This window comes from Streptomyces sp. NBC_00887 (genome assembly GCF_045207585.1).
Window position 1 is genome coordinate 4920223 of the sequence record NZ_CP108788.1, and the last position, 228709, is coordinate 5148931.

Consider the following 228709-nt stretch of genomic DNA (forward strand, 5'->3'; position numbering starts at 1 on the left):
CGGAACCACGGATTGTGCGGCGGCGCACGCTATCGCGATACATCGTGAGCCACAACAGGTTTTCACACCGCGCCCGTCACCGGGTCCGGTACTCCGGTACTCGGCCCGGCACTCAGCCCATCACGAGATAGCCGGCCTCCCGCAGTGCGGCGGCGACCTCCTCGCAGTGCTCCCGGCCCTTCGTCTCCAGGTGCAGTTCCACTTCCGCCTCGGTGAGCCCCAGCCTCGGATCGGTCCGTACGTGGCTGACGTCGAGCACGTTGGCGTCGGCCACGGACAACGTGCCGAGCAACGCGGCCAGCGCCCCCGGCCGGTCCGTCAGTCGCAGCCGGAGGCTGAGGTAGCGGCCCGCCGCCGCCATGCCGTGCGTCAGGATGCGCTGCATCAGCAGGGGGTCGACGTTGCCGCCCGAGAGTACGGCGACCACCGGCCCGCGGAACGCCTTCGGGTCGCTCAGCAGCGCCGCCACCGGGCTCGCCCCGGCGGGCTCGACGACCATCTTGGCCCGTTCCAGGCAGAGCAGCAGGGCACTGGAGAGCTCGTCCTCGGAGACCGTACGGACCTCGTCGACCAGCTCCTGGACGAGACCGAACGGAATGTCGCCGGGGCGGCCCACCTTGATGCCGTCGGCCATGGTCTGCACCGAGTCGAGCACCACCGGGTACCCGGCAGCCAGCGACGGCGGGTAGCTGGCCGCGCCCGCGGCCTGCACGCCCACGATCCTGACGTCGGGGCGCAGCGCCTTCACGGCGACGGCGATGCCCGCGGCGAGGCCGCCGCCGCCGATGCCGACGACGATCGTGCGGACCTCGGGGCACTGCTCGAGGATCTCCAGGCCCACGGTGCCCTGGCCCGCGATGACGTCCGGGTGGTCGAAGGGGTGGATGAAGACGGCCCCGGTCCGATCCGCGTACTCCTCGGCGGCGGCGAGCGTCTCGTCGACGACATGTCCGTGGAGCTGAACCTCCGCCCCGTACTCGCGTGTTGCCGCCACCTTCGGCAGGGGGGCGCCGAGCGGCATGAAGACCGTCGACCGTACGCCGAGCAGCGAGGAGGCCAGTGCGACACCCTGCGCATGGTTTCCGGCACTTGCGGCCACGACTCCGGCCGCCCGTTCCACCGGACTGAGGCCCGCGATCCGTACGTACGCGCCGCGCAGTTTGAACGAGCCGGTGCGCTGCAGGTTCTCGCACTTGAAGTGGACGGGCGCGCCGACCAGTGCCGTCAGATGGCGGCTGCCCTCCATCCCGGTGGTTCTGGCCACCCCGGACAGCATCTTCTGCGCCCCGCGGACGTCGTCGAGGATCAGCGGAGGAAAGGGGCCTGGCGTCCGGTAGGTCATGACAGCAAGTCTTGCAGCTCGGAGCGGTCGCGGCCCTCGCATCTCATGGTGGCCTGCGGTGGTGTCCATGGGTTTGTGCAGCGCTGGTACACGTTGCCCCGTGGCCGCGTACTCTGTCCCCCACCCATCCGACACCGCACGAAGAGAGCCCCCGGCCATGCCCCCTCAGGACATGACGACTGCTGCGTCTCCTTCCGGGGGCGCCGCCCCCGGACACCCGGGTACCGACCCCCTCCTCGATGCTCTCCAGCACCAGGTGGCCGTCTTCGCCCGCCGTGCCGAACAGACCCGCCTCGGCGGTGTCGGCCAGGTCCGCAATTCCATGGACCGCGCCGCCTATCTGCTGCTCAACAGGCTCGACCGGGAAGGCCCGATGGGCGTCAAGGCGCTGGCCGCGGGCATGGGGATCGACTCCTCGACCGTGACCCGGCAGGTCGCGCCGCTCGTCGACACCGGGCTGGTCAAGCGCACCTCGCACCCGGAGGACGGCCGGGCGGTCGTGCTGCAGCTGTCACCGCGGGGCCAGGCCCGCCTCGACGAGGTCCGGGCCTCGCGGCGCGAGCTGATGTCCCAGGTGACCGACGACTGGAGCGAGGAGGAACGCGACACCTTCTGCGCCCTCCTCACCCGGTTCAACGCCTCGCTGGCAGCGCGGCAGGCCGCGCACCACCCGGTACAGGACAACTGACCGGCGGCGCACCCGTTCTCACGCCTCCGGGCCGACGACACCCGCAGGACGGCCGGCGACGGCCACTGGGCATCCCTTTTTGCCCGGATCTATCCTGGGAGAGTCGCCAGGCACCAGCCGAGGAGGCTGTCATGACCCGGAAGATCGCCGACTGCCGTAAGTACCCGAGCGTGTCGAACTGCTCACTCGCCATCACCGGCGAGGAGGACGAAGTCGTACGGGCAGCCGCCGAACACGCCGTCTCGGTCCACGAGCACACGGACAGCCCCGAGCTGCGCGAGCAGATCCGGGCCTCGTTGGAGGACGAGAAGGTCGCTGTCTGACAGCGAAGCCGTCCGGCGGCCGTGATACGTCATGGCCGCCGGACGGACGCGTCTTTCGGGTTCTTCTGTTCGGGCCGGGCCGCGAGCCCGGCCCGGTCGGGACGGGAGGCCCTAGCCGAGCGCCTGCGTGAGGTCGGCCAGCAGGTCGTCGGCGTTCTCGATGCCGACGGACAGCCGCACCAGGTCGGCGGGCACCTCCAGCGGGGAGCCCGCGGCCGATGCGTGCGTCATACGGCCCGGGTGTTCCAGCAGCGACTCGACACCGCCGAGCGACTCACCGAGCGTGAACAGCTTGGCGCGGTTGCAGACCTCGACCGCCGCCTCCTCGCCGCCCGCGACGCGGAAGGACACCATCCCGCCGAACGCCTTCATCTGCTTGGCGGCGATCTCGTGCCCCGGGTGCTCCGGCAGCCCCGGGTACAGGACCTTGGTCACCTTGGGGTGGCGGGTCAGCAGGTCGGCGACCTTGGTGGCGTTCTCGTCGTGGCGGTCCATGCGGACCGCGAGGGTCTTGATGCCGCGCAGCACCAGCCAGGCGTCGAACGGTCCGGCCACGGCGCCCATCGCGTTCTGGTGGTACGCGAGTTCCTCGGCCAGCTCGGGGTCGCTGACGACGAGTGCGCCGCCGACGACGTCCGAGTGCCCGCCCATGTACTTGGTGGTCGAGTGGACGACGACGTCCGCGCCGAGCCCGAGCGGCTGCTGGAGGTAGGGGCTGGCGAAGGTGTTGTCGACGACCAGCCGCACGCCCGCCTGCCGGGCCACACCGGCGACGGCCCCGATGTCCGTGATGCCGAGCAGCGGGTTGGACGGTGTCTCCACCCAGATCGCCTTGGTACGGGCGGTGATCGCCGCCCGGACCGCCGACACGTCGGAGGTGTCGGCCACCGAGAACTCCACGCCCCAGCGCGAGGCCACCTTCGCGAACAGCCGGAACGTACCGCCGTAGGCGTCGTTCGGGATGATCACGTGGTCGCCGGGCGTGAGCAGGGTGCGCAGGAGGCAGTCCTCCGCGGCGAGGCCGGACGCGAAGGCGAGCCCGCGCCTGCCCCCCTCCAGGGCCGCCAGGTTCTCCTCGAGTGCGGTACGGGTGGGGTTGGCGCTGCGGCTGTACTCGTAGCCGCCGCGCAGCCCGCCGACGCCGTCCTGCTTGTACGTGGACACCTGGTAGATCGGCGGGACCACGGCGCCGGTGAGGGGATCCGCCGTGTTGCCGGCGTGGATCGCAAGGGTCTCGAAGCTGTGCTGGTCGCTCATGGGGACCGAGCGTAGTTCGTCAGGAGGGCACTTACCGGCCGCTGCGCCGTCAAGGGACAATGGAGCCATGGAGATTCTGTGGTTCCTGCTCGCCCTGTGCATGCTCGCCGTGATCGTCGGCCCGATCATGCTGCGCCGCCGTGGCGGTGTCCGGCAGGTCGCGCCCGGTTCCCCGGACGCGGCCGACCCGGAGAACTACGGATTCGTGCGCCAGGAGGAACTGGACATCCGGATGCCCGGCCCCGACCAGGACCTTCTCGACGTCCTGGCCGTCGTGCAGGGCACCCAGGAGTGGCGGGCCGCCTCCCAGCTCCTTGCGGGCACGCCGAAGGAGAGCGAGATCCGCTGGCAGCGGGTCCAGGCCTTCGCCGGTGCGGCTTCGCTGGAGCTGGCGCAGCGTCCCGGTGAGGGCGGGGCGTGGCTGCGGAAGTGGCGGGCCGAGGCCCCGAAGGACGCGGGCGGCGCGGCGGTGCACGCCGAATTCCTGGTGCAACAGGCGTGGCGTACCGCCGCGGTGGGCACCGAAGACTTCCGGATCATCCTGGAGGAGGCGCATACGGTCTGCGGCGAGGCGGCCCTGCTGGCACCGGGCGACCCCGTCCCGTACATCGTGGAACTGGCCGTCGCCCGTGGACTGGGCTACTCCCACGAGCAGTTCGACCAGCTGTGGGCGAAGGTCATCGACCGTGCCCCCGCCCACATGGGTGCGCACATCGCAGCCCTGCACTTCTGGTGCGAGAAGTGGCACGGCTCGGCCGAGCTCGTCGACCGCTTCGCCACCGCCGCCGCCGCCCGCGCCCCGCAGGGCTCGCTGCTGGCCGCGCTGCCGCTGTTCGCGCTGTACGAGAACCTGCCGGAGGTCAATCTCGTGCAGGGCTTCTACCGTGGTGCCGTCGTGACGAAGGCGGTCGGGGGCGCGATGTTCGCGGTGCACGCCGCGCGCGCCGACGATCCGGTGCTCGCCCATGTCCGGCACCTGCTGGTCTTCTTCCTCGTCCGCATGGAGCGCTGGTCGGAGGCGATGCACCAGCTCGTCCACATCGACGGCCACGTGGGCGCGCTGCCCTGGATCCAGGACTCCGATCCGGCCGCCGAGTACACGGTGTACCGGGCGCTGGCCGTCGCCGGGTACGAGGCGAACGGCGGCAGCCCCGCGACGCTGCCGCAGTAACCGCCGACGGGCGGGGGCGCCGGAATCCACGGCGCCCCCGTGGCGTTGTACGCACTGAACACCGACCCCGGAGGAGCCCCCGCATGTTCCTGAACCACCGCACCCCGCAGCTCCCCACTCCCGAGGAGGCCCTGCGCGGCCGTCCCGTCCCCGAATTCACGGTCCCGTCCCGCCACACGGTCCTCGGCAACCCGCTGACCGGCCCGTACCCGGAGGGTCTGGAGGTCGCGGACTTCGCGCTGGGCTGTTTCTGGGGTGCCGAGCGCAAGTTCTGGCAGACCGAGGGCGTGTGGACGACCCTCGTCGGCTACCAGGGCGGCTATACGGAGAACCCGGCGTACGAAGAGGTCTGCTCGGGCCTGACGGGCCACACGGAGGCGGTCCGTGTGGTCTTCGACCCGACGGTCGTTGGTTACGCGGAGCTGCTGAAGCTCTTCTGGGAGTCCCACAACCCGACCCAGGGCTTCCGCCAGGGCAACGACGTGGGCACGCAGTACCGCTCGGCGGTCTACACCCACACCGCGGAGCAGGCGGAGGGTGCGGCAGCGTCCCGCGAGGCGTACCAGCGGGTCCTCACCGGTGCGGGCTTCGGCGAGATCACCACGGAGATCCTGCCGGCCGAGGGCCGCACGCTGTGGCCGGCGGAGCCGTACCACCAGCAGTACCTGGACAAGAACCCGGACGGCTACTGCGGCATCGGCGGTACGGGCGCCACGCTGGAGTCCCCCTCCGAGACGAACTGGGGCCGCGCCTGCCCGACGGGCATCGCACCGGCGCCGACGGAAGGCTGAGCCCCGCCTGCCGCACGGAGTCCGCGGACGGGAGTCCGGGCCCTCCATGATCGCGTGATCGCTACTCTGTTCCCCCGCCCGGCTGAGGGCGGGGGAACACACAGGGGTGGGACCTGCGCAGAGGGATCGCCGCACTCGCGGCGGTGGCGGCCGTGGGCGCCGCGGTGGTGACGGCTCCGGCCGCACACGCCGAGGGCCGGGGCGACATCCGGGTCGTCAATACGGCCGTGAACGCGGGCGGCAGTGTGATCGTCGGCGTCAAGAACGTGAAGCGGTTCCCGATCGTCATGACGATCAAGGACAACTCGGGGGTGAAGGGCGTGACGGACGTGTCCGCCTTCAACACGGCCAACGCCCACGGGCCGGTGTCGTACCTGGGCACGTCGTGCAGGAGGAGCAGCACCACCACGTCCGTGTGCACCGCGACGATGGAGATCGACCCGTCGTGGATCGACTCGTACGGGAGCGGCAACGAGGGCTGGGACGCCAACGCGGTGGCCGGGACCTGGCAGGTCAACGCCACGGTGAAGGCCAACGACAAGGACTACTGGATCTCCGACCGCATCGCCACGTTCAAGGTGAAGCGCGCGGCGACGCTGACGACGGACGCCGCTCCCGAGCCGGTGAAGAAGGGCGGCACGCTCACCGTCACCGGCAAACTGGCGCGTGCCAACTGGACGGACCTCAAGTACCACGGCTACACCAAGCAGGTGGTGAAGCTGCAGTACAAGACGCCCGGCGGTGCGTACCACACGGTCAAGACGGCGACCACCGACAGCGCGGGACGCCTCCGGACGACCGTGAAGGCCTCCGCGTCGGGCAGTTGGCGCTGGGCGTTCCTCGGCACGACGACGACCATGAAGGTCGTATCCACCGGTGACGCGGTCACGGTGAAGTAGACGGCCGCCTCTGCCCGCGGCGAATCTGCCGCGGGCAGAGATCGGTGACGCAGGCGCCCCTCCGGGCCAAGAGTGGAGGGAGCGCGGCCGTTCCGGCCGCCCCACCACCGGGAGGTCCGATGTCGCCCCACTTCGCTGCCCGTCCACGCGCCGCCGACGAGGACACACCGCCGACGCGGTTCGACGACCACCTCGCGGCGCAGCTCCTCGCCCAGCGGATCGTCTTCCTGGGGACCCAGGTGGACGAGGTCTCCGCCAACCGGGTCTGCGCGCAGTTGCTGCTCCTGTCCGCCGAGGACCCGCGCACCGACATCAGCCTCTACATCAACAGTCCCGGCGGATCCGTGACGGCCGGGCTGGCCATCTACGACACGATGCAGCTCATCCCGAACGACGTCTCCACCCTCGCCATGGGGTTCGCGGCGTCGATGGGGCAGTTCCTGCTCACCGTCGGGACCGAGGGCAAGCGGTTCGCCCTGCCGAACGCGCGGATCATGATGCACCAGCCCTCGGCCGGCATCGGCGGCACGGCCTCCGACATCGCGATCCAGGCCGAGAACCTCGAATTCACGAAGCAGGCCGTCGAGCGGATCACGGCGGCGCACACCGGGCAGTCCGCGGAGACGATCTCCCAGGACGGCGACCGGGACCGGTGGTTCACGGCCGGGCAGGCGAAGGCGTACGGGATGGTCGATCACGTCGTCGAGTCGCTCGACGACGTACGCCCGGCCGGTTCGCGGCGACGGATGGGACTCTGACATGAGCCAGTACACGATTCCGAACGTCGTCGAGCGCACCCCGCAGGGGGAACGGTCCTACGACGTCTTCAGCAGGCTCCTGTCCGAGCGGATCATCTTCATCGGTACGGAGATCGACGACGGGGTCGCCAACGTCGTCATCGCCCAGCTGCTCCACCTGGAGTCGTCGAGCCCCGGGACCGAGATCGCGATCTACCTCAACTCGCCCGGCGGCTCGTTCACTTCGCTCATGGCGATCTACGACACGATGAGCTTCGTCTCGGCCCCCATCGCGACGTTCTGCGTCGGCCAGGCCGCCTCGACCGCGGCCGTGCTCCTGGCCGGCGGCGACTCGGGCCGCCGGTTCGTCCTGGAGCACTCCCGTGTGCTGCTGGGCCAGCCGGCCAGTGGCGGGCAGCAGGGGACGGTCTCCGACCTCCGGCTGCACGCCAAGGAGATGCTGCGGATCCGCTCACAGGTCGAGGAGGTCCTGGCCCGGCACACCCCCCACGACCTCGCGACCCTGCGGGCCGACACCGACAGGGACAGGATCTTCACCGCGCAGGAGGCGGTGGCCTACGGCCTCGCGGACGAGGTACTCAGCCGCCGGGTCCTGGCCTCCGCCTGACGCGGCATCAGGCGGCCAGTCGCACCTCGCCCATGGAGGTGCGGGCCGGGGACATCCTGGAGGCCGTGCTGCGGCGCGCGAGCTCTCCCTGGGCCAGGGTCAGCACATCGGCCAGTCCGAGTCCGAGCGAACGGGCCGCCGCCCCGAGGACCTCCGACGAGGCCTCCTTGCGGCCGCGCTCGATCTCGGAGAGGTACGGCATGGAGATCCGGGCGTCCTCGGCCACGTCCTTGAGCGTCCGGCCCTGGGCGAGCCGCTCGCGGCGCAGGACGTCCCCGACGACGTCCCGCCAGAGCGGCTCTCTGGCGGCGGGTGCGGAGTCCGGTGTCGCGGGGACGGGACGCAGAGGGATGACGCGGGCTCGGTCCTGCGCGTGGCTGCTCATCACCCCAGCCTAGGAGCGCTGCGCCCGGCGCGGGAGGTGGAAGCGTTCCGCGCCGGGCGAATCTGCTGTTGGCTAAGCCGGGTGTGGTGCGACGGATCCGGGTCCTACGGGTCCGGTCACTTGCCGATGGTGCTCTGCGGGCCGCCGTACTGCTGGAGCAGGGCGGGGACGTCCGCGGCCGGGTCCAGCGTGTAGCTGTAGTGGTCGCCCGGCTTGAAGGTCGTCCCGTTGGTCTGTTGCTTGCCGGTGCACGAGACGCAGATGCTGCCCGTCTGGGTCAGGGATGCCGCCGAGGTGTCGATGTTGTAGGGGTTGGCGACGTTCCGGTAGTAGCTGTTCTCGATGACGGTCTTCGAGGCGCCGCGCGAGAGGTTGCCGTAGGACGACACGTTCTGCAGGTAGTTGTTGTAGAGGTGGGCGTACGCGACGTTGTCGATGCTGGGGTTGCGCTGGTTGGTGTCGTGGATCCAGTTGTGGTGGATGGTCATCCGGGCGGTGACGTTCTCCGTCCAGCCGATGCCGAAGGCCTTGTTCTGTTCGCCCATGACGTTCCAGGAGACGGTGAGGTAGCTGGTGTCCTTGCGGCTGTCGATGAGGCCGTCGTTCATCCGCTCGATGCGGTTGTGGTCGATCCAGATGTGGTCCGCGGTGTCCATCTGGATGCCGTCGTAGTCGTAGTCCTTGTCATCGGGATCGTCCTCGGTCATCCGGGTGTCGCGGATGGTGAGGTTGCGGATGATGACGTTGTGGACGCCGGTGCCGAGGAAGAAGCCGCCGCCGACGATCTGCCCGGAGGTACCGACACCGATGAGGGTCTTGTCGGACTTCACGGGTATCTCGTGCCCGTACGGGGTGACCGTGATCGCGGACGCCACCTTGATGACGTAGGGCGTCGAAGCGGTGGCGTACTTCACCAGGTCGGCGAAGTTCGTGACCGTGACGGTGGGCCCGGCCGCCCCTCCGGTGGTGCCGCCTCCCGTGGCGGCGAAGCCGTCGGCCTTGTCGGACCAGGCGCGTCCCCCGGACACGGGCTGGAAGGCCCACTGCTTGTTGCTGTTGGCGGTGCAGGTCTCCTGGATGATCGCGGCACCACTGGCCGTGGAGGCGCCCTTGTCACTCATGCACAGACCGCTGTTGACGTTGATGATCTGGTACGTCCCCGTCCCGCTCGGGGTGAGCGTCCACTGCTGGTTCGTCTGCCCGGCGCACCCCCACTGCTGCAGCTGCACCCCGCTCACCTTCGAATAGTCGGGCACATCCACGCACTTACCGCTCTGCCTGTTCACCAGCCGGTACCGCCCCGAACCGTCCGCGGTCAGCGTGAACTGCTGCCACGCAGCCCCCTCCGTACAGCCCCACTGCTGCAACAACGCACCGTTCGCCGTCGACGCCGCCGGCACATCGACGCACTTACCACTCTTCGTGACGGCGAGCTGGTACACACCCCCTGCGGCCGGCAGCTCCGCCGCACCCGCCGGCGACACCAGACCACCGGCGAGAACTCCTCCGACGGCCAGCAGGAGCGCTGTCACCAGGGCTCCCAGCCCCAGCGTCCTCCGCCTGTTCCTGTGCTTGCGCATGCTTTCGTTCCTCTCGAATGGGATGCGTTCACGGATTCGCTCGGATGTGCCGGACGGTCAGCGCACCGGGTTCCAGCCGTCCGTGCCGGCCAGGTACTTCTGCGGTGTGTAGTTCGCTGCCTGGGCGTCCGTCAGCTGTGGGCGGTTGCCGTTGACGGTGGCTCCGGCTCCGGTGTTGCGGTACTCGGAGAACCTGGCGTTCTTCCACGAGTTGGTGGACATGTCCGTCCACGGCTGCGCGGTGGCGAGGGCCGAGGAGATGGAGGTCTCGCGATAGAGGACCTGCGCGTCGGCGCGCCAGGGGCGGCCCAGCTGGGTGGTGTTCGCCACGGCACCGGTCACGGTGGACCGGTAGAACAGGAATCCGTACGCCCTGTCCGCAGGGGTGCTCGCCGCGGTGATCGGGCCGCCGGTTGTGCGCTTCTCGTGGATGGTGGAGGTGTGGAACACGGCGATGCCACCGCCGTAGATGAAGTCCACCGTGCCTTCGACGTAGGAATCCACGATGTAGGCGCGGGCGCTGTTGTTCACCAGGAAGGTGTCCTGGTCACCGAGCAGCCTGACGTCGTCGAGGACGGCACGGTCGGCGTCGAGGTAGAGGGCGAGCGCCTGGTCGCCGGTGTCGGAGCTGTTCTCGTCGAAATCGTTCGCCATGGTCAGGTTGAGGGCCTGGAAGTCGTGGCCCTTGGCGACGACGGTGGCCGATCCCGCGGTGCCGTAGGTGCCGGCGTTGCGGTTGCCGATGACGACCACGTCGTCCGCCGAATCGCCGGTTCCCTTCAAAGTGATGAAGGGCTTGTCGACGGGGATGGTCACCTGCTCGCGGTAGGTGCCGGGCTTGATGGTGATGGTGACGCGGCTCGCGTTGCCGGCGCCGACGGCGTTCACCGCGGCCTGGACCGTCCGGTAGGTGCCGGTTCCGTCGGAGGCGACGGTGGTCGGTCCGGTGGAACCGCCGACCGGTTTGAAGGCCCACTGCTTGTTGCTGTTGGCGGTGCAGGTCTCCTGGATGATCGCGGCACCACTGGCCGTGGAGGCGCCCTTGTCACTCATGCACAGACCGCTGTTGACGTTGATGATCTGGTACGTCCCCGTCCCGCTCGGGGTGAGCGTCCACTGCTGGTTCGTCTGCCCGGCGCACCCCCACTGCTGCAGCTGCACCCCGCTCACCTTCGAATAGTCGGGCACATCCACGCACTTACCGCTCTGCCTGTTCACCAGCCGGTACCGCCCCGAACCGTCCGCGGTCAGCGTGAACTGCTGCCACGCAGCCCCCTCCGTACAGCCCCACTGCTGCAACAACGCACCGTTCGCCGTCGACGCCGCCGGCACATCGACGCACTTACCACTCTTCGTGACGGCGAGCTGGTACACACCCCCTGCGGCCGGCAGCTCCGCCGCATCCGCCGTCGACACCAGACCACCGGCCACGAGCAGGGCGGCCGGTAGTGCGAGTGCCAGGGCGCGCCGCCTCTTGTTCGGTTTCTCGGACATCGTTCGCTCCTCCAGATGGACGGTTGCTGCGGTGCTGTGGAGCCGCAGTGCCCAGGTAGATGCGCGAAACGGAGGGGGATGACAGAAAACCTGGAAGAAACTTCTCCGGGGCCCTGGAGGCGGAGGCGGCCTGGTGCCGTACGTGGTGGAAGCGGCAACTTCTTTACGGGTCGGTCACGTTGTGCCACGATGCGTGGCTCCGGGGCCCTGTCGGCCGCTTGTTCGGGGCCGTCCGGTGACCGGCCCCGAAGGGGACGAGGGAGTCGTGACGGGATGACGGACAGCGGGACCGGCGCTACGGTGCGCGACATTCCGGCGCTGGTGCACAGGGCCAGGGGCGGCGACACCGTCGCGATGGAGGAACTGCTCGGCGTCCACCTGCCGTTGGTATACGGAATTGTCGGGCGGGCCCTCAACGGCCACCCCGACGTCGACGACCTGGTGCAGGACGTGATGCTGCGGATCGTCCGCGCCCTGCCCTCGCTGCGCGAGCCCGAGCGGTTCCGCTCCTGGGCCGTGGCCATCGCGTACCGGGAGATCCAGCAGCACCAGCGGCGCACGGCCCGCGACCGGTTCCACCGGCACGAGGTGGAGGAGGTCGCCGACCCGCTCACCGACTTCGCCGAGCGCACCGTCGCCGAGCTGGAACTCACCGGCCAGCGCCGGGACCTGGCCCGTGCGGCCCGCTGGCTGGACGCGGACGACCGCCGACTGCTCGCCCTGTGGTGGGAGGAGGAGGCCGGCCGCCTCACCAGGGCCGAGGTCGCCCGTGCCATCGGCCTGGACGCCCGGCACACCGCGGTCCGGGTACGGCGCATGAAGGTCCAGCTGGAGGCCGCGCGCACGGTCGTCCGCGCGCTGGCCGTCACGCCCCGCTGCCCCGGGCTGGCGGACGCCGCGCAGGGCTGGGACGGCAGCACCGGTGCCCTCTGGCGCAAGAGGCTCAACCGCCATGTGCGGGGCTGCCCGCAGTGCGGGAAGGAGGGGTCGGGGCTGGTTGCACCGGAGAAGCTGTTGCCCGGACTGGGACTCGTACCGATACCTGGAGGACTCCTGGACGGGGTGCGGCTGAGCGTGGAGACCGCCTCCGTGATCGGGCAGACGGCGGTCGGCGGGGTCCGCGGGTACCTGCACCACCTCACGGCGAAGTCGGTCACGGCCTCCGCTGCGGTGCTGGCGGTCGTCACCGGGGCCCTGACCTACCCGGTGTGGCACTCCCCCGCGCCCTCTCCGCAGTCGGCGCCACCGGCCGCGAGCCGCCCCGCCCAGCCGACGGACCCGGCGCCTTCCCGTCCGGCCCCGGCGGGTTCCGCGGCCGCCTCGCCTGCCGCGGTCCCGACGACGACGGCTGCTGCTGCGCGGAAGGGGTCGGGGGCGATCGGAGTGACCGGTGCCGACATCTATCTCGCGCCCGGCGGCTCGGACTCGGGCGACGGCAGCAAGGCGCGGCCCTTCGCCACTCTCGGCAAGGCGGTGTCGGTGGTCCGGCCCGGACAGACGATCGCCATGCGCGGTGGCACGTACCGGCCGGAGGAGGGGGTGGACATCGGCACGGACGGCACCGTCGGCCGCCGCATCACACTCAGCAACATCCGGGGCGAACGGCCGGTGATCGACGCGTCCGGCGTACCCGCGGACACCTGGGCGATCACCCAGCAGGCGGATCACTGGACCGTGCAGGGGCTGGAGATCCGGGGCTCGGGAAGTCACGCGTACGTCTGCCGGGGCTGTCGGGACACCGTTTTCCGGGGGCTCTCCCTGCACGACAACGCCGAGTCCGGGCTCACCCTGCGCGATTCCGGCACCGAGGGCAACAGCGTGCTCGACAGCGACTTCCACTCCAACGGGCCGAAGCCGGGGGGCGGCGTCGGCCTGGCGGTCAAGTTCGGCTCCGGCGGCGGCAACGTGGTCCGGGGCTGCCGTGCCTTCGACAACGGGGCCGACGGCATCGACCTGGGCGGTTTCACCACCCCGGTGACCGTGGAGAGCACCTGGTCCTACCGCAACGGCAACGGTTTCACGCTCGGCGGGGGCAACACCGCCGCCTCGGTGGCGCACGTGCTCACCGACGACGCCGCCTGGGACAACGCCGGGCTCGGCTTCAACGACGAGGGCAATTCGGGTGCCATCCGCCTCACCCGCAACACCGCCTTCCGCAACGGAACCGGCTTCTACCTGGCCAGCTCGTCCGCCGTGCTGAGCGCGAACGCGGCTGTGGACAACACCGAGGGACCGGAGCCGGTACTGGCGGACTCCGCCCGTTCCGAGGGCAACACCTGGGACGGCGGGGGCGGGAGCCCGTCGATGTTCGGCACGACCGATCCGGCCACCGCCGAGTCGCCCCGTTCCGCCGACGCCGCGCTGCCCCGGACGTCCTTCCTGGCCCCGGCCGGGCGGCAGCCAGGGGCACGTATGGCCGAAGGCTCCTGAGATGGCGCGGGCACATGGCACCCTTGCACGCAAAAGACTTCGATCGAAAGGAAGTTCGGATCCGATGGCGGCGAGCGATGGCCGCAGCCACCTCACCACCCTGCAGGGCCGTCCGTGGTTCGCCGCGAACGAGGTGCTCGCCTTCGTCCTCGAACTTCTGGCGATCGGCTGTCTGTCCTGGTGGGGCTTCACGGCCGTGGACGGCTGGGCGGCCTCGCTGCTGCTGGGGCTCGGGACACCTGCGGCGGCCGTAGCCCTGTGGGGGCTCTTCGCGGCACCTCGCGCCCGGATCCGGCTGCCGCTCGCGGGCGTCCTCGCGGTGAAGACGCTGGTGCTCGGCGGTGGCGCGGCAGCCGTGTACGGGACGGGCCGTCCGGTGGCGGCCGCGGTCGTGCTGAACACGGGCTGCGCGGAGTACTTCCGGCGCGGCGCCGGTCAGGACGTGACGACGTAGCAGGTGTAGGCGCCGGTCACCGACGTCTCGGTACCTCGCGCGCCCACCGTGACCGTGGTGTCGGAGGAGCCGGTGTACGAGAAGCCGTCCTTGTGGACGGCGCCGCGCAGCCATGCGGCCGGGGCCTTGTCGTACGCGCGCCCGCACTGCTCGTCGGCGTATTCGTTCCCGCTCTTCTCCGCCCCGTCCCCGGGGAAGGTCCGGTCCACCTCGGTCTGCGCGAGCACCCGCATGTCGTGGCTCTCCGCGCAGTCGACCGGACGTACGACCCCGTTGCTGCCGAGTCCCGTGTCCGTGGCGGCACACTGTCCCGCCTTCAGGCCGCCCACGGGGGCCAGCGTCTTCAGTGCGTCCTCGACGCCCTCGCCCGGCTTCTTGTGCCGGACCGGCTTGCCGAACGCGCTGAGTTCGTAGGTCGCTCGCAGGGTCCTGATGCTTCCGGTGGGAGCGTTCTCCTCGTGCAGGCCGACGAGTACGGGCCCGAGGTCGGCGGTCACCTTGGTGAGCCTGCCTTCGGAGTCGAGCCGCACCGTCAGTTCCACCGGGTCGCCCCCGGCGGTCTGGAGTTCCGGGGGCAGTATCTCCGACGCGACCTCGGCGAGTGCGGTCACCCGGTAGAGGCGGCTGCCGTCCGTCTGCCGCTCTGGTTCCTGACGGGGGATCGTACGGGGGACGAGGTCGGCGAGGGTGCCGCTGTACGGTGCCACGTCGCCCGCGGCGTGCGCGGCCACCGCGCGGGTCGACTCGCCCAGTCCCGTGATCGCCTCAGGGGTGTAGCGCAGCCAGGCGGAGGCGCCGCGCCGGACGTAGACGTCGTCGCCGTCGGTGGCAAGGGTCTGTTCGACGGTCGTCCCCGGCTCCCCGACGAACTGGGCGGCGGTCCGGTGGAAACGCCGGTCCACTGTGAGGCTGACGGTGGCGAGCGAGGTCCCCTCGGTGTAGTCCAGGCTTCCCTCGGTGCGCTGTTCGGCGTCGCCGGTCGTCGTCCCGTACGTGAGGGTCGAGACGAAGGCGGCCGTGCCGGCCTTCCGCGTCGCTTCCGTCGCCGCGTGGAACTGCTCGGCCAGGGGCAGGCCGTAGACGGACTCCCCCGCCTCCGCGTCGTCGTCCGCGCCGCACGCGGCTGTGCCGACGAGCGCCGAAGTCAGCGCGAGCACGGCCCCCCAGCGTCTTGCAGTCTCCATGTTCCCCACCCCTTGCACCTGCTCCGAACAGGCATTCTTCTCGGAGCAGGTGCTCCTGCGCGAGCACAGGATGATCACGAAACCCCCCACACCGGGGAGGGCGGCCCGGGACACGCGCCGCACCCCGGGCCGTTGCCGCGTGGGGCCTTCGGATCAGATCAGGCCCTGCGCGAGCATCGCGTCGGCGACCAGTTCGAAGCCCGCGATGTTCGCGCCCACCACGTAGTTGCCGGGGCTGCCGTAGCGCTCGGCCGTCGTGTAGCAGGCGTCGTGGATGTGGCGCATGATCTCCGCGAGGCGCTCCTCCGTGTGGGCGAAGGTCCAGGAATCGCGGGAGGCGTTCTGCTGCATCTCCAGCGCGCTGGTGGCCACGCCGCCCGCGTTGGCCGCCTTGCCGGGGGCGAAGGCGACACCCGCGTCCTGGAGGACGCGTACGGCCTCGGGGGTGGTGGGCATGTTGGCGCCCTCCGCGACCGCCTTCACACCGTGGCGTACGAGGGCGAGCGCGTCGGCCTCGTCGAGTTCGTTCTGGGTGGCGCAGGGCAGTGCCACGTCCACGGGGACGTTCCAGACTCCCGTACCCGGCACGTAACGCGCGTGCTCGCCGCGGCGCTCCGCGTAGTCGGAGACCCTGCCGCGCCCTGCTTCCTTGACCTCCTTGAGGAGATCGAGGTCGATGCCCTTCTCGTCCACCACGAAGCCGCCCGAGTCGGAGCAGGTCACGACGGTCGCGCCGAACTGCTGTGCCTTCTCGATCGCGTAGATGGCCACGTTCCCCGAACCCGAGACGGCGATGCGCTGGCCATCGAGGGATTCGCCGCGGCTGCGGAGCATTTCGGCGGTGAACAGGACACAGCCGTAGCCGGTCGCCTCGGTGCGGGCCTGGGCGCCGCCCCAGCCCAGGCCCTTGCCGGTGAGCACGCCGGACTCGTAGCGGTTGGTGATCCGCTTGTACTGGCCGAAGAGGTAGCCGATCTCGCGGCCGCCGACGCCGATGTCACCGGCGGGTACGTCGGTGTACTCGCCGAGATGGCGGTGGAGTTCCGTCATGAAGGACTGACAGAACCGCATGACCTCGGCGTCGGAGCGGCCCTTGGGGTCGAAGTCCGCACCGCCCTTGCCGCCTCCGATCGGCATGCCGGTGAGGGCGTTCTTGAAGATCTGCTCGAAGCCGAGGAACTTCACGATGCCCAGGTTGACCGAGGGGTGGAAGCGCAGTCCGCCCTTGTACGGGCCGAGGGCGCTGGAGAACTCGACGCGGAAACCGCGGTTGACGTGGATGTCGCCGGAGTCGTCCGACCACGGCACCCGGAAGATGAGCTGGCGCTCGGGCTCGCAGATCCGCTCGATGATCCTGGCGTCGACCAGTTCCGGCCGCTGCGCCAGCACCGGACCCAGGGTTTCGAGGACCTCGCGTACCGCCTGGTGGAACTCCTTCTCACCCTGGTTGCGTCGCAGAACCTCCGCGTAGAGCGGTTCGATGACGCGGGTGGCGGCGGTGTGCGGGCTTACGGAGCCGGAGGTGGCGGGCATCTGATCAAGACCTTCCATGGGTGGGCTCGTGCGCGACGGCGCTCCCTGTCCCTGGAAGCGCCACCGGTCGGGGGAGGACCGTCGCACCGGGCGATTGTCCCAGCGTGGCCCCGGAGAAGCCCGGAGCCGCCTCCATACTGACCACGATCATCCGTATGACGACCCGTACGGTGGCGAAGCTCACAGCCTCGCGGGCGGGGGCGTGAGGGCCCCAGGGCGCCCCGCCCCGCCGTAGGGTGTGCGCGCGGGGATCACTGAACGTGTTCTCACGCATACGCGGGTTCCCGGCCGTCCGTCCGCGAAGATCCCGCGATCGCGCGGCAGTTCGAGCCCGGGCGAGGTGGTGCACGGGGACGCGGCGTCACTGGTGATGCGGATGCCGTCGGCGGGGTCGGTGCGGTACGGATCGCGTACTCGCCCTGGTTGCGGACGAACGGCGGGGCGTGTGTGGGGCGGGACGGCGCGCGGACACGGCTCACGGTGCCCCGGGCCGGCGTGTACCGGCTGGATTCCGGCTACCGGTTGCCCGGGGGCGGCTGCTGACCGTGCTCCCGCGGACGCCCGACGGACATCCGCGGCAAGTCGGGGGTGCAGGACAAGCTCCCGCCGGCTGACGATCGGTCATGATGCCGTCATGACATCACCACGGGGGGCCCGGAAGGCTACCGGTAGTCAACTTCCATATGGACGTGGGGTGTTGGGGCACTCACCCCGCTCGCACGACAGGGCGATGCCCCCTCCCCCGTACGGTCTGCTCCGACCGCCGCCCTCCCTTCCGTCGGGCGCCGACGGCATGCGGCGCTATCTCGCCATCGCCCTCGACTGCTACCTCTGCCTGCTGGCGGCCGGGTTACTGACCCGGCCGTACGTGCACGCCGCCGAGACGGGCCGGGCGGTGATCCTCACCGCATTGCCCGCCCTCGCGCTCTCCTTCGTCAACCAGGTGCTGCTGACGGCGGCCGTCCGGGCCAGCGCGGGCAAACTGATCATGGGGGTACGGGTGGTCGGGCTGCCCGACGCCCGCCGGCCGGGGCTGGGACAGCTGATCAGGCGCTGGCTGTACGGGCTGGTCCGGCTTCCGCTGCAGCCCTGGTACCGGCTGCGCAAGCGCCCCGCCCGGCCCGGCGCCCGACGGCCCGCGTGCGGGCAGCCCGGGATCCCACAGCCAGGGGTCCCGCAGCCCGAAGGCTCACGGCCAGGCAGCATGGCCGACGACGACGTGGCGGGGCTGCGCCAGGTGAGGCGCGGGGACCTGCGGACGTACCGCAGGTCCGTCGCCGCCCACGCATCGGCGTGACGCGGCGCTCCCCGCCCGTCGGCCGGGGAGCGCCGCGTACCCGCCGGCTTCAGGCCGCCGCGTTCTCCGTGACCGTCACCTTGCCCTTGCGGATGGTCGCCACCCGCGGCGCCTTGCGGGCGAGGGAACTGTCGTGGGTGACCATCACGAAGGTCAGCCCGTGCTCCTTCCACAGCCCGTCGAGCAGTTCCATGATCTCGTCGCGCATGGACTCGTCGAGGTTGCCCGTGGGTTCGTCGGCGAGCAGCACCTTGGGCCGCTTCACGAGCGCCCTGGCGATCGCGACGCGCTGCTGCTGGCCGCCGGACATCTCGCCCGGCAGGTGGGTGGGACGGTCGCCGAGGCCGACGGAGTCGAGGGCCTCCGCGGCCCGTTCACGGCGGGTCCTCGCGCCGAGGCCGAGCGGGACGAGCGCGGTCTCGACGTTCTCCTGGGCGGTGAGCGTCGGGATCAGGTTGAAGCTCTGGAAGACGAAGCCGATGGACTCCGCCCGCACCTGGGTGAGCCGGGACTCGGGCAGCTTCGCCAGGTCGACGCCGTCGAGTTCGATGGTGCCGGAGGTGGGTCTGTCCAGCCCGCCGAGCATCTGGAGGAGCGTGGACTTGCCTCCGCCGGTCGGGCCCTGGATGACGAGCCTGCCGCCGTCCTCGATGGTCAGGTCGACGTCCGCGAGTGCGTCGACGGGGTTCTTGCCGCGCATGTAGCGCTTGGTGACGCCCTTGAGCTGGTACACGTGTGGACTCCTGCTGCTGTACGTACGAGGGGAGGGGCGGGGCGGCGTCACGCGACGCGGCGCAGGGCGTCGGCCGGGCGCAGCCTGGAGGCCCGCCAGCCGCCGAAGGCACCCGCGATGAGGCCTCCCGCCACCGCCAGCGCGACGGCGGTCAGGATCGTGGTGAGGGAGACCGGGGCGGTCAGCGCGATGTCGAGGGTCTTGGCCGCGGTCTGGCGGCCGGGACCGCCGCCCATCGGGCCACCGCCGCCCATGCCGCCTCCGCCGCCCGAGGAGCCGAGCTGGGCGGTGAGGGTGGGGCTGATGGCGGTCACGGCGTACGCGCCGGCGAGCCCGACGGCGATGCCGAGGACACCGCCCATGAGGCCGTTGACGAGGGCCTCGCCGACGACCTGGCGGGTGACGCGTCCGCTCTTCCAGCCGAGCGCCTTGAGGGTGCCGAACTCCCGTACGCGGCGGCTGACCGCCGAGGAGGTGAGCAGTCCGGCGACGAGGAAGGCGGCGACCAGGACGGCGATGGAGAGCCACTTGCCGACGCTGGAGGCGAGGTCGGAGGCGGTGGAGAGGGAACCGGAGACCGTGTCGGCGAGGTCGGCGGACGTGGTGACCGTGGTGCCGGAGATGTTCTTCTGGATGGCGGCCTTGACGGTGTCGATCGCCTGCGAGTCGGCGGCCTTGACGTAGACCGTGGTGATCTTGTCCTTGGAGTCGGCGAGCGTCTGCGCCTGCTTCAGGGGGACGTAGACGTTGGCGGCCGCGTCGCCGCTGTCCGCCGTCGAGACTCCGACGATCGTGTACTTCGTGCCGGAGATCGTGACGGTCTCGTCGACCGCGAGCTCCTTCTCCCTGGCGTACGCGGCGTCGACGACCGCGACCTCGGCGTCGGTCTCGGTGGCCTTGAACGTACGACCCTTGGTGATCTTGGAGGAGGTCAGCGGGCCGAGGTCCTGCTGAGTGACGTCGGTGCCGTACACGGTGAAGGAGTTGACGTCGAAGGAGGCGCCGCCGCCCTGGACCTCACCCTGCGGCTGACCGCTGCCGCCGCCGCGGGGGCCTCCCTGGGTCGCCCCCTCGTCCTGCTTGAACTCACCGCGCTTGAACTGGCCGTCGACCTTCATGACGGTCAGGCTCAGCCCGCCGACGGCGTCCGCGACGCCGTTCTGCTTGCCGACCTTGTCGACGGTGGTGGAGGCCAGCGTCTGGAAACCCTGGACCATGACGCGGTCGGTGCTCTGGGTCGCGTCGTCGTCCTTGGCGTCGAACTCGAACCGGGGCCGTTCGGTGCCGGAACCCGGGGCGGCGGCGGCCTTGGTCACCGTCATGTCCGTACCCAGGCCGTACAGCGATTGGAGGACCTTGTCCTGGGCCTTGCTCATGCCCGAGGAGACCGAGCTGACGATGATGACCAGCGCAATGCCGAGGGCGAGCCCCGAGGCGACGACGAGCGCCGCCTTTCTGCGGCGGCGCAGCTCGCGCCGGAGGTAGGTGAAGAACATGGCGCGAAGCTACGGAGCGGGTGTGATGAGGAGTTGAGGCTGCGATGAGAGCTGGATGAGAACGCCTGCGGGCCGCACACGCCGAAGGCGGCGGCACCCCGGGGAATCCGGGGTGCCGCCGCCTTCGTACGGGGGGAGGAGCGCGGTGGGAAGATCAGGCGGCGGGTGCCGTCCACTCCGCCCAGCTCATGTTCCAGCCGTTGAGCCCGTTGTCGGGGGCGATGGTCTTGTCCGGGGAGTTCTTGACGACGACCACGTCACCGATCATGGAGTTGCTGTAGAACCAGGCGCCCGGCACGTCGGGGTCGCCCGCGCCCTTCGTGTCGGACAGGCCGATGCAGCCGTGGCTGGTGTTGACGCTGCCGAAGATCGACTTGGCGCCCCAGTAGTTGCCGTGGATGAAGGTGCCCGACGTGGACAGCCGCAGGGCGTGCGGCACGTCCTTGATGTCGTACTCACCCTTGCCGTCGTCGTCGGTGAAGCCGACCGTCGAACCGTCCATGCGGGTCTCCTTGAACTTCTCGGAGATCACCATCTGGCCGTTGTACGTCGGGTTCTCCGAGGAACCGGCGGAGATCGGGATGGTCTTGACCGTCTGGCCGTCCCGGGTGACGGTCATCGTGTGCGCCTTGGCGTCCACGGTGGAGACCTGGTTGCGGCCGACCTTGAAGGTGACCGTCTTCTGCTGCACACCGACGACGCCGTCGGCACCCTCGACGCCGTCGAGCGCCAGCTTCAGCGTGACGGTGGAGTTGCCCTGCCAGTAGTTCTCGGGGCGCAGGTCCAGGCGCTTCTCGTTGAACCAGTGGCCGACGACTTCCTGGCCGCTGCTCGACGTCACGGTGATGCCGTCCTGGACGGCCTTCTTGTTCGTGATCGCCTTGTTGAAGTTGATCGACACGGGCATGCCGACGCCGACGGTGGAGCCGTCCTCGGGGGTGAAGTTCCCGATGAAGCTGTTCTCGGGTGAAACGGTGGTGAAGGAACTGTTGGCGTGCGCCTCGCGGTCCTTGGAGTCGGTGGCCGTCGCGCTGATCTTGTACGTGGTCGAGCGTTCGAGCTGACCCGTCGGCTTCCAGCTGGAGCCGTCGGAGGCGAGCTTGCCCTCGACGGCCTCTCCGGCGGACGTGGTCATGGTGACTTCGGTGAGCTTGCCCTTGGCGACGGTGACCATGGCGGCACTGTTGATGCTCGCGTTGGTGGCACCGTTCTTCGGCGCGATCGTTATCTGCGCCTCGGAGGCGTCCTTGGCCGCCGCCTCGTCCACCTCGGCCTGCGACGTCTTCGAGCTCTCGGCGCTGCCGCCCTTGCCACCGCCGTCGTCGCTACAGGCCGAAAGCACCAGCACGCCGCCGAGCAGTGCGGACGCGGCCATGAGGCCCCTGCGCCGCTTGCTGTCCGTCATCACACGCTTCTCCATCGTTGCCGATTCCCCAAAATCCCCGACGGGGCCGCCGGACGGCGAACACCCGTCAATGCTCCAAGAACACCCTGACCGGGTCTTCCGTTCCTCATCAGCCGAAGATGTGGGGAACACCACTCATCGACGCACCGGCGGCAGCGGCGGTTCCCGCCGGCCGGACGGCGTGCCGAGCGGAGTCAGCGCTCCGTCCCGCCACCTTCTTCGTCGTCCGTCTCATTGTCCTCGATCCCGTAGTGGCCCTCGTCCTCGTCGTCCCCGCCGGCGGTCCAGTCGTCGGCGCCGGGGTCGTAGTCGATGGTCTCGCTGCTCCACGAGGCCTGGGCGAGCTCGACCCCGGGTACCTGGCTGACCAGATCGAACGGGTCGATAAGTGACGCGAGCGCCTCCGCATCGTCTTCCCTGACCGTCGCTTCCGCATGCATACGTTCTTCGGCGGAGTCCTCGGCGGCATCGCCGGACGCTGCGTGGTCGGCGGCGATGCTCTCGAGTGCGGTGCCGGTCAGGGCGTCCGCGTCGGTGATCTCCAGCACCATCTCCACGCGAAGCCGGACGAATGCGTTTGTCTCTGAAGTGCTCATACGCCGGAGCGTAAGGCTCCTGGGGCCCGCGACTTTCCTCCGACCCGCTGCTTTGCTTAGCATCGGCCCACGGGGCTAACTGATGGTTGTCGCAAGGGGATCGATTCTGTGTCCATCGCTCGTCGCACGCTGCTGACCACCACCGCGGCAGGCACCCTGCTCTGCGCTCTCTGGTTCGTCCCCTCCGCCAACGCGACGGACGGGGCAGGCCCTCGGACCAGTTCCGCCGGCTCCTCCGCCCCCGGCCAACAGGCGTCCGGTGCGGGAGAGATCACCACGCAGGAGACGCTCGCCGATACCGGGGCCGGGGTCGACACCACGCCGTATCTGATCGGCGGTACGGCCTTCCTGTGCGCCGGAGCGGGATTCGTCGCGTATTCGGTACGCCGGGGCACCGTGAGCCCGGGCTTCTGACGTACGCGGAAGGGCCGTTGCACCCGCGGGTGCAGCGGCCCTTCCGTGCGTACGGGTCGGGCGGGGTCAGGCGAGCGGTCCGGTCACCGTCTCCGCGACGGCGACGAGCTTCCCTTCCCGGACGAAGGCGTCGGCGGCCGCCAGGTCGGGCGAGAGGAAGCGGTCGGGGCCCGGCCCCTGGACACCGGCGGCCCGCAGCGCCTCGATGACGGCCAGCGAGGCGGGCGCGGGGGCCAGTCCCTGGGCGGCGCGCAGTTCGACGGCACGCGTGGCCGCGTACAGCTCGACGGCGACGATCCGCGCGAGGTTGGTGACGGCGGTACGGAGCTTGCGCGCGGCCGACCAGCCCATGGAGACGTGGTCCTCCTGCATCGCGGAGGACGGGATCGAGTCGACGGACGCCGGGACCGCGAGCCGCTTCATCTCGCTGACCAGGGCGGCCTGCGTGTACTGGGCGATCATCAGCCCGGAGTCGACACCGGCGTCGTCGGCGAGGAACGGCGGCAGACCGTGCGAGCGGTTCTTGTCCAGGAGCCGGTCGGTGCGCCGCTCGGTGATCGAGCCGAGGTCGGCGGCGACGATCGCCAGGAAGTCGAGTACGTACGCGACGGGCGCACCGTGGAAGTTGCCGTTGGACTCCACGCGGCCGTCCGGGAGCACGACGGGGTTGTCGACGGCGGAGGCCAGCTCACGGTCCGCGACGAGCCGCCCGTGCGTGAGGGTGTCGCGTCCCGCCCCGTTGACCTGGGGTGCGCAGCGTACGGAGTAGGCGTCCTGGACGCGGGGCGCGTCGTCCTGGTGGTGGCCGGTGAGGCCGGATCCGGCCAGCACCCGCAGCATGTTGTCGGCGGAGGCGCCCTGGCCCGGGTGGGGGCGGATGGCGTGGAGCTCGGGGGCGAGGACCTTCTCCGTGCCGAGGAGGCCTTCCAGGGAGAGCGCGGCGGTGATGTCCGCGGCGGTGTAGAGGTTCTTCAGGTCGGCGAGGGCCATGACGAGCATGCCGAGCATGCCGTCGGTGCCGTTGAGCAGGGCGAGGCCCTCCTTCTCGCGCAGTTCGACGGGCGTGATGCCGTGGGCGGCGAGGAGCTCGCCGGCGGGGCGCACGACGCCGTCGGGGCCCTCCGCGTCGCCCTCGCCCATGAGGGTCAGGGCGCAGTGCGAGAGCGGGGCCAGGTCGCCGGAGCAGCCGAGCGAGCCGTATTCGTGCACGACGGGGGTGATGCCCGCGTTGAGCACGTCCGCCATGGTCTGCGCGACCTGGGGGCGTACGCCGGTGTGCCCGGAGGCGAGCGTCTTCAGCCTCAGGAACATCAGCGCCCGCACGACCTCGCGCTCGACGTGGGGGCCCATGCCCGCCGCGTGAGAGCGCACGATGTTGCGCTGCAGTTGCGCCCGGAGGTCCGGGCTGATGTGCCGGCTGGCGAGGGCACCGAAGCCGGTGGAGACGCCGTAGACCGGCTCGGGCTTGGCGGCGAGCGCGTCGACGATCTCCCGGGCGGCGGCGAGGGCGTCGACGGCGTCCTGCGAGAGCTCGACACGGGCGCCCCCACGGGCCACGGCGATGACGTCCTCGGCGGTGGTACCGGACGTCCCCACCACGACTGTATGCATATCCATATTCAGAAGCCTACGGACTGAATCTCGACATGTCACTAGTGGTCGTGCGGTTGACCCCTTACCGATCCGGCAACCCGTCCCCGGGCGGCGGACTGCCGCGCAGCCTGCGGCGGTCGTGCGGCGACTTGGGCGGGGAGTCGGCGAGCCGGATCACCTCGCCGTCCCGCCCCGCCACCACCGGCCTCCGGGAATGCGCCGCCTTGGCCTGGTACTGGGCGGCGTCGGCGAGCCGGAAGAGCCGGCGCGCGGAGCGTACGGGGCCGATCTCGTCACCGGTCGAGGCGACTCCGCAGGCGACCCCGTTGCCGAGCTCCAGGGCTACGGCCCGCGCGCAGAGCTCCTCGGAGACCCGGACCACGTCGTCCGCCGTGGGACCCACGGTCAGCAGACAGAACTCGTCGCCGCCCAGCCGTGCCGCCAGGGCTCCGGGGAGCATCGCCCCGCAGAGCGAGAGCACGGAGCCGAAACGTTCCAGCAGGCGGTCGCCGACCGCGTGGCCATGGGTGTCGTTGACCGCCTTGAGGCCGTTCAGGTCACAGACGACCAGGCTCACCACGGCATCCTCCGTACGATGCCGCTCCACCGCCTCGTCGAGCCGGAGGTCGACGGCACGGCGGTTGGCGAGTCCGGTCAGCGGGTCGGTGAAGGCCAGCTTGCGCACCTCCTCCAGGCGCTCGGTCTGGGCGATGCCCGCCGCGACGACGGCGGCCAGCACGGTGGCGAAGTCCGCGTCGTCCCGGTCGAACACCCGCGCACCGGCCGGACGCGCCACGTACAGCTCGCCCCACGCCCTCCCGTGCAGCACGATCGGCGCCACCACGCAGCAGCCCCGCCCCCGCCGCCGCAGGGCCGCTACCCGCTGGTGGCAGTACGGGCGAGCGCCCCGGGCCGGGGCTCCGGTGGCCGGGCCGCCTTCGGCGGTCTCCACCCAGGCGTCCGGCTCACCGCCACCCGCCCAGCGCTCGTGCAGGAACTCGGTGATCTCCGGGAACTGGTGCACGGGGTAGGCCTCCTCGTCGGGGAACTCCTCCTCCCCCTCGGCCCGCTCCCCCGCGTTCACCAGCACCCGCAGCCTGCCCCGGTCGCGCTCCCAGACGGACAGGGCCGCGAAACTTCCGCCCAGCGCCTCGCACGCCCCCAGCGCCGCGGCCCGCCAGGACTCGCGCGAGGTGTAGGCCGCCGCCATCGTCTGCGCCAGCGAAACCACGGCGCGCAGCCGCACATCATCACCGCCCATCACCACAGCTTAGGGAGGTTTGCGGCGATTTGATCAGTTGACAGTGCGGATGATCTTCAGCGCGCCCGCCGGGCGCCGCCGTCACTCACCCGGCCAGTTCGGCTTCCGCTTCTCGTTGAACGCGGCGACGCCCTCGGCCCGGTCCCCGGAGAAGGCCACCGACCGCCAGGCCGCGTCCTCCACCTCGAGCCCCGCCCGCAGGTCCAGCCCCTGGCCGAGCCGCAGAGCCCGCTTCGCGGCGCGCAGCCCCACCGGGGAGTTGACGGCGATCCGGCCGCCGAGCGCCAGCGCCTCGTCCCGGTCCAGGCCAGCGTCGACCAGCTCGTCCACCAGCCCCAGCTCACGCGCCTCCACCGCCTCCACCCGCCGCGCGGAGAAGACCAGCTCGGCCGCGCGCGCGGCGCCGACCCTGCGGGGCAGCAGCTGCGTACCGCCGCCGCCGGGAATGACACCGACGGACACCTCGGGCAGTCCGACCACGGCGGTGCGGTCGGCCACGATCACATCGCAGGCCAGCGCGAGCTCAAAGCCGCCCCCGAGGGCGAAGCCGTGCACGGCGGCGACGGTCGGCATCGGCAGTTCGAGCACACCGGTGTACGCGGCCCTCGCGGTGGGCCGCTGCCGCACCAGCTCGGCATCCGTGAAGGAGTTCCGCTCCTTGAGGTCCGCGCCCACGCAGAAGGCCCGCTCATGGCTCGAGGTGAGCACGGTGACGCGCACCCCCTGGTCGGCGCCGAGCGCATCGCAGGCGGCCCCGATCGAACGAGCCATGTCGGTGGACACCGCGTTCATCGCCTTGGGCCGGTCGAGCACGAGCTCGGCCACATGCTCCTGACCTTCGTGCCGCCGCACGACGACGAACTCCCCGAACCGCTGCTCCGACGTGACGGTCATGACTGCACCCCTCCGGTTAACGATCGTTACCGGGGATCCTAGGCGGAAGGACCGCGACACCTCAGCCCACCCGGCCACTTCCCCGGCGGCCCCAGGCTTCCGACGCTCAAGGTCACCGCTTCCCCCGCTCGATGGCACCTTTGAAGCCCACCCCCGGCCACATCCGGCCCGCCCGGCGCTCGAGGGCACCTTCGGGGCCCACCCCGGGCCACTCCCAGCCTTCCCGGCGCTCGAGGGCACGTTCCGGAGCCCACCCCGGCCACATCCAGCCCGCCCGGCGTTTGAGGGCATCCTTCAAGCCCGTCCGGCGATTGAGGACCGGGGCCCCGGGGGCGGAGCCCACGGTTTCGGGAAGGGGCGGCTAGGGGACAGGCCCGCCGCAGGCGCCACCCGCACCCCCCACCGCGTCAGGACGACGGCTTGCCCCGCCGCGCCAGCAACCACGGCTCCACGACACCCAGCCCCCGCACAGGCCGCTGCCACATCGGCTGCAGCCCGAAGCGGTACGTCGGCAGCGGCGGCTCCTCCTCCACCGGCCGGCCCTCCTTCTCGGCCAGCCGCGCCCGCTCGGCCGCAGCCGCGACCACCTCGGCCGCCTGGGCCTCGGAGGCGGGGGCGTCACCGGTCCGCGTCAGCTCCTGGGCGAACGCGCCGTCGACCAGCACGGCGTCCTTCGGCGCTATCGAGGTCAGCCGGCTGGCCAGATTCACCGTCGTCCCGAACACATCACCCATCCGGGTGGTGACCGTGCCGAACGCGATGCCCACCCGCAGGGCGGGCATCGTGGTGTCCTGCGCCATCGCCTCGACCAGCCGGAGCGCTATCTCGCCCGCCGTGCCCGCGTCGTCCGCGGCGAAGAGGACCTCGTCGCCCAGCGTCTTGATCAGCCGTCCGCCATGGGCGGCGACCAGGTCGGCGGAGGTCGTCTCGAAGGCCTCGACGAGCTCGCCGAGCTCCTCCTCCTCCAGCCGCCGGGTCAGCCGTGTGAAGCCGACCAGGTCGGCGAAGCCCACGGCGAGCCGGCGGTCGACCATCTCCTCGTCGTCCGCGGCCTGCACGACCCGGCCGGTGGCTGCGGCCAACTGGCGCCGCCACACGTACACGAGGAATTCCTGCAGCTCGGGCAGGAGCAGTTCGACCAGCGGATACGTGACCTCGGTACGGGTCATACCGGGCTCGGGGGGCTCGGTCAGCCCCTCCAGGAAGGAGTCGATCTGCCACTCCGCGAGCCGCGCGGTCGTCTGCCCGGTCGACCGGGCCACCTGGATCGCCATCGGCTCGCTGAGCAGCCCGGCCTCCACGAGGCCCGCCAGGCGCCGCAGCGCCAGCACGTCCGCCTCGGTGAGTGCCTTGGCCTGCCCGATGTCGGCGAAGCCCATGGCCCGCCAGAACCGGGACGCCAGGTCCATGGAGACCCCGGCGGTCCTGGCCGCCTGGAACGGCGTGTAGCGCCGGTCGGCCCCCAGGATCAGCTGTTCCAGCCGGATCGCGAGAGGGTCGTCGGTCGGTTCGGCCGTGTGGTCGACTTCGTGATGCGGTGTCGCGTGGACCGAGGATCCCGGCGGGGGCTCCGTGCCCGCGCCTGAGTTCGTGTCGTCGACGGTCACCGGCCGCCTCCTGCCCGTTCCCTGCGCACTGCCCTGCCGATCTGTCGCTGGATCGCCTCAACGATACGACAGGTGTGCCCCAGCTCACGTCCCCGGTTGCCCGGTTCGGGTGCGTCATGAGAGACATCGTCCGCAATCGCCCGTGCCGTCCGCGCCATGCGTACGCCGGCGCCGGCCCGGTTCAGGTCAGCCCGCCCTCCGCTCCACGCAGATGGACGATGTCACCGGCCGAAACCGGCTCCTGGAGCCCGTCCCCGGTGGCCAGCACCAGCCGCCCGTCGCCATCGATCGCGACGGCCTCGCCGACGACGGACCGGTCGCCGGGCAGTTCGGCCCGCACTGTGCGGTCCAGGGTCGCGCAGCCCGCCGCGTACGCGGCCTGGAGGCCGCTCTCGGCGGCGTCGCCGTTCGCTTCGCGCCACCGGCCGTACCACTCCTCCAGTGAGCGCAGGACGGCCCGCAGCAGCGTCTCCCGGTCGGTCGACACCGCCCCGGCGAGCGCCAGCGAACCCGCCTGGGGGGCGGGAAGCTCGGCCGCGCGCAGGGAGACGTTGAGCCCGATGCCGATGACGACGCCGTCCCCGGCCCGCTCGGCGAGGATGCCGCCGGTCTTGCGCTCCGCGCCGGCCGGGGTCCCGGCCTCCCCGGGGCGGGTGACGGAGCCCGTGGGAATGGTCACCAGGAGGTCGTTGGGCCATTTCAGTGCCATGTCGACGCCGGCCGACTGCGCGAGACCCGTCGCGGTCGCCACACCGGCGAGCAGCGGCAGCCAGCCCCAGCGCTCGGGGGGCACGTCACCGGGGGTCAGGTAGACCGAGAAGAACAGCCCCGACCGGGGCGGCGCCGTCCAGCTCCGGTCCAGCCGCCCGCGGCCCGCGGTCTGCTCCTCGGCGACCAGCACGGTGCCCTCGGCCAGTCCGGAGGCGGCCCGTGCCGCGAGATCGGAGTTGGTGGAGCCGGTCGTCCCGACGATGTCGAGCGAGGTCCACAGGCCGCCCGGTCTCAGCAGTCCGCGGCGCAGCGCGGCGGCGTTCAGGGGCGGTCTGTCGAGGTCCGACCAGCGGTTGTGTGGCGCATCCGGAGGTGTCATGCAACCCACATTAGGTGTGGGCAACGACGCACTGCCGAACCGTATGCGCGCCGATACGCTACGGATCAGTAGCTAACACCAGCCGACGAGCCGGTAGCCGTCGAGCACTTTTCGGTCCAGCACCTTTACTGGATGTACCAGCCGTCCCCGTGACCAGGCAGGGAGCCGCCACCCGATGTCCGAGCCGCAGAGCGACATCCACACGACCGCGGGCAAGATCGCGGATCTGCAGCGCCGTATTGACGAGGCCACGCACGCAGGTTCCGCTCGCGCCGTCGAAAAGCAGCACGCCAAGGGCAAGTTGACCGCCCGTGAGCGCGTCGAGCTCCTGCTCGACGAAGGCTCCTTCGTGGAGCTCGACGAATTCGCCCGGCACCGGTCGACGAACTTCGGCATCGAGAAGAACCGCCCCTACGGCGACGGTGTCGTCACCGGCTACGGCACCGTCGACGGCCGCCCCGTCTGCGTGTACTCGCAGGACTTCACGATCTTCGGAGGCTCGCTCGGCGAGGTCTACGGCGAGAAGATCGTGAAGGTCATGGACTTCGCGATGAAGACCGGCTGCCCGGTCATCGGCATCAACGACGGCGGCGGCGCCCGCATCCAGGAGGGCGTGGCCGCCCTCGGCCTGTTCGCCGAGATCTTCCGCCGCAACGTGCACGCCTCGGGTGTCGTCCCGCAGATCTCCCTGATCGTCGGACCGTGCGCCGGCGGCGCGGTCTACTCCCCCGCGATCACCGACTTCACGGTCATGGTCGACCAGACCTCGCACATGTTCATCACCGGACCCGACGTCATCAAGACCGTCACCGGCGAGGACGTCGGCTTCGAGGAACTGGGCGGCGCCCGCACCCACAACACCACCTCCGGTGTCGCCCACCACATGGCGGGCGACGAGAAGGACGCCATCGAGTACGTCAAGTCCCTGCTGTCCTACCTCCCGTCGAACAACCTCTCGGAGGCTCCGGCCTTCCCCGAGGAGGCCGACCTGGGGACCACGGACGAGGACCGCGAGCTCGACACCCTCATCCCGGACTCGGCGAACCAGCCCTACGACATGCACACCGCCATCGAGCACGTGCTCGACGAGGGCGAGTTCCTGGAGACCCAGGCCCTGTTCGCGCCGAACATCGTCACGGGCTTCGGCCGCATCGAGGGCTACCCCGTCGGCATCGTCGCCAACCAGCCGATGCAGTTCGCCGGCTGTCTGGACATCAACGCCAGCGAGAAGGCCGCACGCTTCGTCCGTACCTGCGACGCGTTCAACGTGCCGGTCCTGACCTTCGTGGACGTCCCCGGCTTCCTGCCCGGCGTCGACCAGGAGTACGGCGGCATCATCCGCCGCGGCGCCAAGCTGATCTACGCCTACGCCGAGGCGACCGTCCCGCTGATCACGGTCATCACCCGCAAGGCCTTCGGTGGCGCCTACGACGTCATGGGCTCCAAGCACCTGGGCGCCGACCTCAACCTGGCCTGGCCGACCGCACAGATCGCGGTCATGGGCGCGCAGGGCGCGGTCAACATCCTGCACCGCCGCACCATCGCCGCCGCCGACGACCCGGAGACCACCCGCGCCGAACTGATGGCCGACTACGAGGACGCCCTCCTCAACCCCTACGTCGCCGCCGAACGCGGCTACGTCGACGCCGTCATCATGCCCTCCGACACCCGCGCCCACCTCGTCAAGGGCCTGCGCCAGCTCCGCACCAAGCGCGAGTCGCTGCCCCCGAAGAAGCACGGAAACATCCCCCTCTAGGCACCGGGAGCCACCATGATCAAGGTCGTACGGGGCAATCCCACCCCGGAGGAACTGGCTGCCGCGCTGGCGGTCGTCCGGGCGCGTGCCGCTGCGGGTGCCGTGCTGCCGTCCGGCGATCCCATGCCGCCCGAGCAGTGGGCCGACCCGGGCCGTGTCGCGCGCGGCGGGGCGCTGCGGCCGGGCCCGCGGTCCTGGGCCCGGACGTACTGGCCCGTCTGACGGGAGCGCTGAGTCGCACGGTCGCGGCGCCTGAGTACGCGTACTCAGGCGCCGCAGCCGTCCCCGGGCCACCATCGGAACCATGCTGTGGTCCGACCCCGAGAACAAGCCGCCGAAGGAACTGCGCGACGCCCAGGACATGATGCGGCGCGCGGGGCTGCTGCTCGCCCTGGCCATGGTCGTCGCGATGTTCGTACTGGGCACCCGCTGAGTCCGCGTCACGAGGAACCCGGTCCGGGCTTCGGGGACCGAGCCCGCGTCACAGGGGCCGAGTGCGGGTCACGAGGGCGCCGGGGCCTTCTACGATGGCCGCTATGACTGATCAGCGCCGCCTCGTGCTCGCCTCCGCCTCCCCCGCCCGTCTCGGCCTGCTGCGCCAGGCGGGCTTCGCCCCCGAGGTGATCGTCAGCGGCGTGGACGAGGACGCGCTCTCGGCCCCGACACCGGCCGAGCTGGCGCTCGTGCTGGCCGAGGCCAAGGCCGCCGCCGTCGCGGCCCGCCCCGAAGCCTCCGGCGCGCTGGTCATCGGCTGCGACTCCGTCCTCGAGCTGGACGGCGAGGCGCTCGGCAAGCCCGCCGACGTCGAGGAGGCCACCGCACGCTGGAAGTCCATGCGCGGCCGTTCCGGGGTCCTGCAGACCGGGCACAGCGTGATCGACACGGCGACCGGCCGTACGGCGTCGGCGACCGCGTCCACCGTCGTCAGGTTCGGCGAGCCGACCGACGCCGAGGTGGCCGCCTACGTCGCTTCGGGCGAGCCGCTCCATGTCGCGGGCGCGTTCACCCTGGACGGCCGCTCGGCACCGTTCGTCGACTCGATCGAGGGCGACCACGGCAACGTCATCGGGCTCTCACTGCCCCTGCTGCGCCGGCTGCTCGGCGAACTCGGCATCTCCGTGACCGAGTTGTGGGTCTGAGCGGCCCCTGTTTCACGCCGGCGCGGGCGCCCCTTCTCCGGCGCCGCTCCCGCTGATGCCGGTCTCTCCGGCGCCGCTCCCGCTGATGCCGGTCTCCTTCTCGTCGCTGACCGGCTCACGGCGTCCGTACGCCACCAGGGTCAGCACGATCAGCCCCAGGACGACCATCATGAAAGCGAACGCGGTCCAGCCGACCAGTCCCACCACCACGGCGCCCAGCACACCGTGCACGACCGCGCACCCGATGAGGGCGATCCTTGCGATCCGGCCCGGCGCGCGGTCACGGATCCCGGCCAGCAGCGGGATCAGACCGCACGCCACCAGCAGGAGCCCGGAGAAGCCGCCCATCACCCATGTGCCGGTGGACATCACGTCCGGGTCCATGCCCGCCAGGGACATCTTCTGATTGTCGACGACCGTCGCGAGGATGCCGTTGATGAGCACGATGCCCGCGGCTTCCCCGAACAGAACGATCGCGGTTATGACGGCCACTGATCTACGCACCACGGCGCCCACCCCCTGTTACCTGTAGTACCTGCGATACAGCGCGGACCCTACTAACGGGTAATCCTTCGGACAAGGGGTCGCGCTGTCCTCGCGGCTCCTCGTACGTTCGGCAAAGATTCCTTCGGCCGTTCGTAGGGTGTCCACAAAGAAACACCACGTGGGGCTGACCGTACGGACAGAGACTTGGACCACACCTCGTGGCTACTGTGCGGTGAAGGATCGCGGCGTACCGTGGTGCGACAAGGGATTTCGCGACTCGAGCAAGCTTCGAATCACACTCCGTGTGGGCAAGTTCACCTTTGGGGACGGGTCGTACGGCCGTGTCGGTAGTCCCTAAACTCAGCTTGTTCTCAAGGAGGGAGTCATCGTGCGCAAGGTGCTCATCGCCAACCGTGGCGAAATCGCTGTCCGCGTTGCTCGGGCTTGCCAGGATGCCGGAATCGCGAGCGTAGCCGTCTACGCCGATCCGGACCGGGATGCTCTGCATGTCCGCGCGGCCGACGAGGCGTTCGCTCTGGGCGGTGACACCCCGGCCGCCAGCTACCTGGACATGGGCAAGGTCCTCCAGGCGGCCAAGGACTCCGGGGCCGACGCGATCCACCCCGGCTACGGCTTCCTCTCGGAGAACGCCGAGTTCGCCCAGGCCGTCCTGGACGCCGGCCTGACCTGGATCGGCCCGCCCCCGCAGGCCATCCGCGACCTCGGTGACAAGGTCGCCGCCCGGCACATCGCCCAGCGCGCCGGCGCCCCGCTGGTGGCCGGCACCCCCGACCCGGTCTCCGGGTCGGCCGAGGTCGTCGCGTTCGCCGAGCAGAACGGCCTGCCCGTCGCGATCAAGGCCGCCTTCGGCGGTGGCGGGCGCGGCCTGAAGGTCGCCCGCACCCTCGAAGAGATCCCGGAGCTCTACGACTCCGCGGTCCGCGAGGCCGTCGCCGCCTTCGGCCGCGGCGAGTGCTTCGTCGAGCGCTACCTCGACAAGCCCCGCCACGTGGAGACCCAGTGCCTGGCCGACTCCCACGGCAACGTGGTCGTCGTCTCCACCCGTGACTGCTCGCTGCAGCGCCGCCACCAGAAGCTGGTGGAGGAGGCCCCCGCACCGTTCCTCTCCGAGGCGCAGAACGCGGAGCTGTACGCCGCCTCCAAGGCGATCCTGAAGGAAGCCGGCTACGTCGGCGCGGGCACCGTGGAGTTCCTCGTCGGTGTCGACGGCACCATCTCCTTCCTCGAGGTCAACACCCGCCTCCAGGTCGAACACCCGGTCACCGAAGAGGTCACCGGCCTCGACCTCGTCCGGGAGATGTTCCGCATCGCCGACGGCGAGGAGCTCGGTTACGGCGACCCCGCCGTGCGCGGCCACTCCTTCGAGTTCCGTATCAACGGCGAGGACCCGGGCCGCGGCTTCCTGCCCGCCCCCGGCACGGTCACCACCTTCAACCCGCCCTCGGGTCCGGGTGTCCGCCTCGACGCGGGCGTCGAGTCCGGCAGCGTCATCGGCCCCGCATGGGACTCCCTGCTCGCCAAGCTCATCGTCACCGGTGCGACGCGTGAGCAGGCCCTGCAGCGCGCCGCCCGCGCACTGCGCGAGTTCACCGTCGAGGGCATGGCCACCGCCATCCCCTTCCACCGTGCCGTCGTCGCCGACCCGGCGTTCACCGCCGACCCGTTCCGCGTCCACACCCGCTGGATCGAGACGGAGTTCGTCAACACCATCCCCGCCTTCGCCGTCCCCGCGGACACCGAAGCGGACGAGGAGTCGGGCCGCGAGACCGTCGTCGTCGAGGTCGGCGGCAAGCGCCTCGAGGTCTCCCTGCCCTCCTCGCTCGGCATGAGCCTGGCCCGCACCGGCCTCGCCGCCGGCGCCAAGCCCAAGCGCCGCGCCGCGAAGAAGGCCGGCTCCGCCGCCTCCGGCGACACCCTCGCCTCGCCCATGCAGGGCACCATCGTCAAGGTCGCCGTCGAAGAGGGCCAGGAAGTCAAGGAAGGCGACCTCATCGTCGTCCTCGAAGCGATGAAGATGGAACAGCCCCTCAACGCGCACCGCTCCGGCACCGTCAAGGGCCTGTCGGCCGAGGTCGGCAGCTCCATCTCGTCCGGCGCCCCCATCTGCGAAATCAAGGACTGAGCGCTCTTCTCTCCCCGAGGGCCCGGCCGCTGTCGGTGATTTACGCGACAGCGACCGGGCCCTCGGTGGCATCCTGGACGCAGGGCGGAGACCAGGAGGACAGCGCGATGGCGATGAGCACGGCACGGACACCGGACCGGCCGATGCGCGCCGACGCGCGCCGCAACTACGAGCGGTTGGTCGGCGAGGCCCGCACGTCCTTCGCCGAGCACGGTACGGATGCCTCGCTCGAGGACATCGCCCGGCAGGCGGAGGTCGGCATCGGCACGCTGTACCGGCACTTCCCGAACCGGCACGCGCTGATGAACGCGGTGTTCCAGGAGGCCCTTGCCTCACTGGTCGCGCGCTCCCACGAGCTGACGGAGGCGGAACAGCCGTGCAGCGCGCTGGTGGAGTGGCTGGGCGCGATCGTCACCCATGCCGGTGAGTACCGCGGCCTGGCACAGGCGCTCATGTCGGCTTCGGGGGATGCGACTTCCGCTCTGGCGCAGTGCAATGTGCCCCTGCGTCAGGCGGGGGCGCGCCTGCTGGCGCGGGCCCAGGCGAGCGGTTCGGTGCGGGCAAATGTCTCGATCGACGATCTGCTGCAGTTGACGAACGCGATCGCGTTGGCGGCCGAGCAGACTCGGTCGGATCCGGGCCTGGCCGACCGCCTTCTGATGCTGACGCTCCAGGGCCTGAAGAGTGGGGCATCCGCACCTGGCCCACGGGCCGACTGAGAGACTGTCCCCCGGCCCCGGTTTCGGGTGGAGAGGAGCCGCCGTGCGCGGCCTCGCTACCGGCGCCGCAGGTCCGCCACCCGGGCACGCTCCCCCGACCCCTGCTCGGCCAGCGCCGCCGCGCTCCGCAACTGCGGTGGCCCCAGCCCCGAGTGGCCCCCCGGCTGGGTGCGGCGCTGGCCCGGGAGCGGCATGTCCCGCCTGGGCCGGTGGCCCGGACCGCTCTCACCGCCGGAGGACTCCGCGTCGGGTCCCGCGACCGTGATCTCCACGCCCTGGTCCGCCAGAGCCTGCAGCTCGGTGGCGGCACGCTCGTCGTGGACCGGTGGTTCGTCGGTCACCAGCCGGGTGATCAGCTCCGTGGGCACCGTCTGGAACATGGTGTCGGAGCCGAGCTTGGTGTGGTCCGCGAGGACCACCACCTCCGCCGCCGCCTGCACCAGCGCCCGGTCGACGCTCGCGGAGAGCATGTTGGACGTGGACAGCCCGCGCTCGGCGGTCAGCCCGCTCCCGGAGAGGAACGCGCGGGACACCCGCAGCCCCTGGAGGGACTGTTCGGCACCGCTGCCCACGAGCGCGTAGTTGCTCCCGCGCAGCGTGCCGCCGGTCATCACCACTTCCACCCGGTTGGCATGGGCCAACGCCTGGGCGACGAGCAGCGAGTTGGTGACCACGGTCAGACCGGGAACACGCGCGAGCCGGCGGGCCAGCTCCTGCGTGGTCGTTCCGGCGCCGACCACGATGGCCTCGCCTTCACCGACGAGGCCGGCAGCCAGGTCGGCAATGGCCGTCTTCTCCGCGGTGGAGAGATGGGATTTCTGCGGAAAGCCGGACTCCCGCGTAAAACCGCCCGGCAAAACCGCACCGCCGTGTCGGCGGTCGAGGAGTCCTTCTGCCTCCAGTGCCCGCACGTCCCGCCGTACGGTCACTTCGGAGGTCTGGACGACGCGGGCGAGCTCACGGAGCGATACCGCCCCGTTGGCGCGCACCATTTCGAGGATCAACTGACGACGTTCTGCAGCGAACACGGAACTGACAGTAACCTGGCCGTGGGTTGCTTTTCAGCAGTTTGCGCCGAATAAGAGAAGTTGTACATGCGTAGGGCCCCCTAGTGGTATAGGAGGCCCTGTTGTTGTTCTTGAGCTGTCCGGGAGGTGCCCGGGAGATGCACAAACGCCCTGTCAGGACGCCGGGGAGGGCCGGGGACCGCCGGTTCGCCGGCAGTCCTTCGGCTCCTGACTACGCCTCGCCCGCCCGCTTACGGGTGTGCAACTGCCGGGCCACTTCCGCGATCGATCCGGACAGGGACGGGTACACGGTGAACGCGTTCGCGATCTGTTCCACTGTCAGATTGTTGTCGACCGCGATCGAGATCGGATGAATCAGCTCGCTGGCCCTGGGCGCGACGACACAGCCGCCGACCACGATGCCGGTGCCGGGCCGGCAGAAGATCTTGACGAAGCCGTCCCGGATGCCCTGCATCTTGGCGCGCGGGTTGCGCAGCAGGGGCAGCTTCACGACGCGGGCGTCGATCTTGCCGGAGTCGACATCGGCCTGGCTGTATCCGACCGTGGCGATCTCGGGGTCGGTGAAGACGTTGGAGGAGACCGTCTTCAGGTCCAGGGGAGCCACCGCGTCCCCGAGGAAGTGGTACATCGCGATCCGGCCCTGCATCGCGGCGACGGAGGCCAGCGCGAAGATGCCGGTGACGTCGCCGGCCGCGTACACGCCGGGGGCGCTCGTGCGGGAGACGCGGTCGGTCCGGATGTGTCCGGACTCCTTCAGCAGGACCCCGGACTCCTCCAGGCCCATCCCCGCGGTGTTGGGGATCGCGCCGACGGCCATCAGGCAGTGCGTACCGGAGATGACGCGACCGTCGGCCAGCGTGACCTCGACGCGGTCTCCGACGCGCTTCGCGGACTGGGCCCGGGAGCGGGCCATGACGTTCATGCCGCGGCGCCGGAACACGTCCTCCAGGACGGCCGCGGCGTCCGGGTCCTCGCCCGGGAGAACCCGGTCGCGGGACGAGACGAGGGTGACGCGGGAGCCGAGCGCCTGGTAGGCGCCGGCGAACTCGGCGCCGGTCACACCGGAACCGACCACGATGAGCTCCTCGGGGAGCTCGTCCAGGTCGTAGACCTGGGTCCAGTTCAGGATGCGCTCGCCGTCGGGCAGGGCGTCCGGGATCTCCCGGGGGTGGGCACCCGTCGCGATCAGGACGGCGTCGGCGGTGAGGCGCTCCTCGGTGCCGTCGGCCGCGGTCACCACGACCTGGCGGGAGCCGTCGGCCGCCTGGAGGCCTTCGAGGCGGCCGCGGCCGCGCATGACCCTGGCGCCGGCGCGGGTGACGGAGGCGGTGATGTCGTGGGACTGGGCGAGCGCGAGGCGCTTGACCCGTCGGTTGACCTTGCCGAGGTCGACACCGACCACGCGCGCCGCCTGCTCTATGTGCGGCGTGTCGTCGGCGACGATGATGCCGAGTTCCTCGTACGAGGAGTCGAAGGTGGTCATCACCTCGGCCGTCGCGATCAGGGTCTTCGAAGGTACGCAGTCGGTGAGTACCGACGCGCCGCCGAGGCCGTCGCAGTCGACGACGGTCACCTCGGCGCCGAGCTGGGCGCCCACCAGTGCCGCCTCGTAGCCGCCGGGGCCACCGCCGATGATCACGATCCGGGTCACGAAAAGTCCGCCTCGCGTGGTGTCTTCCCGCGGCCGTCTGCCGCCCCGGCCGGGGGTCCGGGGGATCGCCCCGGGGAATGCAGTACGTAATTCATTGTCCCGCACGCGCCAAGGTGCTTCGCCCCGGGGCCCTCCATACGGGAACGGGGCCGATCGGGCCACGGCCTCCGGGCCCGATGACGCCACCCCGGACGACGCCCCGGCCGGGGGCTTCCTCACAGGAATCGGCACGCGCCCCGCCACCTCCCGTACCCTCGACCCCATGTCGCTCTACGCCGCGTACGCCGGCAACCTCGACGCGCGGCTGATGACGCGCCGCGCTCCGCATTCCCCGCTGCGCGGCACCGGCTGGCTCAACGGCTGGCGGCTGACGTTCGGCGGGGAGCAGATGGGCTGGGAGGGCGCGCTCGCCACGGTCGTGGAGGCGCCCCGTTCCCAGGTCTTCGTAGCGCTGTACGACCTGGCGCCGATGGACGAGGACTCCATGGACCGCTGGGAGGGTGTCGGCCTCGACATCTACCGGCGGATGCGGGTGCGCGTGCACACCCTGGACGGCGAGGAGCCGGCCTGGATGTACGTGCTGAACGGCTACGAGGGCGGGCTGCCGTCCGCCCGCTACCTGGGCGAGGTGGCCGACGCCGCCGAGTCCGCGGGCGCGCCGCACGACTATGTGATGGGCCTGCGCAAGCACCCCTGCTGAGCCCTCGCGGAACCCGTGCCGGTCCCCTGTCGGGCGGCGCCCCGGAGGACACTCCCGCACCGCTTTCGTACGAAAGTACGAGTACGACAGGCCAGACTCTGAACCTGCGCATCTACGCGCGTAGGGATTCACCGGTTACCCTCATCCGCGTGAACGCATCTGTTATTCCGGACCACATCCAGGGCGACCCCCACGTCGCCGCAGCCGACGCCGCCGCCCGCCTGCGCGAGCTCACCGGTGCCGAGACCCATGACGTCGCCCTCGTGATGGGCTCCGGGTGGGCCCCCGCCGGCGATGCGCTCGGCGCGCCGGAGGCCGAGTTCCCCGTGACCGCGCTGCCCGGGTTCCCGGCGCCCGCGGTGGAGGGGCACGGCGGCACGATCCGCTCGTACCGGATCGGTGAGAAGCGCGCCCTGGTCTTCCTCGGCCGCACGCACTACTACGAGGGCCGCGGCGTCGCCGCCGTCGCCCACGGCGTCCGTACGGCCGTCGCCGCGGGCTGCAAGACCATCGTCCTGACGAACGGCTGCGGCGGTCTCCGCGAGGGCATGCGCCCCGGACAGCCCGTGCTCATCAGCGACCACATCAACCTCACGGCGGCGTCGCCGATCATCGGCGCCAACTTCGTCGACCTGACCGACCTGTACTCGCCGCGGCTGCGCGCGCTGTGCAAGGAGATCGACGAGACGCTCGAAGAGGGCGTGTACGTGCAGTTCCCCGGCCCGCACTACGAGACTCCGGCCGAGATCAACATGGTGCGCGTGATGGGCGGCGACCTCGTCGGCATGTCCACCGTGCTGGAGGCCATCGCCGCACGTGAGGCGGGCGCGGAGGTGCTGGGGATCTCCCTGGTCACGAATCTGGCCGCCGGCCTGAGCGGTGAGCCCCTCAACCACGAAGAGGTCCTCCAGGCCGGCCGGGACTCCGCCGCCCGGATGGGTTCGCTGCTGGCCCGGGTCCTCGACCGGATCTGAGCAGAATCAGTTTCGCCGGCGTCCGGGGCGCGGTGGCCGGGGGCAGAGCCCCCGCAGCGCAGCGGCCCGCCCCGGCCCACACAACAGCACCGCAGAAAGGCGGACACCGTGCAGCAGGACCTCATCACGCAGGCCAGGACCTGGCTCGCCGAGGACCCGGACCCCGAGACCCGCGCGGAGCTCGCCGGACTCATCGACGCCGGGGACCTGGCCGCGCTCGCCGACCGCTTCGCGGGCACCCTGCAGTTCGGCACGGCCGGCCTGCGCGGTGAGCTCGGCGCGGGCCCGATGCGGATGAACCGGTCCGTCGTCATCCGCGCCGCCGCCGGCCTCGCCGCGTATCTGACGGCGCAGGGGCAGGCCGGAGGACTCGTCGTCATCGGCTACGACGCCCGCTACAAATCGGCCGACTTCGCCCGCGACACCGCGGCCGTGATGACCGGAGCGGGCCTGCGCGCCGCCGTGCTCCCCCGCCCGCTGCCCACCCCCGTCCTCGCGTACGCCATAAGGCATCTGGGCGCCGTGGCGGGCGTGGAGGTCACCGCCAGCCACAATCCGCCGCGCGACAACGGCTACAAGGTCTACCTCGGCGACGGCTCGCAGATCGTGCCGCCGGCGGACGCGGAGATCGCCGCCGCGATCGCGGCGGTCGGCCCGCTGGAAGCCGTGTCGCGCCCCGGGGCCGGCTGGCAGACCCTCGGCGACGAGGTCCTGGACGCCTACCTCGCCCGTACGGACACCGTCCTCGGTGCCGGCTCCCCCCGCACCGCGCGCACCGTCTACACGGCCCTGCACGGCGTCGGTACCTCCGTCCTCACGGCCGCCTTCGCACGAGCCGGTTTCCCCGCGCCCGTGCTCGTCGCCGAGCAGGCGGAGCCCGACCCGGCGTTCCCCACCGTGGCCTTCCCCAATCCGGAAGAGCCCGGTGCCATGGATCTCGCCTTCGCGACCGCGCGCCGTACGGATCCGGACATCATCATCGCCAACGACCCGGACGCCGACCGCTGCGCCGTCGCCGTGCCGGACGCGTCCACGGACGGCGGCTGGCGGATGCTGCGCGGCGACGAGGTGGGCGCGCTGCTGGCGGCACACCTGGTGGACCGGGGCGCCACGGGCGTGTTCGCCGAGTCGATCGTGTCCTCCTCGCTGCTGGGCCGGATCGCGGAGAAGGCCGGCCTCGGGTACGAGGAGACGCTGACGGGCTTCAAGTGGATCGCCCGCGTCGACGGCTTGCGCTACGGGTACGAGGAGGCGCTGGGCTACTGCGTGGACCCGGACGGGGTCCGCGACAAGGACGGCATCACCGCCGCGCTGCTGATCGCCGAACTCGCCTCCGTCCTGAAGGAGAAGGGCCGGACCCTCCTCGACCTGCTCGACGACCTCGCGCTCGCACACGGCCTGCACGCCACGGACCAGCTGTCGGTCCGGGTCGAGGACCTGACGGTCATCGCGGACGCCATGCGCCGCCTGCGGGAGAACCCCCCGACCGCGCTGGCCGGTCTCCCCGTCACCTCGGCCGAGGACCTGTCCCGGGGTACGGAGCAGCTGCCGCCCACGGACGGTCTGCGCTACCACCTGACGGGCGCGCGGGTCATCGTCCGCCCGAGCGGCACCGAGCCGAAGCTCAAGTGCTACCTGGAGGTCGTGGTGCCGGTCGCCTCGGCCGACGAGCTCCCCGCTGCCCGGGAACGGGCCACGGAGCTGCTCACCGGCATCAAGCGCGACCTGGCTGCCGCCGCCGGCATCTGAGGGGCGACGGGCCCCGCCTGCCGGCCGTGGCGGGCCGGGCCCGGCCGGGGCAGGCGGACGGCGACCGCCGGCACCGGTGGGGCTGACCGCGCGGGCCGCCTCAGGCGATCGCGAGCAGCACCACGAGCAGCACCGCACCGACGACGGCCGGGGCGATCACCTCGTACGCCCAGCGCACCGACGCCGTGGTCACGGCCTCCTCCTTGCGCCTGCCCGCCCGCTCGGCCAGCTCCCGCAGATCCCGGACCGACTGGTCGGCGGCGGCGGCGCGGGCCTGCATGTCGCGCACGTCGGCGTGCACGGAGGTCCGGCCGTACGGGTCGTCGTGCGCCTCCCGGGTCGCCTTCCGCGCCGCACGCTTGCGCTCGCGCAGCGATACGGGCACCGCCCACAGCTGGTACTTCCTGCCGTCCTGGGTGAACAGCTCGCTGGAGTACGAGGCCCGGACGTCGGAGACGTCGGTCCAGGGCAGCACGATCGTCCGGAACGGGTTGCGGATGCGGATCCGTTCCTCGTCGGCGAACACCGCGGGCCGCAGGGTGAACGCCACGATCAGCGGAATCAGGGTCAGCAGCGCGGCCAGTGCCTGCCACGGCACCCATCCGTGGCCCCGGACCACCGCGTCGCCGCCGATCCAGCCGACCAGCAGGATCAGCAGCGCGCCGCTGACCAGCCCGGCGACCGACCGGAAGGTCCGGTCGGCGTAGGCGGGCTCGGCGGGAGGTGTGGGGCTCGTCATGGTCCCGATTCTGCCTGACGGGCGGGCGCGGCGGCGGGGCGCCCGCCCGCCAGCCCCGTACGGCCTGCGGGAGACGCGGAAACGGGGAGGGCCCTGTACAGGTCGCTACGCGCGTAGATATGCTCATGTGGTGACCATGCCCACCACTGCACCTGCATTCGCCGACGCGACGGCGTCCGACAGTGCGCTGCGCCGCTTCCTGCACGGGCTGCCCGGCGTCGACACCGTCGGCCTCGAAGCGCGCGCCGCCTCTCTCGGTACCCGATCGATCAAGACGACTGCCAAGGCGTACGCCATCGATCTCGCCATCTCGATGATCGACCTGACGACGCTGGAAGGCGCGGACACCCCGGGCAAGGTCCGGGCTCTCGCCGCCAAGGCCGTCAACCCCGACCCCACCGACCGCACGACTCCGCGCACCGCCGCGGTCTGCGTCTACCCCGACATGGCGGCGACCGCCGCCGCAGCACTGGCCGGCTCCGGAGTGAAGGTGGCGTCCGTCGCGACGGCCTTCCCCGCCGGGCGCGCCGCGCTGGACGTCAAGCTCGCGGACGTCCGCGACGCCGTGGCGGCAGGGGCCGACGAGATCGACATGGTGATCGACCGCGGAGCCTTCCTCTCCGGCCGTTACCTGAAGGTGTACGAGGAGATCATCGCCGTGAAGGCCGAGTGCGGCTCGGCCCGGCTGAAGGTGATCTTCGAGACCGGCGAGCTGTCCACGTACGACAACATCCGACGGGCCTCCTGGCTCGGGATGCTGGCGGGCGCGGACTTCATCAAGACGTCGACCGGCAAGGTCGGGACCAACGCCACGCCGGCGAACACGCTGCTGATGCTGGAGGCCGTGCGCGACTTCCGGGAGCAGACCGGTGTGCAGATCGGCGTGAAGCCCGCGGGCGGAATCCGCACGTCCAAGGACGCGATCAAGTTCCTGGTCCTGGTGAACGAGACCGCGGGCGAGGACTGGCTGGACAACCACTGGTTCCGCTTCGGCGCCTCCAGCCTGCTGAACGACCTGCTGATGCAGCGCCAGAAGCTCAGCACCGGCCGTTACTCCGGCCCCGATTACGTGACGGTGGACTGATCCCCATGGCAACTGCATTCGCATACGCACCGGCTCCGGAGTCCCGCTCCGTCGTCGACATCGCCCCCTCGTACGGCCTCTTCATCGACGGCGAGTTCACCGAGGCCGCCGACGGCAAGGTCTTCAAGACGGTCAGCCCGTCGTCCGAGGAGGTGCTCTCCGAGGTCGCCCGGGCCGGCGCCGAGGACGTGGACCGGGCCGTGAAGGCCGCCCGCAGGGCGTTCGAGAAGTGGTCGGCACTGCCCGGCTCCGAGCGCGCCAAGTACCTGTTCCGGATCGCCAGGATCATCCAGGAGCGCTCCCGCGAACTGGCCGTCCTGGAGACCCTGGACAACGGCAAGCCGATCAAGGAGACCCGCGACGCGGACCTCCCGCTGGTCGCCGCGCACTTCTTCTACTACGCGGGCTGGGCCGACAAGCTCGACCACGCCGGCTACGGGGCCGACCCGCGCCCGCTCGGTGTGGCCGGACAGATCATCCCGTGGAACTTCCCGCTCCTGATGCTCGCGTGGAAGATCGCCCCGGCGCTCGCCACCGGCAACACGGTCGTGCTGAAGCCCGCGGAGACGACCCCGCTCTCCGCGCTCTTCTTCGCCGACATCTGCCGCCAGGCGGGCCTCCCCAAGGGTGTCGTCAACATCCTGACGGGGTACGGGGACGCGGGCTCGGCCCTCGTCGAGCACCCCGACGTCAACAAGGTCGCCTTCACGGGTTCGACCGCGGTCGGCAAGGCCATCGCCCGCCAGATCGCCGGCACGGGCAAGAAGGCCACGCTGGAACTGGGCGGCAAGGGCGCCAACATCGTCTTCGACGACGCGCCCGTCGACCAGGCCGTCGAGGGCATCGTCAACGGGATCTTCTTCAACCAGGGCCAGGTCTGCTGCGCGGGCTCGCGGCTCCTCGTCCAGGAGTCCGTCCAGGACGAGGTGCTGCACTCCCTCAAGCGCCGTCTGTCCACGCTCCGCCTCGGCGACCCGCTGGACAAGAACACCGACATCGGCGCGATCAACTCCGAGGAGCAGCTCTCCCGGATCACCGCGCTCGTCGAGACGGGCGAGGCAGAGGGCGCCGAGCGCTGGTCCGCCCCGTGCGAACTGCCGTCCTCCGGCTACTGGTTCGCGCCGACCCTGTTCACCGGCGTCACGCAGGCGCACCGGGTGGCCCGCGACGAGATCTTCGGTCCGGTGCTTTCGGTGCTCTCCTTCCGTACGCCGGACGAGGCCGTCGCCAAGGCCAACAACAGCCAGTACGGCCTCTCGGCGGGCATCTGGACGGAGAAGGGCTCCCGCATCCTCGCGGTGGCGAACAAGCTCCGTGCGGGCGTCGTCTGGGCCAACACGTTCAACAAGTTCGACCCGACCTCGCCGTTCGGCGGATACAAGGAGTCGGGCTTCGGCCGCGAAGGCGGCCGCCACGGTCTGGAGGCCTACCTCGATGTCTGACGGACGACTGAGCGTCTTCAAGACCTACAAGCTGTACGTCGGGGGCAAGTTCCCCCGCTCCGAGAGCGGCCGGGTGTACGAGGTGACGGACTCCAAGGGCAGGTGGCTGGCGAACGCCCCGCAGTCCTCCCGCAAGGACGCGCGTGACGCCGTCGTGGCCGCGCGCAAGGCGTTCGGCGGCTGGTCGGGAGCGACCGCGTACAACCGCGGCCAGGTCCTCTACCGCGTCGCGGAGATGCTGGAGGGCCGCCGGGAGCAGTTCGTACGGGAGGTGGCGGACGCCGAGGGGCTGTCGAAGTCCAAGGCGGCGGCCGTCGTCGACGCGGCGATCGACCGCTGGGTCTGGTACGCGGGCTGGACCGACAAGATCGGCCAGATCGTGGGCGGGGCGAACCCGGTCGCGGGGCCGTACTTCAACCTGTCCACCCCGGAGCCGACCGGTGTCGTCACGGTCCTGGCCCCGCAGGAGTCGTCGTTCCTGGGCCTGATCTCGGTGATCGCCCCGGTGATCGCCACCGGTAACACGGCGGTCGTCATCGCCTCGGCCGACGCCCCGCTGCCCGCACTCTCGCTGGGCGAGGTGCTGGCCACCTCGGATCTGCCGGGCGGTGTGGTGAACATCCTGTCGGGGAAGACGGCGGAGCTCGCCGCTCCGCTGGCGTCCCACCAGGACGTCAACGCGATCGATCTCACGGGTGCCGTCGCGGGCAGCGAGCTCGCGAAGGATCTGGAGATCGCGGCGGCCGACAACGTGAAGCGGGTTCTTCGTCCACAGGCTGTGGACGGCACGGACTGGACCGCCGATCCGGGCACACGCCGCCTGACGGCCTTCTTGGAGACCAAGACGGTCTGGCACCCGACGGGCGCCCTGGGAGCCTCCGGCTCCTCGTACTGACGCTCAATAGCCCTCTGGGCGCACGCAGGGCCGCTCCCCGGGGCGGCCCTGCGTGCTGTGCGCGTGCGTACGTGCGCGCTGTGCGCACCCTGCGCGCGTCAGCCGGTCATCAGGCCGGTCGCCTGTCCCACCCCGGGCAGGTCACCGAGCGCCGCGCCACTGGTCAGCGGGTCGGTCACGAAGGCCGTGGTCACCGGCTTGAAGTCGGCGACCTGGGTGCCCGCGGCATTGTCCAGCGGGTCCACTCCCGTCCCGGCCAGCGGGTCGAGCTGCAGATCGGTGACGGGGACGACGGCACCGGCGAGCCCGTAGCCGAGCGCGCTGGTCAGCGCGGGCGCGGCGGCGTCGCTGACCGCCCCGAGGGTGCTGTCCGCGCCGGTGGCCGGAGCGGCGGGCAGCGGTGCCGCCTGGGCCGCCGCACCTCCCGCACCGAGCGCCGCGCCCAGCGCGGTAAGGGTCAGACCGGCGCGCAGCAGGGCGCGGCGCCGGGGCTTGGAAAGTGCATGACGTGCCATGTTTTCCCACCTGATCGAGGCTGGTTGAGTAATCATTCGTGCACGCAGAGTAGTTGAGGTGTGATGCTCGATACCAACAGGACCTCCCGGGGATCCCCTGCGCGGGTCAATGCCTCACACTTCTGTTCTGTGAGTTCCCAACCGATCCCCACTCGAGTCGTGCTGCTCGCCGGTCCCTCCGGCTCCGGCAAGTCCTCCCTCGCCGCCCGTACCGGTCTTCCGGTGCTGCGGCTGGACGACTTCTACAAGGAGGGCAACGACCCGACGCTGCCTCTGGTCACCGGCAGCACGGACATCGACTGGGACTCGGGGCGGTCCTGGGACGCGGACGGGGCGGTCGCCGCCATCGCCGAGCTGTGCCGCACCGGGCGTACGGACGTCCCGGTGTACGACATCGCCACGAGCTCCCGGGTCGACCGTGAGGCGCTCGACATAGAGCGCACACCCCTGTTCGTCGCCGAGGGCATCTTCGCCGCGGACATCGTGGAGCGCTGCCAGGAACTGGGGCTGCTCGCGGACGCGCTGTGCCTGCGCGGGCGCCCGTCGACGACGTTCCGGCGGCGGCTGCTGCGGGACCTGCGCGAGGGCCGGAAGTCAGTTCCGTTCCTGCTGCGGCGCGGTTGGCGCCTGATGCGGGCCGAGCGGCGCATCGTGGCCCGCCAGACCGCGCTGGGCGCGTACCCGTGCGGCAAGGACGAGGCCCTGGGCCGCCTGGCCGCGGCCGCCGCGGGCCGCTGCCGCCGGACGACGGCGGCTGCGGCCTCACCGGCCCCGCCCGCGTCCTGACCGGGGGAGCAGGGTCCGCTTCTAGCTTCTCCGGCGATCGGGGAGCGGTGTCCGGGGCGGAGCCCCGGCGGGAGCCGGCGCGGGCCGACCGCCGAACTGATGTGATTCGGACCGCACAACGCACAACGCAGCGGGGCCGGACAGGACCCCCCGGCCCGTCCGACCCCGCCACGTACTACCCCCGTACCGCTGCTTCCCCCGAAGCCGCGGCCCGTTCCCCCCGTACCGCTGCTTCCCCCGAAGCCGCGGCCCGTTCCCCCCGTACCGCTGCTTCCCCCGAAGCCGCGGCCCGTTCCCCCCGTACCGCTGCTTCCCCCGAAGCCGCGGCCCGTTCCCCCCGTACCGCGGCTTCCCCCGAAGCCGCGGCCCGTTCCTCCGTTCCCCCTGCGCCTCAGGCCACCAGCTCGCCGAAGGACTCCTCCTCGTCACGGCCGAAGCTGAGGACCTCGTCCTCGCGCAGCCGGCGGAGCGACCGCCAGATGCTCGACTTCACCGTGCCGACACTGATGTCGAGGATGGACGCGATCTCCGGGTCCGTGCGGCCCTCGTAGTAGCGGAGGACCAGCATCGTGCGCTGGAGTTCCGGCAGCCGTGCGAGGGCCTGCCAGAGCACCGCCCGCAGCTCCGTGCCGCGCATCGCGTCCGTGTCGCCCACCGTCTCCGGCAGCTCCTCGGTCGGGTACTCGTTGAGCTTGCGCCTGCGCCAGGCGCTGATGTGCAGATTGGTCATGGTGCGGCGGAGGTATCCGCCGACCGCCGCCTTGTCACTGATCCTGTCCCACGCCCGGTACGTCGAGAAGAGGGCGCTCTGCAGCAGATCCTCCGCCTCGAACCGGTCGCCGGTCAGGTGATAGGCGGTCGCGTACAGGGAGGCGCGGCGCTCCTGGACGTAGGCCGTGAACGCCGCTTCGGCGTCCTCGGTCCGCTCCAGCGGCTTCCGCTCCCCCGTGACCTCCCCGTACGCGGTTCCCCCGTTTCCCCCGTGGCCCCCGTTTCCCCCCGTGGGCGCGTCGACCATCGTCAGGTACGACGAGTACTGACGCCCGGCGCCGCGGAAGCACCCCCGCCCTCCCCCGGCGCCGGACTTCTCCGGGCTCCGGACGTCGTGGAGGCGCGTGACAACTGCGCTTGAGGTGGTGCTGTGCAGTGCGTTCATCTCGCGCCCCCCGTCGGTGGAGTCCGTTCGTTCCGTGTGCCAATGAGCTTGCCGGGGCAGTTTCATGGCGCTGTCCCCCGACTGTCACAGGCCTGTCACAGGGCATGTTGACCGCGTCCCAGGGCCTCGGGAGTGCATGGGGAGACAGATCCGGTAGGGGGGTTTGTCGAACTGCGGCACCACCATGGGCCAGAATGACCTCCGTGCCTTTCCTGTTGCTGATCGAGGACGACGACGCCATCCGCACGGCCCTCGAACTCTCGTTGTCACGCCAGGGCCACCGTGTGGCCACCGCGGCGACGGGAGAGGACGGCCTGGACCTGCTCAGGGAGCAGCGGCCTGACCTGGTGGTGCTGGACGTGATGCTGCCCGGGATCGACGGTTTCGAGGTCTGCCGGCGCATCCGGCGGACCGACCAGCTGCCGATCATTCTGCTGACCGCGCGCAGCGACGACATCGACGTCGTGGTGGGGCTGGAGTCCGGCGCGGACGACTACGTGGTGAAACCCGTACAGGGCCGGGTTCTCGACGCCCGTATCCGTGCGGTGCTGCGGCGTGGGGAACGGGAGTCCACCGACTCGGCGACCTTCGGGAGCGTCGTCATCGACCGCTCGGCGATGACCGTCACCAAGAACGGGGAGGACCTGCAGCTCACGCCGACCGAGCTGCGGCTCCTGCTGGAACTGAGCCGCAGGCCCGGCCAGGCCCTGTCCCGACAGCAGTTGCTGCGGCTGGTGTGGGAGCACGACTACCTCGGTGACTCGCGGCTCGTGGACGCCTGTGTGCAGCGGCTGCGCGCGAAGGTGGAGGACGTGCCGTCCTCGCCGACCCTGATCCGGACCGTGCGCGGCGTGGGCTACCGGCTGGACTCGCCTCAGTGAGTGATTCCGCGAAACGCTCCATACTCGCGGGTCTTCGCTGGACCAGCCTGCGGCTGCGGCTCGTTGTCGTGTTCGCGCTGGTGGCACTGACAGCCGCGGTGTCCGCGTCGGGCATCGCGTACTGGCTCAACCGTGAGGCCGTCCTGACGCGTACGCAGGACACGGCGCTCGGCGACTTCCGGCGGCAGATGCAGAACCGGGCGGCCTCGCTGCCGCTGCAGCCCACGGGCAGCGATCTGCAGGACGCCGCCGGGCAGATGGCGAACAGCGGCCCCGGCTACCACGTGCTGCTGGTCGATTCCCATGACGGCAAGCCGATCGTCGGGTCCTCCGACATCGACGCCTTCACCAAGCTCGACGTACCCGCGTCGCTCCAGCGCCAGGTGAACAAGAAGCAGCCGCTGACGTCGAGCAACACCCATGAGTACCACCTGTTCTGGCAGCGTACGAGCATCGGCGGCACGCCGTACCTGGTGGCCGGCACGAAGATCATCGGCGGTGGTCCCGCGGGCTACATGCTGAAGTCGCTGGACCAGGAGCGCCAGGACCTCAACTCGCTGGCCTGGTCCCTGGGCATCGCCACCGCGCTGGCCCTCGTCGGCTCGGCGCTCCTCGCGCAGGGCGCGGCAACGACCGTGCTGCGCCCCGTGCAACGGCTCGGGGACGCGGCCCGCAAGCTCGGCGAGGGGAAACTCGACACCCGTCTCGTGGTCTCCGGCACCGATGAACTCGCCGATCTCTCCCGCACGTTCAACAGGACGGCGAGCTCCCTGGAGAAGAAGGTCGCGGACATGACCGCGCGGGAGGAGGCGAGCCGCCGGTTCGTCGCCGACATGTCGCACGAGCTGCGGACCCCGCTGACCGCGATCACCGCGGTCGCCGAGGTGCTGGAGGACGAGGCCGACAGCCTCGATCCGATGATCGCGCCCGCCGTGCACCTGGTGGTGAGCGAGACCCGGCGGCTGAACGACCTGGTGGAGAACCTCATGGAGGTCACCCGCTTCGACGCGGGTACCGCCCGGCTCGTCCTGGACACGGTCGACGTGGCCGACATGGTCACCGCCTGCATCGACGCTCGCGCCTGGCTGGACGCGGTCGATCTCGACGCGGAGCGGGGCATGATGGTGCGGCTCGATCCCCGCCGGCTCGACGTGATCCTGGCGAACCTGATCGGCAACGCGCTCAAGCACGGCGGCTCGCCGGTACGCGTGGCCGTGCGGGCCGACGACGACGAGCTGGTCATCGAGGTACGGGACCACGGACCGGGCATCCCCGAGGACGTCCTGCCCCATGTGTTCGACCGCTTCTACAAGGCGAGTGCCTCGCGCCCGCGTTCCGAGGGCAGTGGTCTGGGTCTGTCGATCGCGATGGAGAACGCGCACATCCACGGCGGTGACATCACGGCCTCGAACTCGCCGGACGGCGACGGCGCGGTGTTCGTGCTCCGGCTGCCGCGCGACGCGGAGCGGCTGACCGGTGCCCCCGGGGACGACGACCCGGACCGGAACGAGAAGGGCAGCGCGAAGTGATACGCAGCGACCGCGCGTACGACGCGCCCCGCACGGGATCCTCCAGGCGGGGCCCCGGCCGGGCCGCCGCCGCGCTCACGGCCGCCGTGGCGTGTGCGGCACTGGCCACCGGGTGCGGCATCAGGAGCACCTTGGTGCCGGTCGACGCGGGGGCCGCGCCGTCCCGGATGCCGTGCCGCACCTCGGCTGCGGCGGCGACCGCGCAGCCGCTGGAGAGTATCCCGGTCCACGTCTACCTGGTCTGCGCCTCGCAGCTGGCGACGGTGGAGCGCACGGTGGAGGTCGACGAGTCCAGCTCCGACCGGGTCCGCATGGCCCAGTCGCTGCTCGGCGAGCTCCAGCGGGTGCCGACCGCCGAGGAGCAGCGCGCCGGCTTCTCCACGGAGGTGCCGACGGATCTGCGGGTCACCGCGGCGCGCAAGGGCGACCCGGAGGGCACGCTGCGCCTCAGCGAGCAGCCCGAGGACCTGCCCGCGCAGGCGCTCGCGCAGGTGGTGTGCTCGTACGCGGAGAGCGAGTCGCTCAGCTCCAGAGGGTCGGTGCTCCTCGGCGGGCCGGGGAACTACACCCCACGGGGTTATCTGTGCACGACGGAGACGAAGAGCCGTCCGGGGAACGTTCCGACGCTGGGTGCGGTCGAGCTGCCCTGAGGGCCGTGTCCGGGCCCGGTTCCGCTCCCCGTGCCGCTCGTCACAGATGCTGCCTGCAACCGGGCGGAACCGATCCTGCCGGTCGCGGCGTCTTGGTGCACGTGCGTCACAGTTCGGACGGCAGCGCCGTCATCCGCTTCCGCGCGGCGGGGGTCCTCCTCCTCCTCGCGCATCTGCTGTTCGTCGGCTGGCTGACGCTGCGCCCGCTGGACGTGCCCTGGGTGACGGCCGCGAATCTGCAGCCGTTCGCCGGGATCAGGGCGGACCTGGCGTTCGGCCCCGTCGAGGCGGCGCGCCGGATCGGTGAGGGGCTGCTGCTGCTGGCTCCGCTGGGCGTGCTGCTGCCGATGGCGGGGGGGCGGCTGCTGGTCTCCCCGTGGGCCTCGCTGGCCCGGACCGTCGCGGCCGGGGCGCTGATCTCCATGGCCATCGAACTGGGCCAGACCGGGGTTCCGGGGCAGGTCGTCGATGTCGATTCGATGCTGCTGAACACCGTGGGTGTCGCGCTCGCCCATCTGCTCGTCGTTCCGGTGTCCCGGGCGCGGCTGCGCCGCGGGAACCGGGCCGGCGCCGGGGACCTGGCCCGTCTCAGGGGCGAGGCCCGCTTCAGGAGCGAGGCTCCTCAGGGGTCGACCCCGACGATTTCCAGGGTCGGCATCGCCCCGTAGAACGACGTTTGCACCCCTTCGCGGAGCCACTATGGAGGTACCGGGAGCGCAACGGAGCCGCCCCCGCAACGGTTCGCGAAGGAGCCCACCATGGCCGCACCTGTCCGCCCCGGTGACGGACGCATGATCGGTGGAGTGTGCGCGGCGCTGGCACGGCGCTTCGGCACCTCCGCAAGGACCATGCGGATCATCTTCCTGGTCTCGTGCCTGCTTCCCGGCCCCCAGTTCCTGGTCTACCTGGCGCTGTGGCTGCTGCTGCCGTCGGAGAAGACCTCGTCCGCGACGGCCTGGTGACCGGCGGGACCACGGGGTACGGAACACGCAGAACACGATGGGGCGCACACCCGGACCGGGTGCGCGCCCCGTTCGTGTGTGCGGGGCGGTCAGCCGCCGAACGGCAGGGCGCCGGGCGGCAGGGCACCCGTCACTCCGCCCGCGGGCATGCCGCCGAGCAGGTTGGTGCCCGGCGCCGAGACCTCGCTGCCGCCGCGCTGCTGGTTGAGGAAGCCGCTTGCCGCCTCCTGCACGGCAGGCAGCGCGTCAGTCACTGAGTCGAGCGCGACACCGGCCGGAAGCGCGCCGGCGGCGGCGTCGACGGGCAGGGAGACCGCGGAGGCGCCACCAGCACCGGCGGCAGCGAAAGCGGCACCGAGAGCGGCGACACCGAGGGTCCTGACAGCAGACTGCTTCATGTGAACTTCATCCTTGGGGAAGGGGATGTGAGCGGCTCTGCAACGTAGTCATCGCTCCGCCCTTCCCGCAAACACGCCAAAACACGGAAAAAGGCCGGGATCCGAAGATCCCGGCCGTTTCCCTTGTGGCTCCCTCAGCCTGCCACCGACGAAGAACCGCTGGTCGCAGCCGTCTGACGGAAGAGCCACTCGGACTTCAGCTCCGCGTATCCGGGCTTGACGACGTCGTTGATCATCGCCAGACGTTCATCGAAAGGAATGAACGCTGATTTCATCGCATTGACTGTGAACCACTGCATGTCATCGAGCGTGTATCCGAATGTCTCGGTCAGCCGCTCGAATTCCTGGCTCATACTGGTCCCGCTCATCAGCCGGTTGTCCGTATTCACCGTGGCGCGGAAATGCAGCTTCCGCAGCAGCCCGATGGGGTGCTCCGCGTACGAGGGCGCGGCACCGGTCTGGAGGTTGGAGGTCGGGCAGAGCTCCAGCGGGATCCGCTTGTCCCGTACGTAGGAGGCGAGGCGGCCCAGCGTCACGCTGCCGTCCTCGGCGATCTCGATGTCGTCGATGATGCGGACGCCGTGGCCGAGCCGGTCGGCGCCGCACCACTGGAGGGCCTGCCAGATCGACGGCAGCCCGAAGGCCTCGCCCGCGTGGATGGTGAAGTGGTTGTTCTCGCGCTTGAGGTACTCGAACGCGTCGAGGTGCCGGGTGGGCGGGTAGCCCGCCTCGGCGCCCGCGATGTCGAAGCCGACGACACCCAGGTCGCGGTAGCGGTTGGCGAGTTCGGCGATCTCCAGGGCGCGGGCGGCGTGCCGCATGGCGGTCAGAAGGGCGCCGACGCGGATGCGGTGGCCGTTCGCACGGGCCCGGCGCTCGCCCTCCCGGAAGCCCTCGTTGACCGCCTCGACGACCTCTTCGAGGGTCAGGCCCGCGGTGAGGTGCTGCTCGGGCGCGTACCGCACCTCGGCGTAGACGACGCCGTCCTCGGCGAGGTCCTCGGCGCACTCGGCGGCCACCCGGACCAGGGCGTCGCGGGTCTGCATGACGGCGCAGGTGTGGGCGAACGTCTCCAGGTAGCGCTCCAGCGAACCGGAGTCCGCCGCCTCGCGGAACCAGAGGCCGAGTTTGTCGGGTTCCGTCTCGGGCAGCGCGTCATAGCCTTGCGCGAGCGCCAGTTCGACGATGGTGCCGGGGCGCAGGCCACCGTCGAGATGGTCGTGCAGGAGCACCTTGGGCGCGCGGCGGATCTGGTCGGGTCCGGGGACATTCAGGGTCTGGCTCGTCATTCGGGCACTCTAGCGCCTACGCGCGTAGAGCGCGTGTAGGGCGCCGGCTGCCGATGCGTAACAGTGACCGCGATGTCGGGTGGAATACACCTGCCCTTCTGACACTGTTCTGTCATGGCACAGCGCGCACTTCCCCTGCCTGCTGCGAGGCTGGGACGGGCCGTCCACACGGCCGGAGCACCAACTGAGGTCAGCGGCGTGGTCCTGCTGCTCCCGGACGGCGAGACGCACTCACAGCGCCGCCCCTCCACCTTTTCGTACGCGATACAGCTGCCGTTCGCCCGGATGCTGGCGCGGGCCGGCCAGGGCGACGGTCTCGCCGTGCACGTGGTGCACTACCGCCGCCGCGGCTGGAACACCGACGGCGACCCGGTACCGGACGCGGAATGGGCCGCCGACGAGGTCGTTCGCCGCTACGGCGACATCCCCGTCTGCCTGGTCGGGCACGGGATGGGAGGCCGGGCGGCGCTGCGTGCGGGCGGGCACCCCGCTGTCACCTCCGTGCTGGCGATGGCTCCCCGCCTGCCCGGCTCCGAGGCACCGGAGCCCGAGCCGGTGAAGCACCTGGCGGGGCGGCGGGTGCTGATCGTGCACGGCACGAACGACCTGCGGACGGATCCCGAGCTCTCCTACCGGCTGGCCGAGCGGACCAAGAAGACCAACCGGGACACCTGCCGTTTCGAGGTCCACTCGGACGGGCACGCCCTGCGGCAGCACCGGGCCGAAGTCGTGGCGCTGGCCGCGGACTTCATCCGCGGTTCGCTGTTCGCCGGGTCGTACGCGCGGCCGGTCGCCGACGCGTTCGCCGCGCCGCCTCCGCTGGGGCTGCGGATGCCGCTGGCGGCGGGGTTCGGGCAGTCGCTGCGCCACTGAGCGGCTGGGCGGCGGCAGTTGCCGCGATCAGTCCGGGAGCAGGTTCCCCCTGCGCGACAGCAGGAAGTGTTTGAAAGCGGCCACCGGTGGCGTGTCCGGGTGGCCGTCCAGCCATGCGACCCCGATCTCACGGGCCGCGCGCGGGGCCGTGACCGTCAGTTCGACCACGCCCGGCCTGGCGACCGCGGGCGGCGGGAGCAGGGCCACCCCGAGCCCTGCCGCGACCAGGCCGCGCAGCGTCTCGGCCTCCTCCCCCTCGAACGCGACGCGGGGCGTGAAGCCGGCTTCCGCGCAGAGGTCGTCGGTGATCCGCCGCAGGCCGTAACCGGGTTCGAGGGTGACGAACGTTTCGTCGGCGGCCTCGGCCAGCCGGATGCGGCGGCGGCCCGCCAGCCGGTGGTCGTCGGGTACGACCAGCCGGAGCCGCTGCTCGTCCAGGCGGCGGGTCACGAGATCCGGGGCGTCGGGGACCGGCGAGGTGAGGCAGAGGTCGAGGTCGCCCGCGCGCAGGCGCTCGATCATCGCCTCGCCGTAGTTCTGGACGAGCTGGAAGCGGACCCGGGGGTGGTCTGCCCGGAAGGCGCGGATCAGGGCGGGCACGGTCTCGGAGCCCATCGTGTGCAGGAAGCCGAAGGCGACCTTGCCCGCCGTCGGGTCGGCGTCCGCCCGTACCGAGTCGGCGGCCTTCTCCACCTCGGCCAAGGCGCGTTCGGCGGAGCCGAGGAAGGTGCGGCCCGCCGGAGTGAGCGAGACGGTGCGGCCACGTCGGGCGAACAGGGCGACGCCCAGGTCCTGTTCGAGTCTCACCATGGCCCGCGACAGTGTCGACTGCGGGACGCCGAGCTCGTGCGCGGCCCGGGTGACGTGCTCGTGGCGGGCCACCGCCTCGAAGTACGCAAGGCGTGGCGCGAGCACGGAGCGAATGTCTTCTTCGTAACTACTCGGTGACAGCCGAGGCCGTGAGCTGTGTTGATGCACCATGGGAACGATTATGACGAGTTCATGCATTGGACGCATGAAACGCCGGGCCCTACGTTCGGGGTATGCCTCCTGCCAGTACCGGGGCGCCCACCATCGTGCTGGGCGCCTCCGCTCCGTCATTGCCCGTCGCCGCCGTCCCCACCCCGGACCCGGACCGCCTCGAGCCGGGCCGACCCGGCTACCGCCGGATGAGCTTCGCGCTGTTCGCCGCCGGGGTCGCGACCTTCGCACTCCTCTACTCCACCCAGGCGCTGCTGCCCGCCGTCTCCGCCTCCTTCGGCGCCACGGCCGGCCAGGCGAGCTGGACGGTCTCGGCGGCGACCGGCGCGCTGGCGCTGTGCGTGCTGCCGCTGAGCGCCCTCTCGGAGCGCTTCGGGCGGCGCCAGATGATGACGGCGTCGCTGACGGTCGCGGTACTGGTCGGGTTGCTCGTCCCGTTCGCCCCGTCGCTCGGCTGGCTGATCGCGCTGCGCGTGATCCAGGGTGCGGCGCTGGCCGGACTGCCCGCCTCCGCGATGGCGTACCTGGCCGAGGAGGTGCGGCCCAAGGCACTGGTGGCCGCGATCGGCCTGTTCGTGGCGGGCAACAGCATCGGCGGCATGAGCGGCCGGATCCTCGCCGGATGGGTCGCCCAGCTGTGGGGCTGGCGCGCCGCGCTCGGCGCGATCGGGCTGCTCGCCCTCGCCTGCGCGGTCGTCTTCCACTTCATGATCCCGAAGGCCCGTAACTTCACCCCCGGTTCGCTGAACCCGAGGGCCCTGGCGAAGACGGTCGGCGTACACCTCTCCGACCCGCTCCTGCGCCGGCTGTACGCGATCGGCGCCCTGTTCATGACGGTGTTCGGCGCGGTCTACACCGTGATCGGCTACCGGCTCGTCGGGGCGCCGTTCAACCTCCCGCAGGGCATCGTCGGTTCGATCTTCCTGATCTACCTCGTCGGCACGCTCTCGTCCGCCGCGGCCGGCCGCCTGGTCGCCCGGCTGGGCCGCCGCGGGGCGCTCTACCTCGCCGTCTCCACCACGGCCGCGGGTCTGCTGCTCTCCCTGGCAGACGTGCTCGCCGCCGTCCTGCTCGGCCTGGTCCTGATCACGGCCGGCTTCTTCGCCGGGCACGCCGTCGCCTCGTCGTCGGTGAGCCGTACGGCGACGACGGGCCGCGCCCAGGCCTCGGCGCTGTACCAGTCCGCCTACTACCTGGGCTCCAGCGCGGGCGGCACGCTCGGCGCCGTCGCCTTCCACACCGGGGGCTGGGCGGGCACGGTCTTCCTGGGTCTCCTCGCGGTCCTCGGCGTGGTCTCGATCACGCTGTACGGGAGCCGGGCCGCACGGGCGGAGCGCCGCCCGGCCGTCCCGTCGGCAGCAATGCAGAACTGAGACCTCCGCACGCACAACCACCGCTCCCCCACGCGCGTCCAACAGGGACAGACACGGCGCGGACGCGCGAAGGGGAGCAGGCGTACATGACAATCTCGGGGAAGATACGCACCGGCGCGGGGACACGGCGCGGAGTCGCGCTGTCCGTCGCCGGTCTGGTGGCCGCACCGGCCATCGTCCTGGGCACCGGGACCTCCGCCCAGGCGGCCTCCTGCACGGCGGCCAAGGGGCCGTACCAGATAGAGGTCGAGAGGAACCTTCGGCTGCCCGCCGACGGCCGGCAGTCGACGGCCGACTGCATTGCGATCCGTTCGTACCAGGTGGCGAAGGGCATCACCCCGGCCATCGGATACGCCGGTCCGGTCACCTGGCGCACGATGAAGACGATCGCCGCCCAGAAGGCGGCCGGGAAGAACCCCAACGCCGCGAAGAAGTGTCCCACCGACAAGGGGCGCATCGCGTGCGTGGACCTGACCCGGCAGCTGACCTGGATCCAGGACGGCAGCAAGCTGAAGTTCGGCCCGGTGCCGGTGCGGACGGGCCGCAACGGCGCGGAGACGCGGACCGGCGCGCGGAAGATCTACTGGCGCAGCATCAACCACTGGTCGACGCTCTACGACGTCCGGATGCCGTACGCGCAGTTCTTCGACGGCGGTCAGGCGTTCCACTCGGTCACCAAGTCCATGTACAACAACCCCGGCTCGGCAGGCTGCGTCAACATGCGCCCGGCGGACGCGAAGTCATACTGGAACCTGCTGAAGAACGGCGACGACGTCTTCGTGTACGGACGCAAGCCCGGCACCTGAGCAGCGGTTTCCGCGCTTCCCGCCCGATTGTCAGTGGCCTGCGGTAGCTTCCACGGTGCTGAGTGAGCGGTGTCACAGCACGACTGGGTGAAGCGATGAGGGATCTGACAACCACGGCCGGGGCGAGTATCGACAGCCGTCTGGAGGGACACCGGACCGAGCTGACGGGCTACTGCTACCGGATGCTCGGTTCGGCCTTCGAGGCGGAGGACGCGGTCCAGGACACGCTCGTGCGTGCCTGGCGCAACGTCGACAAGTTCGAAGGCCGTTCCTCGCTGCGCTCGTGGCTGTACCGGATCGCGACGAACGTCTGCCTGGACATGCTGAACGCGGGCAACAAGCGGGCACGGCCGGTCGACCTGACCGGCCCGACGCCGCTGGCGCAGGCGGCGCTCAATCCGCTTCCGGGGAACACCTGGCTCGAGCCGATGCCGGACGGCCGCATCCTGCCTTCGGTGGCCGACCCGGCCGAGGCCGCCGTGGCCCGTGAGTCGGTGCGCCTCGCCTTCGTCGCCGCACTGCAGCACCTGCCGCCCAAGCAGCGCGCCGTGCTGATCCTGCGCGAGGTCCTCGCCTGGAAGGCGAGCGAGGTCGCCGAGCTCCTCGACACCTCGGTCGCCTCGGTCAACAGCGCCCTGCAGAGGGCACGGGCGACGCTGGCGGACACGGACAGCTCGGCCCGGGACACCGCGAACCCGCTGGACGACGAGCAGCGCAAGCTCCTCGACCGGTACGTGGCGGCCTTCGAGGGGTACGACATGGCGGCGCTGACCGCGCTGCTCCATGAGGACGCCGTGATGACCATGCCGCCGTTCGACCTCTGGCTGCAGGGGCACGAAGACATCACGGGCTTCATGCTCAGCATCGGCGCGAGCTGCGCAGGCTCCCGGCTGGTGGCGACCGAGGCCAACGGGTCCCCGGCCTTCGCGCACTACAAGCCGAATCCCGACGGGCCGGGCTTCGTGCCGTGGGCGCTGCAGGTCATCGACATCTCGGAGGGTTCCATCACCGGGATGCACTGCTTCCTGGACACGCCGCGCTGGTTCCCGCTGTTCGGTCTCCCCGACCACCTGGAGGCGGACGCCTCGTGAGGGTGCGCAGACCGCTGGTGATCGGCTGGGCACTCCTCACGGCGGGCGGCTGGGCGGTGACGATCTGGCTCGGCGAGCCCACGGCCACCGCCGGGCCGAGGCCCTCCCCCTCTCCGAGCTCTCCGGCCGACGCCGAGCCGGGACCGCAGCCCGAAGGCCCGTGCTCGGCGTCCCGGGCGGGGCCCGGCGCCACACCGTCGCCGGACCCCAGCACGTGGTCGACGAGCGTCGAGCAGGGGGACGGCCGGGTGGTGCAGCACCTGTGCGACTACGCCGTGGCCACCCGCTGACCGAGGGACGCCAGGGGCACCGGATCAGACCGGATCCCGCTCCGGGCCCCGCGCCTGGTCCGCACCACCCAGGCCCACCACATCGGCCAGCCCCACGAGGTCGAGCAGCGCCCGGAGTTCGCCCGGTACGTTGCGCAGCCGCAGCTCGACGCCACCGGCCCTGCGCGCGACGAGCCCCAGCCGGGCCAGCACCTCGACCAGGGCGAGGTCGGGGCGCAGGACACCGCCCACATCGCAGTCCACCGCCGCGGGCGGACCGGCGTCCTCGCGGCCGCGCAGCAGTGCCTCCAGCTCGGCGCAGAGTCCCGGCACATCGGCCCTGGTGATGCGGCCGGTGAGGACGAGAGCGTTCGGGTTCATGGCATCCACACCACAGAGACCGGCGTGGCGCCCGAAACTCATCGCTCCGGCGGGCGTGTGTCTCAGCTCACCGGGAACATTCCCGTGTTCAGGTCCAGCCCGAACGGCTTGGGCAGCGACAGCGTCTCGCCGTACTCGACCGCCTCCAGGACCCGGTAGGTGCCGTCGCTCGGCTCCCCGTACAGGGTGGCGGTCGGGCGGCCCGTGTGCCACGGGTCGAGGAGCAGGAACAGCTCGATGCCGGCCTTGGCGTATCCGTGCGCCTTGCCGATGCGGTCGTGGTTGGCGTTGGCCGGTGACGTGATCTCGACGACGAGCCGGACTTCTTCCGCCGGTACGCGATTGCCGGGCCCGGACGCGACCTCCCGCGGCAGGACGACGAGATCGGGGATGTACAGACCCGCCCGTCCCGGCACGGAGACACCGAGGGTCTGGTAGATCCCCCAGTCCTCCGGGATGACGGCGTACAGCCTGCGCTGCAGCAGCTCTGCGGTCGTGTTGTGGTCCTTGGACGGCGGTGGCGACACGGTGACGATCCCCTCGATGATCTCCACCTTGCAGCCCTCGGGCGCGTCCGTCTCCTCCCAGATACGGACGAGGTCGTCCCAGTCCTGGCCGTGACCCGGCCCGGGATCGACAGTGAGTGCGCTCATGGCGGTCTCCTCTTATCGGTGCGTCACCGAGTCCAGCATGCCGAACGGGACCGGTGGTGGTCCACCGGTCCCGTTCACCCGAAAGGGAAAGCCCCAGGTCAGGCGATACGTTCCCGCACGACCGGCGTGGCGGCGAACGGCGTGCCGGCCGGAGCGATGTCGTACGAGCCGGGCAGTGCCTTCAGCGCGTACTCGAACCTCTCCGGAGTCTCCGTGTGCAGCGTCAGCAGCGGCTGGCCCTCGGTCACCGTGTCACCGGGCTTGGCGTGCAGCTCGATGCCCGCACCCTCCTGCACCGGGTCCTCCTTGCGGGCACGGCCCGCGCCGAGGCGCCATGCGGCGACCCCGATGTCGTAGGCGTCCAGGCGGGTCAGTACGCCCGAGGACGGGGCCGTCACCACGTGCTGCTCGCGGGCGACGGGGAGCTCGGCGTCCGGGTCTCCGCCCTGGGCGGAGATCATGCGGCGCCACACGTCCATCGCGGAGCCGTCGGCGAGTGCCTTCTCCGGGTCGGCGTCCTTGAGCCCGGCCGCGTCGAGCATCTCGCGGGCCAGCGCGAGGGTCAGGTCGATGACGTCCTTGGGGCCGCCGCCTGCGAGGACCTCGACGGACTCGCGTACCTCCAGGGCGTTGCCCGCGGTCAGGCCGAGCGGGGTGGACATGTCGGTGAGCAGCGCGACCGTCCGTACGCCGCTGTCGGTGCCCAGCGCGACCATGGTGGAGGCCAGTTCGCGGGCGTCCTCGATCGTCTTCATGAAGGCGCCGGAACCGACCTTGACGTCCAGGACGAGCGCGCCCGTGCCCTCGGCGATCTTCTTGGACATGATCGAGCTGGCGATGAGCGGGATGGCCTCGACGGTGCCGGTGACATCGCGGAGCGCGTACAGCTTCTTGTCGGCGGGGGCGAGTTGGTCGCCCGCGGCGCAGATCACGGCGCCGGTGGTATCCAGGACGTGCAGCATCTCGGCGTTGGTGAGGTGTGCCCGCCAGCCGGGGATGGACTCCAGCTTGTCGAGGGTCCCGCCGGTGTGGCCGAGGCCCCGGCCGCTGAGCTGCGGCACCGCGGCGCCGCAGGCGGCGACCAGCGGGGCGAGCGGCAGCGTGATCTTGTCGCCGACGCCGCCGGTGGAGTGCTTGTCGGTGGTGGGGCGGGAGAGCGCGTCGAAGTTCATCCGCTCACCGGAGGCGATCATCGCGGCGGTCCAGCGGGCGATCTCGGTGCGGTTCATACCGTTCAGCAGGATCGCCATGGCCAACGCGGACATCTGCTCGTCGGCGACCTCGCCGCGGGTGTACGCGTCGATGACCCAGTCGATCTGCTCGGGGCTCAGCTCGCCGCGGTCCCGCTTCGTGCGGATGACGGAGATGGCGTCCATGTCCTTGGAGTCCTTCCGGCCGGTACGTACGCAAGAGTCCCGAATGACTCTACGCGCATAGAGATTCCTGTTCACAAAACACCGAGCCAGCCCGGCGATTGGGGGCGGGGCCGCCGGACGACCCCGGCGGCCCCGCCCACGCACTACCTCAGGTGCTGCGGCCCGAACGCCTGCGGCAGCATCTCGTCGAGCGTCCGGAGACCGTCCGGGGTCTCCAGGACGAGCTCCGGCCCCCCGAACTCGTACAGCAGCTGCCTGCACCGCCCGCACGGCACGAGCACCGCTCCCCTGCCGTCCACGCAGGTGAAGTGCGTCAGCCGGCCGCCGCCCGTGGCGGCCAGCTGGGAGACCAGGCCGCACTCGGCGCACAGGCCGATGCCGTACGACGCGTTCTCGACGTTGCAGCCGACGATCGTGCGGCCGTCGTCGACGAGGGCCGCGACACCGACCGGGAAGCCGGAGTACGGGGCGTACGCCCGGGACATCGCGTCCCGGGCGGCCGCACGCAGCGCCTCCCAGTCGACCGGCGCCGCGTCGACGTCCGACGCCGGTGTCACTTGCCCTCGCCCTTGCGGTACGGCACACCGTCCGCCTTCGGCGGCCGCAGCCGCTGCGCCGACAGCGCGAGCACGAGCAGGGTGGTGACGTACGGAGCGGCGTCCACGAACTGGCTCGGGACCTGGTCCGTCAGCGCGTACCAGGTGAACAGCAGCGCGGAACAGGCCGCCGCGATCACCGCGGACACGTACTTCTTCCGGTACAGCTGCCAGCACGCGGCGATCACCAGCAGGATCGCCAGGAGCAGCAGCATCGCGTGCACGTTCTCCGCGCCACCGCGCAGCTTGAGGCTGTCGGTGAAGCCGAAGAGTCCGGCACCCAGGGCCATTCCGCCCGGCATCCAGTTACCGAAGATCATCGCGGCGAGACCGATGTAACCGCGGCCGCCGGTCTGGCCCTCCTGGTAGATGCTCGTGGCGACGATGGCGAGGAAGGCACCACCGAGCCCGGCCAGTCCGCCGGAGATGACGACGGCGATGTACTTGTACTTGTAGACGTTCACGCCGAGGGTCTCGGCGGCCACCGGGCTCTCGCCGCAGGAGCGGAGCCGCAGGCCGAACGCGGTGCGCCACAGGATCCACCACGTGGCGGGGATCAGCAGCAGGGCGACGACGGTCAGCAGGGACAGCCCGGTGACGAGCCCGCCGATGATGCCGGCGAGGTCGGAGACGAAGAACCAGTGTTCCTGTTGCAGGTCCTGCATCCAGTCCGACAGCCCCGGAACGGTGATCTTGTCGATCTCCTCGAGCCGGGGGGACTGCTTGGAGGAGCCGCCCGGCTCCTGGGCGAAGGTGAAGTTCGAGAGGTAGCGGGTGACTCCGACGGCGAGGATGTTGATCGCCACACCGGAGACGATGTGGTTCACGCCGAAGGTGACGGTCATGACCGCGTGCAGCAGACCGCCGAGCGCGCCGCCGATGATGCCGAACAGCACGCCCACCCACGGGCCCCACTGGAATCCCGCCCAGGCACCGAACCAGGTGCCGAGGATCATCATGCCCTCGAGCCCGATGTTGACGACACCGGCCCGCTCGGCCCACAGACCGCCGAGACCGGCCAGGCCGATGGGAACGGCCAGTTCAAGGGCGCCCGCGACCTGGCCGACGGAGGTCACGTCCTCCGCGCCGCTGATCAGCCGGACCAGCGACACGAGGGCGAGGGCACCGGCGACGATCAGGAGGACGACGGGCAGGGAGAGCTTGCGGCGTCCGCCGCCCTTCTTCGGGGCGACGCGTGCGGCAGGTACTTGGGTGCTCACAGGGCCGCCTCCTTCTCGGTCGTGAGGGCGTTGCCGGCGGCGAGTTCCTCGCCGACCTTCTGCTGCTGACGGCGGGTCCCGTAACGCCGGACCAGTTCGTAGCTGATGACGACGGAGATCACGATCAGGCCCTGCATGATCGTGGCGATCTCCTTCTCGAACCCGAACTGGTCGAGCGACGAGGACGCCTTGTCCAGGAACGCGATCAGCAGGGCGCTGAGGGCGATGCCCACCGGGTGGTTACGGCCGAGCAGCGCGATGGTGATGCCGGTGAAGCCGATGCCGACCGGGAAGTCGAGGCTGTACGTGTGGGTGTCACCCAGCAGCGTCGCCATTCCGGCCAGACCGGCGACCGCGCCGGAGATCAGCATCGAGGTCAGGATCATCTTCTTGGCGTCCACGCCGGACGCCTGGGCGGCACTCTCGCTGGCGCCGGTGGCCCGCAGGTCGAAACCGAACCGGGTGCGGTTCAGGACGAACCAGTAGACGAGGCCGAAGCCGGCGGCGACGAAGGTGAAGCCGTAGATCTCTCCGGCCTCGGCGCCCAGGGAAAGCCCCGGGAACCAGCCCGACTCCGGGATCTCGCCCGTGGTCAGGTTGTTGGAACCGGCTGCCTGCTCACCGAAGTTCTTCGGCAGGATCAGCCAGGCGATCAGCGAGGTCGCGATGGAGTTGAGCATGATCGTGGAAACGACCTCGCTCACCCCGCGCGTGGTCTTGAGGATGCCCGCGATGCCCGCCCAGAACGCGCCCACCAGCATGGCGACGACGACGATCAGGGCGATGTGGAGCGGTCCGGGAAGACTGACGCTCGCGCCGACCAGGGCGGCCATCATGGCCCCGAGGCGGTACTGGCCGTCGACGCCGATGTTGAAGAGGTTCATCCGGAAGCCGACCGCGACCGCCAGAGCGGCGAGGTAGTACGTACCGGCCTGGTTGATGATCAGTACCTGTACGTCGGGGTACGACGCCTGCTCGAACAGCAGCCGGTACAGCTCGAACGGATCACGGTTTGAGATGAGCAGGACCACGGTGGCGAGCGCGAAGGCCACGACCAGGGCGAGTGCCGGCCCGGCGAAGCCCAGGATCAGCCGGTCCTTGTCGAATTTCTTCATCGGGCCTCGTCCTCCGGTGCTGCTTCGAGGTGACCGGCGGCGGCGCCGGTCATGGCCGAGCCCAGTTCCTCAGGGGTGATGGTGGCGGGGTCGGCGTCCGCGACGAGCTGGCCGCGGTACATGACGCGCAGGGTGTCGGAGAGCCCGATGAGCTCGTCCAGGTCCGCCGAGATGAGCAGTACGGCGAGCCCTTCGCGGCGGGCCGCGCGGATCTGGTCCCAGATCTGCGCCTGCGCGCCGACGTCCACGCCACGGGTGGGGTGGGCGGCGATGAGGAGCTTCGGTTCGTGGCTCATCTCGCGGCCGACGATCAGCTTCTGCTGGTTGCCGCCGGAGAGGGACCCGGCCGTGACCTCGATGCCGGGGGTGCGGACGTCGTACTCGCGCACGATCCGCTCGGTGTCCTGGCGGGCGGCCTTGGGATCCAGCAGGAACCCGCGGCTGTTGGGCTTCTCGCTGACGTGGCCGAGGATGCGGTTCTCCCAGAGCGGTGCGTCCAGCAGGACTCCGTGCCGGTGCCGGTCCTCGGGGATGTAGCCGATGCCCGCCTCGCGCCGCTTGCGCGTGGGCGCGCGGGAGATGTCGTCGTCGCCCAGGGTGATCACGCCGCTGTCGGCCGCCCGCATGCCGATCAGCGCGTCGATCAGCTCGGTCTGCCCGTTGCCCTCGACGCCCGCGATGCCGAGGACCTCACCCTTGTGGATGGTGAAGCCGACATCGGACAGGACGTCTCGGACGACTCCGTCCGGGTCCGTCACACTGAGGGAGAGCCCCTCGATGCGCAGCATCGGCACATCCGTCACCGTGGACTCACGGGTCTCGGGCGAGGGAAGCTCGCTGCCGACCATCAGCTCGGCGAGCTGCTTGGTGGTCGTGTGCGCGGGATCCGCGGTGCCCACCGTCGTACCCCGCCGGATCACCGTGATCTCGTCGGCGACCGAGAGGACCTCGCCGAGCTTGTGGGAGATGAAGATGACGGTGAGTCCCTCGGCCTTGAGCTCGCGGAGGTTCGCGAAGAGCGCGTCGACCTCCTGCGGCACGAGGACCGCGGTCGGCTCGTCGAGGATGAGGATGCGGGCGCCGCGGTAGAGGACCTTGAGGATCTCCACGCGCTGGCGGTCGGCGACCCCGAGGTCCTCGACGAGTGCGTCGGGCCGGACCCCCAGGCCGTACGCGTCGGAGATCTCCTTGATCTTCCTCCGTGCGGCGGAGCCGATGCCGTACAGCTGCTCGCCGCCGAGGACGACGTTCTCCAGGACGGTGAAGTTGTCGGCGAGCATGAAGTGCTGGTGCACCATGCCGATGCCGCGCGCGATGGCGTCGCCGGGGTTGCCGAACGAGACCTGCTCGCCGTCCACGGCGATGGTGCCCTCGTCCGGCTTCTGCATGCCGTAGAGGATCTTCATCAGCGTCGACTTGCCGGCGCCGTTCTCGCCGACGAGGGCGTGGACGGTGCCCTTGCGGACGGTGATGCCGATGTCGTGGTTGGCGACGACGCCGGGGAAACGCTTGGTGATGCCGTGCAGTTCTACGGCAGGGGGGCTGCTGGACGCGTTGATGACGCACTCTCCTTGGCCGGACAGGAGCGGGGGCGGAGGGGCAAAGGGGCGGGGTGAAGTTATCGCGCCTGAGGGCTGTCTACACGCGTAGCGCTGCCGAATCGTAAATCAGACGGGCGGATCTTCTTCGGGGGAGTTACTCCGGAGGCCCGGAGCGGCAGTGATGCGCGCGCTCCGGGCCCACAGGAAACCAGACGTACGACCGGGGTCGTTACGGAGTGGTCTTGACGGTGATCTTGCCGTCGATGATCTCCTGCTTCGCCTTGTCCACCGCGGCGATGACCTCGGTCATCTCGGTGAAGGCAGGGTTGGACATGGCCAGGCCGACGCCGTCCTTGTCCAGGCCGTAGCGGATCTCACCGGTCTGCGGCTTGCCGTCCTGGACCGACTTGATCAGGTTGAAGACGGCAAGTTCGACGTCCTTGGTGACCGAGGTCAGGATGGACTTCTTGTAGGCGGAGAGTCCTTCCTGGCTGTACTGGTCGGAGTCGACGCCGATGTTCCACTTGCCGGCCTTGGAGACGGCCTCGATCGCACCGGAACCGGCCAGACCGGCCGCCGAGTAGATCACGTCGGCGCCCTGGGCGAGCTGGCCCTGGGCAGCGGCCTTACCGAGGTCGGGCTTGGAGAAGCCACCGAAGTCCGGCGGCTGGGTCAGGTACTGCGGAAGTACCTTCACGGAGGAGTCGGTGTCCGCGACACCCTGGGCGAAGCCCGCCTCGAACTTCTTGATCAGCGGGGTCTCGACACCACCGATGAAGCCGACCTTCTTGGTCTTGGTGACCTTGGCGGCGGCGACACCCGCGAGGTAGGAGCCCTGCTCCTCGTTGAAGACGATGTTGGCGATGTTGGCGCCGGTCACGGACGCGTCGTCGATGATGCCGAAGGTGATCTTCGGGAACTTCGGCGCGACCTTCTTGATGGCGGGCGCGTAGGCGAAGCCGACACCGATGACCGGGTTGTTGCCGGCGCGGGCGAGCGAGGTGAGGCGCTGGACCTTGTCCGCGTCCGACTCGCCCTCGGAGGGCTCGGCCTCGGTGCCCTTGACACCAAGGTCCTTCTCGGCCTTGGCGAGACCCGCGTACGCGGCGTCGTTGAACGACTGGTCTCCGCGGCCACCGATGTCGTACGCGATGGCGGCCTTGTTGTCCGTGGACGACGACCCGGTGTCCGAGGAGGACGAGTCGTCGCCGCACGCGGTGACGCTGAGTGCGAGCGCCGCGGACATAATGCCCACGGTGGCAATCCTGGTGATCCGGCGCAAGGGAAGGCTCCTTCAAACCTGACCGAAGCGCCTCTTCCGGCGCTGGTTTCGCGGCGATCGTAACGCGCGTAGATGTCAGATAAGGACCTGTACGTAAGCCGTTATCGGATCGTCGCGAACAGAAGGTGTCCTGTCCGGTTACGAGCGGTTGCCGTCGAGCAGCGCCGAAGCGGTGAACAGCTCCACTCCAACCGTGATCGCCTCCTCGTCCACATCGAAGTTCCCCCGGTGCAGGTCCAGACCACGGGTGTCGCCGGGAGTACGCACTCCGAGCCTGGCCATGGCGCCAGAGACGTGCTCCAGGTACCAGGAGAAGTCCTCCCCGCCCAGGCTCTGTTCGGTGTCCTCGATCGAATACGATCCGCGGCGGGCGGTCATCGCGGCGTCCAGCAGACCGATGGATTCCGCGTCGTTCACGACGGGCGGCACACCGCGGATGTAGTTGATCACGGTCTTGGCCCGGTGCATTCCGGCCACCTCGTCGACCGCCGCGTGCACCAGATCCGGCGCCTCGCGCCAGGCCTCCAGGTCGAGGCAGCGAACCGTTCCGGACAGTTCGGCGTGTTGCGGGATGACATTGGGCGCGTGCCCGGTCTCCAGCCGCCCCCACGTGAGGGCGAGCCCCGAGCGCGCGTCGACCCGCCGTGCGAGCAGCGCGGGCACGTCGGTGGCGACCCTGGCCGCGGCGGTGACCAGGTCGGTGGTCAGATGCGGCCGGGCGGTGTGCCCGCCGGGCCCGTCGAGGGTGACCTCCAGCCGGTCGCAGGCGGAGGTGATCGCACCGATCCGGAGCCCGATCTTCCCCACGTCCACCTTCGGGTCGCAGTGCACGCCGATGATCCGCCGGACACCTTCCAGCGCCCCGTCCTCGATCGCGTCGGCCGCACCGCCGGGCAGGACCTCCTCGGCCGGCTGGAAGATCAGCCGCACGGGGTTCGGCAGCAGGTCCTGGCGGTCGAGCTCGGCGAGCACGAGACCGGCGCCGAGGACCGTGGTGGTGTGGACGTCGTGCCCGCAGGCATGCGCCCGGTCCGGCACGGTGGACCGGTAGGAGACGCCCGCCTTGGTGTCCGGAATCGGCAGCGCATCGATGTCGGCCCGCAACGCGAGCATGCTCCGCGTGTCGCCGTCCCGCCGCCCCACGTCACAGATGAGCCCGGTCCCGGTCGAGAGCACCCGGGGCTTCAGCCCCGCCCTTTCCAGCCGGGCCTTGATGGCGGCGGTGGTACGGAACTCCTGGTTGCCGAGCTCGGGGTGCATGTGAAGGTCACGCCGGAAGGCGATCAGCTCGGCACGCAGCTCATCGGACAGGACGCCGGGAAGCGCGCCGGGCAGGGCGGCTCCTCCGGGCAGCTCGGCTTCGTCGTGGGACGCGCGGGACTTCAACTGGTTCACCCAGTGAAGGGTAGGCCCCCGGGCCCCTCAACTGGCCACAGATCAATAAAAGTTCAGCCGCTTAGAGGAACAAAAGTTGTCGTTGCGGCGTGTGACGGGTATTGACGGTGGGTACACTCCACCGTTCTCCACTGCGGTGCGAGGGGCGCGAGCGCGGTCGCACGCGGGATCGAGGTGCCCGGCCCGCCCGATCATGCCTGTGCAGTACAACGGCATCCTCGCAGAGCCCGAGCCCGGCCTCTGTGAGAACCACAAGGGCACCCTGTTGTCGTCGCAGGCACCTTCCACCGGCCGCCGGCACTCAACGGCTCCGAGTACCGCAACCCGCAGGTCGGCGCGCCATCAGCAACCTCATCAACCGAATGCTGGAACCTCGCGGTAAGGGATAGGCACCGTCTCTCCCCTCCAGGGCGGCAAGACCCCGCCGCCGACGCCCCGGACGCCGACGCCTCACCGCATCCCCAGGAGACGGCCGCCTCGCCGTGCTCCGAAGGCGTCGAAGATGAGCTCAAGGGCTGGATCGAGGAGTTCACACGACAACGGGGCGGCGATGACGGTCCGGGCACGGGAGCGGTACCTCGGAGGAGGCGTCCTGTTTGCCGCCTTCCTCACCGTGGTCCACGGGTTCGGAACGGCGCAGGCGGACGGATCGATCGGGACAGTCCTGGTCGCAGCCGTGCCGGCCGTCGTCGGCCTGCGCCTGATCCGTGGAAGTCTCAGGCGCCGCCGACCGCGCACGGAGGCAGAGGGCCTCTCGAGCGGCCCCGCACCATTGGCCTGGACTATTGCGGAGGGTGAGGGGATTGCCGGATGATTCCCATCCGTGACGATCTTCATCGCCGTCGTGCTCGGCGCGCTCCTCTCTGTGCTCTACAAGCTCCTTGTCGCTCCCCGTCGCATCGCCCGTTGGGTCAACGAGAGCTTCGTGGCCGCCGACTACGGTCTCGTGCCCCGCGAGGATCTCGACGCGGGGCGCTCCGGCCCGCCCCCGGCGCCGTACCGGCGCAAGGAGATGCAGGCCGTGGCCGACGCCGCCTGGGAGGGTCACTGGCAGGTGGCCGAGGCGTACGTCGAGGTGGCCGGTCAGGACTGGGACGAGCGGTGGTCCCGGACCGAGCTTCTGCAGCAGGTGGCCTGCGAGGACGACACATGGCTGGACGAATGGCGCGCGGCCAGGCTTGGGAACTGTGATGCGGCGACCATCCACGCCGGGCTGATGGTGCACCGGGCCTGGGAGATCCGTGGCAGCGATTACGCCAACGCGGTCTCGCGCGAACGGATGGACGCCTTCCGCTCCATGCTGCCGGCCGCGATCGCGGAAGCGCAGCAGGCCGCCCTGCTCGACCCCGAGAACCCCGGCCCCTGGGTCGTCATGGTCACCGCCGCCCGCGGAGCCGAGTACGAGCGCGAACAGTTCCAGCCGCTCTGGGACGGCTTGGTCTCCCGCGCCCCGCACCACTACTCGGGCCACTGGCAGGGCCTCCAGTACTGGTGCGCCAAGTGGTTCGGCAGCGACAAGTTGATGACGAGGTTCGCCGAGCAGGCGGTACGAAACGCTCCGCCCGGCAGCCCGCTTGCCGGCGTGTACCTCCACGCGCTGGACGAGCTGGTCAAACGCTCGGGCTCTTCGGCACTGCCCACCACACGGGCGGCGAAGGATCTCCTCGAGAGGGTCGCGGCTTCGCTCGCCGGGGTCGCCCCCGACAACGAGCACCTGCCCGCCCTGCGTCATCGGCTGGCGCACTACATGGTGCGGTCGAAGATGTACGCCTCCGCGCTGGAGCAGTTCCGTCTGATCGGCCCGTGGTGCGGCGCCGAGCCCTGGAGCGAGGACGGTAATCCGGTGGAGGCCTTCGAGCTCGCCCGGGGCACCGCGGCCAAGCTGTCCGGGGCGGCCCCCCAGGGGTGAGGAACCCGGCAGGGTGCCGCCGAAGGCGAGGCGTACGCCTCGGCCCTCCGGACGGATTCCACCGGGCGGCGCATGCAGTCGGCGTACGCGCCGCCCAGGACGCGGTTCTCGCGCGCACCGTCGACCGGGCCTGCGGCGTGCGGCCGGGCCGTAGGCACTCGCGCCACCGGGGGCGTCCTCCCGGATCCCCCTCGGCGGGAGGACGCCCCGGCTTTCATGGTGGTCGTGCGGTTTCGCGATGCCGTCTGTCGGGGCGTCAGTACAGCTTCTTGACCGCCGTGGTCGTCGTGTTCTTGAAGCCGGCCACCGGAGCGTCGGCGAAGGTCCCCATCTGCCCCCAGCTCACGACGGTCACCGTACGGCCGTCCCGTCCCACGGACAGCAGATGGACGTCCGTGGCGCCGTAGGACGTCGTGGTGTGCAGACCGTGCACCCGCGCGCCCTCCTCGACCGGCAGCGAGCCGTAGTCCCGGCCCTCGGCCTCGGTCTCCGGGTCGTTCTGCTCGATCCGGTCGGCGCAGGAGCGGATCTCCTCGTTCAGCAGTGCGGCGAGCGCCTTGCCCTTGGCGTCGGAGCCCGCGACGACGGTGACCTGTGCGGCGCCGGTGTCCAGATCGGTGGAGAAGACCCGGTGCCGGTAGTCGTAGGCCGGTACGCCCTCGCCCAGGCAGTAGGCGAGCTCGACCGGGAAGCCGTCGGTGACCGGCCCCGCGACCCAGTCGGACGAGGGGTGCGGCGGCAGTTGGGACGCCTTGAGGAACGCGGGCGGGACGGCCTTCGCCGACACGACGGCATTCTTCGCTGCGACGGCCTTCCCCTGCGCGGCGCCCTCCTGCGCCTGGGTCGGTACCGCGCAGGCGGCGAGAGCGACGACGGAGAGCGCGGCGGCGAGCACGGCGGTGCGGGTGTGCATGGGCATGGGTGTCCCTCGTGTGGAGTGCGTGATGAAGTGCCTGGTGGCCTGCGTGGGAATGCGGCGGTGTGACGACCCGACGTCATCACGCCGGCCGTCGTACGACCGGGTCGCCGCGCCGCTCGCCGTGACGGTGGCGGTGCGTCCGGCGGGGACCTGGGCGGCACCACGAGCATCGGCGGTCCCGGTGGGCCGGCGCAAGACCCGCCGTCGGATCGGTCGGGGTGGAACCATCCCAGCCACCCTGACGTGCAGGTATATGGGTGCCTGGGACGGGCCCCCACCCCGGGACGCCTGTTCCCGGAACCGGATCGAGCCCTGACGGGTGCGGAGGTGACGGTGCAGACACAGGACTCCGTGGCACAGTTCGCGGCGCTGTTGAGGGAACTGAAGGAGCGCACGGACCGCAGTTACGGTTCGCTCGGCCGCCGTCTCCACATGAACACGTCCACGCTGCACCGCTACTGCACCGGTGAGGCGGTCCCTCTCGACTTCGCACCCGTGGAGCGTTTCGCGGCTCTGTGCGGGGCGTCGGGTGCGGAGCGTCTGGAGCTGCACCGCCGCTGGCTCCTGGCCGTGGCTGCCAGGCAACGCCCCCACCCGACCGGGCCCCTCGGTGAGGCGGAGGGTTCGGATGCCCCGGCCGGCCGCCAGCCCGGCGACACCGGCAGCGGCAGCGATGACGGCGGCGCCCCTACGAGCGGGGCTGCCGGTGGTCCGGCCGGCGCGGAGGGCCTGGTGAGCGGTCCGTCGCCCGCACCGCCCCGCCGCCCCCGGCCCTGGTACCGGCGCAAGCGCGCCGCGGCCGTCGTGTGTGCCGTGCTCGCCGCTGCGGGGAGCCTGGCCCTGCTGCCGGACGGCCGGGACACCGACGACGGTGCACGGGCCGCGTCGGTCGCCCCGGAGACCGCGGCCGCCTCCGCCGGCCCGAGGGCCTCGAACACCCGCTCCGTGTCGCCTTCCGATGGTCCGAAGGACGGCACCGCGAGCCCTCCGGGAACCCGGCGCGAGCCGTCGGACCCGGTCGGCTCCACGAGCGCCCCGGCAGGGTCCGAACCCGCGGGTCCTCCCCTCGCCTGGTCCGTCGATTCCCATGCATGGGCGTTCGGCTGCGGTCACGACTACGTCATCGCCGCACCGCCGGAGCGGGTGCCGCCCCCTCCGGTCCAGCAGGACGCCGGCACCTGGGCGGCGACCCAGCGGGCGGTGCACGGCGGGGAGACGATCGTGAAACTGTCCGTGCAGGGGACGTCCGACACCGCCGTGGTCCTGGAAGCGCTACGGGTACGCGTGACCGGCCGCGCCGAGCCCGCTCCGGGCGACGCGTACTCCATGGCCCAGGGCTGCGGCGGCTCCCTCACCCCGCGGTCCTTCGCCGTGGACCTGGACACGAACCGGCCCGTCGCCCGCGCGACCGCCGGCAACGACGCCGGCACGCCGATCCCGGCGGTGAGCATGCCCTACCGGGTGTCCGCGGAGGACCCCGAGGTGCTGCTGGTCACCGCCAGGACCGCTGCCTGCGACTGCAGTTGGTACCTGGAGCTGGACTGGTCGTCCCAGGGCCGCACGGGCACCGCCCGGATCGATGACCGCGGCCGCCCGTTCCGCACCAGCGCCGTCAAGGGCCTGACGTCCTACGCGTACGACACCTCTGCCCGTGCCTGGGCGCCCCGCGTGGACTGAAGTCCGTCAGTCCTTCCGCGCGTCCCAGGCATCGCCGATCCAGCCGTCGAAGGAGGGGATCAAGGCGGTGAGGGCGGCTCCGAGCCGCCAGTCCAGGTCCGGCGCGTGCAGGCGCACCGCGTTGCCGGACGACTTGAACTCCAGCGGGACCTGCCCTCCCGAGCGCCACTTGATACGGCGGGGGCCGCGGGGGAAGTCCCCGCCGCCGCCGCCGAAGACGAGGGCCACGAGCAGAAGCGGCAGCAGGGGTGCACAGAGCCACCACACGCCCCACCAGAAGAGCCGGCCCTTGTATCCCACCGCGTCGGGGGCACCGGCGCGGCTCACGGTCCAGCGGGTGCGCAGCCCCCGGCTGAACGCCTTGTCGCGCGTGAGCACACCGAGCGGTTCACCTTGCGGGCCGAGCACCTGGAACTGCGCCCGTCCCCCGCTCGTGGAGAGGGTGACCAGGGTGGCGACCCGTGCCTGGCGGGACTCGTCCGCCCACAGGACGAAGGAGCGGGCGCCGCTCTGCCGGGCCGCGAGGTAGGCGGGGATGCCGTCGGGAGGCAGCTCGCGTTCCACATGGGCGACCGGCCGTGAGGCTCCCGGGCCGTCCGTGAAGTCGACCCCGCAGTCGAACAGGCCGCCAGGTGCGGTCCTCAGCTTCCCCAGGATTCGCAGGGTGAGAGTACTGGGCACCCGACGGGCTCCTTCACGCGTGTCCGGGTCGAACGGTCGACGCACAACCTACGGGAGCCAGTTGAGCACCGCCCTCCGGCCCCCACGCGCACACCGTGTGCAAGCCGGTCCCTCAGCCCTCCGCCGTCACCGCCGTGACTCTCCAGGGCGAGAGCCGCTGGACGTCCCGGGCCGTCTCCGTGACGCCGCTCAGGAAGCCCTGGGCGCGCGGCGAGGCCGAGTCGCGGAGCCATTCCGGCGCTATGTCGCACACCGCGACCTTCACCCCGGTGCCGACCAGGGCCAGCGGGAGGGTGTGGACGACCGTCGACGGGAAGCTCAGGACCGTGTGGCCGATGGGTCCTCTGCGGGCGATGAGTTCCAGGGGGAGGTCCGGGCGGACGATCTCCAGGCCGGTGGCGGCTTCCAGGGCGTGGAGCTTGTCCGCGGACTCACGGCGGTGGGCGAAGTAGCGGGTCGCGCCGTGGGCGCGGGCCAGGGCGGTGACCGCCTCCTGGTACGGGACCGGGTCGATCACGCCCGTTTCGACCAGGGACGTGCCCACCAGGTCGGCGCCCTTGGTGATCAGGGGCGGGCCGAACCGGGCGCGGGTCCAGGCGAAGGTGTTGGAGGTGACCTCGACGCCCTGCGGCGCCTCCACCGGCATCGCGGTGAACACCTCGACCGTGCGGGTCGCCGAGGGCGTGAAGCTGCGGCGGGCCGCGGAGGTCACCGGGGCCAGGAGCAGTTCGCGCGGGCCCCGGCTGCCGCGGCGGTGCCAGCGCACCAGGCGCTCGCCGCGCGCGAGTTGGGCGACGAACTCCATGGTGGCCGTACCGTCGTCGACGACCGTGATCCGGCGGGTGCGGACCAGGGAGAGGAGCAGGTGCACGTACCGGGAGAACGGGTCCCCGATCACGATGCGGTCCGCCTTGCGGATCAGCCCCGTCAGGGCGCGCAGGGCCTTCAGAGGCGCGCCGGTCTCCCCGCGCGCCTCCTGCCAGCGGACCGTTGCGCCCTCGTCGCGGGCCAGCTCCGCCATCCTGCGCAGCTGGCCGCGCGACATCGGGTCGACCGGGGGGAGGACGACGACGGTGGTGTCGGCGGAGCCTCCCCGGGTGTGGGTCCACTCCAGGACGTTCAGGAGCTGGACCGGGCTCTCGACGAAGGCGAGGTTCACCGGTCTGCCCGTCAGACCGCGACCGGCTCGGCAGCCGGCGCGTTCTCGGTCTCGGCGATGACGCCCGTGACCCTGCGGAGCTTCTTCATCGGGCCGAGCTCCGACTCGTACACCTTCTTGACGCCGTCACCGAGGGAGGCCTCGATGGTGCGGATGTCGCGGACGAGGCGGGTGAGACCCTGCGGCTCTACGGAGGCGGCCTGGTCGGAGCCCCACATGGCGCGGTCGAGCGTGATGTGCCGCTCGACGAACGCGGCGCCGAGCGCAACGGCGGCGAGGGTCGTCTGCAGGCCCGTCTCGTGGCCGCTGTAGCCGATCGGGACGTTCGGGAACTCGCCCTGCAGGGTGTTGATGACGCGCAGGTTGAGCTCCTCGGCCTTGGCCGGGTACGTCGATGTGGCGTGGCAGAGCAGGATGTTGTCGCTGCCGAGGACCTCGACCGCGTGCCGGATCTGGCGAGGGGTCGACATGCCGGTGGAGAGGATGACCGTGCGGCCCGTGGCGCGCAGCGCGCGCAGGAGCTCGTCGTCGGTCAGGGAGGCGGAGGCGACCTTGTGCGCCGGGACGTCGAACTTCTCGAGGAAGGCGACGGCCTCGGTGTCCCACGGGGAGGCGAACCAGTCGATGCCGCGCTTGGCGCAGTGGTCGGAGATGGCCTGGTACTCGGCCTCGCCGAACTCGACGCGGTGGCGGTAGTCGATGTACGTCATCCGGCCCCAGGGGGTGTCGCGCTCTATGTCCCACTGGTCGCGCGGGGTGCAGATCTCCGGGGTGCGCTTCTGGAACTTGACGGCGTCGCAGCCGGCTTCGGCTGCCACGTCGATCAGGGCGAGGGCGTTGTCGAGGTCGCCGTTGTGGTTGATGCCGATCTCACCCGTGATGTAGACGGGGTTGCCGGGGCCGGCGGTGCGGGTGCCGAGCGTGCGCAGGCGGGAGGTGCTGCTCATGGTGGTGCTTCCTTACGTGGTGGGGGTGGTGCCGGCAGGGGTGGAGCCGGTGGTGAGGGTCGGGCCCAGGAGCCAGGCCGCGATCTCGCGGATGGCGCCGAAGCCACCGGGGGTTGTGGTCACGGCCCGCGCGGCGGCGCGTACCGAGTCGTGGGCACTGGCAACGGCGACGGGCCAGCCCGCCAGTCCGAAGCAGGGCAGGTCGTTGACGTCGTTGCCGACGTAGAGCACGCGGTCGGGGTCGAAGCCCTGCTCCTCGCACCACTGCTTGAGCGCCAGGTCCTTGCGGTCGATGCCGTGCAGGACGGGGACCTGGAGCTTGCGGCCGCGGGCGGCGACGACCGGGTTCTGTTCCGTGGACAGGATCAGGAGCGGGACGCCGGCCTTGCGCAGGGCGGCGATGCCGAGGCCGTCACCGCGGTGGACGGCGACGATCTCGTGTCCGTCGGAGTCGATGAGGACGCGGTCGTCGGTCTGCGTGCCGTCGAAGTCGAGGACGACCGCGTCGATGTCCTCGCGGGTCGGCAGCGGCGAGGGGTCCAGGAGCGGCGCGAGGGCGCGGGCACGGGCCAGGTCGTGCGGGTCGTCGATCTCCAGCACCCGCGCCGGGTCGGTCCGTACGAGCGCGGTGCGGCCGAAGAAGCGGTGGCGGTGGGTGCGGAAGCCCTCGACGTCCATGGCGTACGCGGCGCCGGTCTCCAGCAGGTCCTGCGGACGGTCCTGGCGGCGGGGGCGTACGGCCTTGTCGTGGTTGACGCCGTACGTGTCGTCCTCCACCGCGCTGCCGTCGCGCCAGACGAACCCGTGGAACGGGGCGACGGTGACGGCCGTGTCCGCACCTTCGCGGGCGACCGCGGCGGCGACGCCGTCGATGTCCTCGCGGGTGATGAAGGGGCTGGTGCACTGCACGAGCAGCACCACGTCGGCGGACCTGCCGGGCTGCATCGCCTCGTACGCGTCGAGGGCGTGCAGGACCGCTGCCTCGCTGGTCGCGGTGTCGCCGGCGAGGGCGACGGGGCGTCGCACGCAGTGCAGCCGGTCCGACTCGCCCCGCGCCCGGCCCGCGGCCCGCGCCGCGTCCGCGATGGCGGGGTCGTCGGTGGTGACGACGACGTCCGTGACCTCAGGGGAGGCGAGGCAGGCGTGGACCGCGCGGGCCACCAGGGGGACGCCGCCGACCTGGGCGAGGTTCTTGGCGGGCACGCCCTTGGATCCGCCGCGGGCGGGGATCACGGCGAGCACGGTCGGGGCCGGTGGCGGGGTCATGGCTGCTCCTGAAGCGGTGGACGTGGCGGCGGCGGTCACAGCTCGCCCATCCGGCGGATCACGGGGGCGACCCGCTGGACGCCGTGGCGGTAGGCGCCGCGCGCCGCGTTGCGGACGGTCGCGCGCACCGCCCCTCTGACCCGGCCGGTCTCCTTGGGCGCCGCGGCGCCCGGCAGCGGGCGGCCGTCGGTGGCCAGGTGGTGGCGGGCGAGGATGCCGGGGAGGTATCCGGGGGCGGTGGCCGGGGTGTAGTACGGGGCGAGGTCGGGAAGGGAGCCGTGTTCGAGCAGGACGGCCACCTTGGCCCGCGCGGTGTCGTAGGCCGTGTCGTACGAACCGTCGGCGGCGACCCCCTGGCCGGACACCCATGCCTCGTCGGGCTCGGGGCGGTGCCCGCCGTCCAGCCGGTCCCAGGAGGTGACCAGCCCGGAGCCGATGAAGTGGTGGTTTCCGAGGGTTTCCCGTACGCCGAGGTCGGAGAGGATCGCGGTCGGGATACGGCGGTGCAGGGACTCCAGCGCCGCCGTCGAGGAGACCGTGACCAGCAGGTCGGTGCGGTCCAGGACCTCGCCCATGTGCCCGTACGCCAGGCGGAAGTTGGGCGGCAGCCCGCCCGGGAGGCGCTCCGCGAGCCGCTGGTAGGGCAGTTCCTCGATGTGGGTCGTGTGCTCACCCGGTTTCGAGCGCAGCTTCAGCAGCACCTCGCGGCCCGGGTGCAGCCTCGCGTGCTCGACGAGCCTGCGCAGCAGGTACGTGCGGTCCGCGCGGGAGGCCGGTACGGAGGGCTGGGCGGCGAACACGACGGTGTCGCGGCCCTGTTCCGGGCGGTGCGGTGCCCCGCCGAGGAACGGCAGCGCGGCCTCCGTGACGGACGAGGCGTCGGCGCCCACTCCCTCGTACACCGCGCGGAAACGCTCCGCGTCGTGACGGGAGTTGGCGAGGACGATGTCCGCGCCGTGCCGCAGCAGGAGTCCGTCGGCGAGCTTCTCGTAGACGACTCCCACGTACCCGGTGACGATCACGGGCCTGCGGGGCAGGCCCAGGGCGGCCAGGCCGTGCAGCATCGCCTGGACGGCGCCGCCGACGAGGGCGAGCACGACGACGTCGTACGCCTCGTCCCGCACCGCGTGCAGGAATTCGACGGCCGTCACCTCGCGCACCCGGCCGGCATCCACACCCACCTCTCCGACTTCGGCCAGCTGCCGGGGAGTCGGGGTGGCACGGCCGCGCAGCAGCAGCCCGGTGACCTCGACGGGGCGTTCGCCCTCGCCGGTCCGGGAGGTCCCGCCGGCACCTGCGGTCAGGCGGCGCGCGGTGAGCGCGCCCCACTTCCACCGGGTGTCGGAGTCGGCGAGTACGGCAACCCTGAGCGCCGGGGAGGCTGCTGCTGCGGTGTCGGCCGGATCAGCCGAGTTACTGGTACGTGGAGGCACGCCCTAAAAGCTAGGAAGGCATTTCTATGAGCGGCCCAACGCGGGGGCAACAAATGGTTAACAGCCCGCCGACGGTTGGGGATATGACCTCGGCAGCACCTCACATAGCCGTGAATGTACGCCGATTCACTGATCCGACATGCGTCGTTCACCCTCAGTCCTCTTCGGGGACAAGGGAAATGCCGGGCCCGCCCTTAGCGTGATGCGGGTGGTCAAGCTCTCCGTCATCGTGCCGTTCTACAACGTGCGGACATACGCCCCCGATACGCTCCGAAGCCTGCGCGCCAATGCCCGCGAGGACTTCGAGTTCATCCTCGTCGACGATGGTTCGACCGACGGTACGGCGGAGCTCCTGCGCCGGGCCCAGGACGACATCGAGGGGGTGGTCGTCCACAGACACGAGCGGAACGCGGGTCTGGCCACGGCCCGCAACACCGGCCTGGACGCGGCCCGCGGGCAGTACATCGCGTTCCTGGACGGCGACGACTGGCTCGCACCGGGCCACTACGCCCGGCTGCTCGCGCAGACGGAGGCCCTGGGCTGCTCCTTCGTCCGTACGGACCACGTCCAGGTCACCGGCAGGTCCCGCACGGTGCACCGCGTCCCGCACGGCCGGCGCGGTGCGGTGAGCTCCCCCCGGGACGCGATCCTGCCGGCCTCCCGGAGCACCTCGGTGGACTACGCGTACGCCTGGGCCGGGCTCTACCACCGGAGCCTCCTGGACCGGGGGCTGCTGCATTTCGCCGACGGGCTGCGCACCGCCGAGGACCGGCCGTGGATATGGCGGCTGCACCGCGAAGCGGATTCCTTCGCGGTCCTGGGAACTCTGGGCCATTTCTACCGCCGGGGGGTGGCGTCATCACTCACACAGATCAGCGACGAGCGCCAGCTCGATTTCGTGCGCGCCTACAACCAGGTCGTGGGTGAGACGGCGGCCGACCGCGACGCGGACGCGCTGCTGCCGAAAGCGGTGCGTACGTACTGTGCCGTCATCGCCCACCACGTCGGCACCATCGGGAAATTCGAACCGTCCGTTGCCCGGAAACTGAGATCGCTCAGTGCGGCGGCGCTCGCGGACATGCCCCAGCCGATCCTCGACGACACCCTCGACGCCATGGACGTACGACGGGCGACCCTGCTGCGCAGACTGCGCCGCCGGCCGGTCGCCGCGAAGGGAACGGCCGCCGCGTGACCACGCAGATCTTCGTCGCCTCGACTCCGCACGGCACGGCCGCACTCGCCGCCGCCCTCGACGCGAACTGCTTCGACGACGCCGACCGCCGCATCCTGCTGCTCTGCGACACCTCGGCGATCCCGGAGGCGGCGCCCCCCGCCGACTCGATGCCCGGTTCCGGCCTGCTGCGCACCCGTTTCGACGAGGTGCTCTCCTGGAACGACACCATCTCCCCCCAGCACCCGGCCGAGTGGACCCCGCGCGCCGACGACGCGCCCCTGTGGGAACGCCATCTGCGCCGGGCCTGGCACCTCGGGAACGACGAGGTCGAGCTGGCCTTCGCGTCACCGCACGCCGCACCCGCCCAGGCGCTCGCCCAGATCCTCGGCGGCGGACCCGTCACGGTGTACGTGGACGATCTGGCCGGCTACGGCCCGACCGGCAGCAAGATCCCGCCGCTGATCGGCACCCGGGTCCGGCGTGTGCTCCATCCGGACCTGCTCCCCGGCCTGCGGCCGCTGCTGCTGGCCGAGTTCGGTGCGGAGCCCGTCCCCCTGCCCACCGCGGCCCTGCAGAAGGTGTTCGCCGAACTGGCCGTAGCCGCTCCGGAGTTCCCGTTCCCGGACGGCCCCGCGCTGCTCCTGGGCGAGCGCCTCGCCGAGTCCGGGCTCCTCTCCCCCGCCGAGACGAGGGAACTGCACCTGCGGATGGTGCGCGGCACCGTCGCCCTCGGCCACACCCGGCTCCTGCTCGTGCCCCACCCCCATGCGCCGGTCCCGTGGTCGGCCGCGCTCGCCCGGGAGGCCTCCCGCCTCGGCGCCGAACTGACGGTGCTCGACAGCGGGCCGCTCGGCGCCCACGTCCTCCCGGAGGTCCTCTACCAGCGGATACGCCCCGCGCTCGTCGTCGGCTGCGCCGCGACTGAACTGCTCACGGCGGCCACCCTGTACGAGCTGCCCGTGGCCAGGACCGGCACCGGAACGCTGCTGGAGCGCCTGACCCCGTACGAGAACGCGCACAGGGTGCCGGTCACGATCACCGACGCGCTGCTCCCCGAACTCACGGACGTCGCCGCAGTCACCTGCCAGAAGCCGCCCACGGAGGCGGCCGTGGCCCGGAAACTGGACGGTCTGCTGCACGCGGTCGGCTTCGCCATGCAGCCCAGGGTGCGCCCGGACCTCCGCCCGGCCGCCGAGCGCTACCTCTCCGAACACCTGGACGGGCGCACCTGGCGCTATTTCAAGCGCCGCCGGCTGGCCTCGCTCGCACTCCCTGGCGTGGTGCCCCCACGCCTCGCCCTCATCCGCCGCAACCCGACGCTTCGCCGCCTCACCCGCCGCGTACGCGGCAGGTGACCACCGGCTCTCAGCCGAGCAGTCGGGTCAGGCCGAGACGGGTCCACAGGAGGGCGGCTCCGAAGGAGAGCACCGTGGTGGCTGCCGTCACGCCGACCATGAGGGCCGCGGCCGCCACCCACGTGAGGTCCGCCGTGACCAGGGCCTCGGTGAGGACGCCCAGGACGAGGACGTGGATCATGTACGCGCCGAACGAGGCGTCGGACAGCCGGGTCAGCGCCGGACGCAGTCGGTCCGGGATGTGCAGGCGGTGCAGGGAGAGCAGCACTCCGGCACTGAACAGGGCGACCAGCACGCTCGCGTACGGGATCGCGTAGTGCACCACGTGCTGGTACGCGACGGTCGCGGCCAGCGCCGCGCCCGCCGGGAGGAGCCACCACAGGCGGCGCCTGCCGAACGTACCGGCGGGCACCGCGAGGAGCAGGGCGCCGAGCACCGCGTAGATCAGCTGGTACGGGCCGAAGCCCCAGCCGAACCGCGGCAGATCCAGGTCCGTGATCCGGGCGATGTCGCCGAACAGGGACGGGGCCGCGCCGAGGACGAGCAGGGCGGCACCGAGCCCCCAGGGGCGTTTGCCCGCCCTCACCAGGGCGGCGAAGGCCAGCAGCATGATGACGGGGACGTAGGCGTACAGGTACCAGAGGTGGTACGCCGGGCGGACCGAGGCGAAGAGCGAGTCGAGGGCCAGTTCGCCGATCGGGTCGTCGTCGGTGGAGCGCAGCCGGCCCCACGCCAGATACAGCACCGTCCACACGGCGAGCGGCATCACGATCCGCACGATGCGCTTCCACAGCCGGCGGCCGTCCCTGACCGGGGCTCCCACCAGCACCACCCAGCCGGCGATCGCGAAGAACAGGGGCACCGCGAAGCGGCCCGCCGAGTCCGCCACGAGGCCTGCCCAGTAGGTACCGGGGCCGTTGGAGGCCTCGCGGCCCGCCGTGTTCACGAACGCGGAACCCGTGTGGCACAGGATCACGCCGACCGAGCAGAGCAGCCGGATCAGATCGACGTCGTAGCGGTGCTCGCGGACCGGGCGGGGCCGCGGCGCGGTCTCCGGGGCGGCATCCGCGGACGGTGCGGCGGCCGGTGCGGTTGCGGTGGCCGGTGTTCCGGCCGGAGAAGCAGAGGATGGCATGGTCATCGAAGGCTATGAACGCACTCGCCCGGGGTGAACTCCGGCCAGGTGAACAGTCACTTCGTCCGGGTGTCGGGCAGGTGAAGGCCGTGTGCTCCCTCGGCGCTCCGAGGACCCGGGATGCGCGGGGCGGGCAGTGGCAGACCGAAGACCTCGCGCAGTCCGGTGAGGTTCGCCCGGGTCACCGACCAGAGGTGCTCCTGCCTGTCGTGCACGTCGGCCACGGCGGCCCGGTGATCCTCCAGCACCGCCGTCGCCCGCTCGGCGAGGCGGGCGCCCAGGGCTCGGTCGTGGACGGACACGCCCCACTCGGGGCGCTCGATGTCGGTGAGGAAGTAGGCGAGTTTGGGGTGCGAGACCAGACTGATGACGGGTGTGCCGCAGCCGAACGGGATCATGCCCGCGTGTCCGCGCATCCCGATCACCAGGCGGGTACGCCGGTAGAGGTCGCGGATCTGTTCGTTGGAGCGCAGGTACAGCGGCTCCACCGGCAGGGAGGTCCCGTGCTCGCGGCGCAGGTCGTGCACGAACTTCTCGTCCGCCGGCATGTGGGCCGCGTAGCGGACCTCGGCACGTTCCCCTGTCGCACGTATGGCGGCGTCCATCTCGGCCAGGAAGTGCCCGTAGTCGTGCCCGAAGCGCAGATTGGCCCGGTCGTAGGCGCAGTTGACCAGTACGGTGTCGTCGCGTCGCACCGGATCGGTCCAGTCGGGGTCGAGGTGGCGGGCGACGGTGGTGGGGCAGGGCTGGTAGCGCACCCGGTCGCGCAGGTCGTCCGGCAGGAGTTCCCTGACCCGGGCGACGGAACCCTGGTTGCGCAGTCCGAAGAAGGCCGACCGTTCGACCAGGACGCGCAGACTCGCCGCGAATCTGTCACGGCGGTAGCGCTGGCCGTCGAACACGTTGTAGCCGACCGCGAAGACGGCCAGCGGCGCGGTGATCCGGCCCAGGACGTCGTCCGCGATGTTCCACTGCCAGCCGCTGTTGCTGTTGGGCGCGGTGTCGGGGAGGAAGAGCCCGCCGCCGCCGACGATCACCCCGCGACGGGCGTTGAGCTCCTCCAGGACCGGCTCGTCCACCAGCCGGTGCACGGACTGCTGGTGCCAGCGGCGCGGCCCGGTGTCGGCGTCGAAGCACATGCGGACGGCTTCGGGCAGCACCTTGTCGCCCGCGTTCTCCTGGCCGTCGGCGAACAGCGCGACGTGCGCGAGCTGTTCGGCCGGGGCGGCCGGGGCTGCGGCCGGGGCGACAGGTGCGGGTGTGCGGGGCTTCCGGGTGCGCACGTACCAGGCGCGGCAGTTGGCGTCGGTGGGGTCGGAGTCCAGGCCGTCGCGGGCGTAGCCGTGCGCGTCCCGCGTCCGGCCGAGCAGCCAGGCGAGCCGGGCCAGCTGCCCGTACGCGCGGGCCGCGACGTCCGGTGACACGGTGGCCAGCAGGAGGTGCGCCTCGGCCTCTTCGTACCTGGACAGCGCCATCAGGCAGATGCCCAGCGTCTCGTGGCAGCGCGGCAGGTCGGGCCGGTCGTCCACGGCCGCCGTCAGCAGCGTGACCGCCTCCTCGTAGCGACCCTGCTGCCGGTGCACGTCGGCGACCTGGCGGACCAGCTCCACCGGGGTGCTCCCCCCGGCCGGGAACGGAAGCGCGTGGTGCAGCAGCAGTTCGGGGTGCTTGGGGCCGGACAGGGCGCAGTACGCGGCGCGGAACGCCTCGTCGTCCAGCTCGTAGCGGTCGCGGGCCTCGTACGCCGGCGCGTATCCGGCACGGTCGGTGTCCGTGAAGCGCAGTACGGCGGTGCCGTCGGGCACGGGCGTGTCGTCGTAGAGCCGGCCGACCAGGAAGTCGTAGCGGGAATCGACGGCCGTGAGCAGCCCGGGTGCCCGTCCCAGCGCACGGTCCACCCGCCCGTCGCCGCCGCGCTCCGGGTCGGCGAGACCGTCGAGTCCTTCGAGGAACGTGCCGTCGGTGTCCTGGCGCTGGATCACCAGCAGGCCGTCGTCCTGGACGGTCCGCCGGCCGTCGGGGCCTGGTTGCGGCACGGCGCCCACTCCCGTGCGCAACTGCAGCAGGGGCAGCAGCGGGCCGAGCACGACCGTGCCGGGGCCGAAGGCGACGACGGTGTCGTAGGCGTCCGCCCGGAAGACGTCGAGGCGGTCGGCGGCCTCGTACGGGACTATCCGGGGGTGCAGTCGGCGTGCGGCGTCGAAGGCGGTGTCGGGCAGGCCGGGGTGCAGGACGAGGAAGTCCTCGCAGACGGCCGGGTTGGTCAGTACGAGGCTGCGCAGCAGCAGGAGGAGGCCGGGCATCCGGTCCTCGTCGGTGCAGGCGGCGAAGGCTGTCCTCCGCCTTCCGGTGACGGCGCGTCTGTCGTCGGCGTCCGCGGCGGCGGAATCGGCGGGAGCGTTCATCGCAGCTGGGTCCTCAGGTCGGTCTCGTCCTCATGGGTCGCGTGGGCGGTGACCCACGCGTGCTCCCGCGGCAGCAGCTGTCCCGGCAGGCCGAACCCGATGAGGTCCAGGCGGTCGGCGTCCAGGAAGTCCAGGAGCCGCAGCACGGTGAAGGCCGTGGTGGTACGGGTTCCCCAGCCGTCCTCCCCGATCAGCGCCGGATCGCTCAGCGGCCGGCGCAACGAGGCGTCGCCGATGTGGTCCTGGGCATCGGGGACGAGCCGTGCGCGCAGCGCCCGGCGCCAGTCGGCGAGCCTGTCGCCGAAGACCAGGCGGGTGCCGGCCCTGCCGCCCCAGCCGGGTCCGGTCCAGGGCGTGTCGCCCCGCAGGGTGAGGGCGTGCAGGTCGGTGCGCACGAGGGCGGAGGATTCCCCGCCCGTGGGCAGGGCGTCGCAGCGCACCACCAGGTCGTGCCCGTCGATCAGCTTCCCGAGCGGACTGCCCGCGGTCCGCTCCTCCTCCAGCACAAGCGGCGTGCCGGCGACCACGCACACGGAGCGGCCTTCGACGAGACGGCGCAGGGCCGGGACCCCGATCGGCTCGGTGCCGTCGAGCAGCGGGTCGGCCATCCTGTCCCGGTCCAGCAGCCGGCGGTGGGCGGCGTACGCCCCGGCGAGCTCCCGGACGGCCGGGTCGCCCATGCCCCGGACGGCCGTCCGCTGCCGTACGACGTCGGCGAAGCCGGCCCCCGCCTCCGCGGCCGGCACGTCGCGCAGGGCCCGCAGCCGGGCGGCGTCCTCACCGTCGGGCAGGAGTCCGGCGGCGTCGTCCAGGCAGCGGCGGAGGTCCCGCAGGGTCGCGATGCGCCGTGCTATGTCCTGCGACGAGGAGGGTTCCTGCTGCAGCGTCAGGTGGCGCTCGTAGGCCTGTACGGCCTCCTCGTTCCGCCCGAGGGCGTCCAGCGCGCGTCCGCGCAGCCGCCATGCCCCCTTGGACCTGTCCCGCATCCCGGTCGCCTCGACCGCGATGCCGAGGGCGAACCGCGCCTGCGCGTCGCCGCCGGCCTCCAGGGCGTGCCGCCCGGTCCGCAGCAGTGCGTCGAAGAGGCCGTCCGCTCCGGAGGAACAGGCCGTGGTGAGCGTGCCGATGGAGGCGACCAGGCGGGTCTTCCTGACGTCGTCCATGGGGCCGGAGGCGCCGAGGGCCGCGAGGTGGTCGCCGCACAGGCGCAGCACGGCCGGTGCGGCAGGCACCTGTTGCCCGGAACCGCCCGTCGCGGTCCTGGTCCGTACGGCCTTGAGCAGCCCCGTGAAGGTCTGGCCCATGCTCGATTCCGCCGTTCTGTGATCGGTGGCCGGCCGGGGCAGTGCCCCGGGGCCGGGTCAGAGTCCGAGGCTGTTGCGCGTGCGCCGTACGGTGCGGCGAAGCCGGACCGCCGCTCCGCCGGGTCCGCCGCCGGGCAGGAGGAGCTTCTGCAGGCGGCGGCGCTTGAAGTAGTGCTGGGTCGTTGCGTCGAGCCCGCCGCGCAGCCAGGACTCGGCCTCGCCGCGCAGTGCGGGGTGGAGGCCCGACTGCATGCAGTAGCCGACCGTCCGGACCAGTGGGGCGAGGGTGTCCGGTGCGCTGGAGGACAACTCCGGGACGGGCTCGCTCCCCTGCTCGTCCAGATCGGGTACGAGGTGGTCGACGATGGTCAGCGGGATGCGGTTGCTGTTCTCGTACGGGGTGATGCGGTCCAGGACGAGACGGGTGCCGACCCGGGCGACGGGGATGCCGTAGTACGCGGCGGCGGTGAACATCGCCGTGGAGAAGCAGCCGACGACGAGCGTGGGTGCGCACCGTTCGTAGAGCGTCTCGGCGAGCAGCGGGCTGTCCAGGGTGCTCAGGCGCACCCCCGCGGCGGCTGCCGCGTCGTCCAGGGCCCGGGAGTAGCGGGCCGGTGCGGTGGGGTGCGGTTTGAAGAGGATGGAGGTGTGGCCCGCGCGGGCCGCCCCGCGCAGCATGCGGATGTGCAGGTCCTCCTCCTCCTCGGGCGTGAGGATGTTCAGGGCGGCGAGGTACTGCCCGAGGAGTACGGCGGTGGGTGCCTCGGCCTCGACCGCCGCGAGCGTGCGGTCGCCGTCGGCCGCACGGGCGATCTCGCCGAGGACCGTACGGAAGGCATCGTGCGGTACGAGTTCGGGCTCGACGCCGGACTCCGCCAGCAGCAGCGGCTTCAGGCCGGTCACCAGGTCCAGGTGGAGCACGCGCTGGATGCGGCAGGCGATCGACACCGGCACCTTGTTCCGGGTGGGCCCGTAGCTCATCAGGCCGTCCGCGTACACGTGCAGGGCGCTCTCGGCGAAGATCGCCGCCAGTGCGCGGGCCGGGTTGACCTGGATCGACTCGACGGCCAGGTCGACGGGGTTCTCCGGGGGGATCCCCCAGGCGAGCCGGAAGGCGCGCTGCCACAGCTCGGTCTCCTCCGGGCGGGGGCCCCAGCCGCTCGGGTGGTGGGGGCTGATCGCCTCGTTCCAGTCGACGACGGAGTCGAAGCGGGCGGCGATGTCTCCGTAGCCCCGCATCTCCTCCAGCCGGAGGGCGGTTTCGGGGATCTCCGCGTTGTTGGAGACGAGCAGGATGCGGTGGCTGTCCTGCCCGGGTCCGAACTGGCCGGCGTCCAGGGCAGCCGCGAGCGTGGCCGCCCCGTACAGGGTGGAGACCTGGAAGATCTGGGTGCGCGTGGGCATGGGTCAGGCGGCCTTCTGCTTGTCACGCAGGCGGTTGAGCAGGGTGCTGCGCTTGTTGTCCATCATCGTCAGGGTCCTGTCGAGCACCGGCTGCGGCATGCGGTGCAGTGCGGCGGTCGACTCGTGGCGCAGCCGCCGGGCGGTGGCAGGGTCGTACACGTCCGCCTTCTCGTTGTGGAACGCGATCATCGCGCAGTAGGTGCGGACCGCCTTGGGCAGAAGGAGTTCCGCGTCCCGGTCCTGGCCGATCTCCTCGACGAGCGTGTCGTAGGCGGGGAAGAAGTCGAGCTGCCGGGAGTCCTTGATCTGGGTGAGGGACGTGGTGACTCCGCGCCGGTAGAAGATGCCGTAGAGGCCCAGGGCTGCGTAGGTGCGGGCGTGCAGGTGGAGCCGCCAGATGAACAACCGGTCCTCGGCGGTGCGCAGTTCGGTGGCGAACCTCAGTGCGCCGTCCTCGAAGAGCCGCCGGTGGTAGATCCCCGCCCATACGAACGGGTAGTCGACCATCGTCTCGCGCTCGGGGGCCGCGATTCCCTCCCGCGGGTCGAGCACGGTGTCGCGGAGGCGGGCCGGCGCGCGGCGCACGACACGGCTGGTGCCGGTGGACTGCACGTGGTCGGTGCGGGCGAAGTCGCAGTCGAGTTCCTGCGCGGCGTGCAGCAGGCGGGCCAGATGGCCGGGCGCGTACCAGTCGTCGCCGTCGAGGAAGGTGACGAAGTCGCCGCGGGCCGCGTCGATGCCGCTGTTACGGGCTGCCGCGATGCCCAGGTTCGTGCCGTGCCGGATGACCTCGGCCCGCGGAAGTCTCTCCGCCCACCGGTCGATGACGGACGGCGTCTCGTCCGTCGAGCAGTCGTCGACCAGAAGGAACTCCACATCCGGGCCGGCGTTGCGGGCCAGGCTGCTCAGCGCCGCGTCGGCGAAGGCCGCGACATTGTGGAAGGGAACGACGACGGACAGTTTCGGCACGCGGGGACTCACCTTCGATCTTGGTCCACACACGCTAGTGAGTCACGTGGAGGAGCGGGTGTCCTCCGGCCCGACGAGTGGTGAACTCTGGGCATCCCCGCGATGACCTGACCCTGGGGCGCCGCGCCCGGCGGGTGCGCCCGGCCTCACCGCACCCCGTACCGCGCCTCGATGCCCGCGACGATGATCCACAGGCCGTCCTCGAAGCGCTCGTCGTAGCCGGCGAAGATCTCGGCGCCGGCTGCCGCGGCGAGCGGGAACTGCTCCATCCGCTGGGCCCGTTCGCCGATGTCGAAGCCCTCCCGGCGCTCGTCCGGCATCGGCCGGACGCCCTGTTCCTCGGTGACGAAGCCCATCGTGTACGAGTACGCGGTGATGCCGGCCCGTACCGCCTGCCGCAGCTCGAAGCCCGCGCCGACCATGGTCCGCAGATGGGTTTCGAGCCCTGCGGCGTGGTCGGTGCCGGTGAACCTGGCGCCGCTGTAGACCTTCGCGCCGTCCCGGTAGCGCAGCAGCGCGGCACGCAGTCCGCTGTTGTACGCGATGAGCTGCCGCTGCCAGCTGTCCGCGGCGGGGCCGGGCAGTTCCTCGTCGAGCATCCGGCGGTACATCACGGTCGCCATCTCGTCGAGCAGTGCCTGCTTGTCCTTGAAGTGCCAGTACAGAGCGGGCGCCTTGACGTCCAGCTCCCTGGCGATGGCGCGCAGGGTCAGCCCGTCGAGGCCCACCTCGTTCAGCAGGCGCAGTGCCGTGTCGGCGACGCGCGCCCTGTCGATCTTCGTCGTACCCACCTTGACAATTTAACAGCGTTAAGCGCAAACTCCGAACCATGGAACTTAACGGCGTTAAGGAAACTGAGGTACTGATCGTCGGAGCGGGTCCCAGCGGCCTGGCCCTCGCCTGCGATCTGGCACGCAGAGGCGTGCGCGCCCTCGTCGTCGAGCAGGCCGCCGCGCTCTTCCCGGGCTCGCGGGGCAAGGGCATCCAGCCGCGCACGAGGGAGGTGCTCGACGACCTCGGGGTGGGCGACGCGGTGCGCGCCTACGGCGGCGCCGCCCCCGTCGGCATGACGTGGCGCGACGGGGAGCGGCAGGGCGCGTACGACATGTTCCGCCGCGCGGCACCGACGGACGCGGAGCCGTACGGGGAACCGTGGATGATGCCGCAGTGGCGGACCCAGGAGATCCTGCTCGCCAGGCTGCGCGAGCTGAGCGGCGACGTCACCTTCTCCACCGCCCTGACCGACCTCTCCCAGGACCCCGGCGGGGTCACCGCCGAACTGTCCACGGGCCCGGTGCGCACCTCCTACCTCGTCGCCGCGGACGGCGGGCGCTCCACGGTCCGGCGCACGCTCGGCATCCCGATGGACGGCGAGAGCGTCGACCCCGCCCCCATGCTGGTCGCCGACGTCCGGGTCACGGAAAGGGCCCTCGACCGGCTGAACTGGCACATCTTCACCGGCGACGCGGGCTACACCACCCTGTGCCCGCTGCCCGGCACGGCCGACTTCCAGCTCGTCGCCCAGTTCAAGGACGGCGAGCCGGACACCTCGCCGGAAGCCGTACGGGAGCTACTCGCCGCCCGCACCCACCTCGGCCCCGAGGACGTCACCGAGGTGCGCTGGTGCTCGGACTTCCGGCCGCGCGCGGCACTGGCCGAGCGCTTCCGGGCGGGCCGCGTCTTCCTCACGGGCGACGCCGCCCATGTCCACTCCCCGGCCGGCGGGCAGGGTCTGAACACCAGCGTCCAGGACGCGTACAACCTCGGCTGGAAGCTCGGCCAGGTCCTGCGGCACGGCGCGCCGCCCGCGCTGCTCGACAGTTACGAGGAGGAGCGGCGCCCCGTGGCCGCCGACATGCTGGGCCTCTCGACCCGCATCCACCGAGGCGAGCAGGAACGCGGCGCCGCCACCCAGCAGCTGGGTCTCGGCTACCGCGAGGGCCCCCTGTCCCACGGCCGGGCGGGCCTGCTGGAAGCCGGCGACCGGGCACCGGACGGGCCGGCGGGCGCCGGGCAGCGGCTCTTCGACGTCTTCCGGGGGCCGCACTTCACCCTGCTCACCGTCGGCACCGACGCCGGTCTGCCCGCGTCCGGCGGTGCGTTGCTGCGCCACCACCGGGCGGCGGCCTGCGAGGCCTACGGCAATGGCCTGTTCCTCGTCCGCCCGGACGGCTACATCGGCTGGGCCGGCGACGACACCTCGGGGCTCGCGGAGTACGCCGGGGCCATGGGCCTTGACCTCAAGCTTGATTGAGGTCCTACGTTCGGGGACATGGACTACTCACACGATGACGCAGGACTCGCACGGCAGCCCATCGGCTACTGGAGCTGGGCCGCCCACGAAGCGACCGTGACCCACATCCGCGCCGCCCTCGCCGAGCACGGTCTCACCCAGCCGCCCTGGTGGGTGATCAACCAGCTCGTCGAGGCGGACGACAAGGGGCGGCCCCGCGCGGAGGTGGTCGCGATGCTCCGCGGCTACCTGTCCGTCGGGGACGGGCTGGAACCCGAGATCGACACCCTCATCGCCCGGGGCCTGGTCACCCAGGACGCCACCACCCGCCTGCGGCTGACCGCCGAGGGGCACGCGCTGCAGGAACGTGCCTACGAACGGGTCGGCCGGGCGAGGGCGGAGATCCACGCCGGCATCCCGGACGAGGAGTTCGTCGCCGCACTCAAGGTCCTCCAGCGCATGATCCACAACGTGGGAGGCAAGGCCTGGCACCACTGAACGCCCGGTCGGACGCGGCCCGCTCAGACGCTGCTGAAGGTGAGCTTCGCCGCGAAGCCCAGGAACAGCACACCCGCCGCCGAAGTGGCCCCCGCCGACAGCCGCTTGCGGCGGCGGAACGCGGTGGCCAGGCGGGTGCCGCCGAATATGAGCATCGAGAGGTACAGGAAGCTGCCGATCTGCAGCAGGACGCCCAGCAGCAGGAAGGACAGCGCCGGGTAGGCGTAGCCCGGGTCGACGAACTGCACGAAGAAGGAGATCAGGAACAGGATGGCCTTCGGGTTGAACAGGCTGACCACGAGCGCCCGCCGGTAGGGACGCTCGACGGCCGTGGCCGGCGCCGGGTCCTCCTCGGTCAGCTCGGCGACCCGCTGGTGCCGCTCACGCCACGTCGACACGGCGGCCCTCAGCATCCCGATGGCCAGCCAGGTCAGGTATCCCGCACCCGCGTACTTGACGACGGCGAAGAGCAGCGGCGTCGTCTGCAGCAGGGACGCGGCCCCCAGGGCGGACAGCGTCATCAGGACCGTGTCCCCGGTCCACACACCCGCTGCGGCCACGTACCCGGTCCGCACACCGCGCCGGGCGGCCACGGACAGCACGTACAGCGAGTTCGGCCCGGGCAGCAGAATGATCAGCACGAGGCCGGCGAGATAGGTCGGAAGATCGGTGACACCTAGCATGAACGGAGTGTCGCATGCGGGTACGACACTCCGTCCGGGTGGCCCGGATGCCGGACTGCCGCCGGTCGCCTACCTCACGAGGTCGGCGTACACGATGATGTTGTCCGGCCGGTGACCGTTCTCGAGATCCCCGCCGCAGGTGATCAGACGTAGTTCGGGGCGGGTCGTCTCCCCGTAGACCTTGTCGGTCGGGAAGCTGTCCTTGTCGACCTGTTCCAGTGCCCGGACCGCGAATACCGCGTCGGAACCGTCCGCGCGCGACACGGTGATGCGGTCGCCGGCCCCGATCCTGGAAACGTTCTTCAGCACCGCCGGTCCCTCGGCCGTGTCGAAGTGCCCGATGAGGACGGCGGGACCGAGCTCACCGGGCGTCACGCCCTTGGTGTACCAGCCGATCCGGTCCGCCTGTCCGACGGACGGGACCTCGACGGTGCCGTCCGCGGCCAGCCCGAGCTTCAGCACGGGACCTGTGTCGACGTCCGCGGACGGGACACGCACCCTGACGGGCTCGGAGGCGGTCATCGGCTCCGCGGGGACGGCCGCCGACGAGGGGGCGGGCGATGTCGGGGCGGTGGTGGGTAGGTGTGCGGGCGGGGTGGCCGCGCGGGCGCTGTCGTCGACGCCGCAGCCGGTCAGCGCACCGAGTACGAGGACCGCGAGCGCGGCGGCGGTGAGGCGGTGACCGGCGGTTCGGGTGGAGCGGCGGCCGTGGTGTGTGTGCATGAACTGCTCCCGGCGGGGCGAGCCCGGACGGGCCGTCGCTTCCTGCGGCGGCCCGTCCGGGCGACGTGGGCGGCTGAGGGGGCTGTCCGGCCCGGCGGCCGGTCCGGCCTCAGCGGCCGGCGGCGGCCCGGCGGCGGCGCAGGGCGACGAAGCCGATGCCCGCGGCGCTGAGCGCCGCGGCGGCGCCTCCCGCGGTCACCAGCATGTGGTCGTTGCCCTGCCCGTACTCGGCGCCGGCGGCAACGCCGCCCTTGGGGATCACCGTGGTCTGCGTGCCGTTCTCGGTGGTGCCGCTGTCCGGGGTGTTCCCGTAGAGGAAGCTGCAGCCCTTGGGAAGCTTCGGGAAGTCCGTGACGCCTGCCGGGTGGCCGCCGCCCTCGACGTTGGTGCGCAACTGCGGCGTGTGGCTGTCCGGGTTGAGGATCTCCCCGATGATTCCCGCGCTCGCGGGGAGCTTGGGGTGCTTGCGGTCCAGCGTCTCGAACACCTTCCCGTCGCCGAAGCTGCGGAAGACGACGGACGGACCGGACGGGCTGATCGTCAGAAGGGCCTCGAGGCCCGCTCCGATGTCCTTCTGGGCGGTGGCCACGCACTTGACGGGGGTCTCCGGGCCCTGGCCGTCGCTGCCGTGGTCGTTCACCGAGGTGATCCGCCCGTCGGAGAACAGGGTCACCGAGATGTCGCCGAAGAGCTTGGTCTCCTCCTTCTTGAATCCGTGGCCGGCCGCGAGGGTGCCGAGGAACTTGCTGCCGGAGCGGATCGTGGCCGAGTGGAAGACCTCGTCCTTCTCGCCGTGCCGGTAGACCTCGGCGCTCAGCCCGCCCTTGAGCGTGTCCTTGTGGACCAGGACGCCCGCCGGGGTTTCCGGCCCCTGGCCGTCGCTGCCGTGGTCGCTGACGGAGGTGACGGCACCCGTGCCGGTGAGGGTGACCTGGATGCCTTCGAAGACCCGGCTCTCCTTCGCGGCGTGTCCCGCACCCGCGGTGAGGGTGCCGAGCTGCCGGTCGCCCTTGAGGACGACCGCCGTGTAGTGGATGTCCGTGTCCCCGTGCCGGTAGACCTCGGCGGTCAGTCCGCCCTTGAGCTGGTCGGTGCGGACGAGGGTGCCCTCGGCGGTGGTCGAGGCGGCTGAATCGGCCTTCGGAGTGGTGTCGGCGAACGCCGTGGCTGCGGGGGCCAGGACCATGCCGGTGAGCGCTGCGGTTGCTACGGCGGTGCGAAGGGCGAGGCGACGGCGCGAGGTGGTGAGAGACATGGACGACTCCGTGAAGAAAAGGCGGCCTTGTGGGCCTGCGGGAGAAAAGGGAGAGTCGCATGCCGCTTCCTCGGTCGGGTGGGGCCGAGAGGTGTGGCGGGCTGCTGGTTCGAAGGTAACGATCTCCTTCGGCGGAGGTGTCCACTCCGTGTCACCACTGCGTGACAGCCGCCACATCCCTCCCATGACCGCCCGGCGAATTCTCGGCGAAGGACCCGGTGAACTCCGGTCGGAGGAGGGAGGTTCTCAGAACGCGTCCGTCGGGACGTACGTCCCCCAGACCTCGCGCAGCGCGTTGCAGACCTCGCCCACCGTCGCCCGCGCCCTCAGCGCGTCCTTCATCGGATAGAGGATGTTGGCCGTGCCCGCCTCGCTCCCCGCCGCCTCCTTCAGCTCGGCCAGCGCCGCGTCCACCGCCCCCTGGTCGCGTCCGGCCCGGAGTTTCGCCAGCCGGGCAGCCTGCTGGGCCTCGATGGCCGGGTCGACGCGGAGGGGTTCGTACGGCTCCTCCTCGTCGAGCCGGAAGCGGTTGACTCCGACGACGACACGTTCGCCGCTGTCGGTCTCCTGCGCGATCCGGTAGGCGCTGCGCTCGATCTCGCCCTTCTGGAAGCCACGTTCGATGGCGTTGACCGCGCCGCCCATGTCCTCGACCTTGAGCATCAGTTCCAGGGCTGCGGCCTCGACGTCGTCGGTCATCCTCTCCACGACGTACGAACCCGCGAAGGGGTCCACCGTCGCCGTCACGTCCGTCTCGTACGCCAGGACCTGCTGGGTGCGCAGGGCCAGGCGGGCCGACTTGTCGGTGGGCAGGGCGAGGGCCTCGTCGAAGGAGTTGGTGTGCAGCGACTGCGTGCCGCCCAGTACCGCGCCCAGGCCCTGTACGGCGACCCTGACCAGGTTGACCTCGGGCTGCTGGGCGGTGAGCTGCACGCCCGCGGTCTGGGTGTGGAAGCGCAGCATCAGCGACTTGGGGTTCTCCGCGCCGAACTCCTCCCTCATCACCCTCGCCCAGATCCGGCGCGCGGCACGGAACTTGGCGACCTCCTCCAGGATCGTCGTGCGGGCCACGAAGAAGAAGGAGAGACGCGGGGCGAAGTCGTCCACGTCCATGCCGGCCGCGACGGCGGTACGGACGTACTCGATGCCGTCGGCCAGGGTGAACGCGATCTCCTGCGCGGGCGAGGCGCCCGCCTCCGCCATGTGGTACCCGGAGATCGAGATGGTGTTCCACTTCGGGATCTCGGCCCGGCAGTACTTGAAGATGTCGGCGATCAGCCGCAGCGAGGGCTTCGGCGGGAAGATGTAGGTGCCGCGGGCGATGTACTCCTTGAGGACGTCGTTCTGGATGGTGCCGGTCAGCGCGTCCGCCGGGACGCCCTGTTCCTCACCGACCAGCTGGTAGAGCAGCAGGAGGAGGGCGGCGGGCGCGTTGATGGTCATCGAGGTGGAGACCTCGTCCAGCGGGATCCCGCCGAACAGGACGCGCATGTCGTCGATGGAGTCGATCGCCACACCGACCTTGCCGACCTCACCGGAGGAGATCGGGGCGTCCGAGTCGTGCCCCATCTGGGTGGGCAGGTCGAACGCGACCGACAGGCCCGTCGTGCCGTGGGCGATCAACTGCCGGTAGCGGGCGTTCGACTCGGTGGCCGTGCCGAATCCCGCGTACTGCCGCATCGTCCACGGGCGGCCGGTGTACATCGTCGGGTAGACACCGCGCGTGAAGGGGTACGCACCCGGCTCGCCCAGCCTCTCCGGGGCCTGCCAGCCGTCGAGCGCGTCCGGCCCGTACACCGGTTCGATGGGGAACCCCGACTCGGACTCACGCGTCATGTCCTGTGCCTCCGCTCAAGCCACTGTTCGGCCACCGGCGTCGCCACCGACGTACCGGCGGGGGTCCGGGCGCCCGGACCTTGCTCACAGCACGACCCCGGGGCCTGGACTCACCTTCCCCATCATGCGCAGGATTCGGCAACCGGGCAGGACGGGAATCCGTCCCATGAGATATCCGCGCCATGAGATACCGGGAATCAGTGGGCGAACCAGGGGGACAAGGATGAGACGCATAGGTACGAACAGCCGTGCAGGCAGAACGCGCACGGCGGCAACGGCATTCGTCGGCGTCCTCGCCCTCGCCACCCTGACGGCGGGCTGCAGGGCCGAGACGGTCGGCGCCGCCGAGCCCACGGCCGCGCCGAAGGCCCCCTCGACGGCCGCGAGCCCCACGGACGACGCCAAGCCGAGCAGCCCGGCGACTTCGCCCTCCCCCGAGGCGAAGCCGAGCACGAAGCCCGCACCGCGGCCGAAGACCCTGATGTCCGTCGGAGACCGGAGCAAGCAGGTACGGGAGCTCCAGGCCCGGCTGCGCCAGATCGGCCACTTCGACCGCAGCCCCACCGGGTACTACGGCACCGCGACCGTCGCGTCCGTGAAGTCCTTCCAGGGCAAGCGGGGGCTGTCGCGTACGGGGAGGACCGACACGGTCACCTGGCAGCGGCTGCTCGGGATGACGCGGAAGCCGACTGCCCAGGAGCTGGATCCGCCGACCGAGAGGCCGGCGGCCGAGCCGGACGCGCGCTGCATGACGGGCCGGGTCCTGTGCATCAGCAAGAACAGCCGCACCCTGTCGTGGATGATCGACGGCCGGGTCGTCTCGTCGATGGACGTGCGGTTCGGCTCGCAGTACACGCCCACCCGTGAGGGCACGTTCTCGGTGTACTGGAAGTCCCGTCACCACGTGTCGACCATCTACGACTCGCCCATGCCGTACGCGATGTTCTTCAGCGGGGGCCAGGCGGTGCACTACTCGTCGGACTTCGCGGCCCGTGGCTACAGCGGCGCCTCGCACGGCTGTGTGAACGTCCGGGACGAGGGGAAGATCGCCTCGCTCTTCGCCCAGGTGAGGAACGGCGACAAGGTCGTCATTTATTGGTAGCAGCTATTGGTAGCGGCTTCCACCAAAAAGAGGGCGCGGGCGGGACCGGGGGAACGTGTCCCGCCCGCGCCGGATGCGCCGAGCCGAAGGTACGGGGGGAACCCCGGCTCGATGCGCGGCCGATGACCAGTCGGCTCACTTACTACTGCGTCAGGGCTTCAAAAAACGTCACACTTGTCGGCCGAGGGCCACTCCAAGGTGGCATCCGCGCAGGTCAGCGGGTGGATGGGGCGGCGTCGACCGACGAGGACCGCGTGTCCGCGCCGTCCTGCGGCTCGTCCTGCGCGGCAGGCGTGCGGAAGGAGATCGAGGGGAGCGAGCCCTCGGTACCGTCTCCCGTGTCCTTGCCGCCGTCGGTGCCGTCCGAACCGTCCCCGCCACCGCCGCCCTCCCCGTCGAGGAGTCGGTCGCAGAAACGCTCGAGGTTGCGTTCACCCTTGGCCAGCCGGATGAGCCAGCGCTCGCTCGCGGCGCTGAGGGTGCCGTCGCGGTAGGCACGGCAGGCCCGGACGGACCTCTCGTACAGCTCACCGGCTTTCTCGGGGTCGGTGCCGTCGGAACCGCTCGGGCCACCGGAGCCGTCGGGCGTCTCCCGGCCGTACCCACCGTCCTCGGAACCGTCCTGGTCCGCGCCGCCGTCCCGGTCGCTGTCGCCCCGGTCCGTACCGCTGCCCGTTCCGCTGCCGTCCTCGCCGGTCAGCCCGTCGCCCGGGTCCGTTCCGGTGGCCGCCCCGCCGGGTGTCCCGGAGGCGTCCGGGAAGGCGGGCGAACCGGACGGCAGGGGCGAGGGCCTGCCGCCGTCGGGCAGTTCGGCCCTCAGTTCCTCCGGGGAGGCCGCCGCCGATACGGACGCGGCGGGGACCGGGGAGACCTGGCCGCCGAACGGCGCCGGGAGCACGCCGGTGCCCGCGGCGACCGCCACCCCGCCGAGCGCGCATCCGGCGAGCGAGACGGCGAGTCCGTAGCGCACGGGACGGCTCCAGCGCGGGCGCCGGGACGGGGCGGAGCGCGTGGTGCCGATCCGTACGGTGTGCAGGGCGTCCTGTTCCCCCGCGATTCCGGCTCTCACCGCACCGTCCCGCTTCCTGGTACGGGAGGTCTCGCGGAAGGCGGCCAGCGCGGTTGCCTCACCGGGCAGTTCGGCACCGGAAGGGCGCGGTGTACGCGCGGACCGCAGTGCGGCCTCCAGCCGCCGGGCCTCGTCGCGGGCGTGACCGTCGACGGGCTCGACGGATTCGCCACGGAGCAGAATCTCCGCCGCGTCCGCGTCAAGCCACTCGTACCGCTCGTCGGCCATCACATGTCCTTCTGCGTCCACGGACGCGAATGCGTCACACCGGCGGGCGCCGCCACACCGTTGCGGGCGGGGCGCTGCGCGGGCACGGCACCGAGTCCGTTACCCGCCGCCGGAATCTCGTCGTCCGGGCCATTGTCCGCGCCGACCAGCTCCGCCAGCCTCTTCAGTCCCCGGTGCGCCGCCGTGCGTACCGCACCGGGTCGCTTGCCGAGGGTCTGCGCGGCACTCTTCGCATCCAGCCCGACCACCACACGGAGCACGACGGCCTCGGCCTGGTCCTGCGGAAGCTGCGCGATGAGCGAAAGAGTACGGCCGGTGCCCAGCGACTCCAGCGCCTCGCCCGCCGTATCGGACTCGGCGGCCTTCCCGGCCAGCTCGGTCTCGTCGCCGCCGATGGCCGGCCGTCGGCCACGCATCCGGATGTGGTCCAGCGACCGGTTGCGCGCGATCCGGGCGGCCCAGCCGCGGAACCGGTCGGCATCCCCGCTGAATCGGTCGAGGTCACGCGCTATCTGCAGCCAGGACTCCGAAGCGACGTCCTCGGCGTCCGGCTCCCCCACCAGCGTCCGTATGTAGCCCAACAGGCGCGGCTGCACAGCGCGGTACACAGTACGGAAGGCGTCCTCGTCCCCGTCCTGTGCCGCGAGCACCGCGGCAGTCAGCTCCGCGTCGTCCCCCAGCACTCCCTCAACCCGCCCTGCTGATCTGAATCGCAGCTGGTCACCACTGCTGCGCCACTCTGCGCGACTCAGCACGCTACGTGGTCGGACGGTGCCACGTCCATGACTTGTACAACCCGCAACTGTCTCCTGACGCAGCGGGGTGTGACAGAAAACGCACCCACGGCGCTGAGATGAGTACGGGGCCGCTGTGCGGCCCCGTGGAAGACGACCGGGGCCTCTCCTGTGGGGGGTGGCGGCCCCGGTCGTCGTCCCCTCTCTCTTCTCTCCTGTCCGCGAGGCGCCGCGGAGTCAGACCCGGCCGCGCGCCCTGCGGGACATCACCGCACGCAGCACTCGCTGGCCCTCGGTCGACAGATCGAGCGCGCGGCGCAGGCCCGCTCCGCCGCCCACGGTTCCCGCGGTCTCCGCGAGGGTCTCCAGGATCTCGATCTGGCGGCGGATCTCACCCGTGACGAGCGGCCCGCTGCCGTCGAGGTCGCCGCCACGGCAACGCTCCAGCTGCTCGGCGCCGCCGGCGGCCGGGAAGTCGAACCCCCGGTGGATGTCCAGCGCGACGAGCGAGCAGGCGTGGGCCCACGCACGCAGGGGCTCCACGGCGAATTCGCCGGGCGCGGCAGCGAGCATCGCGCGGACACGGATCGCCGGAGTGTCTCCGGCCGCGGGCGCGTCCCCCGCCCCGTCGGCACCGCTGTCCAGCGCCGCGCGGACGGCCGCGAGCCGCGTGGCCCACTCCTCGCCGCTCCCGCAACTCGCCCAGAGCGGGCGCAACGGCTCCGGTTCATCGCCTTCGGCCGGGGGCGGCAGGCAGCGGTCCAGGCATGCGAGCCCGCTCGCCGCCAGCCCTCGCTCGTCGGCAAGAGCGATCAGCTCCAGCAGGCTCATCGGCGTCTCCCCTCGGTCAGGACACAGCGGGACGCTGTGCTCCCTGTTATCGCGTACTGCGCCAGATGGCTGAAAAGCGTCACTCGCACGACACGGGAGAACACGCTGGGACTCAGTCAGACGGGCTCTCTATGCCCAGACGGTCCAGAAAAGCGAAGAAAAGCGGCTCGGCGAACGACTCGGGATGTTCGACGCGCAGGAGTTCGAGCAGGGGTCCTTCGAGGACTCCGCGGCCTGATTCCGACGCCCACTGGACGGCCCGGGCAGCAGCGTCCTCGGGCGGCAGGAACAGGTCCTCGAGCGTGATGCCCCCCGGACCGAGATGCGCGGCCATGGGTGCCCGCCCCAGACAGGCGTACCAGGATCCGCTCTGCGGCGCCGCCGCCTCCACGACCACGCAGGCACTGTCCATGACGAACCCGAAGAGGACGGGCGCCCGTAAGGATTCGGCAAGTGCGGCCATGGAGCCTAGGGGCGGCTCGCTCGGGTGGGTCCAGACCTGCCAGCCGTCCGCCCGGTACTGCCGCAGGGTCAGCCGGTCCGCCACGTACCGCAGTGCCGGGTGGCCGGAAAGCGGCTCACCGCTGCGGCCCACCAAGTAATAGCCCCAGAAACCCACATCGTGCTCCCCCCCGCGGTCCGGGGTGCCATTCTGCCCAGCGGACGCAGCGGGGAAGCGCGAAATCGGGTCACCTCAGGACGGGACGGGACCGGTTGTGGACTGCTCCCGGAGCGGGTATGCGCCGAGGGCCGCCCGCTCCCCCTGCATCGCGGTCAGCTTGCGCACGAAGAGGATCGCGAGGACGGCCGCGACGATGTCGAGCACGTCGGAGGCGATGAGCGCAACCACGGCATCCACCACCTCCTGCGGCATCATGGCCTGCGCGTAGTGCCGATCGGCGAAGCGGCTGAAGACCGCCGACAGGACCCAGGCCGTCCACCAGAGGTTCAGCGGTGTCTGCGAGACCGTGCGCCGGCTGCCGTCCGTGTCGGTACCGACGCTCGCCGCCCAGATTCCGGCGGCGATCCGGCGCGGCAGCCAGAGGTTGCCGATGGGGACGAACCAGGCGCCGACCGCCCAGCCGGGCTTCATGCGCTGCTGACTCGCGTCGAACACCTCGGCGTTGCGCCGGACCCGGCGGAACCAGATGACGAAGACGACAGCAGTGACCAGCATGGCGAGGGTCTGCAGACTTCCGGCGAAGCCGTACAACAGGTCCGCGTGGGCCTGCGCGTCGTTGGTGACGTACACGCGGTCGGTGGAGATGACCGCGGCGTATCCACTGCGGACGTTCAGTCCGGCGACCACCGCCATGAGGTCGGTGGCGATGACGATCCCGAGCAGGACGACGACTGCCCTGGCGAGCCCGTTGGGTGAACGCAGCAGGTGCCACGTCTCCGGCGCCGGGGCCGGGGTCGCGGCCATCAGTCCGTGCGGTGATGAGGGATACAGCGCCGCACAGCGGGTGCAGCGCCCGTCGGCGGACGCGACGGGTCTCGTGCGGCATTTGGTGCACAGCATGAAGGGAACCCCCAGGATTCGTCAGGAACGCATGAGCCGCGCGCCCCTCCCCAGGGCGCGCGGCTTGCGGAACCTAACCTCCCGCGGCGTCGCTGTCCACGGAGTTGCCGATCAGTTCGACGTCTCGACCGCGTCCGCCAGCTTCTGGAACTGCGCCCAGGTCAGTGTCGGTTTGCGTGGGTCCCACAGCTTCTGGGAGACCGCGTTGAGCGGCATCCGGATGCCGTCGGCCACCTGTTGCGGGGTCTGCGCGTTCGGCAGGTCGCCCCAGACAGCGAACCGGCCACCGAGGATCTGCTTCGAGTAGCGCTCGGGCACCGGCTCGGTGCCGCGCAGGACGAACGGGGTCCACTGCTCGTAGATCCGCTGCCCCGTCGGATAGACGAAGTCGTTGGGCTGGCCGAGTACGTAGTAGAGGTACTCGTCGTTGAGGTTGATCACATCACGGCCCTCGGCCAGGTACTCCTCGGGCGGCCGGGCGCCGATCTCCTTGCCCGTCCAGTACTCGACCTCGATGCCCTTGTGGGCGGTGACGGTCCCTCCGCTGAAGAAGCCGTCGTTCCAGGCCTTCGGGATCTTGTCCGCCTTGCGGATGACAGCGGCGCGGTCGTTCAGCCAGCCCTCCGCCAGGTCCTGGATGGTGGCGTCGTCGCCGTACTTCTCCCGCGCCGCCGCGGCGAGCTGAGGGTACGAGGCCTGCGGGTTGCTCACCGTCAGCGCCTGGTACTCGTCCGCGCCGATGTGGAACCAGTCGCCGGGGAAGAGCTCGGCGTACTCGTTCAGCAGGTCGTCGACGATCTGCGCCGCTTCGGGATCGGAGATGTCGATGGCTCCCTGCCGGGCCACGCCCTGGGTGTCGCGCAGTTGCAGGTCGGGGTGCGCACGCAGGACCGCGCCCAGGTGTCCCGGGGAGTCGATCTCGCCGACGACCGTGATGTGGAGGCTCTGCGCGAGCTTCACGATCCGGCGGACCTCGGCCTTGGTGAGGTGCTGCTCGGAGACGATCTCGGGGTGCGTGTCGGACTCGATCCGGAAGGCCTGGTCGTCGGAGAAGTGGAGGCCGAGCTGGTTGAGCTTGATGTCGGCCATCTCGTGCAGCCGGTCCTCGATCCATTCGGCGCTGTAGTGCTTGCGGGCGATGTCGAGGTTGAGACCGCGCTGCGGGCGGTCCGGGGTGTCGCGCACCACGCCCTCGGGCATGGTCCCGGCGGCGTTCAGCGACTGCTTGAGCGTGCGGGTCCCGTAGAAGACGCCCGCCTGGTCGTGGCCGCTGATCGTGACGCGGTCGCCCGCAGCCTTCAGGGTGTACGACTCGGGGGCGCCCTTGGCCCCGAGTGCCAGCTCGACGTCACCGGCTCGGGCCGCGGCCTCACCCCGGTAACGGATCTTCAGCTCCTTGGCGAGCAGCTCCGCCTCGTCGGCGAGCTCCTCGTCACCGTCGGCGATGACGACCGTGCTGCTCTCGGCCGGCTTCCAGCCGGGGCCGCGGGCGGCCGTGTGTGTACGCACCGCGGGTACGGTCTCGGGCGCCGTGGAGAGCGGATAGCTCCGGCTCGGCGAGGGGGAGGCGGATGTGCGGGAAGAAGCCTGCGCGCCGCCCTGGTTCCCGGGGTCGGAGCCCTCTGGCCAGACGATGACGGTGAGGGTGACGGCGGCTGCCGCCGTGACGGCGGCTCCGGCCACCAGGGCTCCGCGTGAGGGCGACATCGGTCAGAATCCTCCGGATCGAGGGGAGAAACAGATCAAAAATGGGGAGATAGTTGGGCATTCTCCTCAGCGCTACGTCCATCAAGCGTTCCGAAACTCTCCCGTCCGGGTGAACTTCGCGCATGCCTCGGGTACCCGAAGCCCTGCCTCGCTAGCGTGGCGGCACATACGTCTCACTGTTCGCTCTCTCCCCCCACGCAACCTCGTTGCTCTCCGGCCCCTCTCCAGGGTCGAAGTCGTCGTTCAACCGAGGAGTCCCGCTGTCCAGGTCCAGCGAGTCCCACGCCGGCCTGCCGAAACCGCCGCAGCAGGCCGGGCGGACAGCCATACCTGTCCAGAGCCGCAGTACCGCCCCGGCCCCGGTGGAGGCCCCGGTTCCGGATCCAGTCTCGGCAAGTACGTGCGCGAGTGCCCACTCGAGCGGGCTCGGCCGCTTCAACACATGGCCCCGCGAGGTCGCCGAGTCCGCCCTGATGGAGTGCTGCGGCAGCCGCCGCTGGGCCGTTCGCATGGCTGCCCACCGGCCCTACCCGGACCTCGGGGCGGCTCTCGCCGCGTCCGACGAGGCGGGCTACGACCTCGCTCCCGCCGACCTCGCCGAGGCGCTCGCAGCCGAGAGCGCCCCCTGCCTGCACCACGCCGCGCCCCGCGCCGCCCATCTGGCGCTACGGGCGGCCCATGCCGCGTACGAGAGCCGCTTCGGCCATGCGTTCGTGATCTGCCTGGACGGGTGGCTGCCCTCGCAGCACGTGGACCAGGTGCTGACCGCGATCCGCACCCGGCTGGCGCACGACCCCGACGAGGAGCGGTCCCTCACTGCGGAGGAGATGCGGCGACTCGCCCGGGGCCGCATCATCGAGCTGGTGACGGACGCGGGGCGGGCACGGAGCCCGTTCTGAAAGGTGGCATATGGACTGCGGTAGCCCGTCCGTGCCTGTTTGATTGCCACTTTGATCACACCAGAGGCCCCGCCGCCATGGAACCGACAAAGCGTCGCTACGATGGCCAGGGCCGGTGGACCGTACCCGGCCGGGTCAGACCGACAGTCAAGCCGGCCGACCCCAATCCCCGCTCCCGGAGGGTTCTTCCGTGCCGGCTGGAACGCTGTACCGCGGCCGGGAAGGCATGTGGTCCTGGGTGGCTCATCGAGTCACCGGTGTCCTCATTTTCTTCTTCCTGTTCGTACACGTCCTGGACACCGCTCTCGTGCGTGTCTCCCCCGAGGCGTACGACGAAGTCGTGGCCACATACAAGACACCACTCGTCGCGCTTCTCGAGTACGGCCTGGTGGCCGCGATTCTCTTCCACGCGCTGAACGGTCTTCGTATCGTCGCCGTGGACTTCTGGTCCAAGGGCCCCCGCGTTCAGAAGCAGATGCTCTGGGCCGTACTGGGTATCTGGGTCGTGCTGATGGTCGGGGCCCTGTACCCCGTCCTCGGTCACGCCGTACGCGAAGTCTTCGGGAGCTGAGGCCAATGTCCACCGAGACTTCTTCTTCCTCCTCGATCGGTGACGTCGAGGCGGTAAGCCTGTACGACGTCGACAACCCCGCTCCGGTGATCGAGCCCCCGCGCAAGCGCACGGGCAAGACCCCCAAGAGCTCACGTACCAACTTCGAGATGTACGCCTGGCTCTTCATGCGCCTGTCGGGCATCGTGCTGGTCGTTCTCGTCATCGGCCACCTGCTGATCCAGCTGGTGCTGGACGGCGGCGTCTCCAAGATCGGCTTCGCCTTCGTGGCGGGCCGCTGGGCCTCGCCGTTCTGGCAGGTCTGGGACCTCGCGATGCTGTGGCTCGCCATGCTCCACGGCGCCAACGGCCTCCGTACGGTCATCAACGACTACGCCGAACGGGACAACACCCGCTTCTGGCTGAAGATGCTCCTGTACACCGCCACGGTGTTCACCGTCCTGCTGGGCACGCTGGTGATCTTCACCTTCGACCCGAACATCCGCTAGGCGCCGGGACAGAGGGACCAGAGGAAACCATGCAGATCCACAAGTACGACACCGTCATCGTCGGCGCCGGCGGCGCCGGCATGCGCGCGGCCATCGAGTCGACCAAGCGCAGCCGTACCGCCGTGCTGACGAAGCTCTACCCCACCCGCTCCCACACGGGCGCGGCGCAGGGCGGCATGGCCGCCGCGCTCGCCAACGTGGAAGAGGACAACTGGGAGTGGCACACCTTCGACACGATCAAGGGCGGCGACTACCTGGTCGACCAGGACGCCGCCGAGATCCTGGCGAAGGAGGCCATCGACTCCGTTCTCGACCTGGAGAAGATGGGCCTGCCCTTCAACCGTACGCCCGAGGGCAAGATCGACCAGCGACGCTTCGGCGGCCACAGCCGTAACCACGGCGAGGCCCCCGTCCGCCGGTCCTGCTACGCCTCGGACCGCACCGGTCACATGATCCTCCAGACGCTGTACCAGAACTGCGTCAAGGAGGGCGTGGAGTTCTTCAACGAGTTCTACGTCCTGGACCTCCTGCTCCAGGAGGTCGACGGCGTCAAGAAGTCCGCCGGCGTCGTCGCGTACGAGCTGGCCACCGGTGAGATCCACGTCTTCCAGGCGAAGTCGGTCATCTTCGCCTCCGGCGGCACCGGCAAGTTCTTCAAGGTGACCTCCAACGCCCACACCCTGACCGGTGACGGCCAGGCCGCCGCGTACCGCCGCGGTCTGCCGCTGGAGGACATGGAGTTCTTCCAGTTCCACCCGACGGGCATCTGGCGCATGGGCATCCTGCTGACGGAGGGCGCCCGTGGTGAGGGCGGCATCCTCCGCAACAAGGACGGCGAGCGCTTCATGGAGAAGTACGCGCCCGTCATGAAGGACCTCGCGTCCCGTGACGTCGTGTCCCGCTCCATCTACACGGAGATCCGCGAGGGCCGCGGCTGCGGACCCGAGGGAGACCACGTCTACCTCGACCTCACGCACCTCCCGCCGGAGCAGCTGGACGCCAAGCTCCCCGACATCACCGAGTTCGCGCGCACGTACCTCGGCATCGAGCCCTACACGGACCCGATCCCGATCCAGCCGACCGCGCACTACGCCATGGGCGGCATCCCGACCAACGTCGAGGGCGAGGTGCTCGCCGACAACACGACCGTCGTCCCGGGCCTGTACGCCGCCGGCGAGGTCGCCTGTGTCTCCGTGCACGGCGCCAACCGCCTCGGTACCAACTCGCTCCTCGACATCAACGTCTTCGGTCGCCGGTCGGGCATCGCCGCCGCCGAGTACTCCGCGAAGAACGACTTCGTCGAGCTTCCCGAGAACCCGGCGCAGCAGGTCATCGACCAGGTCGAGCGGCTGCGCAACTCGACGGGCACCGAGCGCGTCGCCGCGCTCCGCCTGGAGCTGCAGGAGTGCATGGACGCCAACGTGATGGTGTTCCGCACCGAGCAGACGATCAAGACGGCGGTCGACAAGATCGCCGAGCTGCGCAAGCGCTACCTCAGCGTGTCCATCCAGGACAAGGGCAAGCGGTTCAACACCGACCTGCTGGAAGCCGTCGAGCTGGGCAACCTGCTCGACCTGGCCGAGGTCATGGCGACCTCCGCGCTGGCCCGCAAGGAGTCCCGCGGCGGTCACTACCGCGAGGACTACCCGAACCGCGACGACGTCAACTTCATGCGCCACACCATGGCGTACCGCGAGGTCACCGCCGACGGCACCGAGTCGATCAGGCTCGACTACAAGCCGGTCGTCACGACCCGCTACCAGCCGATGGAGCGTAAGTACTGATGGCTACCCCCACCCTGGAGAAGTCGGACAAGGCTCCCGAGCCCGAGGCCGGCTTCGCCGACACCCCGTACATCACGGCCACGTTCCGGATCCGCCGCTTCAACCCGGAGGTCTCCGACGAGGCGCAGTGGCAGGACTTCCAGATCCTGATCGACCCGAAGGAGCGTGTCCTCGACGCCCTTCACAAGATCAAGTGGGAGCTGGACGGCACACTGACCTTCCGGCGCTCCTGCGCGCACGGTATCTGCGGCTCCGACGCGATGCGGATCAACGGCAAGAACAGGCTCGCCTGCAAGACGCTGATCAAGGACATCAACCCGGACAAGCCGATCACGGTCGAGGCCATCAAGGGCCTCACGGTCCTCAAGGACCTCGTGGTCGACATGGACCCGTTCTTCCAGGCCTACCGCGATGTCATGCCCTTCCTCATCACCAAGGGGAACGAGCCGACCCGTGAGCGTCTGCAGTCCTCCGAGGACCGCGAGCGCTTCGACGACACCACCAAGTGCATCCTGTGCGCCGCGTGCACGTCCTCTTGCCCGGTGTTCTGGAACGACGGCCAGTACTTCGGCCCGGCGGCCATCGTCAACGCGCACCGCTTCATCTTCGACTCGCGTGACGAGGGCGGCGAGCAGCGCCTGGAGATCCTCAACGACCGTGATGGTGTGTGGCGTTGCCGCACGACGTTCAACTGCACGGACGCCTGCCCGCGTGGCATCGAGGTCACCAAGGCGATCCAGGAAGTGAAGCGCGCGCTGATCACGCGTCGCTTCTGACCCAAGAGCCGCTCCGGCTCCGCAGGTTGTACCGAGAGGCCCCGTTTCACGCACGGACTGTGCGGGAAGCGGGGCCTCTTGGTGCGTCGCGGGGGCATGGACGGTACGGTCATGCGGAGTCGGTGACCGGCTCGCCACTCCCGGCGCAGCACAGCACGGGAGAAGAAGTCTTGATGGAGAACGGGGAACGTCGTGAGCGATCCGAATCCGTACGCGGACGACTCATACAAGTGGGGCCCGCCCCAGCAGCCGGGCAACCCGCCCACGATGCCGGACGGACAGGGCTACGGCTACCCGGCGGCGCCGGGCGCCACTCCGGCGTACGGCTATCCGCAGCCGCTGCCCGAGTCGGCGGCACAGCCCGGTCCGGGGTACGGCTATCCGGCCGCCGGTCAGCCCACCCAGCCCGGCTTCAACCTGCCGGTGCAGCACGGGATGCAGCCCGGGGGCGGCGGGGTTCCGATGCTGTCGTTCGGTGACATCACCGTCATGAACGACTCGATCGTGACGCCGTCCGGCACGATGCCACTCAAGGGCGCCGTGTGGACGGCGACCGACATGTCGCGCACGGAGGAGAAGATTCCGACCGTGGCGATCGTGCTGGCGATCATCTTCGCGCTGCTGTGCCTGATCGGTCTGCTCTTCCTTCTGATGAAGGAGAAGAAGACGACCGGCTTCGTCCAGGTCACGGTCACCAGCGGGGGCCGGCACCACTCGACGATGATTCCGGCGACGGGTCCGCAGACCTTCCAGATGGTGATGGCCCAGGTCAACACCGCTCGTTCGATGAGCGCCTGACCCAGGTCACCGGACGCGGGACGGCTGCTCCGTCCTGACGGCGGCCGACCGGTTCCCGGCATCCGGCCGGCCTGGGGGCCGGCCTGTGGACCGCACTGTGGACCGCACTGTGGACCGGCCTGTGGACCGCACTGTGGGCAGGCCGTCCGTGCGGCCCCGGCGGCCGTTGCACATTGAGCCCCCGCCCGCCGTCCCCTGCGCAGGCCCGCCGGAGGCTCCTGCGACGCACCCAGGGCCGCGTGAGGGCCCTCCCTCCCCGCCCCGGGGGCGGCTGCGGCCTCCGCCCTGCGCACCCCGGGATCGGCAGCCCGGTTCCAGGCGTGGCCCGCCGGGATCGGCCCGGGCGCGCCCTTCTCACCTCGTAACGCAGCGCCCGCCGACAGCGGGTGGCACGCCATGCCCGAGGCCCTGAGTTCCTGAATCCCTGATTGCCCCTCACCCTTCCCTGCCCGTCGGGCAGACCGAGCTCCGGCATGCCCTCAGGAAGCCACTTGAACATGTTCAAAGACAGGTCTACAGTCACTGTCATCAGCTTTTTGAACGCGTTCAAGGGAGGGTGGGGCATGGACCTCACTGTGCTCGCGTACGTCATCTACCTACTCATCAGCGTGGCGCTCACCATCTGGGTCGCCCGCACGCTCAGCCGCAACGGCAAGGTCTTCCTCGCCGATGTGCTCCAGGGGAACGAGAAGCTCGCCGAGGCCGTGAACCACCTGCTGGTGGTCGGCTTCTACCTCGTCAACCTGGGCTTCGTGACCCTCTACCTGAAGAACGCCGACGGGGTCACCGACGCCCGCCAGCTCTTCGAGGCCCTGTCGGTGAAGGTCGGCGTCGTCCTGCTGGTCCTGGGCGTGATGCACCTCGGGAACGTGTACGTACTGAACAAGATCCGCCGCCGCGGCCTGATGGAGCGGGAGCAGGCCCCGCCCGTGCCGCCGCAGGGCTGGGCGGGCCCGGGCGGCCAGGGGCCGTGGGCCGCACCCGCCGCCGGGAAGTGAGCGGGGCCGTGACGCACATCCCGGTCACGCCCGCCCCGGCCGAACGGACCCGGTTCGCGGAGAACCCGGCCATGTCCGTCCCGGTGACCCGGCTCACGGTGCTCTACGACGACCGGTGCTCGCTCTGCCTCCATCTGCGGCACTGGCTGCGGAGCCGGCGCCAGCTCGTTCCGCTCGATCTCGTCCCGGCGGGTTCGCCGGAGGCGCGGCGCCGCTTCCCCGGGCTCGACCACGCGGGCACGCTCGACGAGATCACGGTCATCGGTGACCGGGGACAGATCTACCGCTCCACCGACGCCTGGATCGTCTGCCTCTGGGCCCTGGCCGAACACCGGCCGAAGGCCCACTGGCTGGCCACGCCCATGGGCCGCCCGTTCGCCCGTGCGACCGTGCTCGCCGCGGCGAAGTACCGGTCCGTCACTGCGCAGCCGTGCGGCGAGGGCGACGGACGCTGCGCAGTGCCGGATCCGGCGGACGGATCTCCCGGTTAGCCTTGGGACCGTGGTGAAGGAAGCGAAGAACGTGGCTGACGCGAACGCGGCGAAGCCGGCCGGAGAGGGCAAGGCCGCCAAGGCGGTCAAGGCCCAGAAGAGTGAGCAGACCCGCACTCTGATTCTCGAGACCGCACTCAAGCTCTTCGAGGAGCGCGGTTACGACAAGACGACGATGCGGGCCATCGCCCAGGAGGCCGGCGTCTCCGTCGGGAACGCCTATTACTACTTCTCCTCCAAGGAACACCTGGTCCAGGGTTTCTACGACCGGATCGCCGCCGAGCACGAGGCTGCGGTCCGGCCGATCCTCGCGGGGGACCCGGATCTCACCGTACGCATCAGGGGCGTCCTGCTCTGCTGGCTGGACGTGGCGGAGCAGTACCACCGCTTCGCCGCCCAGTTCTTCAAGAACGCCGCCGACCCCGACAGTCCGCTGTCCCCGTTCTCGGAGGAGTCCGTCGCCGCACGCGAGGCTGCCATCTCCGTGCACGAGCGGTGCCTCGCCGGGTCCAGTACCAAGCACGACCCGGAACTCGCCGAACTGCTTCCGCAGCTGATGTGGCTGATGCAGATGGGGCTGGTGCTGTTCTGGGTCTACGACCGGACCGAGGGCACCGAGCGCAGCCGCCGGCTCGTGGAGCGCACCGCGCCGATCGCCGCACGGGCGATCGCACTTTCCCGTTTCCGGGTGCTGCGGCCTCTCGTGCGGCAACTCCATGACGTACTGGTGGAGTTCATGCCGGGCGCGGCGGCCCGCCCGGCACCGGACGTCAAGTCCGGCTGAGCTCCTACGGGATGTCCGTCGGAGTCACGGCTCAGGGGGTGTTGCTCGGGGGCACTGCGTACGGGCTGACCCGCCACTGCGCCGTCGTCCCGCGGTCACAGGTCCGCGAGTACGTTCTCCAGCGCGGTGAGGACGTAGGAACGCCAGCCTCCGCCCATGATCCGGTGCGCCATCCGCTGGGCCGGGTCGTCCGGGTCGAACCCCGCGTGCACAAGGAAGAGACGTGTGCCGCGTCCTTCCGGCTCCAGGGTCCAGGTGATCGTCCGGTCGGCGGTGTTCCCGTGACTCTCGACGGCGTCCTGCCAGCGGATGCTCAGCATGCGCTCGTCGTCGTAGGCGAGGACATCGGCCTGGATGGTGCCGGAGAAATCGGTGTTGGGGCGGGGCACGGCGGTCATCGTGTAGCGGTGACCGACCTCCAGGCGGAAGTCTCCCGGCATCATCCACTCGGCGATCAGCTCGGGCTCGGTCAGCGCGCGCCAGACCTTCGCCGGCGGGTGGGCCAGGAAGCGATCGACCCTGATCGTGGTGAGGTCGCCCTCATCGGGCTCGTCGTGCGACTGAGGCATCGTCATGCCCCGTCGTCCGGCATGCGGTCGAGCAGATCTCCGAGACCCTTCAGCTTCTCGCGCCAGAACCGCTCGTACGGGTGGAGCCAGTCCTGCACCTCGACGAGCGGGGCGGCCTCCAAGCGGTAGACGCGCTGCCTGCCCTGGCGCTCCTCGGAGACGAGACCGGCCTCTCGGAGCACCTTGAGGTGCTCCGAGAGGCTGGGACGGCGCATGTCGAAGTGGTCCGCGAGAACCTGGACCGACTGAGGGCCCTGGTCGCGCAGCAGGCGCAGCACCTCGCGCCGCGTCGCGTTCGCGAGGGCGGCGAAGAGCTGGTCCTGGCCCTGGTCCTGGGCGCTCCGGGTGACCACGCGGTCAGAAGCCTTCCTTCTCCGTGAGCAGCATCAGGCTGTTGCCGTCGGGGTCCTGGAAGCCGGCCATACGCCCCCAGGGGAGGTCGGTCGGGCCGTCCACGACGACTCCGGCCTCGGCAAGCCTGGCGCAGTCCGTGTCCACGTCTGTCGTAACGAACATGATCCCCCGCGCGGTTCCCGGCGTGAAGTCACCCATGCCGGGGCCGGAGAGGGTGAGCACGGTCTGCGCACCCTTCGGGGCGACCTGCAGCCAACGGCCGGGGGTCATCTGCAGGTCCGCCGTGACCTCGAAGCCGAGTACGTCCGTGGAGAAGCGGAGGGCCGCGTCCTGGTCGGAGACGGGGACCGTGAGGAAGGAGGCATGGGTGATGTTCATGCCGTCAACGATAGGTAGGAACTTTCCTACGCGCCAAGCGTAGGGAATTTCCTACCAGTGGGGCGGGTGCTCAGCGGGGGCGTCGGCCCTCGGTGCGTCGCTCTGCGCGCCGGTCAGGCCTGCTTGGAAGCGAGCTCCACCACGGTGATGTCGGAGGCGGCCCCGACGCGTACCGGAGGGCCCCAGGCGCCCGCACCGCGCGTGACGTAGAGCTGGGTGTCGCCGTAGCGCTCCAGCCCCGCGACGGTGGGATTGGCCAGTTCGGCAAGGAGATTGCCGGGCCAGAGCTGACCACCGTGGGTGTGGCCGGAGAGCTGGAGGTCGACGCCGTGCTCGACGGCGTCGTGGATGACGACGGGCTGGTGTGCGAGCAGGACGGAGGCGCGTCCGCGGTCGCGGTCACCGAGCGCCGCGACGAAGTCTGGTCCCTGGCCCTCGCTTTCGCCCGCGACGTCGTTGACGCCGGCGAGGTCGAAGCCGCCGATCTCGACCCGGGCGTTCTCGAGCGGGTGCAGGCCCAGCTCACGTACGTGGTCGACCCACTCGGCAGCACCGGAGAAGTACTCGTGGTTGCCGGTGACGAAGTAGCTGCCGTGCCGCGCCTCGAGCCCGGCCAGCGGCTCGGCGGCGCGACCCAGGTCGGCGACCGAACCGTCGACGAGGTCGCCGACGACCGCGACCAGATCGGGCCGGGTGGCGTTGATGGAGTCGACGATGCGCTGGGTGTGCGCCCGGCCGAGGATGGGACCGAGATGGATGTCGCTGACGACGGCGATCCGGAAGCCGTGGGCGGAGCGCGGCAGCTTGGCCAGAGGCACGGTGATCCGCTTGACCCGGGGGCCGCGCAGGACGCCGTACGTGCCGTAACCGACGGTGCCCAGCCCGGCGAGGGCGGCGGCGCCACCGACGGCGCGGGCGACGAACAGGCGTCGCGAGGGGTCGGCGCCGGACGGGACGGCTGGAGCCTCGGTTTCGGTGCGGGGCTCGGTTTCGGTGCGGGTTCCGGAAGCGGGAGCGCAGGCGGCTTCGGTGCCGGCGGCCGTGCCCGGCTCGGCATCGTCCGTGACCGCCGTGACCGCCGTGGCTGTCGTGGCCGCCGTGGCTGTCGTCGTGGCAGCGGGCGTGTCGGCCCCCGCAGCCGCGCTCCTGGCGGCCCGGCGGGCGAGCACCCGGCGCAGGACCGGACGCACGGCCTCGCCCACCAGCAGAGCCAGCGTCAGATACAGCAGCGCGGCCAGCCACAGATAGCCCGGCCAGGCCAGCACCTGCTGCACCCGGAAGGGGACACCCGCACGGCTCGAGACCAGAGCGCCGACGCTCAGCATCGGCAGCACGAACAGCGCGACCGTGCCGACGCGGCGCGCCACACCGCCCTTCGCCGTCGTGTCACCGACGAGCCGGCGCCACACATAACGGTGCACGCCCACGAGCAGCGCGAGGACCGCTACGGCCACCCCTGCGAAGACCACAACCACTTACGCTCCCCCGCCCACCTGTGTGCCTGCTCCCGCCCGTGCCCGGACCTTCGCCTTTGCCCTGCTTGTCATGTGCGTTCGCGGCGCGAAGCCCTGACCCCACGGAACCCGATGACTCCGACGGCCGTCCCCAGAAGAAACGACGTGATGGTGAGCAGGAGATGGACCCAGAAGTACGCAGTCGGGTCACCCGCGTCATCGAACGCCAGTCCGCTGCCGTCCTTCCACAAGTTCTTGGCGAAAGTGATCCAGATGAACCAGCTCCACACCCCGAACGCGAGCAGGAACCAGGAGACGGGGCGGCTGAGCTTCATGGATTCAGTATCGCCGCCGCCCTCAGGCCCGGTCGCCCGGGGTGGGCTGTCTCGGCGGTATGCACGGCGGGTCAGACCATCCGGGTCCCCATCCTCAGCTTCGCCATGTACGTTTCCGACCGTGCCTGCTCTAAAAAAGACCGTATTGACGGTCCTCGCCGCCGCGTTGCTGTCCGTCTGTGTCGTCCGTCCCGCGGTCGCGGCCGATAAGGACAAGACCGACGACAAACAGCCGAAGCCGACCGGCCCGATGTCGACGGTCGGCGGCGAGCAGCTCGGGGAGGTCGGCACCCAGGTCAACCTGGGCGGCGGCGCACCGGTCCTGCCGAAGGACCTCACCGCCCGCTCGTGGATCGTCGCGGACGCGGAGAACGGACAGGTGCTCGCGGCCCACAACTCCCACTGGCGACTGCCGCCCGCCTCCACCCTGAAGATGCTGTTCGCCGACACGGTCCTGCCCGCGCTCCAGCCCAGGACCATGACGCACCTGGTGACGGAGGAGGAGCTCGCCGGTGTCGGCCAGGGCAGCAGCCTGGTGGGCATCAAGGAGGACCACGCCTACACGGTCCACGACCTGTGGCTCGGTGTGTTCCTGCGCTCCGGCAACGACGCGGTGCACGTGCTGTCCTCGATGTACGGTGGCGTGCCCGCGACGGTCGCGGCCATGCAGCGGCACGCCGAGGAACTGCAGGCGCTCGACACGACGGTCGTCTCGCCGGACGGCTACGACGCCCCGAACCAGGTCTCCAGCGCGTACGACCTGACACTGTTCGCCCGCAGCGGTCTCCAGAAGGCCGACTTCCGGGAGTACAGCGCGACGGCGACCGCCGCGTTCCCCGGGGAGAAGAAGAAGGGCAAGAAGCGAGAGTCCTTCGAGATCCAGAACACCAACCGGCTGATCACCGGTGACATCGGCGTGGAGCCGTACAAGGGCATCGCGGGCGTCAAGAACGGCTACACCACGCACGCGGGCAACACCTTCACCGGTGTCGCCGAGCGCAACGGCAAGGTACTGCTCGTCACCGTCATGAACCCGTCGTCGGAGGAGAGCCACGCCGTCTACAAGGAGGCGGCGAGTCTTCTCGACTGGGGCTTCGCGTCGAGCGGCAAGGTGACCCCGGTCGGCGAACTGGTCCCTCCGAAGTCCGCGACCACCGGGACCGGTAAGGGCGCGCAGCAGGAAGGCGCCACGGAAGCCGGCAAGGCCGGGTCGGCGACCGGGACCGGGGCCGGGAAGAAGCACGCGGCGACCACCGCTGCCACCGGCACCAGCGGGGTGTGGACGGCCCTGTCGATCGTCGGCGGGCTGCTGGTGGTCCTCGGCTCCGGCGTGTTCCTGGTCAACCGGCGCTGGCCGCTGCCCGATCTGGTGCGTCGCCTCCCCCGTCGCTGACGGAATCGGTCGCGCTCTCCTCCTTGCTCGGCGTCGCCGTCCATGCGGCGCAGAGCAGGAGCAGCTTGGCAGTGAAGTTGATCCAGAGCAGCAGCGCGACCGGCACGCCGAAGGCGCCGTACATGCTCTTCGACGCGACGCCCTTCATGTAGCTGCCCAGCAGCAGCTTGAGCAGCTCGAAGCCGACCGCGCCGACGAGCCCCGCGACGATCAGCCGACGGCGCGGCGGCTCCACGCCGGGCAGCAGGGTCAGCAGATAGAGCAGCAGCAGGAAGTCGGCGAACACCGCGACCGCGACGGCGGCCACCTGGAGCAGCACACCGCCGGCACCGCCCTCGGGGATGCCCAGCAGATCGGCCGTCCAGCCGATGGCCGTCGAGCCGACGGTCGAGGCGGCGAGTGTCACGAGCGCCGCACCGCCGAGGCCGAGCAGCAGGCCGCCGTCCTTGAGCCTGCGGATGACCGGATTGCCCTCGTCCACGTCGTCCTTCTCCCAGACGGCGCGCAGACAGTCCCGCATCGCACCGACCCAGCCGATGCCGGTGAAGAGCAGCAGCACACCGGCGACGAGCCCGACGGTGCCCGCGTGGGCCACCAGATTGTCGATGCCGAGCTGGTCCGAGATGCCCGGCACCTGCTCGGCCAACTTGTCCTTGATCTTCTCCAGTTGCTCGTCGGAGAGCAGCGCGGCACCGATTGCCGCGCCGACCGCGATGAGCGGGAAGAGCGCGAGAAAGCTGATGAAGGTGATGGCTGCGGCGAGCCTCGTCCAGTGGACCCGATCCAGCGTCTCGTAGGAGCGCCAGGCGTGCGTCATCATCAGCCGTGTGACGAGCGGCCCGATGACGGGGAGTTTTTTCAGCCAGTCCATGACGTACGCGTACCCCTCTGGGCGGAGAAAACCGGAGTCTGGGCCCCCCGGGACCACCAATCACCCATTTCGGTGAGCTCTGTAACAAATCCCTCAAATGGGTTTTCTCGGGCGATACGGTCACCCTCATGTCCGTCGACACGGTGTCCATGACCGGCTGGGGCCGCACCGCCCCGACGACCGCTCTGCGGTTTCGCCCCCGTACCCACGAAGAGGCCGTCGCCGCCGTGCGCGGCTGCGGGCCCCGCGGTGTCGTCGCCCGCGGGCTGGGCCGTGCCCACGGCGACGCGGCCCAGAACGCGGGCGGCTCCGTGGTCGACATGACCGCGTTGGACCGGATCCGCACGTTCGACGCCGACACCGGCACCGTGGTCTGCGATGCCGGGGTGAGCCTGCACCGGCTGATGACCGTTCTGCTGCCGCTCGGCTGGTTCGTGCCGGTCACCCCACGGACCCGCCATGTCACCGTCGGCGGGGCGATCGGCGCCGACGTCCACGGCAGCAACCACCCGGCCGCCGGCTCCTTCACACGGCATGTGCGCGCGCTGGAACTGCTGACCGCCGACGGCGAGGTACGTACGGTGCTGCCCGGCACCGACCTGTTCGACGCGACCGCGGGTGGCCTGGGCCTCACCGGGGTCGTCCTCTCCGCGACGCTCCGGTTCCGCCGCGTCGCGACCTCCCTCATGACGGTCGACACCGAGCGGGCCGCCGATCTGGACGAGGCACTGGCCCGCCTCGCGTCATCCGGGCACAGCGCGCCCTATGCGACGGCCTGGATCGATCTTCTGGCGCGGGGGAAGGCGAGGGGGCGCGCCGTCCTCACTCGGGGGGAGCATGCACCACTCGATGCGCTCCCGGCGCGCGCCCGGCGCACACCGCTGGTGTTCCGCCCGAAACAGCTGTCCGCCACGCCGCCCGCTCTCGTACCGGAGGGACTGCTCGGCCGGACCTCCGCAGCGCTCTTCAGCGAGCTCCGCTACCGCAGCGCACCCGTGTCCCGCTCCGGGGAACTGCAGAAGCTCTCCGCCTTCTTCCACCCCATGGACGCCGTCCCGCACTGGAACCGCCTCTACGGGCGCAGCGGCTTCGTGCACTACCAGTTCGCCGTCGGGTACGGCCAGGAGGAGACCCTGCACCGCATCGTCGGGCGGATCTCGGCGCGCCGGTGCCCCGCGTTCCACGCCGTGCTCGGGCGGTTCGGCGAAGCCGGTCCGGGCTGGCTCTCGTTCCCCGCGCCCGGCTGGACGCTCTCCTTCGGCCTGCCCGCCGGGCTGCCCGGCCTGGCGCGCTTCCTGGACGGTCTCGACGACGAGGTGGCGGCGGCCGGTGGCCGGGTCTGCCTGGCGAAGGACGCACGGCTGCGGCCGGAAGCGCTGGCCACGATGTACCCTCGGCTGCCCGAATTCCGCACCCTGCGGGCGGAGCTGGACCCCGGGGGAGCCTTCCGGTCGGATCTGTCGCGCCGTCTCGCGCTCTGACCGCTTGCCCATGTGCCCACGTGCCCGTCTGCCGCTCCGCCCGTCTGCCACAGTCCGTTCCGCCGCGCGACTGCCGCAGTCCGTTCCGCCGCTCGCCCTGTCGTCCGTTTCGCCGCTCGCCCTGCCGTCCGTTCCGCCGTCGCTAGGAGATCTCTCGTGAAGGACGCCTTCGGTGCCCCGCAGTCCCTGCTCGTCCTCGGCGGCACCTCGGAGATCGGCCTGGCCACCGCGCGCCGCCTGATCTCCCGCCGTACCCGCACGGTCCGGCTGGCAGGCCGGCCTTCCCCCGCCCTGGAGAGGGCAGCCGCCGAGCTGCGGGAACTGGGGGCGGACGTGCGAACCGTCGCCTTCGACGCGCTCGACACCGAGTCGCACGAGGAGGTGCTCGGAAAGCTCTTCACCGAGGGTGACATCGACACGGTGCTGCTGGCTTTCGGCATCCTCGGCGACCAGGCGCGCGACGAGGAGGATCCGCTCTCGGCGGTCCGGGTCGCCCAGACCAACTACACGGGGGCGGTTGCCGCCGGCCTGGTGTGCGCCGGCGCACTCCAGGCGCAGGGCCACGGATCGCTGGTGGTGCTCTCCTCCGTGGCGGGCGAGCGCGCCCGGCGCGCCGACTTCATCTACGGATCGAGCAAGGCGGGCCTGGACGCCTTCGCACAGGGGCTCGGGGACGCGCTGCACGGTACGGGGGTGCATGTGATGGTCGTCCGTCCCGGCTTCGTACGGTCGAAGATGACCGCAGGCCGTCAGGAGGCGCCGCTCGCGACGACTCCGGGCGCGGTCGCCGACGCGATCGTGACGGGTCTGCGGCGGCGCTCGGAGACGGTGTGGGTACCCGGCGCCCTGCGGGTGGTGATGTCGGCGCTGCGGCACGTTCCGCGCCCGCTGTTCCGGCGGCTGCCGGTCTAGGCCCGCTCGGCGAACGACGGCCGCGGACCGGGCACCCGGTCCGCGGCTTCCGGCGGACCGGCGGGGCGGGACCGGAGCGGTGTCAGGACTGCGGGGGCCGGGGCCGGGGTCCCGCGCCGGTTCGTCAGGGCTGCAGGGACGGCTGGTCCACGGAGCAGCCGCCCTGGGCCGGCACGGCGGGTGCGCCGCCGCCGGCCCCGAACGGGAACTCGTTGATCTTGCGCCAGACGCTGTCGGCGCCCTGCTCGTAGAGAGCGAAGGAACCGCAGCTCCACGCCGCCTCGTACGTGGAGAGCTCCTCGTACGCGCGGTCCATCGCGTCCTCCGCGATGCCGTGCGCCACGGTCACGTGCGGGTGGTACGGGAACTGGAGCTCGCGCACCAGCGGCCCGGAGGCCTCCCGGATCCGCTTCTGGAGCCAGGAACAGGCCGAGGCGCCTTCGACGACCTGGACGAAGACGACCGGTGACAGCGGGCGGAAGCTACCCGTTCCGGACAGCCTCATCGGGAAGGCGCGGCCGACCGTGGCGATCTGGGCGAGGTGCGCCTCGATCGCCGGCAGGTCGGCCGCGTCGGCCTCCGTCGGCGGGAGAAGGGTGACATGGGTGGGAATGCCGTACGCGGCAGGGTCCCCGAAGCTCGCGCGCCGCTCCTGGAGCAGGCTGCCGTAGGGCTCCGGGACCGCGATCGAAACGCCAAGCGTTACGGTCCCCACATCGTTCTCCTCAATCGTCGATGGTCGGTTTTCGGTCGTGCCGACGCCAGTGTGAACCCTCGGGCCGTGATCTCGCCAGGGTCCTTGGACTCAGTGCTTCGCCGGCAGAAGTCCCATGCGGTCGTATGTCTGCGCCAGCGTCTCGGCGGCGACGGCTCTGGCCTTCTCCGCTCCCTTGGCCAGGATGGAATCCAGCGTCTCCGGGTCGTCCAGATATTCCTGGGTGCGGGTCCGGAACGGGGTGACGAACTCCACCATGACCTCCGCGAGGTCCGTCTTCAGCGCGCCGTAACCCTTTCCCTCGTACTTCTGTTCGAGATCTGCGACGGCGGTTCCGGTGAGGGTGGAGTAGATGGTCAGGAGGTTGCTGACGCCGGGCTTCTTCTCCGCGTCGAAGCGGATGACGGTGTCCGTGTCGGTGACCGCGCTCCTGACCTTCTTGGCGGTGACCTTCGGGTCGTCCAGCAGGTTGATCAGACCCTTCGGAGTGGACGCCGACTTGCTCATCTTGACCGCCGGGTCCTGGAGGTCGAAGATCTTCGCCGTCTCCTTGAGGATGTACGGCGCCGGGATGGTGAACGTCTGCCCGAAGCGGCCGTTGAAGCGCTCGGCGAGGTCTCGCGTGAGCTCGATGTGCTGGCGCTGGTCCTCGCCGACCGGGACCTGGTTGGCCTGGTAGAGCAGGATGTCGGCCACCTGGAGCACCGGGTAGGTGAAGAGTCCCACGGTCGCCCGTTCGGTGCCCTGCTTGGCGGACTTGTCCTTGAACTGCGTCATGCGGGACGCCTCGCCGAAGCCGGTGAGGCAGTTCATGATCCAGCCGAGCTGGGCGTGTTCGGGAACATGACTCTGGACGAAGAGCGTGCACCGCTCGGGGTCGAGCCCGGCGGCCAGCAGCTGGGCGGCAGCGAGCCGGGTGTTCGCCCGCAGCTCCGCGGGGTCCTGCGGAACGGTGATCGCGTGCAGGTCCACCACCATGTAGAACGCGTCGTGGGACTCCTGCAGCGCCACCCACTGGCGGACCGCGCCGAGGTAGTTGCCGAGGTGGAACGAGCCTGCGGTGGGCTGGATTCCGGAGAGCACACGGGGTCGATCAGAGGCCATGAACTCATTGTCTCAGGTATGGAACCGATCTCCGGCAGCCGGTGTATGAAAGGTGTGAGGACGCGGGAGGGGGCCCTGCAGCCAGGGCCGGAGGGGGGCCGCACCGTCGACGACAGGTCCGGGAGCGGTGTCGTCGGGCGTGCCGGGGGCCAGTCCGGTGGACGGATCGGGGACACGGCCGATGGCGAGGCTGCGGTGATCGCTCGTGTGCGCGCCGGCGAGGCGGAGGCATACGCGCAGCTCGTACGCGCCCACACGGGTGTCGCACTGCGGGCGGCCGTGGCCTTCGGTGCCGGGGCCGACGCGGAGGACGTGGTGCAGTCCGCGTTCTTCAAGGCCTACCAGGCTCTGGGGCGTTTCCGGGACGGTGCGTCCTTCCGTCCGTGGCTGCTGCGGATCGTGGTGAATGAGACGAGAAACACAATCCGGTCGGCGGGGCGCGCACAGGCGGTGGCCGGGCGCGAGGCCAGATTCCAAGGTGCCGACCCGTTGATACCCGATGCGGCGGATCCCGCGATGGCGGCGCTGGCGGAGGAGCGGCGGACCCTGCTGTCGGCCGCGCTGGAAGAGCTCACCGAGGAGCAGCGTCAGGCGGTGACCTGCCGCTATCTGCTCGAAATGGACGAGGCGGAGACCGCGCAGGCGCTGGGCTGGCCGCGCGGGACGGTGAAGTCCCGTCTGAACCGCGGGCTGAAGAAGCTGGAACAGCGGCTCGGCGGGCAGTTGGGCCCGGGTCCGGGGCAGGAAGGAGGTGAGAGGAATGGCTGAGATGGACGATCCGGTGCGCCCGGGGCCGGAGCGCGACCGCTTGGGCCCGGAGGGCGATGAGGACCGGGCGCGGCTGCGGGCGGAGCTCCTGGCCCTGGGCCGCGGCCTGGAGGTGCCGGCGACCGACGGCCGCACGATGGCCGAGCGCGTGCTGGCGCAGATCGTCGCCGAAGCCGCACCCACACCGGTGCGCGAGCCTCCGGATCTGCGGGAGCGGACCGGCGCGTGGGCCCGCAGACACGCACGGATGCTGACCGCCGCCCTCTCGGGTCTGCTCATCGTGCTGGTGCTCACGCCCCCTGTCAGGGCGGCGGTCGTGGAGTGGTTCGACTTCGGCGGGGTCCAGGTGCGGTACGCACCGTCGGCGGAGCCCAGCGGCCCGGCCGGCGCGTCGCGGGCACCGGGCGCCGACACCACCGGCGCACCCCATACGGGCGGGGATCCGGCCGCCCCGGACTGCACCGAGTCGGTGCCGCTCGCCGAGGCGGCTCGGCGAGCCGGCTTCCGGCCGGTGGTCCCAGGCGAGCTCGGGCCCCCGGACGCGGTGGCCGTGACGGGCCTGCCGGAGCGCCGGTGGATGGTCACCCTGTGCTGGCACGAGCGGGGGCGGACCATTCGGCTCGACGAGTTCGCGTCCGGTCTCGATCCGTACTTCACCAAGCAGGTCCGCATCCAGCCGCAGTGGCTGGAGCTGGGCACGGAGGACGGCGCGCCGACGCAGGCGCTCTGGTTCGCGCAGCCCCATCAACTGACCTTCGGGTTGGTCGGGAAGGACGGACTGCGGTGGGTCCGGTCCGAACGGACCGCAGGGCCGACGCTGTTGTGGGTCCGGGGCGGACAGATGACGCTGCGGCTGGAAGGCGTGGACTCGCTGGAGCGGGCGCGCGCCGTCGCCGAGTCCGCTCTCTGATCTCTGATCTCTGATCTCTGATCTCTGATCTCTGGACGAACGGACGGACCGGAAAACAACCGGCTTCCGGACGGAACCTCGAAGGGCCCGGCGGTGTATCAGATGTGTCCGGTCCGGAGGGTCCGCACCGGACACAGGTAGGGGGAGGGGATGACATGCGAAAGCGACAGGAGCAGCGGGGGTGGGTGCGGCGGCGTGTCGCCGTTCTGGTGACGGTCCTCGGGCTGGGCGTGCTGCTTGCGCCCAGCGCGGTGGCGGGCGGGCAGACGAGCGTGCTGGTCACCTCGCCGTCGAGCGGCGAGGCCGCCGCCCTCTACGTGTCGGATCCGGAATTCGGCCGGCTGTCCCGTCTGCTGGGCCCGCCGGACAAGGGCGACCGCCGCCGGCCTGCGTCGCTGGACGGCTCCTCGGCGACCCGGCAGATCAACGTGACATGGATGGCGCTCGACCTGCAGCCGACCCGGACGGACCGGGTGTTCCCCGGGTCCGACCCCGACACCGTCTGGATACACACGGCCGCACAGGTCCCGGCCACCTATCGGGGTCTCTGGCACCGCGCCGCCGAGCCCAAGAAGCTGATCGCCCTCCTGGACGAACTGGGTCTGATGGGCCGGCCGAACCCCGAGAAAGGGGGACCCGCGCTGTATCCCGGCCGCTGGGAGAGCGAGAGCGCCCAGGCGTCCTCCGCAGGGGCCCGGGCAGGTGACGCGCCGGCACCGGATGACGCGCCCTCCCCCGGCCGGACGGACGCTGCTGCGGCCGCAGCAGGCGATGACGGGCCGTACGAGCGCCTCGACCACTGGTGGTGGGCGATACCCGGGCTCGCGATGGGCGCGGCGCTTGCCCCGGCCCTGCGTTCGAGGGGTGGGCGACGGGAGCCGGGGCGGCGTCAGGAGCTGCTCGACCGCTGAGCGGCGGGGTGAAGGGACAGGAAGCGGTGCACCGGGGTTCGGAGGCGCGCCGCACGGTGGAGGTTTCCTCGTCCCGGATCCGACCGACGATACAAAGTGGGCACACCCCGCCCACGCCGCACGACGAACGGAGATCCCGTGTCGACCACGGAAACTGCCATCGCCTCCGCCGAGGCGCACAGCGCGCACAACTACCACCCGTTGCCGGTCGTCGTCGCCTCCGCGGACGGAGCCTGGATGACCGATGTCGAGGGCCGCCGCTACCTCGACATGCTCGCCGGTTACTCGGCCCTCAACTTCGGCCACGGCAACAGGCGCCTCATCGACGCGGCCAAGGCCCAGCTGGAGCGCGTGACGCTGACCTCGCGCGCCTTCCACCACGACCGGTTCGCCGACTTCTGTACACAGCTCGCCGAGCTGTGCGGCATGGAGATGGTGCTGCCCATGAACACCGGAGCGGAGGCGGTGGAGACGGCGGTGAAGACCGCGCGCAAGTGGGGGTACCGCGTCAAGGGTGTCCCGGACGGCATGGCGAAAATCATCGTTGCCGCCGGCAACTTCCACGGCAGGACGACCACGATCGTCAGCTTCTCCACGGACACCGAGGCGCGGGCGGACTTCGGCCCGTACACGCCGGGGTTCGAGATCGTGCCGTACGGGGACCTGACCGCGCTCAGCGAGGCGATGACCGAGAACACCGTGGCGGTGCTGATCGAGCCGATCCAGGGCGAGGCGGGGGTGCTGGTGCCGCCGCCTGGCTATCTGCCGGGGGTCCGGAAGCTGACCCGGGAGCGGAACGTCCTGTTCATCGCGGACGAGATCCAGTCGGGGCTCGGCCGTACCGGCAAGACCTTCGCGTGTGAGCACGAGGGCGTGGTTCCCGACATGTACGTGCTGGGCAAGGCGCTCGGCGGTGGTGTCGTGCCGGTGTCGGCCGTGGTCTCGTCGGCCGCGGTGCTCGGTGTCTACCGGCCGGGTGAGCACGGATCGACGTTCGGCGGGAACCCTCTGGCCTGCGCGGTGGCGCTGGAGGTGGTCGCGATGCTGCGCACCGGTGAGTTCCAGCAGCGGGCGGCGGAGCTGGGTGACCACCTCCACCACGAGCTGGGGCTGCTGGCCGGTGAGGGGGCGGTGGAAGCCGTCCGGGGCCGTGGTCTGTGGGCGGGGGTCGATATCTCCCCGGGTCTCGGGACGGGCAGGGAGATCTCGGAGAAGCTGATGGATCGCGGGGTGCTGGTCAAGGACACCCATGGGTCGACGATCCGGATCGCCCCTCCTCTGGTGATCAGCAAGGAGGATCTGAACTGGGGCCTGGACCAGCTGCGCGGCGTGCTGAGCGCCTGAGGTCCAGGGTGTGCTGAGCACCTGACAGACCCGGTCGGGGCCCGGCCGCCCGGGAAGGGCCGACCGCACCGGGTCCGGCCTCCTGGGGACGGGCCGCACGGGGATCGGCGCGGGGAGGCCCGCACCGGGTCCGGCCTCCCGGGAGCGCCCGGCTGCCCGGGGCCCGGGCTCCGGGCAGCGCGGCCCGGACGGCCGCGCAGGCCCTCAGAGGATGACGTGGGGCAGGAAGCGAGCGTATTCGTCCGTGACCAGCCCCGCCGATTCCCTGATTCCGAGCCCGGCCGCCTCGTTTTCGACCACCCAGGCGCCGAGGACTACGCGGTTGCCCGCGAAGTCGGCCAGCGGCGCCAGTTCCTGGTAGCAGCAGGGTTCGTCGCGCAGCACCGGTTCGCTGCCCGGCTCGTGGATGGTGACTCCGGCACCCTCCCGGCCGAGCAGGGGCTTGGCGACGTAGCCCGCTCCACCGGGCCCGGCCAGCTCGCGGGGCCCGTCGAGATAGGAGGGCAGCAGATTGGGGTGACCGGGGTACAGCTCCCACAGGACAGCCAGGAGCGCCTTGTTGGAGAGGAGCATCTTCCAGGCGGGCTCGATCCAGCAGGTGGTGCCTGTCCCGCCCCCGTTGTCGAGGGTGTCCAGCACATGCGGCCCGAAGCGGTCGGTCGCCAGCCACTCCCACGGGTAGAGCTTGAAGCAACTGCGGATGAAGCGGAGCCGCTCGTCCACGAAGCGGCCGGCCAGCCGGTCCCAGCCGATCTGTTCGACGGAGAGTGCCTCGGTCTCCAGGCCGGCCTGCGCGGCGGTCTCGCGCAGATAGGCGACCGTCATCAGGTCCTCGCCCAGTTCGTCGCCGTCGGAGTGGGCGAAGTACAGCGGCCCGGGCGGCAGCAGCGGGGCCTGCCGCTTCCATGCCTCGACGAGACGCTCGTGAAGGGAGTTCCACTGGTCGGCACCCGGGAAGCGGTCCTCCATCCAGAACCACTGAGGGCTGGCGGCCTCCACCAACGAGGTCGGGGTGTCGGCGTTGTACTCCAGCATCTTCGCCGGACCGGTCCCGTCGTACCGCAGATCGAACCGGCCGTACAGAGAGGGGAGTTCGGCCCGGCGCCGCCAGGACTCGGCGATCAGTCCCGCCAGTCGGCGGTCGGTGATGCCCAGATCGGTGAAGCGGTCCTGTTCGACGATGTGCCCGGCGGCGGCCAGGCACATCGTGTGCAGCTCCTCCACGACCTCTTCGAGCGCCTCGACCTCGGGCAGCGAGAAGACGTAGTAGGCGCTCTCGTCCCAGTACGGGCGCAGGGATCCGTCCGGGTAGCGGGTCAGGGGGTAGATCAGCCCCTGCTCCTCCACGGTCTCCTGCCAGCCGGGACGCGGCTCGATGGTGCGGCGCTCCATGACAGCTCAGCCGCCGCCGGATCCGGAAGATCCGAATCCGTCGCGCTCGACCGCGGACTTGTTGAAACTTCCGCCGGAGACTTTGTTGTGGGAGTTGCTGCCGCCGTAGTAGTACGAACCGCTGCCGTTGCTGTCGCTGCACTCGTAACTCGGCAGTATTTCCTGGGTCACCGGGTCGACGCACCGTCGGTCCGGTTCCGAACTGCAGGAGGTGAGCGTCGCCGCGAGCACCCCCATGCCGCCGAGCACCACGGTGCCCGACCTGAGCCTGCGCCTGACCATCTTCTGTTCTCCCCCGTCGTACCCACGAGCCACTGGATGCAGTCAGATTAGATGCCCGACCGGCTCGGCTGAAATCAGGTGCTCACGCTCCCCCGTTCGTCCGGACATCCACGCCTACGGCAGCACCCGGCAGAGCGCGTCCAGCGAGCCCGCCCAGGCGCTCTCCGTCGGAGATCCGTAGCCGATCACCAGGCCGTCCCGGCCCACAACCGCGTCCCGGTGCCGGAAGCGCGACAGTCCCTCGATGGCGAGTCCCTGCCAGGCCGCCGCCTGGACCACCGACCGCTCGGTTCCTTCGGGGAGTTCGAGCACCGCGTGCAGTCCGGCCGCGATGCCGCTCACACGGATGTCCGGGGCACGCTCGGCGAGCGCCTCGACGAGCTGGTCGCGGCGGCGCCGGTAGCGCAGCCGCATCGCGCGCACATGGCGGTCGTAGGCCCCCGAATCCATGAACTGGGCGAGTGTCAGCTGGTCCAGCGTCCCGGACATCCAGTCGAAGCCCCCCTTCGCCTCGCACACCTCTCCCACGAGCCCTTCCGGCAGAACCATCCAGGCCAGCCGCAGCCCCGGTGCCAGCGACTTGCTGGACGTCCCCAGGTAGACGACCCGTTCCGGGTCCAGCCCTTGGAGTGCGCCCACCGGCTGGCGGTCGTAGCGGAACTCCCCGTCGTAGTCGTCCTCCAGGATCAGGCCCGACGCGGACCGCGCCCAGTCGATTGTCGCGGCCCGCCGATCGGGGTGGAGGGGCGTACCCGTCGGGAACTGGTGCGCGGGGGTCATCAGCACCGCGCCGACGCCTCGCATGTCGCCCAACTCCCCGCCCCTGGCTCCGAGCTCGTCCACCGGCAGACACGGGGTGCGCAGTCCCGCTTCGGACAGGAGGTTCCAGTGGATGTCGAGACCGTACGACTCGACCGCGACCTCCTTGACCCGCCGCTTCCGCAGCACCTTCCCGATCAGCATCAGCCCGTGGACGAACCCGGAGCAGATCACGATGCGTTCCGGGTCCGCGTCCACACCGCGCACCCGCGCCAGATAGTCCGCCAGCACGGTGCGCAGTTCGATGCGCCCCTGCGCATCCCCGTACCCGAAGGCCTCGTTGGGGGCGGCGGTCAGGGCGCGCCGGGACGCCTTGAGCCACTCGGCGCGTGGGAACGCCGACAGATCGGGGGATCCGGGCATGAGGTTGTGAGCGGGCCGGCGCCGTACCTGCCGGGATCTCGCGGTCCGCGCGGCCGGCCGGCGCGGGGCGGCCCGCTGCGCGACCCTCGTCCCCGAACCCTGCTGTGCGGTGAGCCAGCCCTCGGCGACGAGTTCGGCGTAGGCGTCGGCGACGGTGTTGCGGGCGACCCCGAGATCCACGGCGAGCGTACGGGACGAGGGCAGTCGGGTGCCGGGGGCCAGCCGCCCCGTACGGACCGCCTCCCGCAGTGCGTTCATCAGCCCGCTCCGCACCCCCGCGCCGACCGGTTCGATGTGCAGGTCGGCACCGAAAGCGGCCCAGGAATCTGTCATGGAAATGGACCATACCGGTGCGCCACCGGCGCCGTAGCGTCGTAGGCATGACGACCGACGAACACAGCCACGCCCCCGAACACCCCGCCCGACTGCAGTGGGCCACACTCTCCCCCGAGGTCTACAAGGCCATGGTCCGGCTGGACGCCGCCTCGCGTAAGGGGCTCGACCCGACGCTGCTCGAACTGGTGAAGATCCGGGCCTCGCAGCTCAACCGCTGCGCCCTCTGTCTGGACATGCACTCGAAGGACGCGCTCGCCGCGGGTGAGTCCGTCGAGAGGATCGTCCAGCTCAGCGCCTGGGAGGAGTCGCAGCACTTCTACACGGAGAAGGAGCTGGCGGCGATCGAGCTGACGGAGGCCGTGACGGTCCTGACCGACGGGTTCGTACCGGACGAGGTGTACGCGAAGGCCGCCAAGCAGTTCGAGGAGGCCGAGCTCAGCCAGCTGATCGCAGCCATCACGGTGATCAACGCCTGGAATAGGTTCGGGGTGGCCACCCGTCAGGTACCCGGCCACTACACGCCCGGCGACATCAAGCACTGAGACGGCGGTGAACTCCATGAACGAGCCGGTGTCCGTCTTCCGCGCCCTGCACCACGACCGCGCTCCGGGCGACCCCCTGGTCCTCCCCGGTCCGTGGGACGCCTCGAGCGCCCGTGTCTTCGCCGACGCAGGCTTTCCGGCGCTGGCGACACCGAGCGCCGGGGTCGCGGCCTCGCTCGGCCACGAGGACGGGCACACACCCGCCGCCGAGATGTTCGCGGCGGTGGCCCGGATCGTGCGCGCCGTGTCCGTTCCCGTATCGGCGGACATCGAGTCCGGTTACGGTCTGGCCCCGGCGGAACTCGTGGAACGTCTGCTGGAGACCGGTGCGGTCGGCTGCAACCTCGAGGACTCGGCCGACGGGATCCTCCTCGACCCGCAGCGGCAAGCGGACCGGCTCGCGGAGGTGCGCTCCGCCGCGGAGGGCCGTCTCTTCGTCAACGCCCGCGTCGACACGTACATCAGAGGTGTTCCGGCCGGTACGGACGTGGTCGCCGAGACGATCGCCCGTGCCCGGCTCTACGCGACCGCCGGCGCGGACTGCGTCTACCCGATCGCCGCCCCGGCCGGTGACCTTCCCCGTCTTGCCGCCGCCGTCCCGGTCCCGCTCAACGCCAACGGCGCACCTGACGGACCGTCCGACGCCCGCCGGCTGGGTGAGCTCGGCGCCGCACGGATCACCTTCGGCCCTCTGTTGCAGCGACGGGCCGCCGACGCGGTGCGCGACCTCGCGGAACGGCTGCGGGGCCGCTGAACCGCGACATGAGAAGGCGCCCCCGGCAGCATGTGCTGCCGGGGGCGCCTCTTCGTACGGATCCGGTCCGGCCGGGGCCGGAGTCCGGTCAGATCAGGCCGAGCTCGCGGACCGCGTCGCGCTCCTCGGTGAGCTCCTTCACCGAGGCGTCGATGCGCGTACGGGAGAACTCGTTGATGTCCAGGCCCTGGACGATCTCGTACGTGCCGTCCTTCGTGGTGACCGGGAAGGAGGAGATGATGCCCTCGGGAACGCCGTAGGAACCGTCCGACGGGATGCCCATCGAGGTCCAGTCGCCCTCGGCGGTGCCGTTGACCCAGGTGTGCACGTGGTCGATGGCGGCGTTGGCAGCCGAGGCGGCGGAGGACGCGCCACGCGCCTCGATGATCGCGGCGCCACGCTTGGCGACGGTCGGAATGAAGGTGTCGGCCAGCCATGCCTCGTCGTTGACGACCTCGGCTGCGTTCTTGCCGGCGATCTCCGCGTGGAAGATGTCCGGGTACTGGGTCGCCGAGTGGTTGCCCCAGATCGTCAGCCGCTTGATGTCGGAGACGGCGGCACCGGTCCGCGCGGCCAGCTGCGAGATCGCGCGGTTGTGGTCCAGACGGGTCATCGCGGTGAAGCGCTCGGCCGGCACGTCCGGGGCGGCGGCCTGCGCGATGAGCGCGTTGGTGTTGGCCGGGTTGCCGACGACGAGGACCTTGATGTCGTCCGCGGCGTTGTCGTTGATGGCCTTGCCCTGCGGCTTGAAGATGCCGCCGTTGGCGGAGAGCAGGTCGCCGCGCTCCATGCCCTTCGTACGCGGGCGGGCGCCGACCAGGAGGGCGACGTTCGCGCCGGCGAAGCCGACGTTGGGGTCGTCCGTGATCTCGATGTTGCGCAGCAGCGGGAAGGCGCAGTCGTCGAGCTCCATCGCGGTGCCCTCGGCGGCCTTCAGACCCTGCGGGATCTCGAGGAGTCGCAGGTTGACCGGCACGTCCGGGCCGAGCAGGTGGCCGGAGGCGATGCGGAAGAGCAGCGCGTAGCCGATCTGGCCGGCTGCGCCGGTCACGGTGACATTCACGGGAGTGCGGGTCATGGCGATCTCCGTTAGACAGCTGGCGGTGGGGGTCCCTGCCCCTGGTGCTGGATATCTCTGAATCTTGATGTGAAGAGATATCCAGCGATCAGGCTATCCGACCCCGGTCGTCCCGGCCGCCCACCCCCCTGTGGGACCGCACACAACCGGTCACGTACCGCAGCTGTCCGTCCGCCCGGATGCCTACTCAGGTGTGGTGCAGCCTTCCGTACCGGAGGTGAGCGTCGCGCACGCCTTCGCGTCCGAAGGCTTCTTCACGGCGACCATCGGGGTGTACGCGTCCGCGTCCGCGTCCACCGTGCCGTCCTGCCCGCCCGCGCCCGCGCTGATCCGAACGGTGTCTCCGGGAGCGGCCTTCGTCATACGGGCCCACGCGGCCGCACAGGTCTTGCTGTAGCGGACCTCGACGAGGCTGGTGCCCACCGTCGCCCTGGAGACCGTGCTCGCGAACTGGCCCCCGCACCCCATGGCTTCCGGGTCCTGTCCGGTGCAGTCCGCGCCGGTGCACCCGACCCCGGCCGGCAGCTCCGGCGCGGTGGTGCTCGGCTCGGCGGACGGGGTCGCGGTCTTCTTCCCGCCGTCGTCCGCGCCCAGATCGGTGAACAGCACCGCGCCGGCTATCACCAGCAGAGCGCCCACCACACCCACGAGGAACATCGTCAGCTTGCGACGGCCGCCGGGCTGTGTGCCCCGCCCCGCACGCCGGTCCGGCGGCTGTGCCCCCGCACCGGCTGCGTGGAATCCGTCCGCGGGGCCGACGCCGCCCGGGGCACCGGCGTCCGGTCCCGCCCCGTGCCGCGGCTGCTGCGGGATCCGCGGCACGGCTCCGCGCTGGACCGGTACGGACGGCGGACGGCCCGCGTCGCGCACGTCCTCCCCGGGCCCGGGCGCGGTGGAGACCCCCGCTCCCCCGCCCGCCCGTCCACCGGACCGGCTGCTCCGGCCGGCCGCGGGGGCCGAGGTCGGCCCGAACTCGCCGAGCGCCGCACGCGCCTGCGAGATCCGTATGGCCTCCATCGTCATGTCGTGGCGCATCTCGGAGCGGCTCCAGGCACGCTCCGCCAGCTCCCACATGGTCGTCAGGTGGTTCTGGTTGGTGCCCGTCACCTCGGCGAGCGCGACGATCGCCCCCTTGGGCGCGAGCAGCCTGCCGTTGAGATAACGCTCCCAGGACGTCTTGCTGTAGCCCGTGCGGTCAGCCACCGCCGCGATGCTCAGCCCGCTCCGGTCGACCAGCCTGCGCAGCTGGTTGGCGAACTCCTTGACCTGCGGGTCGAGTTCCTCCGGTAGTGCCTTCCAACGAGGCATTACTCCCCCTCATCCAATTCCCCCGAACGTGCCCGACGCGCCCCCGCTCCGTGACACCGAGCCCTGACGCCCCACTCAGAACCGGCGGTCTCCCGCTTCTGAACTACCCAAGAGGATGCGTAAAGCCAAGGTGTCAGTTCCTCATAGGGGGGCGCATGGGTGCATTCGGCGTCACCACACGCTCCGTCGTACGCCTGTGGCGTATGCCGGCTCAGTCTGCCATCGTTGCGCGGCGATCACACCGTGGCGGAATGGTCACTTCCGTGCCACAGGCCACTGCCATCCCTTGAACCGGACACCTCATGTCCATGACGCTGGAGGCAGGACGGGGCAAGGCCGCTCAAGTCACCGCATTCCGGCGTTTCTTGCTCCGGGACGTCCCGTCCGGTGTCCGTCCCTTCTCGGGGGAGGGGACGGACACCACAGGCCTCTAGCGGATGGTGAAGTGGACGACGTCCTCCAGGATGGGGACGTCCAACCACGGCTTCGGCTGCGCCATCAGCGCGAGCAGGACGATCAGGGTGCCCATCAGGCCGTAGGTGACGAGGTCGGTGAACCGGGACCGCACGGCCAGCATGCCGACCGAAGGAACCACCCAGCGCAGCACCGCCCCCGCGAGGAGGGCGATGCCCATCAGCATCGCGCCGATCCTGAAGGCTTCCGCGAAGGGGTCGGTCCCCACGATCAGCAGCCCGACACCGGCGGTGCAGAGCACGGTGAGCAGCGGCCACTGCCGGGCGGGCGCGGGAGCGTCCCCGGGCGCCGCACGGCCGCCGCCCTCGGGGCGGGCGGTGTCGTGGGTCAGCGAGAATCGCCGCGAGGGCGCCCGGGTCGAGCCGCCACCGCCGGCATCCGCCGGGGATGCCTCCTCGGGCTCGACTGCCGCCGGTGCCTCGCCGGACCCACCGACCGCCGGAGCCTCGACGGACTCGTCCGGACCGTCCTTCACTGCCGCCTCGTCCGGACCTTTGGTCGAAACCGCCTCGTCCGGACCGCCGGGCTCAAGCGCCTCGCCCGTTTCCACAGCCTCGTCGGCGTGCTTACCGTCCGCCGGACTCGTACCAGCACCCATGACGCTCCTACCGGCCCGGATCAGCCGGCGGAGACGGCAGAGGCATCGGCCGCCGCGCGCTCGGCCGCCTCGACCACGTTGACCAGCAGCTGGGCGCGGGTCATGGGGCCGACGCCGCCCGGGTTCGGGGCGACCCATGCGGCGACCTCGGCGACACCGGGGTGCACATCGCCGACGATCTTGCCGTTCTCGTCCCTGCTGACGCCGACGTCGAGCACGGCCGCGCCCGGCTTCACGTCCTCGGGCTTGATGAGGTGCGGCACACCGGCGGCGGCGACGATGATGTCGGCCTGCCTGAGGTGGGCCGAGAGATCACGCGTGCCGGTGTGGCACTGGGTGACGGTCGCGTTCTCGGACTTGCGGGTCAGCAGCAGCGGGATGGAGCGGCCGATGGTGACACCGCGTCCGACGACCACCACATGGGCACCGTTGATCTCCACACCGTGCTTGCGGAGCAGCGTGACGACACCCTGCGGGGTGCAGGGCAGCGGGCCGGTCTCGTTCAGCACGAGCTTGCCGAGGCTCATGGGGTGCAGGCCGTCGGCGTCCTTCGCCGGGTCCATGAGCTCGAGGACCCGGTTGGTGTCGATGCCCTTGGGAAGGGGGAGCTGCACGATGTAGCCCGTGCATTCGGGGTTGGCGTTGAGCTCCCGTACGACCTCCTCGATGTCCTCCTGGGTGGCGGTGTCGGGGAGTTCGCGCTGGATGGAGCCGATGCCGACCTGTGCGCAGTCACGGTGCTTGCCGTTGACGTACCACCGACTGCCCGGGTCGTCCCCGACGAGCAGGGTCCCCAGGCCGGGGGTGATGCCCTGCGCCTTGAGGGCCGCCACGCGGACGGTCAGATCGGATTTGATCGCAGCTGCGGTGGCCTTGCCATCGAGAATCTGGGCAGTCATGACACCCATCCTCGCGGATGACCCCACCCGCATACCAATTCTGGGTTGCACCGTGGACACGAGGTTGCACTTGCACAACACATTCGCCTGCTGACTGGACAGGAAGCCGATGCCAGGACGACGATGAGGCGCGCAGTATCGCGGACAGTGTCGGGGGGACCAACCGTTTCGGATCGCGCATCGTTCCTCCGCCCGGACCGCGTCGTCCCCGCACATTCGCAACGGAGGAATTCGGCCATGAGCTTCGGCGACCCCAACAACCCCTACGGCCAGCAGCCGGGCGGGCAGCAGCCGGGCGGGCAGCAGCCGGGCTACGGCTACCCGCAGCAGGCCCCCCAGGGCGTGCCGCAGCAGGGCTACGGCTACCCGCAGGCCCCGCCCGTCCAGGCCGGCTACGGCGGCTTCCCCGGTATGCCCACGGAGATGCCCGGTGGCGTGAAGTCCGCGCGGGTCATGCTCTACGTGATCGCCGGCCTGCAGCTGATCGGCGCGATCATCTTCGCGATCGCCGCCGCGGCCGTGAACGCCGCCAAGAACGACGCCTCACTGCAGGAGGACGTCCAGTTCCAGGAGCTCGCGGACTACTCGGGCAACGCCCTGTGGGGCATCGTCGCCTTCGCGGTGCTGTGGGGCGTCCTCGCCGTGTTCCTCGCCGTGAAGTTCGGCAGCGGTGGCAACGGCATCCGCATCACCGCGATGGTCTTCGGTGTGATCACCGCGATCCTCGGCATCTACCCGTTCATCGTGGTCGGCCTCGTCCACACCGTTCTGGCCGTCCTCGTCGTCGTCTTCGTGGCGAAGTCCGACGGTGGCAGCTGGTTCAACCGTCAGCAGCAGCCGCAGTACTGATCCTGATCCACCGGGTGGAGTGCAGTTCCACCGGCAAGGCCGCAGCTCCCGCGTTCCGCGGGGCCTGCGGCCTTCGGCGTTCTCCGGGACCGTGGCTGTGCTCAGGAACGGAAACCGGACGGCGCCGGACTGGTCCGCTCCATCACGACGAAGGACCCCGACCGGTGCTTGATCCGGTAGCGCGCCTCGGGATGGAGCTGCTGGGCGTACTTCACCGGGTCGTCGATCGGCGTCGACCAGCCGAAGTCCAGGTTGATCGCCACGATGTCGGGAGCGGTGCCGGGGGCGCCGCCGACCCAGTAGACCGTGCGGTCACCGGTCAGGTGCGCCATCAGAGTGATGTCCGTCTCCACGCGCGCGCCCTCGGGGATGGCGTCCAGTGCCTCCTCGGCCGCCTCGACGCGCGCTTCGGAGCGGTAGAACTCCGGGCGCAGCAGGTCACGCAGGGGCAGGTGCTGGGTGAGGGTCACGGCGATCGCCGCGGCCACGGGCACGGCGACGTTCGCGTACGCGAGGAGCCAGGGCCGATTCGAGGCGCGGCTTCGGCGGATGCCGTCGGCCATCGCCAGGAAGACGACCGGCATGAGGATCGCGCTGTAGTGCCAGACCATGCCCCAGTGGTTGGAGTCCTGGGACAGCAGCCGCCAGCCGAGCGTGGGCAGGACGAGCAGGATCAGGGGTGAGCGCAGCGCCATGAACGCGGTGATGCCGACCAGGAAGATCAGCATCTCCACCTTGACGGAGGAGTCGAGGACGCCGAGGACGGAGTCGAGCAGGGAGACCTCCTGCTCACCGTTCTTGTCGATCTTCTTCCAGTAGTCGTACGTGCCCGCACTGCTGGCCGCCGGTATGAGGACGAGCACGGTCAGCGCGAACGCGAACACTCCGAAGGCCGCCAGCAGCATGCCCTGGAGCCGTCGCCCGTAGAGGGCGAGGAGGGCTCCGACGACCGCGACGGTGATCCCGAGGTCCTCCTTGACCAGGACCAGGGGCAACGCCCAGAGGACTGCGGCCGTCCAGCGCTGCAGGAGCAGCGCGCGGCAGATGAGGGCGATCAGCGGTACGGCGAACGCTATTTCGTGGAAGTCGGCCTTCACCGCCTCCTGGAGGCCCCAGGAGAGCCCGTACGCGACGGTGGCGCAGAGACCGGAACGGCCGCCCAGGAGCTGTTGGACGGTGCGTCCGACGATGACCGCGGAGGCGGCGAACAGGGCGGACTGGGCGAACAGCAGCGATAGGGCGGAAGGCCAGATCCAGTACAGGGGGACGAGGAGCGCCACCACGGGGCTGAAGTGGTCGCCGAGTATCAGATAGCCGGGGCCCTTGATGTCGACGACCGGGGCGTTCAGCCCGGCGTACGCGCGCACCTCCTGTTCGAAGATCCCCAGGTCCCAGGAGGGCGACTGGAAGTGGCTGTACCGCAGGTACGCGTAAAGGAAGTAGAGCGCGCACAGGAGTGCGGCCACGATCAGATAGGGACGCAGCGGCACGGGGCTCGACGGACCGCCGGACCGCTCGGGGGCCGTTTCCGGCTGCTCCCGGTCGCCGGGCGCGTCCGTGTCGCTCTGGTTCAGGTCAAGCACGATGCCCCCGCACGGATTCCCTCGCTGGTCTCTGCCGGTCGTACCGGTCCAGCCCTTACGGACCGACAAGGCCATTCATTAGAACAGAGGGACGACTGATCTCCGTACGTCGGTACGCGGTACAGGCCGCACCCGGAGCGGGTGCGGCCTGTACCGGATCACTGCGGGGTCAACATCAGTGGAAGAAGTGGCGCGTGCCCGTGAAGTACATGGTCACGCCGGCCTTCTTCGCTGCCTCGATCACCAGTTCGTCGCGGACCGAGCCGCCCGGCTGGGCCACGGCCCTGATCCCGGCGGCAGTGAGGATCTCCAGGCCGTCGGGGAAGGGGAAGAAGGCGTCCGACGCGGCGTACGCACCGCGCGCCCGCTCCTCGCCGGCCCGCTCGACGGCGAGCTTGGCGGAGTCGACGCGGTTGACCTGGCCCATGCCGACGCCGACCGAGGCGCCGCCCTTGGCGAGCAGGATCGCGTTGGACTTGACCGCACGGCAGGCCTTCCACGCGAAGGCGAGCTCCCTGAGCTCGTCCGCGGAGAGGGCCTCGCCGGTCGCGAGGGTCCAGTCGGCCGGGTCGTCGCCGTCGGCCTGGAGCCGGTCGGTGACCTGGAGCAGCGCGCCGCCGTCGATGGGCTTCACCTCGAACGCGGAGGTCAGGGCGTCGGGGCAGCGCAGCACCCGGATGTTCTTCTTGCGGGCGAGGATCTCGACCGAGCCGTCCTCGTACGCCGGGGCGACGATGACCTCGGTGAAGATCTCCGCGACCTGCTCGGCCAGCGCCACGGTCACCGGACGGTTGACGGCGATGACACCGCCGAAGGCCGACAGCGGGTCGCAGGCGTGGGCGTTGCGGTGCGCCTCGGCGACGTCGTCCGCGATCGCGATGCCGCACGGGTTGGCGTGCTTGATGATCGCGACGCACGGCTCGGCGTGGTCGTACGCGGCCCGGCGTGCGGCGTCGGTGTCCGTGTAGTTGTTGTAGGACATCTCCTTGCCGTGCAGCTGCTCGGCCTCGGCGAGGCCGCCCTCGCCGGAGGTGTAGAGCGCGGCGGGCTGGTGCGGGTTCTCGCCGTAGCGCAGGACGTTCTTGCGTACGAAGGTGTCCCCTAGGAACTCGGGGAGGCCCGAGTCGTCCGAGGCCGCGTAGTCGGCCGCGAACCAGGAGGCGACGGCGACGTCGTACGAGGCGGTGTGCCGGAAGGCCTCGGCGGCGAGCCGCTTGCGGGCGGTCAGGTCGAAACCGCCGGCCTTGACCGCGGCCAGGACGTCGGCGTAACGCTCCGGGCTCGTCACGACCGCCACGGACGGGTGGTTCTTGGCGGCGGCGCGGACCATCGAGGGGCCGCCGATGTCGATCTGCTCCACGCACTCGTCGTCGGACGCGCCGGACGCGACGGTCTCCTTGAACGGGTACAGGTTGACGACCACGAGGTCGAACGGCTCCACGCCGAGCTCGGCGAGCTGCTCACGGTGGGCGTCCAGACGCAGGTCCGCGAGGATGCCGGCGTGCACCCGGGGGTGCAGCGTCTTGACCCGGCCGTCGAGGCACTCGGGGAAGCCGGTGAGCTCCTCGACCTTGGTGACCGGCACCCCGGCAGCAGCGATCTTCCCGGCGGTGGAGCCGGTGGAGACCAGCTCGACACCCGACTCGTGCAGACCGCGGGCGAGGTCCTCGAGCCCCGTCTTGTCGTAGACACTGACCAGAGCGCGGCGGATGGGCTTATTCACCGACATGACCGAGATGAACCTTTCGTCCCTCAATGCGATAGCCGTCGCGGGCGAGCCGCCCTACGGCCTCGACGAGCAGCTTGCGCTCGACTTCCTTGATGCGTTCGTGGAGGGCCGCTTCGCCCTCCGGGGTGTCCTCTTCGGTCACCTCGACCACGCCCTGCGCGATGATCGGACCGGTGTCGACGCCGTCGTCGACGAAGTGGACGGTGCACCCGGTGACCTTCACGCCGTACGCGAGCGCGTCGCGCACCCCGTGGGCACCGGGAAAGCTGGGGAGCAGGGCGGGGTGGGTGTTGATGAACCGGCCGCCGAACCCGGCGAGGAAGCCCTTGCCCACGATCTTCATGAACCCCGCGGACACGACGAGGTCCGGGCGGTGCTCCGCGACGGCGTCGGTCAGGGCGACGTCCCACTCCTCGCGGGTCGCGTACTCGCCGACCTTGCACACGAACGTGGCCAGCCCGGCACGCTCGGCGCGTTCGAGGCCGAGGGTGCCGTAGCGGTCCGCGCCGACCGCGACGATCCGGGCGCCGTAGCCCTCGGGGTCGTCACCGATGGCGTCGAGCAGGGCTTGGAGGTTCGTACCCGAGCCGGAGACCAGGACAACCAGACGGGCCGGAGCGGCGGAAGGGGGCGGGGAGGCCACAGCAGGGCCCTTTCTCGCGTGGTAAGGCAGGTGCGGTGTACTGGAATGCGTTTGTATGGTCGTACGAAAGAATCTCGTCCCCCGATACGGGGAACTCTACGAACGGGCCGACCGTCAGCAACGATACCGGCACACCCAGCGGCCCCCACGGGACGGGGGCGTGGCCGGGAGGTAGCGTCAGGGGACAGGGAACCGTCCTCAGGGCGGAAATGACGAGATGGGGAAGACGTTCACCACATGCCGGACCGCCTCCGCACCGCCTTTGGCCACCCGCTGCCCGAGCGGACCTTCACGCTGATGCGGGAACGCCGGTCCTCATCGCCGGACTCCTCCGCGTCTCCGGACTCCTCCGCGTCGCCGGACTCCTCCGCGACAGGCTCCTCCGGCGCACCGGATTCCCCGTCGGCGCCGGGCTCCTCGTCAGCGCCCGGCGCCTCGACCCCTTCCGACGACAATCCGTTCGCCGCCCCTCCCGAGGACCGGCCCGACCAGCCCTGGCAGCCGCGCCACCCGTCCCACGGCGCGGGAGGCAACGGCAGCGGCGGCAACGGCGAGGGCCCGTCCGACGACCGCCCCGTCTGGGGCAGCCAGTGGAGCGACCAGCAGCCGGGCCGGCAGAACGGCGGCTTCGGCAGCCGTCCCGGCGGGACCGGCGGGCAGGGCGGCCAGGGCGGCCAGGGTGGAGGCCCCGAGGGCAACCCCGGCGGACTGCGCTGGGACCCGACCGACCCCGCGCAGCGCCGCGCCCGCTACGCGGTGCTGGGCGGCATGTGGGCGTTCTTCTTCGCCCTCTTCGACTTCCCCGAGATCGCGCTGCTCCTCGGCGCACTCGCTGTGTACTGGTCGGTCAGCGCCCTGCGCGCAGGGCCACGGAAGACCCCGGCACAGAGCGCCGCGCCCGCCGCGACCGGTGATGCGGCCCCGGACCGTGCCCCCGCAGCCACCCCGCCCGGCGCTCCTCCGGTGGCACCGCCCGCGGGTGCGCCGCAGAACAGCGGCAGGCAGCAGACCACTGCGGCTGTCAGCGGTCTGGTCACCGCGCTGCTCGCCCTGCTGATCGTTGCCACGTCGTTCACGGTGCAGCTGGTCTACCGCGACTACTACACCTGCGTGAACGACGCCCTCACCAAGTCCGGCGCCCTGGCCTGCAATGATCTGCTGCCCGAGCCGCTGGAGCCCTTCTTCGGCGTGAAGAAGTAACGCCCGGGGAAGCGGCCCGCTACGAAGCAGTCCCCCGGCCGGGTTCCGGGTGCCCCTGGGCATCCGGAACCCGGCCGGCCGGCGTTCCGCCACTCTTCACCGGGGGGCTGTCACCACCGGGAACGGCGGGGAAGTCCGCCATCAGCCCGCCGGAACTCTTCCGGAGCGAGGCCCAGCGCGCCTTCCTGGCACCGTCCTCGTGCCACGGGTCGGCCGACAGGAATTCGTACGGCTCCGAGTCCGGGAGCCGGGCTTCCGCCTCGCCCTCGCCACCGCTCCTCCCCGTCGCCTCGCCTTCCCCTTTCCCGTCGGCCCGGTTTTCTTTCCCGTCAGCCCGGTCCTCTTTCCCGTCGGCCCGCTCCTTCGTCTCCCCGTCCGCACGCTCCGCCGGATCACGCCGCCACCCCCAGGGGTGTTCCCGCAGCCGCCAGAACCTGAGCAGCAGCGCCACCGGTACGCCGATCACGGCCGTCCACACCAGCGCGGCCGACCCCACCAGCCACCACACGGGCCCGAACTCCGCCAGCGCCCCGGTGCCCATCGGCCCGCCCGACGCCGCGGCCAGCACCGCCGCACCCGCTCCGCATCCGACAGCCCCCAGGACCGCCGCGAATGCCGTGTCCCGCGGGCCCCAGGCCTCCTCCCGCACCCCGTCATCGGGAGCCGCCCCCCGCGCCGTGAAGCGGGCGACCGCGAGCCCGGCGGCGACGGGCACCGCGACCGCCGCCCAGTTCGCGGCCGTTCCCGGCCCCGGGGACGGCACGGCGGCCAGCAGGGGGAAGTCGGGCAGCGCCGGATGCCCGGCGAAGGCGAGCGGGGTGGCCGTGGCATCCGTACCGAGGGCGAAGCCCGGCCCGAGGCCGTACGCCGCACCCCACATCGCCGCATTCGGTACGAGTGCCAGCGCCAGCAGCAGGACGGCGACCCGGTCCGCCCGGTGGCCCGACAGCGCGAGGTAGGACTCCCGGGCCGCTCCCCCGTGCCACAGCAGCGCCACGGCGACCACCAGGGCGCCCCCGCCGAGCAGCACCGCCACACCGGCCGCCGCCGACCGGAGGACTGTCTGCGTTCCGGACCGGAACCGGGACCTGGCGACAGCCTCCTGCAGCCTCAGCGGCGCCCAGACCATCAGCGGACCCAACGGGCGCCCGCACGCCGCCCAGACCCCGGCCCCAGCCGCTCCGGCCACCACCGCGGTGAGCGGGAAGGCGAGAGAGGTCCGCTCGGCAGGCAGCCCGCCACCCCGTGCGTACGCGGCCGCGGCCAGGGCCACCAGCAGATATCCGGCGGTCACCGCGAAGAACGCGCCGACGGCCGAATGCCTCACCGCCGAACCCTCCTCCGGTTCCGCGGAATCCCGCGCGGCCCGGTGCACCAGCCACACCGGAAGCACGACGAGGAGCAGCGGGACGGTCGCCACGGGGGCCGGGTTGCCGCTCAGGGTGTCGGTCCTGATGAGCTCGGCGCCGTGGGCGAGGAGCCACAGCCCGGTCGCCGCGTGGAGGGCCTCACCCGGGCCGCTGTCGGGGTAGGGGGAGCTGATCCACAACACCATGACCAGGACGGACAGCGAGCCGAGCCCGAGCCCCGCCGCGATCGCCCCGCGTACAAAGGCGGAGGCCAGTGCGGTCGACCTGCTCCGCTCGGCAGGCAACATCGGGCTGCGCTCGGTCACTTGGGTCACCCGGCCATGCTCCCAACGACACGCGCTTATTCCGTGTAACGGGCGAATGGCCGCTGTGTCGCCCAATATACGTTTATGTACTTTTTCACCCAGTGCAGTGTCGACGGGGGCCGGACATGACACGGAGCACCACCGGTCCGGTCACCGCCGCACCGTTGCCCTCCCCCAAGGAGCGCCGACGGCTGCGCGAGGCAAGGGCACTGAGTGAGGAGCAGGTCGCGGCGGCCGTGGGCGTCACGGCCGCCACCGTCCGCGCCTGGGAGACAGGGCGCACCAGCCCACGAGGCCGTAAGCGCACGGCGTACTCCAGGCTGATCGGCTCCGAAGACACCCGCACGGGGCCGCAGGAATCGCCGCCCCCCACCGTCGAAGCCACCGGGAGCACCACGATGTCCCCGACCGAGCCCGGCACCGGAACCACCCCAGGCACCGAGGCACCTCCTGCCCCTTCCTCCACACCCGCGGCACCGGCCCCGTCGGGGCTCACGTCCGCCGAAGAAGCGTTCGACGCCCTGTACACACGCATCGCGACCGGCCTCGTCCACCAGGCGTACCTGCTGACCGGCCGCCGGAACCTGTCCCAGGAGGCCGTCGAACACGCCTTCCAGCTCGCGTGGCAGCGCTGGCCCGAGGTCGCCAGGGACCGCGACCCGGGCGGCTGGGTCCGCGCGGCGGCGCACGAGTACGCGATGTCGCCCTGGCACCGGCTGCGCCGCGCCCACCGCCACCCCGACGCGCCGCCCGAGGATCCGGGGCGGCGCGGGCTGCTCGACGCGCTGCTCGGCATGCCGCCCGCGCACCGGCGCACCCTGCTGCTCTACGACGGTGTGGGCCTGGACCTTCCGGACACGGCCGCCGAGACCGAGGCGAGCACCCCGGCCGCGGCGAGCCGGCTGCTGAACGCACGGGCCGCCATCGCCGAGCGGCTGCCCGAACTCGCGGATCCCGTGTCCCCCGGTGAGCAGTCCGCGCTGCTCCAGGAGCGGCTCGGCTCGCTCGCCCTCACCGAACACGTGCCCGCACCACCACCGGCCCGGACCGTCCGCAGGGGCAGCGAACGCAAGGCCGAACTCTGGACCCGGGCGGCGATCTGCTTCGCCGTGCTGCTCATCGGCACGACGGCTTTCACCCTGAAGACCGCTCCCACGCAGTACGAGCAGCCGATCGCGCCGGCGGAGCGGGTCGGCGGCGTGCCCCCGCGCGGCGGCCCGGAGAAACTGACCCCGCAGAATCTGAAGCTGCAGAAGGCCCTGCGCGGCGAGTTCGCACATGGCCCGGAACGCCTGGTGCCGCGGATCCCCTGACCGGTACGGCAACGGCTCGGGCCCGCACCCCTCGCAGGAGGAGTGCGGGCCCGAGCCGTTGCTGCGGCGACGCGGTGCCTCGGCGGGCAGGCCGCCGCGGCGCGCAATCAGCCGCCGAGGATCTCGCGCGCCAGCTTGGCGGTCTCGGTCGGCGTCTTGCCGACCTTCACGCCGGCGGCCTCGAGGGCCTCCTTCTTGGCGGCGGCGGTGCCGGAGGAGCCGGAGACGATGGCGCCTGCGTGGCCCATGGTCTTGCCCTCGGGGGCGGTGAAGCCCGCGACGTAACCGACGACCGGCTTCGTGACGTTCTTCGCGATGTAGTCGGCCGCACGCTCCTCGGCGTCGCCGCCGATCTCGCCGATCATCACGATGAGGTCGGTCTCGGGGTCGGCCTCGAACGCCGCGAGGGCGTCGATGTGCGTCGTACCGATGACCGGGTCGCCACCGATGCCGACGGCGGACGAGAAGCCGATGTCACGGAGCTCGTACATCATCTGGTAGGTCAGCGTGCCCGACTTGGACACGAGACCGATGCGGCCGGGCTTGGTGATGTCTCCCGGGATGATGCCGGCGTTGGACTGACCGGGGGTGATCAGGCCGGGGCAGTTCGGGCCGATGATCCGGGTCTTGTTGCCCTTCGAACCGGCGTACGCCCAGAAGGCGGCGGAGTCGTGGACAGCGATGCCCTCGGTGATCACGACGGCCAGCGGAATCTCGGCGTCGATCGCCTCGACGACAGCGGCCTTCGCGAAGGCCGGCGGCACGAAGAGAACCGACACGTCGGCGCCGGTCTTCTCGATCGCCTCGGCGACGGACCCGAAGACGGGTACCTCGGTGCCGTCGAAGTCGACGGAGGTACCGGCCTTGCGCGGGTTCACGCCACCGACGATGTTGGTGCCGTCGGCCAGCATGAGCTTGGTGTGCTTCATGCCCGTGGCGCCGGTCATCCCCTGGACGATGACCTTGCTGTCCTTGGTGAGGAAGATAGCCATGGTGTTGGAGTCCCTCGTCCCTTACTTCGCAGCCGCGGCGAGCTCGGCGGCCTTGTCGGCCGCGCCGTCCATGGTGTCCACGCGCTGCACGAGCGGGTGGTTGGCGTCGGAGAGGATCTTGCGACCCAGCTCCGCGTTGTTGCCGTCGAGGCGCACGACGAGCGGCTTGGTGACCGCTTCGCCCTTGGACTTGAGCAGCTCAAGCGCCTGGACGATGCCGTTGGCGACCTCGTCGCACGCGGTGATGCCACCGAAGACGTTGACGAAGACGGACTTGACGTCCGGGTCGCCGAGGATGATCTCCAGGCCGTTCGCCATGACCTCTGCGGAGGCGCCGCCACCGATGTCGAGGAAGTTGGCGGGCTTCACGTTGCCGTGGTTCTCACCGGCGTACGCGACGACGTCCAGCGTCGACATGACCAGACCGGCACCGTTACCGATGATGCCGACCTCGCCCTCGAGCTTGACGTAGTTGAGGTTCTTGGCCTTGGCGGCGGCCTCGAGGGGGTTGGCCGCGGCCTTGTCCTCGAGGGCCTCGTGGCCGGGCTGACGGAAGTCGGCGTTCTCGTCGAGAGACACCTTGCCGTCCAGGGCCAGGATCCGGCCGTCCTTGGTCTTCACCAGCGGGTTGACCTCGACGAGGAGGGCGTCCTCGGCTACGAAGGTGTCCCACAGGGTCACCATGGCCTCGGCGACACCCTCGGCCACGTCGGCCGGGAACTTCGCCTGGGCCACGATCTCGCGGGCCTTGACGATGTCGACGCCGTCCACGGCGTTGACCGGGACCTTCGCGAGGGCCTCGGGGGTCTTCTCCGCGACCTCCTCGATGTCCATGCCGCCCTGCACCGAGGCCATGGCCAGGAAGGTGCGGTTGGTGCGGTCGAGGAGGTACGAGACGTAGTACTCCGCCTCGATCTCCGGGGACAGCTCGGCGATCATCACGTTGTGGACCGTGTGGCCCTTGATGTCCATGCCGAGGATGTCGGTCGCACGGGCGACCGCCTCGTCGGGGTTGGCAGCCAGCTTGACGCCACCGGCCTTGCCGCGGCCGCCGACCTTCACCTGCGCCTTGACGACTGACTTGCCGCCCAGCCGCTCGGTCGCCTCGCGGGCTGCCTCAGGCGTGTCGATGACTTCACCGGCCAGCACCGGTACACCGTGCTTGGCGAAGAGGTCCCTCGCCTGGTACTCGAACAGGTCCACGCGCGTCCGTCCCTTTTAGTGGTCTCGCGGTTGGTTTTCTGCGTGGGCGTGCCGCGAGGGGCAACGTGACTGCGCGGTCACTAGGGAGGCGTACACGGTGTCCGGGTACGCGGCATGTCCATCCGGCAGGTTATCCCCGCGCTCCGCAGGACCCTAAATCGCAGATCACACCTGAGCGGTGATTACAGTCACAGAGCGCGCTGGTGGCCGGGGTGCGAGGGACAAAACGGCATGTCCGCCCGGGTTCGAGGGCACCACCCGACCGGTGAGCGGGGATCCGGGTCCGGTGAGCCGGGTACTCCGGAGCGGTGACGGATCGCTCCGGAGCCCGACGGTCCGCCCGGCAGCCCTCAGGCCGGGACCTCGCTGTCCGGTATCGGCAGGGGACGTTTCTCGATGGCGGCGGCCATGACCTCCGGAAAGAGGTCCGGTGTGCAGGCGAAGGCCGGTGCGCCGAGGGCCCCCAGCGCGGCCGCGTGGTCCCGGTCATAGGCGGGTGCGCCCTCGTCCGAGAGCGCGAGGAGTGTCACGAACTGCACGCCGGAAGCCTTCATCGCGGCGACCCGCTTGATCATCTCGTCGCGGATTCCGCCCTCGTAGAGATCACTGATGAGCACGACGACGGTGTCGGCGGGGCGGGTGATCTTCGACTGGCAGTAGGCGAGCGCCCGGTTGATGTCCGTACCTCCGCCGAGCTGTACGCCGAACAGGACGTCGACGGGGTCGTCGAGCTGGTCGGTGAGGTCGACGACGGCCGTGTCGAACACGACGAGCCGGGTCGCCAGCGTGCGCATGGAAGCGAGCACCGCTCCGAAGACCGAGGCGTGGACGACCGATGCCGCCATGGACCCCGACTGGTCGATGCAGAGGATGACGTCCTTCTTCACCGACTGCGCCGCCCGCCCGTATCCGATGAGGCGCTCGGGAACGATCGTGCGGTGTTCCGGCAGATAGTTCTTGAGGTTGGCCCGGATGGTGCGGTCCCAGTCGATGTCCCGGTGCCGCGGCCTGCTGATCCGCGCCGAACGGTCCAGCGCCCCGGTGAGCGTCGCTCTCGTACGGGTGGCCAGCCGCCTCTCCAGATCCTCGACGACCTTGCGGACGACCGCGCGTGCCGTCTCCTTCGTCGTCTCGGGCATGGCCTTGCTGAGCGAGAGCAGCGTGCCGACGAGGTGGACGTCCGGCTCGACGGCCTCCAGCATCTCCGGCTCCAGGAGCAGGGCGGACAGTCCGAGGCGGTCGATCGCGTCGCGCTGCATGATCTGGACGACGGAGCTCGGGAAGTAGGTGCGGATGTCGCCGAGCCAGCGGGCGACGGAGGGGGCGGACGCCCCGAGCCCCCCGGACCGCTCGTTGCCGCCCCGGCCGCCCGGCTTCTTCCCACCGCCGTACAGCGCGGTCAGCGCACCGTCCATCGCGACATCGCGACCGGCGAGCGTGCACCCCGTGCTCTCGGCGCTGTCCGCGCCGAGCACCATGCGCCAGCGGCGCAGCCGCTCCCCGTCGTCCGGAGCTGCAGTCATCGCCCTCTCCCCTTCTCCGGTCCTCGCTGTGTCCGTGGTCATCCGGCCGCCGCCCGTTCCGCTCCCGCTCCGGGGCGGGCTCCGTTTCCGGGGTCAAGGTCGGTTCCGAGCAGCAACCGGAGGACAGGAACGACCGCGTCCGCGCGCTGCGCGTCGAGTCCGGCGCCGAAGCCCGGGGCGGCGGTCTCCGCACCGCCGTGCGCCCTCCCGGGGTCCGGGCCCCGGCGGACGAGCTCGCCCAGGGTGCGCCGCACACCGGGGTCGTAGACCGAGAACGTACGGCGCAGCAGGGGCAGTACGTCCGTGAACATCTCCGCCGGCACGCCGGTCAGCCAGGCGTCCACGAGTCCGAGGAGCCGCTCGTCGTGGACGAGCAGCATGCCGCCGCCCGCCGCCCCGCCGACGAAGCCCTCGATCCATGCGGCGGCGTCGGCCGGTGGTGTCCCGGGCGACAGGGCCAGCCCCATCAGCCGGGCCGCGTCGTCCTCGGCGAGCCGCCCGTCATCGAGCAGCAGGCGCGTCGAACGGCCGCGGATCACGCCCGCGACCGTGTCCCTGGCGGACAGCCTGTGCAGAACTCCTGCCCAGCGCTCCCGCAGCCCCCGGGCGGACACGGCTCCTCCGGCGAGCAGGCCGATCGCCGTGTGCACACCGTCGACCTGGCGGTGCAGCTGCGCCGCGCCGTCCGCGTCGAGACCGGTGCACGCGGGCGGCAGACCCACGCAGATCCGCTCGGCGAGACCGACCGCGACCTCTCCCAGTGCGGCCGTGTCCGTTGACCGCACGTCCCCGTACCGCAGGGAGCGGGCCAGGGCCGGCAGCGCGTCGGCGAGGTGGCCCACGTCCGCGTCGAGAGCAGCACGGTCGGCAAGGGCCCTCATCACGACGGGCAGCGCATCAGGGAGGTCCGCCAGCAGGCACCGTTCGGCGAGCGCGGTCACGTCGGCGAGCGTGGTCGTTGAGACGGCGTCCGACTCGGTTCGGGCGGTCGCGGCGGAGAGCACCGTGGTGCCCCACACCCCGGCTTCCGCGATCCGTACGAACAACTCCGGCTCCCAGCGCAGCCGCCAGCTCTCCCGGAACGTCCCCGTACTCCCCCGGCCCGCCGTGGCATCGCCCCAGCCGACTCCGAGGAGTCCCAGCCGGTGCAGCAGTCTGCTGCGGGCCGAGTCGTTCTCCTTGCGCAGGTCGAGCTCCAGCTCCCGCTCCTGCGCCTCCGGTTTGAGGCGGAGGGTGCGCTGCAGGCGGGTCAGGTCTCGCTGCAGGGGCACGGCGGGAGCACTGTCCGGTACCTCGCCGAGGGTCTCCCCGACGACCAGCCGGTCGTGCACGAGGGCGAGCGGCACGTCGGACCCCTCGCACATGACCGCCCGGACCGCGTCGGTGGCCTCGGCCAGTCCGGCGAGCGGGCGGCCCCGCATCGCGGCCAGCGCCCCGGCGAGCCGGACGGCCTCGATGACATGGGCGGAGGAGACGAACCTGTCCTCGTCGCGCAGGAGTCCGGCCACCTTCGTCATCCATCGCTCGATGGGCCGGTCGGGCACGCCGAACATGTGCCCGTACCAACCGGGGGAGTCGATCCCCGCGCCGTATCCGCTGTGCCGGGCGAGTCTGCGGTGGGTCCACGGCACCCAGGTCAGTTCGGTTCTGACCTTGGGAATCCCCTTGAGGAGCGCTCTGTCGGCGGCGACCGTCGTCCTCGCGGCCAGGGCGGGGACATGCCAGGCACCGCAGACGACGGCGACGTCGTCGCCGAACTCCTTGCGGGCGGCGCGCAGCTGAATGCGCATGTACGCCTCCCGGACGGCGTCCCGGGGATGCCCTCCGTCCCCGTACGCCTCGCGCAGCGCCGTCATCGCCTCCGCGAGCGCCTCGAAAGGTGCCCGCGGGTCTTCCGGGACATCCCCGGTGGCACGGTGTTCGACGACGTCCTCCCACCAGCGCTCCGGGTCGTCGTAGCCGGCGGTCCGGGCGAGGACACCGATCGGATCGATGACCTGGGCATCGACCGGCCGGCTCTCCGCCCGCTCGCCCTGTTCCGCCCGCTCGTTCTGTTCCGCCCGCTCGTTCTGTTCCGTCATGGCCAGGGAATGCGCGGCGGGCAGGTCCACGAAGCGCACCGGGACCTCGTGCGCGAGCGCCCACCGGATCGCGACCCATTCGGGTGAGAACTCGGCCAGCGGCCAGAACGCGGCTCGCCCCGGGTCGTCCACGGCATGGGCGAGCAGCGCGACGGGCGGCCGCATCTGCTCGTCGGCGGCGAGCGGCAGCAGCGCGTCAGCCTCGGGCGGCCCTTCGATGAGCACGGCACGCGGCTGTACGTGGTCCAGGGCAGCCCGCACCGCTCTTGCGGATCCGGGCCCGTGATGACGAACCCCCAGCAGCAGCGGGCCGCCCGCGCGTTCGCGCACAGCGGGGCGGAGGGCGGCCGTCATACGGAGACCTCGCGGCAGGCGCGGTAGAAGTCCTTCCAGCCGTCCCGCTCCCGGACCACGGTCTCCAGGTACTCCTGCCAGACCACACGGTCCGCTGCGGGGTCCCTGACGACCGCGCCGAGGATGCCGGCCGCGACGTCGCCGGGCCGCAGCACACCGTCGCCGAAGTGGGCGGCGAGCGCGAGTCCGTTGGTGACGACGGAGATGGCCTCGGCCGTGGACAGCGTCCCCGACGGGGACTTGAGCTTGGTGCGGCCGTCCGTGGTGACGCCGTCACGCAGCTCCCGGAAGACCATGACGACGCGCCTGATCTCGGCCATGCCGTCGGGGGCCGCGGGCAGGTCGAGCGAGCGCCCGATCTGGTCGACGCGCCGGGAGACGATGTCCACTTCGGCATCGGGTGTCGCGGGCAGGGGCAGTACGACGGTGTTGAACCGGCGGCGCAGGGCGCTGGACAGCTCGTTGACTCCGCGGTCGCGGTCGTTGGCCGTGGCGATGAGGTTGAACCCTCGGACGGCCTGGACCTCCTGTCCCAGCTCGGGAACGGGAAGTGTCTTCTCCGACAGGATCGTGATCAGCGCGTCCTGCACATCGGCGGGGATGCGGGTCAGCTCCTCCACCCGGGCGGTCATCCCGTCGGACATGGCCCGCATGACCGGGCTCGGCACCAGTGCGTCGCGGCTGGGACCGTGCGCGAGCAGCTGCGCGTAGTTCCAGCCGTAGCGAACGGCTTCCTCCGGTGTCCCCGCCGTGCCCTGGACGAGCAGCGTCGAGTCTCCGCTGACCGCCGCGGCGAGGTGCTCGGACACCCATGTCTTGGCGGTGCCCGGCACACCCAGGAGGAGCAGGGCACGGTCGGTGGCGAGCGTGGTCACGGCGACTTCGACGAGTCGCCGGGGGCCCACGTACTTCGGTGTGATCAGTGTCCCGTCCGGGAGCGTCCCGCCGAGCAGGTAGGTGGCGACGGCCCACGGCGACAGGCGCCAACGAACCGGCCTGGGACGGTCGTCGGCAGCGGCGAGAGCCTTGAGCTCGTCGGCGAAGGCGTCCTCGGCGTGCGGCCTCAGGGCCTCGCCGCCTGCCTCTGCGGCGGCGACAGCGGTACGTGCGGACACGGTCATGGATCCCCCTCCAGATCGTTCGACCCGATGTGGTTTCCACCGTGCACCATGCCACTGACAATCGGCCCCGACCCCGGCTCCGGCGCCGAGGCCGGGGCCGATTGCAGGTGGTCGGCTGCCGGTTGCCGGTCCCGCGGACGGAGGCGGGGAACGTCAGCCGGTGACCGGCGAGACAGCGACGCAGCCGCCGCCCGTCAGGAGCGCCTCGCCCTTCGCCTCCTCGATGACCTGGCCCTTGTGCGTGATCGTGCAGGTGACGTCGGCCGCACCCTCGTCCAGGGCGATCGGCATGACGGCGGACGGCATGATGCCCCGCAGCGTGACCGTCTTCTTCCACGGCAGCGTGGGCGACTTGACGGTCTCGACCTTCGGTTCCATGGCTCTGCCCCCGCCGCCGTGGAACTGGATCTCGTCGACGGTGGTGCCGGTGACCTCGTAGGTCACCTCGTAGGTCTCGTCCACGGCCTCGTCGACCGCCTCGCCGACCGACCTGTCCACGGATGCGGAACACGCGCCCAGGCCGAACGCGAGACCCCCGGCAACGGCGGCGCACACGACGGCTCGAGCGATACGGGCGCGTCTGAGGTGAGCGGAGCGAACGATGCGGTTCATGCGGAATCCCCCGAGTTGGTAGGCCGACGCCCTCATTCGCAGAGAAGCGCACGGAGGGCACGGGGTCAAGTGCCCTCGGAACAATAGGAATCGCAGGTCAGGGCCGATTGTCAGTGGGGCGGCCTACCGTCGTTCCCATGCTGCTATCTCACGGGGGAGAACCCTCAGGCGCCACCGATCCGGTGGTGCGCTGGACGGTGGAGCAGGTACTGGCCCTGGCTCCTGACGACGCGTCGCGCAAGGCGGGGAACAGGCTCGGCACGGCCGGTCCATGGTCCGAGGCGGGCCACGGCGGTACGGGGGCGGTGTGGGGGCTGTGCAAGGGAAGCGGCAGCAAGCCGTACCGCACGGTGATAGACACCACGGGCCCTGCGTACAAGTGCAGTTGTCCGAGCCGGAAGTTCCCGTGCAAGCACGCGTTGGGGCTGCTGCTGCTCTGGGCTTCCGACGCATCGGCGCTGAAGGAGGGCGAGGCTCCCGAGTGGGCCGGGGAGTGGCTGGAGGGCCGGCGCAAGCGGGCGGGCGAGCGGGCCGTGGTACAGGCCGCGGGCGAGGGTCCGTCCGCGGGTCTCGCCGATCCGGAGGCGGCCAGACGGCGGGCCGACCGTCGGGCCGAGCGGATCACGGGGGGCGCGCAGGAGCTCGAGCAGCGTCTCACCGACCTGTTGCGCGGGGGCCTCGCGGCGGCCGACCGGTCGGGATACGCGCTGTGGGAGGAGACCGCGGCGCGCATGGTCGACGCGCAGGCCCCTGGGCTCGCCGGGCGTGTAAGGGAATTGGGCGCGATCCCGGCATCGGGCCCCGGCTGGCCCGTGCGCCTGCTCGAGGAGTGCGCACTGCTGCATCTGCTGGACACGGCGTGGCTCGGGCTGGACCGGCTGCCCGAGCCACTGGCGGCGACGGTCCGTACGAGGGTGGGGCTGACTTCCCCGGCCGAGGGACCGGCGGTCCGCGACCGGTGGCTGGTGCTCGCCCAGTACGACACTCAGGACGGCAAGATCGTCACCCGCCGCATCTGGCTGCACGGGGAGGAGTCGGGGCGCACCGCCCTGCTGCTCTCCTTCGGGGCAGCGGGACGCTCCCCCGGACAGGCACTGCCGGTGGGCGTGACGATCGACGCCGAAGTCACGCCGTATCCGGGTGGCGGGCGGCTACGGGGCGAGCTGGGGCCGCAGTTCGGCGCACCCGCCGCCACGGCATCCCCGCCACCCGGCGGTACCACGGGAGATGCCGTGACCGCGTACGGGCGGGCCCTGCTGGACGACCCCTGGCTGGATTCGTGGCCGGTCACCCTGCGCGACGTCATACCGGTGCCGTCCGGGGACGGCTGGCAACTGGTCGGCGCAGCAGACGGATCCGCGCTGCCGATCGCCCCGTCCGGGCTGTCGCGGCCGGGCCTGTGGAAGCTCGTCGCGCTCTCCGGAGGCGGTCCCGTGACGGTGTTCGGGGAGTGCGGCCACCGCGGTTTCGACCCGCTGGCCGCCTGGTGCGCGGAAGCCTCCGACGACAGCGCGGGAGCGACCGTGGCGCTCGTCTGACGCACCGGAAGCACTGCTCACCCGACAATCGGAGGAGACCGAATGTCCACGACGACAACGACCGGCGCGCCGGTGAACGCCCCTTGGGAGGAGCTCGTCACCTCGGCGCTGCTCGGCACCGACCGGCGCCCGCCGCCCACGGGAAGCGGGCCGTCGGACGGTCCTGCCGCACTGCTGGACGCCGCGGCGCTCCACACGGTGCGGCGCCGTGCGGCGCTGCTGCCGGCCACCGGGGCCGCCGTGCCGGAAGCGGCGCCCCCCGATCCCCGCCCGCCGCTTCCGGCGGCGGCTCGGCGCCGGCTCGCCCAGCTGCTCGCCGACCGTTCCGCGCCCTCCGGCAGCGGGCGCCGGGGGACGGCCCCCGATCTCACCGAGCTGATCCCCCAGTGGCTTGCCTCCGCGGGTGCCCGCGGATTCCGCGCCCCTGCGGAGCTGCTGCCCGCACTGCTGGACGCGGCCCGGGCTCGCACGGATCTGCGGCCGCACGCGCTGGCGTTCGCGGGGCCGCGCGGGCTCTGGCTGGCGGCTCTGAATCCGGAGTGGAAATTCGCACTACGGGCGTCCACGAACCGCTCGCGCCTGCCGGCCACCGACAACCAGGAGGCGGTGGGCCGGCTCTGGGAGGAAGGCCTGTTCGCGGAGCGGGTCGCGCTGCTCGGAGCCGTACGGGCGCAGGACCCCGCCGCGGCCCGTGCCCTGCTCGAAACGACGTGGTCCACGGAGCGTGCCGAGGACCGGCTGATGTTCCTCGACTCCCTGCGCACCGGTCTCTCGGCCGACGACGAGGCGTTCCTGGAGGATGCCCTGTCCGACCGCAGCCGCAATGTCCGCTCCACCGCTGCCGAGCTGCTGTCGGCTCTGCCGGATTCGGCACTCGCCCTGAGGATGGCGACCCGCGCCACCTCCTGCGTGAACCCGGACCGTACGGGCGGCGAAGAGGCCATCGCCGTGGAAGCCCCGCACGAGTGCGACGCGTCCATGCAGCGCGACGGCGTGGCACCGGTACCCCCGTCCGGCCGGGGCGAACGTTCCTGGTGGCTCGGGCAGTTGGTGGAGGCGACTCCGCTCGCCGTCTGGCGGGAGAGGTTCGGCGGACGTACGGCCCAGGAGGTCGTCGCCCTGCCCGTCGCCGACGACTGGGGCGCGGAACTGCACGCGGCCTGGTGCCGGGCGGCCGTACGACAGCGGGATCCGGAATGGGCGCGCGCCCTGCTGGGTACCCCCTCGACTCCTCCGGCGAGCGGTCCCGGAACGGCTTCTCTGGCCGAGCGTTCGAAGCTGCTCGCCATATTGCCCGCGGCCGAGCGGGCGGACTGGGTGGCCGGCTTCATCGCGGCGCACGGCCTGTCGGAGGCGTTCCAGCTGCTGGGCGTCTGTGCGGTCCCCTGGGCCGAGCCGCTCGGCCGCTCGGTGGTCGACGCGCTGGACATCGCCCGGGACGCCGGCAGCTACCCATGGAGCTTCAGCGGGGTCATGGGTCTGGCCGAGCGCTGTCTCGACCCTGCCGAGGCGGACCGGCTCGAGGTGCTCACCACCACGCCGGACGAGCCGGAAGGTGCTTCGCCCGGTGCGGGTGGCTACTGGTCGGAGGCGTTCCGGAGGCTCGTCTCCACCCTGCGTCTGCGCGCGGACATGGACGCGGAACTGGCGCAGGCAGCCTGACGGACCGAGCGCAGGACAGCGCCTGACGAACTGAGTACCGGACGCCGGGCCGTGCCGCAGCACGGCCCGGCCGGGACACAGCCCGCGGGCCGCGGCACAGCAGGGCGCACCGGCTGCCGCGCGGCGCCCTGCTCCGGCGCCCGGCTCCCGTTCGGGTGCTCCGGCCCCGGGCGCCCGGTTCCGGCCCCGGTGCTCCGGCGCCACAGTGCTCCGGCTCCGGGAGCGAGCCTGCTCGACCGCGACACGGCTCCGGAACAAGGCGTGCTCAGGTCTCTGCAAGCCGGCGGACGAGGAGAAGAGGGAGCCAGTTCAGAACCTGCTCAGGCGCTGCTCAGGCCCTGTTCAGGCCCCCGCAGGCTGGCGGACGTTCGCATTCACCCAGGCGACGATCGAAGCCGTCGTCGCACCCGGCGTGAAGATCTCCGCCACGCCCTGCTCCTTCAGCGGCGCGATGTCCGCCTCGGGAATGATGCCGCCGCCGAACACCTTGATGTCCTCAGCCTCGCGCTCCTTCAACAGCACGATGACCTTCGCGAAGAGCGTGTTGTGCGCACCGGAGAGGATCGACAGCCCGATCGCGTCGGCATCCTCCTGGATCGCCGTGTCCACGATCTGCTCGGGGGTCTGGTGGAGCCCGGTATAGATGACCTCCATACCCGCGTCGCGCAGTGCCCGCGCGATCACCTTGGCCCCGCGGTCGTGGCCGTCGAGTCCCGGCTTCGCCACCACCACTCGGATCGGACCGGTCACACCCATCACTGCCTCCACATGCGTCTCCCGTGCCTGAAGGGCCGGGGATGTGAACGAACGTTATCCACAGCATCCCGCACGGCATCGTTTCGCGGTGGACGGGGAGGGGGAAATCACACATTGGGACATGTTCGCCAAGCGTCGCTCCCCGCATCACACGGCCCACAGCCGCGCAGGGACCGTCGTGCAGGGGAGCCGCAACGAGGTCGTCGTACCACCGCGCCGTCAGCCGCACGGCACGGTGGTACGACCCCCGGCCGACCGATGGCCGTCGCCACCTCCGCAGCGACACCCCGTGAGGGCATACGGGGCAGGGAGCCGCCTCCGCCGCATGCCAGTGCAGGAGGTCGGCCATGAAGGTCCTGTCCTTCCTTCCCCTACTGCTGCGCCAGTCGTGCCTGTATCCGAGCCGACTGACATCGGCGCTGGTCAGAGCCACCGCACTGGAGGTGGCGATCCTCGCAGGACACCTCCTCATCTACCCCACCGGCATCACCCCCGAGCGCCGGCTCCCCACCGCCCCTCCCGGCCCCGGGCACGAAGCAGGCCCAGAGGACGGCCCCGAAACCGGCCCCGAAACCGACAGTGACCGGCAGAGCCCCGGTCACCCGGACACCCCCCACGCCACTCTTTCGGCGGACGGCGCGCCCAGCGCCCTCCCGGCCCGGTCCCTCGACCGGCCGCCGGTCGTCCTCCTGCACGGCTTCATCGACAACCGCTCGGTCTTCGTCCTGCTCCGTCGCTCCCTGGCCCGGCACGGCTGGCGCCATCTCGAATCGCTGAACTACTCGCCCCTGACCTGCGACATCCGCACGGCGGCGGAGCTGCTGGACCGCCATGTCGAGGAGATCTGCGCCCGCACCGGACACACCGAGGTCGACATCGTCGGGCACAGCCTGGGCGGCCTGATCGCGCGCTACTACGTACAGCGACTGGGCGGTGACCGGAGGGTGCGCACCCTGGTCACCCTCGGCACGCCGCACAGTGGCACGGCCGCCGCCCCGCTGGCCGGTGCGCACCCGATCGTGCGCCAGATGCGCAGCGGCTCCTCCCTGATCGAGGAGCTGCGCAGGCCGGCTCCGGGCTGTCGGACGCGGTTCATCAGTTTCTGGAGCGAACTGGACCGGGTCATGCTCCCCGTCGAGACGGCCTGCGTCGACCACCCCGACCTCGACGCGCAGAACGTGCGTGTGACCGGCATCGGCCATCTCGCGCTGCCGGTGCATCCCGCCGTAGCGGCCGCGATCCGTCAGGCGCTCGAGTCCGACGTCTCGGTCATCGGCATCCGAGGAGCCGCTTCCGTCGCCTGACGAATAGAACAAACTTCGAACATAGAGCCAAGGCTGCTTCTCCAGTTCACCGAAAGGCGGCCGATTGCCCGTTTCCTGAGCGAACGGAACCGGCAGAAGATTGTCGTCCTCGCGTACCGCCGGGTACAGTCGCGGCCACTGCTCACCCTGGGTTCCCCCCACCGGACCCCGGAACAGGTCCTGCTGCCGAGGCGAGAGAGAAGTTGGTGAACGACCAGCACCCCCACGCCGGGTACGTCGGATACGACAGTCACTCCACCGGCAGCTTCGACACCGACCCGCTCTTCGGGACTCTTCCCGGTCATCACGACGGCAGTCACGAGACGTACGACAGCAGTTACACGACTGCGTACGACGCCACCTACGGCGGCTACGGAAACGCGTATCCGGCGGAGCCGCAGAGCCAGAGCGTCCCGTACGACCCCACCCAGTGGGACACCGGCGGCCACCAGCAGGCCCCGTACGACGCGTACGGCGCCCAGGCCCATCCGGCCCAGCAGACATACGACACCACCGCCACCTGGCTGCCCGCCGGCGGGATTCCCTCGCAGGCCGGCGCTCCGGAGGCGACGGGCCAGTGGGACACCACCGGCTGGGACCACACGGGCCAGGCCGACCAGTGGGCAACGAGCGACACCGGCGCCTTCCCCACCTCCACGTTCAGCGACACGTCCTACGCCACGGGCACCTACACCGCCCCGGTCTTCGAGTCCCCCGGCTACGGGACCGGCGCCTACGAGACCGTCGACACCGGCGCGTACGACGCCACCGCCTGGAACACCGGCGCCACGCCCGAGAACACGGCGTACGCACCCGAACAGACGTCGCACCCCTCGTACGAACACCGGTCGACGCCCTACGAGTCCTACGAGACGGCCGAGTTCAGCGCCCACGACGCCGGACCCGGGACCACGGAGTACGACGGGACCGCGGACGACGCGGACACCGCCGAGTTCGCGGACACCGACACCGACGGGGCCCCGGAAGCCGACGAGGCCGGCCCGGCCGCGGAGGCCACCGGCACCGCACACTCGGCCCCCGCCGACGGCGACACCGACATCCCCGCAGCCCGCACCTCCACCGCCCAGCGCCCCGTGGGCCGTTCCGCCCCGCGCGGCGGTGGCGGCAGCCGAGGCCGGCGCCGCACCCCTGCCAAGCGTTCCGCCCTCCTCACCGTCGCCGTCCCCTCCGCCTGCGTCATGAGCGTCGCCGGCATCGCCGCCGCCTCCGTGAGCGGCGTCGGTGGCAATGAGCAGAAGGACGACACCACGACCGTGGCTGCCGCCGACCCGGGCACCGTCAAGCCCGTCGTGGCCAACAACAAGCTGGACACCCAGCTCGCCAACCTCAGCGCCGACGCGGAGAACTTCGCGGACCGCGCCAGCCGCACCCAGGAGCGCATCGACCTGAAGGAGCGGCAGGCCGCCGAGAAGAAGAAGCGCGCGGAAGAGGCCGCCCGCCGCGAGGCCGCGCGCCCCAAGTTCGTCCTCCCGGTCAAGCAGCACGGCCTCAGCGCGTACTACGGCCAGGCCGGAGTGAACTGGATGTCCGTCCACACGGGCATCGACTTCCCCGTCGCGTACGGCACTCCCGTGATGGCGGCGACCGACGGCACCGTGCGCACCCAGTGGAACAGCGCCTACGGGAACATGGCCATCGTCACCGCGTCTGACGGCACCGAGACCTGGTACTGCCACCTCAGCACCACCAGGATCCGGTCGGGCTCGGTCAAGGCGGGCGACGTGATCGGGTATGCCGGGGACTCCGGCAACTCAACAGGCGCGCACCTGCACTTCGAGGTGCGGCCCGGCGGCGGCGCGGCGATCGACCCGACGCCGTGGCTCCGCAGCCACGGCCTCAACCCCAACTGAGTCCTACAGCTTCTCGACCGGCGCGTACCGCAGGAGGAGCTTCTTCGGCCGCTCGTCCCCGAAGTCGACCGTCGCCTTCGCCTGGTCGCCGAACCCCTCGACCGCCGTCACCGTGCCAAGTCCGAACTGGTCGTGCGTGACGCGGTCCCCGACGACCAGGGTGGCCACCGGCTTGTCCGAGGTGCGCCGGGTCGCGAAGCCCGAGGGCCCCGACTTGGAGCGCGACGAGGACAGCGACGACGTGATCCCCGACGTGGGTCCCGCCGGAGCCGCCATCGGCCCCTTGCGCTTCCAGTCCAGGTGCTGGTCGGGGATCTCCTCCAGGAACCGCGACGGCGGGTTGTACGAGGGCTGACCCCACGCACTGCGCATCGCGGCCCGGGTCAGATACAGCCGCTCACGGGCACGCGTGATGCCCACATAGGCGAGCCGGCGCTCCTCCTCGAGCTCCTTCACCTGTCCCAGCGCGCGCATGTGCGGGAAGACGCCGTCCTCCATGCCGGTCAGGAACACCACCGGGAATTCGAGGCCCTTGGCGGTGTGCAGTGTCATCAGCGTGACGACGCCGGAGCCGTCCTCGTCCTCGTCGGGGATCTGGTCGGCGTCGGCGACGAGCGCGACCTTCTCCAGGAATTCGGCGAGCGTGCCCGCGCCCTCCTCCTCGGCCCGCTCCTGCTCGAACTCGAGGGCGACGGCGGCGAGCTCCTGGAGGTTCTCGATGCGGGTCTCGTCCTGCGGGTCGGTGGACGCCTGGAGTTCGGCGAGATAGCCGGTCCGCTCCATGACGGCCTCCACCACGACCGCCGGTCCGGCGCCGGACTCCACGATCGTGCGGAGCTCCTCCATCAGCGTGTTGAACCGCTTCACCGCGTTGGACGAGCGTGCCGCCATGCCGTACGCCTCGTCGACGCGGCGCAGCGCCTGCGGGAAGGAGATCTTCTCGCGCATCGACAGGGCGTCGATCATCGCCTCGGCCCGGTCGCCGATGCCCCGCTTCGGCACGTTGAGGATGCGTCGCAGCGGGACGGTGTCCTCGGGGTTGGAGAGGACCCGGAGGTAGGCCAGGACGTCCCTGACCTCCTTGCGCTCGTAGAAGCGCACTCCGCCGACGACCTTGTAGGGCAGCCCGACGCGGATGAAGATCTCTTCGAAGACACGGGACTGGGCGTTCGTCCGGTAGAAGACGGCGACGTCGCCCGCCTTCGCGTCCCCGGCGTCCGTCAGCCGGTCGATCTCGTCGGCGACGAACTGTGCCTCGTCGTGCTCGGTGTCGGCGACGTATCCGGTGATCCGGGTGCCGGCGCCCGCATTCGTCCAGAGGTTCTTGGGGCGGCGGCTCTCGTTGCGCTCGATGACGGCGTTGGCCGCGGACAGGATCGTCTGCGTGGAACGGTAGTTCTGCTCCAGCATGATCGTCTTCGCGTCCGGGTAGTCCTCCTCGAACTGGAGGATGTTGCGGATGGTCGCGCCGCGGAAGGCGTAGATCGACTGGTCCGCGTCACCGACGACGCACAGCTCACCCGGGGCGTCGGCCTCGCCCGCCGGGCCCACCAGCTCGCGTACGAGGGTGTACTGCGCGTGGTTGGTGTCCTGGTACTCGTCGACCATCACGTGCCGGAAGCGGCGGCGGTAGTGCTCGGCGACATCGGGGAACGCCTGGAGCAGGTGCACCGTCGTCATGATGATGTCGTCGAAGTCCAGCGCGTTGGCCTCGCGCAGCCGCGCCTGGTAGAGCGCGTAGGCCTGGGCCAGCGTCTTCTCGAAGCCGTCGGCGGCCTGGCCCGCGAAGGTCTCCTCGTCGATCAGCTCGTTCTTCAGGTTCGAGACCTTCGCCGTGAACGACTTCGGCGGATAGCGCTTCGGGTCGAGGTCCAGGTCGCGGCAGACCAGCGCCATCAGCCGCTTGGAGTCGGCGGCGTCGTAGATCGAGAACGACGAGGTGAAGCCGAGGCGCTTCGACTCGCGGCGCAGGATCCGCACGCACGCGCTGTGGAAGGTCATGACCCACATGGCGTTGGCGCGCGGTCCGACGAGCTGCTCGACGCGCTCCTTCATCTCGCCCGCGGCCTTGTTGGTGAAGGTGATCGCGAGGATCTGCCCCGGGTGCACCCCGCGCTCGGCCAGCAGATGGGCGATCCGGTGCGTCAGCACCCGGGTCTTCCCCGAGCCCGCCCCGGCGACGATGAGCAGCGGGGAGCCCGCGTGGACGACGGCGGCGCGCTGCTCGGTGTTCAGCCCGTCGAGCAGCGCGGCGGAGTCGACGACGGGGCGCGGGGCGCCGTCGCGGTAGTAGGCCTCGCGCGGCGGCGGGGGCCCGTCGAATACACCTCCGAAGAGGTCCTCTGGCACCGCTTCGGGTGCGTGGTCCTCGGGAGGTGGCGGGGGGCCCTCGTCCGCTTGCTGGAGGCCGGTCAGGAAACTGTCGTCAAAGAGGCTGCTCATCGCCTGACGAGTCTAGGCGGCCGCACCGACACCCCGGGGCCGCATTCCGCACGATGCCCCCGATCCGTGCGCGCACCGAGACGGATTGCCCACAGTGCGTAGGGATTCAGTAGTTGTTCCCGCTGTGGGGCCACTCAATCCGGAAAGGTCACGGAAATGTATCGGGCATATCGAACATCAACCTTCACAGGGACGCCACGGGTTGGCTAGCGTGCTCCGACGGGTGACCGTTACCCCCTTGAGGCGAACCACGCCGCGCGGGCACCCTCGCCGAATCCGTCACTCCCGCACGGGAGTCCGGAACCGGGGACCCACACGCAGCACCGGGGTGAATCGGTCCGTCCCGCTGGACCGTAGGGCAGCCTTCCGTTCCGCCCGAACCCGACAGCTAACCCGGTAGGCGGTCCACGGAAGGAGATGCCGGCCTTGGCGTCGCATCGCAAACCGCGCACCCGTGTGCGCACCAGCTCCCCTGCCGTCGGGCTCACGACGGCGGCACTCGCGTCCGTCACCCTGCTCTCCACACAGAGCGCGACGGCCGCCCCGGCGGAGCCCAAGCCCAGCATCGAAGAAGTGCAGAAGAAGGTGGACGACCTCTACCGCCAGGCGGGAACGGCGACCCAGCAGTACAACAAGGCGAAGGCGTCCTCCACCCAGCAGCGCTCCAAGGTCGACGCGCTCCTCGAAGCCGCGGCCAAGCGCGCCGACAAGCTGAACGAGACGCGCCGGGAGCTGGGCAACTACGCGGCCGCGCAGTACCGCAGCGGCGCGATAGCCCCCACGGCCACCTTCTTCCTCGCGGACGACCCGCAGTCGTACTTCGACCAGGACCAGCTGATGGCCCGGATGACCAGCCAGCAGCAGAAGGCGGTCGCCGACTTCCGTACGCAGCAGAGCGAGGCGGCGACCAAGCGGGTCGAGGCGACGAAGAGCCTGCAGACGCTCACCGAGTCGCAGACCACGCTGCGCACCAGCAAGCAGCAGGTGCAGAACAAGCTGGCCGAGGCGCGCACGCTGCTGTCGGAGCTGACCGCCGAGGAGAAGGCGCGGCTCGCGGAGCTGGAGCGCAAGAAGGAGGCGGAGGCCAGGCGCAAGGCGGAGGAGCTCGCGCGCGAGCAGGCCGCCACCGCGAAGGCGGAGGCGGACCGGGCGGCCGAGGAGGCCTCGAAGGAGGAGGCGGGCACCGGCACCGGCACCGGCACCGGATCCGACAGCAGCTACGCCTCGAAGGCGGACAAGGTCCTGGCCTTCGCCCGGGACCAGATCGGCAAGCCGTACGTCTGGGGGGCGACGGGCCCGTCCTCGTACGACTGCTCCGGGCTGACGCAGGCCGCGTGGAAGGCGGCGGGCGTCGACCTGCCCCGCACCACCTGGGACCAGGTCGAGGTCGGCACCCGGGTGGCCACCGCCGATCTGAAGCCGGGGGACCTGGTCTTCTTCTACGACGACATCAGCCACGTCGGCATCTACAAGGGCGACGGGATGATGATCCACGCGCCGAAGCCGGGCGCGAACGTGCGCGAGGAGTCGATCTACTACATGCCGATCTACGGCAGCGTGCGCCCGGCGTAGCGGTACGGAGCGCACAGACGGAGCTGCCTACGGGCCCGGCGGACACCGGGCCCGTGGGGCTGCCCGTCACGGCCGGGGTGGCGGCGCCCGGCGGACACCGGGCCCTGCGGCTGCCCGGTCAGGTCCAGAGCGTGGCGATGAAGATGTTGGCGACCGTCAGCCCGCCGACCGCCATGAAGGCGCCCTTGTCGACCTTCTCCTCGTCGCGCTTCACATAGACGAGCGCCAGGATCACGACCAGGATCAGCAGCTTGATGCCGATCTTGACATTGTTCACCGGCTGGTCGTCCGCCTGGTTGAGCCCGACCAGGGCGACACCCGTGACGAGCATCGTCAGCGCACCGTGCAGCATCGCCGGCCCGAAGCGCGCGGCGCCCTCCCCCACGGCCTTCATCTGGGTGAGGAATCCGCCCAGCAGGGAGGCGATCCCGATGATGTGCAGGGCCACGAACACATTGATGAGTACGTCCATGGCCGCAGCGTAGCCGCGGCCATATCACCACTCTTCGGCCAGGTACTACTTCCTTACGGCTTCGCTCTCGACCCGAGCGAATTGCCCGACTACAGCTGGTTTTTCCGGTCACTTGCAGAGATCGAAACGTCAGATTGAGGCAATAGCTGTCATTACGACTCCTGCCCGTGCCTCGGGTTTAGCGTCCCTCCCAGGTGACCGACTCTCCACCGCCGCTCCCGTACCGGGCGGCACCCCGGTCACCCCGCCAGGTTCCGGTGGCGGGCCACTCCCCCTGTGGTGGCCCGGCACCGGTACCGGCGGGCCCGCCGGTACCCCCCGACGGGCAGTCGAACGGAAGGACCCGCGCCCCCGTGGCCGCCCAACGCAAAGCCGCTCACCGCAAACCCAAGCAGAGCCCGTTCACCGGGCCCGCTGCCCGCACCGCCGCCACTCTGGCCCTCGCCGGGGCGGCTACCGCGACCGCCTTCGAGGGCGCCGCCCAGGCCGAGCCCCAGCTCACCCCGGCCCAGGTGAAGTCCGAGGTCGACCGGCTGTACCACGAGGCCGAGGTCGCCACCGAGCAGTACAACGGCGCGAAGGAGAAGGCGACCGCGACCGCGAAGTCCCTGGACGCCCTGCGCGACGAGGCCGCCCGCCGGACGGAGCGCCTCAACGCCGCGCGCGACGCCCTCGGCTCGTTCGCCGCCGCGCAGTACCGAAGCGGCGGGCTCGACCCCGCCGTCCAGCTGGCGCTCTCCTCCGACCCCGACCAGTACCTGGAGCGCGCCTCCTACCTGGACCGGACCGGGGACCGGCAGGCCGGCGCGGTCAACGGCGTCCGCAGGCAGCTCACCGAGGTCGCCCAGCTGCGCGCCCGGGCCGACGAGGAAATCGCCGCGCTCGCGGACCGCCAGGCCGAGCTGAAGAAGCACCGGAGCGCGGTCCGCACCAAGCTGGCCGACGCCCGCAAGCTCCTGGCCACCCTCACGGCTGCCCAGCGCGCGGATTACGAGCGCGCCGCCGACGCCCAGCACGGCGGCAGCGCCGTCCGGGCCGACCGCAGCACCCCGCGCGGCTCCGTCAGCGCCCCCAACGCCCGTGCCGCACAGGCCGTCGACTTCGCTTACGGGGCACTGGGCAAGCCGTACGTCTGGGGCGCCACCGGCCCGTCCTCCTTCGACTGCTCCGGCCTCACCCAGGCCGCCTGGCGCGCCGCCGGCGTCTCGCTGCCCCGCACCACCTACACGCAGATCAACGCGGGCAGCCGCGTCTCCCGCTCCGAACTGGCCCCGGGCGACCTGGTCTTCTTCTACTCGGGTGTCACACACGTCGGGCTGTACATCGGCGGCGGACAGATGATCCACGCCCCCCGCCCCGGCGCTCCGGTGCGCATCGCACCGATCACCGAAATGCCTTTCGCGGGAGCGACCCGGGTGGCATAGGCTCCGCGCCGACCGGCCCAGCGAGAGAGAGAAGGCTCCCCGTGCCGATGGACACCGATGTCCAGAACTACGTGCGAACGCTCACCCTCCGCTCCTCCGGCCACTACCGGGTGGGCCCCTTCACGGTGCGCCACAACCCGGGCTGGGAACTGAAGTACGCCAACTACGCCATCCCCGACCAGGGCGCGGACCCCACTGCCGGGGACATCGACGACCTCGTCGTGGCCTTCCGGGAGCGCGACCGGCTGCCGCGCCTGGAGTTCCTGCCCTCCTGGGCCCCTGCCGTCGAACCGGCCTTGCTGGCTGCCGGCTTCACCGTGGAGATGCACGCCCCGGTACTGGCCTGCACCCCGGCGGGTCTCCTGCCGCCGAAGCCGGTGGACGGGCTCCGCGTGTCCGAACCCGTCACCGATGCGGAGTTCACCGCGGCCGCCGCGGTCCAGCACACGGGCTTCGGCGGCGAAGGCTGCCCCGACGAGGGCGGGATCGCCTGGCTGCGCGGTGCGGTGGCCGGCAACGGCGTCGCGGCGCTGGCCCTGCTCGGCGACGAGCCCGCCGGAGCGGGCGGCTGCTCGGTCCCCGTCGACGGCATCAGCGAACTGGCCGGCCTCGCCGTGGCCGACGCCTTCCGTCGCCGGGGCATCGGCGCCGCGCTCTCCGCCTGGCTGACCACGACGGCCTTCGAGCGCGGCTGCTCCACCGTCTGGCTGGAGCCGGGAAGCCCCGAGGTCGAACGGATCTACGCGGGCATCGGCTACCGCAGGATCGGCGAGAAGACCAACATCTCGCTCGCGGCGGAAGGCCACTGACTCGGACCGACCGCCCTCCGATGGCCGGTCGGCCTCAGACCAGCCGCCGTGCCGTCGCCCACCGCGTCAACTCGTGCCGGTTGGACAGCTGGAGCTTCCGCAGCACCGCGGAGACGTGCGACTCGACCGTCTTCACCGAGATGAACAGCTGCTTGGCGATCTCCTTGTACGCGTACCCGCGTGCGATCAGCCGGAGCACCTCGCGCTCGCGCTGCGTCAGCCGGTCCAGGTCCTCGTCCACCGGCGGCGCGTCCGTCGAGGCGAAGGCGTCGAGGACGAAGCCGGCCAGCCGCGGTGAGAACACCGCGTCGCCGTCCTGCACCCGGAAGACCGAGTCGACCAGGTCGGCGCCGGTGATGGTCTTGGTGACGTAGCCGCGGGCGCCGCCGCGGATGACTCCGATGACGTCCTCCGCGGCGTCGGAGACCGACAGTGCCAGGAAGCGCACCGGGTTCTCCACGGCACCCATCATCGGTGCGCAGCGCCGCAGTACCTCGACCCCGCCGCCGCCCGGGAGGTGGACGTCCAGGAGGACGACCTCGGGGCGGGTCGCGGTGATCACGGTGACTGCCTGGTCGACGTCCGCGGCCTCGCCGACGACCTCGACCCCGGTCTCCTCGGTGCGCCCGATCTCGGCCTGGACCCCGGTGCGGAACATCCGGTGGTCGTCGACGAGCACGACCCGTACCCGGCGCTCCGGGCCCCCGGCAGCTTCGATGTTCTCGGTCAATGGCTCGCCCTTTCCATCTCCAGCTCGACTTCCGTGCCCCCGCCGGGCACCGAACGCAGTCGCGCCGTACCGCCGTTGCGCTGCATCCGGCCGATGATTGATTCTCGTACGCCCATCCTGTCGCCCGGGACGGAATCCAGGTCGAATCCCGGTCCCCGGTCCCGTACGGAGACGAATACCGTGCGGCCCTCGACCTCCGCGAAGACCTGGACGGCGCCGCCCTCGCCACCGTACTTGGCGGCGTTGACCATTGCCTCGCGTGCGGCCTGCATCTGGGCCACCAGCTTCTCGTCGAGCGGGCAGTCGCCCACGACGACGACCTCCAGCGGGACTCCGTGCTTGTCCTCCACCTCGGCGGCGGCACGCTTGACCGCCTCGGCGAGCGTCTCGGGTTCGTCGTCCTCGTCCTTGCCGGTGCCCTCCGGGTTGTACAGCCAGTTGCGCAGCTCGCGCTCCTGGGCCCGGGCGAGCCTGCGGACCTCGCCGCCGTCGTCCGCGTTGCGCTGGATCAGGGTGAGCGTGTGCAGGACCGAGTCGTGGACATGGGCCGCGACCTCGGCGCGTTCTTGGGCACGGATGCGCATCAGGCGTTCCTCGGAGAGGTCCTGCGTCATCCGCGCGAGGTAGGGGCCCGCGAGCAGCGCGATGCCGGTCAGTACGGCTATGGCGGCGGTCAGCACGTTGCCGAGCTGGGCCGCCGAGCCGCGGACCACCATGAACACGGCGAGTCCGAGCCCGACGAGTGCGACGCCCGCCAGGCCACGGGCCAGGTGCAGCACACGGCCGCGGCGGCCGACCTCGATCCAGCGGGCCCGGCGCGCGTTGTCGGCCTGGCGCCACACCAGGACGGAGCCGGCGCCGATCAGGAGCGTCGGCCAGATGTAGCGGTCGGCCTTGCTGCCCATGTCGACGTTGCCGACGAAGATCATGGCGCCGATGAGCAGCGCGACCAGGGCGAAGACCTGGCCCTTGTCGGGCTTGCGGAGTCTGCGCCGCCCGTCCGGGGCCGTCTCGAACACGGAACGCGTCGCCTCGACCCCGCCGATGCCGAGCGGGACGACGATCCAGAACACGGCGTACAGCAGGGCACCGAGACCGTTCGCGAAGAACAGCCCGAGGAAGACGAACCTGACCCAGGCGACGGGCAGCCCCAGATGACCGGCGAGCCCGCGCGCGACGCCACCGAGCAGGCGCCCGTCGGCGCTGCGGTACAGCTTGCGCACCGGCGGATCCTCCGGGGCCGGGGTGTGGGAGCTTGCGGCTCGGGTCGTGGCGGCTGGCATGGACCGATGGTCACACGGCAGGGCCGGTTGTGGCATCAGGGTCGGTCCCGGAGGCGACCCTGATGCCCGCCCTGCGCGATCCCGTCGCCGGAAGCGCCCTGAGGGGGTGCCCGGGAGCAATATCAGGGATCGGCCAGGGTCGTCGCGGGTCCCACAAGGGCGTACGGACCGTCACCATGGAGCCATGACCGTTCCCCAGGGCGCCGCCCCCGGCGTCGCGCCGCCACCCGAGCCGAAACCGCAGCTGCGGCGCAGCCCGCGGCAGAAAGTGGTGGCCGGGGTGTGCGGCGGGCTCGGCCGGTACTGCGACGTGGACCCGGTGATCTTCCGCATCGTGCTGGGTGTCCTCGCGGTGACCGGCGGCATCGGGCTCATCTTCTACGGCTTCGCCTGGCTCCTGCTCCCCGTGGAGGGCGAGGAGGAGAACGAGGTGCGCAGGCTGCTGTCGGGCCGGGTCGAGGGTGCGTCGCTGATAGCGCTGCTGCTCGCGCTGGTGGGCTGCGGGCTGCTCCTGTCGATGCTGCACAACGGCGGGATGCTGGCGTTCGCCGCGATGCTGTCGCTGGCCGTCATCGGCTTCTCCGTGTGGACACAGCACCGCAGGACGGCGGCGCCGGAGGATCCGCCGGGCACGGCCGCGGCGCAGGCACCGGGAGGCGCGGCGCACACCGCCGGGCACGGGGCACCGCCCGAGGTGAAGGCGCCGCCGACACCGGGTACCCCGTCGTGGTGGCGGGATCCGATCGTCAAGGACGGCACTTCGGGGCCGGTCGGTTCCGGCTATCTGTGGGGTCCGGTGGACGCGGTGCTCGACCCGGCCGAGCGCGGCAGGCTCAGGGCCACCGCGGAGTCGCCCTACCGCGCCCCCTACCGTCCGCCGGGGACCCGGGGCCCGCGGTCGATCGGCGGTCTCGTCTTCCTGCTCGCGCTGGTCGCGGGCGGTCTGGGCACGGGGCTGAGCTGGGAGACCCAGCCGCTGGGGACGAGCCTGCAGTTCGGGCTCGCCGCCGCGCTCGCGGTGTTCGGTCTCGGGCTGCTGGTCGCCTCGGTCCTGGGCCGTACCGGGTTCGGCACGATCATGCTGGCGATGGTGACGGCGGGGCTGCTGGCGGGTGCGGCGGCCCTGCCGAAGGACATCAGCACGGAATGGGTCCGCACGCAGTGGCGTCCGGCCTCGGTCGCGGCGGTCCAGCCCCGGTACGAGCTGGGGACCGGGGTCGCGCGGCTCGACCTCTCCCGGGTCACCGTCCCCGAGGGCGATGTCCTGCGCACCGGTATCGGGGTCGGGGCGGGCCGTGCGCTCGTCGTCGTACCGAAGGGGATGACGGTGAAACTGCGCGCCGAGGTGGGCCTCGGGGACATCCAACTGCCCTCCGAACTCCGTGAGGACGTGGATGTCGCCCCGAGCCGGCGGACGAGACAGACCCTCGAACCGGTCAACGGCAGCAGGCCGGCCGGCACCCTCGAACTGAGCATGGAAGTCGGCATCGGACAGCTGGAGGTCAGCCGTGCTGCGTCATGAGATCCGGCCCGGCCGTGCGGTGGCGGGTGTCGTCATGCTCGCCCTGGCCGGCGCCTACACGGCGGACGCGGCGGGGGCGTGGGCGGTCCCGTGGGTGTTCTTCTTCCCGGTGTTCTTCGGGGGCCTGTGGCTGGCCGCGACCGTGACGTGGGTGAGCTACCGGCTGCGTCGCCGCCGGGACGTGAGGAAGGCGTCGGCGGAGAACTCGGCCGCGCCGGCGAGCAGCAGCGGCAGCCAGGCCATGAGGTAGATCAGGTCGTTGCCGTAGTAGTAGGGCTCGGTCTGCCAGCTCACGGTGAGCCACAGGCTCAGCGAGATCAGCGCACCGCCGAGGGCCGCGAGTCGGGCCCACAGCCCCACGAGGGTGCCGAGGCCGACGGCGAGCTCGCCGATCGCGATGGCGTAGCCGAAGCCTTCGGGGTTCTTCAGGGCCAGGTCGACGAGGGCCGGGATAGCGGAGGTGTCGCGCACCCCTTCCATCAGCTGCCCGATGGAACCGTCGCCGCTCGCCGACAGGAAGGCGCTGTCGGTCAGCTTGTCGAGCCCCGCGTAGATGAAGGTGACCCCGAGAAAGATCCGCAGGGGCAGCAGTGCGTACTGCCTCGCCCGCTCCCGAAGGGTCCTCGGCTCGTCGAGACCGTATGAACCGCCGCCGTAGCCATGCATGACCGCTCCGCCTTCCGTTGGCCCGTCAACCAGACCATACGTACGCCGTGAACGGGCTGCTCACCAGGGTTGCGACTCAGTCCGTGACGTCGATCGGGCAGGGGTTGGTCTCCACACCCGCCGCGGTGACGACCTGGACGTCCACGATGCCCGGTTCGACCTCCACCGGCACCGGCACGGTGAGCACCGTGTCGGACGGGTTGGCGAATCCGCCGGCGACCGGGATCAGCGGCACGTGGACGTGCACCCGGCCGATCCTGACGACCACGCGTGCGAGCCGGTCCGGGCTCCCCGCCCCGGGCGGCACGAACCCGGCTCCGCGGATCTCGATGTCGTCGCCGGTACGGATCGGGGCGTCCAGGTCTCCGGCTTCCCGGGCCCTCACGACCGACAGGATGACCGGCCGGCCGCCCTCGGCGTACTTCCCGGAGAAGTAGGTCGCCGCGGAGACGGCCACCAGGATCGCCAGGCCCCACGGCAGGTCGGGCAGTTGTTCCGGGCGGCGGGCGAGGCGGACTGCGGCGAAGAGCACGGCGACGGCGCTGACGAGCACGTACTGCACATCGGTGAAGCTGCCGCGGCCGGAGTCGTCGGTGAGCAGATCGGCGGCCCGCGGCCGGTCGGCGCGCAGCTTCTGCAGCCGCTGCCCCAGGACGCGTACCGTCACCACCCGGCGTACGAGGACGGCGACGGCGCACACCAGCGCGAGCACGGTCAGCACTCCGGCGGAGCGCACCAGGTCCAGGCCCTCGATCAGTTCGTCGCGGTCGCCGTGGTCGGACGCGCCGGCCAGCTGGAGGGCGAGGACGAGGACGGCGAAGACGGCGAGCAGCACCCAGGACGCGGCGACCGTGCGCGAGGTGGAGAGCCGGTTGTCCTCGCCGATCAGCGGGGCGAGGAGGCCGCCGCGGGACCGGTGGAGCCGGGCGGCGGCGGTCAGCAGGCCCGCGGTGAGGAGCCCGGCGACCAGACCGGCGGTGCGGGCGGTGGACCAGCCTGCGCCGATGGCGGTGACGGCCTCACCGATGACCAGCAGCGCGACACCGCCCCATACGGCGACCAGCGTGCGCTGCCAGACCACGTGGAGCCAGGCGTCGCCTGCCTCGCGGCTGCGTTCGGCGACGGTGCGCGCGGACTCGGTCAGCTCGTCCGACACCCACTGCCGGGATGCCGACGCGGACTGCGCGACCCCGGCGGGCAGGCCCTTTCCGGCCGCCAGCTCATCGCGTTTGGCGAGGAAGGCCGCCACCGCGCGCCGGTGTCCTACGCGTGCTCCGTGCGGGCAGTCGCCGCACGTACAGCCACCGCCGTGCGTGCTGCTCGCCCTCGCCTCGTCCAACGCCACGGGGAAACGCCGCCCTTTCCTGCACCGGTACAACCAACTCGCTTGTGATTGCTGCGAATTGTGCCGTACAGGGCGGGCCCGTCCCGCATCGGGGCGGGCTGCGCGTACATGTCGTCCACATGTACGAATGTCAGGTGCTGAGTACAAGATACGCAAGGCCCAGCGTTCCGCGGTATCCGCCGTAGTAATCGGTACGACGGGCGTCGACGGCCGCGGTCACCTCCGCGTGCAGGGGATGCCCTGGATTGGCCAGCGCCCACCGCTCGCCCCGTCCGATATTGGCGGAGGACTCGAAGAGGTCCCATTCACGCTGATCGGCGACGGTGACCTGGAGCGGCCGCAGACCGACGGCCTCCGCCTGCCGGACCAGGCCGAGGAGCGAGCCGAAGTCGCCCGGCTCGGCACCCAGCCCCTCCAGTGCGGCCGCCGAGGGCTCCCGCTCCCAGAACCCGTCCCCGAAGAGCACCCGCCCGCCCGGCCGCACGGCGGCCCGCAGCGCCTTGAGCGCCTCGGGGGTGCCGCCGGGCCAGGCGTGCGAGGAGCCGATGCAGACGGCCAGGTCGTAACCGTCCCCCGGATACTCGGCCGCGGGCACCTCGTGGAACCGCACCCGCCCGGTGAGCCCCCGCTCCCCCGCCAGACGCTGTCCGCGCGCCACGGCGTCCGGGTCGGTCTCGACGCCGTCCCCGGTGGCGCCGGGCGCAGCCGCCACGAGACGCATCAGCAGTTCGCCCCAGCCACTGCCGAAGTCCGCGAACCGCGCCCCCGGGGCGGGATCGCAGGCGGCGATCAGCCGGGCGGCGTGCTCCTCGGACAGCGGGGTGTTCCAGGTGAGCCGGTCGTTTCCCGGGGCGGACATGAGGGCGCGGACTTCGTCGGCAGACATAGGCGCGGATCCTGCCACGGCTGCGCCTGGCCCTGCCACCGTTTTCCGGCCGGGAAACGGCGACGCCGCCGCCCCTCGGGGGCAGCGGCGTCGGCACGGGGTCCGGTCGGCCCGGGTCATCCGGGTCGCCGGGTCATCCGGGTGGGACTACTCCCACTCGATCGTCCCCGGGGGCTTGCTCGTCACGTCGAGGACGACGCGGTTCACGTCGGCGACCTCGTTGGTGATGCGGGTGGAGATCTTCGCCAGCGTCTCGTACGGCAGACGCGACCAGTCGGCCGTCATGGCGTCCTCGGAGGACACCGGGCGCAGCACGATCGGGTGGCCGTAGGTACGGCCGTCACCCTGGACGCCGACGCTGCGGACGTCCGCGAGGAGGACCACCGGGCACTGCCAGATGTCGCGGTCCAGGCCGGCCGCGGTCAGCTCCTCGCGGGCGATGGCGTCGGCCTCGCGCAGCAGGTCGAGCCGCTCCTTGGTGACGTCGCCGACGATACGGATCCCGAGGCCGGGGCCCGGGAAAGGCTGCCGCTGGACGATCTCCTCCGGCAGGCCGAGCTCCTGGCCCACCATCCGGACCTCGTCCTTGAACAGCTGGCGCAGCGGCTCGACCAGCTGGAACTCGATGTCGTCGGGGAGGCCGCCCACGTTGTGGTGGGACTTGATGTTGGCGGTGCCGGTACCGCCGCCGGACTCGACGACGTCCGGGTAGAGGGTGCCCTGGACGAGGAAGGCGACCTCGGGGCCGTCCTCCTGGAGGATCTCCAGCTGGGCCTGCTCGAAGACGCGGATGAACTCGCGGCCGATGATCTTCCGCTTCTGCTCCGGGTCGGACACGCCGGCCAGGGCGTCGAGGAAGCGCTTCTCCGCGTCGACGACCTTCAGCTTCGCGCCGGTCGCGGCGACGAAGTCCTTCTCGACCTGCTCGGTCTCGCCCTTGCGCATCAGGCCGTGGTCGACGTAGACGCAGGTGAGCTGGGAACCGATGGCCTTCTGCACGAGGGCCGCGGCGACCGCGGAGTCCACGCCGCCGGAGAGGCCGCAGATGGCACGCTTGTCGCCGACCTGCTCACGGATCAGGGCGATCTGCTCCTCGACGACGTTCGTGGTCGTCCAGGTCGGCTCGATGCCCGCGCCCCGGTAGAGGAAGTGCTCCAGGACCTGCTGGCCGAAGGTCGAGTGCATGACCTCCGGGTGGTACTGGACGCCGTACAGCTTCTTCTCGTCGTTCTCGAAGGCGGCGACCGGTACGACGTCCGTGGACGCGGTGACGGTGAAGCCCTCGGGGGCGGCGGAGCAGGCGTCGCCGTGCGACATCCACACCGGCTGCTCCGTGGGCGTGCCCTCGAAGAGGGTGGAGCCGGCCTTGGAGACGGCGAGCTGGGTGCGGCCGTACTCGCGGGCACCGTTGTCGTCGACCGTGCCGCCGAGCGTGGTGGCCATCAGCTGGAAGCCGTAGCACATGCCGAAGACCGGGACCCCGGCCTCGAACAGCGAACGGTCGAGGCTGGGCGCACCCTCCGCGTACACCGAGGACGGACCGCCGGACAGGATGATCGCGCGGGGGTTCCTGGCCAGCATCTCGGCCACCGGCATCGTGGACGGGACGATCTCGCTGTAGACCCGGGCCTCACGGACGCGGCGGGCGATGAGCTGGGCGTACTGGGCGCCGAAGTCGACAACCAGAACCACGTCGGTGGTGGTGTCGGGGGCGGCGGGGGGCGCTGCTGGCACGGGGCGGCCTTCCGGCGGTGGAGAGGGGGTCGGTCCTCCCAATTCTACCGGCCGTGCGACCACGCCCTGCCGGGCTCCCGTCTCACCATCCGGGCCCGGCGTGGACCCGGCCCGCGGACGGGGTCCATACTTGCCCCCATGCGTCAGCACACGACCTTCGTCTTTACCTATGGCACCCGGCCCGCCGGCTTCCATGGTCGTGCTGCTTGAGCAACTGACAAGCAACGTTCCAGGCGCCCCGGGCCGACAGGCCCGGGGCGTTCTGGCGTTCCGGACCTGTCGCTCCGGGGGGCCGTACCCCTCCAGGAGTCACGGATGAACATCACCGCACCCACGAAGACGGCCGCCGAGCGGACCGGCGCGCACACCGACGAGGCCGCCTCCCTGATCGGCGACGCCCGGGATCGCATCGACACCCTGGACGACCGGATCATCGGTCTCGTCCAGGAACGGATGGCCGTCTCGGCGGTCATCCAGGAGGCCCGGATCACCTCCGGGGGCCGCCGGGTGAACCTCTCCCGCGAGATGGACGTCCTCAGCCACTACAGCCACGCCCTGGGCAGGCCGGGTACGGCACTCGCCATGACGCTGCTGGAGCTGTGCCGCGGCCGGGTGTGAGGCCCGGGAAGGCTGTACGGCCGTATCTGCGTTCGGGCCCGGTCTCACCCGTACGGCGCGTGACCGGGCCCCGTGCCGCTTCGTTGGTCCGTGTGTCCGTGCCAGCCAGGGGCGGCAGCGGTAGGAAACCACGCGTGGCTCCGCCGGGATGTGTGACGTACTGCAGGTACGTCGTGGGACCACACCCCGGCGCGCGTGACCGGTCGGCAGGGGACAGCAGCCCGGTCACCCCAAATGCGGCCGGACCCGGGGACGCCCGGGACCGGCCGCCCTCGGACCGGCAGCGGTGCCGGTCCCGACAAGAGGCCCTAGCCCTGCCGGGCGCGGCGCCGGGACGTCACGTACAGCACTCCGCCCGCGGCCAGGGCGACGGCTGCCGCTCCGGAAGCCATCAGCGCGACCGAGCCGGTGGAGGCGAGAGGGCCGCCGTCGTCCGTCGACGCGGAGCCGGACGTTCCGGTGGAACCCGAGGCCGACGAGGTGGACGAGCCGCCCGTCGTACCGGACGTGGATCCGGTCGTCCCGCCGGTGGTGCCCTCGGTCGAGCCGCCCGTCGTGGTGGTGCCGTCCGTCGTGCCGCCGGTGTTCTCGGAGCCCGAGTCCTCGCCGTTCAGAACCAGCTGCGCGGTGTTGTTGCCAGGGGCCGGGTCGAACGGCAGGCCGGGGTTGCTGAGCCACGTGTTGCGGACGTCGACCTTGCCGGCGGCGCTCGGAACCACCTCGGTGATCTTCAGGTCGAAGGGCAGTGCGATCTCGGCCCCGTCGCGGACGGTCATCGACGAGTCGCAGACGTAGCGCGGAGCGCCGAGCTGCTCCTCGCGGTACTTGCCCGCAGCCGTCACTCCCTGGCAGGAGTCCGGCTTCCCGGTGACCTCGGCGCCCCGGGGGACGGTGAAGTCGACCGTGGCGACGGGCTCGCCGGAACGGATGTTGCCGATCCAGGCGGGCCCCTCGTTGCGGAAGCCGATCACGGCCGCGACGGTCTCGCCCGCGGAGCCCGAGCCCTTGGCGCCGGTCGCCACGAAGTCGGCGGTGTTCTCCGTACGGAAGTCGGCTTCCTGCTGGTTGTCCCAGGGGTTGAGGTCCCCGCTGCGGGCGGAGGACGTGACCTTCTTCAGGGCCAGCTCGGGGCCGGTGCCCCGGGTGAACGGCGCGCCCGCGCGCTGGGCCGAGCGCTGTGCGGCGCTGTCCTCGTTGATGCGGTAGATGAAGGTGTCGTAGTACGCGCGCTCGGTCGCCTTGACGGACAGCGGCACCCCCAGCGTGTACGTGGCGCCCGGCTCGTAGGAGCCCTCGACCGAGCACAGGGCGGTGGACCAGGCGAAACCGTCCTGCGGCTCCTCCCCGGCCTCCCCGTTGTACTCGCAGTTGGCGTAGCGCTCGGGAAGCTCCAGGCCGCGCGAGTACATCAGGGTCAGCAGGACACCGTCGGCGGCCGTCGTGCCCCGGTTGGCGAACGTGATCGGGGCCGGCTGTGTCTCACCCGGCTTGAGCTGCTGCTTGAAGGGGAGCTGCTGCATGACGAGGTCGGGGCCGCCGATCGTCACCTTCGTGGTGAACGGGACGAAGGTGACCCCGTCCGCCGAGCCGGTCACCTCGATGGTGCCCGACGCACCGTCCTTGCCGCCCTTGGCCGCGGTGAGGTCGAAGTCGGCGACGGTGCTGAGCCCGGCGTACACGCCGTAGTCGTGGCAGACGGCCGTGGCGCCGGTGATCTCGCAGTCCGCGCCGGTGTCCTCGGCGATGTCGATGTCGGCGACGCCCGCGATCCCGCTGAGGTCGAGGGTGTAGGTCACCTCTCCCTGGTAGCCGTCCTCGTCCTGGACGGGGTTGCTGACGGTGAAGCCGAGCGAGGTCTTCTGCGGGGCCCCGGTCGCCGGGTACGGGTGCAGAGCCGTCTCGGCCGGGCCACCGAGCGTGAACGCGGGATCGGCGGCCTGCGCCGGTGCGCCGACGGCGAGCGACCCGGCTGCGAGCAGCCCGGCGGCGGCAAGGCTGCCTGCGGTTCGGCGCAGCGCAGTTCTCGGGGAAAGGCGTGTCATCGCGGACCTCTGGGATGGGATCGACAGGTGCGGTGCAAGTGCTGTGAGGCAGCACGAGTTCGACCGCGCAGCCGTACGAAGAGTTGCGCTGGACAAGATCACGGATTGGGCACGAGGGGCGCATGTGGCGAGCGCCACATAAAGATTGTGTGAAACGAGGGACAACCATCGGGCCTCATCGCAGGTCATGGATGGCGAACACACAGGCTATTTCCGTGCCCCACAACGGCAGGCCCGTTCTCCTATTTCTTTTCGCCGTACCGCAGCCCGCGCGGTACAACGGACTTGCTGAGGCCTTCATGAAGCTTCGCCGCACCATGGCACTCGCTGCTGCCACCGCTGTCATCGCGCCGGTCGTCGTGCTCTCCGCACCGGCCGCTTTCGCCACGGACACGACGCCGACCCCGAGCGCGACCGAGTCGGTGTCCACCGCGCCGTCCGAGACCGCGTCGGCCGGGACCACCGAATCCGCTTCCCCGTCCGCGACGACGTCTGCCGACGCCGACAAGACGGCCACCACCTCCCCCAGCGCCTCCGCGTCGGAGACGACCTCGGCGACGCCGTCGGCGACCCCGACTCCGACCGCCTCGGAGACCGAGGACCCGGAGGAGCCGGACGAGGACGGCTACTGCAACCCGAGCCCGCTGAAGCTCTCCATCAACGGTCTCGCCGGCAAGATCACCCGGGGCAGCGGCTGGGACACCTTCACGTTCAACGTCTACAACAAGTCGAAGAAGACCGTGAAGAACGTGTGGTTCTTCGCGGGCGCGGCGTCCGACAAGGCCGGCGACCACCTCTTCACCAGCAAGCAGGTCCGCCTCCAGGCCCTCAACGAGGACACGGGCACCTGGGAGGACCTGAACGAGGAGGGCGTCTCGACCGGCTACGTCGGCGAGACCGACGCGATCAAGCCCGGGTACGAGGTCGACATATCCCTGCGCATCAAGGTGCAGGCGACTGCCCCGGTCGGCGCCGGCTTCAGCCTCGGCGGCGGGCTCGTCTTCGGCGAGGAAGAGGACCTGCCCTGCTTCACGGACGTCGCGTACAAGTTCCAGATCGTGAAGGCCGGTGACGGTGACGGCACGAAGCCCCAGGAGGGCGGCAAGGTTCCGGTCCCGTCCGAGAAGCCTGCCGACGCGGACGCCGGCCAGGTCACGGGCAGCCTCGCCGAGACCGGTTCCTCGTCCACCACGCCGATGTTCGCCCTCGCGGGCGGCGCGGCCGTAGTGCTCGGTGCCGGCGCGATGTTCATCGTGCGGCGCCGTAAGAACGGTGACTCCGCCGCGTAAGCGCGTCACCGGTCGAACGTGAGGGGCTGCACTCGGAGGGGGGTGCAGCCCCTTGGCGTTCCCGGACCGACGCTCCGGAGGCGCTCAGGCTTCGGACGCGGTCGCCTTCGGCGGCACCACGGGAATCCCCAGGAACGGGAGCTTCAGCGCGCCGAACGCCTTCTCGGGCACCGCGGGCGCCTTCGGCTCGACCGCGGACAGCCGCGTGTACGCCTCGCCCTGTGCCGGCCGCGGGTCCGTCTCCCCCTTGTTGGGCCAGAAGGACATGGCGCGCTCGGCCTGCGCGGTGATGGTCAGCGACGGGTTGACGCCCAGGTTCGCGGAGACCGCCGAACCGTCGACGACCGAGATGCCCGGGTGTCCGTACACCCGGTGGTACGGGTCGATGACCCCCTCGTCGGCACTCGCCCCGATCGCACAGCCGCCCAGGAAGTGAGCGGTGAGCGGGGTGCCCATCAGCTCCCCGATGTTCGATCCGGCGAAGCCGTTGATCTCCTGGGCCAGCAGCGTGGCGCCCTGGGTCGCCTCGGCGATCTGTGTCGGATTGGGCGCGCCGTGGCCCTGGCGGGCGGTGAGCAGGCCCTTTCCGATGCCGCCGGGCTTGCGGTACGCGGTCAGCGAGTTGTCCAGCGACTGCATGACGAGGCCGATGATGGTCCGTTCCGACCAGCGCCGGTTGGAGAGCGAACGCGCCGCCAGCGTCGGGTGCTTGACCATGTTCCCGAGCCAGCCCAGCACCCGGTGGGTGCCGTAGGGGACCTGGAGGATGGTCAGCGCGCCCATCGCGTTGGAGCCCTTGCCGTAGCGGACCGGCTCGATGTGGGTGTTCTCGTCGGGGTGGATCGACGAGGTGATGGCGACACCCCTGCTGAAGTCGGCCTTCGCGATGCCGTGCTTCTTGCGGTAGCGGCGGTCGCTGGTCTGCGCGCCCACCAGGCCTTCGGAGTTGGTCCGGGTGAGCTCGCCGAGTTTCGGGGAGAGCCGCGGCAGCAGCCCCTGGTCCTTCATCGTGTGCAGCAGTGTCTGCGTTCCGTACGTGCCGGCGGCGACGACGACCTTCCGGGCCCGCAGCACGGCCGGCTTCGCCTTCCTGCGGCGGTTCGTGGGGACGGTCGACACCCGGTAGCCGCCGTCCGGACCGTCCGTGACCGCGACGACGGACGTCATGGGGTGGATGACGGCACCGGCCTTCTCGGCGAGGTACAGGTAGTTCTCGTTGAGGGTGTTCTTCGCGCCGTGGCGGCAGCCGGTCATGCACTCGCCGCACTCGGAACAGGCCGTGCGGGCGGGACCCGCGCCGCCGAAGTAGGGGTCGGCGACCTCGACGCCGGGCTTCGCCTTCGACGTACCGTCGGCGTCCGCGCCGTCGCCGAAGAAGACGCCGACGGGGGCGAAGTGGAAGCTGTCGCCGACGCCCATGGCCTCGGCGGCCGCCTTGAGGTGGACGTCCGCCGGGGTCATGGTCGGATTGAGCCGGACTCCCAGCATCCGCTTCGCCTGGTCGTAGTACGGCGCCAGCTCGTCCTGCCAGTCGGTGATGCCGGCCCACTGGCGGTCCTCGAAGAACGGCGCGGGCGGTACGTACAGCGTGTTGGCGTAGTTGAGGGAGCCGCCGCCGACGCCCGCGCCGGCCAGCACCATCACCTTGCCGAGCAGGTGCACGCGCTGGATGCCGAACAGCCCGAGGGCCGGGGCCCACAGGTAGTTCTTGATGTCCCAGGAGTTCTTGGGAAGGGTGGCCGACGTGAAGCGGCGCCCCGCCTCCAGGATGCCGACCCGGTAGCCCTTCTCGCTCAGCCGCAGGGCCGAGACCGCGCCGCCGAAGCCCGATCCGACGACGAGCACGTCGTAGTCGTACGCGGCGTCGTCGTCGGGCCCGTCGGAGCGCGGGGTCTGGTTCTGGGCAGCGCTGTCCTGGGACATGGCTCTCCTCGGTGCGGAAGGGAGGGAAGGGCAGGAGTGGGCGCCCGCGTCAGCGCAGCCGGAAGGCCTTCATCGCCTTGAGGCCGAAGCTCATGAGGGCGGCGTACTTCTCGTCGTCCATGCCGAAGGACGGCGCGAGCGGGATCAGCCGCTGCTGGGCGACGGTCTGGGCCTCGGTGTACTTGAGGATCCCCTCCGAGCCGTGCCGTCGTCCGAGGCCGGAGTCCTTCATGCCGCCCATCGGGGACTGGGCGCTGCCATAGGCGGGTGCGTACCCCTCGTTGATGTTGACCGTGCCGGCCCGCAGCCGGGCGGCGATCCGGTGGCCGCGCCGGCCGTCCTTGGTCCAGACGCTGGCGTTGAGGCCGTACGACGTGGCGTTGGCGAGGGAGACCGCGTCGTCCTCGTCGGTGAAGCGGTAGACCGAGACGACGGGGCCGAAGGTCTCCTCGGCGCAGACGGCCATCGGCTCCTGGACGTCGGTGAGGATGGTCGGCTCGTAGAAGAGCGGGCCGATGTCGGGGCGGGCGACGCCGCCCGCGACGAGTGTGGCGCCCTTCTCGACGGCTTCGGCGACGTGCTGGGTGACGGTCTCCAGCTGCCGCTCGCCGACCAGGGAGCCCATCTCGGCACCGTACGCGAGGGAGTTGCCGAGCCGCATCGCCTTCGTACGGGCGGCGAAGCGCTCCAGGAAGGCGTCCGCGACGGACTCGTGGACGTACAGCCGCTCGATGGAGATGCAGAGCTGCCCCGCGGAGGAGAAGCAGGCGCGGACGGCGCCCGCGGCGGCCTTCTCCACGTCGGCGTCCTCGAGGACCAGCATGGGGTTCTTGCCGCCGAGCTCCAGCGAGACCCCGACGAGCCGGGCCGCGGCGCCCTGGGCGACCTCGCGGCCTGTGCGGGTCGAGCCGGTGAAGGAGACGTAGTCGGCGCGGCTGACGACCTCGGGGCCGACGACGGGGCCGTCCCCGAGCACGACCTGGAACACCTCGGCGGGCAGTCCGGCCTCGATCAGCAGGTCACGGGCCCACAGAGCGGTCAGCGCGGTCTCCGTGTCGGGCTTCATCACGACGGCGTTGCCGGCGACGAAGGCCGGCAGCGCGTCGCCGACGGAGAGTTCGAGCGGGTAGTTCCAGGGAGCGATCTGGCCGATGACCCCGCGCGGCTGACGCAACTCGGTGACCTTGGTGAGGGCCGGGACGACTCCGGTGTGCCGCTTCGGCTTCAGGTACGAGGTGGCCGTGCGCCCGTAGTGGCGGGCCGATACGGCGACGGCCTGCACCTCTTCGTGGGCGTGCAGCCGGGCCTTGCCGGTCTCCAGCTGGATGAGGTCGAGGACCTCGGCCTGGCGCTGGAGGACGAGGTCGTGGAAGCGGAGCAGTACCGCCGCCCTGTTACGGACGGACGTCGCCGCCCAGGCCGGCTGGGCGGCGCGGGCCCGCTCGAAGGCGGTCGCGACGTCCTGGGGGGTGGACTCGGGCAGGTCGGCCAGCTTCTCCCCGGTGAAGGGGCTGTGGTTGGCCGTGCGGCCGGAGCCGAGGACGCCACGGGTCAGCTGGGCGATCACCTCGGGTGTGACCACGTCGGCGGCGGTGCGAACGCCTGCGGGGGCCGCTGCCACCGGGTTGGTGCCGACACGGGTGCCGGGGGCGGCGGAGGTGGTCGTGGAGGCCTGCGAGTCCGTCATGAGGGCGAGAGTATGTCCACCCGCCCACTTTGGGTACCCGTCGGTAACAGGTTTTCACAGACCCCACAACACCGCAGCGGGCGCACTCGGCGAACCAGCCAGTGATCACTGGCGAAATAACCGCTGATCAGGGGCTATCTTCCCGGCAGGCTCAGGAATCGTGAATCTTCAGCCGGTCGGCGACCTCGGTGTAAATCTTTTCGCCGTCCGTCGCCGCCTGACCGGCCGCGGGCATCTTGACCCGGACGTGCCAGTACGGATCGCTCGCCGTCCGCCCCGGGATCAGGAGCTCGTGGTAGCGGAAGCGCAGCGCGTCGTCCTCGGTCGAGGAGTACGGGGTGTACTCGGTGACCATGTCGTACGCCGTGCGGCCCTGGTGTTCGGTCTTCTTGAAGGAGACGGTGGCGTCCCTCATCTCGAGGGTGTTCGCCCCGCCCTTCTCGTAGTACGCCTTGCGGTCCTCCGGGTCGGCGCCCGCGGACTTCTCCGCCGCCGTGTCGTCCTCCTTGACCGCCTTGTGCCAGAAGTCGATCTCGAAGACCCCGCTCGGGTCCGCGTACCAGACGACGTCGCCGGTGTCCTCCTGGATGCGCTTGTAGTCCTCGGGCACCGCCACGTCCGCCGAGAGCACCTCGTTCTCCGGCCGCACCTGCCAGCCGCCCGGCAGCTCGTCGCCGGCGAACGGGTCGGCGAGCACGAGGACGAGCGCAAGAGCCGCCGCCAGCACCCCGGCGCCGAACCCGAACTGCGCCTTCCGGTTGCGGTGCAGCACCGGAGGCACCCACCGGCCGCCGCCGGACGCGCCGTTCCCGTACGGCTGGGTGAGGGCCGGGGAGACCGGCGGGAGGGCCGCCACCGACTCCAGGGCGGAACGGATCTCGGCGGCCCCCGGCCGTGCCGCCGGGTCCTTGCGGAGCAACTGCATGACGAGCGTGCCGAAGGCGCCCTTGCCCCTGGCCGGCATCTGCGGTTCCGCCGAGAGAATGGCCTGCAGGGTGGCCGGGGTGTGGGAGCGGCGGTACGGGGACATCCCCTCCACCGCCGCGTAGAGCACGACACCCAGCGACCAGAGGTCGGACTCCGGACCTGGCAGCTGTCCCAGCACCCGCTCCGGGGAGATGTACTCGGGCGACCCGACGAAGGCACCGGTCTCGGTGAGCCGCTGTTCGCCCTCGACCTGCGCGATGCCGAAGTCGGTGAGGACGACCCGGTCGTCGCGCCCGAGCAGGACGTTGTCCGGCTTGACGTCGCGGTGGAGCACACCCGCACCGTGGGCGGCGTTCAGCGCGCCGAGGACGGCGAGGCCGATCCTGGCTGCCTCGCGCGGGTCGAGGGTCCCCTCCTGGAGGCGGTCGCCGAGCGACTGGCCGCTGACCAGTTCCATGACGATCCACGGCTTGCCGTCCTCGACGACCACGTCGTGCACGGTGACGACGCCGGGGTGCTCGATGCGGGCGGCGGCACGCGCCTCGCGCTGCATGCGCAGGTAGACGACTGCCCGTTCGCGTTCCCCGAGGTGGTCCGGCACCCGCGGTTCCTTGACGGCCACGTCACGGTCCACGATGTCGTCGTGGGCCCGCCAGACCGTGCCCATTCCGCCGTGCCCGAGTCGCCCGACGAGCCGGTAGCGGCCCCCGACGAGCCGGTTCGGCGCACCCTCGGAGGGCCGCTCGGTGACGGTCGGGGTGGGCACGGGCGCGCCGGGAGGGTCGGGGAAGGCGGACTGTTCCGGGAGACCCGCCTGTCCGTGCACGGGACCCGGCGGCTCCTGCGGTGCGTGCGGCGGCCGGAGCCCGTAGCTCGTGGGCTCGTTCGCCCGTCCCCCATCGTTGGTCATGACCTCATCCTGTCGGAAGCGCACAGGCTGTGACCACCGGGACGGAACAGAGGGTGCAGAGCCGTGACAGTCGCCGCGCGGGTGACCGGTCGTCAGTCCGTGGACTCCGGAGGCTTCCAGCTGCGCAGCATCGTCTCGAAGCGGTCCCGGCTCTCGGCCCAGTCCTCCTCGGGCCCCGTCATGTAGATCGCGTACTCGGGTCCGCCCGTCTCACCGAAGTACATCTGGTCGATTCCGTGGCGCGGCCCCGGATGGTCCTTGGACTCGAGCCAGGTGAACTCCCAGAGGGAGCCCGGCCGGTCCCTGAAGGTGTTCGAGTGCAGGGTCAGCCGGTCGTAGCCCGGCAGCCGCTCGGAGAGGTCCTTCTCGATGCTCAGCATGTGCATGTACGAGTTGTCGAAGTCGGGCTTCGGATCGAGGCTGATCCGGATGCGGTGGGCCCCGTTGTCCGGGGTGTAGTCGATCTGGTTTCCGTCCGTCTGCCGGGTCCAGCCCTTGGGTACGGCGAGGCTGAAGCCCTCGGGGTCGTGGACCCGTTTCCAGCCGTCGGGTACCTCTTGAGACCCGGGCTGCGGATCCTTGGACGGCGTCGACGGATCGGCCGGGGACGGACCGGCGGTGGTCCCGGTGCCGCCCTTCCCCGTACTCCCCTCGTCCCCCGCGTACTTCATCGCCACGAGGCCCGCCGCCCCGCCGAGCAGCGCGGCGACGGCGATGACCAGCAGCGCCGTGCGCCACCTGCCCCTGCTGCGGCGGACCGTGGGCGCGGGGGTGTACGGCTGCGCGGCCCCCGGCCCGGCCGGGGGCCGTGCGGACTGCGCGAGGCGGGCCGTCGACCCGTCAGGGACGACGAAGGCGCGCAGGTCGTCCTCGGACACCCGCTGGGTCGGCACGTACGCCTGCGCCGTGAGGGGCTTGCGCCCCTCCATCGCCTCCAGCAGCATCCGCTCCGTCTCGGCGGCCGTCGGCCGGTCCGCGGGGTCCTTGCGCAGCAGCGCCGTGATCACGGGCGCCAGCGCCCCGCCGCGCGCCGGCGGGGGCGGTTCCTCCGTGACCACGGCCTGCATCGTGGAGATCGGGGACGTGCGGCGGAACGGTGAGCGCCCTTCCACAGCGGTGTAGAGCGTCGCGCCCAGCGACCAGAGGTCGGAGGCCGGACCCGGGTCGCCGCCGCGTACCCGTTCGGGTGCCAGGTAGTCGATGGAGCCCACCAGCTCACCGGTCCTGGTGATGGTGGAGTCGCCCTCGATCGCGGCGATCCCGAAGTCGGTCAGCAGCACCTGTCCGTCCCGGGCGAGCAGGACGTTGCCCGGCTTGACGTCCCGGTGCAGCACTCCCGCGCCGTGTGCGGCCCGCAGCGCGCTCAGCACGTGGAGACCGATCCTGGCCGCCTCGCGCGGCTCGACCTCACCGGTCTCCTTCGTGGCGTCGGCGAGCGAGGGCCCGTCGACGTACTGCATGACGATCCAGGGGCGGTTGTCGTACTCGATGACGTCGTGGACCGTGACGACCCCGGGATGGGTGATGCGGGCGGCCGCGCGCGCCTCCTTCTGCGTACGGGCGTGCAGCACGGCCCGGTCCGCCTCTGCGGCGTACAGCCCCGCGGTCAACTCCTTGACGGCGACGGTCCGGTGGAGCACCTCGTCGTGGGCGCGCCACACCTTGCCCATACCACCGCGGCCGAGGACGTCGCCGAGCCGGTACCGTCCCGCCAGTACGATTCCCGAGTCCGTGCCCTGCGCATGTTCCACGTGTGTCCCCGCCCCATTCCTTCGAATGACAGGTTACGGAGGGGAGGCAGCGCCACGGAACCTCGCACCACGGCACGAGACCGCACTGTGATGCATGTCGCGCACTGCCGCGGGGTCAGGAACCCACGCGGTAGGAGGAGATGGCCTGCTCGTAGACGTCGGAGACCTTGTCGCGCTCGTTCGACGGGCCGATGACCTGGATGATGTGGTACCTGCCCTCGACGATCATGACGAGGTTGCGGACGTAGACCTCGCGGCCGCCGCTCTCCTGCCAGGTGAACTGCCCCTCCGCCATGGCCTGTCGGCCGACATCGACCCGGCGCATGCCCGTGGACGTCGCCCAGCTGGACTCCCGGAAGGGCTGCAGCTCCGGTTCGCGGCTGCGCTGATAGTCCAGCGGGTCACTGCCGTTGGCCTTGACGGTGTCGCGGCCGGGCACGATCAGCACGCTGAACCCGTCGCTGCCGTACCGGATCTGCCGGTCGGCGTTGGCCGGGCTGCGCTGCCAGTCCTTGGGCACACCGATCTCGAAGCCTTCGGCGTCCTTGCGCAGCACGTAACCCGGAGCGAGCGCGACGGCCGAACGGCTGCTCTGCGGCTTCTCAGAGCCGGGGGAAGCGGATGGGGCCGACTCCCCTGCCGAGGAGCTCGGTTCGGGTTCCGGCTCCGCGGGCGCGGCGGATCCGGAGGGCCGTCCCTGCGACCCCGTGTCGGTACCGGAATCGGATCCGGCCTTGGGCATGAACATCACGGCGTAGGCCACCGCGGCGGCCATCGCCAGCAGGATCAGCACCAGCAGCAGCCGTCCGAGCCGCCTCGGCGGCCGGCCACCGGGCCGCCGGCCGGGCTGCGGCTCGCGCAACACCCTGGGGCCCTTGGGCTCGCGCGGTACGCGCGGCGGCTTCTTCGCGTACTCCGGCTCGTGGACGGGCGGCTTCTCGTACCGCTGCGGCTTGCCCTGGCGGTGGCGGCCGTGCGCCGACCCGCGTCCCCGGCGCCTGCGCACCAGTTCGCCCCGTCGCCGTACGACGGGGAGCCGGGTGGCGTCCGGGGGCGGCAGCGGCACGACGTCGTTGCCCGCCTCGGGCTCGGGCGCCGACCGCACGAGGGAGCGCAGCCAGCCGCGGAGCTCCTCGAAGTCGGGCCGCTCCGTGGGGTCCTGACGCAGCAGTGACTCGACGACGGGGCGTAGCGGACCGCACTCCTCCGCGAAGGCGGGCGGCTCACCGCAGACCATCTGGACGAGCTCGGCCGCGTTCTCCTCGGGGTACGGGGCGTGTCCCTGTACCGCGCGGTAGAGCAGGGCGCCCAGAGCCCACAGGTCGGTGGAGGGCCCGATGGGCGGGGCCAGCTGCCAGTTGTCGTGGACGGGGCCTGCCTGCTCCGGCGCCCATCGCTCCGTGACGGCGCCGACGACGGCGATACGGGCCTGCCGGGCGCGTTCGGCTGCGAGCGGGGTGGCGGGGCCGCGGTAGGCGGGCGTACCGCCGCTGCCCGCGACGACCTCGTCCCAGCCGCCGGAGGAGGACTGTGCGGCCACCGGCTGCGGCAGACGGTCCTGCCGGGCCGCGGGAACGGCGGGGCTGCTGCCCTGGCGCCGGGAGTCGGCACGCAGCGCGTCCTCCCCGGAGCCGCCCGAACCGCCCGCGGGAACCGGGCGGCCTGCGCCGGGTCCGTCGCCCCAGGTGCCGGCGAGGTGGACCCGCCGGGGGCCGCCGGCGTAGCCGCCGGAACCCTCGTCGTCCTCGTCGTCGTCATCGTCGTACGGGTCGTAGGTGTCGTCGGCCGGCCTGCCCCAGGTGCCTGACGGCCGCGGGGGGCCGATGGCGGGAGGAACAGCCGTCCCACCGCGCTCCCCGGCGTCGGCGTTCGCGTCGTCGCGGTCGCGCTGCTGGTCCTCGTTGACCCGGGCGGCGGCGCGGGCACCCGCCCGGTAGGCGGCGATGGCCCCGGCGCGTGCCGCGCGCAGCTGCGCGGCGCTTCCGGCGCCGGGTTCCGCCACGGGGACGGCGGGGCGGGGCGGCCGCGGAACGAGCTCCTGCCCGTGCCGGTCCGCGCCCGGGTCCGCACCCCCGGTCTGCGGAGCTGCCGCCTCGATCTCCGCGGGGCCGCGCGAGGACGGCACCCCGGCGGCGGACGGGCCCTCCGGGGAGGGCGGGGCGAACTGCGAGGACGGGTCGAATCCGGCGGGTGGGGCGAACGCGGACGGCGGAGCGAACTCGGACGGCGGGGCGGACGTCGTGGGCGGAGCGAACTCGGACGGCGGCTCGTACGGGCCGGTGGGGCCCGACTCGACCGCAGGGGCGCCGTAGGTGTTCTCGTCGTCGGGCTGCGGTGCGGGAACGTACCCGCACAGCGCCTCCTCGGCCGCACCGGCGGCCAGCCCCGTCAGCACGACACGGCCGTCGTCGCAGACCAGTACCGTGCGGACGGTGATGTTGCGGTGGGTCCAGCCGTGGGCGTGCAGCACCCGCAGCGCGGTCAGTACGTCGGAGCCGATCTCGGCGGCCCGGTACGGATTGAGGGGCCGCTCCGCGAGGAGCGCCGCGAGCGGGCGGGCGGCGACCAGTTCACTCACTATCCACAGCGAACCCGCCTCGGCGAACACGTCGAAGACCTGGTCCAGGCGCGGGTGGTCGGGCACCTGGGCCGCCGCCTGGGCGGCCTCGATCGCCCTGCGGACCGCGGGGTCCGTGGAGCGCCGCACCGTACGCCCGGTGGCACGCCTGGCCGCCGAGGGCAGCCCGTCGGCGTCGAGCACCTCCGCGTCCACGACCTCCGGCAACGGCACCTGCCGGACCAGGACTTCCTGCCCGCTGTACGTGTCGAAGGCCCGGGTCTCGACCAGTTCGTACGCATCGGACGGGGGCAGCGGAAGGCGGTAGCGGTCGGCAAGTACCCGACCCGCATAGTCGTCCACGACGCCTCCCCAGAGCGCGCTGTCCCCCGGTCACGGAGACCGCATAATCAGTCAATTGCGGTCACTTGCTGTGCAATTGACCCATGATCCCGGCTGCGTACGGTCCACGGTCTCTCACGATACGTGGCAACGCGCGGCGGTGCGGCCGGGTCGAGGCAACCCGGCCGTTCCGTTCGGCGGTGGACCGGTCAGTCCGTGGGCTCGAACGTGGCGAAGGCCGTCTCCCGGAGCGCGGTGCACTCCACGCCGTCCCACTCGCTCTCCTTGCAACTGATCATGATCGAGTAGCCGTGGGTGGCGTCGGCCTTGAACCCGCGGTTGAGCACCCGGACCCGAATGCCCTGCTGGGTACGCACGAACTCCCAGTCGGCGACGGTCGGGTAGCCGTTGAACTCGACCTTCTTTATCCCGATGTGCTTGTAGCCGTTGCTGAGGGCCTTGGTGGAGGCCACGGCCGCCGTCCAGGCAGCCGCCGCGTCGTCCTTGGGGGAGGCGTTGTAGTCGACCTGGACACGCGGGAAGCCGCCGTCGGCGTTGTAGATGCGGCCCGAGTTCCTTCCCGCTATGACGTCGCGCCTGAAGTCCTCGGGCATCGCCATGCTGAAGTGGAACTGCTTGTCGGTGACCTGCTTGAACCCGGCGGGCACGGCGTCCGGGGCCGGTGCACCGGTCTCCGGATCGGGCGACGGCTTGCCGGTCGCCTCGCCCTCGCCCTCCTTCTTGCCTTCGTCGTCCTTGGCGCCGTCCTTGCCCTTGCCCGAGTCGGTGGCGCTGTCGCCACCGGAGGCGGCACCGGCCGACGCGGCCTTGTCGCCCCCGCCGCCCGTGCCGCTGCCCTTGTTGTCCTTGTCGCCGTCGCCCAGGGTAAGCGCGAGGACCGTGCCGAGGACGGCGAGCACGACGACACCGGCGATGACCGCCAGGGTGCGGCGCGGCACGACGTCCGTGATCGAGGCACGGGCCGGTGCGGCGGACGGGCCGCCGGGCCGGCGCGGCGGCGCGACGGGCCCGGAGGCCGATGCCGTGGCCGTACCCGCGGCGGGCGGAACAGCCGGCGCCTTCTCGGGCACCGGAGGAACAGCCGTGCCCGCGGCCGGTGCCTTCGCGTTCCGTACGGACCGCAGCGCACCGCGCAGTCGGTCCCGCGCGCTCTCGCCCGGACCGCTCGCGGCCGTGGCCGCGGCACCGGCCGGGGGCGTCGTGGGTGCCCCGCCCGGTGCCGCGCCTGCCGCTGTGCCCGCCGCCGCTGCGGACGCGGCTGCCGCTCCGGCCGCCTTCTTGCTTCCGCTCTTCGTGCCGGTGGTGCCGGGCAGCGCCATGACCTGCGTGGAATCGGCCGGCGGGGACACCGGACGCTCCGGAGCATTGATCACTTCGGTGAGCAGGGCTCTTGCCCCGGCGTCGTCGAGCCGCTGCTCGGGGTCCCTGGCCAGCAGGCCGTAGATGACCTCCTCCAGCGGACCCGCGTTCTTCGGCGGGTCGAGCGGTTCCGTCATCACCGCTGTCAGCGTGGCGATGGCCGAGCCCTTGTCGTACGGGGGGCAGCCCTCGACGCTCGCGTACAGCAGTCCGCCGAGCGACCACAGGTCGGCGGGCGGGCCGGGCTTGTGCCCGCGGGCACGCTCCGGCGAGATGTACGAGGGGGCACCGACGAGCATGCCCGTCGAGGTGACGGACGGGTCGCCCTCGACCTGCGCGATGCCGAAGTCGGTGAGCACGACCCGGCCGTCGTCGGAGATCAGCACGTTGGACGGCTTCACATCGCGGTGGAGGATGCCCTCGCGATGCGCCGAGCGCAGCACGTCGAGGATGGCCAGGCCGACCTCCGCGGCGCGCTTCGGCGTCAGCGTCCCGTCCTCACGGATGGCCTCGGCGAGCGACTTGCCCTCGATGAGTTCCATGACGATCCACGGCCGGTCGTCCTCGTCGACCACGTCGTAGACGGTCACGGCGCTGTTGTTGCGGATCCTCGCGATGGCCTTCGCCTCGCGCAGGGTGCGCGTGATCAGACGGCGCTTCTCGTCGTCGTCGATGGCCGAGGGGAACCGCAGTTCCTTGACCGCGACCGTGCGTCCCAGCGTCTCGTCGGCAGCACGCCAGACCGTGCCCATGCCGCCCCGGCCGAGCACCGCCCCGAGCCGGTACCGCCCCGCGAGAAGACGTCCGTCCTTGTCCCGTTGGGGCTCCCGTGACTGCTCCGCCTCCGACATGCGTCCCCTCTGCGATCAACCCGCCCTGGCAGAGCGTTCATTGTCCCTCACCCCGGGACCGGCCGTGGTGCCGGGGCCTTGGTCGGCCATGATGTGGCCGGAGGAAGGAGCCCCCCGCCGTGCCGACACTCAGGACGATGCTCGCCGCCCAGGTGGTGCTGGCCCTGCTCGCCCTGGGAACGACCAGCCTGCCCAGCGAACCACACCTCACGCCCGCATCCTCCTACCTTCCCCGGCTCGTCGTCGAGGGCGACGCCCCCGCAGCGGCCTTTCTGTCCCGTCGCGTCTCCCCCGCACCACGGGAGACCTACCGTTCCGCCGGAAGCGGGATACGGCCCGGCGACCGCTTCCGGGCAGGCAGCGTCACGAAGACATTCGTCGCGACGGTGGTCCTCCAACTCGCCGGGGAAGGCGCGCTGCAGCTGTCGGACACCGTCGACACACATCTGCCGGGCCTCGTACGCGGGCACGGCAACGACGGACGCCGCATCACGCTGCGCGCCCTGCTGACCCACACCAGCGGTCTCTACGACTACACCGAGGCGCTGCCCGCCACGGACCCCGCCGTCACGGGCGCGGCCGGTCCGTCCGCGCAGCCCCTCACGCCGGGCACCGCGGTCCGCACCGCCCTGACGCACCCTCCGGTGACGGCGCCCGGTACGTACGCGTACTCCAACACCAATTACGTCCTGCTCGGCCTGGTCGTTCAGCGCGTCACCGGACACCCGTACGCCACCGAGATACAGCGGCGCGTCCTCGATCCCCTCCGGCTGACCGGAACCTCGTTCCCCGGGGCCCGGGGAACCCTCCCCTCACCGCACTCCCGCGGCTACCACCGCTCCCCCGGTGACGGCACGCTGCGCGATGTCACCTCGGCCGGCCCACGGACGGCCGGCGCGGCCGGGGAGATGGTCTCCACGCTCGCCGATCTGACCCGCTTCTACGCGGCCCTGCTGGGCGGCCGACTGCTGCCGCCCGCCCAGCTGGCCACGCTGCTCGACACCCGCACGGCACACGGCCTGTACGCCATGGGCATCTACCCGCAGAAACTCCCGTGCGGCACCACCGTCTGGGGGCACAACGGGCACATCACCGGAAGTTACGTGCGGGCCGCCACGTCGCGCGACGGCCGCCACGTCTTCGTATTCCGGGCGAACACGGACATGCTGTCCGATCCGAACCTCGAACCGGCCCTGCTGGAGGCCGAGTTCTGCCGGGTCCGGGCCGGCGAACCCGCGTAGCGCCGGCGAGGAGGTCCTAGATCGGGACGATGTCCGGCGCCCCCAGCCGAGCCGCGTCCGCGGTCAGGTCGTCCGGCTGGCGCTGCGACTCCCGCTCGGCCTCCACGCGCTTGCGGTAGTGCTCCACCTCCCGCTCGACCTGGCCCGTGTCCCAGCCCAGCACCGGCGCCATCAGGTCCGCGCACTCGCGGGCACAGCGGGTGCCCCGGTCGAACGTCTCGATGGAGATCCGGGTGCGCCGCGTCAGTACGTCGTCGAGGTGGCGGGCGCCCTCGTGCGAGGCGGCGTAGACGACCTCGGCCCGCAGGTAGTCGTCGGCGCCGGCCAGCGGTTCGCCCAGTGACGCGTCGCCCGCGACCAGGTCGAGCAGTTCCTCGGTCATCGCGCCGTAGCGGTTGAGCAGGTGTTCCACCCGGGCGACATGGAGCCCGGTCCGGGCGGCGATCCTCGCCCGCGCGTTCCACAGGGCCCGGTAGCCCTCGGCGCCCAGCAGCGGGACGTCCTCCGTGACACAGTCGGCGACCCGCTGGTCCAGCCCGTGCACCGCCTCGTCCACCGCGTCCTTCGCCATCACGCGGTAGGTCGTGTACTTGCCCCCTGCGACGACGACGAGTCCCGGCACCGGATGCGCCACCGTGTGCTCGCGCGACAGCTTGCTCGTCGCGTCGGACTCACCGGCCAGCAGGGGCCGCAGTCCCGCGTAGACGCCCTGGACGTCATCCCGGGTCAGTGGGGTGTTCAGGACGGAATTGACGTGTTCGAGCAGATAGTCGATGTCGGCGCTGGACGCGGCCGGGTGCGCCTTGTCCAGGTCCCAGTCGGTATCGGTCGTGCCGATGATCCAGTGCCGTCCCCACGGGATCACGAAGAGCACCGACTTCTCGGTCCGCAGGATCAGCCCGGTCGAGGAGTGGATGCGGTCCTTGGGTACGACCAGATGGATGCCCTTCGACGCCCGGACGTGGAACTGTCCGCGCTCACCGATGAGCGCCTGGGTGTCGTCCGTCCACACACCGGTCGCGTTGACCACCTGCTTGGCCCTGACCTCGTACTCCCCGCCGCCCTCGACGTCCTGCACCCTGGCGCCGACGACCCGCTCCCCCTCGCGGAGGAAGCCGCTCACCCGCGCCCTGTTCGCCACGTGCGACCCGTAGCCCGCGGCCGTGCGTACCAGCGTCGCCACGAAACGGGCATCGTCCATCTGGGCGTCGTAGTACTGCAGGGCGCCGACCAGGGCGTCCTTCTTCAGGGCCGGCGCGACCCGCAGGGCACTGCGGCGCGAGAGGTGTCGGTGCACGGGCAGCCCCCGGCCGTGCCCGGAGGACACCGACATCGCGTCGTAGAGCGCGACGCCCGAGCCCGCGTACAGCCGCTCCCACCCCTTGTGCTGCAACGGATAGAGGAACGGAACAGGCTTCACCAGGTGCGGGGCCAGTCGCTCCAGGAGCAGCCCGCGCTCCTTCAGCGCCTCCCGTACGAGCGCGAAGTCCAGCATCTCCAGATAGCGCAGCCCGCCGTGGATCAGCTTGCTCGACCTGCTGGAGGTCCCGGACGCCCAGTCGCGCGCTTCGACGAGCCCGGTCGAGAGCCCTCTGGTGGCCGCGTCCAGCACCGTCCCGGCGCCGACCACGCCCGCCCCCACGACCAGTACGTCCAGTTCGCGCTCGGCCATCGCGGCGAGCGCCGCCGTGCGCTCCGCGGGTCCCAGTGTCGCTGTCCTCACTGCTGCCTCCCGGTAGATCGGGGTGGTCCGGCACGGGAGCGGGGACCGGCCGCGAGGCCGGGCACCCGTGCCCACCATCCGATTCTGTCCGCGGTCCACGACTTCAGCCACCGCCTGTGGACAACACCCGGTCGACGAGAGTCACAGAATGCGACATATAGGTCATATTTACGCCTAGTCTGACATTGCGCTGTCCCCAGCAGTTGCGCTTTCTGTCTTCTTGGTCTTAGGGAAGGACGGCCCTCGACATGCCCGCCGACCTCGCTGTCATCGGACTCGGTCACCTAGGCCTGCCCCTCGCCCAAGCAGCCGTCGCCGCCGGAATCCACACCGTCGGCTACGACACCGATCCCCGCCCCTACGCCGAACTCTCCGCAGGCCGTACACCGGTCGAGGGATCCCTCAGCGCCTCCGACATCCGGCGGATGCTGTCCGGGGGATTCAGGCCCACCGCCGACCCGGCCGAGCTGGGCCGGGTCCGCACCGCCGCGATCTGCGCCCCCACCCCGCTGGGTCCCGACCGCACCCTCGACCTCGGCGCGGTGACCGACGCGGCCCGCGCCCTCGCCGCCCGGCTGCGCCCGCACACCACCGTGCTGCTGGAATCGGCCGTGCCCCCCGGAACCACGGAGAACGTCGTCCGGCCGCTCCTGGAGGAGGGCTCCGGACTGCGCGCCGGACGCGATTTCCACCTCGCGCACTCCCCCGGTCGTCTCGATCCCGGCAACCGCACCCATGTCTTCGCCAACACCCCCAAGGTCATCGGCGGTCTCACCCCCGCCTGCACGGAGTCCGCCGCCGCCTTCTACGGACGGCTCACCGACAAGGTCGTCCGGGCCCGCGGGCCGCGCGAGGCCGAGATGACGAAGGTCCTCGAAACGAACTTCCGGCACGTCAACATCGCCCTGGTCAACGAGATGGCGGTGCTCTGCCACGACCTCGGTGTCGACCTCTGGGACGTCATCCGGTGCGCCGAGACGAAGCCCTTCGGCTTCCAGCCGTTCCGCCCCGGCCCCGGTGTCGGAGGCCACGGCGCTCCCGTGGACCCCGGCTACCTCCCGTACAACAGCCGCACCCCCGGCCACCCGCTGCGCATGGTCTCGCTCGCCCAGGAGATCAACGACCGGATGCCGAGTTACGTGATCCAGCGCTGCGCCACCCTGCTGAACGAGCACGGCAAGTCCGTCCGGAGCGCGCGGGTGCTGCTTCTCGGCGTCACGTACAAGCCGGACCTCGCCGACCAGGAGGCCTCCCCCGCCCGGGAGATCGCGACACGGTTGATGGACATGGGTGCCCAGATCGGCTACCACGACCCGCACGTCCTGGACTGGCGCGTGCGCGAACTGCCGGTTCCGCGTGCCGACTCGCTGTACGAGGCGGCAGCCGGCGCGGACCTGACCGTCCTGCTCCAGCACCACCGCACGTACGACCTCCAGGGACTCGCCGTGAAGGCCCAACTCCTCCTGGACACCCGGGGAGCCACCCCGGCCGGAGCCGCTCACCGGCTCTAGGAACTGGCCCACCGGCCAGTCCCCGCAAGGATTCCGGTGGGCCATGTCGGTACGGACTGCTAGCCTGCGGCGTCACATCTCGCACAGTCGTGCGCATCCGTCCCAGGGGGAACAACCATCATGAGCCAGCCCGTGCAGCCGCCGAACCCGCCGCAGCACCAGCCTGCCGACGGCAACCCGTACGCGGGCCAGCAGCCCGGCACCCCGACCGGCAACCCGTACGCGGGCCAGCAGCCCGGCACCCCGACCGGCAACCCGTACGCGGGCCAGCAGCCCGGCCAGTTCGGCGGCGGCGCCCCGTTCGCTCCCGTCGCGCCGCTCCGCAACAACGTCGGCCTCGGCGTGCTGGCCGCCCTCGGCACCGCGATCGTCGCGGCGATCCTGTACGGCGTGATCGCCGGTGCCATCGAGCGCGAGGTCGGTTACGCGGCCGTCGGTGTCGGATTCATCGTCGGCTTCGCGGCGAGCAAGGTCGGCGGGTCCAACCCCGGCGTCCTCGTCTCCAGTGCCGTCTTCTCCCTCGGCGGCGTCTTCCTCGGCCAGCTCATCGGGATGTCCGTGGTCCTGGCGGACGCTCTCGGCGTGGGCTTCTCCGAGGTCTTCTTCGAGCACTTCAGCGATGTGCTGGACATCTGGAAGGAGGAGGCCGACTTCATGACGTACCTCTTCCTCGCCCTGGGTCCGGTCGCCGCCTTCGGTGGCGCCAGGAAGGCCGGCTGACCAGCGGCACGGCATGCGGGAGGGCCCGGACCACCGAGGTGGTCCGGGCCCTCCCGCATGTGTACCCGAAGGGGCGTCAGCGGCGGTGCTGCGAGTCCGCGACCGTCACCTCGACGCGCTGGAACTCCTTGAGGTCGCTGTAGCCCGTGGTGGCCATCGCCCGGCGCAGCGCGCCGAAGATGTTCATCGAGCCGTCGGGGTTGTGCGAAGGGCCGGTCAGGACCTCCTCCGTCGTGCCGACGGAGCCCAGGTCGACCAGCTTGCCGCGCGGCACGTCCTCGTGGACGGCTTCCATGCCCCAGTGCCGGCCGCGGCCGGGCGCGTCCGTCGCACGGGCCAGCGGGGAGCCCATCATCACGGCGTCCGCGCCGCAGGCGATCGCCTTGGGCAGGTCGCCGGACCAGCCGACACCGCCGTCCGCGATCACGTGCACGTACCGGCCGCCGGACTCGTCCATGTAGTCGCGGCGGGCCCCGGCCACGTCGGCGACCGCGGTCGCCATGGGGACCTGGATACCGAAGACGTTGCGCGTGGTGTGCGCGGCGCCGCCGCCGAAGCCGACGAGGACACCGGCCGCGCCGGTGCGCATCAGGTGCAGGGCCGCGGTGTACGTGGCGCAGCCGCCGACGATCACCGGGACGTCCAGCTCGTAGATGAACTGCTTCAGGTTGAGCGGCTCGGCGGCGCCGGAGACGTGCTCGGCCGAGACCGTCGTGCCGCGGATGACGAAGATGTCCACGCCCGCGTCGACCACGGCCTTGGAGAACTGCGCGGTGCGCTGCGGCGAGAGCGCCGCGGCGGTGACGACACCTGAGTCGCGCACCTCCTTGATGCGCTGCCCGATCAGCTCCTCCTGGATGGGGGCGGAGTAGATCTCCTGGAGCCGCGGGGTGGCGGTCTCGACGGGCATCTCGGCGATCTCGTCGAGGAGCGGCTGCGGGTCGGCGTGCCGGGTCCACAGCCCCTCGAGGTTGAGGACGCCCAGGCCGCCCAGCTCACCGATGCGGATGGCGGTCTGCGGGGAGACCACCGAGTCCATGGGAGCGGCCAGGAAGGGCAGCTCGAAACGGTAGGCGTCGATCTGCCAGGCGATCGAGACCTCCTTCGGGTCACGGGTACGACGGCTCGGCACGACAGCGATGTCGTCGAACGCGTAAGCCCGCCGACCGCGCTTGCCGCGCCCGATCTCGATCTCAGTCACGATGATGTGGCCTTTCCTCTACGTCTGCGCTGACCAGTATCCCCGACACACACATGAGGGGCGGTCCCGGGAACCCCGGACCGCCCCTCACCTGCGCTGATGCGTTACTTCCTGCTGTAGTTCGGTGCTTCGACCGTCATCTGGATGTCGTGCGGGTGGCTCTCCTTGAGACCCGCCGAGGTGATCCGTACGAAGCGCCCGTTCGCCTGGAGCTCCGGGACCGTCCGGCCGCCGACGTAGAACATCGACTGGCGCAGACCGCCGGTGAGCTGGTGGACGACCGCGGACAGCGGGCCGCGGTACGGGACCTGGCCCTCGATGCCCTCGGGGACCAGCTTCTCGTCGGAGGCGACGCCCTCCTGGAAGTAGCGGTCCTTGGAGTACGAGCGCTGGTCGCCCCGGGTCTGCATCGCGGCGAGCGAACCCATGCCGCGGTACGACTTGAACTGCTTGCCGTTGATGAACAGCAGCTCGCCCGGGGACTCCTCGCAGCCCGCGAGCAGCGAGCCGAGCATCACGGTGTCCGCGCCGGCCACCAGGGCCTTGGCGATGTCGCCGGAGTACTGCAGGCCGCCGTCGCCGATGACCGGGACGCCGGCCGCCTTGGCGGCGAGCGAGGCCTCGTAGATCGCGGTGACCTGCGGGACGCCGATGCCGGCGACCACACGCGTGGTGCAGATGGAGCCGGGTCCGACGCCGACCTTGATGCCGTCGACTCCCGCGTCGATCAGCGCCTGGGCGCCGTCGCGGGTGGCGATGTTGCCGCCGATGACGTCGACCCCGGACGCGTTCGACTTGATCTTGGCGACCATGTCGCCGACGAGCCGGGAGTGACCGTGCGCGGTGTCCACGACGATGAAGTCGACACCGGCCTCGGCGAGCGCCTGCGCCCGCTCGAAGGCGTCGCCCGCGACACCGACGGCGGCGCCGACGAGCAGCCGGCCCTCCTTGTCCTTCGCGGCGTTCGGGTACTTCTCGGCCTTGACGAAGTCCTTGACGGTGATGAGGCCCTTGAGGATCCCGGCGTCGTCGACCAGCGGAAGCTTCTCGATCTTGTGGCGGCGGAGCAGCTCCATGGCGTCCACGCCGGAGATGCCCACCTTGCCCGTGACCAGCGGCATCGGCGTCATGACCTCGCGCACCTGGCGCCCGCGGTCGGACTCGAAGGCCATGTCGCGGTTGGTGACGATGCCGAGCAGCTTGCCCGACGCGTCGGTGACCGGGACACCGCTGATGCGGAACTTGGCGCAGAGCTGGTCCGCTTCGCGCAGCGTCGCGTCAGGGTGCACCGTGATCGGGTCGGTGACCATGCCGGACTCGGAGCGCTTGACCAGGTCGACCTGGTTGGCTTGGTCGGCGATGGAGAGATTGCGGTGCAGAACACCCGCGCCGCCCTGCCGGGCCATGGCGATCGCCATGCGCGCCTCGGTGACCTTGTCCATCGCCGCGGAGAGCAGCGGGATGTTCACCCGCACGTTCTTCGAGATGTGCGAGGAGGTATCGATCTGATCGGGCGCCATGTCGGACGCGCCGGGCAGCAGCAGCACGTCGTCGTATGTCAGCCCGAGCGTCGCGAATTTCTCGGGCACTCCGTCGACGTTTGCAGTCATGACACCTTCCCCAAATGGCCTTGATCGGTGCGGATGTCCATGCTAACGGGCTCGCGGGGTGTCTCATTCCACGATCAAGATCACCTGGCGGTTTCGTGGCTTCGTACAGAACGGCACGTGCCGCCCCGCCCCGCCCCGACTACTGCCCCGCGAGAGCCCTCAGCCTGCTCAGCGCGCGGTGCTGGGCGACCCGCACCGCACCCGGGGACATCCCGAGCATCTGTCCGGTCTCCTCCGCGGTCAGTCCGACCGCGACCCGCAGAACCAGCAGCTCGCGCTGGTTCTCCGGGAGGTTGGCGAGAAGCTTCTTGGCCCATGCGGCATCGCTGCTGAGCAGCGCACGCTCCTCCGGGCCGAGCGAATCGTCGGGCCGCTCCGGCATCTCGTCGGAGGGCACGGCCGTCGATCCGGGGTGCCGCATCGCGGCACGCTGGAGGTCGGCGACCTTGTGGCCCGCGATGGCGAAAACGAAGGCCTCGAAGGGTCTGCCGGTGTCCTTGTACCGCGGCAGCGCCATCAGCACCGCGACACACACCTCCTGCGCCAGGTCCTCCACGAAGTGGCGAGCATCACCGGGAAGCCGGTTCAGCCGGGACCTGCAGTACCGCAGGGCAAGGGGGTGGACATGAGCCAGCAGATCGTGAGTGGCCTGTGCGTCGCCGTCGACGGCACGGTGCACCAGAGCACCGATCGCCGTCGTCTCGTCGTCACGCATCGGACCATGGTGCCCTGACGCCGTCCGATCCGCGGCATCGCGTCCTGAGTTGTGCACCGAAGCGTTATGAGCGGGTGCGCCGGATGTCATGTCCTGCGCCCTCCCCTTCCGCTCGACCGAATCGTTCCCGAGGAACTCCACATCTCAAGGATGCGTCATCGGCCGGGAAGCGTCACGCACCGCTGGTGGGGAGGGCCCGGCCGCAGGTCCGCCGCCACCGTCGTCCCGTCCGCGGATGGGCGGACGGGATCGTCACGGCTACCGGCCGCACCGCGGCATCAGCGGACCAGACCCCAGCGGAAGCCGAGCGCCACGGCGTGGGCACGGTCCGAGGCGCCGAGCTTCTTGAACAGCCGCCTGGCGTGGGTCTTCACGGTGTCCTCCGAGAGGAACAGCTCACGCCCGATCTCCGCGTTGGAGCGGCCGTGGCTCATGCCTTCGAGCACCTGGATCTCGCGCGCGGTGAGCGTGGGTGCCGCACCCATCTCGGCGGACCGCAGCCGGCGCGGGGCGAGCCGCCACGTCGGATCGGCGAGTGCCTGGGTCACGGTCGCCCGCAGTTCGGCGCGCGAGGCGTCCTTGTGCAGATAGCCGCGGGCCCCGGCGGCGACCGCGAGAGCCACCCCGTCCAGGTCCTCGGCGACGGTCAGCATGATGATCCTGGCCCCGGGGTCCGCCGAGAGCAGCCGCCGGACCGTCTCCACACCCCCCAGACCGGGCATGCGTACGTCCATCAGAATCAAATCCGAACGGTCGGCTCCCCAGCGGCGGAGGACTTCCTCGCCGTTGGCCGCCGTCGTCACGCGCTCGACGCCGGGCACGGTCGCAACCGCGCGGCGGAGCGCTTCTCGGGCAAGCGGGGAGTCGTCGCAGACGAGGACGGATGTCATGACCGTCCTCCGCAGCTGATGCGCGTCACCTTGAGCCTCCAGGCTGATACAAGTCGTCACCTGTGCGGTTGACCCCCTCGGACATCTGCCCGAGCTCGTTGTCCGTCAACCGCCTCCGCCTTCTCAACGATGGTCACTCGAAAGAGTTACGGGTCGAAGCAACCGGATCGGCACTCTAAGTGAGGGGCCGCACACGGAGGAGAACTGCGCGGGATCATTCACCCGTCAACCGGCCCCTCACCCTTGAGCATGCCCCATTTAGCGGGTTTTCTTCCCTTTTGCTGCTGTCTGTGGCTAGATTCGCAATCAGTCATATTTACATCTACTAACACCGTAGATGTACGGTCGGGACTCCGGTCACCGACGGTCAATGACGGTCGAGGATGCCGTTTCCGACTCAGCAAGGTTTCGAGGGGACACGCAATGGCAGATTTCTCCCGCCTTCCCGGACCCAACGCAGATCTGTGGGACTGGCAGTTGCTGGCCGCCTGCCGTGGGGTCGACAGCTCTCTGTTCTTCCACCCGGAAGGAGAACGCGGGGCGGCACGGAGCGCTCGCGAGACCTCGGCGAAGGAGGTCTGCATGCGCTGCCCGGTACGCGCCGAGTGCGCGGCACACGCCCTGGCGGTACGGGAGCCCTACGGCGTATGGGGCGGCCTGACCGAGGACGAGCGCGAGGAGCTCATGGGCCGCGCCCGCAACCGTCTGATCTCGGCCCACTCGGCCGCCACCCAGGGCCCCGGACACACCTGACACCCACGACGTACCGGTCGACGCAGAAACGTTTCTTCACCTCTGGCGCACCCTCCGCCCGGACGCGGCGCACCGGGTGCGGCGGGCGTCGGCCCGCTCAGCGCGCGGCCGCCAGGGACAGCTGATCCAGGGTGGCCGCCACCGCCGGGACCCGGGCCAGGTCAGGCAGGGTCAGCGCGACGATCTCCCGCTCCACGGCGGGCTCCACCGTGACGGTGCGGGCCCCCTTGGGGCGTACCGACTCGATCGCCAGCTCCGGCAGGACGGCAACGCCGAGCCCCGCCCCGACCAGGCCGATCACCGCCGGGTAGTCGTCCGTCGCGAAATCGATCCGGGGGGTGAATCCGGACGCCTCGCAGACCTCCACCAGCTGACGCCGGCAGCGCGGGCAGCCCGCGATCCACGGCTCGTCGGCCAGCTCGCCGATGCCCACGGAGTCCGCCCCCGCCAGCCGGTGACCCTCGGGCACCAGGCCGATCAGCCGGTCCGCGAGCAGCGGGCGCACCACCAGGTCGTCCCACTCGCCGCCGGGCGCCCCGTAGCGGAACGCCAGAGCGATGTCGCAGTCCCCGTCGCGGAGCATCTCCACCGACCTCGGCGGCTCGGCCTCGACGAGCGAGACGCGGGTGCCGGGGTGCGCGGCACGCAGGGCCGCCAGGGCGCCCGGCACGAGGGTGGAGCTCCCGCTCGGGAACGAGACGAGCCGTACCCGGCCGGCCCGCAGGCCTGCGATCGCGGCCACCTCCTCCTCCGCCGCGGTCAGGCCCGCGAGGATGCCGGACGCGTGGCGCACCAAGGCCTCACCGGCCTGGGTGAGCCTCATCTCGCGCCCGGTGCGGATCAGCAGCGGGGTACCCGCCGAGGACTCCAGGGCCTTCATCTGCTGGCTGACGGCGGGCTGGGTGCAGCCCAGGTCGCGCGCGGCGGCGGAGAACGAACCGGTGGTGGCCACGGCGCGCAGGACACGGAGATGACGGGCTTCGATCACCCCTCAACCATAAGCGAGTCTTGAGGGATCAGCCGATTTATCATGAACATCTTTGAGGGTCGAGTGGTTAGCGTGTTCGCATGAAGCTGCTGACTGTGAATCTGGGACGCCCCGAGGCGTCCGAGCACACCCAGGGCCCCGACGGGCTCACGGGAATCGACAAGCGCCCGACCGGCGGCCCCGTACGGGTCTGCGACCCGGGCCCCAGGGGCACGGGCGGCAGTGGTCTGGCCGGTGACAGTGTCTGCGACCTGCGGTTCCACGGCGGCTCCGACCAGGCGGTGTACGCCTTCGCCCGCGAGGAGCTGGACACCTGGGAGAAGGAGCTGGGCCGCACCCTGCCCAACGGCACGTTCGGCGAGAACCTGACGACCCTCGGCCTGCCGGTGAGCACCGCCAGGATCGGGGAGCGCTGGCGGGTCGGCGGCGAGCTCCTCCTGGAGGTGACCTCGGGCCGCATTCCGTGCCGTACGTTCGCGGGTCACTTGGGCGAGAAGGGCTGGATCGCCCGGTTCACGCGCGCGGCGGCCACCGGCGCGTATCTGCGCGTGATCGAACCGGGGACGATACGTGCCGGGGACCCCGTCGCGATCGTGCACCGCCCGGACCACGAGGTCACCGCAGCACTGGAGTTCCGGGCGGTCACGACCGAACGGGGGCTGCTGCCGCAGCTGTTGGCCGCCGGGGACGCACTGCACCCGGAGGCGCTGCGCCAGGCGCGGGAGTACGTGGCGAAGCACGGGTCGTGACCATCCCCCGGGCGGATGAACGGCCCGTGGTCACCGGGCACTAACGTGCCGCGTATGACGACTGCACTGATTACGGGCGCGACGGCGGGGATCGGGGCCGCCTTCGCACGGCGGCTCGCGGGTGACGGGCACAATCTGGTGCTGGTGGCGCGTGACACCGAACGGCTGCGGGTCCAGGCCACGGAGCTGCACGACCGGCACGGCATCGAGGCGGAGGTCCTGAGGGCCGACCTGTCCACCGACTCGGGGATCGAGGCGGTCGAGGCGCGCCTGGGGGACCGCCAGAACTCCGTGGACCTGCTGGTCAACAACGCCGGGTTCGGCAACAAGGGCCGCTATCTGGACGTTCCCATGGCGGCCGAGCTGACCATGCTGAAGGTGCACTGCGAGGCCGTGCTGCGGCTGACCTCGGCAGCGGCAGCCGGGATGCAGGAGCGCGGACGCGGCGGGGTGGTCAACGTGGCCTCCGTGGCCGCCTTCCTGCCCCGGGGTACGTACGGGGCGTCGAAGGCATGGGTCGTGCAGTTCACCCAGGGCGCGGCCAAGGACCTCGCGGGGTCGGGGGTACGCCTGATGGCCCTGTGTCCCGGCTTCGTACGGACGGAGTTCCACGAGCGGGCCGGCATGGGGACGGGCAACATCCCGGACTGGATGTGGCTCGACGCGGACAAGCTGGTCTCGACGGCCCTGGCCGATCTGGCCCGGGGCAAGTCGGTGTCGATTCCCGACCCACGGTACAAGGCGCTGATGGGCCTGGTGAAGGTGGCACCGCGGGGTCTGCTGGGCGGGGTGACGTCCCGCGCGGGTCGCACGTACGGCCCCAAGTACGGATCCGAGTAGCGGGCGGGCCGGGCGGTGCCCCCGGCCGGGCGAGCGCGAAAAGACCGAGGCCCGGTGCCCCCGCGACGGGGGTACCGGGCCTCGGTGGTGTACCGGGTCGTACTAGTGGGAGTGTCCGTGCCCGTGACCGGCGTCGGACTCGTCCTCGGCCGGCTTCTCGACGACCAGGGTCTCGGTCGTGAGCAGCAGCGACGCGATGGACGCGGCGTTCTCCAGGGCGGAGCGGGTGACCTTGACCGGGTCGATGACGCCGGCCTTCACCAGGTCGCCGTACTCGCCGGTCGCGGCGTTGAAGCCCTGGCCCTTGTCGAGCTCGGCGACCTTCGCGGTGATGACGTAGCCCTCGAGGCCCGCGTTCTCCGCGATCCAGCGCAGCGGCTCGACGGCGGCGCGGCGCACGACCGCGACACCCGTGGCCTCGTCGCCGGTCTTGCCGAGGTTGCCCTCGAGGACCTTGACGGCGTGGACCAGAGCGGAGCCACCACCGGAGACGATGCCCTCCTCGACCGCGGCGCGGGTCGCGGAGATGGCGTCCTCCAGACGGTGCTTCTTCTCCTTGAGCTCCACCTCGGTGGCAGCACCGACACGGATCACGCACACGCCGCCGGCCAGCTTCGCGAGGCGCTCCTGGAGCTTCTCGCGGTCCCAGTCGGAGTCCGTGGACTCGATCTCGGCCTTGATCTGGTTGACGCGGCCCTTGACGTCGGCGGACTCGCCGCCGCCGTCGACGATGGTCGTGTCGTCCTTGGAGACGGTGACGCGGCGGGCGGTACCCAGCACGTCCAGACCGGCCTGGTCGAGCTTGAGGCCGACCTCCTCGGCGATGACGGTCGCACCCGTGAGGGTGGCGATGTCGCCGAGCATGGCCTTGCGGCGGTCACCGAAGCCCGGGGCCTTCACCGCGACGGCGTTGAAGGTGCCACGGATCTTGTTGACGACGAGGGTGGAGAGCGCCTCGCCCTCGACGTCCTCGGCGATGATCAGCAGCGGCTTGGAACCACCCGACTGGATGACCTTCTCCAGCAGCGGGAGCAGGTCCTGGATGGAGCCGATCTTGCCCTGGTGGATCAGGATGTACGGGTCGTCGAGGACGGCCTCCATACGCTCCTGGTCGGTCACCATGTACGGGGACAGGTAGCCCTTGTCGAAGGCCATGCCCTCGGTGAACTCGAGGTCCAGACCGAAGGTGTTGGACTCCTCGACGGTGATGACACCGTCCTTGCCGACCTTGTCCATCGCGTCCGCGATGAGCTCGCCGACCTGTGCGTCCTGCGCGGAGAGCGCGGCGACGGCGGCGATGTCGGACTTGTCGTCGATCGGACGGGCGGTCGCGAGGAGCTCCTCGGACACGGCCTTGACCGCGGCGTCGATGCCCTTCTTCAGGGCTGCCGGGGACGCGCCCGCGGCGACGTTGCGCAGACCCTCGCGGACGAGTGCCTGGGCCAGCACGGTGGCGGTGGTGGTGCCGTCACCGGCCACGTCGTTGGTCTTGGTCGCCACCTCCTTCACCAGCTGGGCACCGAGGTTCTCGTACGGGTCGTCGAGCTCGACCTCGCGTGCGATGGTGACACCGTCGTTGGTGATGGTGGGAGCGCCGAACTTCTTGTCGATGACGACGTTGCGGCCCTTGGGGCCGATCGTCACCTTGACCGTGTCGGCAAGCTTGTTGACGCCGCGCTCAAGGGCGCGACGGGCGTCCTCGTCGAACTTCAGAATCTTCGCCATGGGCTGTACTTCCCTCTCGAACGAACTGCGCCCCTCGCCGCCCGGCTAGGTATTTCGCAGGGGGCCAGGGGCGCAGAACACAAGCAAACGTGGGTGAATTACTTCTCGATGATCGCGAGCACGTCGCGAGCCGAGAGGACGAGGTACTCCTCGCCGTTGTACTTCACCTCGGTGCCGCCGTACTTGCTGTACAGAACGACATCGCCGGTCTTGACGTCGAGCGGAAGGCGCTCGCCGTTCTCGAAGCGGCCCGGGCCCACGGCCAGGACGACGCCCTCCTGGGGCTTCTCCTTGGCGGTGTCCGGAATGACCAGGCCAGAAGCCGTGGTCTGCTCGGCGTCGAGCGGCTGGACCACAATGCGGTCCTCGAGCGGCTTGATCGCAACCTTGGAGCTGGTGGTCGACACGATCCGGTCTCCCCCTTCGGAGATCTCACGGGGTTTAACAGTCTGTGGGTGGCGACCAGGTCGATCCGTCGTCGCGGGTGCCGGACCTGCCCTGTCGCGCAGTGGTGCTGGCACTCTCCAGTGGGGAGTGCCAGACCTGAGACTATGACCGCGATTAGCACTCGGTCAAGCGGAGTGCCAATTCACCACCCGCGCGTGGCGGGGTGACCGGACCTCCGGGCCGCACGGGGCCCGGTGCCGAACGGGATTCCGCACCGTCGCCGTACGGACAACGCGGGGGCGTGCCGCGGCGTTCCGCACCTCCAGGACGGCTTACGCGGAGAGCGGCGGCGACGCCCACGCACCGCTCCAGGGGCACGCGCGGGACCGGAACCTCTCAGACGTAGTCCTCCAGCCTGGCCACGGCGTACCCCTTGTCAGTGATCGTCTTCATGACCTGGCGGACCATGTCCGCCATGGATCCCTTCCAGTCCGCGCGCCCGCGGAAGTGGGTGAGGATGATGTCGCCGGGGTGCAGGTCCCGGTCCCACTCCCGCCATTCCATGTGGTCGGGGAAGGCCTCCGCGTTCCACAGGGGCACGGCCTCGACTCCGCAGGACTTCGCGATGCGCAGGGTGTCGCGGTTGTAGTTGCCGTACGGCGGCCGGAAGAGGGTGGGCCGCTTCCCGAAGTACTTCTCGATCTTGTCCTGTTCGCCGCAGATCTCCCGCCGCTGATCGGCCTTCGAGAGCCCCGGCAGATAGCGGTGGTTCAGCGTGTGGTTGCTGAGGGTGACGCCGCGGGCCTGCATCTCCTTGAAGTAGCCGTAGTTGTCGCTCGCCAGGTAGTCGCTGAGGAAGGCGCTGTACGGGATCTTCAGCTCCGTCATCATGCGCAGCAGTTCGGGGTCCTTCTCCGCACCGTCGTCCATCGTCAGGAAGACGATCCGCTCCTTGGTCGGAACGGTGGTGAAGACCGGCGGCAGTCCTTCCCCGCCCTCGACCTCGAAACCCTTTCGGGTGGTGATGCGTGGCTTCACGGCGGGCGGCGCCGGGGCGGCCAGGGGGACCTTGGCCAGCCCCCACTTCTTCGCGGCGGCCGCGCGGGCGGCCCGCTCCCGCTTCAGCCGCTCGGCATAGGTGTCGACCGCGGGGGCCGGCCCCGCCTGGGCGCCCGCGCCCGGCTGCCCCGCGGCCGGTTTCCCCCGCGCGCCCCCGCCGCCGGACTCCGCCGCACACCCGGAGGCGACGGCTGCGGCCAGCAGGGCGATCAGAACGGCACAGACCGTTCTATGGTGCTTTGTAGTCTGCTTTTCGTTTTGTCGTACTAGCTGCATGGCGCCGCATCCTGCCAGCCGGTCACCGGCCTCCTCCCGCGACACCTCCACCGGAACCGCCGCGTCCCCCGGCTGGCTCACAATGGACTCGTGAACGCCGCCCACTCCCCCGACGATCCCGCCGATCCCGCAGGCCCCGCCGGTCCCGCAGAGTCCGCCGGTCCCGCAGATCCGCTCGTGGCCTTCGCCGCTCTGCGCAGCCCCGAGGGCACGGCGCTCCTGGACGAACTGCGCGACTACGACCCCGCCCGGGAGCTGGCCACGGCCACCCGGCTGCGCCGCTCCCACCCGGCCGGCCTGGTGTCGGCCGCGCTGGGCCAGGCGCGGCTGCGGCAGCGGGCTGCGGCGAAGTTCGGTGCCGAGGACGCGTACCGGATGTTCTTCACCCCGAACGGAGTGGAACAGGCGACCCGGACCTCGGTCGCCACCTACCGCGCCGCACGGTTCGCCGGCCTCGGCGGCGTGCGGAGCGTGGCCGACCTGTGCTGCGGGATCGGCGGGGACGCGATCGCCCTCGCACGGGCGGGGATCTCGGTCCTGGCCGTGGACCGCGACCCGCTGACCGCCGAGGTCGCCCGCGCCAATGCCGAGGCGCTCGGCCTCGACGGCCTCATCGAGGTGCGGTGCACCGACGTCACGGAGATCGACACCTCCCCGTACGACGCGGTCTTCGTCGACCCGGCCAGGCGTGGCGGGCGCGGCAGGATCTTCGACCCCGAGGCGTACTCGCCGCCGCTCTCCTGGGCGACCGCGGCCGCGCTGAAGGCCCCCCGCGCGGCGCTGAAGATCGCCCCCGGTGTCCCGCACGAGGCGATCGGACCGCAGGCGGAAGCCGAGTGGATCTCGGACGGCGGTGATGTGAAGGAGGCCGTGCTGTGGTTCGGCGAGGGCTTCACCCCGGGTGCCTTCCGGGCCACCCTGCTGCCCTCCCGCGCCACCCTGGTGGCCGCAGCCCCGCTCCCCGCACCGCCCGTCGGCCCCGTCGGACGCTTTCTGTACGAGCCCGACGGCGCCGTCATCCGCGCCCATCTGGTCGCCGACATCGTGGAACGGTGCGGTGGCAGGCTGGTCGACGAGACGATCGCGTACGTCACGAGCGATCAGCCGTACGACTCCGACTGCACGGCCGCGTACGAGATCACCGATGAGCTGCCCTTCAACATGAAGAAGCTGAAAGCCCTGCTGCGGGAGCGGAAGGTCGGCGTCCTGACCGTCAAGAAGCGCGGATCGGCGGTCGAACCCGAGGAACTGCGGCGGAAGATGAAGCTCCAGGGGCCGCATGCGGCCACCGTGTTCCTCACCCGGGTGGCCGGCGCCCCGACGATGCTGATCGGGCACCCCGTGAAGCAGCCCTGATCAGTGGCGGGCGCCGCCGTCCACCCGGACCGGCGGCTCGGCCGGCGCCCCCATCAGCACCCCCACCACCCAACGGCGGTGGGCGAACGCCTTGACGACGCCGATCAGTCCGGTCAGCCAGGCGACGAGCCCGAGCCCCATCAGGAACGCCACCATGCCGTACGTCTCCTGGCCGGCCCTGGCCGTGGCCGGGACGATCACGCAGGTGTACAGGCCCACCGCACACAGCAGGTACGACGTCAGCATCCAGAGCAGTCCGGCCACGGGCCGGCGCAGCGGTACGTCGCCCACCGGGTCCCGGTCGAGCCCGCCCCATTGCGCCAGCAGCCGGCGCACCCGACGGTCCCTGCGCACACCGAGAGCGACGAAGACGGCCGGGGGAACCAGCAGGCCGCCACCGACGATGACGCAGACGAGGCCCATGAACGTGCTGATGACGTCGGAGGACTCCTCGAAGGTGAGCATCGCTGTGCCGACGAACGACCAGCCGAGCGCGGCAAGTCCCGCCCACAGCCACAGCATTCCCAGCCGGCCCGGCCCGATGTGCATCCTGACGAGCTCGCCGAGGACCAGCGCCCTGTCCCGCAGCAGGGCGTCCCGGTCGGGCCAGGAACGCATCTCCACGGGCGGCGGTGGAGGCGGCAGCGGGGAACGGGGTGGCATGGACAAGACACTACCCAGAGGGTGAACGGACCCGTGACCCGCTCCGACTCCCGCAGTGGGAAACGGAATCGCGACGGCCGACGCGCAACCGGCCGGACCCGCCCGGCCGTCCCAGGTTCCGGATACAGTACGGCTCGTTTCGAGTCCAACCAGGCCGGCCGGGGGCAGCAGCACGATGAGTCATCAACACCAGGAAAGCGACGGGGTCTTCCAGCCGCTGGAGGAGAGCGATCCGCGGACGGTGGCCGGCTACCGGCTCACCGCGAAGCTCGGTTCCGGCGGGATGGGCAAGGTCTACCTCTCGTACACGCCGGGCGGACGGCCCGTCGCGATCAAGGTGATCCGGCCGGACTTCAGCGAGGACGCGGAGTTCCGCCGGCGGTTCCAGCAGGAGGTGCAGGCCGCCCAGCGCGTGCAGGGCCTGTACACCGCGCCGGTCATCGACAGTGACACCGACGGCGGCCGGCCCTGGCTGGCCACCGCGTACGTGCCCGGCCCGTCCCTCGCGGCGGCCGTCGGCGAGCACGGGCCGCTGCCCGTGCCCGCCGTGCTCCTGCTGGTCGCCGGGATCGCCGAGGCGCTCCACGTCATCCACGGCGCGGGCATCGTCCACCGGGACCTGAAGCCGTCCAACGTGCTCCTCGCCGCCGACGGGCCGCGCGTCATCGACTTCGGCATCGCCCGCGCCGCCGACGCCACCTCGCTGACCGGCAGCGGTGTCACGATCGGGACCCCCGCCTTCATGTCGCCCGAGCAGGCCTCGGGACGGCAGGTGACCGCGGCGACCGACCTCTTCGCGCTCGGGCTCGTCGCGGCCTATGCGGCAACGGGCTCCCCCGCCTTCGGCGAGGGCGCCTCGCACGGCGTGCTGTACCGGATCGTGCACGAGGAGCCGGATCTGACCGCGGTCCCCGAGCAGTTGAAGGAGCTCGTCACCCGGTGTCTGGCCAAGGCACCGGAGGACAGGCCCTCGGTCACCGAGGTGATCGAGCTGTGCCGCACCGCCAACAGTGAGACGCAGCTGCGCCGTCCGGAGGACTGGCTGCCGCGCGCGGTCGCCGCCGACATCAGCGGCCGGACCGCGGCACCCGCCCCGGACCGGACCCCGCCGCCCCCGACCGTGGCACCGACCGCCCCGGCAACGGCCCCCGCGACGCACCCGCCGACCGCCCCGGCCGCCCAGGTGACCCCGCAGCCCCCGACCGTCACGGCGGCCCCGGCGCCCGGCGCGTACGGGTACCCGACACCTCCGCCGTCCGCAGGGCACCAGCAGCAGCCGGTACCGGGCTACGGCTACCCCGTTCCCACCCAGCAGCCCCAGCAGCATGCGCAGCAGCCCGGCGGGTACGGCTACCCGACCGGGCCCCACGCGTATCCGACGGCGCAGGTACCGCCCGCCGGACCCGCCCGTCCCAAGAAGCGCACCGGAAAGTTCGTCGCGATCGGGCTGGCCGCCGCGCTGCTCATCGGCCTCGGCGGTGGCCTCGCCGCCTACGAACTGCTCGACGGCGACGGCAGCGAGGACAAGGGGAAGCAGGCCCAGGCGGACGGCAAGGAGAAGGTGCCCGCCGCGAACACCTCGTCGGACGCCCCGTCCGAGGGATCCGGGGAACCGTCGGACGACGGCGGGGACGACTCCGCGCCGCTGCCCGACCCCGAGCCGGTCGTCTACAAGGGCATCGACCTCACCGGCGGCTACCACCTCAACTTCGCCGATGCCACGGACAGTCCGCTCGACGGGTCCGAGGGCGACTTCGCCTACAGCTCCATCAGCAGCGTGGTCCGCACCAGCGATTCCATGATCCTGCTGAACCCCGGCCAGCAGGGCAGCCTCGACACCTGCCGGTCGGAGACCCGTTACTCCACCGACCTCGACGTGGACCGGCTCGTGAGGGGCACCCAGATCTGTGTCCGCACCGACACCGGCCACCTCGGACTCGTCGTCGTCCGCGCCCTCCCCTCGGAAACGGCGGCCAGCAACTACATGACGCTGGACGTCACGGTGTGGCGCAACGCCCTGAAGGTCGACGAGTCCTGAACCGGCCCGGAGCCGGTGAGGGGATCAGGTCAGCGGGTACGACTTCCTGCCGGACGCCTCGTCGATCTCGTCGTGTGCCTTGGTGAGCAGCTTCATCGCCAGTTCGTTGAGCGCACGGGCACCCGCGATCTCCTCGCCGACTCTCGGCTGCTCCGCATCGGAGGGGTGGCGGCTGGCGTAGCCGTGCGCCCGCACCTCGGTACCGTCGCTGAGACGTACGAGAGCGGCGGCGCGGGTGCGGTGGGTGTCCTCTTCGAATTCCAGCTCGATATGCCACCCGACAGTGGTCTCCATCATGGCGGGTCACCTCCCGAAGTCCCTGCTTCCAGGGTGCGCCCGTTTCCCCGGCCGCGCACGATGTGCGGCGTGTCCGGCCGGAGGGGGCTCAGGCGTCCCGCAGTGTCCGGATGTCCAGCTTGCGCATGCCGAGCATCGCCTTCATCACCCGCTCCGCCCTGTCCTTGTCGGGGTCGGCCAGCAACTCCGGCAGGGCGCGGGGAACGATCTGCCAGGACAGCCCGTACCTGTCCTTGAGCCACCCGCACATGCTCTCCTCGCCGCCCTCCGTGAGCCTGTCCCAGAACCGGTCCACCACCTCCTGCGTCCCGCAGTCGACGGAGAGCGAGACGGCCTCGCTGAAGTGGAACATCGGTCCTCCGTTGAGGCCGATGTACTCCTGGCCGGCGAGCCGGAAGTCGACGGTCATGACCTTGCCCGCCTCCCCGGTGACGTCTCGGTGTAGTGGGTGATGTCGGCCTCGGGGAACATCGGTACAGCGGTTGGCGCTGAGAACGATCATGATCAGGGTGTGAGCGTGCTGACCCGGTTCTCGTACTCGCGGCGGGCCTTGCGCTGGGCCGGTACCGATGGGACGCCCTGGGCGCCGTCGAGCGGCTGGCAGCGGGCGAGGAGCGGGTGGTGCACCGCGGGGACGGCGGTCACGCGCAGGGTGTAGCCCTGGCCGCGCCGTACGGTCGCCCCCTGGTCGAGCGCGGTGCGCTCAGCCGGCTCCAGCTCGGTGGTGCGGAGGTAGTCGGCGACCTTGCCGGGCATGTCGAGGGTGACCGGCAGTTCCGGGGCGGGGGCGTCCTCCTCGATGGCGGTGTGGTTGGGCAGGAGGTCGGCGACGGCCGTGCGGATGGCGCCGCGGCTGACGCCGTGGTCGCGGGCGAGGGCGGCGATCGAGCGGCCTTCCAGGTACGCGGTGCGTACGGCGTCGGTCTTCGCGGCCGCCACGGCGGGGCGGCGTCCGCCCTTGCTGCCGTTGGCCTCGGCGGCCCGCAGTCCGTCGTACGTCAGCTCTCGCTGGAGGTCGCGCTGGAGTTCGCCGGCGGCGGCGAGGGTCTGCACCATGAACGTCACGGTGGACAGCAGTTCGCCGGTGCGCGGGTGGCGGGCGGTGAGGTCCGTCGCGGAGAACGCGCCGTCGTGGATGCGCAGGGCGACCTGGTCACAGTGGAGGACGTCGAGCACGTCGAGGATGTGGCCGGTGCCGCGGACGAGGCGGAACATCTCGGAGATGTGCACTGTGTCGCCCGGCCGCGCGTAGTTCAGCAGCTCACGGAATTTCGGCCGCTGGAGCGGGTGGAGGCGGCTGGAGGTGCCCGGGTCCTCCTCGAAGACGACCGGGTCCTCGATCCCGGCCTCGTTCAGGACGAGGTTCTGCCGGGCGGTCGACTGCTCGTCGGTCGAGACCCGCTTGTAGACCAGGTTCGCCACCGAGGGGCCCCTTCCGTACGGAGGATCGGACCCCGTCTGTCGTCAAACCCCGTCATCAATGACCATCGGATCTGATTGGATTCGCGCCGCCGCGAACCCCTGGATTGCAAGGGTTCACTGAACGTATCGGCCGTCTGTCGTCAAACGATCGTTTGACGACAGGCAGACGGGCTTTGCCGCGGCGCAGGCCGGCGGACGGTTCAGCCCGCTGCCGGGTGTGGGTTCAGCGTGCGCGGCTGACCATCGCGGTGAAGGCGGCTTCGGCTCGGCCGATGTCGTCGAGTTGCTTGAGGATGTCGCCGGGGGTGCCTTCGCCGACGGCCTTCCGCAGGAGCGGGGTCGCGGGTGCGGCCTTTCCCTGCACGTCTTGTGCCGCTGCGTCGATCCCCCGCAGGTGGGACCGCGCATCCGGCCAATGTGTCGGCGCTCGGCTGGCCCTTTCGTCAGTCGGTTCCGGAAGGATCAGCACCAAACATCTATTTTCGGATTATTTTGTTTGAACAATCCCAGTATTGGGCCATTTGACGGACCTAGTCTCGGGCTGAGCGTCTGAAGGCGTAGCACGAGTGAGGGGAACAAGGTCGACATGGCTCATTGGAAGAAGATCGCGGGCGGTCTGACGGGGATCTCGGCGGGGTCGCGGTCGAACGTGTGGGGCGTGAACTCGGAGGCGAGGATCTACCGGTTCACCAACGACGACGCCACTCCGTGGCACAACGTCCCCGGCGGGCTGACCGACATCAGCGCGGCGGCCGACGGCACCGTCTGGGGTGTCAACGCCAACGCCGAGATCTACCGCTACATCGGCGACCAGGGCACCACCGGCCACTGGAAGAAGATCGCGGGCGGTCTGGTGAAGATCTCCGCCGGGTCGCGGTCGAACGTGTGGGGCGTGAACTCGGAAGGGAAGGTCTACCGGTTCACCAACGACGACGCCACTCCGTGGCACGGCGTCCCCGGCGGGCTGACCGACATCAGCGCGGCGGCCGACGGCACCGTCTGGGGTGTCAACGCCAACGCCGAGATCTACCGCTACATCGGCGACCAGGGCACCACCGGCCACTGGAAGAAGATCGCGGGCGGTCTGGTGAAGATCTCGGCGGGATCGCGCTCCAACGTCTGGGGCGTCAACTCGCAGGGGCAGATCTACCGGTTCACCAACGACGACGCCACTCCGTGGCACGGCGTCCCCGGCGGGCTGACCGACATCAGCGCGGCGGCCGACGGCACCGTCTGGGGCGTCAACGCCAACGCCGAGATCTACCGCTACACCGGCGACCAGCCCTGAGCCGAGTCGGCCTGCGCTCTGCGCCCCGTCACCGAACCGCGGTGACGGGGCGCGGCTGGTTCGTCCCGAACAACACGACGGCGGAGTCACCGCCGAAGACCGAGACGTAGAAGTTCGCCGCGTCCTCCGCCTGGTCGTCGAACCACAGACAGGGCCTGATCTTCTGCATGGTCTTCTCCTTGCCGCGTCGAGCTGCTCGGGAACGCTGCGCAAGGTAGACCGCGCCGGGTGCGGAAACTCATCGGGGCACGCCCTCCGCCCGCGCCAGCAGCATCGCCCGCTCCCGGGCGTTGCGGGTCAGCCCGGCGGCTCGCAGGAAAGCGGCCCGCGCCTCCTCGGTACGCCCCAGCCGCAGCAGCAGATCGCCGCGCACGCTGGGCAGCAGGTGGTACGAGGCGAGCGCCGGGTCCTGCGCGAGCGCGTCGGCCAGGGCGAGTCCGGCCGCCGGGCCCTCGGCCATGGAGACGGCGACCGCACGGTTCAGCTCCACCACCGGGGACGGGGCGACCTTCACGAGATGGCCGTACAGGGTAGCGATGGTCGTCCAGTCCGTGTCCGCGTACCGCAGCGCGCGGGCGTGACAGGCGGCGATCGCGGCCTGCAGGGCGTACGGCCCCGGGGCGCCGCCCACGGCGTGCGCCCGCTCCAGGGCCGCGAATCCGCGCCGGATCAGCAGCTGGTCCCAGCGGGAGCGGTTCTGGTCGGCGAGCAGTACGGGCGCGCCGTCCGCACCGGTCCTGGCCCTGGTCCGGGAGGCCTGGAGCTCGAGCAGCGCCGCCAGGCCGTGGACCTCGGGTTCCCGGTCCATCAGCCCGGCCAGCAGCCGGGCCAGGCGCAGGGCGTCCTCGCACAGTGCGGGGCGCAGCCAGTCGTCCCCCGTGGTCGCCGCGTACCCCTCGTTGAAGATCAGGTAGATGACGTCGAGCACGGAGCCGAGGCGGGCGGCGCGCTCGGGGCCGTAGGGCACCTCGAAGGGGACGCCCGCCCGGCCCAGGGTCCGCTTGGCGCGCACGATGCGCTGGGCGACGGCCGCCTCGGTGGCCAGGAAGGCGCGGGCGATCTCCTCGGTGCTCAGGCCGCCGAGCAGCCGCAGGGTCAGGGCGGTGCGGGCCTCGGTGGACAGGACGGGGTGGCAGGACGTGAAGATCAGCCGGAGCAGGTCGTCGTCGATACCCTCCGGGTCGGCGGTGTCGGGCGCCGGTACGTCCTCCAGGGCCCGCCCGGCCTCCGCGAGCTTGCGCGCGTAGGTCTCCTTGCGGCGTACGAGGTCGATCGCCCGGTGCTTCGCCGTGGCCATCAGCCAGGCGCCGGGCCGGTCGGGGACACCTGTCTTCGGCCACTGCTCCAGCGCGGCGACCAGGGCGTCCTGCGCGAGCTCCTCGGCGATGCCGACGTCCCGCACGATACGTGCGGTTCCGGCGATGATCCGCGCCGACTCGATCCGGTACACGGCCTCGACGGCACTGCTGGCTTCTGTCACGGCCACCCATCAGAGCAGCCGGGGGCGGGTGCGGCAAGGACCCGCCGCACCCGCCCCGCTCCGGCAGGACTCCTGGCGTCAGCCCTCGGCGATCTCGCGGATCTCGGAGGTGACGGTCCAGTAGGTCTCGTGGACCGCCAGGAAGCGCTTGGTCCACTCCAGGATCTCGGCCTTGTCCTTGGCCTGGATGATGGCGTAGCCGCCGATGACTTCCTTGGTCTCGGTGAACGGCCCGTCCGTGACGGTGAACTCCCCGTCGGACCAGGTCACCCGGGTGCCCTGGGAGGTCGGGGTGAGCCCGGCCGTGTCGAGCAGGACGCCGGCCTTGGTCATCTCCTCGATGAGCGCGCCCATGCGCTCCATCAGGCCCTCGCTGGGGCCTTCGGCGGGAGCGTTGTTCTCGTCGATGCGGACCATCGTCAGATAGCGCGGCATGGTGACTCCTCGGATCGGGCGGCGGGGCTCGTCCCCGCCTCTCACCCCTGCGTCGAACGGGAGCGACCCGGATCGACACGTGCGGCAGAATTCTTCTGAGATTTTTCCGGAACGGCCACCGGAAGCACTGTGGCGGGCGGCCTCAGGCGTCCGCCGGCCCCAGCGACTCGAAGCGCCAGCGGTGCACCGGGCGCGTGATCAGCGCGGCGTCCGGCTCGGGCAGCTCCGGCAGATCGTCGTCGTACTCCGCCTCCCACCAGGTGAGGACGAGCACCCGGTCCTGCGGGGCGCGCAGGAGCTCACTGCGCAGCGGCTCCCGGGCCAGCTCGCCCGCCCTGGACCGGGCCCACTCCAGCAGCTCCGCGCCCCGGCCCTCGGTGGCGCGCGCCTCCCACATCAGGGCGACGGTCATGAGTAGAGGTTGTCCTTGCTGATCTCGTGCACGTGGTCGTGGTCGTGGGCGTGGCTGTGCGCCCCCGGCACATGGGTCTCGGTGACCGGCAGCGAGGAGTCCGCCGAGAGCTCCCAGTCCGAGGCCGGGCGGTTGCGGGCCACCATCTCCGCGCCCAGCGCGGCGACCATGGCCCCGTTGTCCGTGCACAGTCCGGGCCTGGGCACCCGCAGCCGGATCCCGGCCCGCTCGCACCGCTCCTCGGCCAGCGCCCGCAGCCGCGAGTTGGCCGCGACACCGCCGCCGATCATGAGGTGGCCGACGCCCTCGTCCTTGCAGGCCCGCACGGCCTTGCGGGTCAGCACGTCCACCACGGCCTCCTGGAAGGACGCCGCCACATCCCGTACGGGAACGTCCTCGCCCGCCGCACGCTTCGCCTCGATCCAGCGCGCGACCGATGTCTTGAGGCCGGAGAAGGAGAAGTCGTACGCGGGGTCGCGCGAGCCGCTCAGCCCGCGCGGGAACGCGATCGCCTTCGGGTCGCCCTCCCTCGCCAGCCGGTCGATGACCGGTCCGCCGGGGAAGCCGAGGTGCAGCACCCGGGCGATCTTGTCGAAGGCCTCGCCCGCCGCGTCGTCGATCGTCGCGCCCAGCGGCCGTACGTCGTTGGTGATGTCCGGCGCCAGCAGCAGCGAGGAGTGCCCGCCGCTGACCAGCAGTGCCATCGTCGGCTCGGGCAGCGGGCCGTGCTCGAGCTGGTCCACGCAGATGTGCGAGGCGAGGTGGTTGACCCCGTACAGCGGCTTGTTCAGCGCGTACGCGTACGCCTTCGCCGCGGACACCCCGACGAGGAGCGCCCCGGCGAGCCCGGGACCGGCGGTGACCGCGATGCCGTCGAGGTCGCGGGCGCTGATCCCGGCCTCCTTCAGCGCGCGTTCGATGGTGGGGACCATCGACTCCAGGTGGGCGCGGGAGGCGATCTCCGGGACGACGCCGCCGAAGCGGGCGTGCGTGTCGACACTGGAGGCGACGGCGTCGGCGAGCAGTGTCGTACCGCGCACGATGCCCACGCCTGTCTCGTCGCAGGAGGTCTCGATACCGAGGACGAGCGGTTCGTCAGCCATCAGTCAGTCTCTGTTCCTTGTACGGTCAGGCGCATGACGAGTGCGTCGATGTTCCCGGGCTGGTAGTAACCCCGGCGGAAACCGATCGGTTCGAAGCCGAAGCGTTCGTACAGCTTCTGCGCACGGGTGTTGTCGACACGGACCTCGAGGAGCACCGCGGTGCACTCGAAGGCGGTGGCGTGTCTGAGGAGGTCGGTCAGGAGCTCGGAGCCGAGGCCGCCGCCCCACTGGCCGCGGCTGACGCCGATCGTCTGGACGTCGGCGAGCTCACCGGCCGCGGCGAGACCCGCGTAGCCGACGATCCGCCCGTCGACGGGGTCCTCGGCGACGACGTAGCGCCGGGTGGCCTGCGGGCCGCGCGCGTGAGCCAGCTCGGACCAGAACATCCCGGCCGACCAGGCGTCCTCGGGGAACAGCTCGTGCTCCAGTTCCAGCACCGGATCGATGTCCCACCAACGCATCTCGCGGAGCACAGCGGTCGCGGTCGTCACTTCGGGGTGACCACCTTGTAGTTCTTCGGGACCTGGGCGTCGGGCCTGCGCAGGTAGAGCGGCTGCGGGGGCAGCAGTTCCGCCCCGGCGGCGAGGCGCTCGGCGGCGAGGGCGGCGAGGGCTCCGGCCGATACGTGTTCCGGGCTGCGCGCGTCCGGGAAGGCCTCGGGGTAGAGCAGGGCGCCCGCGCCGACGACGGGCAGCCCGGCGAGCCGCTCGGCGAGATCGGCCGGCCGGTCGACGGCGGGTTCACCGGACCGGGTGCGGGAGTCCTCGTACCGCGCCCAGTAGACCTCCTTGCGCCGCGCGTCCGTCGCGACGGCGAACGGGCCTTCGAGGCCGGCCTGCCCGGCGGCGTACGCGAGTCCGTCGAGCGTGCACAGTCCGTGCACCGGTACGGAGAGGGCGGAGCCGAACGTCGCCGCGGTCACCAGGCCGACGCGCAGCCCGGTGTACGGGCCGGGGCCGACCCCGACGACCACGTCCGTCACGGCGTCGAGTCTCACCCCTGCCTCGGCGAGGACACGGTCGACGGCGGGGAGCAGGAGCTCCCCGTGCCTTCGGGCGTCGACCTGGCCGGTCTCGGCTACGACGGAGGTCCCGTCGTGGAGGGCGACGGTGACGGCGGGAGTGGCGGTATCAACGGCGAGCAGGAGCACACAAACAGCCTACGGCTCCGCCGACTCGGGTACGTCCCGCCCGTACGTCGTACCGGTCGGCACCACCGCTGCTGGTACCGTCGCCGGGTATACGTGTGTACGACGTAAATGCTTGTACGACATGCGACGGACGGCATGCGAAAGGGGAGCTCACGGTGGCTAGGGGCAGCTCGGGAATCGTGGCCGGGCTCACGGCGGCGGCGGTGGCCGCGGTCTGTTTCCTCGCCTACCAGGCGTCGGCGAACGCCCCCGACTCCGTCGCCGCCCCCACGGCGCAGTCCTCCGGCAGCTCGACGGCCGCTCCGAGCGAGAAGCCCGCGGCCCCGAGGGAGCCGCTCGCGATCCCCGTGGACTCCGACACCGGGGCGCGCGTCGTGTACGCGTTGAAGGAACGGCGGGTGTGGATCGTGGACGCCGAGGAGAAGTCGCTCCGGACGTTCACCGTCATGCCGAGCGCCATCAGCCCGCTGCCCGGTGTCTACCGGGTGACCTCGCGCTCCGGCAGCATCAAGGGCTCGGACGGTGTGCCCATCGAACACGTGGTGCGCTTCGCGAACATCGACGACGTCTCCGTGGGCTTCAGCGCCGCACAGGACGACTCGATGCACAGCCCCGACCCCACGATCAAGACCGGCGGGATCCGGATGAAGCGTGCCGACGGCAACGCGATGTGGACGTTCGCGACGGTCGGCGTCAAGATCGTCGTCGTCCCGTAGGGCCGCACCGCCCGTAACGCCGTACGCCCGTCCCGCAGGGCCCGGTCGGGTTCCCTCAGGCCGCGTCGCGTCCGGCCGGCAGCTGTTCCTGCCCGTCGTCGTCCTCGTGCTCCCCACCGGGCGGGGTCGAGACCGCCGTCGCGGCCGCGCAGGAGGCCAGCAGGTCCTTCATCGACACCGCGGACGCCGACGGTGGCTCCGCCTGCGGCGACTGCGGCTGCACTTCACGCTCGGGTGTCGGCATGCATGCCTCCTCGGGCTTCGGTGAAAGATCTGGTTAGGTAGACCTAACCAATCTCGCAACCATGTGACCACGGCCGCAGCCCCCTGCGCAACATTTTACCGACGGCTTGTCGGAAAGCGTCGGCCGGAACGTCGGCCGACGGGGCAGGAACCGGTCAGGCCCCCGCCAGATCCGTGTCCAGACCCGCCCAGCGCGCCCCGATGCCGACCAGCGTGACCGTGCGCCGCTCGTCGTCCGTGTCACCGACCGCACGGTGGATCAGCACCTGCAGCCGGTCGTCCGACAGCTCCTCGACCTTGCCGTCGCCCCATTCCACGACGACCACCGATTCCGGCAGCGACACATCGAGGTCCAGGTCCTCCATCTCGTCGAGCCCGCCGCCCAGGCGGTACGCGTCGACGTGGACCAGGGCGGGCCCGTCGCCCAGGGACGGGTGCACCCGGGCGATCACGAACGTGGGCGAGGTGACGGCGCCGCGTACCCCGAGGCCCTCGCCGAGCCCCCGGGTGAGCGTGGTCTTGCCCGCGCCGAGCTCGCCGGTGAGCATCACCAGGTCGCCGGGGGCCAGCACTCCGGCGATGCGGCGGCCGAGATCCCGCATCCGTTCGGGGGACTCGACTGCGAGGTCGACGGTGACGGTGCCCGGTACGGCGGTGTCAGCCACCGGGCCGTTGTGCGCTGCTTCCATGCTCGCCAACGTTAGAGGATCCGGGCGCCGCGCCCGGAACCGCTCCGATCCGCACCAGCAGGTCCGCGAGCCGGTCGGTGACCGTCTCCGGGTGCTCGAGCATCACCAGGTGACCGGCGTCCGGCACGATGACCAGCTCCGCGTCCGGCAGCTCGTCCGCGATGGCCTCGCTGTGCGAACTGGGTGTGACCAGGTCCTTGTCGCCGGCCAGGATCAGCACCGGGAGATCGAGGAAGGCGGGCAGCGCCCCGCTCTTGTCGTGCTCGGTGAACGCCGGGTAGAACTCGGCGACCACGTCGATCGGGGTGGACTCGATGAGCCGCTCCGCGAACCGCGCGACCGCCGGGTCCACGTCCCGCGAACCGAACGAGTACCGCTTGATCAGCCCCGCGAACAGGTCGGCGGTCGCCCGCCGTCCGCGCTCCACGAGCTCCGTCTGCGTACCGAGCGCCTTGAGCACCCCGGGCAGCACCCGGCGCACCGCGTTCACGCCCGCCACCGGCAGCCCGAAGTTCACCTCACCGAGCTTCCCGCTCGACGTGCCGACGAAAGCGACCGCGGCGACCCGGTCACGGACCAGTGCCGGGTACTGGTCGGCGAGCGCCATCATCGTCATGCCGCCCATGGAGTGCCCGACCAGCACCAGCAGGCCCTCGGGGGCCGCGGCGTCGATGACCGCCTTCAGGTCGCGGCCGAGCTGGTCGATGCCGACGGCCACCCCCTCGGCCTGGGCCCGGCCGCGCTCGGAGCGGCCGTGGCTGCGCTGGTCCCAGTGGACCGTGCGCACCAGGCCGTGCAGCGCCGCCCGCTGGAAGTGCCAGGAGTCCTGGCTGAGGCAGTAGCCGTGGCTGAAGACGACGGTGACGGGCCCGGGGGCCTTGCGGCCGAAGAGCCTGCGCCGTCGCGGGCCGGGGGCGGCGACGGATCCGGCGCCCGCCCTCGCGCCCGCGCGGCCCGTGCCGCCGTCCGGTTCGACCTCGTCGACCTCGTAGTACAGCTCGGTGCCGTCGTCGGCGACGGCCCGGCCGGACACCCCGCGCAGCGAGCCGTACGGTCCTGCGGCGTCCAGCGCGAGCCGGGCCTTCTTGCGCATGCCGCGGCCCACCGTCAGCCGCTCGACCGCGACACCGGCCGCCGCACCCGCAGCGATGACGCCTATCGCCGCCCCTGCGATGCCCGCCCGGCGCCAGCCGGCCGCGGCAACGGCAGCCGTCGCCACCACGTCCCCCGCGCTGGTGTCGCTCACCGTGCCGTGCTCCTCGTCGTTGTCGCCGCGTCTCGATAGACGCGGGGTACACGTGCACCGATGCGTGTGACGATCTCGTACGCGATCGTGTCGGCCGCGACCGCCCAGTCCTCGGCGCTCGGCTCGCCCCGGTCGCCCGGTCCGAACAGCACCGCCTCCGTGCCCGGTTGCGGGGTGTCGCCCTCGAGGTCGACCACGAACTGGTCCATCGCGACCCTGCCTGCCACCGTCCGGATCCGGCCGTCTACGAGGACGGGGCCCCGGCCGGAGGCGTGGCGCGGAATGCCGTCCGCGTATCCGACGGGCACCAGGGCGAGCGTCGTCTCGGCGGAGGTCGTGTAGTGGTGGCCGTAGCTGACTCCGTGGCCCGGGGGCACCTGCTTGACCAGCGCGATCGACGCGACGAGCGTCATCACGGGACGCAGGCCGAAGTCGGCGGGCGTGCCCAGCTCCGGGCTCGGCGAGATGCCGTACACGGCGATTCCGGCGCGTACGAGATCGAAGTGCGACTCGGGCACCGTGAGGGTCGCCGGCGAGTTCGCGATGTGCCGCACCTCGGGCTCGGCGCCCGCCTTCTCCGCGTACGCCACCATGTCGCGGAACACGTTCAGCTGAGCGGCGATCGACGGGTGGCCCGGCTCGTCGGCGCAGGCGAAGTGGGACCACAGGCCGGTGATGCGCAGTGTGCCCGCGGCCTCGGCGGCGCGGGCGGCGGCAACCAGTTCCGGCCAGTCGGCGGGCTGGCAGCCGTTGCGCCCGAGGCCCGTGTCGGCCTTGAGCTGGACCCGCGCCGGAATGCCGGCCTCCGTGGCCGCCGCGACGACTTCGGTGAGTGCCCACAGGCCGCTCACCGAGACGTCGATGTCCGCCTCGATCGCCTCGCGCCAGGGCCCGCCGGGCGTCCACAGCCAGCACATCACCCGGCCGCCGATCCCGGCCGCCCGCAGGGCGAGAGCCTCCTGCGGGGTCGCCGTGCCCAGCCAGGTGGCGCCGGCCTCGAGCGCGGCCCGGGCACAGGGCACCGCGCCGTGTCCGTACGCGTCGGACTTCACGACGGCCATGAGCTGTGCCCCGGACGCCCGCGCACGCAGGGCGCGCACGTTGGCGCGCACCGCGGCGAGGTCGATCTCGGCACGGGCTCTCGGGGACGCTGTCTCGTTCATCGCGCCCAGTCTCTCAGAGCCGTACGCATGTGCCCTCGACCTCCCGGGCGCGGTGAGGCGTCAGCCGTGCTCCAGGGTGTGTTCCAGGTGCTCGGCGAGGACGGGGACGTGGCTGGCCGGGATGTCCTTCACAGCCGTGAGCAGCGTGACCGGGCCGCCCTCGCGCAGCAGGCCGAGCAGCTCGTCCACGGCCCGGGTGTGGGACGGGTCTCCGAGCTCGGTGCGGTAGCGGTCCACGAAGTCGTCGTAGCGGTTGCCGGAGCGGTCCTCGTGGTACCAGGAGCGGAGCTCGTTCGAGGGGGTCGCGTCCTTGGCCCACACGTCGACGGCGGCCCGCTCCTTGGACACCCCGCGCGGCCAGAGCCGGTCGACGAGGACGCGGGTGCCGTCGCCGTCCTCCGGCGGGTCGTACACCCTGCGCATCCGTACGGTGTCGCTGCTGCCCATGTCCGACCGCCCTTCCGGCTCCCGTTCCGCTCCTGCCAGGGTGGTTCAGGCCCGCACGTCCCGCCAGGCCGCCGGGATCGCGTCCGCGACGTCCTGCGCGGCGACCGGCGCCCCGTCCGAGACCCGGCGCGCCGCGAGCCCGTGCAGGTAGGCGCCCACCGACGCGGCGTCGCGCGGGGCGAGGCCCGCCGCCAGGAGCGAGCCGGTCAGCCCCGAGAGCACATCGCCGCTGCCCGCCGTGGCCAGCCAGGACGTGCCCGTCGGGTTGACCCGTACGGGCGCGCCCCCGGCCTCCGCGACCAGGGTCGTCGACCCCTTGAGCAGCACCGTCGCGCCGTAGCGCGCGGCCAGTTCCCGTACGGCGGCGAGCCGTCCCGCCTCGACCTCCTCGCGCGGGACGCCGAGCAGCGCGGCGGCCTCCCCGGCGTGCGGGGTGAGCACGGTGGCGGCGGTGCGCGACCGTACGGCCCGGGCGTCCATCAGCCGCAGCCCGTCCGCGTCGACGAGCACCGGAACGCCCGTGGCCAGCACGTCGGACACCGCGCCGGCCGCCGCGGTGGAGTCGCCGAGCCCCGGCCCGACCACCCAGGCCTGCACCCGTCCGGACTTCGACGGCGGCCACGGGTGCACCAGGGTCTCCGGGAAGCGGGCGATCACCGCGTCCGCGCCGGGACCGGCGTACCGCACGGCTCCGGCACCGCCGCGCAGCGCGCCCGCGACCGCGAGCACCGCGGCACCCGGGTACCGCTCCGACCCGGCGGCCACGCCGACCACGCCGCGCCGGTACTTGTCGCTCTCGGCCCCCGGCACGGGCAGGAGCGCCGCCACGTCCGCGTACTGCAGGGCCTCCAGGTCGGGGCGCCCGGGCAGTTCGGGTCCCAGCCCGATGTCGACGAGCCGCAGGGCGCCCGCCCGTTCGGCGCCCGGGTCGACGAGCAGCCCCGGCTTGTACGTACCGAAGGTGACGGTGGCGTCCGCCCGTACGGCAGCCCCCAGGACCTCACCGGTGTCCGCCTCGACCCCGCTCGGCAGATCCACGGCGAGCACCGGCGCACGCCCGCCGGTGACCGCGCGGACCAGCTGCTCCGCCTCGGGGCGCAGACCGCCGCGGCCCCCGATGCCGGTGATGCCGTCGACCACGAGGTCGACGGGACCGAAGGCGTGGCCGATGCGGTCCGGGGAGTCCAGGACCTGGCCGCCCGCCGAGAGCAGCGCGGCGAGACCGCCCCGGTGGGCCTTGTCGGGCGCGGTCAGCAGGGCCCGTACGCCCGCTCCGCGCCGGGCCAGCCGGGCCCCCGCGTACAGCGCGTCGCCGCCGTTGTCGCCGCTGCCGACGAGCAGGAGCACCCGTGACCCGTACACCCGGCCGTTGCGCCGGAGCAGGTCGCCGCAGGCCACCGCCAGGCCCGCGGCGGCGCGCTGCATCAGGGCGCCCTCGGGCAGCCGTGCCATCAGCGCCTGTTCGGCGGCCCGTACGGTCTCGACGCTGTACGCCTGTCGCATGTGCTCAACCCTCCGCGATCACCACGGCCGACGCCACCCCCGCGTCATGGCTGAGCGATACGTGCCAGCTGCGCACGCCCAGCTCGGCGGCGCGGGCCGCGACCGTGCCGCGGACCTCCAGCCGGGGCTGCCCGCTGTCCTCGACGCACACCTCGGCGTCCGTCCAGAGCAGCCCGCCCGGCGCCCCGAGCGCCTTGGCCAGCGCCTCCTTGGCGGCGAACCGTGCGGCCAGTGAGGCGATGCCCCGCCGCTCCCCGCTGGGCAGCAGCAACTCCCGCTCCAGGAAGAGGCGGTCCGCCATCTGCGGCGTACGCCCCAGCGCGGCGCCGAAGCGTTCGATCTCCGCCACATCGATCCCGACCCCGATGATCACGTACTCACCCTCACCCTGATCCACTGCACGGCCTACTCCACGGTCACGGACTTCGCCAGATTGCGCGGCTGGTCCACCTCGTTGCCGCGGGCCGTCGCCAGCTCGCAGGCGAAGACCTGCAACGGCACGGTGGCGACCAGCGGCTGAAGCAGCGTAGGCGTAGCAGGGATCCTGATGAGGTGGTCGGCGTACGGGACGACCGCCTCGTCGCCCTCCTCGGCGATGACGACGGTGCGGGCGCCGCGGGCCCTGATCTCCTGGATGTTCGACACGATCTTGTCGTGGAGCACCGAACGGCCGCGCGGGGACGGCACGATGACGACGACCGGCAGCCCTTCGTCGATGAGCGCGATCGGCCCGTGCTTGAGCTCTCCGGCCGCGAAGCCCTCGGCGTGCATGTACGCGAGCTCCTTGAGCTTCAACGCGCCTTCCAGGGCTACCGGGTAGCCGACGTGCCGGCCCACGAAGAGCACCGTGTCGCGGTGCGCGAGCGAGCGGGCGAGCGCGCGGACGGGCTCCATCGTCCCGAGGAGCTCCTCCACCTGCCGGGGGATCTCCGAGAGCTGGCGCACCACGGTGCGGATCTCGTCACCCCACTTGGTGCCGCGGATCTGGCCGAGGTACAGCGCGACGAGGTAGCAGGCGACGAGCTGCGTCAGGAACGCCTTGGTGGAGGCGACGGCCACCTCCGGACCGGCGTGGGTGTAGAGGACGGCGTCCGACTCCCTCGGGATCGTCGACCCGTTCGTGTTGCAGATGGCGAGGACCTTCGCCCCCTGCTCACGGGCGTGCCGCAGGGCCATCAGCGTGTCCATCGTCTCGCCGGACTGGGAGATCGCGATGACCAGGGTGTTCCGGTCCAGGATCGGGTCGCGGTAGCGGAACTCGCTGGCCAGCTCCGTCTCGCAGGGCAGCCGGGTGACGTGCTCGATGGCGTACTTGGCGATCATCCCGGCGTGGAACGCGGTCCCGCAGGCCACGATGAAGACCTTGTCGACCTCCCTGAGCTCGCTCGGCGGGATCCGTACCTCGTCGAGGCGCAGCGCACCCGAGGCGTCGATCCTGCCCAGGAGCGTGTCGGCGACGGCCTTCGGCTGGTCCGCGATCTCCTTGAGCATGAAGGAGGCGTAGCCGCCCTTCTCGGCTGCGGAGGCGTCCCAGTCCACGTGGTACTCACGCGACTCCGCGGGGAAGCCGTCGAACCCCGTGACGGTGGCCCCGTCCCTGCGCAGCTCCACCACCTGGTCCTGGCCCAGCTCGATCGCGGACCGGGTGTGTGCGATGAAGGCGGCGACGTCGGAGGCCAGGAACATCTCCCCGTCCCCCGCCCCGACCACCAGGGGCGAGTTCCGCCGCGCCCCGACGACCACGTCCGGCTCGTCCGCGTGCACCGCGACCAGGGTGAACGCGCCCGCCAATTGCCGGCAGACCTGGCGCATGGCCTCGGCGAGCTCACCGGTCGAGGAGTACGCCTCCGCCAGCAGGTGGGCGACGACCTCGGTGTCGGTCTCGGAGGCCAGCTCGTGGCCGCGCCCGGTCAGCTCCTCGCGCAGGGCGGCGAAGTTCTCGATGATCCCGTTGTGCACGACGGCGACGCGCCCCGCGTTGTCGAGATGCGGGTGGGCGTTGGCATCGGTCGGCCCGCCGTGCGTGGCCCAACGGGTGTGCCCGATACCGGTGTTCCCGGCGGGCAGTGGCCGCTCCTTGAGCTCCTTCTCCAGGTTGAGGAGCTTCCCGGCCTTCTTCGCCCCGGCCAGACCACCGTCCGAGAGGACGGCGACCCCGGCCGAGTCGTACCCCCGGTACTCCAGCCGCTTCAGCCCCGCAACGACGACGTCCTGCGCCGACTGCCCACCGACGTAACCCACGATTCCGCACATATCGGCACCATAAGGCCGTGAGGTGGCGGAGGACAGTAGTGGGGACCCGCGCCCCGGCCGGGGCAGTCACGTGAAGCGGGGCAGCCCGGTGGGGCCTTGGGCTGTCCGCCCGGAGCGCCGGCGGCACCTCCGCGAGGTGAAGTACCGCCGACGCCGTGGAACTAGCGCACGTCGACGAAGTCGCCCGCGGCGGTGGCCGTGCCCGAGGTGGTCGAGCCGCCGAAGGTCCAGCGCCAGTAGCCGTCGACCGAGGCCGTGACGGTGGCCTTGAGCGCGCCCGTGCTGGACGACGTAGCCGTCTTGACCGTGGAGTAGACGGAACTGTCCTTCTTACGGAACTGCAGGTCGGCCGTCTTGCCGGCGTAGCCGGTGTACGTGTGCTTCACCCAGTCCGCCCGCGTGAGGCTGCCGGTCACGGTGATCGTCTTGCCCTTCGTCACCGGTTCGGGTGACGCGTTGACCGTGGCCTTGGCCCAGCGCTTGACCTTCACGCCACCGGAGGCAGTGGTGTACTCCGCCGTCCCGAGCTGACCGTTGGTCTTCCACAGCTTCGCCGCGATGCCGATGCTCCAGGTCGTGGCATCGTTGTTCGAATCCAGGTCGTAGCGCGGATCGATGTACAGCTCACCCTCGCAGTCCGCGACCCTGGCGCTGGTCTCGTAGCAGGTGTAGCCGCCCATGTAGAGACCACCGCTGTCGGCCCCCTTGACCGCGGTGGTGCCGTGGTAAAGGAAGGGCTCCGCGTCGTACGCGGAAGGGTTGGCGGTGCTGTGACCGGAAGGAAGCGTGATCCGGAAGGTCACGGGCGGGGCCTTCTCGTCCGAGGTGCCCACGATGATGGACTTGCCCCCGTTGACGACGATCCGCGACACCGTGATCCCGGTGTCCGCGGCCTGCGCCGCGGGAGCCGTGAGCGTAGAGACAGCGACGGCCGCCCCCGCGATTGCGGCGACGGCGCCGGTTCTGCCTGTTTTCATGCGCACCTCGATGCTTCATACATACGGATACGAAAAGGCCGCCCGGGACGATCACGTCCGAACGGCGGGGCGGCAGGTTACCAGCGGGTCGGCCAGGGTCCCGGAGCGGGGTCGAGGCCGCGGCCGATGGGAACGGCGAGGCCTCCCGGGTCTCTCGGACCGGCAGGATCAGCCCGACGTCGTGGACACGGTGTTCCCTCAGGTCGGGTGCGCGCCGGGCGACGGTGCGGTAGTCGGCATCGTCATGGAGGACGGTCAGCCCGTGGTGGGCAGCGGTAGCGGCAATGATCACCTTGCGGGTAACAGGAGCCGACCCCGCAGAGAGCCCCACGTGACCGAGCCCACCCCCCACTCCGTCAAAACTCCCGCAACAATGAGTACGTGATCACTTCGCCCGCACGGAGCTCCCGTCGCACCGAGCACGCGCCGACGCCCTACGTCGACCTGACCCGGGCGGAGTGGAGCGCTCTGCGCGACAAGACCCCGCTGCCGCTCTCCGCCGCGGAGGTCGAGAAGCTGCGGGGGCTCGGCGATGTCATCGACCTCGACGAGGTGCGGGACGTCTATCTTCCCCTCTCCCGGCTCCTGAACCTGTACGTACAGGCCACCTCCGGTCTGCGCGGCGCTCTGAACACCTTCCTCGGGGACGCGGGCAACGGCCACGGCGAGCAGCGCGGCACGCCGTTCGTCATAGGGGTCGCGGGCAGCGTCGCCGTCGGCAAGTCCACCAGCGCCCGCATCCTGCAGGCGCTGCTGGCGCGCTGGCCGGAGCATCCCCGGGTCGAGCTGGTGACCACGGACGGATTCCTCCTGCCGATGAAGGAGCTCCAGGCGCGCGGGCTGATGTCGCGCAAAGGGTTCCCGGAGTCCTACGACCGGCGGGCCCTGACCCGGTTCGTCGCCGACATCAAGGCCGGCAAGGACGAGGTGACGGCGCCCGTCTACTCGCACCTGATCTACGACATCGTGCCGGGCGAGCGGCTCACCGTACGACGTCCCGACATCCTGATCGTCGAAGGGCTGAACGTGCTGCAGCCCGCGCTGCCCGGCAGCGACGGCCGGACCCGGGTCGGCCTCGCCGACTACTTCGACTTCAGCGTGTACGTCGACGCGCGCCCCGAGGACATCGAGAACTGGTACCTCCACCGCTTCCGCCGGCTGCGCGAGACGGCGTTCCAGAACCCGTTCTCGTACTTCCGCAAGTACACCCAGGTCTCCGAGGAGGAGGCGCTGGACTACGCGCGCACCATGTGGCGGACCATCAACAAGCCCAATCTCCTGGAGAACGTGGCACCGACACGGGGCCGTGCCACTCTGGTGCTGCGCAAGGGGCCGGACCACAAGGTCCAGCGTCTGTCGTTGCGCAAACTCTGACTCCGAAAGGGTGCACCGTGCTGCATCTGCGCCTCATCGTGCCCGCCGACCGCACCGAGGAGGTGCTGGAGCTGCTGGAGCACACGGTGGGCACCACCCATCTCGCGGTGCTCAGCGGGGCGGCCCGCAGTCCGGCGGGCGATGTGGTCCTGTGCGACGTCGCGCGCGAGGCGGGCGACGAACTGATCGGCGGACTGCGGGAACTCGGCATCGACAAGTCCGGTTCGATCACCGTCGAGAACATGGACCTCACACTGTCCGCGCACGCCGACAAGGCGGAGGAGGACGCGCCCGGCGAGGGCGCGGACGCGGTGCTGTGGGAGGAGCTGACCGAAGTCACCCACGAGGAGTCCACGTTCAGCGTCACGTACGTGGCGTTCCTCGCCGTGGCCACGATGCTGGCCGCCTGCGGGGTGATGCTCGACAACGCGATCCTGATCGTGGGCGCGATGGCGGTGGGCCCGGAGTTCGGCCCGCTGGCCGGGATCTCGACCGCGCTCGTGCAGCGCGCGCCGCGGCTGGTCGGGCGGTCGCTGTGGGCACTGATCGGCGGGTTCGCGGTGGCGATGGTGCTGACGGCCGGTTTCGCCTGGCTGCTGGACGCCTTCGGGCTGTTCGACGAGGGCATGGTCACGGCGGACCGGCCCAACACGGGATTCATCTGGCACCCGGACTGGATGTCGTTCGTGGTGGCGCTCCTGGCGGGCGTCGCCGGAACGCTCTCACTGACCTCGGCGAAGTCCGGGGCCCTGATCGGCGTGGCGATCTCGGTGACCACCGTGCCGGCCGCCGCCAACGCCGCGGTCGCCTTCAGCTACCAGGACCTGCAGCAGACCTGGGGCTCCACGGCGCAGCTCCTCGCCAACCTGGGCGGCATCGTGGTCGCGGGAACACTGACGCTGCTGCTCCAGAAGGCGCTGTGGGCCGCACAACGCCGGACGGGCCCGGCCGCGCGGCCGAGCCCGTCCACGGTCAGGTAGTCCGTCAGCCGAGGGCGGACTTCACCACGTCGGCCAGCTGCCCGGCCACAGCGCGCGCCTGCTCGATGTCGGCGGCCTCGACCATGACCCGTACCAGCGGCTCCGTGCCCGACTTGCGCAGGAGTACACGCCCGGTGTCGCCGAGCTCGCGCTCGGCCTCGGCGACCGCGGCGGCCAGCTCGGGCGAGGTGTCGACGCGGGACTTGTCGACGTCCGGCACGTTGACGAGCACCTGCGGGAGGCGCTGCATCACACCGGCGAGGTCCGCGAGCGTACGGCCGGTGGCGGCGATCCGTGCCGCGAGCATCAGACCGGTCAGCGTGCCGTCACCCGTCGTGGCGTGGTCCAGGACGATGACGTGGCCGGACTGCTCGCCGCCCAGGGCGAAGCCTTCGGCCTTCATCGACTCCAGGACGTAGCGGTCGCCGACGGCGGTCTGGACGAGTTCGATGCCCTCGCGCTCCATCGCCATCTTGAAGCCGAGGTTCGACATGACCGTGCCGACGACGGTGTCCTTGCGCAGTTGCCCGGCCTCGCGCATGGCGAGGGCGAGCACGGCCAGGATCTGGTCGCCGTCGATCTCCTCGCCCGTGGCGTCCACGGCCAGGCAGCGGTCGGCGTCGCCGTCGTGCGCGATACCGAGGTCGGCGCCGTGCTCGACGACAGCGGCACGCAGCAGACCCAGGTGGGTGGAGCCGCAGCCGTCGTTGATGTTCAGGCCGTCCGGCTCGGCACCGATGGTGACGACCTCGGCCCCGGCGCGGGCGAACGCCTCGGGCGAGACGCGGGCGGCGGCGCCGTGCGCCTCGTCCAGGACGACCTTCAGCCCGTCGAGCCTGTTCGGGAGGACCGCGATGAGGTGCGCGACGTACCGGTCGAAGCCCTCGGTGTAGTCGGTGACCCGGCCCACTCCGGCACC

Annotated in this window: 212 protein-coding genes, 1 pseudogene and 1 riboswitch (1 of these 214 cut by a window edge); of the genes and pseudogenes, 84 read left to right on the forward strand and 129 right to left on the reverse strand. The window is 71.1% G+C overall.

The annotated features are described in order from the left end of the window. Positions 1-112: 112 nt before the first annotated feature. Positions 113-1342, reverse strand: a complete 1230-nt coding sequence (gene ilvA / locus OG844_RS22280; protein ID WP_406392561.1) for a threonine ammonia-lyase — start codon at positions 1340-1342, stop codon at positions 113-115. 157 nt (positions 1343-1499) lie between these two features. Here ilvA and OG844_RS22285 point away from each other — a divergent pair, with 157 nt between their 5' ends. Both OG844_RS22285 and OG844_RS22290 read left to right on the forward strand, forming a co-directional pair. Then, on the forward strand, positions 1500-2030 hold the full coding sequence (locus tag OG844_RS22285; RefSeq protein WP_385492028.1) for a MarR family winged helix-turn-helix transcriptional regulator: 531 nt from the start codon (positions 1500-1502) through the stop codon (positions 2028-2030). A 131-nt stretch (positions 2031-2161) separates the two neighbouring features. Then, the gene (locus OG844_RS22290; protein WP_329207965.1) at positions 2162-2353 is read left to right on the forward strand and encodes a DUF1059 domain-containing protein; all 192 of its coding nucleotides are present in this window, start codon (positions 2162-2164) and stop codon (positions 2351-2353) included. Positions 2354-2464: 111 nt separating this feature from the next. On the opposite strand, the gene OG844_RS22295 is transcribed toward OG844_RS22290, so the two are convergent. Then, positions 2465-3610, reverse strand: coding sequence for a cystathionine gamma-synthase (locus tag OG844_RS22295; RefSeq protein WP_406392562.1), 1146 nt, complete (start codon positions 3608-3610; stop codon positions 2465-2467). 67 nt (positions 3611-3677) lie between these two features. Here OG844_RS22295 and OG844_RS22300 point away from each other — a divergent pair, with 67 nt between their 5' ends. From OG844_RS22300 to OG844_RS22320, 5 genes are all read left to right on the forward strand, one after another. Next, entirely contained in the window at positions 3678-4781 is a 1104-nt protein-coding gene (locus OG844_RS22300) for a hypothetical protein (RefSeq protein ID WP_406392564.1), read from the forward strand. A gap of 83 nt (positions 4782-4864) precedes the next feature. Further along, complete coding sequence (msrA, locus tag OG844_RS22305; RefSeq protein ID WP_406392566.1) at positions 4865-5572, forward strand: peptide-methionine (S)-S-oxide reductase MsrA; 708 nt, start codon at positions 4865-4867, stop codon at positions 5570-5572. 113 nt (positions 5573-5685) lie between these two features. Next, positions 5686-6471, forward strand: coding sequence for a hypothetical protein (locus OG844_RS22310; protein ID WP_406396216.1), 786 nt, complete (start codon positions 5686-5688; stop codon positions 6469-6471). Between the two features lie 119 nt (positions 6472-6590). After that, positions 6591-7229, forward strand: coding sequence for a ClpP family protease (locus tag OG844_RS22315; protein ID WP_406392567.1), 639 nt, complete (start codon positions 6591-6593; stop codon positions 7227-7229). A gap of 1 nt (position 7230) precedes the next feature. Beyond that, complete coding sequence (locus OG844_RS22320; protein WP_406392569.1) at positions 7231-7836, forward strand: ClpP family protease; 606 nt, start codon at positions 7231-7233, stop codon at positions 7834-7836. 7 nt (positions 7837-7843) lie between these two features. Here OG844_RS22320 and OG844_RS22325 read toward each other — a convergent pair whose 3' ends face one another. From OG844_RS22325 to OG844_RS22335, 3 genes are all read right to left on the reverse strand, one after another. Then, positions 7844-8221: a helix-turn-helix domain-containing protein gene (locus OG844_RS22325; protein ID WP_406392571.1), complete on the reverse strand. Its 378-nt coding sequence runs from the start codon at positions 8219-8221 to the stop codon at positions 7844-7846. A 116-nt stretch (positions 8222-8337) separates the two neighbouring features. Then, positions 8338-9801, reverse strand: coding sequence for an RICIN domain-containing protein (locus tag OG844_RS22330; RefSeq protein WP_406392573.1), 1464 nt, complete (start codon positions 9799-9801; stop codon positions 8338-8340). Positions 9802-9858: 57 nt separating this feature from the next. Continuing rightward, positions 9859-11295: a pectinesterase family protein gene (locus tag OG844_RS22335; RefSeq protein WP_406392574.1), complete on the reverse strand. Its 1437-nt coding sequence runs from the start codon at positions 11293-11295 to the stop codon at positions 9859-9861. Positions 11296-11568: 273 nt separating this feature from the next. Between OG844_RS22335 and OG844_RS22340 the strand changes: the two genes are divergently transcribed. Next, positions 11569-13725: a sigma-70 family RNA polymerase sigma factor gene (locus OG844_RS22340; RefSeq protein WP_406392575.1), complete on the forward strand. Its 2157-nt coding sequence runs from the start codon at positions 11569-11571 to the stop codon at positions 13723-13725. A gap of 64 nt (positions 13726-13789) precedes the next feature. Then, the gene (locus OG844_RS22345; RefSeq protein ID WP_406392577.1) at positions 13790-14179 is read left to right on the forward strand and encodes a YrdB family protein; all 390 of its coding nucleotides are present in this window, start codon (positions 13790-13792) and stop codon (positions 14177-14179) included. Here OG844_RS22345 and OG844_RS22350 read toward each other — a convergent pair. Together OG844_RS22350 and gdhA are read right to left on the reverse strand one after the other, a co-directional pair. Continuing rightward, positions 14161-15363, reverse strand: coding sequence for a hypothetical protein (locus OG844_RS22350; RefSeq protein ID WP_406392578.1), 1203 nt, complete (start codon positions 15361-15363; stop codon positions 14161-14163). The genes OG844_RS22345 and OG844_RS22350 overlap by 19 nt on opposite strands. Before the next feature lie 153 nt (positions 15364-15516). Next, positions 15517-16896 carry an NADP-specific glutamate dehydrogenase gene (gdhA, locus tag OG844_RS22355; protein WP_406392579.1) on the reverse strand — a complete coding sequence of 460 codons (1380 nt, stop codon included), beginning with the start codon at positions 16894-16896 and terminating at the stop codon, positions 15517-15519. A 793-nt stretch (positions 16897-17689) separates the two neighbouring features. Between gdhA and OG844_RS22360 the strand changes: the two genes are divergently transcribed. After that, complete coding sequence (locus tag OG844_RS22360; RefSeq protein ID WP_406396218.1) at positions 17690-18193, forward strand: RDD family protein; 504 nt, start codon at positions 17690-17692, stop codon at positions 18191-18193. A gap of 49 nt (positions 18194-18242) precedes the next feature. Here the strand turns inward: OG844_RS22360 and OG844_RS22365 are convergent, their stop codons facing one another. The 4 genes from OG844_RS22365 to OG844_RS22380 form a co-directional block, all read right to left on the reverse strand. Continuing rightward, positions 18243-18926: an ABC transporter ATP-binding protein gene (locus OG844_RS22365; RefSeq protein ID WP_406392580.1), complete on the reverse strand. Its 684-nt coding sequence runs from the start codon at positions 18924-18926 to the stop codon at positions 18243-18245. Positions 18927-18973: 47 nt separating this feature from the next. Continuing rightward, positions 18974-20422 (reverse strand): ABC transporter permease, encoded by a 1449-nt coding sequence (locus OG844_RS22370; protein WP_406392581.1) that lies wholly within the window; start codon positions 20420-20422, stop codon positions 18974-18976. A gap of 154 nt (positions 20423-20576) precedes the next feature. Further along, positions 20577-21842: an Ig-like domain-containing protein gene (locus tag OG844_RS22375; protein WP_406392583.1), complete on the reverse strand. Its 1266-nt coding sequence runs from the start codon at positions 21840-21842 to the stop codon at positions 20577-20579. Between the two features lie 179 nt (positions 21843-22021). Next, positions 22022-22423, reverse strand: coding sequence for a hypothetical protein (locus OG844_RS22380; protein ID WP_406392585.1), 402 nt, complete (start codon positions 22421-22423; stop codon positions 22022-22024). A 108-nt stretch (positions 22424-22531) separates the two neighbouring features. Here OG844_RS22380 and OG844_RS22385 point away from each other — a divergent pair, with 108 nt between their 5' ends. Then, on the forward strand, positions 22532-22837 hold the full coding sequence (locus tag OG844_RS22385) for a hypothetical protein (protein WP_406392587.1): 306 nt from the start codon (positions 22532-22534) through the stop codon (positions 22835-22837). A gap of 66 nt (positions 22838-22903) precedes the next feature. On the opposite strand, the gene hutH is transcribed toward OG844_RS22385, so the two are convergent. The 5 genes from hutH to OG844_RS22410 all read right to left on the reverse strand — a co-directional run bounded on the left by hutH (position 22904) and on the right by OG844_RS22410 (position 29282). Continuing rightward, a complete protein-coding gene (hutH, locus tag OG844_RS22390) occupies positions 22904-24454 on the reverse strand; it encodes a histidine ammonia-lyase (RefSeq protein WP_385616722.1) in 1551 nt (516 codons plus the stop codon). Positions 24455-24512: 58 nt separating this feature from the next. After that, positions 24513-25691 carry a diguanylate cyclase domain-containing protein gene (locus OG844_RS22395; RefSeq protein ID WP_406392589.1) on the reverse strand — a complete coding sequence of 393 codons (1179 nt, stop codon included), beginning with the start codon at positions 25689-25691 and terminating at the stop codon, positions 24513-24515. A gap of 81 nt (positions 25692-25772) precedes the next feature. Next, complete coding sequence (locus OG844_RS22400) at positions 25773-26585, reverse strand: enoyl-CoA hydratase/isomerase family protein (RefSeq protein ID WP_383805099.1); 813 nt, start codon at positions 26583-26585, stop codon at positions 25773-25775. Between the two features lie 407 nt (positions 26586-26992). Continuing rightward, positions 26993-28192, reverse strand: coding sequence for an adenylate/guanylate cyclase domain-containing protein (locus tag OG844_RS22405; protein WP_406392591.1), 1200 nt, complete (start codon positions 28190-28192; stop codon positions 26993-26995). A 181-nt stretch (positions 28193-28373) separates the two neighbouring features. Continuing rightward, entirely contained in the window at positions 28374-29282 is a 909-nt protein-coding gene (locus OG844_RS22410) for a biotin--[acetyl-CoA-carboxylase] ligase (RefSeq protein WP_406392593.1), read from the reverse strand. Between the two features lie 175 nt (positions 29283-29457). Between OG844_RS22410 and OG844_RS22415 the strand changes: the two genes are divergently transcribed. The 4 genes from OG844_RS22415 to OG844_RS22430 all read left to right on the forward strand — a co-directional run bounded on the left by OG844_RS22415 (position 29458) and on the right by OG844_RS22430 (position 32177). Further along, the gene (locus OG844_RS22415; protein WP_406392594.1) at positions 29458-31038 is read left to right on the forward strand and encodes an acyl-CoA carboxylase subunit beta; all 1581 of its coding nucleotides are present in this window, start codon (positions 29458-29460) and stop codon (positions 31036-31038) included. 15 nt (positions 31039-31053) lie between these two features. Then, positions 31054-31260 (forward strand): acyl-CoA carboxylase epsilon subunit, encoded by a 207-nt coding sequence (locus tag OG844_RS22420; RefSeq protein ID WP_406392595.1) that lies wholly within the window; start codon positions 31054-31056, stop codon positions 31258-31260. An 82-nt stretch (positions 31261-31342) separates the two neighbouring features. Then, positions 31343-31471 carry a morphogenic membrane protein MmpB gene (gene mmpB / locus OG844_RS22425; protein WP_099174806.1) on the forward strand — a complete coding sequence of 43 codons (129 nt, stop codon included), beginning with the start codon at positions 31343-31345 and terminating at the stop codon, positions 31469-31471. 94 nt (positions 31472-31565) lie between these two features. Then, on the forward strand, positions 31566-32177 hold the full coding sequence (locus OG844_RS22430) for a nucleoside triphosphate pyrophosphatase (RefSeq protein WP_406392597.1): 612 nt from the start codon (positions 31566-31568) through the stop codon (positions 32175-32177). Between the two features lie 12 nt (positions 32178-32189). Here OG844_RS22430 and OG844_RS22435 read toward each other — a convergent pair whose 3' ends face one another. Beyond that, positions 32190-32684 carry a hypothetical protein gene (locus OG844_RS22435; protein ID WP_406392598.1) on the reverse strand — a complete coding sequence of 165 codons (495 nt, stop codon included), beginning with the start codon at positions 32682-32684 and terminating at the stop codon, positions 32190-32192. Between the two features lie 367 nt (positions 32685-33051). Here OG844_RS22435 and OG844_RS22440 point away from each other — a divergent pair, with 367 nt between their 5' ends. Both OG844_RS22440 and OG844_RS22445 read left to right on the forward strand, forming a co-directional pair. Next, complete coding sequence (locus OG844_RS22440; RefSeq protein ID WP_406392599.1) at positions 33052-34806, forward strand: acetyl/propionyl/methylcrotonyl-CoA carboxylase subunit alpha; 1755 nt, start codon at positions 33052-33054, stop codon at positions 34804-34806. Positions 34807-34949: 143 nt separating this feature from the next. Next, positions 34950-35525, forward strand: a complete 576-nt coding sequence (locus OG844_RS22445) for a TetR/AcrR family transcriptional regulator (RefSeq protein ID WP_406392601.1) — start codon at positions 34950-34952, stop codon at positions 35523-35525. A 56-nt stretch (positions 35526-35581) separates the two neighbouring features. Here the strand turns inward: OG844_RS22445 and OG844_RS22450 are convergent, their stop codons facing one another. Both OG844_RS22450 and OG844_RS22455 read right to left on the reverse strand, forming a co-directional pair. Beyond that, positions 35582-36553: a DeoR/GlpR family DNA-binding transcription regulator gene (locus OG844_RS22450; protein WP_351179801.1), complete on the reverse strand. Its 972-nt coding sequence runs from the start codon at positions 36551-36553 to the stop codon at positions 35582-35584. Between the two features lie 211 nt (positions 36554-36764). Beyond that, positions 36765-38204: an NAD(P)H-quinone dehydrogenase gene (locus OG844_RS22455; RefSeq protein ID WP_384604235.1), complete on the reverse strand. Its 1440-nt coding sequence runs from the start codon at positions 38202-38204 to the stop codon at positions 36765-36767. A gap of 262 nt (positions 38205-38466) precedes the next feature. Here OG844_RS22455 and OG844_RS22460 point away from each other — a divergent pair, with 262 nt between their 5' ends. The 3 genes from OG844_RS22460 (at position 38467) to OG844_RS22470 (ending at position 41627) form a co-directional block, all read left to right on the forward strand. Then, positions 38467-38904, forward strand: coding sequence for a gamma-glutamylcyclotransferase (locus OG844_RS22460; protein ID WP_307125293.1), 438 nt, complete (start codon positions 38467-38469; stop codon positions 38902-38904). 149 nt (positions 38905-39053) lie between these two features. Next, a complete protein-coding gene (locus tag OG844_RS22465; protein ID WP_329208018.1) occupies positions 39054-39878 on the forward strand; it encodes a purine-nucleoside phosphorylase in 825 nt (274 codons plus the stop codon). A 108-nt stretch (positions 39879-39986) separates the two neighbouring features. Continuing rightward, positions 39987-41627 carry a phospho-sugar mutase gene (locus OG844_RS22470; protein WP_406392602.1) on the forward strand — a complete coding sequence of 547 codons (1641 nt, stop codon included), beginning with the start codon at positions 39987-39989 and terminating at the stop codon, positions 41625-41627. A 100-nt stretch (positions 41628-41727) separates the two neighbouring features. On the opposite strand, the gene OG844_RS22475 is transcribed toward OG844_RS22470, so the two are convergent. Continuing rightward, entirely contained in the window at positions 41728-42366 is a 639-nt protein-coding gene (locus tag OG844_RS22475) for a PH domain-containing protein (RefSeq protein WP_406392603.1), read from the reverse strand. Positions 42367-42502: 136 nt separating this feature from the next. Between OG844_RS22475 and deoC the strand changes: the two genes are divergently transcribed. Genes deoC through OG844_RS22490 form a run of 3 tightly spaced genes read left to right on the forward strand, consistent with a single transcriptional unit; the run spans position 42503 to position 45787 of the window. Continuing rightward, positions 42503-43450, forward strand: a complete 948-nt coding sequence (gene deoC / locus OG844_RS22480) for a deoxyribose-phosphate aldolase (protein ID WP_351179787.1) — start codon at positions 42503-42505, stop codon at positions 43448-43450. A 5-nt stretch (positions 43451-43455) separates the two neighbouring features. After that, positions 43456-44892, forward strand: a complete 1437-nt coding sequence (locus OG844_RS22485) for an aldehyde dehydrogenase family protein (protein WP_406392605.1) — start codon at positions 43456-43458, stop codon at positions 44890-44892. Continuing rightward, the gene (locus OG844_RS22490) at positions 44885-45787 is read left to right on the forward strand and encodes an aldehyde dehydrogenase family protein (RefSeq protein ID WP_406392607.1); all 903 of its coding nucleotides are present in this window, start codon (positions 44885-44887) and stop codon (positions 45785-45787) included. The genes OG844_RS22485 and OG844_RS22490 overlap by 8 nt, the downstream gene beginning before the upstream one ends. 98 nt (positions 45788-45885) lie before the next feature. Here OG844_RS22490 and OG844_RS22495 read toward each other — a convergent pair whose 3' ends face one another. Further along, positions 45886-46302 carry a hypothetical protein gene (locus OG844_RS22495; RefSeq protein WP_406392608.1) on the reverse strand — a complete coding sequence of 139 codons (417 nt, stop codon included), beginning with the start codon at positions 46300-46302 and terminating at the stop codon, positions 45886-45888. Positions 46303-46365: 63 nt separating this feature from the next. On the opposite strand from OG844_RS22495, the gene OG844_RS22500 reads away from it, so the two are divergent. Further along, the gene (locus OG844_RS22500; protein ID WP_406392610.1) at positions 46366-47088 is read left to right on the forward strand and encodes a uridine kinase; all 723 of its coding nucleotides are present in this window, start codon (positions 46366-46368) and stop codon (positions 47086-47088) included. A gap of 391 nt (positions 47089-47479) precedes the next feature. Here the strand turns inward: OG844_RS22500 and OG844_RS22505 are convergent, their stop codons facing one another. After that, positions 47480-48244: a SigE family RNA polymerase sigma factor gene (locus OG844_RS22505; protein WP_406392611.1), complete on the reverse strand. Its 765-nt coding sequence runs from the start codon at positions 48242-48244 to the stop codon at positions 47480-47482. A 203-nt stretch (positions 48245-48447) separates the two neighbouring features. Between OG844_RS22505 and afsQ1 the strand changes: the two genes are divergently transcribed. From afsQ1 to OG844_RS22530, 5 genes are all read left to right on the forward strand, one after another. Next, a complete protein-coding gene (gene afsQ1 / locus OG844_RS22510; protein ID WP_198959609.1) occupies positions 48448-49125 on the forward strand; it encodes a two-component system response regulator AfsQ1 in 678 nt (225 codons plus the stop codon). Then, on the forward strand, positions 49122-50654 hold the full coding sequence (locus OG844_RS22515; protein ID WP_406392612.1) for an ATP-binding protein: 1533 nt from the start codon (positions 49122-49124) through the stop codon (positions 50652-50654). Before afsQ1 ends, OG844_RS22515 begins: the two co-directional genes overlap by 4 nt. Next, the gene (locus tag OG844_RS22520) at positions 50651-51304 is read left to right on the forward strand and encodes a hypothetical protein (RefSeq protein ID WP_406392614.1); all 654 of its coding nucleotides are present in this window, start codon (positions 50651-50653) and stop codon (positions 51302-51304) included. Before OG844_RS22515 ends, OG844_RS22520 begins: the two co-directional genes overlap by 4 nt. Before the next feature lie 95 nt (positions 51305-51399). Then, a complete protein-coding gene (locus OG844_RS22525; RefSeq protein WP_406392616.1) occupies positions 51400-51972 on the forward strand; it encodes a VanZ family protein in 573 nt (190 codons plus the stop codon). Between the two features lie 90 nt (positions 51973-52062). Then, on the forward strand, positions 52063-52266 hold the full coding sequence (locus OG844_RS22530) for a PspC domain-containing protein (RefSeq protein WP_406392618.1): 204 nt from the start codon (positions 52063-52065) through the stop codon (positions 52264-52266). An 89-nt stretch (positions 52267-52355) separates the two neighbouring features. Here the strand turns inward: OG844_RS22530 and OG844_RS22535 are convergent, their stop codons facing one another. Then, positions 52356-52664, reverse strand: coding sequence for a hypothetical protein (locus OG844_RS22535; protein WP_406392620.1), 309 nt, complete (start codon positions 52662-52664; stop codon positions 52356-52358). Between the two features lie 134 nt (positions 52665-52798). After that, the gene (locus OG844_RS22540; RefSeq protein WP_406392622.1) at positions 52799-53953 is read right to left on the reverse strand and encodes an adenosine deaminase; all 1155 of its coding nucleotides are present in this window, start codon (positions 53951-53953) and stop codon (positions 52799-52801) included. Positions 53954-54067: 114 nt separating this feature from the next. On the opposite strand from OG844_RS22540, the gene OG844_RS22545 reads away from it, so the two are divergent. Further along, on the forward strand, positions 54068-54826 hold the full coding sequence (locus OG844_RS22545; protein ID WP_406392624.1) for an alpha/beta hydrolase: 759 nt from the start codon (positions 54068-54070) through the stop codon (positions 54824-54826). Between the two features lie 27 nt (positions 54827-54853). Here OG844_RS22545 and OG844_RS22550 read toward each other — a convergent pair whose 3' ends face one another. After that, positions 54854-55807 carry a LysR family transcriptional regulator gene (locus OG844_RS22550; RefSeq protein ID WP_406392625.1) on the reverse strand — a complete coding sequence of 318 codons (954 nt, stop codon included), beginning with the start codon at positions 55805-55807 and terminating at the stop codon, positions 54854-54856. Between the two features lie 62 nt (positions 55808-55869). Here OG844_RS22550 and OG844_RS22555 point away from each other — a divergent pair, with 62 nt between their 5' ends. From OG844_RS22555 to OG844_RS22570, 4 genes are all read left to right on the forward strand, one after another. Beyond that, a complete protein-coding gene (locus OG844_RS22555; protein WP_406392627.1) occupies positions 55870-57180 on the forward strand; it encodes an MFS transporter in 1311 nt (436 codons plus the stop codon). 86 nt (positions 57181-57266) lie between these two features. Further along, positions 57267-57986, forward strand: a complete 720-nt coding sequence (locus OG844_RS22560; protein WP_406392628.1) for a L,D-transpeptidase — start codon at positions 57267-57269, stop codon at positions 57984-57986. Between the two features lie 95 nt (positions 57987-58081). After that, the gene (locus OG844_RS22565) at positions 58082-59077 is read left to right on the forward strand and encodes a sigma-70 family RNA polymerase sigma factor (RefSeq protein ID WP_406392629.1); all 996 of its coding nucleotides are present in this window, start codon (positions 58082-58084) and stop codon (positions 59075-59077) included. Further along, positions 59074-59367 carry a hypothetical protein gene (locus tag OG844_RS22570; RefSeq protein ID WP_406392630.1) on the forward strand — a complete coding sequence of 98 codons (294 nt, stop codon included), beginning with the start codon at positions 59074-59076 and terminating at the stop codon, positions 59365-59367. Before OG844_RS22565 ends, OG844_RS22570 begins: the two co-directional genes overlap by 4 nt. Before the next feature lie 24 nt (positions 59368-59391). Here the strand turns inward: OG844_RS22570 and OG844_RS22575 are convergent, their stop codons facing one another. The 9 genes from OG844_RS22575 to OG844_RS22615 all read right to left on the reverse strand — a co-directional run bounded on the left by OG844_RS22575 (position 59392) and on the right by OG844_RS22615 (position 68896). Next, positions 59392-59769 (reverse strand): STAS domain-containing protein, encoded by a 378-nt coding sequence (locus OG844_RS22575; RefSeq protein ID WP_406392632.1) that lies wholly within the window; start codon positions 59767-59769, stop codon positions 59392-59394. A 20-nt stretch (positions 59770-59789) separates the two neighbouring features. Then, entirely contained in the window at positions 59790-60380 is a 591-nt protein-coding gene (locus OG844_RS22580; RefSeq protein WP_406392634.1) for a Uma2 family endonuclease, read from the reverse strand. A 98-nt stretch (positions 60381-60478) separates the two neighbouring features. Then, positions 60479-61756 carry a thymidine phosphorylase gene (locus OG844_RS22585; protein ID WP_406392636.1) on the reverse strand — a complete coding sequence of 426 codons (1278 nt, stop codon included), beginning with the start codon at positions 61754-61756 and terminating at the stop codon, positions 60479-60481. A gap of 143 nt (positions 61757-61899) precedes the next feature. After that, a complete protein-coding gene (locus OG844_RS22590; protein WP_406392637.1) occupies positions 61900-62313 on the reverse strand; it encodes a cytidine deaminase in 414 nt (137 codons plus the stop codon). After that, a complete protein-coding gene (locus OG844_RS22595; RefSeq protein WP_406392639.1) occupies positions 62310-63572 on the reverse strand; it encodes an ABC transporter permease in 1263 nt (420 codons plus the stop codon). Before OG844_RS22595 ends, OG844_RS22590 begins: the two co-directional genes overlap by 4 nt. Next, positions 63569-64687, reverse strand: coding sequence for an ABC transporter permease (locus OG844_RS22600; protein ID WP_406392641.1), 1119 nt, complete (start codon positions 64685-64687; stop codon positions 63569-63571). The genes OG844_RS22595 and OG844_RS22600 overlap by 4 nt, the downstream gene beginning before the upstream one ends. Next, positions 64684-66270: an ABC transporter ATP-binding protein gene (locus OG844_RS22605; protein WP_351175461.1), complete on the reverse strand. Its 1587-nt coding sequence runs from the start codon at positions 66268-66270 to the stop codon at positions 64684-64686. The genes OG844_RS22600 and OG844_RS22605 overlap by 4 nt, the downstream gene beginning before the upstream one ends. A 187-nt stretch (positions 66271-66457) precedes the next feature. Beyond that, positions 66458-67510, reverse strand: coding sequence for a BMP family protein (locus OG844_RS22610; RefSeq protein ID WP_406392642.1), 1053 nt, complete (start codon positions 67508-67510; stop codon positions 66458-66460). Positions 67511-67648: 138 nt separating this feature from the next. Beyond that, on the reverse strand, positions 67649-68896 hold the full coding sequence (locus OG844_RS22615; RefSeq protein WP_406396220.1) for an amidohydrolase: 1248 nt from the start codon (positions 68894-68896) through the stop codon (positions 67649-67651). A gap of 832 nt (positions 68897-69728) precedes the next feature. Here OG844_RS22615 and OG844_RS22620 point away from each other — a divergent pair. Then, a complete protein-coding gene (locus tag OG844_RS22620; RefSeq protein WP_406392644.1) occupies positions 69729-70814 on the forward strand; it encodes a hypothetical protein in 1086 nt (361 codons plus the stop codon). 256 nt (positions 70815-71070) lie between these two features. Here the strand turns inward: OG844_RS22620 and OG844_RS22625 are convergent, their stop codons facing one another. Further along, on the reverse strand, positions 71071-71733 hold the full coding sequence (locus OG844_RS22625; protein ID WP_406392646.1) for a hypothetical protein: 663 nt from the start codon (positions 71731-71733) through the stop codon (positions 71071-71073). Positions 71734-72060: 327 nt separating this feature from the next. Between OG844_RS22625 and OG844_RS22630 the strand changes: the two genes are divergently transcribed. Continuing rightward, positions 72061-73410: a helix-turn-helix domain-containing protein gene (locus OG844_RS22630; RefSeq protein WP_406392648.1), complete on the forward strand. Its 1350-nt coding sequence runs from the start codon at positions 72061-72063 to the stop codon at positions 73408-73410. A 6-nt stretch (positions 73411-73416) separates the two neighbouring features. Here the strand turns inward: OG844_RS22630 and OG844_RS22635 are convergent, their stop codons facing one another. From OG844_RS22635 to OG844_RS22655, 5 genes are all read right to left on the reverse strand, one after another. Further along, on the reverse strand, positions 73417-74091 hold the full coding sequence (locus tag OG844_RS22635; RefSeq protein WP_406392649.1) for a hypothetical protein: 675 nt from the start codon (positions 74089-74091) through the stop codon (positions 73417-73419). 112 nt (positions 74092-74203) lie between these two features. Then, positions 74204-75250: a hypothetical protein gene (locus tag OG844_RS22640; protein ID WP_406392650.1), complete on the reverse strand. Its 1047-nt coding sequence runs from the start codon at positions 75248-75250 to the stop codon at positions 74204-74206. 11 nt (positions 75251-75261) lie between these two features. Beyond that, the gene (locus tag OG844_RS22645) at positions 75262-76197 is read right to left on the reverse strand and encodes an N-acetylneuraminate synthase family protein (RefSeq protein ID WP_406392652.1); all 936 of its coding nucleotides are present in this window, start codon (positions 76195-76197) and stop codon (positions 75262-75264) included. Between the two features lie 12 nt (positions 76198-76209). Further along, entirely contained in the window at positions 76210-77463 is a 1254-nt protein-coding gene (locus tag OG844_RS22650) for a cytidylyltransferase domain-containing protein (protein ID WP_406392653.1), read from the reverse strand. Between the two features lie 35 nt (positions 77464-77498). Beyond that, the gene (locus OG844_RS22655; RefSeq protein ID WP_406392654.1) at positions 77499-78896 is read right to left on the reverse strand and encodes a DUF6716 putative glycosyltransferase; all 1398 of its coding nucleotides are present in this window, start codon (positions 78894-78896) and stop codon (positions 77499-77501) included. Positions 78897-79104: 208 nt separating this feature from the next. On the opposite strand from OG844_RS22655, the gene OG844_RS22660 reads away from it, so the two are divergent. Further along, positions 79105-80088: a glycosyltransferase family 2 protein gene (locus OG844_RS22660; protein ID WP_406392655.1), complete on the forward strand. Its 984-nt coding sequence runs from the start codon at positions 79105-79107 to the stop codon at positions 80086-80088. Then, a complete protein-coding gene (locus tag OG844_RS22665) occupies positions 80085-81425 on the forward strand; it encodes a polysialyltransferase family glycosyltransferase (protein WP_406392657.1) in 1341 nt (446 codons plus the stop codon). Before OG844_RS22660 ends, OG844_RS22665 begins: the two co-directional genes overlap by 4 nt. Before the next feature lie 10 nt (positions 81426-81435). On the opposite strand, the gene OG844_RS22670 is transcribed toward OG844_RS22665, so the two are convergent. From OG844_RS22670 to OG844_RS22695, 6 genes are all read right to left on the reverse strand, one after another. Beyond that, entirely contained in the window at positions 81436-82566 is a 1131-nt protein-coding gene (locus tag OG844_RS22670; protein WP_406392659.1) for an acyltransferase, read from the reverse strand. A 50-nt stretch (positions 82567-82616) separates the two neighbouring features. Then, a complete protein-coding gene (locus tag OG844_RS22675) occupies positions 82617-84965 on the reverse strand; it encodes a polysaccharide pyruvyl transferase family protein (RefSeq protein WP_406392660.1) in 2349 nt (782 codons plus the stop codon). Beyond that, positions 84962-86269, reverse strand: a complete 1308-nt coding sequence (locus OG844_RS22680) for a hypothetical protein (protein WP_406392662.1) — start codon at positions 86267-86269, stop codon at positions 84962-84964. The genes OG844_RS22675 and OG844_RS22680 overlap by 4 nt, the downstream gene beginning before the upstream one ends. Positions 86270-86326: 57 nt before the next feature. Then, positions 86327-87673 (reverse strand): polysialyltransferase family glycosyltransferase, encoded by a 1347-nt coding sequence (locus OG844_RS22685; protein WP_406392664.1) that lies wholly within the window; start codon positions 87671-87673, stop codon positions 86327-86329. 3 nt (positions 87674-87676) lie between these two features. Beyond that, positions 87677-88642, reverse strand: coding sequence for a glycosyltransferase family 2 protein (locus OG844_RS22690; protein ID WP_406392666.1), 966 nt, complete (start codon positions 88640-88642; stop codon positions 87677-87679). Between the two features lie 146 nt (positions 88643-88788). Further along, positions 88789-89433, reverse strand: a complete 645-nt coding sequence (locus OG844_RS22695) for a TetR/AcrR family transcriptional regulator C-terminal domain-containing protein (RefSeq protein ID WP_406392667.1) — start codon at positions 89431-89433, stop codon at positions 88789-88791. Positions 89434-89471: 38 nt separating this feature from the next. On the opposite strand from OG844_RS22695, the gene OG844_RS22700 reads away from it, so the two are divergent. Together OG844_RS22700 and OG844_RS22705 are read left to right on the forward strand one after the other, a co-directional pair. Further along, on the forward strand, positions 89472-90896 hold the full coding sequence (locus OG844_RS22700; RefSeq protein ID WP_406392668.1) for an FAD-dependent monooxygenase: 1425 nt from the start codon (positions 89472-89474) through the stop codon (positions 90894-90896). An 18-nt stretch (positions 90897-90914) separates the two neighbouring features. Beyond that, positions 90915-91373: a MarR family winged helix-turn-helix transcriptional regulator gene (locus OG844_RS22705; protein WP_406392670.1), complete on the forward strand. Its 459-nt coding sequence runs from the start codon at positions 90915-90917 to the stop codon at positions 91371-91373. A gap of 23 nt (positions 91374-91396) precedes the next feature. On the opposite strand, the gene leuE is transcribed toward OG844_RS22705, so the two are convergent. From leuE to OG844_RS22725, 4 genes are all read right to left on the reverse strand, one after another. Further along, positions 91397-92056, reverse strand: coding sequence for a leucine efflux protein LeuE (gene leuE / locus OG844_RS22710; protein WP_406392672.1), 660 nt, complete (start codon positions 92054-92056; stop codon positions 91397-91399). Between the two features lie 69 nt (positions 92057-92125). After that, the gene (locus OG844_RS22715) at positions 92126-92779 is read right to left on the reverse strand and encodes a class F sortase (protein ID WP_406392673.1); all 654 of its coding nucleotides are present in this window, start codon (positions 92777-92779) and stop codon (positions 92126-92128) included. A gap of 109 nt (positions 92780-92888) precedes the next feature. Continuing rightward, on the reverse strand, positions 92889-94034 hold the full coding sequence (locus OG844_RS22720) for a hypothetical protein (protein WP_406392674.1): 1146 nt from the start codon (positions 94032-94034) through the stop codon (positions 92889-92891). A gap of 246 nt (positions 94035-94280) precedes the next feature. Continuing rightward, positions 94281-95870, reverse strand: coding sequence for a methylmalonyl-CoA mutase (locus tag OG844_RS22725; protein WP_406392675.1), 1590 nt, complete (start codon positions 95868-95870; stop codon positions 94281-94283). A 223-nt stretch (positions 95871-96093) separates the two neighbouring features. On the opposite strand from OG844_RS22725, the gene OG844_RS22730 reads away from it, so the two are divergent. Next, positions 96094-96972 carry a L,D-transpeptidase family protein gene (locus OG844_RS22730; RefSeq protein WP_406392677.1) on the forward strand — a complete coding sequence of 293 codons (879 nt, stop codon included), beginning with the start codon at positions 96094-96096 and terminating at the stop codon, positions 96970-96972. A 214-nt stretch (positions 96973-97186) separates the two neighbouring features. On the opposite strand, the gene OG844_RS22735 is transcribed toward OG844_RS22730, so the two are convergent. The 6 genes from OG844_RS22735 to OG844_RS22760 form a co-directional block, all read right to left on the reverse strand. After that, positions 97187-98269, reverse strand: coding sequence for a hypothetical protein (locus OG844_RS22735; RefSeq protein ID WP_406392678.1), 1083 nt, complete (start codon positions 98267-98269; stop codon positions 97187-97189). Then, on the reverse strand, positions 98269-98952 hold the full coding sequence (locus tag OG844_RS22740; RefSeq protein ID WP_406392680.1) for an RNA polymerase sigma factor: 684 nt from the start codon (positions 98950-98952) through the stop codon (positions 98269-98271). The genes OG844_RS22735 and OG844_RS22740 overlap by 1 nt, the downstream gene beginning before the upstream one ends. A gap of 288 nt (positions 98953-99240) precedes the next feature. After that, complete coding sequence (locus tag OG844_RS22745; RefSeq protein WP_406392681.1) at positions 99241-99834, reverse strand: hypothetical protein; 594 nt, start codon at positions 99832-99834, stop codon at positions 99241-99243. A 112-nt stretch (positions 99835-99946) separates the two neighbouring features. Continuing rightward, positions 99947-100453 carry a hypothetical protein gene (locus OG844_RS22750; RefSeq protein ID WP_406392682.1) on the reverse strand — a complete coding sequence of 169 codons (507 nt, stop codon included), beginning with the start codon at positions 100451-100453 and terminating at the stop codon, positions 99947-99949. 75 nt (positions 100454-100528) lie between these two features. Further along, positions 100529-101260: a DUF4328 domain-containing protein gene (locus OG844_RS22755; RefSeq protein ID WP_406392684.1), complete on the reverse strand. Its 732-nt coding sequence runs from the start codon at positions 101258-101260 to the stop codon at positions 100529-100531. A 207-nt stretch (positions 101261-101467) separates the two neighbouring features. Continuing rightward, the gene (locus OG844_RS22760; protein ID WP_406392685.1) at positions 101468-103063 is read right to left on the reverse strand and encodes a beta-N-acetylhexosaminidase; all 1596 of its coding nucleotides are present in this window, start codon (positions 103061-103063) and stop codon (positions 101468-101470) included. Positions 103064-103425: 362 nt separating this feature from the next. Between OG844_RS22760 and OG844_RS22765 the strand changes: the two genes are divergently transcribed. The 9 genes from OG844_RS22765 (at position 103426) to OG844_RS22805 (ending at position 110652) form a co-directional block, all read left to right on the forward strand. Further along, positions 103426-103962, forward strand: coding sequence for a 2-oxo-4-hydroxy-4-carboxy-5-ureidoimidazoline decarboxylase (locus tag OG844_RS22765; protein WP_406392687.1), 537 nt, complete (start codon positions 103426-103428; stop codon positions 103960-103962). Positions 103963-104152: 190 nt separating this feature from the next. Further along, positions 104153-104533 (forward strand): succinate dehydrogenase, cytochrome b556 subunit, encoded by a 381-nt coding sequence (gene sdhC / locus OG844_RS22770; protein WP_406392689.1) that lies wholly within the window; start codon positions 104153-104155, stop codon positions 104531-104533. 5 nt (positions 104534-104538) lie between these two features. Continuing rightward, entirely contained in the window at positions 104539-105021 is a 483-nt protein-coding gene (locus OG844_RS22775) for a succinate dehydrogenase hydrophobic membrane anchor subunit (protein WP_406392691.1), read from the forward strand. 29 nt (positions 105022-105050) lie between these two features. Beyond that, positions 105051-106805 carry a succinate dehydrogenase flavoprotein subunit gene (gene sdhA, locus OG844_RS22780; RefSeq protein ID WP_351169903.1) on the forward strand — a complete coding sequence of 585 codons (1755 nt, stop codon included), beginning with the start codon at positions 105051-105053 and terminating at the stop codon, positions 106803-106805. Then, positions 106805-107581 (forward strand): succinate dehydrogenase iron-sulfur subunit, encoded by a 777-nt coding sequence (locus OG844_RS22785; protein WP_329208115.1) that lies wholly within the window; start codon positions 106805-106807, stop codon positions 107579-107581. Before sdhA ends, OG844_RS22785 begins: the two co-directional genes overlap by 1 nt. Before the next feature lie 192 nt (positions 107582-107773). Then, the gene (locus OG844_RS22790) at positions 107774-108379 is read left to right on the forward strand and encodes a hypothetical protein (protein ID WP_406392693.1); all 606 of its coding nucleotides are present in this window, start codon (positions 107774-107776) and stop codon (positions 108377-108379) included. Positions 108380-108942: 563 nt separating this feature from the next. Then, positions 108943-109377, forward strand: coding sequence for a hypothetical protein (locus OG844_RS22795; protein WP_406392694.1), 435 nt, complete (start codon positions 108943-108945; stop codon positions 109375-109377). A 71-nt stretch (positions 109378-109448) separates the two neighbouring features. After that, positions 109449-109868 carry a thiol-disulfide oxidoreductase DCC family protein gene (locus tag OG844_RS22800; RefSeq protein WP_406396221.1) on the forward strand — a complete coding sequence of 140 codons (420 nt, stop codon included), beginning with the start codon at positions 109449-109451 and terminating at the stop codon, positions 109866-109868. Between the two features lie 10 nt (positions 109869-109878). Next, positions 109879-110652 carry a TetR family transcriptional regulator gene (locus tag OG844_RS22805; RefSeq protein ID WP_406392696.1) on the forward strand — a complete coding sequence of 258 codons (774 nt, stop codon included), beginning with the start codon at positions 109879-109881 and terminating at the stop codon, positions 110650-110652. 95 nt (positions 110653-110747) lie between these two features. Here the strand turns inward: OG844_RS22805 and OG844_RS22810 are convergent, their stop codons facing one another. From OG844_RS22810 to OG844_RS22830, 5 genes are all read right to left on the reverse strand, one after another. After that, positions 110748-111227, reverse strand: a complete 480-nt coding sequence (locus OG844_RS22810) for an SRPBCC domain-containing protein (protein ID WP_406392697.1) — start codon at positions 111225-111227, stop codon at positions 110748-110750. Next, the gene (locus OG844_RS22815; protein ID WP_406392699.1) at positions 111224-111574 is read right to left on the reverse strand and encodes an ArsR/SmtB family transcription factor; all 351 of its coding nucleotides are present in this window, start codon (positions 111572-111574) and stop codon (positions 111224-111226) included. The genes OG844_RS22810 and OG844_RS22815 overlap by 4 nt, the downstream gene beginning before the upstream one ends. Before the next feature lie 4 nt (positions 111575-111578). Further along, complete coding sequence (locus OG844_RS22820) at positions 111579-111953, reverse strand: VOC family protein (RefSeq protein WP_406392700.1); 375 nt, start codon at positions 111951-111953, stop codon at positions 111579-111581. Positions 111954-112066: 113 nt separating this feature from the next. Next, complete coding sequence (locus OG844_RS22825) at positions 112067-113422, reverse strand: metallophosphoesterase (protein ID WP_406396223.1); 1356 nt, start codon at positions 113420-113422, stop codon at positions 112067-112069. A gap of 74 nt (positions 113423-113496) precedes the next feature. After that, positions 113497-113742 (reverse strand): SCO4848 family membrane protein, encoded by a 246-nt coding sequence (locus OG844_RS22830; RefSeq protein WP_406392701.1) that lies wholly within the window; start codon positions 113740-113742, stop codon positions 113497-113499. Positions 113743-113863: 121 nt separating this feature from the next. Here OG844_RS22830 and OG844_RS22835 point away from each other — a divergent pair, with 121 nt between their 5' ends. Then, the gene (locus tag OG844_RS22835; RefSeq protein WP_406392703.1) at positions 113864-115135 is read left to right on the forward strand and encodes a D-alanyl-D-alanine carboxypeptidase family protein; all 1272 of its coding nucleotides are present in this window, start codon (positions 113864-113866) and stop codon (positions 115133-115135) included. Here the strand turns inward: OG844_RS22835 and OG844_RS22840 are convergent. Continuing rightward, positions 115083-116006 carry a YihY/virulence factor BrkB family protein gene (locus OG844_RS22840; protein ID WP_406392705.1) on the reverse strand — a complete coding sequence of 308 codons (924 nt, stop codon included), beginning with the start codon at positions 116004-116006 and terminating at the stop codon, positions 115083-115085. The genes OG844_RS22835 and OG844_RS22840 overlap by 53 nt on opposite strands. Before the next feature lie 128 nt (positions 116007-116134). On the opposite strand from OG844_RS22840, the gene OG844_RS22845 reads away from it, so the two are divergent. Continuing rightward, positions 116135-117487 carry an FAD-binding oxidoreductase gene (locus OG844_RS22845; RefSeq protein ID WP_406392707.1) on the forward strand — a complete coding sequence of 451 codons (1353 nt, stop codon included), beginning with the start codon at positions 116135-116137 and terminating at the stop codon, positions 117485-117487. A 156-nt stretch (positions 117488-117643) separates the two neighbouring features. Then, positions 117644-118399 (forward strand): decaprenylphospho-beta-D-erythro-pentofuranosid-2-ulose 2-reductase, encoded by a 756-nt coding sequence (locus OG844_RS22850; protein ID WP_406392708.1) that lies wholly within the window; start codon positions 117644-117646, stop codon positions 118397-118399. Positions 118400-118523: 124 nt separating this feature from the next. On the opposite strand, the gene OG844_RS22855 is transcribed toward OG844_RS22850, so the two are convergent. Then, positions 118524-119114, reverse strand: a complete 591-nt coding sequence (locus OG844_RS22855; RefSeq protein WP_406392710.1) for a 2'-5' RNA ligase family protein — start codon at positions 119112-119114, stop codon at positions 118524-118526. Between the two features lie 90 nt (positions 119115-119204). Continuing rightward, a complete protein-coding gene (gene trpS, locus OG844_RS22860; RefSeq protein ID WP_406392711.1) occupies positions 119205-120218 on the reverse strand; it encodes a tryptophan--tRNA ligase in 1014 nt (337 codons plus the stop codon). A gap of 18 nt (positions 120219-120236) precedes the next feature. Between trpS and OG844_RS22865 the strand changes: the two genes are divergently transcribed. From OG844_RS22865 to rocD, 4 genes are all read left to right on the forward strand, one after another. Further along, on the forward strand, positions 120237-120986 hold the full coding sequence (locus tag OG844_RS22865; protein ID WP_406392712.1) for an RNA polymerase sigma factor: 750 nt from the start codon (positions 120237-120239) through the stop codon (positions 120984-120986). After that, positions 120979-121896 carry a hypothetical protein gene (locus OG844_RS22870; RefSeq protein WP_406392713.1) on the forward strand — a complete coding sequence of 306 codons (918 nt, stop codon included), beginning with the start codon at positions 120979-120981 and terminating at the stop codon, positions 121894-121896. The genes OG844_RS22865 and OG844_RS22870 overlap by 8 nt, the downstream gene beginning before the upstream one ends. Before the next feature lie 155 nt (positions 121897-122051). Continuing rightward, positions 122052-122807, forward strand: a complete 756-nt coding sequence (locus OG844_RS22875; RefSeq protein WP_406392714.1) for a hypothetical protein — start codon at positions 122052-122054, stop codon at positions 122805-122807. Between the two features lie 138 nt (positions 122808-122945). Further along, entirely contained in the window at positions 122946-124151 is a 1206-nt protein-coding gene (gene rocD, locus OG844_RS22880) for an ornithine--oxo-acid transaminase (RefSeq protein ID WP_406392716.1), read from the forward strand. Between the two features lie 204 nt (positions 124152-124355). Here the strand turns inward: rocD and OG844_RS22885 are convergent, their stop codons facing one another. From OG844_RS22885 to OG844_RS22895, 3 genes are all read right to left on the reverse strand, one after another. Beyond that, a complete protein-coding gene (locus OG844_RS22885) occupies positions 124356-125543 on the reverse strand; it encodes a glutathionylspermidine synthase family protein (protein ID WP_406392718.1) in 1188 nt (395 codons plus the stop codon). A gap of 6 nt (positions 125544-125549) precedes the next feature. Next, complete coding sequence (locus tag OG844_RS22890) at positions 125550-125825, reverse strand: hypothetical protein (RefSeq protein WP_406392719.1); 276 nt, start codon at positions 125823-125825, stop codon at positions 125550-125552. A 114-nt stretch (positions 125826-125939) separates the two neighbouring features. Next, positions 125940-127340 (reverse strand): PLP-dependent aminotransferase family protein, encoded by a 1401-nt coding sequence (locus tag OG844_RS22895; protein WP_406392721.1) that lies wholly within the window; start codon positions 127338-127340, stop codon positions 125940-125942. Positions 127341-127387: 47 nt separating this feature from the next. Between OG844_RS22895 and OG844_RS22900 the strand changes: the two genes are divergently transcribed. After that, positions 127388-127885 carry a carboxymuconolactone decarboxylase family protein gene (locus OG844_RS22900; RefSeq protein WP_406392723.1) on the forward strand — a complete coding sequence of 166 codons (498 nt, stop codon included), beginning with the start codon at positions 127388-127390 and terminating at the stop codon, positions 127883-127885. A gap of 16 nt (positions 127886-127901) precedes the next feature. Further along, a complete protein-coding gene (locus tag OG844_RS22905) occupies positions 127902-128639 on the forward strand; it encodes an isocitrate lyase/phosphoenolpyruvate mutase family protein (protein WP_406392724.1) in 738 nt (245 codons plus the stop codon). Positions 128640-128727: 88 nt separating this feature from the next. Here the strand turns inward: OG844_RS22905 and OG844_RS22910 are convergent, their stop codons facing one another. From OG844_RS22910 to OG844_RS22925, 4 genes are all read right to left on the reverse strand, one after another. After that, positions 128728-129717: a malate dehydrogenase gene (locus tag OG844_RS22910; protein WP_406392725.1), complete on the reverse strand. Its 990-nt coding sequence runs from the start codon at positions 129715-129717 to the stop codon at positions 128728-128730. Positions 129718-129900: 183 nt separating this feature from the next. Further along, entirely contained in the window at positions 129901-131025 is a 1125-nt protein-coding gene (locus tag OG844_RS22915) for an XRE family transcriptional regulator (protein ID WP_406392726.1), read from the reverse strand. Between the two features lie 430 nt (positions 131026-131455). Continuing rightward, the gene (locus tag OG844_RS22920) at positions 131456-132097 is read right to left on the reverse strand and encodes a DUF3017 domain-containing protein (RefSeq protein WP_406392727.1); all 642 of its coding nucleotides are present in this window, start codon (positions 132095-132097) and stop codon (positions 131456-131458) included. 20 nt (positions 132098-132117) lie between these two features. After that, complete coding sequence (locus OG844_RS22925; RefSeq protein WP_329208154.1) at positions 132118-132996, reverse strand: bifunctional methylenetetrahydrofolate dehydrogenase/methenyltetrahydrofolate cyclohydrolase; 879 nt, start codon at positions 132994-132996, stop codon at positions 132118-132120. A gap of 237 nt (positions 132997-133233) precedes the next feature. Between OG844_RS22925 and OG844_RS22930 the strand changes: the two genes are divergently transcribed. Further along, positions 133234-133845: a hypothetical protein gene (locus tag OG844_RS22930; RefSeq protein ID WP_406392728.1), complete on the forward strand. Its 612-nt coding sequence runs from the start codon at positions 133234-133236 to the stop codon at positions 133843-133845. A 101-nt stretch (positions 133846-133946) separates the two neighbouring features. On the opposite strand, the gene OG844_RS22935 is transcribed toward OG844_RS22930, so the two are convergent. From OG844_RS22935 to purN, 3 genes are all read right to left on the reverse strand, one after another. Further along, positions 133947-135428 carry a DUF2079 domain-containing protein gene (locus tag OG844_RS22935; protein WP_406392729.1) on the reverse strand — a complete coding sequence of 494 codons (1482 nt, stop codon included), beginning with the start codon at positions 135426-135428 and terminating at the stop codon, positions 133947-133949. A gap of 175 nt (positions 135429-135603) precedes the next feature. After that, positions 135604-137157, reverse strand: coding sequence for a bifunctional phosphoribosylaminoimidazolecarboxamide formyltransferase/IMP cyclohydrolase (gene purH, locus OG844_RS22940; RefSeq protein ID WP_406392731.1), 1554 nt, complete (start codon positions 137155-137157; stop codon positions 135604-135606). After that, on the reverse strand, positions 137144-137800 hold the full coding sequence (purN, locus tag OG844_RS22945; protein WP_406392732.1) for a phosphoribosylglycinamide formyltransferase: 657 nt from the start codon (positions 137798-137800) through the stop codon (positions 137144-137146). Before purN ends, purH begins: the two co-directional genes overlap by 14 nt. Before the next feature lie 237 nt (positions 137801-138037). Between purN and OG844_RS22950 the strand changes: the two genes are divergently transcribed. After that, positions 138038-139000, forward strand: a complete 963-nt coding sequence (locus OG844_RS22950; protein ID WP_406392733.1) for a hypothetical protein — start codon at positions 138038-138040, stop codon at positions 138998-139000. A 19-nt stretch (positions 139001-139019) separates the two neighbouring features. Here OG844_RS22950 and OG844_RS22955 read toward each other — a convergent pair whose 3' ends face one another. Further along, positions 139020-140675: a DUF6350 family protein gene (locus OG844_RS22955; RefSeq protein ID WP_406392735.1), complete on the reverse strand. Its 1656-nt coding sequence runs from the start codon at positions 140673-140675 to the stop codon at positions 139020-139022. A gap of 125 nt (positions 140676-140800) precedes the next feature. On the opposite strand from OG844_RS22955, the gene OG844_RS22960 reads away from it, so the two are divergent. Then, the gene (locus OG844_RS22960; protein ID WP_406392736.1) at positions 140801-141988 is read left to right on the forward strand and encodes a helix-turn-helix domain-containing protein; all 1188 of its coding nucleotides are present in this window, start codon (positions 140801-140803) and stop codon (positions 141986-141988) included. A gap of 107 nt (positions 141989-142095) precedes the next feature. On the opposite strand, the gene sucD is transcribed toward OG844_RS22960, so the two are convergent. From sucD to OG844_RS22990, 6 genes are all read right to left on the reverse strand, one after another. Continuing rightward, entirely contained in the window at positions 142096-142980 is an 885-nt protein-coding gene (sucD, locus tag OG844_RS22965) for a succinate--CoA ligase subunit alpha (protein ID WP_329208168.1), read from the reverse strand. A 21-nt stretch (positions 142981-143001) separates the two neighbouring features. Continuing rightward, a complete protein-coding gene (sucC, locus tag OG844_RS22970; RefSeq protein WP_351175202.1) occupies positions 143002-144183 on the reverse strand; it encodes an ADP-forming succinate--CoA ligase subunit beta in 1182 nt (393 codons plus the stop codon). A gap of 350 nt (positions 144184-144533) precedes the next feature. Beyond that, positions 144534-145706 (reverse strand): VWA domain-containing protein, encoded by a 1173-nt coding sequence (locus OG844_RS22975; RefSeq protein WP_406392739.1) that lies wholly within the window; start codon positions 145704-145706, stop codon positions 144534-144536. Between the two features lie 38 nt (positions 145707-145744). Continuing rightward, positions 145745-148141: a DUF5682 family protein gene (locus OG844_RS22980; RefSeq protein ID WP_406392740.1), complete on the reverse strand. Its 2397-nt coding sequence runs from the start codon at positions 148139-148141 to the stop codon at positions 145745-145747. Then, positions 148138-149262, reverse strand: coding sequence for an AAA family ATPase (locus tag OG844_RS22985; protein WP_406392741.1), 1125 nt, complete (start codon positions 149260-149262; stop codon positions 148138-148140). The genes OG844_RS22980 and OG844_RS22985 overlap by 4 nt, the downstream gene beginning before the upstream one ends. A 153-nt stretch (positions 149263-149415) precedes the next feature. Continuing rightward, complete coding sequence (locus OG844_RS22990) at positions 149416-149874, reverse strand: MmpS family transport accessory protein (RefSeq protein WP_406392743.1); 459 nt, start codon at positions 149872-149874, stop codon at positions 149416-149418. 137 nt (positions 149875-150011) lie between these two features. On the opposite strand from OG844_RS22990, the gene OG844_RS22995 reads away from it, so the two are divergent. Beyond that, positions 150012-151412, forward strand: coding sequence for an SWIM zinc finger family protein (locus OG844_RS22995; protein ID WP_406392745.1), 1401 nt, complete (start codon positions 150012-150014; stop codon positions 151410-151412). A 42-nt stretch (positions 151413-151454) separates the two neighbouring features. Continuing rightward, entirely contained in the window at positions 151455-153074 is a 1620-nt protein-coding gene (locus OG844_RS23000; RefSeq protein ID WP_406392746.1) for a DUF5691 domain-containing protein, read from the forward strand. Between the two features lie 342 nt (positions 153075-153416). Here OG844_RS23000 and OG844_RS23005 read toward each other — a convergent pair whose 3' ends face one another. Beyond that, positions 153417-153830: a cobalamin B12-binding domain-containing protein gene (locus OG844_RS23005; RefSeq protein WP_329208178.1), complete on the reverse strand. Its 414-nt coding sequence runs from the start codon at positions 153828-153830 to the stop codon at positions 153417-153419. A 347-nt stretch (positions 153831-154177) separates the two neighbouring features. On the opposite strand from OG844_RS23005, the gene OG844_RS23010 reads away from it, so the two are divergent. Next, a complete protein-coding gene (locus OG844_RS23010) occupies positions 154178-155134 on the forward strand; it encodes an esterase/lipase family protein (protein ID WP_406392748.1) in 957 nt (318 codons plus the stop codon). A gap of 206 nt (positions 155135-155340) precedes the next feature. Further along, positions 155341-157005, forward strand: a complete 1665-nt coding sequence (locus OG844_RS23015) for a peptidoglycan DD-metalloendopeptidase family protein (RefSeq protein WP_406392750.1) — start codon at positions 155341-155343, stop codon at positions 157003-157005. A 3-nt stretch (positions 157006-157008) separates the two neighbouring features. On the opposite strand, the gene pcrA is transcribed toward OG844_RS23015, so the two are convergent. Further along, positions 157009-159447, reverse strand: coding sequence for a DNA helicase PcrA (pcrA, locus tag OG844_RS23020; RefSeq protein WP_406392751.1), 2439 nt, complete (start codon positions 159445-159447; stop codon positions 157009-157011). 258 nt (positions 159448-159705) lie between these two features. Beyond that, a riboswitch (cyclic di-AMP (ydaO/yuaA leader) is annotated at positions 159706-159866 on the forward strand. Between pcrA and OG844_RS23025 the strand changes: the two genes are divergently transcribed. Further along, entirely contained in the window at positions 159865-161019 is a 1155-nt protein-coding gene (locus tag OG844_RS23025; protein WP_406392752.1) for an NlpC/P60 family protein, read from the forward strand. (Overlaps the previous riboswitch by 2 nt.) A 118-nt stretch (positions 161020-161137) precedes the next feature. Here OG844_RS23025 and OG844_RS23030 read toward each other — a convergent pair whose 3' ends face one another. After that, positions 161138-161491, reverse strand: a complete 354-nt coding sequence (locus OG844_RS23030; RefSeq protein ID WP_406392754.1) for a hypothetical protein — start codon at positions 161489-161491, stop codon at positions 161138-161140. 353 nt (positions 161492-161844) lie between these two features. Between OG844_RS23030 and OG844_RS23035 the strand changes: the two genes are divergently transcribed. Together OG844_RS23035 and OG844_RS23040 are read left to right on the forward strand one after the other, a co-directional pair. Then, the gene (locus OG844_RS23035; protein ID WP_406392756.1) at positions 161845-162915 is read left to right on the forward strand and encodes an NlpC/P60 family protein; all 1071 of its coding nucleotides are present in this window, start codon (positions 161845-161847) and stop codon (positions 162913-162915) included. 47 nt (positions 162916-162962) lie between these two features. After that, entirely contained in the window at positions 162963-163724 is a 762-nt protein-coding gene (locus OG844_RS23040) for a GNAT family N-acetyltransferase (protein WP_406396225.1), read from the forward strand. Between the two features lie 34 nt (positions 163725-163758). Here the strand turns inward: OG844_RS23040 and OG844_RS23045 are convergent, their stop codons facing one another. Then, positions 163759-164454, reverse strand: coding sequence for a LuxR C-terminal-related transcriptional regulator (locus OG844_RS23045; protein ID WP_406392757.1), 696 nt, complete (start codon positions 164452-164454; stop codon positions 163759-163761). Next, a complete protein-coding gene (locus OG844_RS23050) occupies positions 164451-165737 on the reverse strand; it encodes a PspC domain-containing protein (RefSeq protein WP_406392758.1) in 1287 nt (428 codons plus the stop codon). Before OG844_RS23050 ends, OG844_RS23045 begins: the two co-directional genes overlap by 4 nt. 184 nt (positions 165738-165921) lie before the next feature. On the opposite strand from OG844_RS23050, the gene OG844_RS23055 reads away from it, so the two are divergent. Then, positions 165922-167259 carry a PspC domain-containing protein gene (locus tag OG844_RS23055; RefSeq protein ID WP_406392760.1) on the forward strand — a complete coding sequence of 446 codons (1338 nt, stop codon included), beginning with the start codon at positions 165922-165924 and terminating at the stop codon, positions 167257-167259. A 156-nt stretch (positions 167260-167415) separates the two neighbouring features. Here the strand turns inward: OG844_RS23055 and OG844_RS23060 are convergent, their stop codons facing one another. The 4 genes from OG844_RS23060 to guaA form a co-directional block, all read right to left on the reverse strand. Further along, positions 167416-167925, reverse strand: a complete 510-nt coding sequence (locus tag OG844_RS23060) for a DoxX family protein (protein ID WP_406392761.1) — start codon at positions 167923-167925, stop codon at positions 167416-167418. 76 nt (positions 167926-168001) lie between these two features. Next, on the reverse strand, positions 168002-169270 hold the full coding sequence (locus tag OG844_RS23065; RefSeq protein WP_406392762.1) for a hypothetical protein: 1269 nt from the start codon (positions 169268-169270) through the stop codon (positions 168002-168004). Positions 169271-169400: 130 nt separating this feature from the next. Beyond that, positions 169401-170156, reverse strand: a complete 756-nt coding sequence (locus OG844_RS23070) for an SAM-dependent methyltransferase (RefSeq protein WP_406392763.1) — start codon at positions 170154-170156, stop codon at positions 169401-169403. Positions 170157-170303: 147 nt separating this feature from the next. Beyond that, a complete protein-coding gene (guaA, locus tag OG844_RS23075; protein ID WP_406392764.1) occupies positions 170304-171890 on the reverse strand; it encodes a glutamine-hydrolyzing GMP synthase in 1587 nt (528 codons plus the stop codon). Positions 171891-172205: 315 nt separating this feature from the next. Here guaA and OG844_RS23080 point away from each other — a divergent pair, with 315 nt between their 5' ends. Continuing rightward, positions 172206-172508 carry a chorismate mutase gene (locus tag OG844_RS23080; protein WP_406392765.1) on the forward strand — a complete coding sequence of 101 codons (303 nt, stop codon included), beginning with the start codon at positions 172206-172208 and terminating at the stop codon, positions 172506-172508. Positions 172509-172816: 308 nt separating this feature from the next. On the opposite strand, the gene OG844_RS23085 is transcribed toward OG844_RS23080, so the two are convergent. Then, complete coding sequence (locus OG844_RS23085) at positions 172817-174550, reverse strand: peptidase (RefSeq protein WP_406392766.1); 1734 nt, start codon at positions 174548-174550, stop codon at positions 172817-172819. 299 nt (positions 174551-174849) lie between these two features. Here OG844_RS23085 and OG844_RS23090 point away from each other — a divergent pair, with 299 nt between their 5' ends. Next, on the forward strand, positions 174850-175839 hold the full coding sequence (locus OG844_RS23090) for an LAETG motif-containing sortase-dependent surface protein (protein WP_406392768.1): 990 nt from the start codon (positions 174850-174852) through the stop codon (positions 175837-175839). Positions 175840-175923: 84 nt separating this feature from the next. Here the strand turns inward: OG844_RS23090 and OG844_RS23095 are convergent, their stop codons facing one another. The 6 genes from OG844_RS23095 to OG844_RS23120 form a co-directional block, all read right to left on the reverse strand. Next, positions 175924-177762 (reverse strand): GMC oxidoreductase, encoded by a 1839-nt coding sequence (locus OG844_RS23095; protein WP_406392770.1) that lies wholly within the window; start codon positions 177760-177762, stop codon positions 175924-175926. 49 nt (positions 177763-177811) lie between these two features. After that, positions 177812-179449 (reverse strand): succinic semialdehyde dehydrogenase, encoded by a 1638-nt coding sequence (locus tag OG844_RS23100; RefSeq protein ID WP_406392771.1) that lies wholly within the window; start codon positions 179447-179449, stop codon positions 177812-177814. Positions 179450-179600: 151 nt separating this feature from the next. After that, a complete protein-coding gene (locus tag OG844_RS23105) occupies positions 179601-181286 on the reverse strand; it encodes a protein kinase domain-containing protein (RefSeq protein WP_406392772.1) in 1686 nt (561 codons plus the stop codon). A 92-nt stretch (positions 181287-181378) separates the two neighbouring features. Further along, positions 181379-183037, reverse strand: a complete 1659-nt coding sequence (locus OG844_RS23110; protein WP_406392773.1) for a protein kinase domain-containing protein — start codon at positions 183035-183037, stop codon at positions 181379-181381. A gap of 115 nt (positions 183038-183152) precedes the next feature. Next, complete coding sequence (locus tag OG844_RS23115; protein WP_406392775.1) at positions 183153-185957, reverse strand: protein kinase; 2805 nt, start codon at positions 185955-185957, stop codon at positions 183153-183155. Between the two features lie 188 nt (positions 185958-186145). After that, the gene (locus OG844_RS23120; RefSeq protein WP_406392777.1) at positions 186146-188167 is read right to left on the reverse strand and encodes a serine/threonine-protein kinase; all 2022 of its coding nucleotides are present in this window, start codon (positions 188165-188167) and stop codon (positions 186146-186148) included. Positions 188168-188286: 119 nt separating this feature from the next. Here OG844_RS23120 and OG844_RS23125 point away from each other — a divergent pair, with 119 nt between their 5' ends. Further along, on the forward strand, positions 188287-189408 hold the full coding sequence (locus OG844_RS23125; RefSeq protein ID WP_406392779.1) for a serine hydrolase domain-containing protein: 1122 nt from the start codon (positions 188287-188289) through the stop codon (positions 189406-189408). Between the two features lie 16 nt (positions 189409-189424). Here the strand turns inward: OG844_RS23125 and OG844_RS23130 are convergent, their stop codons facing one another. After that, on the reverse strand, positions 189425-191131 hold the full coding sequence (locus tag OG844_RS23130; RefSeq protein ID WP_406392781.1) for a glycerol-3-phosphate dehydrogenase/oxidase: 1707 nt from the start codon (positions 191129-191131) through the stop codon (positions 189425-189427). 248 nt (positions 191132-191379) lie between these two features. Here OG844_RS23130 and OG844_RS23135 point away from each other — a divergent pair, with 248 nt between their 5' ends. Next, complete coding sequence (locus OG844_RS23135) at positions 191380-192642, forward strand: nucleotide sugar dehydrogenase (protein WP_406392783.1); 1263 nt, start codon at positions 191380-191382, stop codon at positions 192640-192642. Positions 192643-192762: 120 nt separating this feature from the next. Next, positions 192763-193362, forward strand: coding sequence for a hypothetical protein (locus OG844_RS23140; RefSeq protein ID WP_406392784.1), 600 nt, complete (start codon positions 192763-192765; stop codon positions 193360-193362). A 76-nt stretch (positions 193363-193438) separates the two neighbouring features. Here the strand turns inward: OG844_RS23140 and OG844_RS23145 are convergent, their stop codons facing one another. From OG844_RS23145 to OG844_RS23160, 4 genes are all read right to left on the reverse strand, one after another. Continuing rightward, on the reverse strand, positions 193439-194563 hold the full coding sequence (locus tag OG844_RS23145; protein WP_329208224.1) for a GuaB3 family IMP dehydrogenase-related protein: 1125 nt from the start codon (positions 194561-194563) through the stop codon (positions 193439-193441). 104 nt (positions 194564-194667) lie between these two features. Further along, the gene (guaB, locus tag OG844_RS23150; RefSeq protein WP_406392786.1) at positions 194668-196173 is read right to left on the reverse strand and encodes an IMP dehydrogenase; all 1506 of its coding nucleotides are present in this window, start codon (positions 196171-196173) and stop codon (positions 194668-194670) included. 139 nt (positions 196174-196312) lie between these two features. Then, on the reverse strand, positions 196313-196888 hold the full coding sequence (locus OG844_RS23155; protein ID WP_351170100.1) for a sigma-70 family RNA polymerase sigma factor: 576 nt from the start codon (positions 196886-196888) through the stop codon (positions 196313-196315). Between the two features lie 278 nt (positions 196889-197166). After that, positions 197167-197778: a response regulator transcription factor gene (locus tag OG844_RS23160; protein WP_003948568.1), complete on the reverse strand. Its 612-nt coding sequence runs from the start codon at positions 197776-197778 to the stop codon at positions 197167-197169. Between the two features lie 423 nt (positions 197779-198201). On the opposite strand from OG844_RS23160, the gene OG844_RS23165 reads away from it, so the two are divergent. Next, entirely contained in the window at positions 198202-198531 is a 330-nt protein-coding gene (locus tag OG844_RS23165; RefSeq protein ID WP_383805134.1) for a WhiB family transcriptional regulator, read from the forward strand. A gap of 97 nt (positions 198532-198628) precedes the next feature. Here OG844_RS23165 and OG844_RS23170 read toward each other — a convergent pair whose 3' ends face one another. Next, positions 198629-199519 (reverse strand): LysR family transcriptional regulator, encoded by an 891-nt coding sequence (locus OG844_RS23170; RefSeq protein WP_406392789.1) that lies wholly within the window; start codon positions 199517-199519, stop codon positions 198629-198631. 80 nt (positions 199520-199599) lie between these two features. Here OG844_RS23170 and OG844_RS23175 point away from each other — a divergent pair, with 80 nt between their 5' ends. Both OG844_RS23175 and OG844_RS23180 read left to right on the forward strand, forming a co-directional pair. Next, positions 199600-200268, forward strand: coding sequence for an MOSC domain-containing protein (locus tag OG844_RS23175; RefSeq protein WP_406392790.1), 669 nt, complete (start codon positions 199600-199602; stop codon positions 200266-200268). A 54-nt stretch (positions 200269-200322) separates the two neighbouring features. Beyond that, positions 200323-201108, forward strand: a complete 786-nt coding sequence (locus OG844_RS23180) for an SDR family NAD(P)-dependent oxidoreductase (protein WP_406392791.1) — start codon at positions 200323-200325, stop codon at positions 201106-201108. 102 nt (positions 201109-201210) lie between these two features. On the opposite strand, the gene groL is transcribed toward OG844_RS23180, so the two are convergent. The 3 genes from groL to OG844_RS23195 form a co-directional block, all read right to left on the reverse strand. Beyond that, positions 201211-202833, reverse strand: a complete 1623-nt coding sequence (groL, locus tag OG844_RS23185; RefSeq protein ID WP_406392793.1) for a chaperonin GroEL — start codon at positions 202831-202833, stop codon at positions 201211-201213. Positions 202834-202931: 98 nt separating this feature from the next. Next, positions 202932-203240, reverse strand: coding sequence for a co-chaperone GroES (gene groES / locus OG844_RS23190; protein WP_028439209.1), 309 nt, complete (start codon positions 203238-203240; stop codon positions 202932-202934). A 376-nt stretch (positions 203241-203616) separates the two neighbouring features. After that, on the reverse strand, positions 203617-204555 hold the full coding sequence (locus OG844_RS23195) for a polysaccharide deacetylase family protein (protein WP_406392795.1): 939 nt from the start codon (positions 204553-204555) through the stop codon (positions 203617-203619). A gap of 90 nt (positions 204556-204645) precedes the next feature. On the opposite strand from OG844_RS23195, the gene OG844_RS23200 reads away from it, so the two are divergent. After that, the gene (locus OG844_RS23200; RefSeq protein ID WP_406392797.1) at positions 204646-205911 is read left to right on the forward strand and encodes a THUMP-like domain-containing protein; all 1266 of its coding nucleotides are present in this window, start codon (positions 204646-204648) and stop codon (positions 205909-205911) included. Here the strand turns inward: OG844_RS23200 and OG844_RS23205 are convergent, their stop codons facing one another. Then, positions 205912-206574, reverse strand: coding sequence for a hypothetical protein (locus tag OG844_RS23205; protein WP_406392798.1), 663 nt, complete (start codon positions 206572-206574; stop codon positions 205912-205914). A 175-nt stretch (positions 206575-206749) separates the two neighbouring features. Here OG844_RS23205 and OG844_RS23210 point away from each other — a divergent pair, with 175 nt between their 5' ends. Then, positions 206750-208612, forward strand: a complete 1863-nt coding sequence (locus OG844_RS23210) for a serine/threonine-protein kinase (RefSeq protein ID WP_406392800.1) — start codon at positions 206750-206752, stop codon at positions 208610-208612. A gap of 24 nt (positions 208613-208636) precedes the next feature. Here OG844_RS23210 and OG844_RS23215 read toward each other — a convergent pair whose 3' ends face one another. The 4 genes from OG844_RS23215 to OG844_RS23230 form a co-directional block, all read right to left on the reverse strand. Next, positions 208637-208909, reverse strand: coding sequence for a DUF1876 domain-containing protein (locus OG844_RS23215; RefSeq protein WP_406392802.1), 273 nt, complete (start codon positions 208907-208909; stop codon positions 208637-208639). An 88-nt stretch (positions 208910-208997) separates the two neighbouring features. Further along, a complete protein-coding gene (locus tag OG844_RS23220) occupies positions 208998-209318 on the reverse strand; it encodes a VOC family protein (protein WP_406392804.1) in 321 nt (106 codons plus the stop codon). Positions 209319-209413: 95 nt separating this feature from the next. Then, the gene (locus tag OG844_RS23225; RefSeq protein WP_406392805.1) at positions 209414-210331 is read right to left on the reverse strand and encodes a recombinase family protein; all 918 of its coding nucleotides are present in this window, start codon (positions 210329-210331) and stop codon (positions 209414-209416) included. Positions 210332-210554: 223 nt separating this feature from the next. Continuing rightward, on the reverse strand, positions 210555-210695 hold the full coding sequence (locus OG844_RS23230; protein ID WP_406392806.1) for a hypothetical protein: 141 nt from the start codon (positions 210693-210695) through the stop codon (positions 210555-210557). A gap of 222 nt (positions 210696-210917) precedes the next feature. Here OG844_RS23230 and OG844_RS23235 point away from each other — a divergent pair, with 222 nt between their 5' ends. Continuing rightward, the gene (locus OG844_RS23235) at positions 210918-211619 is read left to right on the forward strand and encodes a tectonin domain-containing protein (RefSeq protein WP_406392807.1); all 702 of its coding nucleotides are present in this window, start codon (positions 210918-210920) and stop codon (positions 211617-211619) included. A 28-nt stretch (positions 211620-211647) separates the two neighbouring features. Here the strand turns inward: OG844_RS23235 and OG844_RS23240 are convergent, their stop codons facing one another. The 7 genes from OG844_RS23240 to tsaB form a co-directional block, all read right to left on the reverse strand. Continuing rightward, positions 211648-211788: a VOC family protein gene (locus OG844_RS23240; protein ID WP_406392809.1), complete on the reverse strand. Its 141-nt coding sequence runs from the start codon at positions 211786-211788 to the stop codon at positions 211648-211650. A 69-nt stretch (positions 211789-211857) separates the two neighbouring features. Then, entirely contained in the window at positions 211858-213099 is a 1242-nt protein-coding gene (locus tag OG844_RS23245) for an RNA polymerase sigma factor (protein ID WP_406392810.1), read from the reverse strand. Between the two features lie 78 nt (positions 213100-213177). Further along, the gene (locus OG844_RS23250; protein WP_356426812.1) at positions 213178-213534 is read right to left on the reverse strand and encodes a YciI family protein; all 357 of its coding nucleotides are present in this window, start codon (positions 213532-213534) and stop codon (positions 213178-213180) included. A 142-nt stretch (positions 213535-213676) separates the two neighbouring features. Then, positions 213677-213946 (reverse strand): hypothetical protein, encoded by a 270-nt coding sequence (locus tag OG844_RS23255; protein ID WP_384604532.1) that lies wholly within the window; start codon positions 213944-213946, stop codon positions 213677-213679. After that, positions 213943-215049, reverse strand: coding sequence for a tRNA (adenosine(37)-N6)-threonylcarbamoyltransferase complex transferase subunit TsaD (gene tsaD, locus OG844_RS23260; protein ID WP_406392811.1), 1107 nt, complete (start codon positions 215047-215049; stop codon positions 213943-213945). Before tsaD ends, OG844_RS23255 begins: the two co-directional genes overlap by 4 nt. Further along, on the reverse strand, positions 215049-215540 hold the full coding sequence (gene rimI, locus OG844_RS23265) for a ribosomal protein S18-alanine N-acetyltransferase (RefSeq protein WP_406392812.1): 492 nt from the start codon (positions 215538-215540) through the stop codon (positions 215049-215051). Before rimI ends, tsaD begins: the two co-directional genes overlap by 1 nt. Further along, the gene (tsaB, locus tag OG844_RS23270; RefSeq protein WP_406392814.1) at positions 215537-216199 is read right to left on the reverse strand and encodes a tRNA (adenosine(37)-N6)-threonylcarbamoyltransferase complex dimerization subunit type 1 TsaB; all 663 of its coding nucleotides are present in this window, start codon (positions 216197-216199) and stop codon (positions 215537-215539) included. The genes rimI and tsaB overlap by 4 nt, the downstream gene beginning before the upstream one ends. A gap of 155 nt (positions 216200-216354) precedes the next feature. On the opposite strand from tsaB, the gene OG844_RS23275 reads away from it, so the two are divergent. Then, on the forward strand, positions 216355-216915 hold the full coding sequence (locus OG844_RS23275; RefSeq protein WP_406392815.1) for a hypothetical protein: 561 nt from the start codon (positions 216355-216357) through the stop codon (positions 216913-216915). A gap of 55 nt (positions 216916-216970) precedes the next feature. Here the strand turns inward: OG844_RS23275 and OG844_RS23280 are convergent, their stop codons facing one another. The 10 genes and pseudogenes from OG844_RS23280 to OG844_RS23325 all read right to left on the reverse strand — a co-directional run. Next, complete coding sequence (locus OG844_RS23280) at positions 216971-217159, reverse strand: hypothetical protein (protein ID WP_406392817.1); 189 nt, start codon at positions 217157-217159, stop codon at positions 216971-216973. A 154-nt stretch (positions 217160-217313) separates the two neighbouring features. Further along, the gene (tsaE, locus tag OG844_RS23285) at positions 217314-217847 is read right to left on the reverse strand and encodes a tRNA (adenosine(37)-N6)-threonylcarbamoyltransferase complex ATPase subunit type 1 TsaE (protein ID WP_406392818.1); all 534 of its coding nucleotides are present in this window, start codon (positions 217845-217847) and stop codon (positions 217314-217316) included. Continuing rightward, positions 217816-219093, reverse strand: coding sequence for an alpha/beta fold hydrolase (locus OG844_RS23290; RefSeq protein ID WP_406392819.1), 1278 nt, complete (start codon positions 219091-219093; stop codon positions 217816-217818). Before OG844_RS23290 ends, tsaE begins: the two co-directional genes overlap by 32 nt. Beyond that, positions 219090-220256: an alanine racemase gene (gene alr / locus OG844_RS23295; RefSeq protein WP_406392821.1), complete on the reverse strand. Its 1167-nt coding sequence runs from the start codon at positions 220254-220256 to the stop codon at positions 219090-219092. The genes OG844_RS23290 and alr overlap by 4 nt, the downstream gene beginning before the upstream one ends. Before the next feature lie 60 nt (positions 220257-220316). Further along, a complete protein-coding gene (locus tag OG844_RS23300) occupies positions 220317-220703 on the reverse strand; it encodes a DUF488 domain-containing protein (protein WP_406392823.1) in 387 nt (128 codons plus the stop codon). Positions 220704-220748: 45 nt separating this feature from the next. Continuing rightward, positions 220749-222206 (reverse strand): NAD(P)H-hydrate dehydratase, encoded by a 1458-nt coding sequence (locus tag OG844_RS23305; protein WP_406392825.1) that lies wholly within the window; start codon positions 222204-222206, stop codon positions 220749-220751. 4 nt (positions 222207-222210) lie between these two features. Next, positions 222211-222579 carry a holo-ACP synthase gene (locus OG844_RS23310; RefSeq protein WP_329215119.1) on the reverse strand — a complete coding sequence of 123 codons (369 nt, stop codon included), beginning with the start codon at positions 222577-222579 and terminating at the stop codon, positions 222211-222213. A 32-nt stretch (positions 222580-222611) separates the two neighbouring features. After that, complete coding sequence (gene glmS / locus OG844_RS23315) at positions 222612-224459, reverse strand: glutamine--fructose-6-phosphate transaminase (isomerizing) (RefSeq protein WP_406392827.1); 1848 nt, start codon at positions 224457-224459, stop codon at positions 222612-222614. 161 nt (positions 224460-224620) lie between these two features. Beyond that, complete coding sequence (locus tag OG844_RS23320; protein ID WP_406392829.1) at positions 224621-225436, reverse strand: hypothetical protein; 816 nt, start codon at positions 225434-225436, stop codon at positions 224621-224623. 175 nt (positions 225437-225611) lie between these two features. Next, positions 225612-225728: pseudogene (locus OG844_RS23325) on the reverse strand (VapC toxin family PIN domain ribonuclease); the annotation flags it as partial. Positions 225729-225817: 89 nt separating this feature from the next. Here OG844_RS23325 and coaA point away from each other — a divergent pair. Both coaA and OG844_RS23335 read left to right on the forward strand, forming a co-directional pair. Continuing rightward, entirely contained in the window at positions 225818-226810 is a 993-nt protein-coding gene (coaA, locus tag OG844_RS23330; protein WP_406392830.1) for a type I pantothenate kinase, read from the forward strand. A 17-nt stretch (positions 226811-226827) separates the two neighbouring features. Continuing rightward, positions 226828-227790 (forward strand): DUF389 domain-containing protein, encoded by a 963-nt coding sequence (locus OG844_RS23335; protein WP_406392832.1) that lies wholly within the window; start codon positions 226828-226830, stop codon positions 227788-227790. 4 nt (positions 227791-227794) lie between these two features. Here OG844_RS23335 and glmM read toward each other — a convergent pair whose 3' ends face one another. Beyond that, on the reverse strand, positions 227795-228709 hold the 3' portion of the coding sequence (gene glmM, locus OG844_RS23340; protein ID WP_406392834.1) for a phosphoglucosamine mutase. It continues 444 nt past the right edge of the window; only the last 915 of its 1359 coding nucleotides appear in the window; its start codon lies beyond the right edge, outside the window; the stop codon is at positions 227795-227797.

Bases quoted from the DNA above. Each gene is read 5' to 3' on its own strand.
- OG844_RS23005 (WP_329208178.1), bottom strand. From the start codon at position 153,830: ATGGGTGTGACCGGTCCGATCCGAGTGGTGGTGGCGAAGCCGGGACTC.
- OG844_RS23050 (WP_406392758.1), bottom strand. From the start codon at position 165,737: ATGCCAGCCGCCACGACCCGAGCCGCAAGCTCCCACACCCCGGCCCCG.
- OG844_RS22735 (WP_406392678.1), bottom strand. From the start codon at position 98,269: ATGGCCGACGAGCGGTACGAGTGGCTTGACGCGGACGCGGCGGAGATT.
- OG844_RS22745 (WP_406392681.1), bottom strand. From the start codon at position 99,834: ATGAGCCTGCTGGAGCTGATCGCTCTTGCCGACGAGCGAGGGCTGGCG.
- OG844_RS22420 (WP_406392595.1), top strand. From the start codon at position 31,054: ATGATCAAGGTCGTACGGGGCAATCCCACCCCGGAGGAACTGGCTGCC.
- OG844_RS22560 (WP_406392628.1), top strand. From the start codon at position 57,267: ATGACAATCTCGGGGAAGATACGCACCGGCGCGGGGACACGGCGCGGA.
- OG844_RS22950 (WP_406392733.1), top strand. From the start codon at position 138,038: ATGCCGGACCGCCTCCGCACCGCCTTTGGCCACCCGCTGCCCGAGCGG.
- guaB (WP_406392786.1), bottom strand. From the start codon at position 196,173: ATGACTGCAAACGTCGACGGAGTGCCCGAGAAATTCGCGACGCTCGGG.
- OG844_RS23105 (WP_406392772.1), bottom strand. From the start codon at position 181,286: ATGACCAACGATGGGGGACGGGCGAACGAGCCCACGAGCTACGGGCTC.
- sdhA (WP_351169903.1), top strand. From the start codon at position 105,051: ATGCAGATCCACAAGTACGACACCGTCATCGTCGGCGCCGGCGGCGCC.
- OG844_RS22705 (WP_406392670.1), top strand. From the start codon at position 90,915: ATGGACTACTCACACGATGACGCAGGACTCGCACGGCAGCCCATCGGC.
- OG844_RS22565 (WP_406392629.1), top strand. From the start codon at position 58,082: ATGAGGGATCTGACAACCACGGCCGGGGCGAGTATCGACAGCCGTCTG.
- OG844_RS22760 (WP_406392685.1), bottom strand. From the start codon at position 103,063: ATGTCGCCCTCACGCGGAGCCCTGGTGGCCGGAGCCGCCGTCACGGCG.
- OG844_RS22885 (WP_406392718.1), bottom strand. From the start codon at position 125,543: ATGGAGCGCCGCACCATCGAGCCGCGTCCCGGCTGGCAGGAGACCGTG.
- OG844_RS22415 (WP_406392594.1), top strand. From the start codon at position 29,458: ATGTCCGAGCCGCAGAGCGACATCCACACGACCGCGGGCAAGATCGCG.
- OG844_RS23240 (WP_406392809.1), bottom strand. From the start codon at position 211,788: ATGCAGAAGATCAGGCCCTGTCTGTGGTTCGACGACCAGGCGGAGGAC.
- OG844_RS22580 (WP_406392634.1), bottom strand. From the start codon at position 60,380: ATGAGCGCACTCACTGTCGATCCCGGGCCGGGTCACGGCCAGGACTGG.
- OG844_RS23180 (WP_406392791.1), top strand. From the start codon at position 200,323: ATGACGACTGCACTGATTACGGGCGCGACGGCGGGGATCGGGGCCGCC.
- OG844_RS23055 (WP_406392760.1), top strand. From the start codon at position 165,922: ATGACCGTTCCCCAGGGCGCCGCCCCCGGCGTCGCGCCGCCACCCGAG.
- OG844_RS23070 (WP_406392763.1), bottom strand. From the start codon at position 170,156: ATGTCTGCCGACGAAGTCCGCGCCCTCATGTCCGCCCCGGGAAACGAC.
- OG844_RS22995 (WP_406392745.1), top strand. From the start codon at position 150,012: ATGCTGCTATCTCACGGGGGAGAACCCTCAGGCGCCACCGATCCGGTG.
- msrA (WP_406392566.1), top strand. From the start codon at position 4,865: ATGTTCCTGAACCACCGCACCCCGCAGCTCCCCACTCCCGAGGAGGCC.
- sucD (WP_329208168.1), bottom strand. From the start codon at position 142,980: ATGGCTATCTTCCTCACCAAGGACAGCAAGGTCATCGTCCAGGGGATG.
- OG844_RS23080 (WP_406392765.1), top strand. From the start codon at position 172,206: ATGAACATCACCGCACCCACGAAGACGGCCGCCGAGCGGACCGGCGCG.
- OG844_RS22535 (WP_406392620.1), bottom strand. From the start codon at position 52,664: ATGAAGCAGTCTGCTGTCAGGACCCTCGGTGTCGCCGCTCTCGGTGCC.
- OG844_RS22335 (WP_406392574.1), bottom strand. From the start codon at position 11,295: ATGTCCGAGAAACCGAACAAGAGGCGGCGCGCCCTGGCACTCGCACTA.
- OG844_RS23205 (WP_406392798.1), bottom strand. From the start codon at position 206,574: ATGCCACCCCGTTCCCCGCTGCCGCCTCCACCGCCGCCCGTGGAGATG.
- OG844_RS22685 (WP_406392664.1), bottom strand. From the start codon at position 87,673: ATGCCCACGCGCACCCAGATCTTCCAGGTCTCCACCCTGTACGGGGCG.
- OG844_RS22755 (WP_406392684.1), bottom strand. From the start codon at position 101,260: ATGGCCGCGACCCCGGCCCCGGCGCCGGAGACGTGGCACCTGCTGCGT.
- OG844_RS23220 (WP_406392804.1), bottom strand. From the start codon at position 209,318: ATGACCGTCGACTTCCGGCTCGCCGGCCAGGAGTACATCGGCCTCAAC.
- OG844_RS23095 (WP_406392770.1), bottom strand. From the start codon at position 177,762: ATGTCCCAGGACAGCGCTGCCCAGAACCAGACCCCGCGCTCCGACGGG.
- OG844_RS22820 (WP_406392700.1), bottom strand. From the start codon at position 111,953: ATGAACATCACCCATGCCTCCTTCCTCACGGTCCCCGTCTCCGACCAG.
- OG844_RS23060 (WP_406392761.1), bottom strand. From the start codon at position 167,925: ATGCATGGCTACGGCGGCGGTTCATACGGTCTCGACGAGCCGAGGACC.
- OG844_RS22800 (WP_406396221.1), top strand. From the start codon at position 109,449: ATGTCCGTCCCGGTGACCCGGCTCACGGTGCTCTACGACGACCGGTGC.
- OG844_RS22325 (WP_406392571.1), bottom strand. From the start codon at position 8,221: ATGAGCAGCCACGCGCAGGACCGAGCCCGCGTCATCCCTCTGCGTCCC.
- OG844_RS22840 (WP_406392705.1), bottom strand. From the start codon at position 116,006: ATGGACTGGCTGAAAAAACTCCCCGTCATCGGGCCGCTCGTCACACGG.
- OG844_RS22895 (WP_406392721.1), bottom strand. From the start codon at position 127,340: ATGACAGATTCCTGGGCCGCTTTCGGTGCCGACCTGCACATCGAACCG.
- OG844_RS22910 (WP_406392725.1), bottom strand. From the start codon at position 129,717: ATGACCCGCACTCCCGTGAATGTCACCGTGACCGGCGCAGCCGGCCAG.
- OG844_RS22990 (WP_406392743.1), bottom strand. From the start codon at position 149,874: ATGAACCGCATCGTTCGCTCCGCTCACCTCAGACGCGCCCGTATCGCT.
- OG844_RS22980 (WP_406392740.1), bottom strand. From the start codon at position 148,141: ATGACGGCCGCCCTCCGCCCCGCTGTGCGCGAACGCGCGGGCGGCCCG.
- OG844_RS22795 (WP_406392694.1), top strand. From the start codon at position 108,943: ATGGACCTCACTGTGCTCGCGTACGTCATCTACCTACTCATCAGCGTG.
- OG844_RS23085 (WP_406392766.1), bottom strand. From the start codon at position 174,550: ATGACACGCCTTTCCCCGAGAACTGCGCTGCGCCGAACCGCAGGCAGC.
- glmS (WP_406392827.1), bottom strand. From the start codon at position 224,459: ATGTGCGGAATCGTGGGTTACGTCGGTGGGCAGTCGGCGCAGGACGTC.
- pcrA (WP_406392751.1), bottom strand. From the start codon at position 159,447: ATGAGCAGCCTCTTTGACGACAGTTTCCTGACCGGCCTCCAGCAAGCG.
- OG844_RS22410 (WP_406392593.1), bottom strand. From the start codon at position 29,282: ATGACACCTCCGGATGCGCCACACAACCGCTGGTCGGACCTCGACAGA.
- groL (WP_406392793.1), bottom strand. From the start codon at position 202,833: ATGGCGAAGATTCTGAAGTTCGACGAGGACGCCCGTCGCGCCCTTGAG.
- OG844_RS23300 (WP_406392823.1), bottom strand. From the start codon at position 220,703: ATGGGCAGCAGCGACACCGTACGGATGCGCAGGGTGTACGACCCGCCG.
- OG844_RS23320 (WP_406392829.1), bottom strand. From the start codon at position 225,436: ATGAAAACAGGCAGAACCGGCGCCGTCGCCGCAATCGCGGGGGCGGCC.
- tsaD (WP_406392811.1), bottom strand. From the start codon at position 215,049: ATGGCTGACGAACCGCTCGTCCTCGGTATCGAGACCTCCTGCGACGAG.
- OG844_RS22915 (WP_406392726.1), bottom strand. From the start codon at position 131,025: ATGCCTCGTTGGAAGGCACTACCGGAGGAACTCGACCCGCAGGTCAAG.
- OG844_RS23250 (WP_356426812.1), bottom strand. From the start codon at position 213,534: ATGCCGCGCTATCTGACGATGGTCCGCATCGACGAGAACAACGCTCCC.
- OG844_RS22495 (WP_406392608.1), bottom strand. From the start codon at position 46,302: ATGGCACGTCATGCACTTTCCAAGCCCCGGCGCCGCGCCCTGCTGCGC.
- OG844_RS22960 (WP_406392736.1), top strand. From the start codon at position 140,801: ATGACACGGAGCACCACCGGTCCGGTCACCGCCGCACCGTTGCCCTCC.
- OG844_RS23280 (WP_406392817.1), bottom strand. From the start codon at position 217,159: ATGCCGACACCCGAGCGTGAAGTGCAGCCGCAGTCGCCGCAGGCGGAG.
- OG844_RS22650 (WP_406392653.1), bottom strand. From the start codon at position 77,463: ATGACCCCGCCACCGGCCCCGACCGTGCTCGCCGTGATCCCCGCCCGC.
- OG844_RS23155 (WP_351170100.1), bottom strand. From the start codon at position 196,888: ATGCGTGACGACGAGACGACGGCGATCGGTGCTCTGGTGCACCGTGCC.
- OG844_RS22555 (WP_406392627.1), top strand. From the start codon at position 55,870: ATGCCTCCTGCCAGTACCGGGGCGCCCACCATCGTGCTGGGCGCCTCC.
- OG844_RS22625 (WP_406392646.1), bottom strand. From the start codon at position 71,733: ATGCCCATGCACACCCGCACCGCCGTGCTCGCCGCCGCGCTCTCCGTC.
- OG844_RS22360 (WP_406396218.1), top strand. From the start codon at position 17,690: ATGCGGCGCTATCTCGCCATCGCCCTCGACTGCTACCTCTGCCTGCTG.
- OG844_RS22600 (WP_406392641.1), bottom strand. From the start codon at position 64,687: ATGAAGAAATTCGACAAGGACCGGCTGATCCTGGGCTTCGCCGGGCCG.
- OG844_RS22585 (WP_406392636.1), bottom strand. From the start codon at position 61,756: ATGGACGCCATCTCCGTCATCCGCACGAAGCGGGACCGCGGCGAGCTG.
- OG844_RS22930 (WP_406392728.1), top strand. From the start codon at position 133,234: ATGAGCTTCGGCGACCCCAACAACCCCTACGGCCAGCAGCCGGGCGGG.
- OG844_RS22810 (WP_406392697.1), bottom strand. From the start codon at position 111,227: ATGACGATGCCTCAGTCGCACGACGAGCCCGATGAGGGCGACCTCACC.
- OG844_RS22350 (WP_406392578.1), bottom strand. From the start codon at position 15,363: ATGGAGACTGCAAGACGCTGGGGGGCCGTGCTCGCGCTGACTTCGGCG.
- OG844_RS22370 (WP_406392581.1), bottom strand. From the start codon at position 20,422: ATGTTCTTCACCTACCTCCGGCGCGAGCTGCGCCGCCGCAGAAAGGCG.
- OG844_RS22785 (WP_329208115.1), top strand. From the start codon at position 106,805: ATGGCTACCCCCACCCTGGAGAAGTCGGACAAGGCTCCCGAGCCCGAG.
- OG844_RS22285 (WP_385492028.1), top strand. From the start codon at position 1,500: ATGCCCCCTCAGGACATGACGACTGCTGCGTCTCCTTCCGGGGGCGCC.
- OG844_RS22290 (WP_329207965.1), top strand. From the start codon at position 2,162: ATGACCCGGAAGATCGCCGACTGCCGTAAGTACCCGAGCGTGTCGAAC.
- OG844_RS22985 (WP_406392741.1), bottom strand. From the start codon at position 149,262: ATGACCGTGTCCGCACGTACCGCTGTCGCCGCCGCAGAGGCAGGCGGC.
- OG844_RS22490 (WP_406392607.1), top strand. From the start codon at position 44,885: ATGTCTGACGGACGACTGAGCGTCTTCAAGACCTACAAGCTGTACGTC.
- OG844_RS22700 (WP_406392668.1), top strand. From the start codon at position 89,472: ATGGAACTTAACGGCGTTAAGGAAACTGAGGTACTGATCGTCGGAGCG.
- OG844_RS23120 (WP_406392777.1), bottom strand. From the start codon at position 188,167: ATGTCGGAGGCGGAGCAGTCACGGGAGCCCCAACGGGACAAGGACGGA.
- OG844_RS23100 (WP_406392771.1), bottom strand. From the start codon at position 179,449: ATGACGGACTCGCAGGCCTCCACGACCACCTCCGCCGCCCCCGGCACC.
- OG844_RS23175 (WP_406392790.1), top strand. From the start codon at position 199,600: ATGAAGCTGCTGACTGTGAATCTGGGACGCCCCGAGGCGTCCGAGCAC.
- OG844_RS23235 (WP_406392807.1), top strand. From the start codon at position 210,918: ATGGCTCATTGGAAGAAGATCGCGGGCGGTCTGACGGGGATCTCGGCG.
- OG844_RS23000 (WP_406392746.1), top strand. From the start codon at position 151,455: ATGTCCACGACGACAACGACCGGCGCGCCGGTGAACGCCCCTTGGGAG.
- OG844_RS22830 (WP_406392701.1), bottom strand. From the start codon at position 113,742: ATGAAGCTCAGCCGCCCCGTCTCCTGGTTCCTGCTCGCGTTCGGGGTG.
- OG844_RS22775 (WP_406392691.1), top strand. From the start codon at position 104,539: ATGTCCACCGAGACTTCTTCTTCCTCCTCGATCGGTGACGTCGAGGCG.
- OG844_RS23090 (WP_406392768.1), top strand. From the start codon at position 174,850: ATGAAGCTTCGCCGCACCATGGCACTCGCTGCTGCCACCGCTGTCATC.
- OG844_RS23160 (WP_003948568.1), bottom strand. From the start codon at position 197,778: ATGACATCCGTCCTCGTCTGCGACGACTCCCCGCTTGCCCGAGAAGCG.
- OG844_RS23040 (WP_406396225.1), top strand. From the start codon at position 162,963: ATGGACACCGATGTCCAGAACTACGTGCGAACGCTCACCCTCCGCTCC.
- OG844_RS22905 (WP_406392724.1), top strand. From the start codon at position 127,902: ATGAACGAGCCGGTGTCCGTCTTCCGCGCCCTGCACCACGACCGCGCT.
- OG844_RS23025 (WP_406392752.1), top strand. From the start codon at position 159,865: ATGCCGGCCTTGGCGTCGCATCGCAAACCGCGCACCCGTGTGCGCACC.
- OG844_RS22725 (WP_406392675.1), bottom strand. From the start codon at position 95,870: ATGACGCGTGAGTCCGAGTCGGGGTTCCCCATCGAACCGGTGTACGGG.
- alr (WP_406392821.1), bottom strand. From the start codon at position 220,256: ATGAACGAGACAGCGTCCCCGAGAGCCCGTGCCGAGATCGACCTCGCC.
- OG844_RS23305 (WP_406392825.1), bottom strand. From the start codon at position 222,206: ATGCGACAGGCGTACAGCGTCGAGACCGTACGGGCCGCCGAACAGGCG.
- OG844_RS22540 (WP_406392622.1), bottom strand. From the start codon at position 53,953: ATGACGAGCCAGACCCTGAATGTCCCCGGACCCGACCAGATCCGCCGC.
- OG844_RS22975 (WP_406392739.1), bottom strand. From the start codon at position 145,706: ATGACTGCAGCTCCGGACGACGGGGAGCGGCTGCGCCGCTGGCGCATG.
- OG844_RS22845 (WP_406392707.1), top strand. From the start codon at position 116,135: ATGTCCGTCGACACGGTGTCCATGACCGGCTGGGGCCGCACCGCCCCG.
- hutH (WP_385616722.1), bottom strand. From the start codon at position 24,454: ATGGATATGCATACAGTCGTGGTGGGGACGTCCGGTACCACCGCCGAG.
- OG844_RS22345 (WP_406392577.1), top strand. From the start codon at position 13,790: ATGGCGGCGAGCGATGGCCGCAGCCACCTCACCACCCTGCAGGGCCGT.
- OG844_RS22575 (WP_406392632.1), bottom strand. From the start codon at position 59,769: ATGAGTTTCGGGCGCCACGCCGGTCTCTGTGGTGTGGATGCCATGAAC.
- OG844_RS22550 (WP_406392625.1), bottom strand. From the start codon at position 55,807: ATGGTGCATCAACACAGCTCACGGCCTCGGCTGTCACCGAGTAGTTAC.
- OG844_RS23210 (WP_406392800.1), top strand. From the start codon at position 206,750: ATGAGTCATCAACACCAGGAAAGCGACGGGGTCTTCCAGCCGCTGGAG.
- OG844_RS22730 (WP_406392677.1), top strand. From the start codon at position 96,094: ATGAGACGCATAGGTACGAACAGCCGTGCAGGCAGAACGCGCACGGCG.
- OG844_RS22720 (WP_406392674.1), bottom strand. From the start codon at position 94,034: ATGTCTCTCACCACCTCGCGCCGTCGCCTCGCCCTTCGCACCGCCGTA.
- OG844_RS22430 (WP_406392597.1), top strand. From the start codon at position 31,566: ATGGCCGCTATGACTGATCAGCGCCGCCTCGTGCTCGCCTCCGCCTCC.
- OG844_RS22645 (WP_406392652.1), bottom strand. From the start codon at position 76,197: ATGAGCAGCACCTCCCGCCTGCGCACGCTCGGCACCCGCACCGCCGGC.
- OG844_RS22445 (WP_406392601.1), top strand. From the start codon at position 34,950: ATGCGCGCCGACGCGCGCCGCAACTACGAGCGGTTGGTCGGCGAGGCC.
- OG844_RS22920 (WP_406392727.1), bottom strand. From the start codon at position 132,097: ATGGGTGCTGGTACGAGTCCGGCGGACGGTAAGCACGCCGACGAGGCT.
- OG844_RS22865 (WP_406392712.1), top strand. From the start codon at position 120,237: ATGGAACCGATCTCCGGCAGCCGGTGTATGAAAGGTGTGAGGACGCGG.
- OG844_RS22545 (WP_406392624.1), top strand. From the start codon at position 54,068: ATGGCACAGCGCGCACTTCCCCTGCCTGCTGCGAGGCTGGGACGGGCC.
- deoC (WP_351179787.1), top strand. From the start codon at position 42,503: ATGCCCACCACTGCACCTGCATTCGCCGACGCGACGGCGTCCGACAGT.
- OG844_RS22315 (WP_406392567.1), top strand. From the start codon at position 6,591: ATGTCGCCCCACTTCGCTGCCCGTCCACGCGCCGCCGACGAGGACACA.
- purH (WP_406392731.1), bottom strand. From the start codon at position 137,157: ATGTCGGTGAATAAGCCCATCCGCCGCGCTCTGGTCAGTGTCTACGAC.
- OG844_RS22505 (WP_406392611.1), bottom strand. From the start codon at position 48,244: ATGAACGCACTGCACAGCACCACCTCAAGCGCAGTTGTCACGCGCCTC.
- OG844_RS23030 (WP_406392754.1), bottom strand. From the start codon at position 161,491: ATGGACGTACTCATCAATGTGTTCGTGGCCCTGCACATCATCGGGATC.
- OG844_RS22380 (WP_406392585.1), bottom strand. From the start codon at position 22,423: ATGAGCACTTCAGAGACAAACGCATTCGTCCGGCTTCGCGTGGAGATG.
- OG844_RS22870 (WP_406392713.1), top strand. From the start codon at position 120,979: ATGGCTGAGATGGACGATCCGGTGCGCCCGGGGCCGGAGCGCGACCGC.
- ilvA (WP_406392561.1), bottom strand. From the start codon at position 1,342: ATGACCTACCGGACGCCAGGCCCCTTTCCTCCGCTGATCCTCGACGAC.
- OG844_RS22675 (WP_406392660.1), bottom strand. From the start codon at position 84,965: ATGAACGCTCCCGCCGATTCCGCCGCCGCGGACGCCGACGACAGACGC.
- OG844_RS23010 (WP_406392748.1), top strand. From the start codon at position 154,178: ATGAAGGTCCTGTCCTTCCTTCCCCTACTGCTGCGCCAGTCGTGCCTG.
- OG844_RS22500 (WP_406392610.1), top strand. From the start codon at position 46,366: ATGCTCGATACCAACAGGACCTCCCGGGGATCCCCTGCGCGGGTCAAT.
- OG844_RS23215 (WP_406392802.1), bottom strand. From the start codon at position 208,909: ATGATGGAGACCACTGTCGGGTGGCATATCGAGCTGGAATTCGAAGAG.
- OG844_RS22320 (WP_406392569.1), top strand. From the start codon at position 7,231: ATGAGCCAGTACACGATTCCGAACGTCGTCGAGCGCACCCCGCAGGGG.
- OG844_RS22300 (WP_406392564.1), top strand. From the start codon at position 3,678: ATGGAGATTCTGTGGTTCCTGCTCGCCCTGTGCATGCTCGCCGTGATC.
- OG844_RS23165 (WP_383805134.1), top strand. From the start codon at position 198,202: ATGGCAGATTTCTCCCGCCTTCCCGGACCCAACGCAGATCTGTGGGAC.
- OG844_RS23140 (WP_406392784.1), top strand. From the start codon at position 192,763: ATGAGCCAGCCCGTGCAGCCGCCGAACCCGCCGCAGCACCAGCCTGCC.
- tsaE (WP_406392818.1), bottom strand. From the start codon at position 217,847: ATGGAAGCAGCGCACAACGGCCCGGTGGCTGACACCGCCGTACCGGGC.
- OG844_RS22715 (WP_406392673.1), bottom strand. From the start codon at position 92,779: ATGCACACACACCACGGCCGCCGCTCCACCCGAACCGCCGGTCACCGC.
- OG844_RS22375 (WP_406392583.1), bottom strand. From the start codon at position 21,842: ATGGAGAAGCGTGTGATGACGGACAGCAAGCGGCGCAGGGGCCTCATG.
- OG844_RS22890 (WP_406392719.1), bottom strand. From the start codon at position 125,825: ATGGTCAGGCGCAGGCTCAGGTCGGGCACCGTGGTGCTCGGCGGCATG.
- OG844_RS22295 (WP_406392562.1), bottom strand. From the start codon at position 3,610: ATGAGCGACCAGCACAGCTTCGAGACCCTTGCGATCCACGCCGGCAAC.
- OG844_RS22330 (WP_406392573.1), bottom strand. From the start codon at position 9,801: ATGCGCAAGCACAGGAACAGGCGGAGGACGCTGGGGCTGGGAGCCCTG.
- OG844_RS23135 (WP_406392783.1), top strand. From the start codon at position 191,380: ATGCCCGCCGACCTCGCTGTCATCGGACTCGGTCACCTAGGCCTGCCC.
- mmpB (WP_099174806.1), top strand. From the start codon at position 31,343: ATGCTGTGGTCCGACCCCGAGAACAAGCCGCCGAAGGAACTGCGCGAC.
- OG844_RS22400 (WP_383805099.1), bottom strand. From the start codon at position 26,585: ATGACCGTCACGTCGGAGCAGCGGTTCGGGGAGTTCGTCGTCGTGCGG.
- OG844_RS22340 (WP_406392575.1), top strand. From the start codon at position 11,569: ATGACGGACAGCGGGACCGGCGCTACGGTGCGCGACATTCCGGCGCTG.
- OG844_RS22875 (WP_406392714.1), top strand. From the start codon at position 122,052: ATGCGAAAGCGACAGGAGCAGCGGGGGTGGGTGCGGCGGCGTGTCGCC.
- OG844_RS22475 (WP_406392603.1), bottom strand. From the start codon at position 42,366: ATGACGAGCCCCACACCTCCCGCCGAGCCCGCCTACGCCGACCGGACC.
- OG844_RS22680 (WP_406392662.1), bottom strand. From the start codon at position 86,269: ATGGGCCAGACCTTCACGGGGCTGCTCAAGGCCGTACGGACCAGGACC.
- OG844_RS23195 (WP_406392795.1), bottom strand. From the start codon at position 204,555: ATGCAGCTAGTACGACAAAACGAAAAGCAGACTACAAAGCACCATAGA.
- OG844_RS22670 (WP_406392659.1), bottom strand. From the start codon at position 82,566: ATGACCATGCCATCCTCTGCTTCTCCGGCCGGAACACCGGCCACCGCA.
- leuE (WP_406392672.1), bottom strand. From the start codon at position 92,056: ATGCTAGGTGTCACCGATCTTCCGACCTATCTCGCCGGCCTCGTGCTG.
- OG844_RS22485 (WP_406392605.1), top strand. From the start codon at position 43,456: ATGGCAACTGCATTCGCATACGCACCGGCTCCGGAGTCCCGCTCCGTC.
- OG844_RS22900 (WP_406392723.1), top strand. From the start codon at position 127,388: ATGACGACCGACGAACACAGCCACGCCCCCGAACACCCCGCCCGACTG.
- gdhA (WP_406392579.1), bottom strand. From the start codon at position 16,896: ATGCCCGCCACCTCCGGCTCCGTAAGCCCGCACACCGCCGCCACCCGC.
- OG844_RS22395 (WP_406392589.1), bottom strand. From the start codon at position 25,691: ATGGGCGGTGATGATGTGCGGCTGCGCGCCGTGGTTTCGCTGGCGCAG.
- OG844_RS22460 (WP_307125293.1), top strand. From the start codon at position 38,467: ATGTCGCTCTACGCCGCGTACGCCGGCAACCTCGACGCGCGGCTGATG.
- OG844_RS23255 (WP_384604532.1), bottom strand. From the start codon at position 213,946: ATGACCGTCGCCCTGATGTGGGAGGCGCGCGCCACCGAGGGCCGGGGC.
- trpS (WP_406392711.1), bottom strand. From the start codon at position 120,218: ATGGCCTCTGATCGACCCCGTGTGCTCTCCGGAATCCAGCCCACCGCA.
- OG844_RS22925 (WP_329208154.1), bottom strand. From the start codon at position 132,996: ATGACTGCCCAGATTCTCGATGGCAAGGCCACCGCAGCTGCGATCAAA.
- OG844_RS22530 (WP_406392618.1), top strand. From the start codon at position 52,063: ATGGCCGCACCTGTCCGCCCCGGTGACGGACGCATGATCGGTGGAGTG.